Origin of the sequence: Parahaliea aestuarii (assembly GCF_008064635.1) — a bacterium.
In the GTDB taxonomy this organism is placed as follows: Bacteria; Pseudomonadota; Gammaproteobacteria; order Pseudomonadales; family Halieaceae; genus Parahaliea; species Parahaliea aestuarii.
In genome coordinates this window covers 169,744-400,429 of record NZ_VRYZ01000002.1, presented here as the reverse complement: position 1 = coordinate 400,429, position 230,686 = coordinate 169,744, and the positions used below count along the sequence as shown (strand labels likewise).

General features: G+C 64.1%; 191 protein-coding genes, 3 tRNA genes and 1 pseudogene (2 of these 195 running past the window's edge). 104 read left to right on the top strand and 91 right to left on the bottom strand.

The genetic code is table 11. The features are described from left to right. From FVW59_RS06045 to FVW59_RS06030, 4 genes are all read right to left on the bottom strand, one after another. Positions 1–1,871: the 5' portion of a pyrroloquinoline quinone-dependent dehydrogenase gene (locus FVW59_RS06045; protein WP_148063328.1), read on the bottom strand. 85 nt of this gene lie to the left of the window's left edge; the window shows 1,871 of its 1,956 coding nt (coding positions 1–1,871); its start codon is at positions 1,869–1,871; the stop codon falls past the left edge of the window. A 137-nt stretch (positions 1,872–2,008) separates the two neighbouring features. Further along, positions 2,009–3,259: a sulfotransferase family protein gene (locus tag FVW59_RS06040; RefSeq protein WP_148063327.1), complete on the bottom strand. Its 1,251-nt coding sequence runs from the start codon at positions 3,257–3,259 to the stop codon at positions 2,009–2,011. Then, positions 3,256–4,020 carry a TetR/AcrR family transcriptional regulator gene (locus FVW59_RS06035; RefSeq protein ID WP_187275787.1) on the bottom strand — a complete coding sequence of 255 codons (765 nt, stop codon included), beginning with the start codon at positions 4,018–4,020 and terminating at the stop codon, positions 3,256–3,258. The genes FVW59_RS06040 and FVW59_RS06035 overlap by 4 nt, the downstream gene beginning before the upstream one ends. Next, positions 4,010–4,774: an SDR family NAD(P)-dependent oxidoreductase gene (locus FVW59_RS06030; protein WP_148063325.1), complete on the bottom strand. Its 765-nt coding sequence runs from the start codon at positions 4,772–4,774 to the stop codon at positions 4,010–4,012. The genes FVW59_RS06035 and FVW59_RS06030 overlap by 11 nt, the downstream gene beginning before the upstream one ends. 300 nt (positions 4,775–5,074) lie before the next feature. Here FVW59_RS06030 and tagH point away from each other — a divergent pair, with 300 nt between their 5' ends. The 7 genes from tagH (at position 5,075) to FVW59_RS05995 (ending at position 23,176) form a co-directional block, all read left to right on the top strand. Continuing rightward, entirely contained in the window at positions 5,075–6,085 is a 1,011-nt protein-coding gene (gene tagH, locus FVW59_RS06025) for a type VI secretion system-associated FHA domain protein TagH (protein ID WP_148063324.1), read from the top strand. Between the two features lie 73 nt (positions 6,086–6,158). Then, the gene (locus FVW59_RS06020; RefSeq protein WP_148063323.1) at positions 6,159–9,035 is read left to right on the top strand and encodes a protein kinase domain-containing protein; all 2,877 of its coding nucleotides are present in this window, start codon (positions 6,159–6,161) and stop codon (positions 9,033–9,035) included. 47 nt (positions 9,036–9,082) lie between these two features. Next, entirely contained in the window at positions 9,083–11,425 is a 2,343-nt protein-coding gene (locus tag FVW59_RS06015; protein WP_148063322.1) for a ShlB/FhaC/HecB family hemolysin secretion/activation protein, read from the top strand. 29 nt (positions 11,426–11,454) lie between these two features. After that, the gene (locus tag FVW59_RS06010) at positions 11,455–20,898 is read left to right on the top strand and encodes a filamentous hemagglutinin N-terminal domain-containing protein (protein ID WP_187275786.1); all 9,444 of its coding nucleotides are present in this window, start codon (positions 11,455–11,457) and stop codon (positions 20,896–20,898) included. A gap of 255 nt (positions 20,899–21,153) precedes the next feature. After that, complete coding sequence (locus FVW59_RS06005; RefSeq protein ID WP_246139648.1) at positions 21,154–21,555, top strand: bactofilin family protein; 402 nt, start codon at positions 21,154–21,156, stop codon at positions 21,553–21,555. A gap of 51 nt (positions 21,556–21,606) precedes the next feature. Continuing rightward, positions 21,607–22,185: a hypothetical protein gene (locus FVW59_RS06000; protein WP_148063319.1), complete on the top strand. Its 579-nt coding sequence runs from the start codon at positions 21,607–21,609 to the stop codon at positions 22,183–22,185. A gap of 13 nt (positions 22,186–22,198) precedes the next feature. Beyond that, positions 22,199–23,176: an LLM class flavin-dependent oxidoreductase gene (locus tag FVW59_RS05995; RefSeq protein WP_148063318.1), complete on the top strand. Its 978-nt coding sequence runs from the start codon at positions 22,199–22,201 to the stop codon at positions 23,174–23,176. Between the two features lie 3 nt (positions 23,177–23,179). On the opposite strand, the gene FVW59_RS05990 is transcribed toward FVW59_RS05995, so the two are convergent. The 5 genes from FVW59_RS05990 to FVW59_RS05970 all read right to left on the bottom strand — a co-directional run bounded on the left by FVW59_RS05990 (position 23,180) and on the right by FVW59_RS05970 (position 31,412). Beyond that, the gene (locus tag FVW59_RS05990) at positions 23,180–23,629 is read right to left on the bottom strand and encodes a cupin domain-containing protein (RefSeq protein ID WP_148063317.1); all 450 of its coding nucleotides are present in this window, start codon (positions 23,627–23,629) and stop codon (positions 23,180–23,182) included. Positions 23,630–23,670: 41 nt separating this feature from the next. Next, on the bottom strand, positions 23,671–25,035 hold the full coding sequence (locus tag FVW59_RS05985; protein WP_148063316.1) for a Na+/H+ antiporter NhaC family protein: 1,365 nt from the start codon (positions 25,033–25,035) through the stop codon (positions 23,671–23,673). Between the two features lies 1 nt (position 25,036). After that, the gene (locus FVW59_RS05980) at positions 25,037–26,920 is read right to left on the bottom strand and encodes an NAD(P)-binding protein (RefSeq protein ID WP_148063315.1); all 1,884 of its coding nucleotides are present in this window, start codon (positions 26,918–26,920) and stop codon (positions 25,037–25,039) included. Between the two features lie 11 nt (positions 26,921–26,931). Further along, positions 26,932–29,397, bottom strand: coding sequence for a TonB-dependent receptor (locus FVW59_RS05975; protein ID WP_246139647.1), 2,466 nt, complete (start codon positions 29,395–29,397; stop codon positions 26,932–26,934). Between the two features lie 419 nt (positions 29,398–29,816). After that, complete coding sequence (locus FVW59_RS05970) at positions 29,817–31,412, bottom strand: tetratricopeptide repeat-containing sulfotransferase family protein (RefSeq protein ID WP_148063314.1); 1,596 nt, start codon at positions 31,410–31,412, stop codon at positions 29,817–29,819. A 129-nt stretch (positions 31,413–31,541) separates the two neighbouring features. Here FVW59_RS05970 and FVW59_RS05965 point away from each other — a divergent pair, with 129 nt between their 5' ends. Together FVW59_RS05965 and FVW59_RS05960 are read left to right on the top strand one after the other, a co-directional pair. Next, positions 31,542–32,873, top strand: a complete 1,332-nt coding sequence (locus FVW59_RS05965; RefSeq protein ID WP_222711439.1) for an MFS transporter — start codon at positions 31,542–31,544, stop codon at positions 32,871–32,873. Between the two features lie 89 nt (positions 32,874–32,962). Continuing rightward, complete coding sequence (locus tag FVW59_RS05960) at positions 32,963–33,718, top strand: transporter substrate-binding domain-containing protein (RefSeq protein WP_187275785.1); 756 nt, start codon at positions 32,963–32,965, stop codon at positions 33,716–33,718. Positions 33,719–33,766: 48 nt separating this feature from the next. Here the strand turns inward: FVW59_RS05960 and FVW59_RS05955 are convergent, their stop codons facing one another. Together FVW59_RS05955 and ggt are read right to left on the bottom strand one after the other, a co-directional pair. Beyond that, complete coding sequence (locus FVW59_RS05955) at positions 33,767–34,672, bottom strand: VOC family protein (RefSeq protein ID WP_148063312.1); 906 nt, start codon at positions 34,670–34,672, stop codon at positions 33,767–33,769. Positions 34,673–34,811: 139 nt separating this feature from the next. Beyond that, on the bottom strand, positions 34,812–36,497 hold the full coding sequence (gene ggt, locus FVW59_RS05950) for a gamma-glutamyltransferase (RefSeq protein ID WP_148063311.1): 1,686 nt from the start codon (positions 36,495–36,497) through the stop codon (positions 34,812–34,814). Positions 36,498–36,700: 203 nt separating this feature from the next. On the opposite strand from ggt, the gene FVW59_RS19690 reads away from it, so the two are divergent. The 9 genes from FVW59_RS19690 to FVW59_RS05910 all read left to right on the top strand — a co-directional run bounded on the left by FVW59_RS19690 (position 36,701) and on the right by FVW59_RS05910 (position 46,531). After that, positions 36,701–37,153, top strand: coding sequence for a Zn-ribbon domain-containing OB-fold protein (locus FVW59_RS19690; protein ID WP_222711438.1), 453 nt, complete (start codon positions 36,701–36,703; stop codon positions 37,151–37,153). Continuing rightward, positions 37,150–37,671, top strand: coding sequence for a Zn-ribbon domain-containing OB-fold protein (locus FVW59_RS19685; RefSeq protein ID WP_222711437.1), 522 nt, complete (start codon positions 37,150–37,152; stop codon positions 37,669–37,671). The genes FVW59_RS19690 and FVW59_RS19685 overlap by 4 nt, the downstream gene beginning before the upstream one ends. Then, a complete protein-coding gene (locus FVW59_RS05940) occupies positions 37,668–38,753 on the top strand; it encodes a lipid-transfer protein (protein ID WP_246139646.1) in 1,086 nt (361 codons plus the stop codon). Before FVW59_RS19685 ends, FVW59_RS05940 begins: the two co-directional genes overlap by 4 nt. Beyond that, positions 38,753–39,916, top strand: a complete 1,164-nt coding sequence (locus FVW59_RS05935) for a thiolase domain-containing protein (protein ID WP_148063310.1) — start codon at positions 38,753–38,755, stop codon at positions 39,914–39,916. The genes FVW59_RS05940 and FVW59_RS05935 overlap by 1 nt, the downstream gene beginning before the upstream one ends. A gap of 95 nt (positions 39,917–40,011) precedes the next feature. Next, the gene (locus FVW59_RS05930; RefSeq protein ID WP_148063309.1) at positions 40,012–41,640 is read left to right on the top strand and encodes an acyl-CoA synthetase; all 1,629 of its coding nucleotides are present in this window, start codon (positions 40,012–40,014) and stop codon (positions 41,638–41,640) included. A 35-nt stretch (positions 41,641–41,675) separates the two neighbouring features. After that, positions 41,676–42,491, top strand: a complete 816-nt coding sequence (locus tag FVW59_RS05925; protein ID WP_148063308.1) for a crotonase/enoyl-CoA hydratase family protein — start codon at positions 41,676–41,678, stop codon at positions 42,489–42,491. 59 nt (positions 42,492–42,550) lie between these two features. Beyond that, on the top strand, positions 42,551–43,234 hold the full coding sequence (locus FVW59_RS05920) for a nitroreductase (protein ID WP_148063307.1): 684 nt from the start codon (positions 42,551–42,553) through the stop codon (positions 43,232–43,234). Next, positions 43,231–43,986 carry an enoyl-CoA hydratase/isomerase family protein gene (locus FVW59_RS05915; protein ID WP_148063306.1) on the top strand — a complete coding sequence of 252 codons (756 nt, stop codon included), beginning with the start codon at positions 43,231–43,233 and terminating at the stop codon, positions 43,984–43,986. The genes FVW59_RS05920 and FVW59_RS05915 overlap by 4 nt, the downstream gene beginning before the upstream one ends. A 91-nt stretch (positions 43,987–44,077) precedes the next feature. Beyond that, positions 44,078–46,531, top strand: coding sequence for a penicillin acylase family protein (locus FVW59_RS05910; RefSeq protein ID WP_148063305.1), 2,454 nt, complete (start codon positions 44,078–44,080; stop codon positions 46,529–46,531). Positions 46,532–47,037: 506 nt separating this feature from the next. On the opposite strand, the gene ribB is transcribed toward FVW59_RS05910, so the two are convergent. The 3 genes from ribB to FVW59_RS05895 form a co-directional block, all read right to left on the bottom strand. Beyond that, entirely contained in the window at positions 47,038–48,150 is a 1,113-nt protein-coding gene (gene ribB / locus FVW59_RS05905) for a 3,4-dihydroxy-2-butanone-4-phosphate synthase (RefSeq protein WP_148063304.1), read from the bottom strand. Between the two features lie 37 nt (positions 48,151–48,187). Next, positions 48,188–49,369, bottom strand: coding sequence for an acetyl-CoA C-acyltransferase (locus FVW59_RS05900; RefSeq protein ID WP_148063303.1), 1,182 nt, complete (start codon positions 49,367–49,369; stop codon positions 48,188–48,190). 95 nt (positions 49,370–49,464) lie between these two features. Next, entirely contained in the window at positions 49,465–50,478 is a 1,014-nt protein-coding gene (locus FVW59_RS05895) for a GlxA family transcriptional regulator (protein WP_148063302.1), read from the bottom strand. A 130-nt stretch (positions 50,479–50,608) separates the two neighbouring features. Between FVW59_RS05895 and FVW59_RS05890 the strand changes: the two genes are divergently transcribed. After that, positions 50,609–52,483, top strand: a complete 1,875-nt coding sequence (locus FVW59_RS05890; RefSeq protein WP_148063301.1) for a beta-ketoacyl synthase — start codon at positions 50,609–50,611, stop codon at positions 52,481–52,483. A 94-nt stretch (positions 52,484–52,577) separates the two neighbouring features. Here FVW59_RS05890 and FVW59_RS05885 read toward each other — a convergent pair whose 3' ends face one another. The 3 genes from FVW59_RS05885 to FVW59_RS05875 all read right to left on the bottom strand — a co-directional run bounded on the left by FVW59_RS05885 (position 52,578) and on the right by FVW59_RS05875 (position 58,987). After that, positions 52,578–54,905 (bottom strand): TonB-dependent receptor, encoded by a 2,328-nt coding sequence (locus tag FVW59_RS05885; RefSeq protein WP_148063300.1) that lies wholly within the window; start codon positions 54,903–54,905, stop codon positions 52,578–52,580. Between the two features lie 458 nt (positions 54,906–55,363). Beyond that, positions 55,364–57,745 (bottom strand): TonB-dependent receptor, encoded by a 2,382-nt coding sequence (locus tag FVW59_RS05880; protein ID WP_148063299.1) that lies wholly within the window; start codon positions 57,743–57,745, stop codon positions 55,364–55,366. A gap of 66 nt (positions 57,746–57,811) precedes the next feature. Continuing rightward, the gene (locus FVW59_RS05875) at positions 57,812–58,987 is read right to left on the bottom strand and encodes a hydroxymethylglutaryl-CoA reductase (RefSeq protein WP_148063298.1); all 1,176 of its coding nucleotides are present in this window, start codon (positions 58,985–58,987) and stop codon (positions 57,812–57,814) included. Positions 58,988–59,100: 113 nt separating this feature from the next. Here FVW59_RS05875 and FVW59_RS05870 point away from each other — a divergent pair, with 113 nt between their 5' ends. The 6 genes from FVW59_RS05870 to FVW59_RS05845 all read left to right on the top strand — a co-directional run bounded on the left by FVW59_RS05870 (position 59,101) and on the right by FVW59_RS05845 (position 64,438). Further along, positions 59,101–60,129, top strand: a complete 1,029-nt coding sequence (locus FVW59_RS05870) for an AraC family transcriptional regulator (RefSeq protein WP_148063297.1) — start codon at positions 59,101–59,103, stop codon at positions 60,127–60,129. Continuing rightward, the gene (locus FVW59_RS05865) at positions 60,119–60,922 is read left to right on the top strand and encodes an FkbM family methyltransferase (RefSeq protein WP_148063564.1); all 804 of its coding nucleotides are present in this window, start codon (positions 60,119–60,121) and stop codon (positions 60,920–60,922) included. Before FVW59_RS05870 ends, FVW59_RS05865 begins: the two co-directional genes overlap by 11 nt. A 113-nt stretch (positions 60,923–61,035) precedes the next feature. Then, positions 61,036–61,593: a nitroreductase family protein gene (locus FVW59_RS05860; protein WP_148063296.1), complete on the top strand. Its 558-nt coding sequence runs from the start codon at positions 61,036–61,038 to the stop codon at positions 61,591–61,593. 61 nt (positions 61,594–61,654) lie between these two features. Next, positions 61,655–62,467, top strand: coding sequence for a crotonase/enoyl-CoA hydratase family protein (locus FVW59_RS05855; protein WP_148063295.1), 813 nt, complete (start codon positions 61,655–61,657; stop codon positions 62,465–62,467). Between the two features lie 37 nt (positions 62,468–62,504). After that, entirely contained in the window at positions 62,505–63,440 is a 936-nt protein-coding gene (locus tag FVW59_RS05850; RefSeq protein ID WP_148063294.1) for a peptidyl-prolyl cis-trans isomerase, read from the top strand. Next, positions 63,437–64,438, top strand: coding sequence for a HupE/UreJ family protein (locus FVW59_RS05845; RefSeq protein ID WP_148063293.1), 1,002 nt, complete (start codon positions 63,437–63,439; stop codon positions 64,436–64,438). The genes FVW59_RS05850 and FVW59_RS05845 overlap by 4 nt, the downstream gene beginning before the upstream one ends. 15 nt (positions 64,439–64,453) lie before the next feature. Here FVW59_RS05845 and FVW59_RS05840 read toward each other — a convergent pair whose 3' ends face one another. Together FVW59_RS05840 and FVW59_RS05835 are read right to left on the bottom strand one after the other, a co-directional pair. Then, positions 64,454–65,644, bottom strand: coding sequence for a lytic murein transglycosylase (locus FVW59_RS05840; RefSeq protein ID WP_148063292.1), 1,191 nt, complete (start codon positions 65,642–65,644; stop codon positions 64,454–64,456). 10 nt (positions 65,645–65,654) lie between these two features. After that, entirely contained in the window at positions 65,655–66,443 is a 789-nt protein-coding gene (locus tag FVW59_RS05835; protein ID WP_148063291.1) for a hypothetical protein, read from the bottom strand. A 47-nt stretch (positions 66,444–66,490) separates the two neighbouring features. Between FVW59_RS05835 and FVW59_RS05830 the strand changes: the two genes are divergently transcribed. After that, the gene (locus FVW59_RS05830) at positions 66,491–67,282 is read left to right on the top strand and encodes an alpha/beta fold hydrolase (RefSeq protein ID WP_222711436.1); all 792 of its coding nucleotides are present in this window, start codon (positions 66,491–66,493) and stop codon (positions 67,280–67,282) included. 5 nt (positions 67,283–67,287) lie between these two features. On the opposite strand, the gene FVW59_RS05825 is transcribed toward FVW59_RS05830, so the two are convergent. Further along, on the bottom strand, positions 67,288–67,935 hold the full coding sequence (locus FVW59_RS05825) for a TetR/AcrR family transcriptional regulator (RefSeq protein WP_187275784.1): 648 nt from the start codon (positions 67,933–67,935) through the stop codon (positions 67,288–67,290). Between the two features lie 135 nt (positions 67,936–68,070). Between FVW59_RS05825 and FVW59_RS05820 the strand changes: the two genes are divergently transcribed. Then, positions 68,071–68,397: a DUF3301 domain-containing protein gene (locus FVW59_RS05820; RefSeq protein WP_148063289.1), complete on the top strand. Its 327-nt coding sequence runs from the start codon at positions 68,071–68,073 to the stop codon at positions 68,395–68,397. A 6-nt stretch (positions 68,398–68,403) separates the two neighbouring features. Here FVW59_RS05820 and FVW59_RS05815 read toward each other — a convergent pair whose 3' ends face one another. Beyond that, positions 68,404–69,042: a LysE family translocator gene (locus FVW59_RS05815; protein WP_148063288.1), complete on the bottom strand. Its 639-nt coding sequence runs from the start codon at positions 69,040–69,042 to the stop codon at positions 68,404–68,406. A gap of 527 nt (positions 69,043–69,569) precedes the next feature. Next, positions 69,570–69,926: a 6-carboxytetrahydropterin synthase QueD gene (gene queD / locus FVW59_RS05810; RefSeq protein WP_148063287.1), complete on the bottom strand. Its 357-nt coding sequence runs from the start codon at positions 69,924–69,926 to the stop codon at positions 69,570–69,572. Positions 69,927–70,123: 197 nt separating this feature from the next. Here queD and FVW59_RS05805 point away from each other — a divergent pair. The 3 genes from FVW59_RS05805 to FVW59_RS05795 all read left to right on the top strand — a co-directional run bounded on the left by FVW59_RS05805 (position 70,124) and on the right by FVW59_RS05795 (position 71,296). After that, positions 70,124–70,199 (top strand) — tRNA-Val (locus tag FVW59_RS05805). 27 nt (positions 70,200–70,226) lie between these two features. Beyond that, positions 70,227–70,303: transfer RNA gene (locus FVW59_RS05800), tRNA-Asp, on the top strand. A 246-nt stretch (positions 70,304–70,549) separates the two neighbouring features. Continuing rightward, positions 70,550–71,296 (top strand): hypothetical protein, encoded by a 747-nt coding sequence (locus tag FVW59_RS05795; protein WP_187275783.1) that lies wholly within the window; start codon positions 70,550–70,552, stop codon positions 71,294–71,296. 101 nt (positions 71,297–71,397) lie between these two features. Here the strand turns inward: FVW59_RS05795 and FVW59_RS05790 are convergent, their stop codons facing one another. The 3 genes from FVW59_RS05790 to FVW59_RS05780 form a co-directional block, all read right to left on the bottom strand. Then, positions 71,398–73,917, bottom strand: a complete 2,520-nt coding sequence (locus FVW59_RS05790) for a TonB-dependent receptor (RefSeq protein ID WP_148063285.1) — start codon at positions 73,915–73,917, stop codon at positions 71,398–71,400. A gap of 270 nt (positions 73,918–74,187) precedes the next feature. Continuing rightward, positions 74,188–76,707, bottom strand: coding sequence for a TonB-dependent receptor (locus FVW59_RS05785; protein ID WP_148063284.1), 2,520 nt, complete (start codon positions 76,705–76,707; stop codon positions 74,188–74,190). A gap of 186 nt (positions 76,708–76,893) precedes the next feature. Further along, complete coding sequence (locus FVW59_RS05780) at positions 76,894–77,529, bottom strand: TetR/AcrR family transcriptional regulator (RefSeq protein WP_148063283.1); 636 nt, start codon at positions 77,527–77,529, stop codon at positions 76,894–76,896. Between the two features lie 245 nt (positions 77,530–77,774). Between FVW59_RS05780 and lipA the strand changes: the two genes are divergently transcribed. Further along, positions 77,775–78,761 (top strand): lipoyl synthase, encoded by a 987-nt coding sequence (lipA, locus tag FVW59_RS05775; protein WP_148063282.1) that lies wholly within the window; start codon positions 77,775–77,777, stop codon positions 78,759–78,761. Between the two features lie 132 nt (positions 78,762–78,893). Beyond that, positions 78,894–79,745 (top strand): 1-aminocyclopropane-1-carboxylate deaminase/D-cysteine desulfhydrase, encoded by an 852-nt coding sequence (locus tag FVW59_RS05770; protein WP_187275782.1) that lies wholly within the window; start codon positions 78,894–78,896, stop codon positions 79,743–79,745. Here the strand turns inward: FVW59_RS05770 and FVW59_RS05765 are convergent. Continuing rightward, entirely contained in the window at positions 79,730–80,662 is a 933-nt protein-coding gene (locus FVW59_RS05765; protein WP_187275781.1) for a DUF1853 family protein, read from the bottom strand. The two genes, FVW59_RS05770 and FVW59_RS05765, sit on opposite strands and share 16 nt — an antisense overlap. A 61-nt stretch (positions 80,663–80,723) precedes the next feature. Between FVW59_RS05765 and FVW59_RS05760 the strand changes: the two genes are divergently transcribed. From FVW59_RS05760 to pepN, 5 genes are read left to right on the top strand one after another with little or no spacing between them, the layout of a single operon-like run. Next, on the top strand, positions 80,724–81,608 hold the full coding sequence (locus FVW59_RS05760) for an NAD(+) kinase (RefSeq protein WP_148063279.1): 885 nt from the start codon (positions 80,724–80,726) through the stop codon (positions 81,606–81,608). Between the two features lie 13 nt (positions 81,609–81,621). Then, on the top strand, positions 81,622–82,473 hold the full coding sequence (locus FVW59_RS05755; RefSeq protein WP_148063278.1) for a rhomboid family intramembrane serine protease: 852 nt from the start codon (positions 81,622–81,624) through the stop codon (positions 82,471–82,473). 47 nt (positions 82,474–82,520) lie between these two features. Next, the gene (locus tag FVW59_RS05750) at positions 82,521–82,793 is read left to right on the top strand and encodes a YeaC family protein (protein WP_148063277.1); all 273 of its coding nucleotides are present in this window, start codon (positions 82,521–82,523) and stop codon (positions 82,791–82,793) included. Between the two features lie 58 nt (positions 82,794–82,851). After that, on the top strand, positions 82,852–83,649 hold the full coding sequence (locus FVW59_RS05745) for a DUF2797 domain-containing protein (protein WP_148063562.1): 798 nt from the start codon (positions 82,852–82,854) through the stop codon (positions 83,647–83,649). A 30-nt stretch (positions 83,650–83,679) separates the two neighbouring features. Next, on the top strand, positions 83,680–86,343 hold the full coding sequence (gene pepN / locus FVW59_RS05740; RefSeq protein WP_148063276.1) for an aminopeptidase N: 2,664 nt from the start codon (positions 83,680–83,682) through the stop codon (positions 86,341–86,343). Between the two features lie 63 nt (positions 86,344–86,406). Here pepN and FVW59_RS05735 read toward each other — a convergent pair whose 3' ends face one another. Genes FVW59_RS05735 through FVW59_RS05710 form a run of 6 tightly spaced genes read right to left on the bottom strand, consistent with a single transcriptional unit; the run spans position 86,407 to position 93,324 of the window. Further along, entirely contained in the window at positions 86,407–88,146 is a 1,740-nt protein-coding gene (locus tag FVW59_RS05735; protein ID WP_187275780.1) for a BatD family protein, read from the bottom strand. Further along, entirely contained in the window at positions 88,088–89,905 is a 1,818-nt protein-coding gene (locus FVW59_RS05730) for a VWA domain-containing protein (RefSeq protein WP_246139645.1), read from the bottom strand. The genes FVW59_RS05735 and FVW59_RS05730 overlap by 59 nt, the downstream gene beginning before the upstream one ends. Next, positions 89,902–90,939 (bottom strand): vWA domain-containing protein, encoded by a 1,038-nt coding sequence (locus FVW59_RS05725; protein ID WP_148063274.1) that lies wholly within the window; start codon positions 90,937–90,939, stop codon positions 89,902–89,904. Before FVW59_RS05725 ends, FVW59_RS05730 begins: the two co-directional genes overlap by 4 nt. Continuing rightward, on the bottom strand, positions 90,936–91,415 hold the full coding sequence (locus FVW59_RS05720; RefSeq protein ID WP_148063273.1) for a DUF4381 domain-containing protein: 480 nt from the start codon (positions 91,413–91,415) through the stop codon (positions 90,936–90,938). The genes FVW59_RS05725 and FVW59_RS05720 overlap by 4 nt, the downstream gene beginning before the upstream one ends. Continuing rightward, on the bottom strand, positions 91,416–92,357 hold the full coding sequence (locus tag FVW59_RS05715) for a DUF58 domain-containing protein (RefSeq protein WP_148063272.1): 942 nt from the start codon (positions 92,355–92,357) through the stop codon (positions 91,416–91,418). A 10-nt stretch (positions 92,358–92,367) separates the two neighbouring features. Beyond that, complete coding sequence (locus FVW59_RS05710) at positions 92,368–93,324, bottom strand: AAA family ATPase (protein ID WP_148063271.1); 957 nt, start codon at positions 93,322–93,324, stop codon at positions 92,368–92,370. A gap of 269 nt (positions 93,325–93,593) precedes the next feature. Here FVW59_RS05710 and FVW59_RS05705 point away from each other — a divergent pair, with 269 nt between their 5' ends. Continuing rightward, positions 93,594–98,444 carry an NAD-glutamate dehydrogenase gene (locus FVW59_RS05705; RefSeq protein WP_148063270.1) on the top strand — a complete coding sequence of 1,617 codons (4,851 nt, stop codon included), beginning with the start codon at positions 93,594–93,596 and terminating at the stop codon, positions 98,442–98,444. Between the two features lie 107 nt (positions 98,445–98,551). Here FVW59_RS05705 and rmf read toward each other — a convergent pair whose 3' ends face one another. The 3 genes from rmf to FVW59_RS05690 all read right to left on the bottom strand — a co-directional run bounded on the left by rmf (position 98,552) and on the right by FVW59_RS05690 (position 102,412). Beyond that, entirely contained in the window at positions 98,552–98,755 is a 204-nt protein-coding gene (rmf, locus tag FVW59_RS05700) for a ribosome modulation factor (RefSeq protein ID WP_148063269.1), read from the bottom strand. 259 nt (positions 98,756–99,014) lie between these two features. After that, on the bottom strand, positions 99,015–99,791 hold the full coding sequence (locus FVW59_RS05695; protein WP_148063268.1) for a helix-turn-helix transcriptional regulator: 777 nt from the start codon (positions 99,789–99,791) through the stop codon (positions 99,015–99,017). Between the two features lie 152 nt (positions 99,792–99,943). Then, complete coding sequence (locus FVW59_RS05690; RefSeq protein WP_148063267.1) at positions 99,944–102,412, bottom strand: TonB-dependent receptor; 2,469 nt, start codon at positions 102,410–102,412, stop codon at positions 99,944–99,946. Between the two features lie 288 nt (positions 102,413–102,700). Here FVW59_RS05690 and FVW59_RS05685 point away from each other — a divergent pair, with 288 nt between their 5' ends. From FVW59_RS05685 to FVW59_RS05675, 3 genes are all read left to right on the top strand, one after another. Then, positions 102,701–104,005, top strand: a complete 1,305-nt coding sequence (locus tag FVW59_RS05685; protein ID WP_148063266.1) for a M20/M25/M40 family metallo-hydrolase — start codon at positions 102,701–102,703, stop codon at positions 104,003–104,005. 53 nt (positions 104,006–104,058) lie between these two features. Then, positions 104,059–105,189 (top strand): glutathione S-transferase family protein, encoded by a 1,131-nt coding sequence (locus tag FVW59_RS05680; RefSeq protein WP_148063265.1) that lies wholly within the window; start codon positions 104,059–104,061, stop codon positions 105,187–105,189. Positions 105,190–105,271: 82 nt separating this feature from the next. Beyond that, positions 105,272–105,727, top strand: a complete 456-nt coding sequence (locus tag FVW59_RS05675) for a nitroreductase family deazaflavin-dependent oxidoreductase (RefSeq protein ID WP_148063264.1) — start codon at positions 105,272–105,274, stop codon at positions 105,725–105,727. Between the two features lie 15 nt (positions 105,728–105,742). On the opposite strand, the gene FVW59_RS05670 is transcribed toward FVW59_RS05675, so the two are convergent. The 4 genes from FVW59_RS05670 to FVW59_RS19600 all read right to left on the bottom strand — a co-directional run bounded on the left by FVW59_RS05670 (position 105,743) and on the right by FVW59_RS19600 (position 108,826). Next, positions 105,743–106,552, bottom strand: coding sequence for a UDP-2,3-diacylglucosamine diphosphatase (locus tag FVW59_RS05670; protein ID WP_148063263.1), 810 nt, complete (start codon positions 106,550–106,552; stop codon positions 105,743–105,745). A gap of 18 nt (positions 106,553–106,570) precedes the next feature. Further along, entirely contained in the window at positions 106,571–108,307 is a 1,737-nt protein-coding gene (gene olsF / locus FVW59_RS05665) for a bifunctional ornithine lipid synthase OlsF (protein ID WP_148063262.1), read from the bottom strand. A 9-nt stretch (positions 108,308–108,316) separates the two neighbouring features. Continuing rightward, positions 108,317–108,508: a hypothetical protein gene (locus tag FVW59_RS05660; RefSeq protein WP_148063261.1), complete on the bottom strand. Its 192-nt coding sequence runs from the start codon at positions 108,506–108,508 to the stop codon at positions 108,317–108,319. Positions 108,509–108,574: 66 nt separating this feature from the next. After that, a complete protein-coding gene (locus FVW59_RS19600) occupies positions 108,575–108,826 on the bottom strand; it encodes a hypothetical protein (protein WP_187275779.1) in 252 nt (83 codons plus the stop codon). Between FVW59_RS19600 and FVW59_RS05655 the strand changes: the two genes are divergently transcribed. The 4 genes from FVW59_RS05655 to FVW59_RS05640 all read left to right on the top strand — a co-directional run bounded on the left by FVW59_RS05655 (position 108,825) and on the right by FVW59_RS05640 (position 116,848). Then, complete coding sequence (locus tag FVW59_RS05655; RefSeq protein WP_187275778.1) at positions 108,825–111,881, top strand: TonB-dependent receptor domain-containing protein; 3,057 nt, start codon at positions 108,825–108,827, stop codon at positions 111,879–111,881. The genes FVW59_RS19600 and FVW59_RS05655 overlap by 2 nt on opposite strands. A gap of 78 nt (positions 111,882–111,959) precedes the next feature. After that, entirely contained in the window at positions 111,960–114,797 is a 2,838-nt protein-coding gene (locus tag FVW59_RS05650) for a hypothetical protein (protein WP_148063259.1), read from the top strand. 280 nt (positions 114,798–115,077) lie between these two features. Continuing rightward, a complete protein-coding gene (locus tag FVW59_RS19595; RefSeq protein ID WP_187275777.1) occupies positions 115,078–115,761 on the top strand; it encodes a DUF3313 family protein in 684 nt (227 codons plus the stop codon). Positions 115,762–115,834: 73 nt separating this feature from the next. Continuing rightward, positions 115,835–116,848, top strand: a complete 1,014-nt coding sequence (locus FVW59_RS05640; RefSeq protein ID WP_148063257.1) for an HAD family hydrolase — start codon at positions 115,835–115,837, stop codon at positions 116,846–116,848. An 11-nt stretch (positions 116,849–116,859) separates the two neighbouring features. Here the strand turns inward: FVW59_RS05640 and FVW59_RS05635 are convergent, their stop codons facing one another. From FVW59_RS05635 to FVW59_RS05625, 3 genes are read right to left on the bottom strand one after another with little or no spacing between them, the layout of a single operon-like run. Next, a complete protein-coding gene (locus tag FVW59_RS05635; RefSeq protein WP_148063256.1) occupies positions 116,860–118,041 on the bottom strand; it encodes a BamA/TamA family outer membrane protein in 1,182 nt (393 codons plus the stop codon). After that, positions 118,038–119,021, bottom strand: a complete 984-nt coding sequence (locus tag FVW59_RS05630; protein ID WP_148063255.1) for a hypothetical protein — start codon at positions 119,019–119,021, stop codon at positions 118,038–118,040. The genes FVW59_RS05635 and FVW59_RS05630 overlap by 4 nt, the downstream gene beginning before the upstream one ends. Further along, positions 119,009–119,698, bottom strand: a complete 690-nt coding sequence (locus tag FVW59_RS05625; protein ID WP_148063254.1) for an OmpP1/FadL family transporter — start codon at positions 119,696–119,698, stop codon at positions 119,009–119,011. Before FVW59_RS05625 ends, FVW59_RS05630 begins: the two co-directional genes overlap by 13 nt. Positions 119,699–119,931: 233 nt before the next feature. Between FVW59_RS05625 and FVW59_RS05620 the strand changes: the two genes are divergently transcribed. Both FVW59_RS05620 and FVW59_RS05615 read left to right on the top strand, forming a co-directional pair. Further along, entirely contained in the window at positions 119,932–120,594 is a 663-nt protein-coding gene (locus FVW59_RS05620) for a glutathione S-transferase family protein (protein WP_187275776.1), read from the top strand. A gap of 134 nt (positions 120,595–120,728) precedes the next feature. Then, positions 120,729–120,805, top strand: a tRNA-Arg gene (locus FVW59_RS05615). Between the two features lie 4 nt (positions 120,806–120,809). Here FVW59_RS05615 and FVW59_RS05610 read toward each other — a convergent pair. Further along, entirely contained in the window at positions 120,810–121,445 is a 636-nt protein-coding gene (locus FVW59_RS05610) for a TetR/AcrR family transcriptional regulator (protein WP_148063252.1), read from the bottom strand. Between the two features lie 275 nt (positions 121,446–121,720). On the opposite strand from FVW59_RS05610, the gene FVW59_RS05605 reads away from it, so the two are divergent. Beyond that, entirely contained in the window at positions 121,721–123,658 is a 1,938-nt protein-coding gene (locus FVW59_RS05605; protein ID WP_148063251.1) for a transglycosylase SLT domain-containing protein, read from the top strand. 12 nt (positions 123,659–123,670) lie between these two features. Here FVW59_RS05605 and FVW59_RS05600 read toward each other — a convergent pair whose 3' ends face one another. Next, complete coding sequence (locus FVW59_RS05600; protein ID WP_148063250.1) at positions 123,671–124,066, bottom strand: hypothetical protein; 396 nt, start codon at positions 124,064–124,066, stop codon at positions 123,671–123,673. A 346-nt stretch (positions 124,067–124,412) separates the two neighbouring features. Next, entirely contained in the window at positions 124,413–124,787 is a 375-nt protein-coding gene (locus FVW59_RS05595; protein ID WP_148063249.1) for a translation initiation factor Sui1, read from the bottom strand. 73 nt (positions 124,788–124,860) lie between these two features. Between FVW59_RS05595 and FVW59_RS05590 the strand changes: the two genes are divergently transcribed. The 4 genes from FVW59_RS05590 to FVW59_RS05575 all read left to right on the top strand — a co-directional run bounded on the left by FVW59_RS05590 (position 124,861) and on the right by FVW59_RS05575 (position 128,965). Beyond that, on the top strand, positions 124,861–125,088 hold the full coding sequence (locus FVW59_RS05590; protein WP_148063248.1) for a SlyX family protein: 228 nt from the start codon (positions 124,861–124,863) through the stop codon (positions 125,086–125,088). 122 nt (positions 125,089–125,210) lie between these two features. Continuing rightward, a complete protein-coding gene (locus tag FVW59_RS05585) occupies positions 125,211–126,446 on the top strand; it encodes an acyl-CoA dehydrogenase family protein (RefSeq protein WP_148063247.1) in 1,236 nt (411 codons plus the stop codon). A 22-nt stretch (positions 126,447–126,468) separates the two neighbouring features. Further along, positions 126,469–127,596 (top strand): acyl-CoA dehydrogenase family protein, encoded by a 1,128-nt coding sequence (locus FVW59_RS05580; RefSeq protein WP_148063246.1) that lies wholly within the window; start codon positions 126,469–126,471, stop codon positions 127,594–127,596. Between the two features lie 112 nt (positions 127,597–127,708). Continuing rightward, positions 127,709–128,965: a hypothetical protein gene (locus FVW59_RS05575; protein ID WP_148063245.1), complete on the top strand. Its 1,257-nt coding sequence runs from the start codon at positions 127,709–127,711 to the stop codon at positions 128,963–128,965. A gap of 20 nt (positions 128,966–128,985) precedes the next feature. On the opposite strand, the gene FVW59_RS05570 is transcribed toward FVW59_RS05575, so the two are convergent. The 3 genes from FVW59_RS05570 to FVW59_RS05560 form a co-directional block, all read right to left on the bottom strand. After that, positions 128,986–129,657 (bottom strand): PaaI family thioesterase, encoded by a 672-nt coding sequence (locus FVW59_RS05570; RefSeq protein ID WP_148063244.1) that lies wholly within the window; start codon positions 129,655–129,657, stop codon positions 128,986–128,988. Between the two features lie 16 nt (positions 129,658–129,673). Then, positions 129,674–130,825 (bottom strand): epoxide hydrolase family protein, encoded by a 1,152-nt coding sequence (locus FVW59_RS05565; RefSeq protein WP_148063243.1) that lies wholly within the window; start codon positions 130,823–130,825, stop codon positions 129,674–129,676. 128 nt (positions 130,826–130,953) lie between these two features. Continuing rightward, complete coding sequence (locus FVW59_RS05560) at positions 130,954–132,351, bottom strand: SDR family NAD(P)-dependent oxidoreductase (protein ID WP_148063242.1); 1,398 nt, start codon at positions 132,349–132,351, stop codon at positions 130,954–130,956. Positions 132,352–132,544: 193 nt separating this feature from the next. Between FVW59_RS05560 and FVW59_RS05555 the strand changes: the two genes are divergently transcribed. Together FVW59_RS05555 and FVW59_RS05550 are read left to right on the top strand one after the other, a co-directional pair. Continuing rightward, positions 132,545–133,270: a class D sortase gene (locus FVW59_RS05555; RefSeq protein ID WP_246139643.1), complete on the top strand. Its 726-nt coding sequence runs from the start codon at positions 132,545–132,547 to the stop codon at positions 133,268–133,270. A 12-nt stretch (positions 133,271–133,282) separates the two neighbouring features. Further along, a complete protein-coding gene (locus FVW59_RS05550; RefSeq protein ID WP_148063241.1) occupies positions 133,283–133,837 on the top strand; it encodes a hypothetical protein in 555 nt (184 codons plus the stop codon). Between the two features lie 104 nt (positions 133,838–133,941). On the opposite strand, the gene FVW59_RS05545 is transcribed toward FVW59_RS05550, so the two are convergent. Further along, entirely contained in the window at positions 133,942–134,274 is a 333-nt protein-coding gene (locus tag FVW59_RS05545; protein ID WP_246139642.1) for a hypothetical protein, read from the bottom strand. 141 nt (positions 134,275–134,415) lie between these two features. Between FVW59_RS05545 and FVW59_RS05540 the strand changes: the two genes are divergently transcribed. The 9 genes from FVW59_RS05540 to FVW59_RS05500 all read left to right on the top strand — a co-directional run bounded on the left by FVW59_RS05540 (position 134,416) and on the right by FVW59_RS05500 (position 145,801). Continuing rightward, complete coding sequence (locus FVW59_RS05540) at positions 134,416–135,501, top strand: alpha/beta hydrolase (RefSeq protein ID WP_148063240.1); 1,086 nt, start codon at positions 134,416–134,418, stop codon at positions 135,499–135,501. After that, positions 135,498–136,250 (top strand): lysophospholipid acyltransferase family protein, encoded by a 753-nt coding sequence (locus tag FVW59_RS05535; RefSeq protein WP_148063239.1) that lies wholly within the window; start codon positions 135,498–135,500, stop codon positions 136,248–136,250. The genes FVW59_RS05540 and FVW59_RS05535 overlap by 4 nt, the downstream gene beginning before the upstream one ends. Before the next feature lie 85 nt (positions 136,251–136,335). Continuing rightward, positions 136,336–138,261 (top strand): aminotransferase class I/II-fold pyridoxal phosphate-dependent enzyme, encoded by a 1,926-nt coding sequence (locus FVW59_RS05530; protein WP_246139641.1) that lies wholly within the window; start codon positions 136,336–136,338, stop codon positions 138,259–138,261. A gap of 76 nt (positions 138,262–138,337) precedes the next feature. Then, the gene (locus tag FVW59_RS05525; RefSeq protein WP_148063238.1) at positions 138,338–139,057 is read left to right on the top strand and encodes a dienelactone hydrolase family protein; all 720 of its coding nucleotides are present in this window, start codon (positions 138,338–138,340) and stop codon (positions 139,055–139,057) included. 24 nt (positions 139,058–139,081) lie between these two features. Further along, complete coding sequence (maiA, locus tag FVW59_RS05520; protein WP_148063237.1) at positions 139,082–139,690, top strand: maleylacetoacetate isomerase; 609 nt, start codon at positions 139,082–139,084, stop codon at positions 139,688–139,690. Positions 139,691–139,756: 66 nt separating this feature from the next. After that, the gene (locus FVW59_RS05515) at positions 139,757–141,268 is read left to right on the top strand and encodes an acetyl-CoA acetyltransferase (protein WP_148063236.1); all 1,512 of its coding nucleotides are present in this window, start codon (positions 139,757–139,759) and stop codon (positions 141,266–141,268) included. Positions 141,269–141,431: 163 nt separating this feature from the next. Beyond that, positions 141,432–142,640 (top strand): acetyl-CoA C-acetyltransferase, encoded by a 1,209-nt coding sequence (locus FVW59_RS05510; protein WP_148063235.1) that lies wholly within the window; start codon positions 141,432–141,434, stop codon positions 142,638–142,640. Between the two features lie 26 nt (positions 142,641–142,666). After that, the gene (locus FVW59_RS05505) at positions 142,667–144,814 is read left to right on the top strand and encodes a 3-hydroxyacyl-CoA dehydrogenase NAD-binding domain-containing protein (RefSeq protein ID WP_148063234.1); all 2,148 of its coding nucleotides are present in this window, start codon (positions 142,667–142,669) and stop codon (positions 144,812–144,814) included. Positions 144,815–144,955: 141 nt separating this feature from the next. After that, a complete protein-coding gene (locus FVW59_RS05500) occupies positions 144,956–145,801 on the top strand; it encodes a TauD/TfdA dioxygenase family protein (protein ID WP_148063233.1) in 846 nt (281 codons plus the stop codon). 53 nt (positions 145,802–145,854) lie between these two features. On the opposite strand, the gene FVW59_RS05495 is transcribed toward FVW59_RS05500, so the two are convergent. Beyond that, positions 145,855–147,027: an acyl-CoA dehydrogenase family protein gene (locus FVW59_RS05495; RefSeq protein ID WP_148063232.1), complete on the bottom strand. Its 1,173-nt coding sequence runs from the start codon at positions 147,025–147,027 to the stop codon at positions 145,855–145,857. A gap of 219 nt (positions 147,028–147,246) precedes the next feature. Between FVW59_RS05495 and FVW59_RS05490 the strand changes: the two genes are divergently transcribed. From FVW59_RS05490 to FVW59_RS05480, 3 genes are read left to right on the top strand one after another with little or no spacing between them, the layout of a single operon-like run. Beyond that, complete coding sequence (locus FVW59_RS05490) at positions 147,247–149,355, top strand: BCCT family transporter (protein WP_148063231.1); 2,109 nt, start codon at positions 147,247–147,249, stop codon at positions 149,353–149,355. 31 nt (positions 149,356–149,386) lie between these two features. Next, positions 149,387–150,670, top strand: coding sequence for a porin (locus tag FVW59_RS05485; RefSeq protein ID WP_148063230.1), 1,284 nt, complete (start codon positions 149,387–149,389; stop codon positions 150,668–150,670). A gap of 52 nt (positions 150,671–150,722) precedes the next feature. Further along, positions 150,723–151,811, top strand: coding sequence for an ABC transporter substrate-binding protein (locus FVW59_RS05480; protein ID WP_187275775.1), 1,089 nt, complete (start codon positions 150,723–150,725; stop codon positions 151,809–151,811). A 12-nt stretch (positions 151,812–151,823) separates the two neighbouring features. Here the strand turns inward: FVW59_RS05480 and FVW59_RS05475 are convergent, their stop codons facing one another. After that, complete coding sequence (locus FVW59_RS05475; RefSeq protein WP_148063228.1) at positions 151,824–153,137, bottom strand: NAD(P)/FAD-dependent oxidoreductase; 1,314 nt, start codon at positions 153,135–153,137, stop codon at positions 151,824–151,826. Positions 153,138–153,431: 294 nt separating this feature from the next. On the opposite strand from FVW59_RS05475, the gene FVW59_RS05470 reads away from it, so the two are divergent. Then, on the top strand, positions 153,432–153,710 hold the full coding sequence (locus tag FVW59_RS05470; protein WP_148063227.1) for a hypothetical protein: 279 nt from the start codon (positions 153,432–153,434) through the stop codon (positions 153,708–153,710). A 21-nt stretch (positions 153,711–153,731) separates the two neighbouring features. Here FVW59_RS05470 and aptA read toward each other — a convergent pair whose 3' ends face one another. From aptA to pspF, 4 genes are all read right to left on the bottom strand, one after another. Continuing rightward, complete coding sequence (aptA, locus tag FVW59_RS05465; RefSeq protein ID WP_148063226.1) at positions 153,732–155,051, bottom strand: omega-aminotransferase AptA; 1,320 nt, start codon at positions 155,049–155,051, stop codon at positions 153,732–153,734. 22 nt (positions 155,052–155,073) lie between these two features. Beyond that, the gene (locus FVW59_RS05460) at positions 155,074–156,537 is read right to left on the bottom strand and encodes an NAD-dependent succinate-semialdehyde dehydrogenase (RefSeq protein ID WP_148063225.1); all 1,464 of its coding nucleotides are present in this window, start codon (positions 156,535–156,537) and stop codon (positions 155,074–155,076) included. 83 nt (positions 156,538–156,620) lie between these two features. After that, a complete protein-coding gene (locus tag FVW59_RS05455; RefSeq protein WP_148063224.1) occupies positions 156,621–157,454 on the bottom strand; it encodes a helix-turn-helix domain-containing protein in 834 nt (277 codons plus the stop codon). Further along, the gene (pspF, locus tag FVW59_RS05450; protein WP_148063223.1) at positions 157,451–158,476 is read right to left on the bottom strand and encodes a phage shock protein operon transcriptional activator; all 1,026 of its coding nucleotides are present in this window, start codon (positions 158,474–158,476) and stop codon (positions 157,451–157,453) included. The genes FVW59_RS05455 and pspF overlap by 4 nt, the downstream gene beginning before the upstream one ends. A gap of 210 nt (positions 158,477–158,686) precedes the next feature. Between pspF and pspA the strand changes: the two genes are divergently transcribed. The 4 genes from pspA to FVW59_RS19790 all read left to right on the top strand — a co-directional run bounded on the left by pspA (position 158,687) and on the right by FVW59_RS19790 (position 160,579). Next, the gene (gene pspA, locus FVW59_RS05445; protein ID WP_148063222.1) at positions 158,687–159,421 is read left to right on the top strand and encodes a phage shock protein PspA; all 735 of its coding nucleotides are present in this window, start codon (positions 158,687–158,689) and stop codon (positions 159,419–159,421) included. A gap of 73 nt (positions 159,422–159,494) precedes the next feature. Beyond that, positions 159,495–159,752, top strand: a complete 258-nt coding sequence (gene pspB, locus FVW59_RS05440; RefSeq protein WP_148063221.1) for an envelope stress response membrane protein PspB — start codon at positions 159,495–159,497, stop codon at positions 159,750–159,752. 3 nt (positions 159,753–159,755) lie between these two features. Continuing rightward, entirely contained in the window at positions 159,756–160,283 is a 528-nt protein-coding gene (locus tag FVW59_RS05435; protein ID WP_148063220.1) for a PspC domain-containing protein, read from the top strand. A 164-nt stretch (positions 160,284–160,447) separates the two neighbouring features. After that, positions 160,448–160,579, top strand: coding sequence for a hypothetical protein (locus tag FVW59_RS19790; protein WP_281290172.1), 132 nt, complete (start codon positions 160,448–160,450; stop codon positions 160,577–160,579). A 19-nt stretch (positions 160,580–160,598) separates the two neighbouring features. On the opposite strand, the gene FVW59_RS05430 is transcribed toward FVW59_RS19790, so the two are convergent. From FVW59_RS05430 to FVW59_RS05410, 5 genes are all read right to left on the bottom strand, one after another. Beyond that, on the bottom strand, positions 160,599–161,096 hold the full coding sequence (locus tag FVW59_RS05430) for a nuclear transport factor 2 family protein (protein ID WP_187275774.1): 498 nt from the start codon (positions 161,094–161,096) through the stop codon (positions 160,599–160,601). A gap of 145 nt (positions 161,097–161,241) precedes the next feature. Further along, positions 161,242–162,474 (bottom strand): MFS transporter, encoded by a 1,233-nt coding sequence (locus FVW59_RS05425; protein ID WP_222711435.1) that lies wholly within the window; start codon positions 162,472–162,474, stop codon positions 161,242–161,244. Between the two features lie 5 nt (positions 162,475–162,479). Next, entirely contained in the window at positions 162,480–163,340 is an 861-nt protein-coding gene (fghA, locus tag FVW59_RS05420) for an S-formylglutathione hydrolase (protein WP_148063218.1), read from the bottom strand. Positions 163,341–163,347: 7 nt separating this feature from the next. Beyond that, on the bottom strand, positions 163,348–164,454 hold the full coding sequence (locus tag FVW59_RS05415; protein ID WP_148063217.1) for an S-(hydroxymethyl)glutathione dehydrogenase/class III alcohol dehydrogenase: 1,107 nt from the start codon (positions 164,452–164,454) through the stop codon (positions 163,348–163,350). 115 nt (positions 164,455–164,569) lie between these two features. After that, the gene (locus tag FVW59_RS05410) at positions 164,570–165,682 is read right to left on the bottom strand and encodes a PA0069 family radical SAM protein (RefSeq protein WP_148063216.1); all 1,113 of its coding nucleotides are present in this window, start codon (positions 165,680–165,682) and stop codon (positions 164,570–164,572) included. 132 nt (positions 165,683–165,814) lie between these two features. On the opposite strand from FVW59_RS05410, the gene FVW59_RS05405 reads away from it, so the two are divergent. The 9 genes from FVW59_RS05405 (at position 165,815) to FVW59_RS05365 (ending at position 174,877) form a co-directional block, all read left to right on the top strand. Next, a complete protein-coding gene (locus tag FVW59_RS05405; RefSeq protein WP_148063215.1) occupies positions 165,815–166,645 on the top strand; it encodes an alpha/beta fold hydrolase in 831 nt (276 codons plus the stop codon). Then, entirely contained in the window at positions 166,645–167,874 is a 1,230-nt protein-coding gene (locus tag FVW59_RS05400) for a nucleoside recognition domain-containing protein (protein WP_148063214.1), read from the top strand. Before FVW59_RS05405 ends, FVW59_RS05400 begins: the two co-directional genes overlap by 1 nt. 85 nt (positions 167,875–167,959) lie before the next feature. Further along, positions 167,960–168,982, top strand: coding sequence for an AraC family transcriptional regulator (locus FVW59_RS05395; RefSeq protein WP_148063213.1), 1,023 nt, complete (start codon positions 167,960–167,962; stop codon positions 168,980–168,982). 98 nt (positions 168,983–169,080) lie between these two features. After that, positions 169,081–169,461, top strand: a complete 381-nt coding sequence (locus tag FVW59_RS05390; protein WP_148063212.1) for a hypothetical protein — start codon at positions 169,081–169,083, stop codon at positions 169,459–169,461. An 85-nt stretch (positions 169,462–169,546) separates the two neighbouring features. Beyond that, a complete protein-coding gene (locus tag FVW59_RS05385; RefSeq protein ID WP_148063211.1) occupies positions 169,547–170,416 on the top strand; it encodes a universal stress protein in 870 nt (289 codons plus the stop codon). A 382-nt stretch (positions 170,417–170,798) separates the two neighbouring features. After that, a complete protein-coding gene (locus tag FVW59_RS05380) occupies positions 170,799–171,203 on the top strand; it encodes a hypothetical protein (RefSeq protein WP_148063210.1) in 405 nt (134 codons plus the stop codon). A gap of 107 nt (positions 171,204–171,310) precedes the next feature. Further along, the gene (locus FVW59_RS05375) at positions 171,311–171,535 is read left to right on the top strand and encodes a hypothetical protein (RefSeq protein ID WP_148063209.1); all 225 of its coding nucleotides are present in this window, start codon (positions 171,311–171,313) and stop codon (positions 171,533–171,535) included. 149 nt (positions 171,536–171,684) lie between these two features. Then, complete coding sequence (gene ppk1, locus FVW59_RS05370; RefSeq protein ID WP_148063208.1) at positions 171,685–173,823, top strand: polyphosphate kinase 1; 2,139 nt, start codon at positions 171,685–171,687, stop codon at positions 173,821–173,823. 103 nt (positions 173,824–173,926) lie between these two features. After that, positions 173,927–174,877, top strand: a complete 951-nt coding sequence (locus FVW59_RS05365) for a DUF808 domain-containing protein (RefSeq protein ID WP_148063207.1) — start codon at positions 173,927–173,929, stop codon at positions 174,875–174,877. A 12-nt stretch (positions 174,878–174,889) separates the two neighbouring features. Here FVW59_RS05365 and FVW59_RS05360 read toward each other — a convergent pair whose 3' ends face one another. Beyond that, positions 174,890–176,347 carry a helicase HerA-like domain-containing protein gene (locus tag FVW59_RS05360; RefSeq protein WP_148063206.1) on the bottom strand — a complete coding sequence of 486 codons (1,458 nt, stop codon included), beginning with the start codon at positions 176,345–176,347 and terminating at the stop codon, positions 174,890–174,892. A gap of 172 nt (positions 176,348–176,519) precedes the next feature. Between FVW59_RS05360 and ypfJ the strand changes: the two genes are divergently transcribed. Next, on the top strand, positions 176,520–177,428 hold the full coding sequence (gene ypfJ / locus FVW59_RS05355) for a KPN_02809 family neutral zinc metallopeptidase (RefSeq protein ID WP_148063205.1): 909 nt from the start codon (positions 176,520–176,522) through the stop codon (positions 177,426–177,428). Positions 177,429–177,434: 6 nt separating this feature from the next. On the opposite strand, the gene FVW59_RS05350 is transcribed toward ypfJ, so the two are convergent. Next, on the bottom strand, positions 177,435–179,003 hold the full coding sequence (locus FVW59_RS05350; protein WP_148063204.1) for a WS/DGAT/MGAT family O-acyltransferase: 1,569 nt from the start codon (positions 179,001–179,003) through the stop codon (positions 177,435–177,437). A 119-nt stretch (positions 179,004–179,122) separates the two neighbouring features. Here FVW59_RS05350 and FVW59_RS05345 point away from each other — a divergent pair, with 119 nt between their 5' ends. Further along, positions 179,123–180,517, top strand: a complete 1,395-nt coding sequence (locus FVW59_RS05345) for a M20/M25/M40 family metallo-hydrolase (protein ID WP_148063203.1) — start codon at positions 179,123–179,125, stop codon at positions 180,515–180,517. Positions 180,518–180,557: 40 nt separating this feature from the next. Here FVW59_RS05345 and FVW59_RS05340 read toward each other — a convergent pair whose 3' ends face one another. Further along, entirely contained in the window at positions 180,558–181,532 is a 975-nt protein-coding gene (locus FVW59_RS05340; protein ID WP_148063202.1) for a magnesium transporter CorA family protein, read from the bottom strand. Between the two features lie 44 nt (positions 181,533–181,576). On the opposite strand from FVW59_RS05340, the gene FVW59_RS05335 reads away from it, so the two are divergent. The 4 genes from FVW59_RS05335 (at position 181,577) to FVW59_RS05320 (ending at position 184,848) form a co-directional block, all read left to right on the top strand. Further along, on the top strand, positions 181,577–182,431 hold the full coding sequence (locus FVW59_RS05335) for a mechanosensitive ion channel family protein (protein WP_148063201.1): 855 nt from the start codon (positions 181,577–181,579) through the stop codon (positions 182,429–182,431). Between the two features lie 80 nt (positions 182,432–182,511). Next, positions 182,512–182,928: a YidB family protein gene (locus tag FVW59_RS05330; RefSeq protein ID WP_148063200.1), complete on the top strand. Its 417-nt coding sequence runs from the start codon at positions 182,512–182,514 to the stop codon at positions 182,926–182,928. 144 nt (positions 182,929–183,072) lie between these two features. Then, positions 183,073–183,759 carry a hypothetical protein gene (locus FVW59_RS05325; RefSeq protein ID WP_148063199.1) on the top strand — a complete coding sequence of 229 codons (687 nt, stop codon included), beginning with the start codon at positions 183,073–183,075 and terminating at the stop codon, positions 183,757–183,759. Positions 183,760–183,864: 105 nt separating this feature from the next. Then, positions 183,865–184,848: an NAD(P)H-quinone oxidoreductase gene (locus tag FVW59_RS05320; RefSeq protein ID WP_148063556.1), complete on the top strand. Its 984-nt coding sequence runs from the start codon at positions 183,865–183,867 to the stop codon at positions 184,846–184,848. On the opposite strand, the gene FVW59_RS05315 is transcribed toward FVW59_RS05320, so the two are convergent. Then, on the bottom strand, positions 184,835–185,227 hold the full coding sequence (locus FVW59_RS05315) for a YkvA family protein (RefSeq protein ID WP_148063198.1): 393 nt from the start codon (positions 185,225–185,227) through the stop codon (positions 184,835–184,837). The genes FVW59_RS05320 and FVW59_RS05315 overlap by 14 nt on opposite strands. 184 nt (positions 185,228–185,411) lie before the next feature. Between FVW59_RS05315 and FVW59_RS05310 the strand changes: the two genes are divergently transcribed. The 4 genes from FVW59_RS05310 to FVW59_RS05295 are packed head-to-tail and all read left to right on the top strand — an operon-like array spanning position 185,412 to position 188,844. After that, the gene (locus FVW59_RS05310) at positions 185,412–186,068 is read left to right on the top strand and encodes a PepSY-associated TM helix domain-containing protein (protein ID WP_246139640.1); all 657 of its coding nucleotides are present in this window, start codon (positions 185,412–185,414) and stop codon (positions 186,066–186,068) included. 10 nt (positions 186,069–186,078) lie between these two features. Then, positions 186,079–186,591: a DUF2271 domain-containing protein gene (locus FVW59_RS05305; RefSeq protein WP_148063197.1), complete on the top strand. Its 513-nt coding sequence runs from the start codon at positions 186,079–186,081 to the stop codon at positions 186,589–186,591. 44 nt (positions 186,592–186,635) lie between these two features. Continuing rightward, on the top strand, positions 186,636–187,463 hold the full coding sequence (locus FVW59_RS05300; protein WP_148063196.1) for a DUF4198 domain-containing protein: 828 nt from the start codon (positions 186,636–186,638) through the stop codon (positions 187,461–187,463). Positions 187,464–187,488: 25 nt separating this feature from the next. Beyond that, positions 187,489–188,844, top strand: a complete 1,356-nt coding sequence (locus FVW59_RS05295) for a sulfite reductase subunit alpha (protein WP_222711434.1) — start codon at positions 187,489–187,491, stop codon at positions 188,842–188,844. A gap of 13 nt (positions 188,845–188,857) precedes the next feature. Here the strand turns inward: FVW59_RS05295 and FVW59_RS05290 are convergent, their stop codons facing one another. Further along, complete coding sequence (locus FVW59_RS05290; RefSeq protein ID WP_148063194.1) at positions 188,858–189,727, bottom strand: helix-turn-helix transcriptional regulator; 870 nt, start codon at positions 189,725–189,727, stop codon at positions 188,858–188,860. 200 nt (positions 189,728–189,927) lie between these two features. Between FVW59_RS05290 and FVW59_RS05285 the strand changes: the two genes are divergently transcribed. From FVW59_RS05285 to FVW59_RS05255, 7 genes and pseudogenes are all read left to right on the top strand, one after another. Continuing rightward, the gene (locus FVW59_RS05285; RefSeq protein ID WP_148063193.1) at positions 189,928–191,319 is read left to right on the top strand and encodes a DUF2868 domain-containing protein; all 1,392 of its coding nucleotides are present in this window, start codon (positions 189,928–189,930) and stop codon (positions 191,317–191,319) included. Continuing rightward, the gene (locus FVW59_RS05280) at positions 191,316–192,761 is read left to right on the top strand and encodes a DUF3482 domain-containing protein (protein WP_148063192.1); all 1,446 of its coding nucleotides are present in this window, start codon (positions 191,316–191,318) and stop codon (positions 192,759–192,761) included. Before FVW59_RS05285 ends, FVW59_RS05280 begins: the two co-directional genes overlap by 4 nt. Continuing rightward, the gene (locus FVW59_RS05275; protein ID WP_148063191.1) at positions 192,758–193,261 is read left to right on the top strand and encodes a (2Fe-2S)-binding protein; all 504 of its coding nucleotides are present in this window, start codon (positions 192,758–192,760) and stop codon (positions 193,259–193,261) included. The genes FVW59_RS05280 and FVW59_RS05275 overlap by 4 nt, the downstream gene beginning before the upstream one ends. A gap of 2 nt (positions 193,262–193,263) precedes the next feature. Then, a complete protein-coding gene (locus FVW59_RS05270) occupies positions 193,264–195,504 on the top strand; it encodes a xanthine dehydrogenase family protein molybdopterin-binding subunit (RefSeq protein ID WP_148063190.1) in 2,241 nt (746 codons plus the stop codon). A gap of 153 nt (positions 195,505–195,657) precedes the next feature. Beyond that, positions 195,658–196,347, top strand: a pseudogene (gene bla, locus FVW59_RS05265) (subclass B1 metallo-beta-lactamase); the annotation flags it as partial. A 37-nt stretch (positions 196,348–196,384) separates the two neighbouring features. After that, positions 196,385–196,816 (top strand): DoxX-like family protein, encoded by a 432-nt coding sequence (locus tag FVW59_RS05260; protein ID WP_222711433.1) that lies wholly within the window; start codon positions 196,385–196,387, stop codon positions 196,814–196,816. Positions 196,817–196,903: 87 nt separating this feature from the next. Continuing rightward, positions 196,904–199,060, top strand: coding sequence for a TonB-dependent siderophore receptor (locus tag FVW59_RS05255; RefSeq protein WP_148063188.1), 2,157 nt, complete (start codon positions 196,904–196,906; stop codon positions 199,058–199,060). A gap of 349 nt (positions 199,061–199,409) precedes the next feature. Here FVW59_RS05255 and FVW59_RS05250 read toward each other — a convergent pair whose 3' ends face one another. Then, positions 199,410–202,661 carry an amidohydrolase family protein gene (locus FVW59_RS05250; protein ID WP_148063187.1) on the bottom strand — a complete coding sequence of 1,084 codons (3,252 nt, stop codon included), beginning with the start codon at positions 202,659–202,661 and terminating at the stop codon, positions 199,410–199,412. Positions 202,662–202,764: 103 nt separating this feature from the next. Here FVW59_RS05250 and FVW59_RS05245 point away from each other — a divergent pair, with 103 nt between their 5' ends. Then, a complete protein-coding gene (locus tag FVW59_RS05245; protein WP_148063186.1) occupies positions 202,765–203,292 on the top strand; it encodes a peroxiredoxin in 528 nt (175 codons plus the stop codon). On the opposite strand, the gene FVW59_RS05240 is transcribed toward FVW59_RS05245, so the two are convergent. Continuing rightward, positions 203,289–203,648, bottom strand: coding sequence for a hypothetical protein (locus FVW59_RS05240; protein WP_148063185.1), 360 nt, complete (start codon positions 203,646–203,648; stop codon positions 203,289–203,291). The genes FVW59_RS05245 and FVW59_RS05240 overlap by 4 nt on opposite strands. Next, the gene (locus tag FVW59_RS05235) at positions 203,648–203,893 is read right to left on the bottom strand and encodes a hypothetical protein (RefSeq protein ID WP_148063184.1); all 246 of its coding nucleotides are present in this window, start codon (positions 203,891–203,893) and stop codon (positions 203,648–203,650) included. Before FVW59_RS05235 ends, FVW59_RS05240 begins: the two co-directional genes overlap by 1 nt. Before the next feature lie 176 nt (positions 203,894–204,069). Here FVW59_RS05235 and FVW59_RS05230 point away from each other — a divergent pair, with 176 nt between their 5' ends. Both FVW59_RS05230 and FVW59_RS05225 read left to right on the top strand, forming a co-directional pair. Next, complete coding sequence (locus tag FVW59_RS05230; RefSeq protein WP_148063183.1) at positions 204,070–205,872, top strand: DUF885 domain-containing protein; 1,803 nt, start codon at positions 204,070–204,072, stop codon at positions 205,870–205,872. A 3-nt stretch (positions 205,873–205,875) separates the two neighbouring features. Beyond that, positions 205,876–207,237 carry an MATE family efflux transporter gene (locus FVW59_RS05225; RefSeq protein ID WP_246139639.1) on the top strand — a complete coding sequence of 454 codons (1,362 nt, stop codon included), beginning with the start codon at positions 205,876–205,878 and terminating at the stop codon, positions 207,235–207,237. 90 nt (positions 207,238–207,327) lie between these two features. On the opposite strand, the gene FVW59_RS05220 is transcribed toward FVW59_RS05225, so the two are convergent. From FVW59_RS05220 to FVW59_RS05180, 9 genes are all read right to left on the bottom strand, one after another. After that, the gene (locus FVW59_RS05220) at positions 207,328–207,855 is read right to left on the bottom strand and encodes a DUF7931 domain-containing protein (protein WP_148063182.1); all 528 of its coding nucleotides are present in this window, start codon (positions 207,853–207,855) and stop codon (positions 207,328–207,330) included. Further along, positions 207,852–208,298: a GNAT family N-acetyltransferase gene (locus tag FVW59_RS05215; protein WP_148063181.1), complete on the bottom strand. Its 447-nt coding sequence runs from the start codon at positions 208,296–208,298 to the stop codon at positions 207,852–207,854. Before FVW59_RS05215 ends, FVW59_RS05220 begins: the two co-directional genes overlap by 4 nt. Next, positions 208,288–209,418, bottom strand: a complete 1,131-nt coding sequence (locus FVW59_RS05210; RefSeq protein WP_187275772.1) for a cupin domain-containing protein — start codon at positions 209,416–209,418, stop codon at positions 208,288–208,290. The genes FVW59_RS05215 and FVW59_RS05210 overlap by 11 nt, the downstream gene beginning before the upstream one ends. A gap of 1 nt (position 209,419) precedes the next feature. Next, positions 209,420–210,790 (bottom strand): adenylosuccinate lyase, encoded by a 1,371-nt coding sequence (gene purB / locus FVW59_RS05205; protein ID WP_148063179.1) that lies wholly within the window; start codon positions 210,788–210,790, stop codon positions 209,420–209,422. A gap of 174 nt (positions 210,791–210,964) precedes the next feature. After that, entirely contained in the window at positions 210,965–211,597 is a 633-nt protein-coding gene (gene hflD / locus FVW59_RS05200) for a high frequency lysogenization protein HflD (protein WP_148063178.1), read from the bottom strand. Continuing rightward, positions 211,597–212,685, bottom strand: coding sequence for a tRNA 2-thiouridine(34) synthase MnmA (gene mnmA / locus FVW59_RS05195; RefSeq protein ID WP_148063177.1), 1,089 nt, complete (start codon positions 212,683–212,685; stop codon positions 211,597–211,599). Before mnmA ends, hflD begins: the two co-directional genes overlap by 1 nt. Then, the gene (locus tag FVW59_RS05190) at positions 212,682–213,137 is read right to left on the bottom strand and encodes an NUDIX hydrolase (protein WP_148063176.1); all 456 of its coding nucleotides are present in this window, start codon (positions 213,135–213,137) and stop codon (positions 212,682–212,684) included. Before FVW59_RS05190 ends, mnmA begins: the two co-directional genes overlap by 4 nt. Further along, a complete protein-coding gene (locus FVW59_RS05185; protein ID WP_148063175.1) occupies positions 213,134–213,949 on the bottom strand; it encodes a DODA-type extradiol aromatic ring-opening family dioxygenase in 816 nt (271 codons plus the stop codon). The genes FVW59_RS05190 and FVW59_RS05185 overlap by 4 nt, the downstream gene beginning before the upstream one ends. Positions 213,950–214,017: 68 nt before the next feature. Then, positions 214,018–214,467: a DoxX family protein gene (locus FVW59_RS05180; RefSeq protein ID WP_148063174.1), complete on the bottom strand. Its 450-nt coding sequence runs from the start codon at positions 214,465–214,467 to the stop codon at positions 214,018–214,020. Between the two features lie 129 nt (positions 214,468–214,596). Between FVW59_RS05180 and FVW59_RS05175 the strand changes: the two genes are divergently transcribed. Then, entirely contained in the window at positions 214,597–215,502 is a 906-nt protein-coding gene (locus FVW59_RS05175) for a LysR family transcriptional regulator (RefSeq protein ID WP_148063173.1), read from the top strand. A 42-nt stretch (positions 215,503–215,544) separates the two neighbouring features. On the opposite strand, the gene FVW59_RS05170 is transcribed toward FVW59_RS05175, so the two are convergent. The 3 genes from FVW59_RS05170 to FVW59_RS05160 all read right to left on the bottom strand — a co-directional run bounded on the left by FVW59_RS05170 (position 215,545) and on the right by FVW59_RS05160 (position 217,856). Then, positions 215,545–216,330 carry a cytochrome-c peroxidase gene (locus tag FVW59_RS05170; RefSeq protein ID WP_148063172.1) on the bottom strand — a complete coding sequence of 262 codons (786 nt, stop codon included), beginning with the start codon at positions 216,328–216,330 and terminating at the stop codon, positions 215,545–215,547. Positions 216,331–216,332: 2 nt separating this feature from the next. Beyond that, entirely contained in the window at positions 216,333–217,232 is a 900-nt protein-coding gene (locus FVW59_RS05165; RefSeq protein ID WP_187275771.1) for an AEC family transporter, read from the bottom strand. Positions 217,233–217,322: 90 nt separating this feature from the next. Then, complete coding sequence (locus tag FVW59_RS05160) at positions 217,323–217,856, bottom strand: phosphoglycerate mutase family protein (protein WP_148063171.1); 534 nt, start codon at positions 217,854–217,856, stop codon at positions 217,323–217,325. 204 nt (positions 217,857–218,060) lie between these two features. On the opposite strand from FVW59_RS05160, the gene FVW59_RS05155 reads away from it, so the two are divergent. Together FVW59_RS05155 and FVW59_RS05150 are read left to right on the top strand one after the other, a co-directional pair. Further along, on the top strand, positions 218,061–219,077 hold the full coding sequence (locus FVW59_RS05155; protein WP_148063170.1) for an aldo/keto reductase: 1,017 nt from the start codon (positions 218,061–218,063) through the stop codon (positions 219,075–219,077). 179 nt (positions 219,078–219,256) lie between these two features. Beyond that, positions 219,257–221,068, top strand: a complete 1,812-nt coding sequence (locus tag FVW59_RS05150) for a DEAD/DEAH box helicase (RefSeq protein ID WP_148063169.1) — start codon at positions 219,257–219,259, stop codon at positions 221,066–221,068. A gap of 56 nt (positions 221,069–221,124) precedes the next feature. Here the strand turns inward: FVW59_RS05150 and FVW59_RS05145 are convergent, their stop codons facing one another. The 9 genes from FVW59_RS05145 to map all read right to left on the bottom strand — a co-directional run bounded on the left by FVW59_RS05145 (position 221,125) and on the right by map (position 228,052). Beyond that, positions 221,125–221,697, bottom strand: coding sequence for a hypothetical protein (locus FVW59_RS05145; protein ID WP_246139638.1), 573 nt, complete (start codon positions 221,695–221,697; stop codon positions 221,125–221,127). A gap of 114 nt (positions 221,698–221,811) precedes the next feature. Next, on the bottom strand, positions 221,812–222,858 hold the full coding sequence (locus FVW59_RS05140) for an NAD(P)H-dependent flavin oxidoreductase (protein WP_148063168.1): 1,047 nt from the start codon (positions 222,856–222,858) through the stop codon (positions 221,812–221,814). Positions 222,859–222,894: 36 nt separating this feature from the next. After that, entirely contained in the window at positions 222,895–223,236 is a 342-nt protein-coding gene (locus FVW59_RS05135) for a zinc ribbon domain-containing protein YjdM (RefSeq protein WP_148063167.1), read from the bottom strand. A gap of 25 nt (positions 223,237–223,261) precedes the next feature. Next, positions 223,262–223,507, bottom strand: a complete 246-nt coding sequence (locus FVW59_RS05130; protein WP_148063166.1) for a DUF2164 domain-containing protein — start codon at positions 223,505–223,507, stop codon at positions 223,262–223,264. A gap of 80 nt (positions 223,508–223,587) precedes the next feature. Beyond that, positions 223,588–224,895, bottom strand: coding sequence for a type II toxin-antitoxin system HipA family toxin (locus tag FVW59_RS05125; protein WP_148063165.1), 1,308 nt, complete (start codon positions 224,893–224,895; stop codon positions 223,588–223,590). Beyond that, the gene (locus tag FVW59_RS05120; RefSeq protein WP_222711432.1) at positions 224,892–225,275 is read right to left on the bottom strand and encodes a helix-turn-helix domain-containing protein; all 384 of its coding nucleotides are present in this window, start codon (positions 225,273–225,275) and stop codon (positions 224,892–224,894) included. The genes FVW59_RS05125 and FVW59_RS05120 overlap by 4 nt, the downstream gene beginning before the upstream one ends. Positions 225,276–225,440: 165 nt before the next feature. Next, positions 225,441–226,628 carry a hypothetical protein gene (locus tag FVW59_RS05115; RefSeq protein WP_187275770.1) on the bottom strand — a complete coding sequence of 396 codons (1,188 nt, stop codon included), beginning with the start codon at positions 226,626–226,628 and terminating at the stop codon, positions 225,441–225,443. Next, a complete protein-coding gene (locus FVW59_RS05110; protein WP_148063164.1) occupies positions 226,625–227,212 on the bottom strand; it encodes a hypothetical protein in 588 nt (195 codons plus the stop codon). Before FVW59_RS05110 ends, FVW59_RS05115 begins: the two co-directional genes overlap by 4 nt. Positions 227,213–227,290: 78 nt before the next feature. Continuing rightward, the gene (gene map / locus FVW59_RS05105) at positions 227,291–228,052 is read right to left on the bottom strand and encodes a type I methionyl aminopeptidase (RefSeq protein WP_148063163.1); all 762 of its coding nucleotides are present in this window, start codon (positions 228,050–228,052) and stop codon (positions 227,291–227,293) included. 146 nt (positions 228,053–228,198) lie between these two features. Between map and FVW59_RS05100 the strand changes: the two genes are divergently transcribed. Beyond that, positions 228,199–229,509, top strand: a complete 1,311-nt coding sequence (locus FVW59_RS05100) for an aminotransferase class V-fold PLP-dependent enzyme (RefSeq protein WP_148063162.1) — start codon at positions 228,199–228,201, stop codon at positions 229,507–229,509. Positions 229,510–229,527: 18 nt separating this feature from the next. Here FVW59_RS05100 and FVW59_RS05095 read toward each other — a convergent pair whose 3' ends face one another. Next, positions 229,528–230,610 carry an endonuclease/exonuclease/phosphatase family protein gene (locus tag FVW59_RS05095; protein WP_148063161.1) on the bottom strand — a complete coding sequence of 361 codons (1,083 nt, stop codon included), beginning with the start codon at positions 230,608–230,610 and terminating at the stop codon, positions 229,528–229,530. 53 nt (positions 230,611–230,663) lie between these two features. Continuing rightward, on the bottom strand, positions 230,664–230,686 hold the 3' portion of the coding sequence (tmpT, locus tag FVW59_RS05090; protein WP_148063160.1) for a thiopurine S-methyltransferase. 619 nt of this gene lie beyond the right edge of the window; the window shows 23 of its 642 coding nt (coding positions 620–642); its start codon lies beyond the right edge, outside the window; it ends in the stop codon at positions 230,664–230,666.

Below are 230,686 nucleotides of genomic sequence, written 5' to 3'. Positions count from 1 at the left end.
ACCACGAACTGCTTGCTGTCCGGGCGCAGGCGGTAGGTCATGGGCATGGCGTGGCCGGAGTAGGGCAGGCCGGTGCTCCACACTTCCTCGCCGCTGCCCAGGTCGAAGGCGCGGAACCGGGTGTCCATGGTGGCGGCGATAAACACCAGGCCGCCGGCAGTCTGCAGGTTGCCGCCCAGGGCCATGCCGCCCCAGGGGAAGAACTGCCCCAGCGGCGCCAGGTTTTCCAGGGTGCCGAAGGGGGTTTGCCAGAGGTGCTCGCCGGTGTTCAGGTCCACCGCCGCCAGGTAGCTCCAGGGCGGCTCGATGCAGGGGGCGCCCAGGGGCGAGCCGAACAGGGTCGGCTGCATGGCATAGGGAGCGCCCTCCATGTTATAGGCGTAGTGCTGGTCCGGCTCGCGTTCCACCATTTTCAGCATGAAGGGAAAGCGGTGGAAGCTCACCACCGCACGGTTATTGACCGGGTCGATGGATACGCCGCCCCAGTTCACACCGCCGACAAAACCCGGAAACTGCAGGCTGCCCTCGATTGAGGGCGGGGTGAATACGCCCTCGTAGCGCAGTTTGGCGAACTGCTCGCGACAGGCCTTTTCATCGTAGAAGCTGAGCATGCCCCACAGGTCGTCCTCGCTGAGGTCCGGCAGCAGGGGCGCCGGTTTGGTGGGGAAAGGCTGGGTGGGTGAGGAGTACTCCCCCGGTACATCGGTCTGGGCCACCGGGCGCTCCTCCACCGGAAACAGGGGTTCGCCGGTCTCGCCGTTCAACAGGAAGATAAAGCCGGTCTTGGTGGCCACCATCACTCCGGGCACCGGTCCGCTGGCGGTCTGCTGGGTGAAGGGCACCGGCTGGGCGGCCAGGTCGTAGTCCCAGAGGTCGTGGTGCACGGTCTGGAAGTGCCATTTCACCGCGCCGCTGGCGGCGTCCAGCGCCACCAGCGAGGAGCCGTAGTAGTCGAGGTCCCTGCGCACCTCGCCGCCGTAGAAGTCGTTGGCCGGGTTACCCATGGGGACGTACACAATGCCGCGCTCGCTGTCGCCGGTGATCAGCGACCAGGCGTTGGGGGTAGACGGGGTAAAGGAGGCGCCATTCTTCACATCCTCGGCGGTGACCGGCGTCATGGATGGTGGCACCGGGTCGAAGGCCCAGCGCAGTTCGCCGCTGCGGGCATCGAAACCGCGCACCACGCCCGGGGCCTCCCTGCTGCTGCGGTTGTCGATCACCAGGGCGCCGGTCACCAGTACATCGCCGATGGCCAGGGGCGGCGAGGTGGGGTACACCCCGCTCTGGCGGAAGTCCTCCATCCCGACCATCAGGTCGATGGCGCCGCCGGAACCAAAGTCTTCACAGGCGCGGCCGGTCCCGGCATCGACGCCGACCATGCGGCTGTCCACCGTGGACATGAAAATGCGCCGGGCGCAGGGGGCACCGGCTGGCGCCTCTGGGTCTTCCCAGTAGGTGACGCCGCGGCAGATGTGGGACTGCACGCCGGTGGAGTCGATCTGGGCATCGTAGACCCAGCGCTCCTCCCCGGTCTCCGGGTCCAGCGCGAAAATGCGGTTGTAGGGCGTGCAGTAATACAGCGTGTCGTCGACCACCAGCGGCGAAGCCTCGAAGGCGGTGACTTTGCCGCTGCCGTCGGCGGCGCGGGCGAAGTCGCCGGAGTGGTGGGTCCACGCCACTTCCAATTGGTCGATGTTGTCCGGTGTGATCTGGTCCAGCGCGGAATACTGCCCGCGGCCGACCGTGCCGCCCACCACCGGCCAGTCCCCGGTGGGACCGCTGTAGTCGACGGGGGTGTGTTCGCTGCAGGCCCCCAGCAGGCTGAGGATGGCAAACAGTGCAGCCAGGCGGGTGAGAGATGTGGCGCGCATGGGGTGGCCCTGTGATTCACGAATGCGGCCGGCATTGTCTGGCGCACCTGCCGTGATGACAAGCGGTGAGCGGACGCCGCCGGTCAATAGCGAGCAGGGGCACAAACTGGTGAACCCCGTGCTGGCCGGGCGCTGAATTAAACTTCCGCCCGTACCGGAGAACGCTCGAAGTAGAACGCGAAGCGCTCGCGCAGCGCGGCGGGATCGACGCCGAAATCTTCCTTCAGGCGATAGATGACCCGGCCCTCCTTGCCGCGGGGGTGATCCGCCAGGAAGGCCTGCATCTGCTCGCGGGCGCGGGCGTCCAGTGGGGTGCCGGCGGTGGCGTAGATGCGCTCCACCATGGCCATGTCATCGGCCATGAACTCGTGGAAGGGGACGTCGATGCTCTGTGCCTCCGGCAGTTGCGGGCGATCCGCCACGCAGGCGCGCAGCAGGTGTTCCACACGGTCGCTCCAGTAGTCCACCAGTGCCGGCAGGTCGATGCGCTTGCGGCCCATGCGCTGGCCGTAGGCGATCATGGTCACCGCCGACTGGATCACCGCCACCGGGTCGCGGTGGGTGATGACGATGGTGGCGTCGGGAAAGGTTTCGTGCAGGACCGGCAACTGCTCCAGGTGCTGGGGGCATTTCAGAACCCAGCGCTCCGGCCCCCGGCGCCACTGCAGTAGTTTCAATACGTCGCGCATGTAGGCGTAGTGGGGGCGCTGGTCGCTGGCGTAGTAGTGGTCGCGCCAGCGCGGGCTGGGGGCCAGCCACTCGAAGTTGTAGGAGGCGAAGGCCGGCCCCATCAGTTCCAGTTCTTCGTGAATGTGCTCCGGATTCATCGGGTGCATGGCGGCCAGCAGCGGGGTGGTCTGCTGCATGCCCTGCCACTGTGCCTCGCAGCGCTGGTAGCGCGGGTCGCTGGCATCGTCGCTGGCGTGTTCGCCCGGCAGTGGCAGCGGTTCGTAGGATTCCCACAGGGGCAGGGAGCGGAAGCGGGTATCCGCCGCCAGCAGGTTCAACAGATGGGTGGTGCCGGAGCGCGGCAGGCCGGCCACGATGATGGGGCGGCAGACCGGCTTTTCCAGCGCTTCTGGATGATGCCGCCAGAAATCCTGGATCAGCAGGCGGTTGCTGGCGTAGCGCACCAGGTAGCCGAACAGGTTGGCGCGCTGCAGGGCGGTCATGTTGTCGTCGTTGCCCCACTCGTCGAGCAGCAGGTTCAGGCGCTCGCGAAAATCGTCCGCGCCGAAGTCGGCCAGCCCGGTGCGCTCGCGCGCTGCCGCCAGTACGCCGCGCTCGGAAAAGTCCACCTGGACGGTGTTGCCGTAGTCGAGGGCGGCCTGTTGTACCGCGCTAAGTTGGGGATGGGCGAGGTCGGTGATGTGAATGTCCTGGCTCATGCGGATGTTCCCGTGGCGTTGGTGGCGGTTTCCTCAACGTCGGCGAGGCGGGTTGAGGTGGGTGCGGATGGCGCGCTGGCCAGCATGGCGCAGATGGCATCGATCAGGCTGTGGGTGAACAGGGCATTGTCGTGGCGGGCACTGTCCCGCCGACCTTCCCGTTGCCCCTCCCGCTGATTGCGCCGCAGATCTTCCTGCACCCGGGAGTGGTCCGCCAGGCCGTGGAACAGCAGGCTGGAGGCGAGCTGCAGGCGCTGTTCGCGAAGGGGGGCGGGAAGATGGGCGAGGGTGGCCTGCAGTGCGCGGGCCAGGCGGTCGGCGCCCTCGGCCCGCAGGGCGATGCGGTCCGGGCGCAGCACGGCCAGGGTGTGGGTCGGGGTGAGTTCGGCGTTGACGCGGATGAAGTCGCGGCCGCCGTCCGGGTCTTCCAGTTTTTCCGCCACCGGCTGCACCCAGGCCCGCACTACCGCTTCCAGCGACAGGGCCCGGGCCTGTTCCAGTTCGTCCAGCAGGCGGTTGCGGCGCGCGGCGATAGCCGGCACGTGCTTGTCGACGATGGCCTGTAACAGGCCATCCTTGTTGCCGAAGTGGTACTGGCAGGCATTGGAATTGCGCTGTTTGGAGGCGCGGTTGATCTCGCTGAGGGAAACGCCCTGGATGCCGCGTTCGGCAAACAGGCTTTCGGCGACCGCGATCAGGCGGGCGCGGGTGGCGGCGCTGCGGCTGCCCTGGCCCCCGGCCACCTTCTGCTCAGCCGGCAATGGAGAAACCCCCGTCCACCGGCAGGGTCTGGCCGGTGATGTAGGCCGCGGCGCTGCTGCTGAGAAAAAGCACCGGTCCGGCGATATCCAGCGGCTGGCCGAAACGGCCCAGGGGAGTGCGCGCCAATGAGGGGGCGGTGGCCTGTTCATGGGCGAGGAAGCCCGCCGTCATGTTGCTGTGGATCAGTCCGGCAGCCACCGCGTTGACGCGGATATTGTCCTTTGCCCAGGCCATCGACAGGGTCTTGGTCAGCTGCACCAGGGCGGCCTTGGCGGCGCCGTAGCCCGGCACCACCTCGACCCCGAAGTAGGAGGTCATGGAAGCGAGGCCGATCACCGCGCCGCCGCCGGGCAGGTTGCTGGCGGCGAGTTTGCCGTGGCAGGCCCGGGCCAGACGGTAGGCGCTGAGCAGGTTGACCTGGATGGACTTCTCGAACACCTCCGGCTGGTATTCGTCCTCCAGCATGAAATTGCCCCCGGCGTTGTTGACCAGGATGTCGAGTGCCGGCAGAGCCGCGGCCAAGGCGTCAATGCTGTGGTTGTCGGTGAGTTGCAGGGGCAGGTAGCGATAGCCGGAGAAGTCCTGCTCGTAGTCGCCGGCGTCCGGGCGGGTGCCGGTGATGGTGACCTCGGCGCCCGCTTCCCGGTAGGCGGCGGCAATGCCGGCGCCGATGCCATTGCTGCCGCCGGTCACCAGGACCCGGGCGCCGCGGTAGTCGAAGCGGCAGTCTGGCCACTGTGTACTGTCGTTCATGGTGGGTATCCCCCGGTGTCGCCGGCAGTCATTGTTAATGTGGGCTTATTAAAAATTAAGCGCCGTTGCTCTGCAAGTCTTCAGTGCACGGAAATCCGGCGCCCTGGTAGTGGTAAATGAACCCGATGCGGGCGTCCATTTTTGATCCATTTCACGATATAGGGACACTTTGGCAAACATTGCCGTGAAAGCCGGGTATTGGCTGTTATCTTCACGGGGGCTGGGGTAGTATCAGTCGCCAAAGGGACTCACTAAAAGGCGCCTTCTGCTGTTGTTACCAAAGGAGGGCCGACAGGGATTATGCAGCTAAGTATAAAAGTCGTACGTGCACCCACGGGGTGCCACCAGATGGTGGGCGAGCGATTCAGCTTTGTGGATCGGGGGCTGACCTTCGGCCGCGCCCAGTCCAACGATCTTGTACTTCCCGACCCCCTCAGCTTTGTTTCCTCCCGCCACGGCCTGGTGGAGTTCAGCCAGGGCCGCTATACGGTTTACGACCAGAGTACCAATGGCCTCTTTCTCGACGGGGACCTGGTGCCCCTCGGCGTGGGTAACTCGGCTGAACTGGGTGCGGTCACCGAACTGCGGGTGGGGGAATACCTGCTGCTGTTCGAAGTGTCCGAGGGCGGCGTGGCTGCGGCGGAGGCACCTGCACCGAAGCCGGCCGCAGCGGATGTAATTTCGTTTGACCAGAGTCACCACACGGCCGTTTCCGATGACGACATGGCGGTGGAACTGGCCCTGCGCCTGGGGCTGCACGGGATGAGCGAGTCCCGCCTGCACAGCCTGCCCGATGAAGTGACCGCGCTGCTGCGCAGCTGCATCGGCAATGTGATGGAGGTACTGTCGGCCCGCCGGCAGGTCAAGCAGCAACTGAAAATGGATAACACCGTTATCCAGCGCTCCGACAACAATGCCCTCAAGGTGTCGGCCACAGCGGACGACGCCATCGAACGCATGTTCGCCAAGTCGGGCGATGCCTACCTGCCGCCGGAGCAGGCGCTGGTGGAGGCATTCCATGATATCGGCGACCACCAGGTGGCGATGATGGCGGCCACCCTGCAGGTGTATCAGCAGGTGGTGGCGCGCTTCGAGCCCAGTGCGCTGGAAGCGAAATTGCCCGCGGCGAAAGGCGCAGGGAAGCTGTTTTCCGGCAAGGGCAAACTCTGGGAAGACTATACCAACCTGTACGAATCCATTGCCGCCAACGGTGCGGACAGCGTGCATGAAGCTTTCCTGAGGGAGTTTTCCGCGGCCTACAGCGAAAACCTCCGCAAACTGAAAAAAGAACGTCAAAAACATGCTTCCTAAGGCCTGAGACCGGGCGAGCCTGCAGCCATGACGGCCGCGGTCCCGCCTTTACTGGTGCGAGAAGACATCTGTTATGTCGACAAAAAAATCTGACGCTGCGCCGCCGGACACTACCAACAGACGCGACGAAGCCGGGGACGACAAGACCCGTGTCATGCCACAGGGGGAGTCCGCCAACACGCCTGCCGGTACCGACCCGACCCGGCGCATGCCGCCTGCGGAGGACGATGTCACCCGGGTGATCCTGCCCGACAGCGACGACCAGACAGTGGCCGCCGTCGACGCTACCCAGGTGATGATTCCCGTGCCGGACGCCGACAGCGCCGGCGATGAAACCATCGTCCAGAGCGGCGAAACGGTAATGGTCAGCGTCAGCGAACTGGACGCGATCAAAAAGAAGAGCAGCGCGGAACCCACTCACCTCAAGGCCTCCAGTGAACTGCTCGATGTGAAGGCCATCCGCGCCAGGGGCGACACGGTGATCAAGGACCGTTTCGTGCTCAAGCAACTGCTGGGCGTCGGCGGCATGGGCTCGGTGTACAAGGCCCAGGACCTGCGCAAGGTCGAGGCCCGGGACCGCGACCCCTGGGTGGCGATCAAGCTGCTCAACGAGGACTTCCGCGAGCACCCCGCGGCCTTCGTATCGCTGCAGCGGGAAGCGCGCAAATCGCAGACCCTGGCCCACCCCAACATCGTCCAGGTATTCGACTTCGACCGCGATGGCGACTCGGTCTTCATGACCATGGAGTTGTTGCAGGGGCACCCCTTTACCGAGTACATCGACAATCACCCGGGCGGCATCCCCCTCGACGATGTCATGCGCTACATCCGCGACATGGGGGCGGCGCTGTCCCACGCCCACGCCAACCGCATCATCCACGCCGACTTCAAGCCCGGCAACGTCTTCCTGACCGGCAACGACAAGGTCAAGGTGCTGGATTTCGGTATTGCGCGGGCGGTGACCCACGCCGAAGCCGACACCTCGGATGACGACAAGACCATTTTCGACCCCGGTTCGCTCGGTGCGCTGACGCCCGCTTACGCGAGTCTCGAAATGCTCGCCGGCATGGAACCCGAGGCCCGCGACGACCTGTACGCGCTGGGCTGCATTGCCTATCAACTGCTGACCGGCAAGCATCCCTACAACAAGATGCCGGCCCACGAGGTCAAGAACAAGGGCCTGACGCCGGTGCGCCCGGCCAAACTGCCACTGCGCAAATGGCGGGCCCTGAAGCGGGCCATCGCGCTGCACCGGGAAGACCGCTTCGACAGCATCGATGATTTTCTCGATCGCTTCGCACCGGTGGCCCATCCCTGGGCCTGGGGTTTCGCTGCCACTGCCGCCATCGCGGTGGTGATCGGGGGTGTCGGCGTCTGGCAGGGCCTCGACTCCAAGCTGGGCGAGGAGGAGCGCAAGGCCGAGATTCAGGCCCAGGAGGCGCTGCTATCGGAGCGTTCCAAAGCACTGGAAGCCGCCAAGGGTGTCCAGGCCCAGCTCGACGGCAACTTCCGCAGCCTGCAGGCCCGGGTGGAAGAAATGAAAAACGCGCTGGACCAGCGGCGCTTTGCCTTCGACGGCACCGAGGCCTGGCAGCAGCAGACCGACCGGCAGCGCGACATTCTGGCGTCGGTCTACAGCGCGCAGCCCTGGGAGCAGCTGCTGGTCGATGCGAAAGTTACCGACCAGAGCGTGCTGGAACCGATGCGCGAGGCGGAGCAGGCCCGGCGCGACAAGGCCGCCGCCAATCTGCAGAACTGGCTGGAGAACTACCAGCACCAGGTGGCGGACAGCTATCTCGAATTTGCCCGCAGGGAGTACGAACAGGAGCGCTTTGTCAGTGCGCGCTCCAGCATTACACAGGCGGAATCACTCTATCCCGGGGCGCCGCGCCTGCGCGAAACCCGCCAGGGTCTGGAAGACGCCGAAGCCGCCTACCGCGCGGCCAACGCCGCCCTGGCGCGGGAGGCTGCCGAGGCCGAGCGCGCCCAGCGTCTGGCGGCTCTGGAGTTGGAACTGACGGCGTCGGACGAGGCGGTAAACGCCGATCTCGGCAAGTGCGCCAATACCCTCGATCGCACCGGTCGGGGCGGCACCTTCAGCTACGATATCCCGGCGCTCGCCGCCCTGCTGGCGAATCAGCGGCAGCGCTTTGTGGTGGACTTTGGCGAGCAGGTATCGAGTCTGCAGCAGGGCTACGTCGACAAGCTGGGCGAGTGTATCCAGATTTACGGTTTCTCCGATCCCGCGGCGGCGAAGAGCGTACTCGCCCAGGCCTCGCAGGCCTTCCCGGCGCACGCTTCGCGACTGGCCGCGCTGCCGATAACCCCCTGGAACAACTGCAAGGATTCCTTCGCCGGGCGCGGTGAGCGCTACACCTGCCAGGACCGGCTGTTCGGCTCCGACCTGAAGGGCCCGGTGCTGGTGATGGTGCCAGGGGCCGGGGCGCAGGGCGCCTACGCCATCGGCAAGTACGAGATTACCGTCGGGGAGTTCAACCAGTACTGCGAGGCCACCGGCGATTGCAGCGCTTCCGCGGCCGATCCCCTGCTGCCGGTCACCGGGCGCTCGCTGAGCGAACTGCAGGGCTACCTGGACTGGCTCAGCGCCTCCACCGGCTTTCACTACCAGTTGCCGGAGCTGGAACAGTGGCGCCGTGCTGCCACCAGTGTTGAAGCCGAGCTGGATACCGGCCGCAACTGCTACCTGGATTCGCGGGGCATTGTGAAGGGGCGGGTGCTGTTGCCGGCAGATACCGGCAGGAGCAACGCCTGGGGGCTGGTGAATTATGTGGGCAACGCGCGCGAACTGGTGCGCGATGCCGACGCCGTGCGCGCGGTCGGCGGTTCGCGTCTCGACCCGATGGACGACTGCACGCTGGCCACGGTGGCGGATGCGGTGCCGAATGGCGATGAGGTCACGGGCTTTCGGGTGATGAGAACCCTGCCATAAATGGACACCAACCCCATTGTGAACCGCATCCGTCGCCGGGGCACGCCATGAGCGGGAGCAGAAAGCAGCCGTGTGGCCCCGGTCGCTGTCGCGTCATACGACCGCTGGCCCTGGCCTTTGCCGGCCTACTCCTGTCGAGTGGGGCGGCGGCATCCGGGCCCTTCCTGGCGACCCAGACCGAGTGGCTGGGGCAGCGGATTCCGCTGGAGGTGTACGCGGACCAGGCGGCCGGAGAGCAGGCCGACGCCGTCAATAAGTTGCTGTACAGCGCGCATGACGACGCCCAGGCACTGCAGGCGATAGAGCACCGTTTCAGCGAGGCCTCCCTGGCGCCACTGGCGGACTACCTGTTTTTGCTGTTTCCCGAGCTGGATATCGGCGCCCCGGTGTCCCTGCGCGGGGTGCAGCTGAACAGCGCCCAGCTCGACCAGCTGTTCAACATCTACTTCAATCTGCAGGGCGAGGCGCTGCCGGCCAGCGGCGCCCGCAGCGAGTACCTGGACAGCATCGGTTTCAGCTTCGGCCACTTCCTCGCCCGGCGCTTCACCGAACTGGCGCGTGAAAACGGCGAATGTCTCTCGGCCTCTGCGCGAGGTGAGCGGCGGGCGCTGCCTGAATCCATTGTCATCGACGTGGTCGAGGACCCCGAATCCTGCTCCCTGGAAGCCAATGCCCAGACCGTGTGGGTGAATCACCTGGCCCTCGATAACAGTGATACCAGCGCCGCGAGTACGCTGGATACCAGCGGCCAGGACGCCCTGCTGGAGGAACGCCGCCGCCAGGCCATGGGTTTTGCCGCGGACAGCGCCAGCGGCATCCCGGCCATCGAGTTGCTCAGTGTGGTGGAGGCGCTGGGTGCGCTGTACACCGACAGCGTGGGGGGCAGCAACCTGCAGCCTGACATGCAGCTTCCGCTGATGCTGCAACTGGACAAAGTGCGCCGCCCCCTCGGTGTGAATTTCGAAGAACTCAAGCAGATTGCCGACAGCCTGCAGGTCTGGTATCGCCAGCAGGGCTACTTTCTGGCCAACGTCTATGTACCGCAGCAGGAGTTCCGGCGCGCCACCGGCGAGCTCGAGCTGAAGGTATCTTTCGGGGTGCTGGGCGATGTGGTGCTGCGCAATGCCGAGGAGCTCTACTATTCGCCGGAGATTATTCTCAACCCCTTCCGCGCCTACATTGGCCAGGAGGTGACACGGGATATCTACTCGGCCTATTTCAGCGTCAATGACCTGCCGGGGGTGACCATTGAATCCGGGCTGTTCGAGCCCGGCGACCGGGCCGGGGAAACCCGGCTGGTGCTGGACGTGCGCGAGCGGCGCTTCCAGCTCAGCCTGGTGGCCGACAACTACGGTTCCGAGTTCACCGGCGAGCAGCGCTACCTGGCGCTGGCCGACTGGCTCGGCCCGCTGGGGCTGGGCGATGAACTGAATCTCGGGATACTGCAATCCACCGAGCCCTCAAACTCCACCTATGGCTTCGTCAGCTACCGGGTGCCGGTGTTTGGCACCCGGCACGAACTGACCGCCGCCTGGAACACCCACAATTACGAATCCATCGATTCCCGCACGGGCACCAGCGTGTTGATCGTGGGTGATGTGACCAGCGCTTTCGCGGGCTACAACTTCAAGTGGCTGCGCAGTCGCGAGGTCAATATGGAGATGGGCCTGCAGGGTTACCAGAAACGCTCCGAACTCGGTGTGTCGCTGCCGCTGGATGGCAATGTGACGGTCAGTGAACAGACCGTGGAAGTACAGGGCGCGGAACTGCTCGCCAGCGGCGACTTCCTGCAGCGGCAGCTGCGCGCGATCACCGGCTGGCAGGCATCGCTGCTTTACGGCGAGCGCAAGGAGCCCTTCGATCCGCGACTGGGCAAGGACTACACCCGGCTGCTGCTCAACAGCGATACTTCCATGCTGATTCCGCTCGGCATCAATGCCAATCGCAGCCACCTGGGCCTGCGTTTTACCGGCAGCTACAGCGAAGACGTATTGCCCTCGTTTGAACAGACACCGCTCGGCGGGCCCTACGGTGTTCGCGCCTACGATACCTCTGATTTCACCGCTGACTCGCTGGCCTATGCCAGCCTTCAGTGGCAGGTGGATATTGCCGCCGCCTGGCTGGGCCTGGAAAGCGCCCGGCACTCGCTCAAGATCGGCCCCTTCCTGGAAGGCGGCTACGGCGAGGCCAACGCTGTAGGCAACGCGAGTTCCAGCAGCGCCACGCTGTGGGGTTACGGGCTGGCGCTGGATTACAGCTGGCGTAACAGGCTGAGCCTGGAAACCAGCCTGGCCTTTGCCGGGGGCGAACAGACCAGCGACGACTTTTCCGGCGAAATATCCAACGACGACTACAGATTCCTGTTTACGGTGCGCTACGCCGTGTTCTGAGCGCCCCGGGGGCAATGATGAAAAAGACCATGACTGACAGCAAGCCGCCAACCCTTCCGCGCCGCTGGCGACTACTGCCTTTGTGCCTGGCAGTGGCCACTGCCAGTTACGGCTTGCGTGTCGCACCGGCTTTCGCCGGGCCCGAAGGCGGGCAGATCACCGGAGGCGCCGGCACTATCAGCGGCAGCGGGCACAATACCCGCATCGAACAGATGAGCGACCTGCTGAGCATCCAGTGGGACAGCTTCAATATCGATCGCCACGAATCTGTCGACTTCCTGCAGCCGCACAGCTCCTCCGTTGTTCTCAACCAGATTCTGCAGAACGGCCCCAGCCAGATTCAGGGGCGACTGAATGCCAATGGGCATGTCTTGCTGATCAACCCGCGCGGGGTGATCTTCGGCGAGAACGCCAATGTCAATGTGGGCGCCCTGACCGCCAGCACCCTGTGGCTCGACAAGGATGATTTTCTCAACGGCGAGTGGAAGTTGCGCGCCGTGGATGACGAGGGTGGGGTCGTGGTAAACAGCGGCATCATCAATGCCGCCAGTGGTGTCACCCTGCTCGGGGAGCAGGTCAGGAATGAAGGGCTGGTAAGCGCCCGATTGGGATATATCAACCTGGTCAGCGGGCGTGAAGCCTTCCTCACCTTCGACCAGGAGGGCTTTCTCGGCGTCAAGGTGAGTCAGGAGGTGCTGGAGAACCTGCTCGATGAGAAGGCGAGCGTGGAGAACAGCGGCCAGCTGTCCGCCCCCGGCGGCCGTGTGCTGCTGGAGGCGAATGTATCACGGGGCCTGTTCGACAGCGCCGTGAACAACAGCGGCATCATCGAGGCGCAGGGCTTCGGTGAGCAGGAGGCTGGCAGTGTGCGGCTGCTGGGTGACACTGTGCACGTCGCAAGCGGCAGCGTTATCGACGCCAGCGGCGATGGCGATGGCGGTGAGATACTGGTCGGTGGCGACTACCTCGGCGGCAACAGCGAGGTACAGAATGCCTTCGATACCCGGGTCGAAGCCGGCGCGCTGCTCAACGCCAGTGCCGGTAGCGCCGGCGATGGCGGCAGGGTGATTGTGTGGGCCGATCACGCCACGACCTTTGCCGGTGATATTCAGGCCCGCGGCGGCCGTATTTCAGGTGACGGCGGCTTTGCCGAAGTGTCCGGCAAGCAGTATCTGCAGATTTCCGGCCACGCCGACCTGAGCGCGACGGCGGGGGAGGCGGGGACGCTACTGCTGGATCCAGGCTCGGTGAATATCGTTGATGGTGACGATACCGACCCCGCTGATCCACCCGACAGGAATGAGATCAACGACGGCTGGATCGAGGCGCAGTTGGGTTCCGGCAACCTCGTAGTGACTACGGCTGATGCAAATACCGGTCCCCCGGATATTACGGTGGACGATGACGTCGCCATTGATATTGGCGGTAACACGCTGACCCTGACGGCGGGTGAGGATATCTACCTCGGCGCAGCCACTTTCGAAAACGGTGACCTGGCACTGAACATCGGCCAGACCGGTGTCGGTGTACTGGACCTGGGCACTGCCACCCTTACCTCGGCGTCGGTCTCCATCAGCGGCGGCTCGGCGGGTGACACCGTGCAGGGCGCCAGCAGTTACATTATCTCCGGCGCCGATGAAGGCACCGCCAATGGCCACGACTTCACCGGAATTGAGAACCTCGCTGGCACCACGGGCGATGACAGCTTTGCTTTCCAGGCTGGCGGCAGCCTGAGCGGCGGGGTGGACGGCGTGAGTGGCGTGGCGGACACGGTGAGCTACGCCGACACGACCACCCTCAGCGCCGGCAACGAAGGGCAGAACATCGATATCGTCGAGGCCAATGGCACCGGCGATACCCTGACTGCTGCTGCGGCCGCCGACTTTGTGCAAAGCGCTCTGGATGAAACCGGGGTCAATGGCACAGGCGTGGTCTACCGCGGCTTCGAGAACCTGCTGGGCTCAGGTGACAATGACACCTTCGACCTGGCGGCGGGTGGCCTGTCGGGCACCATCGACGGCGCCGGCGGCAGCGACACCATCCTCGGCCTGGCGCTCTACGCCATCACCGGTACCGATGCCGGTACCGCAGGCACGGTGGCGTTCAGCAATGTGGAAAACCTGACCGGCTCCGCTGGCAATGACACCTTCACTTTCAACGGCGGGACACTGAGCGGTGCGATAGACGGTGCCGCCGGCGACGATGAGATTGCCGGACTGTCCGCTTACGCCGTCAGCGGTGCGGATTCCGGTACGGCCGGCACGGTTACCTTCAGCAATGTGGAAAACCTCACCGGCACCACCGGTGACGACAACTTCAACTTCGCCGCAGGCGGCAGTTTGAGCGGCGGGGTGGACGGCGTGAGTGGCGCGGCGGATACCGTGACGTACGCAGCGACCACGACACTCAGCGCCGGCAGCGAAGGGCAGAACATCGATATCGTCGAGGCCAATGGTGCCGGCGATACCCTGACTGCCGCGGCGGCGGCCGACTTTGTACAGACCGGCCTGGATGAAAGCGAGGTCGACGGCACCGGCGTGGTCTACCGCGGCTTCGAGAACCTGCTGGGTTCCGGTGGCAATGACACCTTCGACCTGGCGGCGGGTGGCCTGTCCGGCACCATCGACGGCGCCGGCGGCAGCGACACCATCCTCGGCCTGGCGCTCTACGCCATTACCAGCGCCAATGCCGGTACGGCCGGCACCGTAGCATTCAGCAATGTGGAAAACCTCACCGGCACCACCGGTGACGACAACTTCAACTTCGCCGCAGGCGGCAGTTTGAGCGGCGGGGTGGACGGCGTGAGTGGCGCGGCGGATACCGTGACGTACGCAGCGACCACGACACTCAGCGCCGGCAGCGAAGGGCAGAACATCGATATCGTCGAGGCCAACGGTGCCGGCGATACCCTGACTGCCGCGGCGGCGGCCGACTTTGTACAGACCGGCCTGGATGAAACCGAGGTCGACGGCACCGGCGTGATCTACCGCGGCTTCGAGAACCTGCTGGGTTCGAGCGGCAACGACACCTTCGACCTGGCGGCGGGGGGACTGTCCGGCACCATCGACGGCGCCGGCGGCAGCGATACCATCCTTGGCCTGGCGCTCTACGCCATTACCGGCGCCGATGCCGGTACGGCCGGCACGGTTACCTTCAGCAATGTGGAAAACCTCACAGGCACCGCGGGCGATGACAATTTCAACTTCGCCGCCGGCGGCAGCCTCAGCGGGTCGGTATCCGGGCTGGCGGGGAACGATACATTTACCTTCTCTGGCGGAACGCTCGGCGGATCAATCGATGGCGGCGACGACAGCGACACGATTGTGGGCGCCTCGACCTACAGCATCACCGGCACCAATGCCGGTACCGCGGACGGCGGGAACTTCAGCAATATCGAGAACCTGACTGGCAGCGCCAATGCCGATACTTTCACCTTTGCCGGCGGAACACTGTCTGGCACCATCAATGGTGACGCGGGCAGCGATACGATTGCCGGCGCGACGCTTTACACCATCAGCGGCACCGACGCCGGCACTGCCGATGGCAGCAGCTTCAGTAACGTTGAAAGCCTGACCGGTTCCAGCGGCGATGACACCTTCACCTTCACTGGCGGAACACTGACCGGTGCGATCGACGGCGCCTCCGGCGACGATGAAATTGCCGGACTGGCGGCCTTCGACATTAACGGCGCCAACAGCGGGACAGCCGCGGGTATTGCTTTCAGCAATGTAGAAGACCTCAGCGGCACCGGTGGCGACGATATTTTCAGTTTCCTGGCGGGCGGCAGCCTGACCGGCACGGTGGACGGTGTCAGCGGCGCGGCCGACACCGTGCGCTTTACCGAAACGGTGACCTACACCGAGGGTTCCACCGGCTTGAATATCGACATCGTCGAGGCCAATGGCGCAGGCGATACCCTGACGGTACTGGGCGCCTCCGACTTTGTGCAGACTGCACTGGATGAAACGGAGATCAATGGTACGCCCGTCATCTACCGTGGTTTCGAGAATCTGTTGGGTTCGAGCGGCAACGACACCTTTGACCTGGCGGCGGGGGGGCTGTCGGGCACCATCGACGGCGCCGGCGGCAGCGACACCATCCTCGGCCTGGCGCTCTACGCCATCACCGGCGCCGATGCCGGTACGGCCGGCACGGTTACCTTCAGCAATGTGGAAAACCTCAGCGGCACCGCGGGCGATGACAACTTCAATTTCGCCGCTGGCGGCAGCCTCGGCGGGTCGGTATCCGGGCTGGCGGGGAACGATACCTTCACTTTCGCTGGCGGAACGCTCGGCGGATCAATCGATGGCGGCGACGACAGCGACACGATTGTGGGCGCCTCGACCTACAGCATCACCGGCACCAATGCCGGTACCGCGGACGGCGGGAACTTCAGCAATATCGAGAACCTGACTGGCAGCGCCAATGCCGATACTTTCACCTTTGCCGGCGGAACACTGTCTGGCACCATCAATGGTGACGCGGGCAGCGATACGATTGCCGGCGCGACGCTTTACACCATCAGCGGCACCGACGCCGGCACTGCCGATGGCAGCAGCTTCAGTAACGTTGAAAGCCTGACCGGTTCCAGCGGCGATGACACCTTCACCTTCACTGGCGGAACACTGACCGGTGCGATCGACGGCGCCTCCGGCGACGATGAAATTGCCGGACTGGCGGCCTTCGACATTAACGGCGCCAACAGCGGGACAGCCGCGGGTATTGCTTTCAGCAATGTAGAAGACCTCAGCGGCACCGGTGGCGACGATATTTTCAGTTTCCTGGCGGGCGGCAGCCTGACCGGCACGGTGGACGGTGTCAGCGGCGCGGCCGACACCGTGCGCTTTACCGAAACGGTGACCTACACCGAGGGTTCCACCGGCTTGAATATCGACATTGTCGAGGCCAATGGCGCAGGCGATACCCTGACGGTACTGGGTGCCTCCGACTTTGTGCAGACCGCACTGGATGAAACGGAGATCAATGGTACGCCCGTCATCTACCGCGGTTTCGAGAATCTGCTGGGTTCGAGCGGCAACGACACCTTTGACCTGGCGGCGGGGGGCCTGTCGGGCACCATCGACGGCGCCGGCGGCAGCGATACCATCCTCGGCCTGGCGCTCTACGCTATCACCGGCGCCGATGCCGGTACGGCGGGCACGGTTGCCTTCAGCAATGTGGAAAACCTCACGGGCACCGCGGGCGATGACAATTTCAACTTCGCCGCTGGCGGCAGCCTGAGTGGTTCGGTATCCGGGCTGGCGGGGAACGACACCCTGGCTGGAGCGAACACTTTCATTGTTACCGGCAGCAACAGTGGCAGCAGCAGTGTCGCGGACTTCACCGGGGTGGAAAATCTTCGCGGTACCGCGGGCGATGACAGCTTCACCTTGCAGGGTGGCTCGATCAGCGGCACCCTGGCAGGGCTCGCCGGCGACGACACGTTCGCTGGCGCAAGCACCTTCGTTGTTTCGGGCGCCAACGCCGGCACCGGCAATGGCACCGGCTTCAGCGATATAGAGAATCTCTCCGGCAGTGGCGGCAGTGATACTTTCACCTTCCTGGCGGGCGCTACCCTCAGCGGTCTGATCGACGGCCTGCTGGGTACTGACACTATTGCCGGTGCCAGCTTCTACGAAATCGACGGGGCCAATCGCGGCACCGCCAATTCCCTGGGTGTCGGCTTCCAGAACGTAGAGAACCTGGCCGGCACCACCGGCAACGATACCTTTAATTTCCTGGCAGGTGGCAGCCTCAGCGGAACGGTCGACGGTGTCACCGGCTTCGCGGATACGATCAGCTATGCCTCTACCATTACCTACACGGCGGGTATGGACGGCCTGAATATCGATATCGTTCAAGCCAATGCCGCCAACGACACCCTGACGGTGGCCGGCGCTTCCAGTTTTGTGCAGACAGGTATCGACAGCACCCGTATCAATGGTGGCCCGGTGGTCTACAGCGGATTTGAAAACCTGCTCGGCTCCAGTGGCAACGACAGTTTCGACCTGGCGGGCTTTGGCGTGAGCGGGAGTATTGACGGTGGGGCAGGTGCGGATACCTTGCGCGGCGCCACCCTGTACGCCATCTCCGGCAGCAACAGCGGCACCGCCGGATCGACAGTATTCAGCCGTATCGAGAACCTCAGTGGCACGGCGGGCAACGACCTGTTTTCCATCGAGGGCGGTGCACTCGACGGCTCCATCGACGGCCTCGGGGGGAGCGATACCCTGCAGGGAGCCAGCAACTTCAATATCAGTGGCAACAACAGCGGCACCGCGGACAACTTTACCTTCAGCAGTATCGAGAACCTGCGCGGTACCACCGGCAATGACGTGTTCACGCTTGCCGGCGGCAGTGTGGACGGCCTGATCTCCGGACTCGCAGGCACCGATCTGATCACCGGGGGCCGGAACTATCGCATCACCGGCGCCAACGCGGGGACGGTCGACGGCGGTCAGTTCACCAGCATTGAAAGCCTGACCGGATCGGCCGGGGCGGACAGTTTCGAATTCCTCGCGGGCGGCGTGATCAGCGGGTCGATTGACGCCGCTGGCGGCAGTGACAGCCTGACGCTCGCGCAGGCATCGGGCAACAGCGTTGATATCACCGCGCCCGCCACGCTGCGGGTCAACAATGCCACCGTGGTGCGCAATATTGAAACGGTCAGTCGTACCGGTCAACTCAGTGCCAGTGGGATTTCCGCCGCCTATGACCTGGTCGGCAGTGACGGTGTCCGCCTGACCAGCCCTGCGCCGTCGATCCTGTTTACCGGGGTCAGCCTGCTCAGCGGCAACGGCAACGAAAGCCTGAGCCTGAACGGCGCCGGTGTGGTGCTACAGAACGCCGGCTTTACGATTGGCAGTGGCGGTATCGCTGTCAGCAATATCGGCACGATTAACAGTACCGGCCCGGTGTCCGGCAGCGGCGCCAGTGAGGTATTCAGCCTCAGCGGTACTTCGCTGACGGTCGACACCCAGTTGGGCAACACCTTCCTTGGCGTTACCCAGATCCAGGGCAACGGCGGCCAGGATACGCTGGAGAACCAGGGCGCCGGTATCACCCTTGGCTCGGGAGAATTTGTTACCGGCGGTGGTGTGCGTGTATCGGGTGTGGAAATCGTGCAGTCCACCGGGGACCTCGCCGGCAGTACCCAGCAGGAGATCTTCAGCAAGGAGGACGACCTGATTCTGGTCAGCTCGTTCAGCGCGACCAGCTTTGGCGGCGTGGTCGAACTCGACGGGGGCGAGGGCAACGATACGCTGGTGGGCGCCTCGAACTATGTATTGCAGGGGCAGGATTCAGGCACCGCCGACGGCCAGGTATTCCTCAATGTGGAGAACCTCCACGGTAGCGACGGTGACGATACCTTTACCCGTCAGGGCGGTTCGCTGAGCGGGATTATTGACGGACTGGGTGGCGATGGCGATCACCTGATTGGCTTTTCCCGCTTCAGTGTGACCGGTGAGGGAGCGGGCAGTGCCGATGGCATCCAGTTCACCGGTATTGAAAGCCTGACCGGCAGTGGCGGTGCCAACGATGTGCTGGCAGGGGTGAGCAATGTCAGCCTGACCGAACTCGATGGCGGAACCGCAGACAGTTTCCGCTTCCGCCAGATTGCGAACCTGGTGGGTACCGCCGGGGCCGATCGCTTTGTCGCCAACGGCGGCTCGTTGTCGGGCAGCATTGATGGCGCCGGCCAGGGCGCAGCCGGGCCAGCGAATAGCGATGCCAGCGCGGCTGCCGCCGGTGACCGCCTGGAAAACTTCAGCCTGTTCGAACTGGCTGACGGCGGACAATCGGGCAGCGGCAGCGCCGACGGCGTAGCCTTCAGCAATATTGAAGTGCTGGTCGGTACCGCGTCTGCTGAAGATCGCCTGGTGGGTGGCAGTGACTACGTTATCAAGGGTGAGAACAGCGGTACCGTGGCGGCCATGATCCGCTTCATCGACATCGAGAGCCTGGTGGGCACCGCGGGCGACGACCGCTTTATTCGCGAGGAGGGCGGACGCCTCGACGGCAGTATCGACGGCCTCGGGCAGGGTGCCAATGGCGATCTGCTGGCCAACTTCAGCCAGTTCATCCTGGACGAGGCGAGTGCGGGTGGTGTGCGCGGCGGAACCGCCGATGGAGCGCGCTTTGCCAACATCGAGGTACTGGAGGGGACCGGCGCTGCCGGTGACGTACTGAGCGGCGCGTCCAGGTACCGTATCGACGGGGCTGATGCCGGGACCGCCGACGACAGCATCCGCTTCTCGCGTATCGCCAATCTCGTTGGCACCGGGGGAGATGACCGCTTTGCGCGCGGGGAGGGCGGCAGCCTGTCGGGTTCTATCGATGGTCTGGGCCAGGGCAGTGGCGGCGATACGCTGGAAAACTTCAGCGCCTATCAACTCGACCCGGCCAGTGGTGAGGGTGGCCGCAGCGGCACCGCGGACGCCACCGCTTTTCGCGATATCGAAAACCTGGTGGGCACCGCCGGCGGTGACGACAGCCTGAGCGGGGCCAGTGACTACCATCTCGATGGCGTGAACCGCGGCAGTGCGGACGGGCTGACCTTCTCGGGTATCGAGAATCTGACTGGAACCGATGGTGACGACAGTTTCGACCTGAGTAACGGTCGCGTGGACGGGCTGATCCGCGGTTCGGTGTCTGCCGCTGCCGGCGACTCCGATACCCTGCTGGGCCTCAACTACTTTGCCCTTGAGGGCGATGACAGCGGGGTAGCACAGCAGCGCGATGCGGCGGGCCAGGTACTTTCCTCAAGCGCGTTTGAAAGTATCGAGAATCTGGTGGGGACCGACGGCAACGATACCTTCCTGCTGGGTTCCCATCGGCTGTCCGGGAGTGTTGCGGGACTGGCCGGTCTCGACGTGCTATCGATCGACCAGACCGGCGGATCCGGGGCATCCCCGGGACTGCGCTTTACCCTCGATGGTAATACCTCCGCCCAGGTGCAGTATGGGGCAGACCCTGTCGGCTTCCGTTACAGCGATATTGAAGACGTCCTGCTCGCCCTGTCTGGCGACCTGACCCTCGATGGCGCGGGCACGCTGAGTTCCAGCCGCGATATCACGATTGGTGGCGACTTCACCCTTAACGGGCCGGATTCAGACCCGCCCCTGGTGCTCCGCGCCCAGGGCAACCTGACGGTCGACGGCAGCCTGGCGCTGAACCGGCGCTCCGTTGTCGATGTGAGCTCGGACGGAAGCCTGCTGACGATTGGCGGCGGGCTGTCGGTGGATACCGCCGGTGGCTCCCAGATCAATGCGGTGATCGTGATCAGCGTGACCGGGGAGCCGGTGATCCAGCTCGAGGTAGAGGAAACCACCAGCCTGTCGATTTTTGACGACATCGCCGTATTCAACGCCGGCCGCCGCTCGGTGTCCCGGCGCAGCATCGAGGGCGTCAGCGACGAGATCGAGAATGAGGGGCAGCTGATCAAGGCCTTGCAGGCGGCGGCCGGGCCGTAGTCTGGCGCGTTGAGAGAGAAAAATGTGATCTCTCTCACACAATACTGGCCCCCTTCTTGACAGGCTGCTAGCATGACCGCTCCACAATGAGTCAACGTGGTGAACACGATGTTTGAACGCAATAAAGACAAGGGCAAGGCTTCGGAACGTCCCGCACCAGCACCCGCGCCGGCACCTGCCGCTGCGACGCCTGAGGTAGCGCCGCCACCGTCTCCCAGTCAGTACCAGCAATTATCGACCCCGAGGAACGCAGCAGTGATTGGACCGAGTATCAAGATCAAGGGTGAGGTCTCCGGCGACGAAGACCTGGTCATTCGCGGCACCGTGGAAGGCAGTATCGACCTGGCCGCCCACGAGGTCACCGTGGGCGAGTCCGGCAAAGTGAAGGCGGATATCAAGGGCCGCACCGTCATCGTCAATGGCGAGGTCACCGGCGATATTACCGGTGGCGAAAAAGTCATCATCGCCAAGACAGGCCATGTGCGCGGCAACATCATCGCCCCGCGCATGACCCTGGAGGACGGCGCGGTGTTCAAGGGTTCCATCGATATGGACCCGGGCGAGAAGAACGCCGCCAAACCGGCGCCAGCTCCCGCTGCCAAGCCCGCTGCGGCGCCGACCAGCTCGGCTCCCGGTCTCGACCTCAAGAGCGGTTGATCGATTGCAAACGGACAGGCGGGCTGCCCCGGTGGCGGCCCGCCGCATTTTATGACCACCACCCAGCCTTCCCGGCTGCTGCCCGCACTGTTTGAACACGTTGACGACGATTGGCCGCTGACGGTTTTACATATCGGGCCGGCACTGCCGGAAACCGTCAACTTCTTCAGTGACTATCGCTGCAAGTTGCACTTTGCCGACCTGTACGAGGAGTTGCCCCTGCGCCGCGGCGCGGAGGGTGAACCCAGCCTGGAGCAGCGTTTCGAGCGCGCCCTGGCCCTGCCCGGCGGCGCGCTCTTCGACTTGTGTTTCTTCTGGGATGTCCTCAACTTCCTCAATCGCGATGCCATTGGCGCGCTGATGGCCATGCTGCGTCCGCACCTGCATCCGGACAGTCTCGGCCACTGCTTTGCGCCCCACAATGCGCGCACCGCAGCGTCCTCCCAATACTATGGCATTGCCGACAGCGGCAATCTCACGGTGCGCCAGCGCGTCAGTATTCCGCCGGACTACCAGCCCCACCCACAGGGTGAACTGGGTTCGCTGCTGCCCTGCTTCCGGGTGGAGCGCAGCGTGTTACTGCCGGATCGGCGCACTGAACTGCTGTTGAAGGCCCGGCTGGGGGTATGACAGGCTGGAGCCCATGAAACTGTCGGTACTGGATCAATCACTGGCGCGTTCGGCGGATGCGCCGGAGCAGGCCTTGCAGGAATCGCTGGAAATGGCGCGCTACTGCGAGGCGCTGGGCTACGGGCGCTTCTGGGTGTCGGAGCACCACGCCTTTCCCTCGGTGGCGGGCAGCGCGCCGGAAGTGCTGCTGGCGGCCCTCGGCGCCGCCACGTCGAAGATTCGGCTGGGCTCGGGCGGCATCATGCTGCCGCACTACAGCGCCTACAAAATCGCCGAAGTCTTCTCACTGCTGGCCAATCTCTATCCCGGGCGTATCGACCTGGGCGTGGGGCGCGCGCCGGGGGCGGATATGTCCACGGCAGTGGCCCTGGCCACCGACGGCCGGCCGAAATTCGAGCGTTTTCCCCAGCTGGTGGAGGCGCTCAGCGACTACCTGTGGAATCCGGCGGCGAAACCGCTGGTCAGCCCGCGGCCGCCACCAGGACTGCCCCTGTGGATGCTGGGGTCCAGCCCCGACAGCGCAGTGCTCGCCGCGCGCCGCGGACTGCCCTACAACCTCGGCCTGTTCATCAATCCCCAGGCCGCCGCCGAACTGGTGCACCTGTACAAGGCCCACTTCACGCCCTCAGAACTGCAGCACGAGCCCTATGCCATTGTCACCACCAGCGTGTTCTGCGCCGATGACGAGGTCCGTGCGAAGGCCCTGCAACTGACCTTCGATCTCAATTTCTACCGCTTTGTCACCGGGCAGAGTGACGGCCAGTCCCTGACCCCCGAGCAGGCCCTGGCCTGGCCCATCGGCCCCCGGGAAGAGGCCTTTATCGCCAGCCGCAACCGCAATCGCGCGGTGGGCACGCCGGCACAGGTGCGCAGCCAGCTACTGGCACTGGCTGATCGCTACGCCGCCGACGAGATCATGGTGGTGAGCAATATGTACTACCTGGAAGACCGCAAGCGTTGCTTCGAGTTGCTTCGCTCGCAGTTCGACTGAGCCTTACTCCAGGCCGGAACCGTCCTCGGAGTAGATAACCCAGATCTTGGTATAACCTTCGGTCTCCCACACCCCGGTCCACTCCTTGGGAATGGTCACAGCTTCACCGGCCTCGATGGTCTGCACGCTGCCGTCCGAGGAGGTCAGGGTGACGCCGCCCTCGAGGAAGTACATGAACTCGTCGACGCCGTAGGGCTCGTTGATTTCCCAGCGCGAGGCGGGGGCTTTGTACATGCCCGAGGCAAACTTCTTGTCGGAACTCAGCAGCGAAGTGACATCCAGGACAGTGCCGCTGTCGCGCTCGGTCTTTTTGGTGTCGGGGCTGTCGAACAGCTTCCCGGCCAGGTCATCCCTGCTCATCTCGGCGGGCTTGATGACTTCGCCGGCCACGGCCAGTGAACTACTCAACAGGGCGGCGCAAAGCGTGGTTAAAGCGGTGGTAGTCAGGCGCATGTGAAACTCCTTTCAGTTTTTTTTTCGGGTTGACGGGTGACTTACATAAAAGCGATCGCGAGGTAGGCGAGCAGCGTGACGCCCGCCGCAATCAGTGCATAGGGGAACTGGGTAATGGCGTGCTGCAGGGGGGTGCAGCCGGTGGCCTGCGAGGTCAGTACCGTGGCGTCTGAGTAGAAACAGGCGTGACTGCCGAAGGTGCTGGCGCTCAGGGTGGCGCCGATCACCAGGGTCATGTCGGCACCCAGGTTTTGCCCGAGGGTGGTGACGATGGGCAGCACGATGACGAATACCCCCCAGTTGGAGCCGGTCATAAAGGACACCAGGGCCATGCTGACGAAGATCGCCGCCGGCAGCAGCTGCGCGGTCATGATCGGCTCCATGGCGCCGACCACATAGCCGGGCAGGCCGAGGGCGTCATTCACGTCCTTGAGGATAAAGGCCGCGATCAGCACCGCCAGTGGTTCGATCATGGTCTTGAAGCCTTCGATCACCGTGTCGAAGGCGTCGTGCATGTCCAGCAGGCGCATGCCCATGATCACCGCCACGGTAACCCCGAGGGTGATGTAGATGCCCACCAGGAAGTCGTTGTCGAAGTACATGGTGCTGCCGACAAGTAGCACCATGGGCCCCACGAACAGCCACACCCGCGGTTTCACGTCGCTGCTGACCTTCACCGCGCGATTGGCCTGCTCGATGTGCTCCGCGTCCGGCGGCACCATCACGCCGCCCTCGGCGCGGGCGTCGGCCTTTTTCATTGGGCCGATGGCGGGGATCACCCCCCAGATTACCAGCGGCACCAGCAGGGCGGCGGCCCATGCGTAGAACATGTAGGGAATGGCGGAGATGTACACCGCCAGGCCCTGGCCTTCCTCCGCCAGTCCATTGGACACCAGCAGCCCGCCAAAAAAGGCGCCCCAGGTGGAGTAGGGGATGATGACGCTGATCGGCGCGGCGGTGGAGTCCACCACATAGGCCAGTTTTTCCCGTGACACCCGGAATTTGTCCGTCAGGTCGCGCATGGCGGCGCCGACGGCCAGGGAGTTCAGGTAGTCGTCCACGAACATGACGATACCCAGGCCCCAGGTGGTGAGCAGGGCGCTCTTCTGGCTCTGTACCCGCCTGGCCAGCATCGCGGTAAATGCGCGGGCGGAACCGGTGCGGATCAGCAGGGCGATCAGGCTGCCCATAAAGCCGCAGACCAGCACCACCCAGGCCACGTCCTCGTCGGTCAGCACCCGCAGGGACGTCTCCGCAAGGCCGCCGACAAAGCCCCAGCCGTGCAGCATGATCAGGCCCAGCAGGCCGCCGCAGATCAAGGATTCAATGGGACGCCGTGTCCACACGGCGAGAATGAACACCAGTGCGGTAGGCACCAGTGAAAGCGCGGTAGCGCTGGTTTCCATATCAGTCTCTCAGTTGTTCATTGGTCGCTCGCCAGGCGGCGTCGATGGCGCCGTTGACGAAGGCATAGGCCGAAGCATCGGAGTTGGCGATGGAAATGCGGCCAAGCTGGCGGGCGCCAAGCAGGTGGGGGCCGTTATCGGGGCCATACTCCGGCGGGTCGGAGTACTCATTGTATTCGTAGGCGTAGCCATGCGGCCAGCGGTTTACAGTGAGCGCAGCCATGTCCCGTTCGGCATCGAAGCCGGCGCCACCGAGGGCGCCGTCGAGGGTGGACACGACGTGCTCCTCGAACTGCTCGAAGGAGGTTTCGTAGACCTGGCGCCGGCCGCGGATGTGCTGTTCCTTCGCCTGCAGCCCCTGGTCGGGAGCGCAGGGTACGAAGGAGCCGTGCAGGACGGTGGGCTGGTCCGGGTCGTCGGCAAACTGGTAGCCACCCATGCTGACCGGGAAGTCGAGGCCGATGGAATGCATCATGTCCGGGTTGGGAATGCTGAACTGGCTGTAGCCGAGGTCGGCGAAGGCGCGCCAGTTGCGCACTGCGATGCTGATGTAGACCAGAGGCACCTTGGTGGAGTACTCGATGGCTTCGCGCTGGTCAGCGGGCAGCTCCGGGCAGATATAGGGGATGATGTCGTTGTAGCAGGCCATCACCACGTGCTTGCCGCGCGCCCGGTAGACATCGCCGCCGCGCACATAGGTGACGTCGACGTGTTTCTGTTCGGGGCCGTGCCGGACATTGACCGCGGTGCTGTTGAGGCGGATGCGACAGGCGTTTTCCGGCCGGTCCAGCAGGCTGTAATCCACCCGCGCCAGTACCAGGTCTTCCATGGTGCTGCCGGGTACCGCCTGGGGAATCAGCTTGCGTACCAGCGAGCGGGCCACCCCGGCGTTGCCGTCGGGGAAGTGGAAAATGTAGGGCTCGTTGCGTTCCGGTTCGCGCTGCTTGATGTCGCCGGTGTCCAGGTGGGCGGTGCCGGGCATACCCATGCGCACGGCTTCCAGCGCCGATTGCGCATCCCAGCCGACACCCCACCAGCCGCGGATATTGTCGCGCAGCAGAATGTAGACCGGCTCCGGTACGCCGACGACATCCAGCAGGAATTCGCGGTAGGTGATGCTGCGCAGGTAGGCCGGGCGCTGCTCCCGGGGCAAGTGGGCCAGGTAGTTGGTGTCCGCGCCCAGCAATTGCAGCAGGGCGGCGCGCACCTCGGGGGGCAGGGGATAGCTGCCCACGATATCGGCGTTGCGCCTGACCGCGTCGGCGCCGCCCGCAGCGTCAAAGTGCGGTGCCACCACATCGCGGCCGTAGGCCCCCTCGCTGAAATAGTAACCGCGCTGCAGGTCCCTGCGCTGGTTGAAGCCCTGGTCGAAGTAGTCGTAGAAGCGCTCGGTGTCGATGCCGACATCCCTAAGCAATTGCGCCGACTGCGGCGAGTAGGACCCAGGCGTGTCGATGGACTGGCTGCCGCCGTAGCAGATCAGTTGCTTGCCATCGACGCTGAACTCGTTGCGCTTGGCGTGACCGCCGAAGTCGTCGTGGTTGTCCAGGACCAGGATACTGGCCCCGGGGCCCATCTTCTGGCGATAGAAGTGGGCCGCGGCGAGGCCGGAAATACCGCCCCCCACTACCACCAGGTCGTAGGTTTTGTCGGTCTGCTGCTTTGGCACCGGGTATTTGGCGCCGGCCCAGGCCACCGAGTGCGCGACTTCAAAGGAACCCGGATGACTGCCGCGCAGGCCGGTCAGGGCGGGTGGATAGGTCGCACCGCCCTGGCTTTCCAGCGCCCGGGCGAGTCCGGGGATGCCACCGAGGCCGCCCGCGGCGGCACCCAGCGCGACACCGCCGAGGAAGTCCCGGCGGCTGAGATTGCGTAGTCTGGACATAAGGTTACCGCTTAGAGTCCGTAGCTGAAGCGCAGACCCACGGTGCGCGGGCGGCTCGGGCTGATGTCGGATTGCACAAAGGGTGAACTGGCGGATGTCATGCCGTTGCCTGAGTCGTAATACTCCTCATCCAGCAGGTTCTCCACGAATACGGACAGGGCCCAGCCGGCGGCACCGCGGTAACCGGCGGTGGCCTGCATCTCGGTGTACTCGCCCGTGTAGCGCCAGCCCGCGGCGCGGGTGATGGCGTTGTCCGGCTCCCAGTTGGAGGGCGCGCCGTCCTCCCAGCTCGCCACCAGGTTGCCGAACAGTTCGCCGCTGCCGAAGGGGAAGTTGCCATTCAGCGAAGCGAAGGCGGTGTACTCGGGAATACCGGGGCGGGGCGATCCTTCGCAGGCGTTCTCGTCGCCGAGCCACTCCTCGCCGTTCTGGCAGAAGGCCTGTACGCCGGTGGCCTCGCTGTCGAACCAGGAGAAGCCCAGGTTCAGGCGCCAGTAGTCGGCGAAGGCGAGGTTCCAGACGCCCTCCAGACCCTGGCCGTCGATCTGGCCGGTGTTGCAGACCACGGTTACCGGCGAACCGGGTTCGCTGCAGGTGGCCTGCAGGTCCTCGTATTCGTAGTAGAAGGCGTTCAGCTGCAACTGGCTGGCGCCGTCGAGCTGGCTGCCCTTGTAGCCCACTTCGTAGGAGATGACTGTCTCCTCATCGAAGGTGGAGGGGCGGTGCACGCCCGGCAGGGCTTCCACCCCGCTGAAGGGGCCGCCCGGATCGACGGAGAAGCTGTTGAAGCCGCCCTGCTTGTAGCCGGTGGTGACACTCACGTACAGCAGGTCGTCGTCAGTCGGATGCCAGTTGAGCACGCCGCGGTAGGTGGGTTTGGTCCAGGTGACGGTGTCGGACACCGGCCCCTGGGGCGTGGTGAATCCGGTCTGCACCACCTGGCCGAGGATGCTCTGGTTGCGGTCGGTGAGCACTTCCTGGCTCATCTTCTTCTCGTCGTCGTTGTAGCGCACGCCGATGGCGGCGTCCCACTGCTCGGAGAACTGGAACTGCAGGTCGACATAGGCGGCCCAGCCGGAGAAGGTGCCGCGGGTGCGGTTCCAGTCATCGATCAGGCCGTTATTGGGGCTGGGGCTCCAGGTGTAGGTGCCCCAGTAGTCGTAGAGCACATAGGCGTAAGCGCCGTCGTAGGCATTGTTGTAGTAGTCGAACACACCCTCGCAACTATCACCCCAATACACATTGCAGTAGAGGTCTTCGTCCTGCTGGCCGAGAAACTCGGTGTCCAGTTCCTCGCGGTAATAGCTCAGCCCAGCGTACCAGTTGAACATGCCCTCGTTGTCCGAAGTCAGGCGCAATTCCTGCTCGAAATAGTCGCCGGACTGGATCTGCTCGTAGTTGAAAATGGCGATCGCGGTGCCGTCGAAGTCCTCGGTGTAGTGGTAGTTGTGATCCTTGTAGCCGGTCAGGGAGGTCAGCGTACCCCAGCCCAGGTCGTAGTTGATCTCCAGCCCGGCGCTCCACACTTCGCCGTTGTCGATGATGCCGTTCAGCGGCTCGTCGATACGCACGTCGCGGTCATCGCCGGGCACGGGCAGCTCGCCGTAGATGCTTTCCAGGAAGTCGTAGGCCGGCCCCTTGCCGGTGGCCCGGTAGATCGTGCCGGACTGCTCGCGGTCTTCGTAATCGAGGTAGAGGGTTGCGCTCAGGGCGCCGCCGCCGTCGTAGGTGCCGGTGATGCGAAAGGCGCTTTTCTCGTGCTCGATAAAGTCGTCGCCGCTGATCTCGTTCTCTACATAGCCATCCTCGGTGGAGTAGAGACCTGCCACGCGGACTGCAAAACTGTCGCCCAGGTCGAAATTGGTGCCGCCTTCGGCGCGGAAAATATCGCGTTCACCCACCCGCACATCGGCGTAACTGTCGGCGTCGCCGCGCACCGGCTTGCGTGTGATGATGTTCAGCGCGCCGGCAATGGAGTTGCGCCCGAACAGGAAACCCTGGGGGCCGCGCAGCACTTCCGAGCGCTCCAGGTCGTAGAGGCTGGTGACAGCGGCACCGTTGCGGCCCTGGTAAAAGCCGTTCTTGTAGACACCCAGTGACGGGTCGCCACCGTTGCCGAAGTCGTTGGTGACAATGCCGCGCACGGCGATGGAGTCGAGGAAGCTGTCCTTGGAGTTGCCGGTGACCCCGGGGGTGAAGAACACCAGGTCCTTGACGTCGTCGAGGTTGACGTCGCGCACAAAGTCGCCGGACAGGGCGGTGACCGCCAGCGGCACATCCATCACCGACTCGGCGCGTTTGGTGGCGGTAACAATGACTTCTTCCAGTTGCTGGGCCTGGGCGTTGCCCGCCAGCAGGGCGGTGGAAACCGCAAGAGCCAGGCCGCGACGCGGTGTGCGTGGCACTGGGTTGGGCATTGACGGAACGGTGCTGCGGGTGGGCAGCGCCGGGTTGCGGCGACGGTTGGACAGGCTCATGACTCCCCCTGGGGTTATCCAAGTATGCTTACCGCCCGGCGATTGGGCCGGACGAAATAATCAGCTTGCGGGCGTCATAGGGCCACCCGAAACTCTTAGAGAATTTATGGTCATTTCGGTGGCCGACACAGGGCTTTCTATTTGGCGCTCAGACTGTCTATAACAGTCCGGCACCTGATTTTTACTGTGTCGGCAAAGGCAAATTCAGGCTACGAAATCGGCCGGGGCAATTCAATACGCCGCCATTAAAAAGGTCTACCCCCTTGGGGGTAGATGGGGATGCTTATCATGCCGTTGGTACAAAATAGGTCGCGTCGGCGCTCAACGGGTACTGTGAGCGCGGATTCGTTGCGCCAATCGGTGGACGCTGGCATTACCGCAAATCAGCGAAAACCGCAAAAAAGGCCTGCCGGCACGCTTCAGCGCGGCAGTTGCAGCGGAATCCCCTCCGCCTCCAGCGTTTCCCGCAGCGGCGCCAGCTGGCTTTCGTAGCGGCGCCAGCGACCTACCGAGCGGGTGTGTGCCGCTTCGCGGACCTGCACCGCGCTGGCGGTGGTGACGGCGCCGCTCTGGCGGTGGAAGTCCAGGCAGGCGTCCTCCCAGGGCAGCTCCAGAAAATCGATCAGGCGGCGGGCGTGAGTGTCCGGGTCCGCGGCCACCGTTTCGTAGGGCAGGTCGAGGAAGCGATCGCCGAAGCGTTCGCGCCAGCACTGCATCAGGCGGAAGTAACGGGCGTGGTGCCGGCCCATTTCCCGCTGCTCGTAAGAGTGGGGGTAGGCGTCGGCGAACAGTTGCTTGAAGCTGGCGAAACAGGCGTCCATCGGATCCCGCTGCAGGTGAATGACTTTCGCGTTGGGCAGGGCGGCGAGGATCAGCGGCAGGTAGCGGTAGTTGGTGGGCAGCTTGTCGACAAAACGCGGCAGGGTGCCGCGCAGCTGGCGGCTGGTGCTGAGGTAGGCCTCGCCCAGGCGCTGTACGTCGATCTCGCTGGCCTGCTGCACCAGTTGCGCCGAGTGGCGGGCACGACCCCGGTAATTCACCAGTCGCCGGATGGCGCTGTCGAACTGGCGCAACTCGCCGGCGGAGTGCACCTGCGAGTGGCTGGTGATGATGCGCTCCACCAGTGTGGTGCCGGTGCGCGGCTGGCCGATGATGAAAATGGGCGAGGGGTCGGGGCAGCCCGGGGGCCGGCTGTCCAGCCAGTCGCGGTCCAGCTGTTGTTGCAGCGCCTCGAACATGGCGACTTCCGCGGCTTCGTCGTAGGCCAGCACGCTGCGACGGGCGGCGGCGCCGGCGGCAAAGGCGGCGAAGGCCTCCTCCCAGTCGCCGAGGTCCTCCAGCTCCTTGCCCAGGCCGTAGTTGAGATAGGCCTGGTCGCGGGGAGGGCGCTCGACCGCCAGCAGTTGTTGCAGCCGGTCGATGTGGGAGCGGTCGCCGGCGCGGCGCAGGTTGGACAGCAGCCAGTGCGCGTTGGCGTTGTCCGGATTGACCGCCAGCGCCTTGTGCAGGCTGTCCTCGGCGCCGTCGAAGTCGCCGAGGAACATGCGGTTGTTGGCGCGATTGATCAGGAAGCCCAGGTGCTGCGGCTGCTGTGCCAGCGCCCGCTCCAGCCATTCGGAAGCGGCCTGCTGGTCCCCCAGCAGGCTGTACACCGTGGCGATCGCGTCCTGCACTGCGGGGTTGCCGTCCTGGTGGGCGACGGCCTGGGCCAGCGCCTCGTCGGCGCGGTTGATGTGTCCCATGCGCATGAACAGGCGCGCCAGCTGGGCCCAGGCGGCGCTGTGCGCCGGCGCCAGCTTGGTGACCGAGCCAAAAGCCTGCACCGCGGTGGCCAGGTCGCTGCGGTCCTGGGCCACCAGGCCGACCAGGAAATGCCCCTCCGGCAGATCGGGCTTGGCGGTCAGTACCCGGCGGGCACCGTTGATGGCGCCCTGGTGATCACCGCGGGACAGGGCGCTGTAACCCTCGCGCAGACTCTCCTGCATCCAGGCCTGGGGTGGGGGGCTTTGGTTCATGGTGCGGCCTTCGCGCTGCGGCAAAGGCCCGGATTATGCCAGCCGTTGTGGTGCAGCGTCATCCGCGGCTTGCGGCGCGCACAGCAATGCCGGCAGAATTTGCCGTTTCACCGGACAGGGGGCGAACCAGTGGCGGACAGGCAGCAGCTGAGCGAGCGCATCTACAGCGCCATGGCGGAGGACGAGGACGCCCGGGTTTGTCGCGATATTCCCGAGGAGGCCTGCAACGACCAGCCGCTGGCCTTCACCCTGCAGTTGCTGTCGCAGATCCTGACCAAGATCGGCGACGCCCTTACCAGCTCGCGCCTGGTGCTGGCCTGGATGCTGTCGTCCCTCGGTGCGCCCGCGGTGTATATCGCCATGCTGGTGCCCCTGCGGGAATCCCTCTCCCTGTTGCCCCAGCTGTTCGTCGCCCAGGCAATGAGGGTTCACCCCCTGCGAAAATTCTTCTGGGTGGGAGGCAGTATCGGCCAGGGCCTGTGCCTGGCGCTGATGGTGGTGGCCGTTTTGACACTGCAGGGCAACGCCCTGGGGCTCGCAGTCATCGGCCTGCTCGCCCTGTTCAGTCTCAGCCGCGGCGTGTGCTCGGTGGCGGCCAAGGATGTGCTCGGCAAAACCGTGTCCAAAAGTCGCCGCGGCCGACTCGGCGGACTGGCGGCCTCGGCTTCCGGAGCCATCACCCTGGCGGTGGCGGGTGCACTGCTGCTGGTGCCGCTGTTGGCCGGCGGCGAGCCGGCGGGTGGCAATCGCTGGTTCTTCGCGGCCCTGCTGGCGGGTTGCGCCGTACTGTGGATGTTGGCGGCGGCCGTATATGCCGGGGTACCGGAAGTGGCGGGAGCCACCGAGGGCGGCGGCAATGCCTTTACCGAGGCCATCCGCAGCGTGGGCCTGCTGCGCAGCGATGCCGACCTGCGTCACTTCGTGATCGCCCGGGCACTGCTGGTGAGTACGGCCTTTGCCATTCCCTACCTGGTAGTCATGATCCAGCAGAACAGTCGCGAGGGCGGTCTCGGCTTCGCCGCGCTGTTGCTGGCCGAGGGGCTGGCCGGCTTGCTGTCCGGCCACCTGTGGGGGCGCTGGTCCGACAGCGCCTCGGAAAAGGTGATGGCCGCGGCGGCGGGCCTGTCGCTGGTGCTGATGCTGGCCACCCTCATGCTCAATGCCGTGCACGCACCATGGCTGGGTTACCCGCCACTGGCGGGGCTGTTGTTGTTTGTGGCGGCAGTGGCACACCAGGGCGCGCGTATCGGCCGCAAGACCTACCTGGTAGACATGGCGGGCAGCGACAATCGCGCCAGCTACACCGCGGTCAGCAACACGGTGATCGGCCTGCTGCTGTTGAGCGGCGGCCTGCTCGGCTGGGTGGACGCGACCTGGGGTACGGCGATGGTTCTGTTGCTGCTGTCACTGCTGGCGGCTGCCGCTGTGGCCAGCGCCTGGCGCCTGCGGCCAGTGAATTGATGCGTGTCGAAAGGTGCATTGAGCGGCGTCGATTGCGAGCCCCGGGCAAGTCACCTACCATGCTGGGCATTCTGTTATCGGGTCGTGTCATGAAAACACTAACAACATTTGTCGCACTGTGCCTGCTGTGCGCCGCGCCGGTTTACGCCCAGGCACTGCGGGTGGGGATGTCCCCCGACTATCCGCCGCTGGCCTATCGCGAAGAGGGCCGGGTGGTCGGCATCGAGGCCGACAACGCCACTGCCGTCGGCAAAATCCTGGGCCGTGAAGTGAAACTGGTGCCGATGGCCTTCGAGCAGTTGATCCCCGCCCTGCAGGCCGGCGAAGTCGATGTGCTGATGTCCGGCCTCAGCGTCACCGCCGGGCGCAGCGGCAAAGTGGAGTTCACCGAGCCCTATATGCAGGTGGGGCAGATGGCCATCATGCACCGCGACAAGATCGCCCGTTTCGCCCAGCCCTGGGCGGTGTTTCGCGAGGGCGTGCGTGTAGGAGTGGAGCCAGAGACCACCGGTGCGGCCTTCGCCGCGCGGGAGCTGCCGGATGCCGAAGTCAGTTTTTTCGCCGACCCGGAGCAGGCCTTCAGCGCGCTGCGGGCCGACCGCATTGACCTCTACATCCACGATGCGCCCACCAGCTGGCAGCTGGCAAACAGCGCCGAGAATGAAGACCTGATCAGCACTTATTCTCCCCTCACGGAGGAAATGCTGGCCTGGGCGGTCAACAAGGGCAATGTGGCGCTGCGGGATGAGCTGAACAAGGCCCTGCAGCTGATGCGCAGCAGCGGCACCCTGTCCTATATCCAGAGTCGCTGGATTCCGGTCCAGGTGGAAGTTAAAACGCCCTGAACGAAGAGCGGGCGGAGTCCGGCCGGACTCCGCCGCTGGCGGCAGACGTCAGCCGGGGAAGCTGTACTCGTGCCCCCACAGGTCGCCCTCGGTGCTGACGGTGGGAGTGTAGGTCTCCCAGTCCACCAGCAAACCGTCGTAGCCGTACTCCACCGCGATACCGCCGGGTGCCAGCACATAGAAGGAGCACATGTTGTCGTTCACATGGCGGCCGAGGCTCGCGATCACCGGGTGCCCGCCCTTGTTGGCGCGGTCCAGCCCCCGGCCCACCTCATCCAGGGTGCTCACTTCCACCATCATGTGTACCACGCCGAGCGGGCTGGGCTGGTTGTACAGGGCCAGCGAGTGCTGGCGCGGATTGTCCGCGTGCATGAACACCACGCGGGCTTCGGGCGCGCCCTCGGGCATCGGCGGGTAGAGGTCGTCGCTGATGGCGAGGCCGATCAGGCCGGTGTAGAAGTCGATACTGGCTTCGATGTCCGGGGCCGGAATCACCGCGTGGCCAAAGCCCATGTCACCGGTGTATTCATCGCCGGTGACAAAGGCGGACACGCCGGTGGGCGAGACCAGCGGCTGGTAGTCCAGCTTGCGGCCCCAGTAGAGTTCCAGCAGGTTGCCGGCGGGATCGGTGACGCTGGCGAATTCGCTGACACAGAGGCGTGCCGCCTGGGCGCCGTCGCCGGCGGTAACACTGAAACCGGCGCTCTCCAGGTCGGCGCAGACGCTGTCGAAATCGTCCTTGCAGCGGTATTCCAGGCCGCAGGCCAGCAGGCGGTCGCTGTCGCCGGGTTCAATCATGAAGCGGAAGGGATGCCGGTCCATGCGCAGGAAGCGGGCGCCGGCGGCGTCCTCGCGCCCGGCGTCCATCAGGCCCAGGACCCCGGTGCCAAAGTCCATCCAGGCGCCGGCGTCGCTCGCCTGGATTCTCAGATAGCCGATACTCGCCAGTCCCATGTGTTTACTCCTGTTATCTGCTTGGATTGTCGCGGGCTGAGCCCCGACGCTGGGGGCATTATCAGAGCTTTTTCCTTCCGCATCAGCCACCGCCGGGGATTCAGCGGGCCCCGGTATAGCTATGGGAACCTGCCGCCGGTCAGTCGATCTCCAGCACCTGCGCGGCGCCGCGCCCGCGGCTGTCGGCGGCCGCCTCGATACCGTCAGCACCGATGCGAATAGCCTGCACGTCCCCGAGATCACCCCAGCTGTTGGGCTCCACGGTATAGCCCAGGGCCTTCAGTCCCTTCAGGGTGGCCCTGGGAATCTCGCGCTGGTCGTGGCGCAGCAGGGTGGCCTCCGGCAACTGGTGGTGGAAGCGGGTGGCATCCACCGCGGCCTGCAGGGGCATGCCGAAGTCCTCGAGATTGAGGATCACCTGGAATACCGAGGTGAAAATGGTGCTGCCGCCGGGACTGCCCAGCACCAGTGCTGGCTGGCCGCCGCGCAGCAGGATGGTGGGGGTCATGGAGGACAGCATGCGTTTGCCGGGAGCGATGGCGTTGCGCTCGTTGCCGATGACGCCAAAAGCATTGGGCACGCCGGGGGCGGCGGAGAAATCGTCCATCTCGTTATTCAGCAGGAAGCCGCCACCGGCCACCACCACGCCGGAGCCGAAGTCCCAGTTCAGCGTGTAGGTGAGGGAAACGGCGTTGCCGCTGCCGTCGAGCACTGAAAAATGCGTGGTTTCGGTGGGCTCCAGCCCGGGCTTTACCGCGCTGGGGGAGGACATGCTGTTGGGCCGCACACCGGCGGCGCGGCTGGCGAGATAGTCTTCATCCAGCAGCTCTGTAACGGGTACCTCGACAAAGTCGGGGTCGCCCAGGTACTCGGCGCGGTCGGCAAAGGCGCGTTTTTCCAGCTCCGCCAGCAGGTGGATGTACGCCGGGCTGTTGTGGGCCAGCCCGGCGAAGTGCTGCCCGGACAGGTCGCGCAGTTGCAGCAGTTGCAGCAGGGCGATACCGCCGGAGCTGGGCGGCGGTGCGGTGAGCACGGTGACATCGCGCCACTGCTGCTGCAGGGGCTGGCGCCACACGGGCCGGTAGTCCGCCAGGTCCCGGGCGCTGATCAGTCCGCCGCTGGTCTGCATGGTGCGCAGGATCTGTTTGGCGATGACGCCGCGATAGAAATCGTCCGGGTCCTCGGCGATGCGCATCAGCGTCGTGGCGAGATCGGCCTGGGGAAAGCGTTCGCCGGCTTTCAGCTGGCCGAAGTAGCTGGCGAAATTGGTGATCCCCGCAAACTCGGCCCCGGCTTCCTCGGCCAGGCTGGCGAGATCGTCCGGCACGATGAAACCGCGGTAGGCGAGGTCGATGGCGGGGCGCAGCAGGCGCTTCCAGGGCAGGCTGCCGTAGCGTTCGTGGGCCGCGGCCAGGCCGGCCACGGTGCCGGGCACGCCAGAGGCCAGGCCGCCGATCAGCGCATCCTGCTGGCGAAACCGGCCGTCGTCGTTGAGGTACATATCGCGGCTTGCCGCGGCCGGGGCGCGCTCACGGAAGTCCAGGAAGTTTGCCTCGCCATCCATCAGGCTGAGCATGAAACCGCCGCCGCCGATATTGCCGGCCTCGGGATAGGTGACGGCCAGCACAAAGGCGGCGGCGATGGCGGCGTCTACCGCGTTGCCGCCCTCCTGCAGAACCGCAGCGGCGGCTTCCGCGGCGTGGGGTTCGGGCATGGCGATGGCGGCGGTGCCGGCGCGGCTTGCGCCGCTGGCCAGCAGCAGGCAGAGCGCGATGAGCGCGATACCCAGCGGATGACTGTGCGTGGCGGTTTTGCAGTTGGGCATATCGGCTCCGGTATATCGCCCGTGTACAGGCGTTGATGCGCCGACGCTAGCAGATGCCGGGGCTGCGGGGAATAGCGCCGCGCCGGTGGTGACCCTGATCAGAAATGTCAGCCCGACCTGGAACTTCCCGCCATTGAGGCATTGGGGGCAGTGCCTGATACTGATCTCAATAACGCTAACAGCAAAGACGACGGAGGGTCGCCATGTCCCCAACAGAAGTGCTCAGCGAAGCCTTCGAGCTGGGCTTTACTTACACCCGGTCCACCGGTCCGGTGGTGGGTCGCTTCCTCACCGGCCTGCGGGACCGGCGCATCGAAGGCGTGCGTGCCAGCGATGGCCGGGTGATCGTACCGCCGATGGAGTACGACTCCGACACCGCCGCCGCCCTGGATGACTTCGTGGAAGTCGGGCAGCAGGGCGAAATCGTGAGCTGGTGCTGGGTCAGTGAACCGCGCCGGGCCCATCCCCTGCAGCAGCCCTTTGCCTGGGCCATGATCAAACTCGACGGTGCCGACGTGGCAATGATTCACTGCGTCAGTGCCGCGAGCGAGAGCCAACTCGCCACCGGCGCGCGGGTGAAGGTGCGCTGGGCCGAGGAGACCCGCGGGCACATCAAGGATATTGCCTGTTTCGAACTGGCGGAGGTGACGCAATGAGTGAGGCACGCGAACCGGTGACCGGCATCGAGGCGCCGGTCTACCTGCAGTACCAGTTCACCGCCGGGCGCGCGCCCAGCCGGTTCCTGTCGGCGCTGAAGCAGGGGCGACTGACCGGCCAGCGCTGCCCGGGCTGCAGCCAGGTCTATATTCCGCCGCGGGGCGCCTGCCCGGCCTGCGGCATTGCCACCGAGGAAGAGGTCACCCTGTCCAACAAGGCCACGGTGCAGTCCTTCACCATCGTGTATATCCCGATCCCCGGCAATCCGATCAAACCGCCGTATATTGTCGCCAACCTGGTGCCCGACGGCGCCAACATTTCCTTTATCCACCTGCTCAGCGAATGCGTGAACGAAGAGGTGCATATCGGCCAGCGGGTACAGGCGGTATGGAAGCCCGAGGCCGAGTGGGACTACAAGATGGACAACATTATTTACTACAAACCGCTGGATGAACCCGATGTGCCGGTGGAACTCATCGGCAAACTGGGGGTTGACGGCCGGGAGGTGCAGCCATGAGCGGGTTGAAAGCCATGAGCGCGCAGCGAGACATTGCCATTGTCGCCTTCCACCAGTCGGACTGCCAGGCCAGCGCCGGCGCCACCAACGAGGTGGAGCTGATCATGCCGGAGATTCGCGCGGTGATGGATCAGGTGGGGCTGCACAATGCCCAGGATGTGGACTTTGTCTGCTCCGGCAGCTGTGACTACCTGCAGGGCGCCGCCTTTGCCTTTGTCGCCGGGGTGGATGCACTGGGGGCCGTGCCGCCGATCCGCGAATCCCACGTAGAGATGGACGCCGCCTGGGCGCTGTATGAATCGGTGCTGAAAATCCGCATGGGCCACGCCGATTCGGCGCTGATCTACGGCTTTGCCAAGTCTTCGCCGGGTGAGCTGCCGATCGTCCTGTCCCAGCAGCTGGACCCCTACTATCTGGCGCCCCTGTGGGTCGACACTGTCTCGCTGGCGGCCATGCAGGCGCGGCTGATGCTGGATGCCGGGAAGATTACCGAGGCCGATATGGCCGCTGTGGTGTCCCGTTCCAGACGGAATGCAATGAACAACCCGCACGCCCAGCTGGCCGGTGACCTGAGTGTGGAAGCACTGTTGCAGGAAGCGCCTTTTGTCTCGCCCCTGCGTCGCCACGATTGCAGCCCGGTGTCCGACGGCGCCAGCGCCATGATCATCGCCACGGTTGAGCAGGCCGAGGCCTGGGGCAAGCCCTACGCCATTCTCCGCGGCATCGATCACCGCATCGAGAGCCACAACCTCTGCACCCGCGACCTCACCGATTCGCCATCCACCCGGCGCGCAGCCGAGGCGGCGGGGGTGGCCGACGGCGCGATCGACGTGGCTGAGCTCTATGCGCCCTTCAGTCACCAGGAAATCATCCTCAGCCGCGCGCTGGGCCTGGGGGAGGGTACCCGCGTCAACCCCTCCGGCGGCGTACTGGCCGGCAACCTGATGATGGCGTCGGGACTGTCGCGCGTTGGCGAGGTGTTCCAGCGCATTGTCAGTGGCGAGGCCCGCCGCGGGGTGGCGCACGCCACCAGCGGGCCCTGCCTGCAACACAATCTGGTCGCAGTCGTGGAGGCAGCGTAATGGCACAACTGGCAGCAGTGATCGGCACCGGCCAGACCCGGTACAAGACCAAACGTGGCGATGTCTCCATCGCCGGCCTCCTGCGCGAGGCGGCAGTCAATGCACTGGAGGACGCCGGCCTCGGTTTCGAGGACATCGACGCGGTGGTGATCGGCAAGGCGCCGGACATGTTCGAGGGCGTGGTCATGCCCGAGTGCTACCTGGCGGACGCCCTCGGCGCCAACGGCAAGCCCATGCTGAGGGTGCACACCGCCGGTTCGGTCGGAGGCTCCACCGCCCTGGTGGCGGCCTCCCATGTCCAGAGCGGCACCTTCAAGCGGGTGTTGACCGTGACCTACGAGAAACAGTCCGAGTCCAACGCCATGTGGGCGCTGTCCACGCCCCAGCCCTTTGCGGTGCACCTGAACGCCGGGGCCGGTGGCTATTTTGCGCCCATCATCCGCGAATACATGCGTCGTTCAAAGGCGCCCTGGGATGTGGGCATCAAGGTGGCGGTGAAGGATCGCCTGCACGGCGCCCGCAATCCGCTGGCCCACCTGCACAAGCCCGACATCACCATGAAGGAAGTAGAGGAGTCCATGATGCTGTGGGATCCCCTGCGCCTGCTGGAGGCCTGCCCCTCGTCTGACGGCGCCTGTGCCATGGTGATTGCCGCGGAGGATGCTGTGGATTCCAGCGCCAAGCCTCCGGCCTGGATTCGCGGTGGCGCCATGCGCTCCGAGCCCACCATGTATGCCGGGCGCGAGGAAGTGAACCCGCGCGCCGGCCGCGACTGTGCCGCCGACGTCTATGCCCAGGCTGGCATTCGCGATCCACGCAGGGACCTGGATGTGGCGGAAATCTATGTTCCCTTCAGCTGGTACGAACCCATGTGGCTGGAAAACCTGGGCTTTGCCGAGGAAGGGCAGGGCTGGCGCCTGACCATGGAGGGGGCAACGTCCCTGGACGAGGGGGGTGACATTCCCTGGAACCCGTCCGGCGGCGTGCTGTCCTCCAATCCCATCGGTGCCTCCGGCATGATCCGCTTTGCCGAGGCGGCCCGGCAGGTGCGCGGCGATGCCGGCGCCCACCAGGTCGAGGGCGCAAAACTGGCCATGGGCCACGCCTACGGCGGCGGCGCCCAGTTCTTCTCCATGTGGATTGTCGGGGCCGACAAGCCCTGACGGCCACTCGGCGCTGTCCCGCCCCGGCGCGTTGTGCGCGGCTGGACGGGGCGGCGCTTACGTCTAGTATGTAGTTATCACGCAAGGATTACGCCATGACCAGGCATTTCAATATCGCCGACCTGTTTGAAATGGTTGCCGACAAGGTTCCCACGCGCGATGCGCTGGTGTGCGGCGGGCAGCGCGCCAGCTTTGCCCAGCTCGAGCAGCGCGCCAACCAGCTGGCCCACTACCTGGCGAGTTGCGGTGTGGGCGCCGGCGATCACGTTGGCCTCTACCTGTTCAACTGCAACGAGTACCTGGAGGGCATGCTGGCCTGCTTCAAGTTGCGGGCGGTGCCGATCAACGTCAACTACCGCTACGTGCGCGACGAACTGCTGTACATTTTCGACAACGCCAACATGGTGGCCTGCATACACCACCGGGAGTTCTCCCCGCATATCGCCGAGGTGCTGGATTCGGCGCCGGACCTGAAAACCCTGGTGTACGTGGATGACGACAGCGGCGCCGACCCGGCCGCGGTGGGCAGCGCCGGGTACGAGGAGGTACTGGCCGGGCAGCCAGCCGGCCGCGACTTTGAAGAGCGTGCCGACGACGATCTGTTTGTCCTCTACACGGGCGGTACCACTGGCATGCCCAAGGGCGTGATGTGGCCGCATAAAGCAGTGTTCTACGCGGCCATGGGCGGCGGTGGCTGGTATCACCCGGACGGCGCCATCACCGAGCCCGAGCAGATTGCATCCCGGGTGGGTGATTTCCCCATTATCGGCATGGCGCTGGCGCCGCTGATGCACGGCGCCTGCTGGTGGTATGCCTGTATCCAGTTGCTGGCGGGCAATACCGTCGTGCTCAACCCGCATCATTCGCTGGTGGGCGAGGAAGTCTGGGGTATCGTCGAAAAAGAAAAGGTCAATTCCGTCACCATTGTCGGCGACGCCATGGCCATTCCCTTGCTGGAAGCGCTGGAAGCCAATCCCGGGCGCTGGGAGCTGAGCAGCATTTTCAATATTGGCTCCGGCGGCGCGGTGTTCTCCGAGAGCAAGCAGGCCGCCTTCAAGGCCCACTTCCCCAACGCCTTTATCACCAACTCCTTCGGCTCCTCCGAGGGCGGCGCCATGGGTATCGACGGCGGCAACAAGCGCGGTGAGGGGCTGGGCAATGTGCCGCGCAACGACACCATGTCGGTGCTGGTGGAAGCGGGCGAGGGACGGTGGCGCCAGGCCCGCCACGGCGAGACCGGTATCTTCTCCCGCGGTGGCCATATTCCGGTGGGGTACTACAACGACCCGGTCAAAACCGCCAAAACGTTCATTCAGGTGGAGGGTGCACGCTGGCTGCTGACCGGTGACGAGGCGCGCCTGGAGGAGGACGACACTATTACCGTGTTCGGCCGCGGCAGCAATTGCATCAACACCGGCGGCGAGAAGGTCTATCCTGAAGAGGTGGAACAGGCGCTGAAAACCCATCCCGCGGTGTTCGACTGCCTGGTAGTGGCCACGCCCGACGAGCGCCTGGGCAGCAAGGTCACCGCTGTGGTGGCGACCCGTGCGGGGCAGGAGTTGACGCTGGAATCCCTGCAGAGCATTGCACGCGAGCACATAGCGGGTTACAAGATTCCCAGGGAGCTGCACCTGGTGTCGGAAGTACCGCGCGCACCGAGCGGCAAGCCGGCCTATCCGAAAGCGCTGGAACTGGCGCTGTCCGGGCGCCACATCGCCAATTGAAGCGCGCGGTACAGCGTGTGGGGGGAGGTAACAAGTTGAACGAGCTGGATATCAGCACCGAGAACTGCATTGTCGAGCAGGACGGCCACGTCCTCATCGTCACCCTGAACCGGCCGGAGGCAAAGAACGCCTTCACGCCGGCCATGCTGCTGGGCATGTACCGGGCCTGGCGCCGGCTGGATGAGGACGACGAGCTCTACTGCGCCATTCTCACCGCCAACGGCGACACCTTCTGCGCCGGCATGGACCTCAAGGCCGGCCCCGACGGCCAGCAGGCCAGCGACGAGTTCATGCAGGTCATGAGTGAGGTACCCAATGTCCACTGGCAGGCCCTGCTGCGCGACAACCGCCCCTGCAAGCCCATCCTGCTGGCGGTGGAGGGCTATGCTCTGGCGGGCGGCACCGAGATTCTGCAGGGTACCGACATCCGCATCGCCGCCGAGGACGCCGTGTTCGGCGTGACCGAGGTGGCCCGGGGCCTGTACCCGATGGGCGGTTCCACGGTGCGCCTGCGCCGGCAGATTCCCTACTGTATCGCCGCCGAGCTGTTGCTGTGCGGTGAACACATGAGCGCCCAGCGGGCGCTGGAATGCGGTCTGATTAACCGCATTGTGCAGCCCGGCGAAGCGCTCACCACCACCCTGGGCATGGCCCGACGTATCTGCCAGAACGGCCCCCTGGCGGTGAAGGCGGTGACCCGCTCCCTGCGCGAGCACCAGGAGGATATGGAGGAGTCCGCTGCAATGGTGGCTTCCGATGCCCTTGCCGGCCCGGTGTTCGGCTCTGCCGACGCCAGGGAGGGCATGCGCGCCTTCAAGGAAAAGCGCCCGCCCGTGTTCAAGGGCGAGTAATCGCGCCCGGCCGGCAGCCGGGCGTGCCTGTTGAACCACCCTGAATGAGAGATTTACCTATGACCGAACAGGCCAGCGTTTTCAGCGCAGTGGTCGCCGCGCGCCGCTCACTGCGGGCCTTTACCCCCGAACCTGTACCGCGGGCGACGCTGGAGGCGATCTTCCGCGACGCCGCCCGGGCGCCGAGCAACTGCAATACCCAACCCTGGCAGGTGCACGTGGCCTCCGGCGCGGTGCTGGAGCAACTGCGCGAGAGCCTGCCGCAGAAGTTCATGGCCGGCGAGATCAGCATGGATTTTCCCTACGACGGCAGCTACGAGGGCGTGTACAAGGATCGTCAGCACGGCGCCGCCTGGGCCCTTTACAACGCCCAGGGCATCGCCCGGGAAGACAAGGCCGCCCGCCATGAAACCTTCATGCGCAACTTCACCTTCTTCGACGCCCCCCACGTGGCCTTCCTGTTCCTGCCGGAACCCTTTGGCCTGCGCGAGGCGGCCGACCTCGGCATGTTCGCCCAGACCCTGATGCTGGCCATCACCGCCCGCGGGCTCGGCAGTTGTCCCCAGACCGCCCTCAGCTTCTTTGCCGACCAGGTGCGCGAAGCCCTCGGCGTGGATGCCGGCAACAAACTGCTGTTCGGCCTGTCCTTTGGTTACCCGGAGCCGGACCACCCGGCCAATCGCTGCCAGACCGAGCGCGCCGCATTGCAGGACTTTGTACACTTTCACGGTGACAGCCCGTGAGCGACAAGCTGCTGCAGCAGCGCCACGGGCCGGTATTGCAGCTGAGCCTCAACCGCCCGCAGAAGAAAAACGCCATCGACAACGAACTGTGGATTGCGCTGCGGGAGGCCTTCAAGGCCGCCGCCGCGGATGACAGCGTGCGTTGCGTGGTGCTGCACGGAGCGGGGGACAATTTCAGCGCCGGGGTCGACCTGTCCAGCTTTGGCGACAGCGGCGAGGGCGAGCATCCCTTTGAGTCCGCCGCGCGGGCGGTCGCCGATTTCGACAAGCCCCTGATCGCCGCTGCCCACGGTGTGGCGGTAGGTGGCGGCGCCACGGTGCTGTTCCACGCCGATATGGTGTATGCCGGCGACAGCCTGCGCCTGCGCCTGCCCTTTGCCGCCCTGGCCCTGCCACCGGAGTGGGCCAGCAGCTATATGTTGCAGGCCAATATCGGCGCCCAGCGCGCGGCGGAGCTGTTCTACAGCGCGGACTGGATCGATGCCGCCCGGGCAGTGGAGCTGGGCATGGCGCTGGAAGTGGTGCCGGATACCGAGCTGCTGCAACGGGCCCTGGCACGGGCCGCGGCCGTGGCGCGCTGGCCCCTGAGCGGCCTGCGGGAAATCAAGCGCTGCCTGCGCCTGCCGCACCGGGCCGCCATCGACGCCGCCTTCCATGCGGAACAGGCGGCGATGATGCGCCAGGCCGGATCGGCGGAGAATATCGAGGCGGTGATGGCGATCATGGAGAAGCGCGAGCCGCGCTTCGACTGAAGCTCTGGACGCTGCCCCCCCGGCGTGACATGCTTCCGGGTTCGCGCCGCAGTGACGGCGCCAGCTTGATATAACGATAAAAGGTAAGCCTATGAAGCCGAATCTTCCCGGCGCACCGCTGCGCCTTGCCAGCCTGCTACTGAGTTCCGCGCTGCTATTCGCCTGCTCCGATTCCTCTGACCACGGTGGCGGTGGTACACCGCCGGAACCGCCAGAGCCACCCGAACCCACACCCCTGTACCAGGCGGACATCGTCTGGACCGAATACGGTATTCCCCACATCACCGCCCAGGATTGGGGCAGCCTCGGCTACGGCTATGCTTACGCCTATGCTCAGGAGAACTACTGCGTGGCGATGAAGGAATTCGTGCGCGCCGCCGGTGAGTCCGCCCGCTACCTGGGCGACGAGGGCGATCTCAACGAGGACTTTGTCTACAAGCTGTTCAACAGCGATGAGCGTATCGACCGCATCTTCTTCGAGGCGGCGCCCGAGTACGTGGTGGACCTGGCCTCCGGCTACGCCGCGGGGATGAACCGCTACCTGCGGGAAACCGGCGTCGACAACCTGGCCGAGGGCGAGGAGGGCTGCCGCGGCGCCGAGTGGGTGCGCGAGGTGAGTGCCGCCGACATCGGCCGCCTGCTGCACAAGGCGGTACTGCGTGCCAGCAGCGGCCCGCTGGCGGATTTCTCTACCGCGGTCACTCCGCCGGAAGGCCTGGTGTTGAATCTGGAGACACCCGCTGACTCCGAGCAACTGATCGCCGCCCTGGATCGCGAGACGGTGGTGGCCGGGTTGAACTTCCCGACGCACGAAACCATGGGCAGCAACGCCTACGCCGTGGGAGCGGATGCCGCCCAGGGCAACAGCGGCCTGCTGTTCGGCAATCCCCACTTTCCCTGGCAGGGCAACCTGCGCTGGTTCATGTCGCACCTGACCATGGGGGATGAATACGATGTGATGGGTGCCACCCTGGCTGGCCTGCCGATCAACACCATCGGCTTCAACCAGAACCTGGCCTGGAGCCACACCGTCAGTACCGGCACCCGCTTTACCTTCTACGAGCTGGAACTGAACCCGGACAACCCGCTGGAGTACCTCTACGACGGCGAACTGCGGGAAATCACCGCCGAAACCGTTTCCGCCGAGCGCATCGGGGCAGACGGCAGTGTGGAAACCGTGGACTTCACTTTCTACCTCAGCCATTTCGGCCCGATCGTCGACCTCGGCACCGTGTCGCCCCTGCTCGGCGGCTGGCCCAACGGCGTCGGCACCCTGCTGACCTACCGCGACGCCAACCTCGATAACCTGCGTGGCATGGAGCAGTGGATCGCCATGGGCCGTGCCGACAACCTCGGCGAATTCAAGGAGGCCCTCGGCGCCCTCGGCATCCCCTGGGTCAACACCATTGCTGCCGACCGCTTCGGCGATGCCTTCTACGGCGATATATCGGTAGTGCCCCATGTCACCGTCAACCAGTACAGCAACTGTATTCGCGGCACCCTGCAGACCCTGCTGACCGACTTCGGCTACGTCACCATGGACGGTTCCGACTCCGCCTGCGAATGGGGCAGCGACGAGGGCACGGCCGAAGGCATCTTCGGCTACGACAGCCTGCCCAAGCTGGAAACCCGGAACTACGGCGCCAACGCCAACGACAGTTACTGGCTGTCCAACCCGGACCAGCTGCTGACTGGCTTCTCCCCGCTCATCGGCCGCGAGGAAGTGGAGCAGAGCCTGCGCACCCGCCAGACCTTTGACCAGGCCGAACGCCGGCTGGCCGGTACCGATGGCCTTGGCGACCCCGGCTTCAACATCGACAACCTGCGCACCCTGCTGTACCAGGCCACCAACTACACCGCGCAACAGGTGGCTGACGATGTCGTGGCGGTCTGTCAGGGGGTGGAGAGCTGGGCTGACTACACTTCGGGCGACGGTATTTCCCTGAACGAGCTCGCCTGCGATGTGCTCGCCAACTGGGACAGGGCCTACCGCGTGGACAGCGTGGGCGCCCATATTTTCTATGAGTTCTGGAACGCTTTTAACGGCACGGAAAATCAGTGGGCGGTGCCCTTCAACCCCGCCGACCCGGTGAATACCCCCCGGCAGTTGAACGTTGCGGACGCGGCGGTCCGCGATGCGGTCATCGGCGCCTTTTCAACGGCGGTAAGCCGGCTGGCGGACGCGGCTATCCCGATGGACCGACCCTGGGGCGAAATCCAGTACGACGAGAAGAATGGCGAGCGCTACGGTATCCACGGGGGTTCCGGCGGTTTTATGTTCAGCGCGATTTATTCGCCGCTGGTGGAGGGTGAGGGCTATTCGGAAATTTTCACCGGCAACAGTTACATTCAGGCGGTGACCTGGGATGAGAGCGACTGCCCGGATGCCTACGCGGTGCTGACTTACTCCCAGTCCACTGACCCGACTTCGGATCACTATGCGGACAGCACTGAGCTGTATTCACAGTCCGGGTGGATTGATATGCCGTACTGCGAGAGTGACCGGGATGCGCAGGAGTTGCGGCGGGAGAGTGTGGAGGAGTAAAGCAGACGTATATCCGGTTCTCTGTGGGGTGCGTTGCTTTCGCGCGCACGGAACCCGGGGCCCTTCCGGGACACGCCGTGAATACATCCATGTAGTCTCTTCAACGGCATCCATGCCGTTGACGGTCCCGGAAGAGCCCCGGGTACCATACGCGCTCCACCGGTAGTCTTTTCAATTCTGCTACTTCGGAATAGGAATGCTCGATTGGCTCCCTGCGTCAGCACGAGATTCAGGCTAATAAGATCGAAGTCGCAAGCCTGAAATTCTCGCGGTGGAGCGCGTGGGGTGGCCGGGAGCTTTCCGGGACCGTCAGCGCCCTGGGCGGGCCGCTCCGGCGTACCGGCTGAAGAGCCCCCCATGGATGGGTTCACGGCGTGTCCCGGAAAGCTCCCGGCCGGTCCGCGCGCGGGTTTATGAACCACCTCGACCCAAATGGCTTATAAAGAATTGCCAACAAAAAAGGACGCCGCAGCGCCCTTCGGAATACTACTGTGCATGTCGCCCACTCAGGGCTCCACAAACTCCGTCACTTCCAGGTTGAAACCGGACAGCGCATTGAAGTGTACCGGCGCTGACATCAGGCGCATCTTGCCGACCCCGATGCGCTTCAGAATCTGCGAGCCGGTACCGATCACCCGGTAATTCTGCGTGCCATCCGAACTCGCCGGGCCAGTCACTGCCGGGGGTTCCGGGAACTGCTTCACCTCGTCCAGCAGGGCCGACGTATTCGGTGGCTGGCCGATCAGGATCACCGCGCCGCAGTTCTCCTCCGCCACCTTTTGCATCGCGCGGCGGTAGGACCAGCCCTCCGAGCCTTCGATGCGCGTGCCCAGTACATCGCGCAGCGTATTCACCGTTTGCACCCGCACCAGGCAGGCGCTGTCCTCGCGGATCTCGCCGCGGGTCAGGGCAAAGTGCAGGGTGTCGTCCACCAGGTCGCGGAAAGTGTGCAGCTCGAAGGGGCCGAATTCGGTATTCACCGGCTTGCTGTCGGTGAGTTCCACCGACTGCTCGTGCAGGGAGCGGTACTCGATCAGGTCGGCGATGGTGCCCATGCGCAGGCCGTGCTTCTCGGCGAACACTTCCAACTGCGGGCGGCGGGCCATGGTGCCGTCCTCGTTCATGATCTCCACGATCAGCGCCGCCGGTTCGAAGCCGGCCATGCGGGCCAGGTCAACACCGGCCTCGGTATGTCCGGCGCGGCGCAGGACGCCGCCGGGCTTGGCCACCAGCGGGAAGATATGCCCCGGCTGGATGATATCGCTGGGCTTGGCATCGGCGGCCACCGCCTTGAGGGCGGTGTGGGCGCGCTGTACCGAGCTGATGCCCGGGCCCTTGCGCTCCGCGGCGTCGATGGACACGGTGAAGTTGGTTTCGTGCTGGGAGCGGTTGTCGCGCACCATCAGCGGCAGCTGCAGGCGCCGCGCGCGCTCCTCGGTGATCGGCATGCAGATCAGGCCACAGGCCTCGCTGGCAAAGAAGGTGATGATCTCGGGTGTGACAGCCTGGGCCGCCACGATCAGGTCACCCTCGTTCTCCCGGTCCTCGTCGTCCATCAGGATGACCATCTTGCCGGCACGAATGTCGTCGAGAATATCGGGAATGCTGGAAAGTGCCATATCGGTAGTGCGCCTTTGCGGTGGAGGTGGGTGCAATCTACAGCAGTTCGATAGCAACCGCTGTGGCTTCGCCACCGCCGATGCACAGTGCCGCCACGCCGCGCTTCTTGCCGTACTTCTGCAGGGCGTACATCAGGCTGACGATGATGCGCGAGCCAGTGGAACCGATGGGATGGCCCTGGGCACAGGCGCCGCCGTGGATGTTGACTTTGGCGTGATCAAGGCCGAGGTCCTGCATCGCCAGCATGGTCACCATGGCAAAGGCTTCGTTGATCTCGAACAGGTCAACGCTGTCGGCGCTCCAGCCGGTCTTGTCGAACAGCTTCTGCACCGCGCCAATGGGGGCGATGGTGAACTCCGCCGGCTCCTGGCTGTGGCGGGCATGGGCGACAATGCGGGCGAAGGGCTTGAGACCGCGGCGCTCGGCTTCGCTCTCTGCCATCAGCACCAGGGCGCTGGCGCCGTCGGAGATGGAGCTGGCATTGGCGGCGGTGATGGTGCCTTCCTTGTCGAAGGCCGGGCGCAGGTTGGGGATCTTGTCGATGGCGGCCTTGTGGGGCTGCTCGTCGTCGACGATTACCACGTCACCCTTGCGGGTTTTCACGGTGACGGGCACGGTTTCGGCTTTCAGGGAGCCGTCCTCGATGGCGCGCTTGGCGCGGGTCAGTGACTCCACGGCAAAGGCATCCATCTGCTCGCGGGTCAGGCCGCGCTCGTTGGCGGTCTGCTGCGCGAAGCTGCCCATGGCGCGACCGGTGTAGGCATCTTCCAGGCCGTCCAGGAACATGTGGTCACAGATGCTCTTGTGGCCGGCGCGCAGGCCGCTGCGGGCGCCGGGCAGGACGTAGGGCGCGTTGGTCATGCTTTCCATGCCGCCGGTCACAACCACCTTGTTGGTGCCGGCGGCGATGCTGTCATAGCCGAAGATGGTGGCCTGCATGCCGCTGCCGCAGAGCTTGTTCAGGGTGACCGCCCCGGTGCTCTTGGGGATGCCGGCGCCGATGGCCGCCTGGCGGGCGGGGCCCTGCTTGAGACCGGCGGGCAGGACGCAGCCCATGAACACTTCGTCGACATCGGCGGCGTCGATGCCGCTGCGGGCAACGGCTTCAGCGATGGCGGTGGCGCCCAGTTCCGGCGCGGTGACCTCGGACAGTGATCCCTGCAGGCCTCCCATGGGAGTGCGGGCACCGGCGACAATGACAACAGCTTCTTGGCTCATGGTGGAAATCCGGTCTGTGGTAGGTGGGACGGGACAGGGCGCGGTTCAACCGGCCCGAAAACGGGCGCTCATTTAGCCACAGACCCGCCCGGCGCTCAAGGGCGGCGGCCCCGGCCGGCCCCGGCTACCGGGTCGAACAGCTTGCCCCGGGCGGCCTCGCGATAGCGCATGGGGCTGACCCCGTGGTGCTGTCGAAACAGGCGCGCAAAGTAGCTCACATCCTGCAGGCCGAGCTGCCAGCAGATTTCCGCGATGCTGAGGTTGCTACGCCGCAACAGGTCGCGAGCGGTGGCCAGGCGCAGGCTGTTGAGGTATTGCTGGGTGCTGTAGCCGGTGGCGATGCGAAAGCGCCGGCTCAGGGTGCGCGGGCTGATGTCCAGCTGCCGGGCCAGGTCCTCGAGGCGGCCGCCGCTGGCCAGGTTGTCCTGCAAGTACTGCTGGGCCTGTATCACGGTCTCGTCGTGGTGGCTGCTGCGGGTGCTGTCCTGGTAGGCCGCGGCGCGGAAGGAACGGCGAATTTCCGGCGAAAATTGCTGTTCGACCGCCCGCGCCACGCGGGTGCCGAACCAGCCTTCGACGATGTGCACCATCAGGTCGGCGATGCTATTCACGCTGCCGACGCAGTAGATGTTGTCGCTCTGGGTGATCAGGTGGCGGGTTTTCAGTTGCACCCGGGGATAGCGGCGGGCGAAGCGATCGAAGTAGTTCCAGTGGGTGGTGGCGGGGCGGCCGTCGAGCAGCCCGGCCTCTGCCAGCAGGCAGCTGGCGGTGCCGACGCTGCAGATACGGGTGCCCTGCCCGGCGATGGCCGCCAGCTGCGCCAGCCACCGTGAGGCCCCCTTCAGGGTGGGCAGGGGGTTGCGCCAGATGGCCGGCAGGATCAGCAGATCGAGAGGCGGCAGCTGGTCGAAGGCGATGTCCGGGGAAAGCTGGATGCCACTGGCCAGGCGCAGCGGGGTGGTGTCGGGCGCGGTCAGCAGGAAGCGCGCCTGTGCCCGGCCGCGTTCGCCGACGCTGGCCATCTGGCTCGCCGCCTGCAGGATTTCCATCGGCAGGGTGACGCTGCTGGCGAGGGCATCCGGGTAGAGGGCGGCGGCAGCCGTGTACATGCGCGATTCCTGGTGTGACGATGGAGTTGTCCAAATTAGCACAAAAAGTGACAGAAATAGCCTGATCAATAGGGAGGCTCCCGCCGTACACTGGGGCCAGTCAACAGACAACCAGAGGTAGGAAGTGGTAATGGGTGCGCAGCGTTTGCCGGTGATTGTGGGATTTGGTGGTATCAACGGCGCCGGGCGGGCTTCGAATCACCATGCGTATCGACGGCTGGTGCAGTCGGCGCTGCCGGCCGCGGAGCGCCAGCGTACCTTCGCCGCGCTGGCCCGGCTGATGGGGCTGGAGAGTGGCGGGAGTGTAGAGAGCGCTGACGAGCACTACATCCTCGACCACACCCTGGTGCGGCGGGTGGAGCTGAACCATTTCGATGTCGATCGCGTGCAGTGGAACCGCCGCTTTCCCACCCAGAGCAATGGCCAGCCGGTCACCTTCGATATCAAGCGCCAGTACCTGCCGGAAGTGATCCCCCCCGAGTGGGAGGTCACCCCCACCACCGTCACCCACGCCAATGTCAAAATCCGCGGCCAGCAGGAGTTCCTGCTGCCGACCATCCGCGAGTTCGAGGTCAAGGCGGCCGGCCAGCTGCCCACCGGCTTCGAGCCGGGTAAACTCTACCCCTCGCGCAATCACCCGCGGGGCCTGCAGATGATGGTCTATGCCGCCTCGGATGCCCTGGGCAGCCTGGGGCTGGACTGGGAAGACGTCGCCCGGCGGGTCAGCGTGGAACAGGTCAGCGTCTACGCCGGCAGCGCCATGGGTCAGATGGACGGCGCCGGCGCCGGCGGCATGCTCAAGGCCCGCTACAACGGCCAGCGGGTCACCTCCAAATTCTGCCCCCTTAGCCTGGCCGAAATGCCGGCGGACTTCGTCAATGCCTATGTGCTCGGCAGCCTCGGCTCCACCGGCGCCAGCCTCGGGGCCTGCGCTTCTTTCCTGTACAACCTGCGCCTGGGTATCGACGACATTCGCAGCGGCCGCGCCCGGGTGGCCTTTATCGGCTCCGCCGAGGCACCCATCAACCCCGAGGTGATGGAGGGTTACGCCGCCATGGGCGCCCTGGCCACCGACAAGGGGCTGCGCGCGCTGGACGGTCTGGATGACAGCCAGAGCCCGGATCACCGCCGTGCCTGCCGCCCCTTCGCCGACAACTGCGGTTTCACCATTGCCGAGTCAGCGCAGATGGTGGTGTTGTTCGACGACGCGCTGGCGCTGGAGACGGGCGCCACGATGTTTGGTGCGGCGCCGGATGTGTTCGTCAACGCCGACGGTTTCAAGAAGTCCATCTCTGGCCCCGGGGTGGGCAACTACCTCACCATGGCCCGGGCGATGGCGGGCGTGCGCGCCATCATCGGCGACAAGGCCCTGCGCAGCGGCGGCCTGGTGCAGGCCCACGGCACCGGCACCCCCCAGAACCGGGTCACCGAATCGCGCATTCTGGAGGAAACGGCCAAAGCCTTCGGCATTGACCACTGGCCGGTCGCGGCCATTAAGTGCTACCTCGGCCATTCACTGGGTTCGGCCTCCGGCGACCAGGTGACGACCACGCTCGGCACCTGGGCCCACGGCCTGGTGCCGGGTATCAGCACGGTGGAGGAGTTTGCCGAGGACGTGCACCGCGACCATCTCGACCTGAGCAACAGGCACCGGGAGATCGATCCGAACGCCTTGTACTACACCCTGGTGAATTCCAAGGGCTTCGGCGGCAACAACGCCACCGCCTCGCTGCTGAGCCCGCGCGTTACCCGCAAACTGCTGCAGGCGCGCTACAGCGACAGCGAATGGAAGGCCTGGGAGGCCGCCAACGAGGGCGTGCGCGAGCGCCAGGCGGCCTACGATGAGGCCATGATTGCCGGCGACATCAGTCCCACCTACCACTTCGATTACGGGGTACTGGGGGACGATGACGTGGTGATGGGCCAGAGCGAGCTGCAGGTGGGGCCGCACCGGGTGTCGCTGGAGCTGGAATCACCCTTTGGCAGCGTCGGCCTCGACGATTGATCGGGTAGCTTGCTCGCTATCGGATAATTGATGGCGAAAACGAAAAAGGGCGGCCCGGAGGCCGCCCTTTTTTGTTGCCTGGTGGCGGGGTGGCTTACAGGTTGTAAGTTACCTCGATGCCGTAGCGGGTACCCTTGGACAGTGGTGAGAAGCTGCCGCCCCAGGGCAGCAGGCCGCCCAGAGAGTCCGGCAGTTGGGTGTCGCCACCCTGTTTCACGGTATCCAGCAGGTTGCGGCCGTACAGGGAGAATACCCAGTGACCGTTCGCGGTGTAGAAATCGAAGCCGATATCCAGGATGTCCTGCTCGTCGATGGTGCCGAGGTTGTTGTCGGTGTAAGCGGATTCATCGCGGTAGGCGTAATTGATCCGCGAACTCAGGTAACCCAGGTCGCCGATGTCCATATCGTGATTCAGGCCCAGGGAGTAGGTCAGTTCGGCCGCGCGGGGCAGGTCGAGAGACTCGTCCGCGCCGTCGACAACACCATCTCCATTCAGGTCAAAGGACACATCGTCGTACTCGGCATCCAGCCAGCCGATAGAAGCCTGGGCAACCAGGTTGTCGGTGAGAGCGAAGGTACCATCGACTTCGACACCGAAGAGAGTGGCCTCAGCGGTATTGCGAATCAGCTGTACCACGCCCACGCCCTGGCTGGGGAGGTTGATCTCCCGCTGCATGTCGTCCACCTGGTTGTAGAACACGGCGGCATTCAGCTTGCCGCGGCTGAATTCCGACTTGTAACCCACCTCGAAACTGTCCACCTGCTCCTGATCGAAGGGGCCGGGAATGTCGTTGGGATCGGCGGAGGTGTTGCGCAGGTTGTAGCCGCCAGAGCGGAAGCCGCGGGACCAGGAGCCGTAGATGCGTGAGCTGTCCGACGTGTGCCAGGTAAAGCCGAGCTTGGGTGAGAACGCATCCCAGCTGTCCTCGTCCTCAAAGTCGAAGGGACAGTCGTTATTGACCACCACGTTACAGGGTGAGTTGACGTTGTCGATCAGGGAAACGATGCGCGCTTCCTTGTCCTCTTCCGAGTAGTTGATACCCGCGGTAAGCGTCAGGCTGCTGTTCAGGTCGTAGTCCACCTGCCCGAATACGGTCCAGGATTCGACATCCAGGGTGCCACCACCGTCAGCCTGCAGGAAAGGCCCTGCACCCCCGGTGGCGATGCCGCCAAACTCGCGCCGCTCGTGGTAGGTGATGTCGTTGTTGAAGTAGTAAACGCCGGCCGTGACATTGAAGTCATTGTTGAACAGACCGTTGTAGCGCAGCTCGTTACTGTACTGCTCGGTTTGCAGCCAGGCGGGGGCATGGAACAGCCATACCGGCTGGGCATCGATATCGCCCAGAGAGCTTGAATCGTAGTCCCTCCAGCCGAAGATGTTGGTGATGGTGCCATCGCCAAAGTCAACGTCCCAGTCCAGTTGGGCAGTGAAGGAGTTGGTCTCGCCTTCCTGGAAGCCGGGCTCGTCGATGGATACCTTGAAGTCTTCGCGATCATAGCCCTGGAAAGCACAGGGAACGCCAGAGCCATTGGTGTGACACTGGGATACGGGGCCGTCGCCTTCGACTTCCGAGTATTCATAGCGCAGTGTCAGCTCCACTCGATCGCTCGGGGTAATCACCACAACCGGCCGGAACATGGTCTGTTCGATGGCGCCCAGGTCTTTGCCAACGAGGTTCTCAGGCAGGAAGCCACCCACGTCCCGCCTGTTCTCCAGCCAGCCCTGATCGTCGTTGTAGTAGGCGGTGAATTTGGCCGCCATCCAGTCAGTCACCGGGCCGCCGACACTGCCCATAAGGTAGCTGTTCAGGCCGCCTTCATCGCCCTGGTCGGCGGCGGCACGCAGGGTTAGCTCGAATTCGTCACCGGGTTTCTTGGTGTTCATCAGAATGGCGCCGCCGGTAACGTTGCGGCCGAACAGGGTGCCCTGCGGGCCCCTCAGCACTTCGATGCTCTCAAGGTCGAAGGTGTCGAAGACGGTGCCCACTGTCATGCCCTGGTAGACCCCGTCGACGATCAGCCCGACTGTTGGGTCGATCCCGGGAATGGAGCTGTTGATACCGAGGCCGCGGATAGAGAAGTTGGCCGCGCCGCGGCTGGTGCCGACGTCATCCAGCGCCACATTGGGCATGCCCACGGAGAGGTTGGTAAGGTCCCTGACTTTCAGCGCTTCAATCTGGTCTGCGCCATAGGCGGAAATTGCCACCGGTACGTCCTGGGATTCCTCGGCCCGCTTGCGAGCGGTAACGACAACTTCCTCCAGCAGTGCGGCTGAACCACCCCGGCGCTCTTCCTGGGCCTGCACGGCGATGCTGCCGAACGTGACCGCGCCACCCAGCAGGGCGACACCGGCCGACCTGCCGAGCCCGGTCAGTGCGGCTGACAGCGGGTGCTTGCGGATTGCGAGTGTGTTGTTGTGCATAGTGTTATTCCCTCTTTCTGTTGTTGCTTTATAGCTATTATCAAACGGAAAACTGCGAGAGACAGAAGGTCATGCGACGGCTGCCAACTGGGCAGGCAGTGCTGATTCGTCCTTCGAGCTGGCCGCGCTCAATGGCACGGCGTCGTTATTCTGGGCGCAGTGTGCGCTGTTTTACCTGAACCGGGCAAGCTATTGGTTCTGCGCTTGCCAGGTGGGCAGCGGTTAGTTCGACGCGGCACCGTGTAATGGTCCCGCAGCGGGCCGCAATTCCCACCCCAAGTGATTCTGCCACGAAGGTGAGTGCTTGTCCCTTGGCAATACTCACAATTCCAAAAATGTTGACACTGTGTATTTTCTGGTACTGAAACGCAACAGGCCTGGCGGATAGCCGGGCCTGTTGCGGAGCACTAATCAGACCTGGCGGCCGGGACGGCCGACAGGTCCCGAACTGCGCGCCATTACAGGTTGTAGGTGACTTCCAGGCCGTAGACCTGCCCCTTGGCCAGCGGCGCCAGCGTACCGCCCAGCGGAATCGGGCCGAGGGCCGCGGGCAACTGGGTATCGCCGCCGTGCTTGACGCTGTCCAGCAGGTTGCGGCCGTAGACCGAGAACACCCAGTGGCCACTGTTGGAGTAGATGTCCAGGCCGAGGTCAAGGACGTCCTGCTCCAGGATGTAACCCCGGTTGTTGTCGGTGTAGGCCGACTCGTCGCGGTAGGCGTAGCTGACGCGGGCGGTGGCGTAGCCCCAGTCACCCAGGCTCAGGTCGTAGTTCAGGCCTACGTTATAGGTCAACTCCGGTGCCCGCGGCAGTTCCAGGTCCTCGTCGTTGCCGTCCACCACGCCGTCGCCATTCAGGTCGAAGATGACCTTGTCGTAGCCGGCGTCGAGGTAGCCGAGGCCGGCGCTCAGTACCAGGTCGTCGGTGAGCGGGAAGGCGGCGTCGAGTTCGATGCCGTAGATGCTGGCGTCGGCGGTGTTGTCGATGATCTGCACCACGCCGGAAGTGGCGTCCGGCAGGTTTACCTCGCGCTGCATGTCGCCGATGTCGGTGTAGAACACCGCGGCGTTCAGGCGGCCCCAGTCGTGGGTCGACTTGTAACCCAGTTCGTAGCTGTCCACCTGCTCTTCGTCGAAGGGGCCGGGGGCGAAGGCCGGGTCGGTGTTGCGCAGGTTGTAGCCGCCAGAGCGGAAGGCGCGGCTCCAGAAGGCGTAGACCTGGTTGTTGTCGTTCAGCGCGTAGGTGAAGCCGAGCTTGGGCGCCCAGGTGTCCCAGCTCTCGCTGTCGTCGAAGTCGATGGGGCAGACGGGTCCTTCCACGAAGTTGCAGCGGGTATCCTGGCCGTTGATCGGGTTGGCGTAGGTCGGCGTGCCACTGACGATGGTGGCCACCGGGTCGAGGACGTTGGTGTTCAGGTTCAGCGAGGCGATCTGCGCGGATTTTTCCTCCGAAGACCAGCGGATGCCGGCGGTCAGGGTCAGGCTGTCGGTGAGGTCGTAGTCGACAGCGGCAAAGGCGCCCAGGGTTTCCACGTCGTAGAAACCGCCGCCGTCCTGGATCTGGAAGGCCAGTGAATCGGGCAGTGCGCCGCCGGTCGCCGCGTTGGTGAGGAAACCCAGCAGCTTGCGGCTCTCGGAGTAGGCCAGGTCGTGGTCGAACCAGTACAGGCCGGTGGTCACGTTGGCGTTGCCGAACTGGCCGTTGTAGCGCAATTCGAAGCTGTTCTGCTCGGTGGTCATGTTGGACGTGGAGTGGAACATGCTGGTGGGCTGGGAGTCGATGTCGCCCAGGGTGCTGCTCTCGGCGTCGCGCCAGCCGTAGATGGCGGTGACGGTGCCGTCGCCCAGGCCCACGTCCATATTCATCTCGGCGCTGAGGAAATCGGTTTCCACCCGGCCGTAGCCTACTTCGTTGTAGTTGACATCGAAGCTGTCGCGGTCGGCATTGAAGGGCGTGCCGGGCACACCGGAGCCGTTGGTGTGGGACTGGGCCACCGGGCCGTCGCCATCGATGTCGGTGTTTTCGTAGCGCAGGATGAAGTCGATGCTGTCGGTGGGCGTCCACAGCAGGCTGCCGCGCACCATTTGCTGCTCCACCGCACCGACGTCGCCGCCGTCGAACTGGTTTTCGAAGTAGCCGTCGTCCTCGTTCCAGTAGCCGGTCACGCGTGCCGACAGGGTGTCGGTAATCGGGCCGCCGATGGCGCCCATCAGGTACTTGTTGATGCCGCCGTCGCCGCCGCCGTCGACCGCTGCGCGGATGGTGCCGTCCAGTTCCTCGGTGGGGCGCTTCCAGTTCATCAGGATGGCGCCGCCGGTCACGTTGCGCCCGAACAGGATGCCCTGCGGGCCGCGCAGCACTTCGATGCTCTCGAGGTCGAATACATCGAAAATGATGCCGCTGTTCACACCCATGTAGACGCCGTTGACGAACACGCCCACGGTCGGGTCGATGGAGGGAATGGTGCTGTTGATGCCGAGGCCGCGGATGGAGAAGTTGGCGACGCCGCGGGTGGTGCCGGCATCGTCCAGGGTTACGTTGGGCAGCCCGACGGACAGGTTGGTCAGGTCGCGCACCTTGAGGGCCTCGATCTGGTCGGAGCCGAAGGCGGAGATCGCCATGGGTACATCCTGTGACAGTTCTGCCCGCTTGCGTGCGGTGACCACCACTTCTTCAAGCATGGCGGCGGTGCCCCCGCGGCGCTCTTCCTGGGCCTGTGCGGCTGCGCTGTTGGCCAGCGTGACCGCACCACCGAGAAGTACGGCGCCGGCTGACTTTCCGAGCCCGGACAGCGCCGCCGACAGCGGGTGCTTGCAGGTTGCGAGTGTTTTTTTATGCATGGTACTGCTTCCTCTGATGGTTGTTAGTTATTACTGTTATTGCACTGAAGCCTTGCGGCGCGCCGGTCAGGGCCGGTTGCGCCCCAGTTCGTCGTGGCTGCTCACCCACTCCTCGGACACCACCGCCGCCCCCAGCGACACTTCGCCACAGAGCACGGTGGCGGCGACGATTTCCGCCAGCTTGTGGGCCTTGCCGGCGCCGTAGCAGCCCATGGATTCCAGGCATTCGCGCTGGGTGGCCAAACCGGTGCCGCCGCCGTAGGAGGCCACGATCAGCGAGGGCAGTGTCACTGAATAGTAATAATCGCCCTCCGGGGTGATCTCGGCGTGTACCAGGCTGGCGTGGGATTCCGCCACGTTGGCTTCATCCTGCCCGGTGGCGATGAACACACTGGCGATACCGTTGGCCGGGTGCACACCGTTGTGCACGGCGCCGGCCATGAGCCCACCCAGTTGGGACGCCATGCGCGCTGCGTACATGGCTTCGGGCGTGGTGCGCATCAGGTCGCGCAGCAACTCGCGGGGCAGGGTGATTTCGGCGATAACGCGCTTGCCGCGGGTGTGCAGGGTATTGAGCTGGGAGTGTTTCTTGTCGGTATCCATGTTGCCCGACAGGAAGTAGCGGCCGATGGTGCCCGGGTAGTTGTCGAGTATCCAGCGGCAGGCGGCAAAGGTGGCCTTGCCGCACATGTTCTGCCCGGCGGCGTCGCCGGTGGTGTAGTTGAAACGCAGGTAGAGCATGCGACTGGCGGCGTACTGCTCGATATTGCGCAGCTTGCCGCTGCGGGTCGTGGTTTCGGCGGCGGCCTTGATGCTGGCGAAGTGCTCGCTGATCCAGTTGCCGAAGTCGCGGGCGCCGCGCGCGTCGCTGAAGGCGAATACCGGGGAGCGCTGCATGGCGTCGTCCACCACCGTGGTGGTCACCCCGCCGGCCTCCCGGGTCAGGCGCATACCGCGGCTGTAGCTGGCCACCAGGGTGCCCTCGGTGGTGGCCATGGGTACATAGAATTCACCGTGGGCGTGTTCGCCGATGACCCGCAGGGGGCCGGCGTAGCCGAGCGGCATCTGCACCACGCCGGTAAAGTTCTCGATGTTGCCGGGCAGCGTCGCCGGGTCAAAGGAATAGCTGCCGACATGCTCGAGGCGGCACTGGCCCTGGTCCTCGATAAAGGCGCGACGCATCGCGGCGGCTTCGTGGCTGTAGTCGTTTTCCTTGTTGCGGGGGATGCGGGCACTACTCATAAGCTGGTGAAATCTCCGTTATTATCGGCGTCAGGTGGACATCGCAGCGGAGACTACGGTATACAAGCCCGGCACACGCCGCATGACCCGTTACGCCAACTTAATGACCGAAGATGCCACAGTCGCAATGCATCCCTGACAGCGAGCGCCACCCCACCGTAATCAGCAGCTGGATGAAAGTCCTGCTGCTGGCCCTGCGCGATCACGGCTGCAATGCGGACCTGCTGTTGCAGCAGTCGGGCTTGACCCCGGAACAGCTGGCCGACCCGGATGCCCGCCTGCCGCTGGCCGACACCACGCGTCTGTGGGAACTGAGCGTGCAGGCGCTGGAGGACGAGACCCTGGGCCTGTGGGTGCCCTGTTATTCCAACCAGAACACCTTCCACGCCCTCGGCTACGCCTTCATGGCCAGCAGCACCCTGCTGGAAGCCCTGCAGCGCGTGGCGCGCTTCAATCCCATGGTGTCGGACGCCGCCCGGGTAGGCCTGGTGGTGGAACGGGATACGGTGGTGCTGAGCTGGGACCCGGTGGCGCCGGAGCATGGCCCCTCGCTGGAGGCGATGGAAGCCATCCTGTCGCTGATCCTGCGCTCGTCGCGCAAGATCAAGGGCGCCGCATTCGCGCCGGTGTCGATAGCGCTGATGCGCCGGCGCTGCGCCGATGAAACCCCCTTCCGCGAGTTCTTCCGCGCCCCTATTCGTTTCGGCGCGGCGCGCTACGAGATGGTGTTTGATCGCGCGGACCTGGAGCAGCCACTGGAGTGGGGCAACGAGAACCTGGCCCGCTCCAGCGATCGGGTGATCGAGGATTACCTGAAGCAGCTGGAGATGGGGCGCATCGCCAACCAGCTGCGCAACCTGCTGGTGCGCGATATGCCCGGCGGCACCCGGGGGCATGAGCACTATGCGAAGGAGCTGGGCATGAGCGTCCGCAGCCTGCAGCGCAAGCTCAGCGCCGAGGGTACCTCCTTCAACCAGCTGCTCAACGATACCCGCTGCGAGCTGGCCTGTTCCTACCTCAGTCAGCAGCCGCGACCTTCTCTCACCGAAATCGCCTTCCTGCTGGGCTTTTCCGATACCAGCAGTTTCTCCCGCGCCTTCCACCGCTGGACCGGCGTGGCCCCGGGTGCCTATGCCCCCTGAGGTGCTGGCGCAACTGCGCGTACCCGGGCTGGGGCAGGGCGCCGTCCTGCGGGTTCACGGCGAGAGCGACCGCTGCATTTCGCGCCAGCTGCTGGAGCAGGGCATCTGGGAGCCCTTTGAGACCAGCCTGGTACAGCGATTCCTCGGCAGTGGAGACGTGTTTGTCGACGTCGGCGCCAACCTCGGCTATTTCACCGTACTGGCGGCGCACCGGGTGGGCCCGGGCGGTCGCGTATTTGCCTTCGAGCCCGATCCGGCCAACTTTGCGCTGCTGCAGGACAATATCGAGCGCAACGCCTGCGCGGCCTGGGCACAGGCGGTGCGCGCGGGGCTGGCGGCCTGTGACGGCGCGGCGCATTTGCACCTCAGTGACGACAACCTCGGCGACCACCAGCTGTTTGATACGGGGGAGGGGCGCAACAGCGTGGCGGTGTCCCTGCTCGATGGCGGCGCCTGGCTGGCGCAGCGCAGCGACCGCATCGCCATGATCAAAATCGATACCCAGGGTTATGAACACGAGGTCATGCGAGGTCTGCTGCCCCTGTTGCAGCGCTTGCCTCAGGTGCCGCGCATCCTGATCGAACTGACGCCGCTGTCACTGCGCCAGGCCGGCAGCAGCGGCCGCGCCCTGGTGACCCTGTTAGCCGAGCTCGGGCAGCCCCTGTGGATTGTCGATCACGTCGAACACCGGCTGGTATTGTCCTCCGCCGGGGAGCTGGCCCGGTGGTGCGACAACGTCGACGCCTGCCCCGGGGATGCCGGATTTATGAACCTGCTGGTCGGTGCGGACTGACGGCGCCCGGGCCGGTTATAGCTGCTATGATGCCTGTCTTTAGCCGCTCCGCTGTTTTGTGAACACCCAATGAAAGCCCAATACTGTGACCGCTTACTGCCAAGCCTGATCCTATGTCCGAAATCCTGAACTTCCTGCAGCAGCGCAACTCCGCGCCGCGCCTGTCCGAACCGGCCCCGGGGCCGGCTGAGCTCAAGGAAATGGTGCGCGCGGCCATGCGTGCACCGGACCACTGCTGGCTGAATCCCTGGCGCTTTATCCGTATTGACGGCGAGCGTCGCGCCGCCTTTGGCGAGGCTCTGGAACGCTGCCTGCTGCAGCGCAATCCCGGCGCCGATGCCGCGGCCCGGGACAAGGCGCGCAATGCTCCTTTGCGCGCGCCCCTGTTGCTGGTGGTGGTTGCCCGTATCAGGGAACATCCGAAAGTCCCGGCGCTGGAGCAGCGCCTGTCGGCGGGCTGCGCCGCCCACGGTATCCTGCTGGCGGCGGAGGCGATGGGCTACGCCGGCGTCTGGCGTACCGGCGACCCGGCCTTCGACCCGGCGGTGATGCAGGTGCTGGGGCTGGCACCCGGTGAGGAAATTACCGGCTTCCTCTACCTGGGTACCCGCGCCACGCCCGCCAAGAACCTGCCGGCCCTGGAGCCCGACGATTTTCTGAGCAGCTGGTAGTCCGTACTCTGTACCGCCAGCAATCGCATTCCCGAATTGAACACACCAGAGAGATAACAACATGACTCCCCAGTACGAAACCCTCAGCCTCAGCATTGAAGACAAAGTGGCCACTGTGGCGCTGAACCGCCCGGAGCGGGCCAACGCCATGAATACGCCCATGTGGCGGGAGCTGCAGGAGTGCTTCGAGTGGCTGGATGCCGAACCCGGCGTGCGGGTGGTGATCCTGGCCGGCAATGGCAAGCACTTCTGTGCCGGCATTGACCTGGGGATGTTCGGCGAGGTGATCTCCGACCACGCCGATCCGGCGCGTCGCTCCGAGCAGTTCCGGCGAACGGTGCTGCGCATGCAGGACAATCTCAGCGCCATTGAAAAATGTCGCAAACCGGTGCTGGCCGCCATCCACAACACCTGCATTGGCGGCGGTGTCGATCTCACCTGCTGCTGCGACATGCGCTACGCCAGTGCGGATGCCCACTTCTCCATCCGCGAAATCGATATCGGCATGACCGCCGATGTCGGCACCCTGCAACGTCTCCCGCACCTGATTCCACAGGGCGTGGTGCGCGAACTGGCCTACACCGGGCGCAGCATGGAGGCGCAAGAGGCCTGTCGGCTGGGCTTCGTGAACAGGGTGTTCGACGACCGTGACGCGCTCTACGCCGGCGTCCGCGAGATCGCCCTGACCATTGCCGCCAAGACGCCGCTGGCGGTGCGCGGCAGCAAGGAGATGCTGGTCTATGCCCGCGATCACTCGGTCGCCGACGGCCTCAACTACATCGCCACCTGGAACGCCGGGATGCTGAGCCAGGTCGACCTGACCGCGGGCATCACCGCCCAGGCACAAAAATCCACAGCCGAGTACGACGACTAGTCACTTCGGCTTCCCAACGGCAGGGCGGGTTTTCTCTATGTCATTACCCACATGGCTGCGGCAGCCGTGGCTGCACTTTGTTGTCATTGGCCTGGTACTGTTCTTTCTGCAGAGCTGGGCCTTTCCCGAGCCCAAACCCGTAGTTGGCCCGCTGAGCGAGGCCCGGATCGACAACCTGCACCAGCAGTGGCTGGCGGTGGCCGGCCAGCCACCGAGCGAGGAGCAGTTGCAGAGCATGATCACCCAGGAGCTGGATCGCGACATGCTGTTCCAGCGCGCCCTGTCGCTGGAGCTGCACCTCTACGACCAGGTGGTCTACCAGCGCCTGCTGCGCAATCTCGATTTTCTCGGCATGGGGCAGGACCTCAGCGACCAGGAGCGCTACCAGCAGGCCCTGGACATGCGCCTGCATCTGGGCGACGAGGTCATCAAACGGCGCATGATCCAGGTAATGGAGCAGCTGCTGCTTGCCGCCAGGCCGCCTGCGGAGGTGATCGAAGCGGACATTGCCGCCGAATTTGCCGCGCGGCAGGACGAGCTGCGGCGACCGCCGCGCTATTCTATCGAGCAGCTCTACTTCAGCCGCGAGCGGGAAGACGAGGTGGTTGATGTCGTCGAGCGTATTCAGCGCGAAAACCTGAGCGCCGCAGAGGCGCGTCAGCTCAGCTCGCCCTTCCTGCCGGGCTATGTGTTTCGCGCCCAGACGCCGGATCAACTGGCGCGCAATTTCGGGGCGGCCTTCGTGATGAATTTCCAGGAGGCGGCGCCACAGCCCGGCCAGTGGGTGGGGCCGCTGCGCTCCACTTACGGTTTGCATTACGTATGGGTTGAATCCATCGAGCCGGCGCGCGATGCCACACTGGATGAAGTGCGGCCGCAACTGGAGCGCGATCTCTACTCCCGTAGACGGGCCGAGGCGCTGGCGGCGGCCATTGACGATCTGCGCGAGCAATTCGAGGTGCGCCGCTCATGAACCGGTTGATCAGACTGTGCCTGCTGCTGACCCTGGTGGCTGGATTCGCGCTGCCAGCCCAGGCCCACCGTTTCGCGCCCTCTCTGCTGCAGGTAACCGGGGCCGGGGAGGGGCGCTTCAACCTGGTGTGGAAGACCCCCGTGCAGGCCACCAGCCCGGTGCCCATGCGCCCGCTGTGGCCCAAGGGCTGCGAGGTCATCCAGGCGCCACCATCGCAACTGGAGGGCACCGGCAAGGTGACAAGCCTGCTGCTGGACTGCTCGTCACTGGGGGAGGCCGGACTGGTCGGGCAGCGCCTTGGCATCGAAGGGCTGGGGTCGAACCAGGCGTCGGCCATGTTCATGCTGACTCTTCGGGACGGGCGCTATTACCAGCAAGTGCTCACCGCGGAAAATCCAGACTACCGGGTGCCGGCGGAGCCAGGCGCCGGCAAGGTCATGGGCGACTACACCGTGCTCGGAATCGAACACATCTGGGGCGGCGTCGACCACCTGCTGTTCGTATTCGGCCTGATTCTGCTGGTCGGCGGCGGCACGCGCCTGCTGTGGACCATCACCGCCTTTACGGTCGGGCACAGTATCACCCTGTCGCTGGCGGCCCTCGGCTATATCCACTATCCCGTGGAGCTGGTGGAGTTCGCCATTGCCGTGAGTATTTTTGTGCTGGCGGTGGAGTTGACCCGGGGGGACGGCCTGGTGAAACGTTATCCCTGGTGGCTGGCTGGCGGCTTTGGCCTGCTGCACGGGATGGGCTTTGCCGGCGCCCTGGCGGCGACGGGCCTGCCCCAGGCCAACGTGCCGCTGGCGCTGCTGTTTTTCAACGTCGGTATTGAAGTCGGGCAGATTGCCTTCATCCTGCTGGTGCTGCTGATCTGGCTGTTTGTGCGCCGCCCGCTGGGCGACAGCGCGGGCCGGTTTGCCGCGTTCCCTGTCTATTTGCTGGGTTGCCTGTCGGCCATGTGGTGTATCCAGCGCGGCCTGGAGGCGCTGGCGGCCTGAAGGCCGCCAGCCGCATTACTGCAGCAGTTTGTTCAGGGTTGCCCGGTCCGGATAGCCGTCTGCCGGTAGTCGCGCCGCCAGCTGGAAATCGCGCAGGGCAGCGCGGGTGCGGCTGCCGAGAATGCCGTCCGGGGTGCCGGGGTCATAGCCGGCGGCCAGCAGGGCTTCCTGGGCCCGGCGCAGTTCGGCAATGCTGACCGGGTCCGTCTCACTGCTGGCGTAGTCGCCGGCGGGCGCGCCGGCGAGTCGGTCGGCCAGCAGCCCTACGGACAGGGCGTAGCTCTGGGAGTTGTTCCAGCGCATCACCACATCGAAATTATCGTAGACCAGGAAGGCGGGGCCGCCGTGACCGGAGGGCAGTAGCAGCGAGGCCGGCAGTTCTGCCGCCGGCAGCGGCGAACCGTCCAGGTTGCTGACCCCGCGGTCGCGCCATTCGGCCAGCGTAGCGGGGCGCTCCTTGCCGGCGGCGCTGTAGTCAAATTCGTCGGCCAGGGTGACCTGGCGACCCCAGCGCAGCCCGGGCGTCCAGCCCAGGCCATTGAGGAAATTGGCCGCGGAGGCCAGGGCGTCGCGCTCGCTGCGCCACAGGTTGACCCGGCCGTCGCCGTCGCCGTCGATGGCGTACTGCAGGTAGGTCGACGGCATGAACTGGGTGTGCCCCATGGCCCCGGCCCAGGATCCCACCATGTCAGCGGGCTCCAGGGATTCCCGCTGCAACAGCCGCAGTGCATTGACGAACTCGGTGGAAAAGAAATCGGCGCGACGCGGGTCGCAGGCCAGGGTGGCGAGGGAGTCCAGTGTCGGCATGTTGCCGAGGTAGCCGCCGTAGTTGGTTTCCAGCCCCCAGAAAGCGACCAGGTAGCGGGACGGGACGCCGAAGCGATCCTGCAGCGCATCCAGAAAATCGCCGTGTCGGGCCAGCAGGTCCCGCCCGCGCCGCACCCGCTGTTCACTCACCCGCTGGTCCACATAGCTGGCGAAGGTCTGCATGAACTCCGGCTGCTTGCGGTCCAGTTCCACCACCCGCTTCTGTTCCTGCAGGTCTGGCACCGTGGCATTCACCAGGTCGGCCGGAATGCCCTCGGCAATGGCGAATTCCGCCAGCTGGCTGCGGCAGTGATTGAAATCGGTGCTGGCCGCGCTGGCCAGTGGCACTGCCGTGGCCAGCAGCAGGGCGATGGTGTTGGGCAGGTGTTTACCAGGCATCTCGTGCGCCTCAGTCAGGGTTTCCCGGCCAGTCTTCCCACCGGATAAAGGGATGAAATGCCAGTTTGATCCCCTCCGTCAAATATTCCTCGTTCTCCAGCACGCTGCGGCGCCGCACGTAGCGACCGCTGGCGGAGCGGGTATCGATGGCGTCGGTGGCGTCCAGGCCGCCGCGGCTGGCGAACAGGCGCTTGAGGTCGATGTCGTAAATGCTTACCTGCAGGGAGGCAACGGCGGCGTTCTTGTTCCAGTCGAAATCGGCGGACACGCCGTCGCCGGGGCCCTGCAGTGAGGGGCGGCGGGTGACGCCATCCCAGCGCGCCAGGTGCTTGAGGCCGCCATTGAAGGGCACTTCGAACTCGACAATGTCGGTGAACACGAAAGCGTCGAGGTCAGTCGTTTTGCGCAGTTCGTCACGCACGCTGTTCATGATCTGCACGAAGCTTTTCATGTTGACCTTGCCGGTGGTCGGGTCCACCGGGTCGCCGTAGGCGCGCACGGCGGTATTCCAGTGCTGGCGGAAATCGCGCTGGGGCAGCACTTTGTAGCCGTTCTTCTTCAGGTAGGTGGTGACCATGCCGTCGATGCGGGGAGCGACGTCCTCGAGGTAGTTGCGCGAGGGCGGACCCAGGTTGACGTGGGGGATGATCACGGTTTTCACCGCCTTGAATGACTCCGGGGCGTCCATCTCCGGCTGGAAGGTTGTGGGGTTATAGCTCGGGGTGCCGCTGCAGGCCCACAGGCCGGCGGCGAGCAGAAGGGCGCCACCAAGGCGGGCGGCGGTGGTGTACAAACGCATGCTGACTCCTGATCCGTTATAGTGTCGCGCATGTTAGCAAAATCTCGATGGGGTCACAGCGCGCAGTGAATCTGCACCTGCATTCTTCTTCCCGGGGCGAGGGCCCCGACGTCATCCTGCTGCACGGGCTGTTTGGCATGGGCAGCAACCTGGGTGCCCTGGCCCGGGCGCTGGCGGAGGACTTCCGCGTACACAGCCTCGACCTGCCCAATCACGGTCGCTCCGACTGGCTGCCGTCCATGACGCTGGAGGCGCTGGCCGCGGGGGTTCGCCAGTGGCAGCGGGCGCAGGGGCTGGAGCGTTCCCACCTTGTGGGCCACTCCCTCGGCGGCAAGGTGGCCATGCGTATCGCCCTGGATGCACCGAGCACGATAGGCAAACTGGTGGTGGCGGACATCGCGCCGGTGGATTATCCGCCTCATCACGACGCGATTTTCGCCGCCCTGCAGGCGGTTGCCAGCGCGGCGCCCACCTCGCGCAGTGCGGCGGAGGCCATCATGGCGGACTTTATCAGTGAAGCGGGGGTGCGCCAGTTCCTGCTGCTCAGCCTGGCGGCGGGCGAGGACGGCAGTTACCGCTGGCGTTTCAACCTGGAGGGGCTGCTGCGGGACTACGCCGCCGCCCGCCAGGCGCTGGCTGCGCCAGAGCCCTTTGCCGGACCGGTACTCTTTATCAAGGGTGAACTGTCGGATTACATCCTGCCGGAACACCGACCGCTAATCGAAGCCCTCTTCCCCAATGCCAGCCTGCGGGTACTGCAGGGCTGTGGCCACTGGCTGCACGCCGAACAGCCGCGCCTGTTCAATGCCACCGTGCGGCGCTTTCTGCTGGCGGACTGAGTGGCTCAGGGCGCCAGCATGGCCAGCAGCAGGTCGACCTGGCTGGCGATGGACTCCGCAGTGGCGAGGTCGGTGCCGGTAATGGCCCTGGTCTGGGGCGCCACCAGCAGGTTGTAGGTGAGGGCGCCGGAGATCAGGTGCAGCAACTGCAGCGGGTCCGCCTGGCGGATAAGCCCCAGCTGCTGGCACTCGCGCACGAAGCGTTCGCCAAGGGCGTAGTCCTGCTGCAGGTAATGCTCGCGCAGCCAGCGCGCCCTAGGGCTGTCACCCTGGGCCTCGTGGAACATCATCCACATCCATTCGGGGCGCTCGCGGGTAAATTCCACCAGGGTGGTGAAGGCCGGCCGCAGTCGCTGGGCCATCGGCTGACGGCCGTGGTTGTCGATGAACGCGGCCAGGCGGACGTTGCGTTCCTCCCACAGTTTGCGCGCGGCCTCCTGCCACAGGGCATCCTTGGTGGTGAAGTGGTATTGCACCAGCGCCTTCTTGACGCCCGCGGCCTGGGCGATACTGGACATGGAGGCGGCGGCGAAACCGGCCCGGCTGAAGCAGCGGATGGCCGCCTGCAGGATGCGCCGGCGGGTTTTTTCACGCTGCTGCTCACGGCTGGTGCTGTCTGGTGCGGCGGTCGCGGCTTTGCTTGAGGGGGGCATGGCGGGCTCTTGGATGGCGAGGGCTGACAATACACTTGCATAGCGAACGTGTAAAACCGTGGCGCCGGGGCGGGGCGGTGGGTATGCTTGCCGCCCTGTATTCATTCACCCCCGGTTGCGGGAGTCTGCGCAGCGATGTACCTCAGTCTCGGCGAAATTCTGGTTCTCTTTCTGTTTGGCATTATCGGCCTCTACTTCCTCGATTCCATCCGGGTGCGGGAGCTGGCGGTGCAGGCGGTGGAGCGGGCCAGTGCGCGGGACGATTTCCAGCTGCTGGACCAGTCCGTCCATATCAACCGCCTCTCCCTCAGCCGCGACGGCGGCGGGCGCTGGAAAATCTGGCGCCAGTATCGCTTCGATTACAGTTTTGATGGCGTGATGCGCGAGCAGGGCTTTGTCATCATGCTGGGCAAGCAGCTGCAGGCGGTGGTGGTCAGTGAGCCCAACCGCACTCTGCACTGAAGGCCGTCATCCAGCCAGGGCGGCCAGCGCCCGCAGCAGCACCAGCGAGCCCAGCACAATCAGCACCACCGCCAGCAGCCGCTCGATCAGTACGCCGCGATAGCGCAGCCAGGCCAGCGCGCCCGGGCGTGAGGCGAGTACCGCGACCAGCGAGTACCAGGCGGCGTCGGTGAGGCCCACCGTCAACACCATCACCGTCTTGGCGCCCCAGTGGTTGTCCGGCCCTAGGAACTGGCTGAACAGGGCCAGCATGAAGATGGCCAGCTTGGGATTGAGAAAGGCGACCAGGAAGCCCGCCGTGGCGCTGCTGCCACGGCGGGGCGCCGGGGCCCCGGTTTCATCGCCCGCGGCCGGCGGGGCCGCTCCAGCCAGCAGGCCGCGCAGGCCGAGATAGACCAGGTAGCAGGCGCCGAGTATCTGCAGGCCGCCGAACAGGCGCGGGGAACTGGTCATCACCACGGCGAGGCCGCTGACCGTGATCAGGCCATACAGGCCGACCCCCGCACCGTGGGCCAGTGCCGCCGCAAGACCCGCGCCGCGCCCCTGGCGCAGCGTGTTCCCCAGCACCACTGCCAGGCTCGGACCGGGCGAGATGGCGCCCAGCAGGCAGACCGTAAACAGCGAGAGCCAGTGGGTGAGTGTCATGTCGTCGTCTCCTTGTGGGCGAATACCGGGCGTTCAGCGAGGTGCTTTCGGTGGTGCATTCTGCACCATAATTGTGCCGGCTCGTCGGCGTGCCTGCGCACTGGATTCGGGCGCCTCATCTGCCCGGCGAGCCCCCTCACTCTTGTCCACAGTTTCTGTGGATAACTCGGTGAGTATTTTGTTTAACCGTGCGTGAGGCGCCCAATCTACCGGGTTTGTTACAAATTGCTTAAAATTCGAGCAATTAATAAATAGTCAATAAATACAATGAGTTGCGATATTTTTGTGAAGTTGTTGATTTAAAGAAATAGCTAAGCTAGTGAAAGCTTCGTGACCACTCTGACGTGTGCATAACATTCTTTTCCATGCTACGGAAGGTAACCATGCCGGTGGATTTGGAAACAGATGTGTGCGGGTGGGTGATCATTTTCACTCGAATGAATTTGATGAAGGCTGTCCCTGTAGCGCCAGCGAACCTGTCAAGATGTTTCACTCATGTTACCGCTTTGTAACAGCGCGGTGCGCGGCTAGTCGCCGCGGTAGATACAGCCGGAGGTGCAGGTCTCGCGAATCTCCACTGCGCTCAGCTGCGGCAGCGCCGGTTGCAGACGCCGCCAGATCCAGCGCGCGAGGTTCTCGCTGGTCGGGTTGTCCAGCCCGGGAATGTCATTCAGGTAGTAGTGATCCAGTTCATCCAGCACCGGCTTGAAGGCGGCCTTGAGGTCGCCGAAGTCCATCACCCAGCCGCTGGGTTCCGCGGCATCGCCACAGACACTGATGCGCACGTGAAAGGAGTGGCCGTGGAGGCGGGCGCACTTGTGGCCCTCGGGTACGTTGGGCAACCGGTGGGCCGCTTCGAAATGAAATTCCTTGTAGATTTCCATGGGGTATTCCGGACTGGGGAAGGGCGCGCGGGCGCCTTCCGGGGGCTTCTGGTACGGCGCTGCTGGCAGCGCCCAAGGGCACAAATTTTACTACTAAAATCAAGCGCTTTTAACGCACTGAAAAAAATCTGAAAAAATTGGGAGGAACGTTTGACACCCCCTTAATTCTCTCTATAATGCGCCTCCATCGGCTCAGGGGGTGGTTAGCTCAGCTGGGAGAGCATCTGCCTTACAAGCAGAGGGTCGGCGGTTCGATCCCGTCACCACCCACCAATCGATGCCGATAAGTATGCTGCCGTTGGACCGGTAGTTCAGTTGGTTAGAATGCCGGCCTGTCACGCCGGAGGTCGCGGGTTCGAGTCCCGTCCGGTCCGCCACATACACAGGAAACCGCCCTTGAGGCGGTTTTTTTGTATGTGGGATTCCGCCCCGCTTTTTTTGGCCCTATATTGCAGTTGACTTTCGATTGTTGCGGCATTCTGAACTATCCTCATCCACTGGAAATACATTCCATTTGGACGGTGTCGACTGGCTCACACCGGTCCGGTTCACGCGATGAGGTAGCTATGAATCATTCTTGCAGGCAGTGCCTTACCGCTGCGGTGTTTTCGACAGGCGCGGCAATGGCGGGCGCCCAGGAGGCCGGTCACGACGCCTCCGCCGCGGCCCAGGCCAACAACCCGCTGGCCAATATGACCGCGCTCAGTTTCCAGGACTACTATATCGGGGATATCACCGGCACCGACGATGAATGGGGCAACCAGGTATGGGCGCGCTATGCCAAGCCCTTCACTGTCGGCTCGTCGAACTGGCTGTTGCGGGCTTCATTGCCGCTCAATACCTTCCCGGTGGGCGGCGACCATGAAACCGGGATCGGCGATTTCACCGCTCTGGCGGCCTACCTGTTCGATACCGGCAACCCGGCGGTGAGCTTTGGTATTGGCCCGCAGCTGACTGCACCGACGGCCACCAGGGACGAGCTGGGCAGCGAGAAGTGGTCGGCGGGCTTTGCCAATGTGCTGTTCAACGCTTCCTCGAAGAAGTTCCAGTACGGTTACCTGCTGACCTGGCAGCACAGTTTCGCCGGCGAGGACGACCGCGCCGATGTGAACCTGGGCGCCTTCCAGACCTTCCTTTTCTACCAGTTGGGCGGCGGTACTTATCTGCGCTCCACGCCGATCTGGGCGTATAACTTCGAGAACGACGCCTACAGCGTGCCCGTCGGCCTCGGGGTGGGGCAGGTGTGGAAGAAGGGCAACACGGTCTTCAACGCCTATGTGGAGCCTCAGGTCAGCATTGCGGACGACGGGCCGGGTCAGCCCGAATGGCAGATTTTCTTCGGTTTCAACATGCAGTTCATGGGCGGCTGAGGGCGGCGCCGCCAGCCAGCCTGCAGGACTTTTTGCCGGACATGGAAAAGGCGGCCCCGTGAAATACGGGGCCGCCTTTCTTTTTACCTGCTCCCGGGGCGTCAGTAGTCGTAGGCGACTTCCAGACCATAGGTGCGCGGAGGGCCGTACTGTTCGGTGATCAGCCCCAGGCTGCCAAAGTTGATGGCGAAGGTTGGATAGTCATCGTCCAGCAGGTTCTTGCCCCAGGCGGTGATGCGCAGGACGCCGTCGCCGAGGGCAATGTTTTCCAGGCTCAGGCGAGCGTCCACCAGAGTGCGTGCGTCCATGCCCTGGCGGTCGTAGATTACGGGTTCGCCGCTGATGACCGCCGACCACAGGGAGTTCTCCGGCCAGTCTTCCTGGTAGTTGGCCTGGAGATAGCCGCGGACCTCGCCGATGCTGGTACGGGCGAAAATGTAGTCCAGGGACGCGGTCAACTGGGTGCCCGGTGACGCGCGGGAGGCCTCGCTGCTGCCGTCGACACAGGTGACAGGCACATTGGTGCCGCAGACATCCGGGTATTCCTCGAAGTCGCCGTGCACATAGGAGTAACCCAGGCTGACGATGAGGTCTTCCAGCGGTGCCGCGGCCAGTTCCAGTTCACCACCCCAGCGCTCGGCGGAGCCGGCGTTGGTGATCTGGGTGGTGGCGGCGCCGCCGTCGGTTTTCACCTGGCTGACCTGCAGGTCGTCGTAGGTATAGGTGTAGAGCGCGGCGTTCACGCGCAGGCGGTTGTCCCACCAGTCGCTCTTCACGCCCAGCTCGAATTGCTCGATGCTCTCTTCTTCGTAGGGATTGTCGAAAATCTCGCCATTGAAGCCGCCGCTGCGGTAGCCGGTGGAGTAGCGGAAGTAGGTGTTGAGGTCCTCCGTGGCTTGCAGCGCCACCGTGAAGTTGCCGCTGACATTGCTGAAGTCGTTGGCGCGACTGACCGCGCGCGCCGGCGTCACGCCAAAGGGTGAGACTACCTCTGCATAGTCGTAATCGATGGTCTTGTCTTCTTCGGTGTAGCGCAGGCCGGCGGTGAAGGACAGGCGTTCGTCCATCCAGCCGGGCGTCCAGGTGGCCTGGGAGAAGGCCGCCCAGGCGTCGGTGGCATTGTCGTAGTTCTGCGCTGCGGCATCACCGTTCAAGGGGGCGGCGAAGGTGGCGTTGCGGCGGTACTCGCCCTCGTCCTCGAAGTAGTAGAGGCCCAGGACGTAATCCAGTCGCTCGGTGCTGCCTACCATCTGCAGCTCTTGCGACCACTGCTCGTAGCGGGTGACGGTGTTCTGCTTGGTGTGGAAGGCGCCGATGTCACTGATCGAGTCCCACATGCCGTCCAGCAGGGGGTAGGCGAAGCCGGAGGAGGGACCGTAAAGCTGGGCCAGGGTCAGGTGCACCAGGTCGGAATAGGCGCCGATGCCGTTGCCGTCCTGACGCGAGTCGATGTCTTCGAGATCGCCGAACACCGAGGTTTCCAGATCCCGCAGGGCGCTAATGGAGCGGAAAGTCACGTCGCCGAGGAAGCCGAGTTCCCCGGCTTCCCAGGTCAGGGTCAGGGCGTGGCCGTCCACATCGTTGACGGATTTCGGGGTGAAGTCCGCCATACCCGAACTGGCCCGGCCCTGGCCCTGGTTTTCCGCCTTCTGGTAGGCGGCGATGGTTTCCTGCAGGGAGGGAATCCAGCGCTCGCTGATACGCGGGTCGGTGCCGGGAATGGCCGCCCAGCCCTGGGCTGCGGCCAGTGTGCCCTGCAGGGCCTGGATGCGGCCGATATTGCCGGCGGGATCCACCGAGGTAAAGCCGACAGTCTGTTGCAGGGCGCCGACCTCGTCCAGTTTGCTGTTGTCGTAGGCGTAGTCCACGTAGAGGGAATCCGTCAGCGACCAGCGCGCGGCAAAGCGCCAGGCCTGGCGGTCCATCTCGTCGAAGTCATCGCCGCCGGGGCTGTCGTTGTCGTACAGGCCGTCGCGCAGGCGCGTCTGGTAGCCGAAGTTGACTGCCAGTTCCCCGAGGCCCTCGCCCGCTGTACCGATGGCCGGCAGGTCGAGATTGCCCTTGAACTGGCGATAGTTGTAATTGCCGACCCCCGCCTTGGCGCGCAAGCCGAATTCACCGGTGGGCTTCTTGGTTATGAAGTTCACCGCGCCGCCGGTGGAGTTGCGGCCGTACAGGGTTCCCTGGGGGCCGCGCAGAACTTCGATGCGCTCGATTTCCGCCACGTCCATGGCCGAGCCGACCTGCTTGCCGACGTAGACACCGTCCAGGTACAGCGCCACTGCCGGGTCCAGCGACAGGTTGGCCGGAGCGCCGCCGGATACGCCGCGCATGTTGATGGCGGTGGCGGCGCGTGAGCCGGGCGAATCGTAGCCGGATACGCCGGGAATCTGACCGATCAGGTCTTCGCTGTTGTTGATGCCGCGGTTTTCGATATTGGATTCACTGAGGGCAGTGATGGAGATGGGGGTGTCCTGGCTGGACTCCTCGCGTTTCTGGGCGGTGACCACCACTTCTTCGAGGGCGCCGCCCTGGGCCAGTACGGGTAGTGCGGTGGGGGTCAGCGCCAGGCTCAGGGCCAGGGCGAGCGGACGCGGTGAGAAGGTCTTCGGTGACTGCATGTAAACCTCGCTGTACATCTTATAAAAGGCAGTGTGCTGCCTTGGTGTTATCGAGCAGGTAAAACTAAACCCGGAGTAAAGAAATTACTCGCGGCGCCACGATACGCCCGTCAGTTCTGACAGGCTATGGACATATTCTTCCAGCGGGGATGTTTCGGTATCGATTTCTATACTGCCGGGGGATGGCAGCAGGGTGGGCGTCGTCACGGCGATAAAAAAGGGGCGGCACCGTTACCGGAGCCACCCCGAAAAGAACCCGGCAGGGTCGGATCAGTAGTCGTAGCTCACTTCCAGGCCGTAGGTGCGCGGCGCGCCGTACTGCTCGGCGATCAGCCCCAGGGAACCGAAGTTCACAGCGAAGTTGGGGTAGTCGTCGTCGGTCAGGTTGCGGCCCCACAGGCTGACCCGCAGGTAGCCGTCGCCGACCTGGATATCCTCGAGGTTGAGGCGGGCGTTGACGATGGTGCGCTCGTCCATGCCCTGGTGGTCGTAGATGACCGGCTCGCCGCCGACCACCGCGCTCCACAGGGCGGTTTCCACCCAGTCGCTCTGCCAGTTGGCCTGCACATAGCCGGTGAGGTTGCCGAAGGCGGTGCGGGCAAACAGGTAGTCGGCGGAGACACTGACCTGGTGATCCGGGGAGGCGCCGCGCTTGGCGATATCCGAGGTATCGATGCAGGTAGTGGGGACGTTGGTCCCGCAGACCTCGGGGAATTTCTCGAAGTCGCCGTCCACATAGGAGTAGCTGAGGCCGAGGATGAGGTCGTCCAGCGGCGATACCATCATTTCCAGTTCGCCGCCCCAGCGGTCGGCCTCACCGGCGTTGGTGATCACGCTGGTGGCGGCGCCGGAGTCGGTCCTGATCTGGCTGACCTGCAGATCCTCATAAGTGTAGGTGTAGAGGGAGCCATTGATCCGCAGGCGCTGGTTCCAAAGGTCGCTCTTGAAGCCGATCTCGTACTGCTCGATGGTTTCCTCGTCGTAGGCGTTGTTGAACACCTCGCCGTTGAAACCGCCGCTGCGGTAGCCCGTGGCATAGCGGAAGAAGCCGTTCACCTGGTCGCTGAACTGGTAGGCCAGGGTGAAATTGCCGCTGACATTGCTGAAGCTCTCGGAAAGGCTGGTGACCTGTGCCGGCACCGGTCCGAAGGGCGTTTCATAGGCGCCGTAGTTGTAGTCGATATCCTTCTCTTCTTCGGTGTAGCGCAGGCCGAAGGTGAGGGCGATACGGTCGTCCATCCAGCCGGGCGTCCAGGTGGCCTGGGAAAAGGCGGCCCAGGCTTCAGTGGCGTTGTCGTAGTACTGGCTGCCGGCGCCGTTGAGAGGGGCGGCGAAGATGGCGTTGCGGCGATATTTCCCCTCGTCTTCGAAGTAGTACAGGCCCAGAGCGTAGTCCACCCGGTCGGTACTGCCCACCATCTGCAACTCCTCGGAGAACTGCTCGTAGCCGGTGTCGGTATCCTGCTTGGTGTGGAAGGCGCCGATGTTGTCGATGCCGTTCCACAGGCTGTCCACCTGGGCGAAGGCGTAGCCGGAAGACGCGCCGTAGAGCTGGCCCAGGGTCAGGTGCACCAGGTCGGAGTAGGCGCCGATACCGTCGGCGTTCTGGCGCGAGTCGATGTCTTCCAGGTCGCCGAAGACAGAGGTCTCCACTTCGCGGTAGGCGGTGATGGACTTGAAGGTCACATCGCCGAATACGCCCATGTCACCCGCTTCCCAGGTGGCGGTCAGGGAGTGGCCATCGACATCGTTCTGTGAGGCCGGCGCGAAGTCGGCCAGGCCGTCATCGGCGCGGCCCTCGCCGCGGTCCAGGGCGTTCTGGTAGGCGGCGATGCTCTGCTGCAGGGAGGGAATCCAGCGCTCTGCAATACGGCTGTCGGCGCCGGGGTTGGCGGCCCAGCCCTGGGCAGCCTGTAGCATGCCCTGCATGGCGCCGATGCGGCTGACATTGCCGCCGGCGTCCACCGGGTTGTAGCCCACGACCTGTTGCAGTGCGCCGATTTCATCCAGTTCGCTGTGATCGTAGTTGTAGTCGACGTAGACGCTGTCGGTGATGTTCCAGGTGACTGCCAAGCGCCAGGCCTGGCGATCCAGTTCGTCAAAGTCGTCACCGCCGGGGCTGTCGTTCTCGTAGAAGCCGTCGCGCAGGCGGGTCTGGTAGCCCAGGTTCAGGGCGAACTCGCCGAGCCCTTCACCGGCGGTGCCGAAGGCCGGCAGGTCGATGTTGGTCTTGAATTCACGGTAGTTGTAGTTGCCCGCCTTGGCGCTGGCGCGCACGCCGAACTCACCAGTGGGCTTTTTGGTGATGAAGTTCACCGCGCCGGCGGTGGAGTTGCGCCCGTACAGGGTGCCCTGGGGGCCGCGCAGTACTTCGATGCGCTCGATTTCGGCCACATCCATGGCGGAGCCGACCAGCTTGCCCACATACACGCCGTCCATGTACATGGCGACGGAGGGGTCCAGTGACAGGTTGGCCGGGTTGCCGGCGGAGACGCCGCGCATGGCCAGGCTGGATGCGCCGCGGGAGCCCGGAGCGGTGTAGCCGGACAGGCCCGGCAGTTCGCCGATCAGGTCTTCGCTGTTGGAGATGCCGCGATTCTCCACCGCGGTTGCGCTGAGGGCGGTGATGGAGATGGGGGTGTCCTGGCTGGACTCCTCGCGTTTCTGGGCGGTAACGACCACCTCTTCCAGCGCCCCGCCCTGGGCCAGTGCGGGCAGGGCGACAGGGACGCTCAGCAGGGAGATCGCCAGCGCCAGGGGCGCGTGGCGGAAGTGATTCGCGTGTTGCATGTAAGCCTCGCTTTTTTCTATGAGCAGACGCTTGTGCGTAGCCGTATGGTTGCGGGTAAAAAATTATATTGGGGGACAAAAAATGACCGCGGGCAAAGATACGCCTGCGGCGGGCGGGGGGCTACTTACAAAATCTGGCAGGGCAGCAAATGGAGTGTGAAATATTGAACCCGGGTGATGTCGGCTTCAGCCGCTGGCGGTGGGGCTCAGGGCCGTGCCGAGAAAGGCGGCGGCGGCCGCCATTTCTTCCTTGATCGCATAGTCGGGGTTGATCAGCCAGGTCATCAGCTGGTGCACATAGATACCGGTGAGGTGTTCGGCCAACTGGTCCGGACTGTGATCCGTGCGGATTTCGCCGCGCAGGATGCCGGCGTCGATCAGCGCCAGCAGAGCGCTCCGGGTGGCCGGGAAGCGGCGCGGATCCGCCGCCCCGGTCACTGCGTCTGTGCCCTGGTAGACCTGCAGCGATTGCAGCAGCAGGGAGCGGGTGAGCTGGGGGGTGACCTCCGTCATCGAGGCCACATAGCTGAAGAAGTTGTGCAGGCGTTCGCCGGTGGATACCGCATCGCGAGCGGTGGCTTCGATGGCTTCGGCGAAGCGCTCGTCCACCGCGGGCAGCAGGGCCTGCAACAGGCCGAGCTTGCTGGGAAAGTAATTGAACAGGGTCGGCTTGGAGATGTCGGCGCGTTCGGCGATGGTCTCCACGGTGGTGGATTCAAAGCCCCGGCGAGTGAATTCCTCCTGTGCCACGCGGAGGATGCGAGCGCGGGTTTCGCGCTTTTTGCGTTCGCGGCGGCCTTCAGTGGCGAGGGTATCCGTCATGTTTTACCTGAATTAAAGTTTTTACTTTTGGCCATTAAGCCCCATATCGTGAGCCCTGCCAACTCAGTAGTGGGGATATTCGGCGCCATTGCCGGCGCGGGGCTTTCGCTTGCAGCCACATTAGTGGTTCGGGTCGGTGAATAATCCCGCAGGGTCTCAACCCGGGCGCCCGCTTCCGCTATAATCGGCACCCTTAAGCTCCGGTCGCCCCGGATCCACAGCGCAGCAGTTTTGCAGGACAGTTCATGGCAGACAGCGACCTTATCCCCACCGTGCAGGTCTACAGCGGACAGAAATTCGTCAACGAGCGCGGCATTAGCGCCATCAAGGACGGTATCAAGTCCAGCAGCCGTGCCGGCGAGCGCCTGGCCAAACCTCACTGGCTGCGCATCCGCGCCCGCGGCGGCCCCACCTTCGAGAAAGTGAAGGGGATTGTGCACGAACACCGGCTCGCCACGGTGTGCGAGGAGGCGAAGTGCCCCAACATGAGCGAGTGCTGGAGTGCCGGCACTGCCACCATCATGCTGATGGGTGATGTCTGCACCCGCGCCTGCCGTTTCTGCGCGGTCAATACCGGCAACCCGAAAGGCTGGCTGGACCCTGAAGAGCCTGACAACACCGCCCGCTCGGTAGCGCTGATGGGCCTCAAGTACGTGGTGCTGACCTCGGTGAACCGCGACGACCTGCCCGATGGCGGCGCCGGCCACTACGCCGCCTGTGTGCGGCGAGTGAAAGAAGACAACCCGGACACCGCGGTGGAAGCCCTGACCCCGGACTTTCTCGGAGTATTGAAAGACGTCGAGACCGTGGTGGACTCCGGTATCGAGGTGTTCGCCCAGAACGTTGAGACCGTGAGGCGACTGACCCACCCGGTGCGCGACCCGCGCGCCTCCTACCAGCAGACCCTGGACGTGCTGGCTCACGCCAAGGCGCACCGCCCGGATGTGTTGACCAAAACCAGCCTGATGCTCGGCCTCGGCGAGACGGAAGAGGAAATCCGCGAGGCCATGGATGACCTGCGCGCCGCCAATGTCGACATTCTCACCTTCGGCCAGTACCTGCAGCCCACTGCCAACCACCTGCCCATCCAGCGCTATGTCACGCCGGATGAGTTCGAGCAGTACCGTCACTGGGGCCTGGAAAAGGGCTTCCTGGAAGTGGTTTCCGGCGTGTTCGTGCGCTCCAGCTACCGCGCGGAGCAGGTGCTGCAGAAGAATAATGTCGGCCTGTAGTTGTAGACAAGGATAAAGAGTTTCGGCAGCCCTGTGCCGCCTCATCATCCGCATTCAGAAACGCTAACCCACGTCCACTGGCAGCAGGTCACGCTGCCCCTGCCGGATGGGAGACAGCAGCCGCTTCAGGTATTGCGACTGGATCGCTGTGATGCCCTCGCGCCGGGCAACAAAATCTTCAAACTATCCGGCCTGCTGCGCACAGCTCGCCAGCGGGAGTGTCGGCGCCTGTTAAGTTTTGGCGGCCCCTGGTCCAACCATCTGCACGCGCTGGCGGCTCTGGGGCGCGAGATGGACCTGCAAACTGTGGGTCTGGTGCGCGGCGAAGACCTGGCCACCCCGACTCTGGTGGAAGCGGCTGGCTGGGGCATGGCGTTATATCCGCTCAGCCGCTCGCTATATCGCCAGCGCCACGATCCCGCATTCCAGTTGGCATGCATGCAGGACTATCGGGCAGACATGCTGATCCCCGAAGGCGGCGACTGCCCCGAGGGCGCGCGGGGGTGCCAGGTTATTGGCGCTGCCATTCGGCAGCGTTTTGAGAGTGGTGCGCAGGTGGTGGTCGCCACCGGTACCGGGACTACCCTGGCGGGTATTGTCGCCGGCCTGGACAAGCGCTTTCAGGTGCTGGGAATCTCGGCCCTGAAGGGCGCGCTGGATACGCAGCAGAGGATTCTGGCCAATCTCCAGGCACTGGCAGGCGACAACGATGAAACACTTGCTGACTGGCGGCTTTATCACGAGTTTCACTGTGGCGGTTTCGCCCGGACCAATAGCGAACTGCGTGCAGTGATCGCCTGGGGCGATCACCACGGCTTGCCGCTGGAGCCGGTCTACACCGGCAAGGCCCTGCTGGCCCTGCGCAGCCTGTTGTCCAGCGGTGATATCGATGCGGGCAGGCCGCTGGTGCTGGTGCACACCGGCGGACTCCAGGGCCGGCGCGGCTTTGACTGGCTGGCACTGGGGGCTCAGCCCGGCCACTGATCGCTACAGACAAAAAAACGCCGGGTTTCTATGCCTTTGTGGTCATAGGCAGCGACCAGTTGGGCGCTGCCGGGCCCGGCAAAGTGAGTGCTGAGCCGGCGCAGCAGGGCACCAGCCTCCAGCGCAGATGCCGATGAGTCTGGCCCAAACAGCGGTGCCAGCCATTGCAGGCGAGGCAGGATACGGTGGTGTTCGCCGCTGCCCGCGAGCAATGCCTCCACTTCGCGGTGGTGACACCACTGCTGCAGCCTGCGCCCCGGGTTGAAGCCGGGCGGGCCGGCACCTTCCTCCCGAAAATGTTGAAACAGGTAGCCCTTCATCTCCACCTCCGGCAGAGGATCGTCGATACCGATACTCGCCAGCTGTGCGCGGCCGGCGGGTAAACGGGAAAGCTGGCTCTGGTGCTCCAGCAGGCGCTGCAGTTTCAGATCCAGCCGGTCGCGACTGTTTGGGCCGAGCCAGTCCTGCCAGGTGCTGCTGCCGCCGCGGCGCTGCAGATAGAACTTCACCGCCAGTTCCAGGTGGACCGGTTGCTGGCGGCGGTGGCAGTAGTAGATGCAGTCGAATTCGCCGAGGGTGCGGCCACCCTCGCGCACCGGCAGGTTGTGGGCCAGCAGGTCCACTTCGCTGTCCTGCGCGAGAAAAAAATGCCACAGTGCCTCGAAATACAGGCCCAGACGTGTCGCGGCGTTCTGTTCCAGGTGCTCGAGCAATGGCGCCGGGTTGGTATCGAGGGTTTGCAGCCAGCGCTGCCGCTGTGTGGAAAGTGTAAAGGCAGTATTCGTAACGGGCGCTGAGACACCGGGCAGCTGCTCATTCAGCATTAGCGGCGCTGAAAAACAGGCCCAGAACAGGTCGCGCACCCGGGGGTGTCGCAGCTCCTTCAGCAGCAGGGCAGGGGGGTCGGATTGTGGCATGCATGCGCCCCGGTGAGTCTCGTGTTTATAATACCAGTCCATTCGGGGCGGAACGTAATCCATGCAGCCATCCTTCAAGAAAATCGGTATTGTCGGCCGCAGTCAGCAAGAGGGCGTGCAGTCTGTGCTCGAAGAGCTGCTGGCGCTGCTGCTGGAGCGCGAGCTGGAGGTGGTACTGGAGGAGCGCCTCGGGGATCTTTTACCCGCTGGCCGCTACCAGCAGGGCAGCGTCGAGGAGATTGGCGAGGATTCAGACCTGGTCATCGTGGTGGGCGGGGACGGCAGCCTGCTCAGCGCAGCCCGCACTCTGGCGCGTTATGAAACGCCGGTGCTCGGCGTCAATCGCGGTCGCCTCGGCTTTCTCACCGATATCAGCCCCGATGAGCTCAAGCAGCAGGTGCCCGCGGTGCTGGACGGCAAGTTCGAGCGCGAGCGCCGCTTTTTGCTGGACGCCCGTGTGACCCGCGACGGCAAGACCGTGGGCAGGGCCGATGCCCTGAACGATGTGGTGGTGAACTCCGGCACCTCGGCGCAGATGATAGAGTTCGAGCTGTCCATCAACGACACCTTTGTCTACCGCCAGCGGGCAGACGGGCTGATTGTCTCCACACCGACCGGGTCCACCGCCTATTCGCTGTCTGGAGGCGGCCCCATCATGCACCCCACCCTGGACGCGGTGGTGCTGGTGCCCATGTTCCCCCACGCCCTGTCCAGCCGCCCCATCGTGGTCGACGGCAACAGCGAGATCAGTATTCATATTCTCGGCCGCAACCGCATCCACCCACCCGTTACCTGTGATGGCCAGGTCAATATGACCGCGCGCCCCGGGGATTATGTGGTGATCAGCAAAAAGCCCCATCGCCTGACCCTGCTGCACCCGATTGGTCACAGCTTTTACGCCAGCTGCAGGGACAAACTGCGCTGGAGCTACGCCCTGGTTAATTGAAGAAGTGCACGCCATGAAAGACGGGTACCCGGCCCTGCGGGTGGGGCTCGAGGAGGACTTGCTGCCCCTCAGCGTGGCCCTGCACCAGCGCGGTGTCGGCCACCGCATCTACGAGGAGCAGGGCAAGCAGGTACTGAAAGTCCTGGATGACGCCCACGTGGCGCCGGTGGCAGAGCTGTACCGGGCCTGGCGCGCCGGGGAGGTTGATATCACCCTGGAGCGCAGCCGGACCCCGGCGGTACGCGATGGCGGCCTGCGGTGGCGCGGGGCACCGGTGACCCTGTTGCTGCTGGCGCTGAGTCTCGGCGGTTTCCTGCTGGTGTTTTTCAATGCGCCGCTGGCCTGGTTGTCCCAGTTGACCTTTACGCCCTTCGAGGTGCATCAGGGGCAGATCCGCTTCGAGTCCATGGGCGCGCAGTACTGGCGGCTGATCACGCCTGCCTTCCTGCATTTTGGCTGGCTGCATATCGTCTTCAACAGCCTGTGGCTGTGGGAACTGGGCGCCCGTATCGAGCGAGTCATGGGCAGCCTGAACATGTTCGGCCTGTTCCTGGTGATTGCGCTGGTGTCCAATTCGGCCCAGTACCTGTTCGGCGGCCCCGGAATTTTCGGCGGCATGTCCGGGGTGGTCTACGGACTGTTGGGCTTCGCCTGGGTGGCCGGCGCCCTGCAGCCGCGCTGGGGCATACAGCCGCGGCCGGCCATTATGCTGTTAATGGTGGGCTGGCTGGTGGTCTGCATACTCGGCGTGGTGGAGGTGCTGGGCTTTGGCGCGATCGCTAACGCCGCCCATGTCGGTGGTCTGCTCAGCGGCGCTGTTCTCGGCGCCCTGTTCGGTGGCCTGTCGCGCATTTCCAAAGCCTGAGGCGGGGGCGCTATAATCGCGCCCCTCGCAAGCAAAGCCCCGCCGCCATGGAATACCAGCAACTGATTGAAAGCCTGACCCCCGAGGTCTACGAAAAACTCCGCATCGCCGTGGAGATCGGCAAGTGGCCCGACGGCCGCCGCCTGAGCCCCGAGCAGCGTCGGGAATGCCTGCAGGCCCTGATCGCCTGGGGCGAGCTGAACCTGCCCGAAGAGCAGCGGGTGGGCTATATCGACCGCGGCCACAAGGCCGGCGATGTCTGCGACGATCCTGTCGGTAACGCCCCGGGGGACGAAATGCCCCTCAACTGGCGCGACTGAGCGCCCCGTAACAGGAGGCCCCTTGGCCCAGGAAATTTCCGCAGGTCCCCTGCGCAAGATGCACACGGCGCTGGAAGCGCCCGTGCAGTACCAGATGGTGCTCGGCGAGCACCGCGAACCCCTCAATGCCCTGCTGGGCCAGGCCCTGCGCCTGGACTACCGGGGCACCATCCGCTGCATCCATTGCGATCGCAAGACCAGCAAGAGCTTCAGCCAGGGCTACTGCTATCCCTGCTTCAAGCGCCTGGCCCAGTGCGACAGCTGTATTGTCAGCCCGGAGAAGTGCCACTACCACCTTGGCACCTGTCGCGAGCCGGAGTGGGGCGAGCAGCACTGCATGATCGATCACATTGTCTACCTGGCCAACACCTCCGGGGTAAAGGTGGGCATTACCCGTCACAGCCAGGTGCCCACCCGCTGGATGGACCAGGGCGCGACGCAGGCACAGCCGATTTTCCGGGTCGGCAGTCGCTTCCAGTCCGGCCTGGTGGAAACCCTGTTCAAGGCTCACGTGGCGGACAAGACCAGCTGGCAGACCATGCTCAAGGGTGCCGGTGAGCCGGTAGACCTGGAGGCCCGTCGCGCCGAGCTGACGGCCGCCTGCGCCGAAGACATCGCCCGCCTGCAGGATGAACACGGTTTGCAGGCCATCAGCGTGCTGGAGAGACAACCGGCAGTCGCCATCGACTACCCGGTGCTGGAGTACCCGGTGAAGGTGAAGTCCTTCAATCTGGACAAGACTCCTGCGGTGGAGGGCACCCTGCTCGGTATCAAGGGCCAGTACCTGATCTTCGACACCGGTGTGATCAATCTGCGCAAGTACGGCGGCTACCAGGTTGCCCTGTCACGACTGTAAGATTTTCTGAAACGACGCGAGAGGTAAACCATGCGCGACGCCCGGCCCAGTGCCATCTATCTGAAAGACTACCGTCCGCCGGCTTTTCTCATCGAGCGCACCGAGCTGGCCTTCGACCTGCACGAGGATCGCGCCATCGTGGAGGCTACGCTGCATCTGCGCCGCAATAGCGGCGTCGGGGCCGGCGAAGCACTGGTGCTGCACGGTCAGGAGCTGGAGCTGCTGTGGCTGGCCCTGGACGGGCGCGAGCTGGGGGAGGGCGAGTACTCTCTCGCCGAGGACAGCCTGAGCATTGCGGATGTACCGGATCAGTTCACGCTGTCCAGCCGTTGCCGTATTCGTCCCCAGGACAATACCTCCCTGGAAGGGCTGTACAAATCGCGCACTATGTTTTGTACCCAGTGCGAGGCGGAAGGCTTTCGCAAGATTACCTGGTACCTGGACCGCCCCGACGTGATGGCCGAGTTCGAGGTCAGTATCGAGGCCGAGAAAGCCCGCTACCCCGTGCTGCTCAGCAACGGCAACCCGGTGGCTGCGGAAGACCTGGGCAACGGCCGCCACCGCGCCCGCTGGCACGACCCCTTCCCCAAGCCCGCCTATCTGTTCGCCCTGGTGGCGGGGGACCTGCGCAGTGTCGACGACAGCTTCACGACCCGTGGCGGCCGCCAGGTCAGCCTGCGCATTTTTGTCGAGGAGAAAGACCTCGACAAGTGCGACCACGCGATGATCTCCCTGAAGAAGTCGATGCGCTGGGATGAAGAGGTCTACGGTCGTGAATACGACCTCGACATCTTCAACATTGTCGCGGTGGATGACTTCAACATGGGGGCGATGGAGAACAAGAGCCTCAATATCTTCAACAGCTCCTGCGTGCTGTGCAGCCCGGAAACCACCACCGACAAGGGGTTCCAGACGGTAGAGGCCATCGTTGCCCACGAGTACTTTCACAACTGGTCCGGCAACCGGGTTACCTGCCGGGACTGGTTCCAGCTCAGCCTGAAGGAAGGCTTTACCGTATTTCGCGACGCTGAGTTCTCCGCCGACATGGGCTCGCGCACGGTGAAGCGGGTAGAAGATGCCACCGTAATGCGCACCGCCCAGTTCGCCGAGGACGCCGGCCCCATGGCCCACCCCGTGCGGCCGGATTCCTTTATCGAGATTTCCAACTTCTACACCCTGACGGTCTACGAAAAGGGTGCCGAAGTGGTGCGCATGATCCACACCCTGCTGGGGCCGGAGGCCTTCCGCAAAGGCTCCGATCTCTACTTCGAGCGCCACGACGGCCAGGCAGTGACCTGTGAGGATTTCGTGCTGGCGATGGAGGAGGCATCCGGTACTGATCTCGGCCAGTTCCGCCGCTGGTACGCCCAGGCCGGCACCCCGCTGCTCTCGGTGGGCGGTGACTATGACGAGGATGCCCAGACCTACACCCTCAGTGTGCGCCAGAGCACAGCGCCGACCCCGGGCCAACCGGAGAAACAGCCTCTGTTGATTCCGCTGGCGGTGGGCTTGCTGGGGGACGCCGGCAATCTGCCCCTGCAACTGGAGGGCGAGGCACCCAATGTCGAGAGCGAAGACAACACCCACCTCGTGTTGAAAGTGACCGAGGCAGAGCAGCAGTTTGTCTTTAGCGGTGTTCGCGAGCGTCCGGTGCCTTCGCTACTGCGCGGCTTTTCCGCGCCGGTGCGTCTGGAATACAACTACAGTCGCGAGGAACTCTGCGCCCTGATGAGCCGCGACGACGACGGCTTTGTGCGCTGGGATGCGGCGCAGCAGTTGGCGATTTCGGTGCTGCAGGAAGTGGAGGGCCAGATCCGGGAGGACCAGGCAGCGCGTGTCGACCCCCTGTATCTGAAGGCCTGTGAGACCCTGTTGCAGGACACCTCACTCGATCCCGCCATGGTAGCGGAGATGCTGCGCCTGCCGGGAGAGGGCTACCTTGCGGAGCTGGCCGCCCGTCGGGGCGGCGCCCGGGTAGAGAGCATCCACCTGGCACGGGAAACAGTCCTCAAGGCCCTGGCGCTGCACGCCGAGGCCACCTGGCTGGAGGCCTATCGCCGCAATGTAGTGAATGCGCCCTATGCGCCAGTAGCCGGCCAGATTGCCGCCCGCAGCCTGCGCAACCTGAGTCTGGAGTACCTGGCACTGGCGCGGGAGGAGCACATTGCCCTGGCCCGCGCCCAGTATGCGAGTGCCGGCAATATGACCGACAGCCTGGCGGCGCTGCGCGTGATCAGCCAGCGCGGGACTGACGCCCAGCGCGATGAAGCGCTGGATGATTTTTACCGCCGCTGGCAGGCGGAAGCCCTGGTGGTCAACCAGTGGTTGCAGGTGCAGGCGACGGTGCCGGGGGAGGGCGCACTGGCGCGGGTGCAGGGGCTGTTGCAGCACGAAGCCTTCGATCTGCGCAACCCGAACAAGGTGCGCTCGCTGGTGGGGGGCTTTGCCAACGGCAATCCCCTGCAATTCCACCGCGCCGACGGCGCGGGTTATCGCTTCCACGGAGAAGTGATCGAAGCCCTCAATACCAGCAATCCGCAGATCGCTGCGCGCCTGCTGGCGCCGCTCACCCGCTGGCGCAACTACGCCGCGCCGCAGGGGGCTGCGATGCGCACTGAACTGGAGCGCTTGGCGGCGTTGCCAAAACTGTCGCCGGATGTGTTTGAGGTGCTCAGCAAGTCCCTGGTGGATTGATACGGTTCGGCCAGACTAGGCCCCCCGGCCAGGCCAGGCCAGGTTAGACCAGGCCTGGCCACCTCAGGTGGGGTACAGCGACAGGGCGTTGTTTTCGGCAGCGCCACTGCGGCTGCGCAGTTGCGGCCGCAGGGATTTTACACACTGGGCCAGGGCACTGCCGTCCCATTCTTCGTCGCCGCGGGCGAACAGGTTTTGCTCCAGGCGCTCGATGACCGTTGAGAGCTCGGCGCTATCCACCCGCCGCCTGAATTCGCTCAGCGACAGGCCGCGCTCGCCGGGGTAGAGGCTGCGCCCCCAGTCCAGCAGTGCCTGTCGCGCGGCGCCTGCCTGGCTGCCGGCGCAGGCCGCCATCAATTGCTTGTAGGCGTGGTTCTCATTTTCCGGGGGAAGGCTGGCTACCGGCTGCGCCGCGTCGCGCCTCGCCCGAAGCTGGCGAAACCACAGCCATCCGGTCAACAACCAGCCCAGTAAACCGGCCGCGGCGATACCGCGCCACAACCACAGTTCCCTGCTGTTACTGCTCGCGCCCGGGGCAATGGCGGCCGGCGTCGAAGGCTCCACTGCCGCTGACGCTTGGACCGGCGCAGTGGGCGTTGCGCTCGCGGCACTGACTTCGATTTCTCGTGCTGGCAGCACCGCCTCGCGCAGTTCGCCGCGCTCGGTGTCCCACCAGGGAATGCGGATTTCCGGGATGCGGTAACGACCCGCGACGGCGGGTACCAGGGCGGCGCTGTCCACGCGCTGGCCAACCAGGCCCCTGCCGCTTTCGGACTCGGTGATCTGCGGCTGATCCGGGTAGTAGCGCAGGCCGGCCTGGGCGGGGAATAGGGTAGGGGGCAGCTGTGCGCCCTGCAGGCCTTCACCGCGGATGCGCACCGTACGGGTGGCGCTCTCGCCGGCCTGCAATTGCTCCGGCGGTACCGACCACTCTTCCTCGATGGTCAGATTGCGCGCCGGTAGCCAGGTGGTGTTGGTGGGCCAGCTATCCGGGCGCGGGAGCACTTCGATGGTCAGGGGCTCGGTGCTGCGTCGCAGCAATGGGCCGTTGGCGCGATCAAACAGGCTGCGCCGGGCCAGGCTTTCGCGGGCGGAGAAGGTCTGGGCGGGAATCTCCAGGGTGCCGCTCTGTTCCGGGAAGATGGCATAGCGGATTTCGTGCACCAGCCAGGGGCGACCGTTCACGGTGCGCTGGTAGGACTTCTGTTCCAGTGGTTTGACGAAGGCATTGTCGATCTGCAGTTCAGTGACGCTGCGGTTGTCGAGATTCACTGCCTGCTGCAGGCGCAGGGTCAGCAGTACCTGGCCCTGCACGTAAACCCGGGAGCGATCGACTTCTGCCTCAAACAGCACCTGGGCATCCGCGGCGGGGTTTTGCGGCGGCGGGCCGACATTCACCTGCAGCGGGAGGCTGCGAGTAGCGCCACTGACCAGCGGGCCGATGAGGAGATCGCCCTGCCGCCTGGGCGTGATCTCCAGCACCAGCTGGCGGCTTTCGCTGCGCTGGCCATTGACGATATTGACGCTGCTGGTGGACGAGCGCTGCAGGATGTCGAAATCGCGCTGCACCGGCGTCAGATCCAGGTCACCGAGGTCTTCTCCGGCGGTGGCGCTGATCTCCAGGCGCAGGGTGTCTCCCAGGGCTACCTGATTGCGATCCACCCGTGCCTCGAGGGCGGCCAGTGCCGATTGCGCCAGTAACGGCAGCAATAGCCACAGTAGCCAGGCACCCCTGCGGGCGCCCTTACCAGTTCTGGTCATCTCGCGGTGCTTCTCCCTGCTGTTGTCGCTGTCGGCTTTCATAGCGGAATTTTTCCCGCAGCAGTCCGGATGGATCATCCGGCACCCGGCGCAGCCACTGCTCCAGGGCCTGATCGCGTTCGGTCTGCTCGGTCGATGGCTCGGCGGCCGCCGCCTGTTGTTCTGTGCTATCTGCTGCTTCTTCTTGCGGCTGACTACCCTGGGGTTGTTGGGGCTGTTCCTCAGCTTGTTCGGGCTCCCCGGGCTGCTTATTGCGCTGCTGTTGCGACTCTTCCTCGCCGGGCTGGCTCTGCTCCTGTTCCTGATCGGCTCCGGGTTGTTGCTGTTGCTGGTCGCCCTGATTCTGTTGCTCGCCGTTCTGGCTTTGTTCCTGCTGCTGTTGTTCCTGCTGTTCGCCGTCCTGGCTTTGTTCCTGCTGGTCCTGTTGTTGTTCCTGCTGCTGTTTCAGCTGCTCCAGTAGTTCGAGGTTGGCCTGGGCGTCGGCCTGGTCTGGCGCCCGTGCCAGGGATTCGCGGTAGGCCTCGATGGCCTGGTCCAGTTGTCCGGCGCGGGCCAGGGCATTACCGCGGTTGTACCAGTCATCGGCGCTGTCACCCTCGGCAAAGTGCCGGGCAGCGCCTTCGAAGTTGCCGGCTTCATAGGCCGCGGTGCCGGCCCAGGGTGCGCTGTCGAACAGTTCGCTGGCCTTTTCCGCATCGCCCGCCCGCAGGGCGCGCTGCCCCTGCTGGTCCGGTGTCAGCCACAGGTCGTCCCAGGCCTGGGCCTGGGCTGGCGCCGGTTCTCCCAGCCACAGCAGGGCGAGCAGGCCCAGTAGCACACCGCGCCGAAACAGCAACAGGGCGGCCGGCAGAAGCAGCAGGACCAGCACATAGCCCTGATCTTCCCAGTGGTCCGCGCGCCGCTCGGAGGTACTCAGGCGCTCCTGCCCCGGCAGGTCGAGCGCAGTGGCGATGTCCTGCAGATCGCTGTTGTCCAGCTGCATGGTGAGGTAGCGACCGCGACTTTTACGAGCCAGCTGGGATAATTCGGCGCTATCCAGCCCGGGAACGACGATAGTGCCAGAGGCGTCCTTGAGAAAACCGCCCTCCGGCAGGGGCAGGGGCGCGCCACTGGCGGTGCCGATACCCATCACGTCGAGCTCCACCCCGGCGTCCGCTACGGCATCGGCAATGGTGTCGTGCTGGTCGCGGGCGACGGCATCGGTAAGCAGCAGAATACGCCCGTCGCGGGCGCCACCGCTGTGCAGCAGTTGCAGCGCCAGGGAGACGGCGCCGGCGGCGTCGCTCCCGGGCACCGGCATCATGTCAGGGTTCAGGGCCGGTAGCAGGTTGGCGATGGTAGCCTTGTCGTCGGTGAGGGGGGTGACGACATGGGCGTCCCCGGCAAAGGCGACCAGCGCCGTCTGCCCCTCCTCGCGCACATCCAGCAGGTCGAGAATTTTCTGTCGCGCCCGGTCGAGCCGCGAGGGCGCCAGGTCGGCGGCTTTCATCGAGTAGCTGAGGTCCAGGATCACCACCAGCGCGTCCTCGCGCTGGGCCACCGGCTGCGGGATCTTGTGCAGGCTGGGGCCGGCCAGCGCAACGCAGGCCAGCAGCCAGGCCAGCAACAGCCAGGGCAGGGCATTGCGGCGTTTGTTGCCACTGCTACTGGATACCAGGTAGGGCAGCAATTCCGGGTCGATCACGGAACTCCAGCTGCCCGAGCGGCGCCGTGCGGCCAGCAGCCCCAGTGCAAGCAACAGGGCTGGCAGCAGGGCCCACAGCCATTGCGGGCGCAACAGGTGCAGGGCATCGATAGTCACGCGGCGGCCTCGCTGTTTGCCGTGGTACGCTGGAACAGGCCCTGGCGCCGGCAGTGCCAAAGTGCCAGCAGGAAGCTCAGCAGGACAGCGCCGGCCAGTGGCCAGTGGCCGAGGGCCTGGCGCGGGCGGTAGGTAGTGGCGTCCTGCTCCACCGGTTCCAGTTGGTCGAGGATCTGGTAGATCCCCACCAGTTCCTGGGGGTCGCGGGCACGAAAGTAGCGGCCACCGCTGAGTTCGGCCATTTGTTTCAGACTGTCCTCGTCCAGCTCTGCCGAGGGGTTTACCTGGCGGCTGCCAAAGCTGGAGCCAAACAGACCCGGCAGGGTCAAGCGGTCGGCGCCAATGCCGATGGTGTAGATCCTGATGCCCAGATCCCGTGCCAGGCGGGCGGCATCCAGGGGTTGCACTGAACTGGCGGTGTCCTGGCCGTCGGTGAGCAGGATCAGCACGCGGCTTTCGGCGGGGCGCTCTTTCAGGCGCTTGACGGCGAGGCCGATGGCGTCGCCGATGGCGGTTTCCTGGCCGGCGAAACCGATCTGCGCCTCTGCCAGGAAGCCGCTGACCGTCGCGGTGTCAAAACTGAGGGGAGACTGCACATAGGCGCGGCTGCCAAACAGGATCAGCCCCAGGCGATCCCCCTCGCGGCGGACGATAAAGTCGGCCCCAACCGCTTTTACCGCGTCGATACGGCGCAACTGGCGCTGGCCGACAATCATGTCTTCCATGCGCATACTGCCGGAAATGTCCACGGCCAGCATCAGGTCGCGGCCGCTGTTGGGTAATTCGATAGCCTCGCCAATCCACTGCGGACGGGCGGCCGCCAGTAACAGCAGCAGCCACAGCAGGTAGAGGCAGGCCAGCAATGGCCAGTTGCGCCCGCTGGGTGCCGTACCCTTTGCGCCCAGATCCTGCCATTGGTCGAAAAAGGGCGTACTTAAGGCGATTTGCTGACTATCGAGTCTTGGCAGCAAGCGCCGGGCCAGCCAGGGCAGGGGCAGAAGGAGTAGCATCCAGGGCCATTGCCATTCAATCACAGGCTGGCCTCGTGCTTGCGTATCCACAGCTGGCAACTTTGATAGATTGCATCCCGCGCCACTGGTTCGACAGCGGGGCGATAGTGGCTTGCGCTGAAGCTTGCCGGGAACAACTCACCTTGCACCCCCTTGATGCTGCCATTGAGAAACTCGCGCCAGCGCTCTCCGCTAAGGGCCGCCACTTCCGTGCGCGGAAAACTGCGCAGGGCCACGGCCTTCAACAGGCGGTTGCACTGGGCGCTGAAGCCGCTGTCGTCGTCGGCGGGCCAGGTGGACTGTAAACGTGACAATTCCGCCAGCGCCTGGCGGCGATAGCGGCGGCGCCGGTGACGACGCCAGATTTGCCAGGCAGCCAGCGCCAGCAGCAATAGACACAATCCCGCCAGTAGCCACCAGCCGGGCGCCGGGGGCCACCAGCCGGGCTCGGCCGGTGTGCGCAGGGGCTGCAGATTGGCCAGTGGATCAGTCGCCTGCATTCAGTGTTTACCCGCGACGTAGTAGTTCTGCAGTACTGGAAAGGGGGCCCTGGTGGTAGAGAATGCCAATAGCGGGATGCCCAGACGTTGTAGTTCCAGACTCCACTGTTCGGCTTCTGTAAGCGCCCGCTTGGTGTACTCGCGGCGCAAGTGCCTGTCACCTGTGCTGAGCTGGACCGTCTGTTCGCCATCGGTCACGGCGTAAACGCCAGCGCGGGGCAGGTTCAGTTCCAGCGGATCGTGGCAGGCCAGCGCGGTAATCTCGCAGTGACGGGCCAACTGGTAGAGATGCTCGCTGGCGCCATCGCGGGTGGCGTTGTGAAAGTCGCTGATCAGGTAGATGCTGCTGCCGGGGCGCGCCACCCGTCGCAGGTGCCCCAGCATATCGCTGAAGCTGCCGCCACTGGCGCTGGCCTGGAGCGGCAGACGGTGGTTGTAGTCGGCCAGGGCGGACAGGATGGCCAGTACATTGCGGCGGCTGCGGCGGGGGCGGATTTCCCGGTGCTCCACGCCGTTGAACAGCAGGGCGCCGACGCGGTCGCCCTTGTCCAGGGCGCTCCAGGCCAGCAGGCTGGCAAGGTGGGCCGCCAGTACCGACTTGAAACAGTGCCGCGACCCGAAGAACAGGCTGTTGCGCTGGTCCACCGCGATCAGCACCGGGCGCTCGCGCTCCTCCCGGAACAGTTTGGTGTGGGCGCTGCCGGTGCGCGCGGTAACCCGCCAGTCGATACTGCGAATGTCATCCCCCGCCTGGTAGCCTCGCACTTCCTCAAAATCGATACCGCGGCCGCGGAAGCTAGACTTGTTGGGCCCGGTGAGCTGGTTCAGGGCGCGCTTGCGCCTGCCGAGGTCGAGCTGGCTGCCCAGCAGGCGCAGGCCGATCAGCTCCGCCAGTTCACAGTAGGCGCCGCGGGGGGGTAATTGCAGTGCGCGTTGCGACATGCTTTCCGGCTCAGGCCACCGGCACCCGGTTCAGCAACTCGCGAATGACTGTGTCGGTGGTGACACCGCCGGCCTCCGCTTCGAAGCTCAACAGCAGTCGGTGGCGCAGCACATCGGCGGCGACCGCCTGGACGTCCTCCGGGGACACAAAGTCGCGCCCCTCCAGCCAGGCGTGGGCGCGCGCGCAGCGATCGATGGCGATGGTGGCCCGCGGGCTGCCGCCAAATTCGATCCAGCCCGCCAGCTCACTGGAGTAGTGCCCCGGCTCGCGGGTGGCGATGACCAGTTGCACGATGTACTCCTCGACGGCCTCCGCCATGTGCAGGTTGAGGACTTCCCGGCGCGCCTCGAACACTGCTTGCTGGGACAGGGGCGGCGGCGGTTCGCTGCTGCTGTGGGCGGCCTCGGCGCGGGTCAGGCGCAGGATGTCGCGCTCGGCCCGGGCGTCGGGGTAGCCGACCTTGACGTGCAGCAGGAAGCGGTCGAGCTGGGCTTCGGGAAGGGGGTAGGTGCCTTCCTGTTCAATCGGGTTCTGGGTCGCCATGACCAGGAACAGGTCCGGCAGGGGATAGGTCTTGCTGCCGACACTGACCTGGCGCTCAGCCATCGCCTCGAGCAGGGCGGACTGCACCTTGGCCGGTGCCCGGTTCACCTCGTCGGCCAGTACCAGGTTGTGGAACACCGGGCCCGGCTGGAAGTGGAAGCTGCCCTCCTGGGGCCGGTAGATTTCGGTACCGGTGACGTCGCCGGGCAACAGGTCGGGAGTGAACTGCACCCGGTGAAAGCTGCCCTCGATGCCGTCGGCAAGGGACTTGATGGCGCGGGTCTTGGCCAGCCCCGGCGCGCCTTCTACCAGCAGGTGGCCGTCGGCCAGCAGGGCAATAATGAGGCGTTGTACCAGGTGGGCCTGGCCGATGATCTGCTGGCTGAGCCAGTTTTCCAGTGCTCTTAGCTCTGCGCTTGCCACGCGGTCTCCTGTCGATTGAATGCTGTTGCGATGCGTTTGTGTACAGTGGTCGCGCCCGAATGCACTTCGGACAAGCGCCGGATTCTAGCGAATGCCCCGGCGCAGGCCAAACAGTGCGCCCGGGACTGTGCCTCTGACTGGCGCCCTGTGTAAAAGTTCCAGTCGTAACTAACGTCAGGGCCAGGTAATTGAACTAGACTAAGCGGCAAATATCGAGGCCGCCAAAGGCCCTGTTTTTTCGCCATAAAAGTGGAGTCCGCAAGAATCCGATGGCCTGGGATGCATTGAAAAACAGCCTGCTTGAAGAGCTGGCACAACGAATCGACAAACGCGGTGACGCGGAGGATCTCCAGTCCCTGCACAATCTGGCGGCCGCCTTCCTCTCGCGTTTTCCTGCCGAAGACATGCGCGGTCGCTCGGTGGAGAATCTCTACGGTTGCCTCTACGGTCTGTTGCGTTTCATGGAAAACTGGCAGGCTCCCGCAGCCAAGGTGCGCATATTCAATCCGCAGTTGCAGGGCCATGGCTGGGAAAGCAAGTACACGGTGGTGGCGGTGCTGTGCCGGGACATGCCTTTCTGTACCGCATCGGTCAGGGGCGAGCTGAACCAGCGCAATATCCGCATCCACGCCCTCGCCAGTTGTAACCTGGTCACCCGTCGCGACAGCGACGGCACGCTGCAGGCTGTACTGGACGACGACAGCGAGGACAGCGCCGATGAGGGACTGTCTCGCGAGAGTCTGCTCTATTTCGAGATCGGCCGCCACTCGGATATCGCCGAACTGGAGGAACTGCGCACCACCCTGGAGAGTGTCATGGCCGATGTGGCACTGGTGGTGGAGGACTTCCCCGTCATGCGCGAGCGCCTGACCGAGGCAGCGGCGGTTATCGACGACAGCACCTGTGTGGATGCCGACTATCGCGCCGAGGCCGCTGCATTCTGCCAGTGGCTGCGCGAGGATCACATGACCTTCCTCGGCTACGAATACCTGACGGTGGAGCGCAGCGGCTCCCAGTTTGCGGTGACGGTGGACAGCCGCCGCAGCCTCGGTCTTCTCAGTGCGCGCAGCAGCAGTGGCGCGCGGGACCTCGCCGCCGACCTCAACGCCATGCCGGCAGATGAGTTGCAGCGGCGCCAGCTCAGCTTTGCCAAGTCGCGGGTGCGCTCGCGCATTCACCGGCTGGCCTACCCGGACTACGTGGAAATCAAGGTCTTTGACGCCGCCGGAGAGGTGGTGGGGCAGCACCGTTTTATCGGTCTGTTTACCTCGACGGTCTACACCATGAATCCGGCACTGATTCCCATCCTGCGTCGCAAAGTGGAGCAGGTGGTGGCGCTGTCGGGCCTCGACGACGGCGAACACGACGGCCGCGAACTGGCCCGGGTACTGGAGCTGTTTCCCCGCGACGAGCTGTTCCAGTCCAGCATTCTCGAGCTCTACAACACCGTGATGGCGGTGAATCGCATCCAGGAGCGGCGCCTGACCCGCCTGTTCGTGCGCGAGGACGCTCACGGCAAGTTCGTGAACTGTCTGGTCTACATGCCGCGGGATCGCTATACCACCGAACAGCGGGTGACCATGCAGGGCATTCTCACCCGCGCCTTCGGGGCCGAGGAATCCGAGTTCACCACCCACTTTTCGGAATCCATACTGGTGCGCTGCCATTTCGTGCTGCGGGTTGATCCCAGTGCCGAGCGCCACTACGACGTCAATGAAATCGAGGAGCAGATTGTGCAAGCCACACTGGCCTGGGAAGACCGCCTGCGGATGCGCCTGATCGAGGAGTTCGGTGAGGAGCAGGGCGAGCACTACGCGCGCAACCTCGGTATCGGCTTTCCGCCCGGCTATCGCGACGACTTCGATGCCCGCGTGGCGGTGATGGACATACACAACCTGCTGAGCCTGGGCACACAGCGCGAACTGGCCATGCGCCTGTACCGGCTGCTGGAGGAAGACGACGACCAGTTGCGGCTGCGACTGTATCACCGGGGCGATTCCCTGCCGCTGTCCGACATCCTGCCGATCCTGGAAAACCTGGGGCTGCGGGTCGTTTCGGAGCGCCCCTACGGGGTGCGCGCCGCCGACGGCGAGCGCTACTGGATTCAGGAGTTCAGCCTGATTTATTCCCTGTCCAACAACATCGACCTGGAGCAGGTGCGGGACGAATTCGAAGATGCCTTCTCCCGTATCTGGTTCGGCGAGGCGGAAAACGACTCCTTCAACCGCCTGTTGCTGGGCACCCGCCTGAGCTGGCGCGAGATCGCCCTGCTCAGGGCCTACGCCCGCTACCTGCGCCAGCTGCAGTTCCCCTACAGCGTGGACTATATCGCTGAAACCATGGCCAACCACCTGCACATTACGGCGGGCCTGGTGGAGCTGTTCCTGACCCGCTTCTCTCCGGTATTCGACGGCGACGAGGACTGGCGTGCCCAGCGCGAACAGGCGGTAGAACAGCGCATCCTCGATTCCCTGGAGCAGGTGGAAAACCTCGGTGAAGACCGCATCATGCGTCAGTTCATTACCGTGATCAAAGCGACCCTGCGCACCAACTTCTTCCAGCAGGGCGACAACGGCGAACTGAAACCGTACTTCTCTTTCAAGTTCGACCCCCGCCAGATTCCGGAAGTACCGCAACCGGTGCCGATGTACGAGATCTTCGTCTACTCGCCACGGGTGGAAGGGGTACACCTGCGCGGAGGCAAGGTGGCCCGGGGCGGACTGCGCTGGTCCGACCGCCTCGAGGACTTCCGCACCGAGGTGCTGGGGCTGGTGAAGGCTCAGCAGGTGAAGAACGCCGTGATTGTTCCGGTGGGGGCCAAGGGCGGTTTTGTGGCCAAGAACCTGACAGCCGACATGAATCGCGACGAAGTCCAGGCGGAAGGGATTGAATGCTACAAGCTCTTCATACGCGGCCTGCTGGATATCACTGACAACCGGGTGGAAAGCGACATCCGGCGCCCGCTCCAGGTGGTGTGCAAGGACGAGGAAGACCCCTATCTGGTGGTCGCTGCGGACAAGGGCACCGCCACCTTTTCCGATATCGCCAACGGCCTCTCCGATGAGTACGGCTTCTGGCTCGGTGATGCCTTTGCCTCCGGTGGCAGCGCCGGCTACGACCACAAGAAGATGGGCATCACCGCCCGCGGTGCCTGGGTGTCGGTGCAGCGCCACTTCCGCGAAATAGGGGTAGACGTACAGCGCAGCGACTTTACCGTCGTCGGCATCGGCGACATGGGCGGGGATGTGTTTGGCAACGGCATGCTGTTGTCCGAGCATATCCGTCTGGTAGCGGCCTTCAACCACCAGCATATCTTCATCGATCCGGAACCGGAGGCCGCCAGCAGCTTCGCCGAACGCAAGCGCCTGTTCGAGCTGCCCCGTTCCAGTTGGGCTGACTACGACACTGGCCTGATCTCAGCCGGCGGCGGTATATTCAATCGCAGTGCCAAGTCCATCACCATCTCGCCGGAGATGCAGCAGCGCTTCGGTATCAGTGACAGCCGGCTGACTCCCAACGAACTGATTTCCCGCATTCTCAGGGCCGAAGTGGACCTGCTGTGGAACGGTGGCATCGGCACGTATGTGAAGTCTTCGCTGGAATCCCATACCGACGTCGGCGACAAATCCAACGACGCGTTGCGGGTCAACGCCAATGAACTGCGCTGCAAGGTGATCGGCGAAGGCGGCAACCTCGGCATGAGCCAGCTGGCGCGGGTGGAATACTGCCTGCACGGCGGTCGCTCCAATACCGATTTCATCGACAACGCCGGCGGGGTGGACTGCTCCGACCACGAAGTGAATATCAAGATCCTCCTCAACGCCATCGTGGCGCGCGGGGACCTGACCGGCAAGCACCGCAACCAGCTGCTCGAGGGGATGACCGAAGCGGTGGCGGAACTGGTGCTGGAAAACAACTACCGCCAGGTACAGGCTATCAGCCTGGCGGAGTATCAGGCACCGGAGCGCAACGGCGAGTACCAGCGCTTTATTGTCGATCTCGAATCCCGCGGCCGCCTCAACCGCGAACTGGAATTTCTGCCCTCCGACGAGGAGTTGGCGGAGCGGCGCGTGCAGGGCAAGGGCCTGACCCGTCCCGAGCTGGCAATTCTTGTGTCCTACAGCAAGGCCATGCTCAAGGAAGAGTTGATCGAGTCCGACCTTGGCAAGGACCCGCGCCTGGCGCTGCAGGCCATCACCGCCTTCCCGGCGCAACTGGTGGCGAGCTACGGCGATGAACTCAAGGTGCACCGCCTGCACCGGGAAATCATGTGTACCCAGATCGCCAATGACATTGTCAACCGCATGGGGCTGACCTTTGTGCAGCGCCAGCGCAAGGCCACCGGCGCGCCGGTGGCGGATGTCGCCCGAGCCTATACCACCGTAATGGACGTGTACGGCATCGGCGAGCTGTGGGAGGAGATTGAGGCCCTCGACCACAAGGTTGAAGCCCGGGTGCAGATGGAGATGATGCTGAACCTGATTCGCCTGGTGCGCCGGGCGGTGCGCTGGCTGCTGCGCAACCGCCGCCACGAACTGGCCCCCACCCAGTGCATCGCCGAGTTCGGCGAGGGCGTGCTGCAATTGCGGGAACTGGTGCCGGAACTGCTGCGCGGCCGCCTGCGCGAGCACTACAGCACGCTGGAGAAGCACTACACCGGCGCCGGCGTCGGCGAGGTCCTGGCCAGACGGGTGGCCAGTGCAGTGCTGGCCTACACCACGCTGGGGATCATTCAGGCCAGCCGTGAAACGGGATCCTCACTGGAGCAGGTGGCCCAGCTCTACTACTACCTGGGCGACAAGCTGGAACTGGACTGGTTCAGCGGCCAGATTCTCGCCAGCAAGGTGGACAACGAGTGGCAGGCCCTGGCCCGGGACACTTACCTGGAAGACCTGGAGTGGCAGCAGCGCACACTCGCGGTGGGCGCTCTGCGCCACTGGGGTGCGGAAGGCGACCTGGAGAGTTGCTATAAGCAGTGGGCGCGGCAGGAGGCGACCCTGCTCAAGCGCTGGCGGGAGATGCTGGCGGAACTGCACGGCACCAATTCCCCGGACTTCGCCATGTTCGCGGTGGCCAACCGGGAGTTGCTGGACCTGGCGCAGAGTTCGCTGCGGAATTGAAGCTCGCTACCGAGAGAGCGTGTAGTGCGCGCGGCAGCAGTGCGCCCAAGAGAAAAAAGAGGCCGGCAAATGCCGGCCCAGTTGTAGTGTTGTGAGTGTCTCTGTGGTTACAGAGCGCGAAGTTTGTGTACGCCGGAAACGCCGGTCAGCCCGTCCCAGTGATCGGAGCGACCTTCGCGCCATCCCGAGACCCAGTTCTGTCGATGCTCCTCGTTGGCGTGGGGGCAGTAGTCGATGCTGCGGCCGGAGAGTCCGACCTGGTAGCCGCGATCAAATGCCCGGGTGTTCATGTCGCGCTTCTGTCTTCTCATAGAGGATGCCTCCGTTGGAACCTTTCTTGCGCCGAGGGGATGGCTACGCACCTGTGGGGGTACGGACGGCGAAAGATAAGTGCTCCAGTTGTCTGTAGCGAGTTGTCTATGTGGGTATCGACGCAGAAACGCACGGCAATACCCGGAAGTGGTGCCCGCAGGCACAGTCTCATGAAAACAGAGCGGCGGCAGGGTGTCGACTAACGTTTTGGAACATAAGAGCGGCCTTTTTATAACGACAGCTTGTTAAAGTGGGCAATCAGCTGCGCGCAGGCCCCGCCGCGGCGCCGATGTAGCCCAGCATGGCGGCCCGGTACAGGGCCTGGGAGCGGCCCGATACCGCCAGTTTGCGTGCCGCATTGGTGATGTGGAAGCGCACCGTCGGCAGAGAGATGTCCATGATCAGGGCCACCTCGGCATCGGTCTTGCCCAGCGCCGCCCACTTCAGACACTGGATCTCTCGCGGCGTCAGTCGCGGCGGCGCTTCCATCCGGGCCCGGGTGCTGCAGTCGCGGTAGCTCGACAGAAAAGTGAGGGTCAGGGTCAGCAGTTCGCTGGCGTGTTGCTGGAAAATCTCCGCCACGGGCAGTTTCGCGTCCGCACTGGCCCATGCGATCAAGCCGATGACCCCACCGGGGAGATGGCAGGGCACCAGGATGGCGGCCTCCACCCCGAAGCCATCGAAGGTCTCCTGTTCGTTAACCGCTTCAAGTGCACCGTTGTGGCGCCAGCTGGCAAGCTGGCCCCGCTGCAGGTAGAAGGGCTCCGCACAGACGCGGCAGGCCTGGATGATGGCGAGGCGCAGGGCAAAGCCGGGGTCTTCCCAGTAGCGCAGCTCCGGATCCAGCCAGCGAAAGAGCGACTCCGCCAGGGGGCGGCCCTCGCGGTCGAGCAGCGGGTGGGGGCTGGAGATGTCGGCGCTGGCGGCGATATAGGGCAGACCGATGCGCTTGCCCACAGCGGCCACTGCTTCGGCCAGGCCCTGTACTTCGTCCTGCTCGAGCGCGTGTTGCGCCGATGTCGACACCACTGCCATAAGGGGGTTCTCTCTGCACTTTTCGCGCCCAAGAGTGCCCTGTGCCCGGGTTGAGTGCAAGGTCGAAACGGTCGTCTGAGCGCGATGCAGGCTCGCCGCCTGTCCACGGGGCAGGCGGCGGGCCGCAGAGTGGGAAGCCGGTGACCGCGTCATCAGAAGCGGTAGGTGAAGCTGGCGCCGTAGGTAAGGCTCTGGCCGGGGAAGCGCACCACGGTATTGGCGTTGGAGGCGACCGCCTTCCAGTAATACTCGTCGGTGAGGTTGGCGCCCCAGAGACTGACATTCCACGTGTCATTCAGTGAGTAGAGAGACGCTGTGGCGTTGAACAGGCCGTAGCTGTCAATCCGGTGGTCAGCGTCATTGGCCAGGTTGCCGAAGCTCTCGTCCTGGTAGCGCCCGTTCAGGGTCAGCGACATGCCCAGGCCGTCGCTGATCGGGCGGTCGTAGATCAGGGTCAGGCTGCCGGCGGATTCCGGGCTGTACAGGAAGTGCTTGCCATCGAAGTCCGCGGGCTGGCCGGCGGCGTCAATCCCCTGGTAACCCTGCACTTCGGTGCGCAGCAGGGTGCCGCCGAGGATGGCGGTCAGGTTGTTGGTGACGGCGAAGGTGATCTCGGCGTCCAGGCCGTAGGCCTCGGAGTCCGGTACGTTGTTGATCCGCGACAGGGCAGTGTAGATCGGGTCGGCGAAGTACACGCTCAGCTGCTTGTCGCTGTAGTCGTAGTAGAAAACAGAGGCGTTGAACTGCATGCGCTGGCTAAACAGTGCGGCCTTCATGCCCAGTTCGTAGGCCAGGATTTCCTCCTGCCTGGCCGGGGCATTCTGGGTGGAGATATTGGCGGCGTTGACCGGCGTGACGCCGGCCTTGGTGCCCTGTGACACAGAGGCGTAGTACAGGCTGTCGACAGTCGGCGTCCAGTTGGCCACCACGCGCCAGGCCACGTTGTCCTCGTCCAGTTCCGACTCGACGCTGCCAAAGCTGAGTATTTCCGGATTGAAAGTGTTGCAGTCGTTGGCGCCGATGGGGGCCACGAAGGCGCCGTAGCTCTGCAGGAACAGCGCGCGGTTGGTGACGTTGACGTTGGGCAGCATGCTGCCGTCCACGTCGCTGGAACAACCGTTGTAGTCCTGCTCGTCCTCACTGTAGCGAATGCCGGTGGTCAGGGTCAGGCTGTCGGCCAGGTCCCAGTCCACGCTGGCGAATACGCTCTTGGTGGTACTGTCGATGGTGGCGCTGTCGCGGTAGGTGCGGAAGGACTCCAGGGCGTCCTGCACGGTGTAGCCGAAGGAGTTGAAGGGGGTGCCGAGCAGGGTGGAGGTGATCACAGAGATCATGTTGGAGTTGGCGTTGTCACCCAGCAGGGTGCGGTTGGCATCCAGCACTTCGTCCTTGGCGTAGTAGGCGCCGACCATCCAGCGGGTATTCTCGGTGCTGCCCTCCAGGCGCAGCTCCTGGGAGAGGCTTTCGATGTCACCGTAGGCATCCTGCACCAGAATCTCGAAGGGTGCGCCGCTCCAGTCCGACAGCGATTGCCGCTCGAAGTCCTGGTAGCCGGTGAGGGCCACCAGGCGCAGGTCGTCATTGATTTCCCAGTCGATGTTCAGTTTGTAGGCGTCGAGTGAGCTGTCGTGCTCCAGGTTGCCGCCGAGGCCCGCGCCGATGCCGAGGTCGGTGCCGCGTTTGGTGGCGCTCACCCAGTTGGCGTCTTGCGAATTCCTGGGCCGGTTATTGGCGATGTAGTCCGCCAGGCCGGGTTCGTTGAACAGGCTGGGCTGGCCGCCGCCACCCGGGGTGGTGGCCGGGGTAAAGCCGATGGCCTGGGCGGCCAGGGTGTCGGAATTGTCGCGCCAGCCGTTGTAGGAAACGTCGATACCCAGGGTGTCGGTGGGCTGGAAGGCCAGGGCAGCGCGCACACCGGTACGGTGTATTTCACCGAGGGTCTCGCGGCTGTCCATGGCTTCCTGCCAGCCCTCGTTGCTGTCTTCGTTGCGAATGGACAGGCGCGCCTGCAGGCGGTCAAACAGCGGGCCGGATATCATCGCCTCCTGGTTGAATGTGTCGTAGTTGCCCACTTCTGCGCCTACCATCGCCTCGAATTCTTCCGTCGGCTTGTTAGTGACCAGGTTGATCAGGCCGGCGGTGGTGTTGCGGCCGAACAGGGTGCCCTGGGGGCCTTTCAGGACTTCCACTCGCGCCATGTCGAACATGGGCCCGGCGTTGAGGATGGGGTAGGGGTAGGCTACCTCGTCGACGTAGGTGCCCACCGTGGAGGTGGAGGACATGTTAATGGTGTTGAAGCCCACACCACGCAGGGTGTAGGTCGGCACTCCCTGGTAGCTTTGGGCCACGGTAAAGCTGGGCACGACCGCGGTGAGGTCATCGACATCGTCGATGCGCAGCTGTTCAAGGCGCTGGCCCTGGTAGGCCTGGATATCCATGCCGACGTCGTTCACCGATTGCTCGTAGCGCTGGGCCGTCACGATAATGGTTTCCAGTGGCAGAACCTCGTCGCCCTGTGCCTGTACGGCGGCGCTGCCCAGGGGCATGGCGAGCAGGGCGATGGCGCGGGCGAGGGTATGTTGCCTGGCGGGGACGGATTTTCCGGGGTGGGTTGCGTTCACGGTGAGTGCCTCTCTGGTTATGTTTTTATTGCCGCCTACGGTCTGCCAGGTAGGGGTACCGAACAAGCTGTCGATAGTGATAGGGCTTTTTGTGTTACTAAGTTATTGAAAATAAAGGAGTATATTTCCTATCGCGAGAGTCTGTCGGAATCCGGGTCTGGCAGCGAAAAGCCGCCGCCAAAGTGCGGATGAGGCAGTGCTTTGCGACCCCTTGCTCCGCAGCACCGGCCAGCGTGCTAAGGTCGCCTATTCGACTACTTGTGCTTGCAAACTCCGGGAGACTTCTTCGTGTTACCTGCGCCCCTGTTACTGTTCTGTCTGTTGTCGCCACTCCTCGCCACGCCTGCGCTGGCCCTGACCGCCGAAGAAACGGCTGTGACTGCGGCGGTAGATCGCAGCGTTGCGCGGTATACCCAGGTGCTGGAGCGCGCCGTGAACATCAACTCCGGCAGCATGAATTTCGACGGCGTACGGCAGGTGGGTGAGTTGTTTGCCGGCGAATTCAGGGACCTCGGGTTTCAGGCCAGCTGGGTTGACGGAGAGCCCTTCGGGCGGGCGGGGCACCTAGTGGCCAGCTACGGTGAACGCGGCCCGAAGGTGCTGTTGATCGGTCACCTGGATACGGTATTTGCCAGCGACAGTGCGTTTCAGCGCTTCGAACGGGTGGATGAGCATCATGTGCGCGGCCCGGGTATCACCGATATGAAAGGCGGCAACGTGGTGATGCTGTTGGCGCTGTCGGCCCTGCGCGAGGCCGGCGTACTGGATGAGCTGCAGCTGAAGGTGGTGCTGACCGGTGATGAAGAGCTGCGCGGCAAACCCCTGGCCCTGGCCAATGCGGCCCTGGTGGATGCTGCGGTGTGGGCCGATATCGCCATCGGCTTCGAGGACGGCGACGGCGACCCGGCCACCGCGGTGATCACCCGCCGCGGTGCCAGCAGCTGGCGGCTGGAGGTGAGCGGCAAGCCTGCTCATTCCTCCCAGGTGTTTCGCGAGGACATCGGCGACGGCGCCGCCTTCGAGCTGGCCCGTATTCTCAGCGCCTGGCGCGAGGCGCTGCGGGAGGAGGAAAACCTGACCTTCAATCCCGGGGCCCTGGTGGCCGGCACCGACGTGACGCTGGATCCTGCCAGTGGCCGTGGCACGGTATTTGGAAAGAGCAACGTGATTGCCCGCAGTGCGCTGGTGAATGGCGGCATCCGCGCAGCGTCGCCGCAGCAACTGGAGCGGGCGTTGCGGGTCATGCGCGCGATAGCCGCTGACAACAGCCCCCACACCAGTGCCGATTTCCAGTTCAGTGAAGGTTACCCGCCGATGCCAGCTACCGACGGCAACCGGAAACTGCTATCCCTGTACACCGCCATCAGCGAGGAGCTGGGCTACGGGCCGGTGGCGGCGGTGGACCCGCGCCGGGCTGGCGCCGCTGACATCTCCTTTGCCGCTGCCCACGTCGACATGGCTATCGACGGCCTGGGTTTAATGGGAGAGGGCGGACACACGGTGGATGAGGCGGCCGACATGCGCACGTTGCCGATGCAGGCCATTCGGGCTGCTATCCTGCTGCTGCGCCTCTCCCGGCAGCAGGCTGAGTAACTGCACCCTGCCAAAACCTGCCATCGGCAATGGATCAATAAAAGGAGACTTCCATGAGTAGCGTCTCATCGACACACCCTACATCGACCCCGTACACACTCTACGGCGGCGAACTGTCGCTTTACACGGGCAAGGCCCGCAGCTACCTGCGCTACAAAGGTCTGGACTTCGAAGAGAAACCTGCCACGCGGCAGGTGTACAAGGAGTTCATTGTGCCCCGGGTCGGCGCCGCCATTGTGCCGGTGCTACAGACACCGCAGGACGAGGTAGTGCAGGACACCACCGACATTATCGATTTTCTCGAGGCGCGGCATCCCGAACCCCCGGTGTACCCCGGCGGCCCCCTGCAGCGGCTGGTGGCCCTGATGCTGGAGTTCTACGGCGACGAGTGGCTGGTGATTCCCGCCATGCATTATCGCTGGAGCGTGGTGGACCAACAGTACGACTTCATCATGCGCGAGTTCGGCGCCATGAGTGACCCGGACGCCAGCGAGGAAGAACAGATCCGTCTCGGAGAAAAACTCTGTGCTCCCTTTCGCGGCTCGATTTCCGCCCTCGGGGTCACGGCGGAAACCATTCCCGGCATCGAGCGCGCCTACGCCGACACCCTGGCGGATCTGGATGCTCACTTTGCCCAGTACGATTTCCTGCTCGGCAGTCGCCCCTCCATCGGTGACTTCGGCCTGATCGGTCCCTTGTACGCCCACCTCGGGCGCGATCCGGTACCCCGCGCGTTGATGGAGCGCACGGCGCCCAACGTTTACGCCTGGGTGCAGCGTATGAACGCCCCCAAACCGCGCAGCGGTGAATTCCTGGCTGACGACAGGGTGCCGGATACGCTGCTGCCAATCCTCGCCACCATGTGCCGGGAACACCTGCCCGATGCGGTGGACGTAGTCACCCACAACGCCCAGTGGCTGGCCGCCAATCCCGGCGGCAGTCTGCCGCGGGTGCTTGGCTTCCACCCCTTTACCACTGGCGGCGCCACCGGCACCCGCTTCATTAACAGCTACAGCCAGTGGATGTTCCAGCGCTGCCTGGATCACTACGCCGGCCTCGAGGGGGAAGACCGCCAGCGAGCCGACACCCTGCTGACCAGTGTCGGTGGCCTGCAGGCACTGCGCACGCCCATCGGTCACCGTCTGCGGCGTCAGCCGGGACAGCTGGAGTTGGTAGAGTCCTGAGCGCTGGCGGCTGAACCAATCGTGTGCAGCGGAGTCCGACACTTCGACTATGCTGTTGCTACAGCCAACGAGGAGATTCACCATGACCGAAGTTCGTATTGCCGACAATCTGCCCGACTGGGTCAAGGACCATGTGCAGCGCTATCTTGCCAGCGACGGTGCCGATGGCCACTACTGGGATGCCAGCCTCGGCGGGGGCGAGGGCATGATTGCCACCCTGCTACTCACCACCACCGGGCGCAAGAGCGGTAAACCGCTGATACTGCCACTGATCTACGGCCGCGCCGGTGACGGCTACTGCGTCATTGCCTCCAAGGGCGGGGCGCCGGCTCACCCCGCCTGGTTCCTCAACCTCGAGGCCGATCCCGAGGTCGAGGTACAGGTGGGGGCCGACAAATTCCGCGCCCGGGCCCGGGTGGCGGAAGGGGATGAGCGCGAAGCCCTGTGGCAGCAGATGGTGGACATCTACGCGCCCTACACCAAGTACCAGCAGGCCACCGACCGGCGTATCCCGGTGGTGGTGCTGGATCCGATCTGAGCCTCCCGTTAGCGCTCAGGGGGTGCTGGTGGCGGTCTCGGCAAACAGCACTGGCACCGCCGAGTCGGGGCTGCCGATACCGCGGATCAGGTGCAGGCTGCCGCAGAAGTCCTCTACCAGCGCGGTGCAGTTCTCCACCCAGTCGCCATCGTTGCAGTACAGCACATCCTCGTACTGGCGAATGACGGGGTGGTGCAGGTGGCCACAGATAATGCCGTCCAGGCCGCGCTGCCGGGTCATCAGCACGGCGGCGTCCTGATAGGCGGTGATGGCCTGTTCCGCCTGGGCGATGTGGCCCTTCACCCACTTGGCCAGTGACCAGTAGGGCTTGCCCATCAGTTCCCGACCGCGGTTGACCCAGCGGTTGACCCACATCAGGAAATCGTAGGCGATGTCGCCAATGGCGCGGTTGAGCCGGCTGTAGCGTACCGCGTAGTCCAGTTCGTCGCCGTGGATCACCAGGAAACGGCGCCCGTCGGCAGTGTCGTGTACCGCCTCCTGGCGCAGGTGCACGTTGCCGAATTCACTGCCGCAGAACTCGCGGAAATTCTGGTCGTGGTTGCCGGGGATGTAGATGATCTCCACCTGTTTGCGCGACAGCTTCAGCAGTTTGCGCAGCACCTGGTTGTGAGCTTCGGGCCAGAACACCCGGCGGTGCATGGCCCACACGTCCACGATATCCCCCACCAGGTAGAGTCGTTCGCACTTGACCCGGTCCAGCAGGGCCAGCAGGTAGTCCGCCTTGCAGTGGATACTGCCCAGGTGAACGTCCGATATCCACAATGTGCGGCAGTGGATTTTGCCGTCGGTGTTCAGTGCCTCCATGGTGTGCCCTCCCCGTGGCTATGTGGCGCTGTCGTCCCCCGCGCCGGCGCCGAGATAGCGCCTGCGCTTGCGTTCGGTGAGCCGGGTCAGGTCTGCCAGGACAAAAGCGTCGACACAGTCACCAAAATCGTGATCCACATTGAATGCGGTAAACACCACGCCGTCCGGCTCCAGCGCCTGGGCGTAGTGTTTGTAGAGAACCGGCAGCGGCAGGCCCTGTTCCGCCAGGGTGTCGCGCAGTGCCTTCAGGTCCTGCTCCCGGTCGAGTCCGGCACACTCGCTGGCCAGTCGCTCCTGCAGCCCGGCGGGGAGGGTGAAGGGACTGCGCGGCGCGACTTCCAGGCCGCGGGCCGGGTAGTGGGTGCCGTAGTGCCAGGCGATGCGGGCTATCGCCTCGCTGCCGTACAGGCGGCTGATCGAAGCGGGGCCATAGAGATAGCGGTAGCCGGGGTTGCGGCGCAGGAAGGCGCCGATACCCTGCCACAGGTAGTCGAGGCTGTGGCGGGTCTGGTATTTGGGTTGCACGAAGCTGCGACCCAGTTCCAGGCCCTGCTCGAGGTATGGCCGCATGCCCGGGCCGAACTCGAACAGGGTGTGGGTGTAGAGGGCGTCCATGCCGCCCCGGGCCAGCAGGGCCGGGGCGTCGCCGAGGCGATAGGCGCCGGCGATTTCCATATTGGCAGCGTCCCACAGCACCAGGTGCCGGTAGTCGCGGTCGAAACGGTCGATGTCGCGGGGCCTGCCGGTTCCCTCGCCGACACTGCGGAAGGTCAGTTCCCGCAGGCGGCCGATCTCGCGCATCACACAGGGGGCATCGTCCATGCGGCACAGCACGATCTGCTTGCCGTCCACCGTGGCGCCCAGATTCTCTGCCTCGGCCAACTCGCGCTTGAGCAGCAGGGGATTTTCCGGCGCGGCGACGGTTTCCACCGAGCGGAATACCGGGCTCCGGTCGCGGGCGATGCGGTAGACATGCTTGCGAAACATCTGCGCCAGTTTGCGCGCCGACAGGTCTAGCCCCGCGTAGTTGTCATAGGGGATGGACTTGCCGACCCGGGCTTCCACCGCGTTGTGGCTCTGCTTGAACATCTCCCGCACCAGCCACAGGGTCGACAGGGGGCGGGCCAGGAAGGACAGGCTGTAGAAGAAGAGGGAGTTGCGACCGGCCACAAACACCGGCAGTACCGGTGAACGGGTAGCGCTGGCGATCTTGATGAATCCGCTCTGCCACTCGCCGTCCTTGACGCCCTTGGCGCCAAAGCGGGACACCTCTCCGGCGGGGAAGATGATCAGTGCGCCGTCCTGTTCCAGATGCTGGCGAATGGCCTTGAGATTCTGCCGCGCTGTGCCGCCGCCCATGTTGTTGACCGGCAGCAGCACCGGGTGCAGGGGTTCGATGGCGGTGAGCAGGTCGTTGGCCACCACCTTCACGTCCGGGCGCACCTGCCGCACCAGGCTCAGCAGGGCCAGGCCGTCGAGGGAACCGATGGGGTGGTTGGCGGCAATCACTACCCGGCCACTGGTGGGAATACGAACTCGCTCGTTATCCCGCAGCTTCAGGGTGAAGTCGAAGTAGTTGAGGGTGGCGTCCACAAAGTCGAAGCCGCGCAGGTGGGGGTAGTCGCGGCCGAACTGTTCAAAACGGGACTGGTAGAAAAGAAAGCCCAGGAAACGCGACAGGGTGTGGGCACTGCGCGCGTGGCGCTGGAAGAAGGAGGGGTAGCGGGACTCGAGAACGCTGCGAACGTCGAGCATGGCCTGTCCTCAATCCACGATCTGCTGGAAGTCGTCCTGGCCGTGCCACACCGGACCGCGGCGTACTGCCTGCAGTCGGGGCTTGCCATCCATCACGTCAATCCTGCCGCCGCGGTGCAGGAATTCCTCTACCTGCTCGCGAATCTGATCGCGTATCCGCTGCTTTTCTCCGGGGTTGAACTCCTGATTACTGCGCGCCATGGCCAGAACCTCGCCTGCGGTGAATGTGAGGCAAGGATGGCGAGCCCCTGTTGCAGGAAAAAGACGTTAATTTGAAACATTTGTGACGATGCGGCCGCGGAGATTCCGGCATTTCTTCACGCTTTTGGCGTGTACCGTGTGGCGGCCGTCAACATTTCGAAGATTGCTGAAAACTTTAACAAAACTGTCATGTTCGGCGATTAGGATGCCCTCATCTGCACCGGGCTCCGCGCTGGAGTTTGGCTGTTGTTTGGCAAGTGCCTCAGCAGCTACCGGGCATCGGGTTTTTCTTGATCGGGAGTTGAAGCGCATCAACATGAAGAAATCCTATCTCGGTATCGGGCTGGTGGCCTCCCTGGTTTCACAGCATTCGCTGGCGGGCGGCCTCTATCTGCAACTGTTTCTGGATGAGGCGCCGTTGCGCGGTGTTCAGGCGACACTGGACGGTGTGCCACTTGGCAGCACAGACAACCGCGGCTCTACAGAAGCTGAACTGGAGGGCGGTAAACACACCCTGAGCCTCAGCGATGACGACATCACCTTCCCGGTGGAATTTGAGGCGACTGCCGATGAAGACGTGGAGATCAGCGTGGTCTTCACCTCTGCCGAGGGCGACGAGCCCCGCGTGGAAGTTCGCAAGTTCCGTCAGGGCGATGCCAGTGCCGACGGTTATGTCACCGGGGTCATCTCCAACACGGCGGACGCGCCCATCGCCGGAGCGACCGTGCTGGTTGCCGGCGCAGGCGTTTCCGCCGTTACCAACGAGCAGGGGATCTACCAGATCGATGTACCCCGCGGCGAGTACGACCTGAAAGTATCCCACCCCGACTACAAGGCAGCCACGGTCAGTGGCGTTCGGGTACTGGCCGACCTCGGTGTGACCGCCCAGATCAAGCTCTACGCTGATTCCGCCAACGATACCGTCCAACTTCCCTCTACTGCCCTGGAAGAAGTGGTGGTGATGGGCGTATTCAACCCGGTTGACGACGCCGCCACCATGGAGCGTTACGCGACCTCCATTACCAATGCCATCGATATCACCCAGCTGGAACGTTTTGGCGATTCCGACGTGGCCTCTGCCCTGAACCGGGTGGTGGGTGTGGCGGTGACCGACTCCAAGTACGCCACTGTGCGCGGTCTCGACGGACGCTATATTTCCAGCACCCTGAACGGCCTGCTGATGCCCAGTACCGATCCCCAGCGTCGCGACGTCCAGCTGGACCTGTTTCCCACCAATATTCTCGGTGGTATCGAAATCCAGAAGTCCTACAGCCCGGACCAGCTCGCCACCACCACAGGCGGCTCGATCAAGATCAACACCCGCGGCCTGCCCGATGAGCGTGTGTTCAAGGTGGGCGTGTCCGGCGGTTACAACTTCGATGTGACCGGCGATAAAATTGTCAGCTACCGCGGCTCCAACGACGACTGGCTGGGCTTTGACAGCGGCCTGCGCGACCTGCCGAACAACGTAGTGCGCGCCACTGACGGCGGCAGCTCCCTGACGATCTGCGACCCGGCCATCGACCCGGTGCGTTGTACCTCTCCGCTGGATGCCGCCCAGTACGGCGTGGAATTCCAGGACGACTACAACATCAGGGAAAAGTCTGCGGTGCCAGACGGTGGACTGTCCATCTCCTACGGTGACCGCTACGCCCTGGAGGGCGGGGAAATTGGTTTCTACGCCGCTGGTGACTATGGCTACAAGACCAGTGATCGCGGCACGGCGAAACTGAACAACCCGCTGGATGTTACCGGTACTTACCAGCGGGCAGAGGAAACCATCACCCTCAACGGCTACTTCGTTGCCGGCTATGAGTACGGCGCCGCCGACGAAATCCTCAGCAAGACCATCCTGCTGCGCAACAGCGAGGACACCACCCGCTATGAGAGTGGCGTGGACCTTTTCGAGGACACCCAGGTCGACCAGGCCATCCTGCAGTGGGTCGAGCGCCAGTTCTTCTCCCAGGAGTTCACCGGCCACAACGAGTTTGCCTTTGGCGACAACCCCCACAAGCTGGACTGGCGCCTGGCCTATTCCCGCACCGATCGCAACGAACCGGACCGTCGCCAGTACACCTACTTCAACGGCAACCTGTCCACCTCCGCCTTCGAGCGTCGCTGGTCGGACCTGGAAGAGGAGAGCAACGATATTTCCGTTGACTACACCATTCCGCTGGACTGGAACAACAGCGTGAGCACCGAGTTCAAAGTGGGGCTGCTGTGGTCGGACAAGGACCGTGTGGTAGAGCAGTACCGCTTCGGTATCCGCCTGGGTGATGACGGCGATGACCTGGATCTGGGTATCGACCAGGATCTGGAGAAGGACATCCTGCCCTACTACAACTTCGCCCTGGACAAGGTGCGTCTGCAGGCCAACACCGCCGACACCGACTCCTACGATTCCCAGGAAGAAATCCAGGCCTACTACCTGACCACCAATACCGACTTTGGTGACCAGTGGAGCCTGCTGCTGGGCGCGCGGGTGGAGGACTTCACCCAGAACCTGGTATACCCCAATGAAGACGGCGGCACTGGCAACGAGCTGAACTACGACGACGTCTACCCGGCCATGAACCTGACCTGGCGTCCGACGGATGACATCCAGCTGCGCGCCGGCTTCAGCGAGACGGTGTCCTATCCCGGCCTGATCGAGCGCTCCGAGTCCCTGTCCTTTGACCCGACCACCGACGACCCGATCTTCGGCAACCCGGATCTGCAAGTATCGACCATCGAGAACTACGATCTGCGGGCCGAGTACTACTTCTCCGAAGACGAGAGCGTGTCGCTGGCCTTCTTCCGCAAGGACATTGACCAGCCCATCGAGCGTGCCCTGCCGGATGCTTCGGGTTCTGCCGCCAACGGTATCACCTTCCGCAACCAGGAAGCGGCCACCCTCAACGGCATCGAGCTGGACGCCAATATGAACCTGATGGACGAGGCCAACTACCTGCTGTTTGTGGCCGGCAACGTGTCCTATATCGATTCCGAGGTGGACCTGAGCCAGGACTCCATCCGCCTGGAGGGCGCCGGCGCCGATGGCCGCCAGCTGCAGGGCCAGTCCGAGTGGCTCGGCAACCTTCAGCTCGGCTTTGATCACTACCCGACAGAACAGAAGGTCACCCTGCTGGTGAACTACTTCGACGACCGCATCTTCCGCATTGCACGGGGCGCCAACACCGGCCCGCAGATCGAGGACGGACGCGTGTTGATCGATATCGCCTACGAAAAGATGTTCTCCGAGTCGCTCACCCTCGAACTGCAGGTGAAAAACCTGCTTAACGAGAAGGTGGATTACTCCCAGAACCAGCAGGTCATCGAGAGCTACCAGACCGGCACGATCTTCGGTGCCTCGATCACCTACCAGTTCCTGTAAGACCATGCCCGGCGCTCCGGCGCCGGATTCAACCGACACCAGCAACACGATCATTCAGCAACCAGAAAGGAATGAACCATGAAACGTAAAGGGCTTGTTGTGGCGACCCTGATAGCGCTGACGACCCTCGCGGGCTGTAGCGGCGGCGATGATGGCGACGATGTCACGATCAATATTGACAATGGCGGTGGTGACAACGGCGGTGGTACTCCCGATCCGAACGAGCCGACAACGCCGGACGGTGATTGCGACAATGTCGTGGAGGCAGGCTTTGTCAGCTTCAACGACGACTGCAGCGTCGGTACCCTGAGCGGCCTGGTGAACAGCGATTACGTGCTGACCAGCGATGTGCAATGGCGCCTGTCCGGCACCGTGCGTGTGGGCGAGGGCAACGAGAATGTGGCCAGCGCTGCCGACGTACAGGCGATTCGCGACGCCGGTGTAACCCTTGAAATCGAACCGGGCACCGACATCCGCGCCTTCGACGATGGTACTCTGCTGGTGACCCGCGGCTCCAGACTGGTGGCCGACGGTACCGCCAGCATGCCGATCACCTTCTCTTCCCTGGACAACAACTACGACGGCCTCGGCGAGTGGGGCGGTGTAGTAATCCAGGGCTTTGCGCCCCAGTACGGCCAGGGCGGCACCGGCGCCTGCTTCGGCAGTGGCGAAGTGTGTAACGTCGAAGGCGAGGGCGGCACCGAAGTCGCGGTCTATGGCGGCAACGATCCGGCCGACAACAGCGGCATCATCCGCTACGTGCGTATCGCCGAGGGCGGTCTGGTGGCCGGCCCCAACAACGAACTCAATGGTCTTACCCTGCAGGGCGTGGGCCACGGCACAACCGTCGAATACGTACAGGTGCACAACAACCTGGACGATGCGGTGGAATGGTTTGGCGGTACCGTCAATGCTCGCTACCTGGTGCTGACCGGCACCGATGACGACGACATCGACTACGATGAAGGCTACATGGGCAACATCCAGTACGCCATCATCCAGAAGGATCAGCAGAAGGCGACGCCCACCGGCTCCAACGACCCGCGCGCCATCGAGGCCAACTCATCAGATGCTGACTTCGTGCCGGAGACCAGCGCAGTGCTGGCCAACGTCACCATCATTGGCGGCCCCATGGTTAACAGCGAAGAAGCGGAGGCCGGTCGGCAGCCGGGTATGCGCCTGCGCGGCGCCCTGACCACCAGCATCTACAACACCTCGGTGCAGGGCTTCGATACCGGTTGTATTCGTATTGACGATGCCGACGTCAACGGCGACGGCTCCATCATCGAGCCTTCCAATGTCGTACTGGAAAACATTCTCAACGACTGTGCTGAAGGTATCTACACCCACGAGTTGCCCGAAAGTGCGGTGAATGTGACGACACAGACGCTGACCTACTCCAGCACCATGGCGATCAACGAGTCGGCGGCGCGCCTGGCCTCTGCGCCGGTGATCAACGCCGTTAATAACGGCTCTGGCTTTATGTTCGACCAGACCGACTACGTGGGCGCGGTTGATCCCGACGCAGCCACCGGCTGGTGGGAAGGCTGGACGCTGCCCGATACCCTGGGCAGTTCGGAAGACGTGCAGCCTGCTGATTTCGTCAGCTGCAACGCCGACAGCACGGTGTGCACCATTTCCGGCACCGTCGATACTGACTACACCCTGGTGGCCGGCGTGGAATGGCGCCTGTCCGGTGAAGTCCTGGTGGGCAACGGCAACCAGAGCGTCAGCTCCGATGCCGATGTGCAGGCCATTCGCGATGCCGGCGTGACCCTGACCGTGCGCCCCGGGGTCAATGTCAAGTCCTTCGACGATGGCTCCCTGCTGGTGACTCGCGGCTCCAAACTGGTCGCCAACGGCTCCGCAGCCAGCCCGATTACTTTCTCCAGCCTGGACGATGGCTTTGACGGCATCGGCGAGTGGGGTGGTGTGGTTATTCAGGGCTTTGCTCCGCAGTACGGGGCCGGCGGTACCGGCGCCTGCTTCGGCAGCGGTACGGTCTGTAACGTGGTGGGCGAGGGCGGTACTGTCGTGGGCAACTACGGCGGCAACGATCCGGCCGACAACTCCGGTTCGCTGCGCTATGTGCGCATCGCCGAGGGTGGCCTGGTGGCCGGCCCCAACAACGAGATCAACGGCCTGACGCTGCAGGGCGTCGGTCACGCCACCACCCTGGAGTACATCCAGGTACACGGCAACCTCGATGACGGTGTCGAATGGTTCGGCGGGACGGTGAATGCACGCTACCTGGTGCTGACCAATAACGACGATGACGACATCGACTACGACGAAGGCTACAAGGGCAATATCCAGTACGCCATCGTGCGCAAGGATCCGAACAAGGCTGCACCTACGGGCTCCAACGATCCGCGCGCCATCGAGGCAAACTCGTCAGACGCTGACTTTGTTCCGGAGACCGATGCGGTACTGGCCAACATCCTGATTCTCGGCAGCCCGATGAACAACAACGACGATTCAGACGCGGGTGCACAGCCCGGTATGCGTCTGCGCGGGGCCCTGACCACTGCCATCTACAACACGGCGGTACGGGACTTCAACGAAGGTTGTGTACGCATCGACGATGCCGACGTGAATGGCGATGGCTCCAACATCGTGACCTCCGATGTCACCCTGGTGAACCTGCTGGGTGAATGTGCTGACGGTTTCTACACCCACCGTGCAGCCGACATTGAGGACAATGCCGGTGAGCCCAACAACGGCACCGTCACCATTGATGACGCCTACGCCATCACCGAAGGCGCGGCGCTGGTTGCACCTCCGGGAATCGCACCGGTCGATAATGGCTCCGGCTTCACCTTCGACGACACCGGCTATGTCGGCGCCGTCGAGCCGGGCACTGCCGCCAATGACGCCTGGTGGGCTGGCTGGACTATTCCGGGCTCGCTCGACTAAGCATCAAACAATCCAGGTTCCATACCCTGGCCCGGGCAATTGCCCGGGCTTTTTTTTGCATTTTTCCCGGAAGGCATTCGATAGCGACATGGATCCGGTTATGATCCGGTTTTCTGCCGAATGGGCTTTAATGACGTTCGAAGCCAGCAGCCAACCCGCACGGGGAGGTGCACTTGCGTCAGATTGGGCTACACTCGGTATCACAGGTTTGAACCTCCCTCAGCGGAGCGGGAGATCCCGCCGCTGCGTTCAGCCTTTCATTACTCAGGAGATCAAAAAAATGAACCGATTTGCTGCGCTGACCACGTCCCTTGCCGCAGGGGTATTGCTATCGGCCTGTGCGGGTATGGAGTCCGCTCCACCCGCTGAGTCCTATGACGGCCTGCAACTGGTGCCTGATACGCAGTTTGGCGAGGTCTACAAAAAGCCGGGGGCTGATATCAGCGGTTACAAAGAGTACGGGGTGACCCCCTGTAGCGTAGCCTTCCGCAAGAACTGGCTGCGGGACCAGAACGATGACCGCATCGATCTTTCCAACCGGGTGACCCAGAAAGACGTCGACCGCATCAAGACCGCCATGGGCGAGGCCTGTGAAGAAAAATTCCGCGAGGCCCTGGCCGAGTCGCCGGCCTACAACGTGGTGGAAGAATTCACCCCGGGTGAGCAGGTGCTGGTGTTGCGTCCGGCGATTATCAATCTCGACATCAACGCACCGGACGTGCGCACCGCTGGCATCAGCCGCACTTACACCACCACCTCCGGGGAAATGACCCTGCTTCTGGAACTGGTGGATGCGACCACCGATGAAGTGCTGGTCAGGATTGTCGATCGCCAGCGCGACTTCGAGGACAACTACCTGACCTGGACCAACAGCGTGACCAACAAGGCCGATGCCGACCGCATTCTGCGCCGCTGGGCCAAGGAGCTGCGCGATGGTCTGGACAAGGTTACCGCGGGTAGCTAGTCCAGTAACCGGGGCGTCGAAGGGCGCCCTTTTTCTTTTCGGTCAGTTCATGAATCCACAGGAGAGATCGATCATGGGCCTTAAACTGCGGGTAAACCCGGGTATCGCTGCGCTGCTGACGGCAGTGTTGCTGGCCAGTACTGTGGCGCGGGCGGAGGATGTGTTGCCGTCGTGGCGTGAAGGGCCGGCTCGCGATGCCATCATTGCCTTTGTTGGCGCGGTCACAAAGGAGGGTGCCGACAGCTATGTCCCGCCGGTGGAGCGGGTCGCTACCTTCGACAACGACGGCACCCTGTGGAGCGAGCAACCGGTCTACTTCCAGTTGCTGTTTGCCCTTGACCGGATTCGCGCACTGGCGCCACAGCACCCGGAATGGAAGGATACCGAGCCCTTTAAAAGTGCCATTTCCGGCGATATGGAAGGCCTGAAGGCGGGTGGCATGGACGGCCTGATGAAGATTGTGGCCGCCTCCCACACCGGGGTTACCGCGGATGAGTTTGCCGCCGCTGCGCGGACCTGGCTGGGTGCAAGCCGCCACCCCCAGACCGGCAAGCCCTACACGGAGATGGTCTACCAGCCCATGCTGGAACTGCTGGACTACCTGCGCGCCAATGAGTTCAGTGTTTTCATCGTGTCCGGAGGCGGTATCGACTTCCTGCGCGTGTTTGCGGAAGAGGTCTATGGCGTAGCTCCGGAGCAGGTCGTGGGCAGTACACTGGAAGCCCACTTCGAATTGCGCGACGGTATTCCGGTCATCGTCCGCGATGCGAAAGTGTCGCTGATTGACGACAAGGCAGGCAAGCCCGTTGGCATCTACCGGCATATTGGCCGGCGCCCCATTTTTGCCGCCGGCAATTCCGATGGCGACCTGCAGATGCTGCAGTACACCACCATCCCTCGCAGCTCTGCCGACACCCGTCCCCGCTTCGGCCTGATCGTGCGTCACACCGACGCCGAGCGGGAGTATGCCTACGATCGCCAATCTGCCATCGGCAAGCTGGACCAGGCCCTGGACGAAGCGCCCCGGCGCGGCTGGTTGGTGGTGGACATGAAGAAAGACTGGCGCACCGTATACCCCGGCGCCTGAGCCGGGGGCTGCTACCAGGTAGAGCCGGCCTGGATATAAACGGCGGACTCCTCCGGCCCGCGGGCCACATCCAGACCCATGGCAAAGCCGTAGCGGCGGGCGATCAGGTAGCGAAAGCCCGCCCCGATAGTATCCACGTTATCGGCGCTGCCAAGGTCGTTAAAATGCTCCGCGGCGCGCCCCATCCCGCTGAATACGCCCACTTTCCATCGCATATTGATTTTGTAGTCCAGCTGCACTTCAGCGGTACCCACCGCTTCACCCTGATAGCGTGATTTGGGGATACCGCGCAGGTCGACGAAGGGCGGCACGTAGGAGGGAAGGGCCTCGTTGCCGGAGGCGCGTACAGCGTCGTATTGCAGACGGACACCGAGATTCCAGCGCTCATTGAGCTCCCAGTAGTTGAGGCCTGCAAACTGGTAGCTGTCATAGTCGACATCGCTGCCGATCGCGCCGTCAAACACTGTGTAATTGGCCGTGTAGTAATAGCCCTGCTGTGGATTGAAGGGATTGTCGCGGCTGTCGTACTCCACCACCGCGCCCAGCCCCGAGGTGGCGATCTTCTGGTCAAACTGGTCGGCCAGGGCATCGCCAAAACCGGGCGGTAGATTGGGCAGCCGCGGCGCATTGGCCAGGCTGGTTTCCACCTGGCGGTAGAACTGCCGGCCACCGATGAAGATGCCCGTCCCAGGAAGGCGGTATTTGAGGTCCTGGAACAGGGCCGGCCCCTCCAGGTTCAGTTCCAGCGGCCGCGGCAAATCGCCAAGGCGGGGCAGGGAGTAAAAATCCAGGTTGATGGAGGCGTAGCCGACAAAGCCCCGATAGCGCAGGGAGTCCTGCAGCCAGAAGCCCAGGTGGCCGCCGCCGGCGCCCCAGGTGCCGTTGTCGGTGCCCATGCCGCCGAGCACACTGATGTTTTCCGGCAGCATCGCCCGCTGGCTGGTGCGCTGCTTGCGCTGCTCCGCTGTTTCGTGAAAGAACAGTGCACCCATGGCCAGGCCGGTGCCCACCGCCGGTTCGGTGATGATGGAGGGAATCGGCAGGAAGCCCAGCGGCACCGAGGAGAGGTACTGGCTGGCGTCCAGCATGCCGTCCTCCGGGTCGATCATGTTGTCGCGGAAAAAATCATCGGCCTGGCTGGCGGCGGCACAGAGTAGTAGCGGCAGGGCACAGGCGCGGCGGCAAAATGTCATGGTTTGAACGCTCCGGGGCGAATCTTGAATTGCAGGCGGATGTAGGGGCTGGAGCCGGCATCGACGTCGATATCTTCAATGCCTGAATCCTGCAGGCGCAAGCCACGGAAACCGCCCACGCCGGCTTCCAGCGCGGCAAACACGTCGCCGCCGAGGCGCCGCTCGATGCCCAGCCCGAAATCCCAGGCATCCAGGTTCATGGCCACGCTGTCCGCGCCGCCCGCTGGCGTGGCCGACCACGAGGCGCCCGAGGGTGTAACCCCGAAGCGGAACAGCCAGTTGTCATCGGGGGCGTAGAGCAGGGCGGGCCAGGGCATCACCGCACTCAGTGTCCAGTGGTCGGTGACGGCCCAGGAGGCACCGAGGTAGGGGATGTAGAAATCCTCGCCGGGTGCGATATCGGCGTAGAGGCCGAAGGCCCACCACAGCCTGTCAGTCTGTACGTAACGGGCGAACACGCCCCCCATGGTTTGCCAGCTCCATTCGGCGTCGTCCAGGCTGGCCCTGTGGCCCATGGGCATGATGAAGGCGGCCGCCTGCCAGTCCGGGTTGACCTGGCGTATCCAGCCCACCGGCAAGCCGACGGTGGCCACGCTGAAATCCTCGCCCGGTGTGTCCTTCAGGCGAAACTCCGACCACGACAGGTATTCACCCACTACCACCGCGTCGCGCTCGCCCAACAGCCAGGGAATACCCGCCGCCTGGGATACCGTGCTCAACTGATATTCAATGGGAGCGCCGCGAGCCGAGCCGCTGACTTGGGTACTGCCGTAATGGCTGGCGCCAAGATAGGCCACCGGGGGAAAGGGCACCAGGGAGGCGGAGCGCTGGAACACGAACTCGCTGTCGCTGAAGTCGCGGACGATGCTGTCGACAAACTCGAAGCCGTGCGCCGGCCAGGTACACAGCAACAGAGCCACGGCGACCGCACTGCGTCCAGCGCCGTGGATATTGCTGCCGCCTGCCCTCAGAAATGCCACCTGGCATTAATACCGAGCTGGTAGATCACGGCTTTCTCGTACTCGCCCTGGAATTCGGCGGCGGAGATACGGGCGCTACCGAGATCGGCGTAATTGAAATACCCCCCCAGCGTGACAGAGTCGCTGAGGTTGTATTCGCCACCGAGGCCGACATGAATCTGGCGGTCGAGGGGCATGTCGGCGATGTGAAAGCGGGCGTCCATGGGATTGCTATCGTAGGACACACCAGCGGTAACTAGCCAGCGCGGATTGAGCTGGTACTCCATGCCGATGTCTGCGTGGGTGGTGTCGCGGGAGAGGCTGGCGCCGCTGCTGGCGACCGCGACGAAGGCTTCATCCAGTTCACTCCAGTCATCCCAGCCCAGGGACAGGTCCAGCGCGAGCCGCTTGCTCAATTGGTGGTGGATGCCCAGGCGCACCTTCTGCGTCATGGTCAGTTCAGTGTTGGTATCAACCTCGAGCGCCAGTCGTTTTAATTCCAGTTGGCCGCCAGGATCCGGGTTGAGTTCGCTCTGGTAGCTGAGGCCGATGCGGGTATCCCCGGAGAGTTTGTAAAGCGCGCCGGTATAGGCCGGTCCGCCAGTGCTATCGCCGAACCAGAGCCCTTCCGCCTGTGTCGCCGGAGCGGCGAGCACGGCGGCGGCCAGGGCCAGGCCAGCGATACGGGTTCTTTCCATGATGGTCTCTCTCCCATGCAACGCGCGCCAGGGCCCGCGTCTCCCCCGGGGCTATTCGCCCTATCTTTCGAAGTCTAGTCCAGATGGTGTTGTTTGCCTGAACTTTGTATACGCCCGCGCCGCGCTGATGGATGCCAATGTGCAACGTGACATTGCATATTCGGGTAGCGCAGGGGGCAGGGTGGACGCCTATACTGGGAGCATATTCAATCGACAGCAGAGAGAACCGCGCAATGATTACCCTCTACGGATTTCCCTTCAGCAATTACCACAACATGGTCAAGCACGCCCTGCTGTTCAAGGGGCTGGCTTTTGAGGAAGCCATCGTCTACCCCGGTTCGCCGGAGCTGGCGGCGGTCAACCCGCTGGGCAAGGTCCCGGCCATGCGCACCGCCCAGGGCACTCAACTATCCGAGAGCTCTGTTCTCCTGGAATACCTCGAGGATGCCCATCCCCAGCCAGCATTGCTGCCGCGCAATCCAGAGGACCGCGCGCGGGTGCGCCGTCTGACCAAGCTGGCGGAGCTCTATTTCGAGCTGTCCGCCAGGCGCCTGTTGCCCGTCGTATTTGGCGGTGCGGATATCCCCGCTGTGGTGCGTGATGACGTCAAGGAAGCCATGCAGCGCGGCGTGAGGGCGATGCGCGAACTGGCGGTGTTTGCCCCCTATGTGGCCGGTTCGCAACTGACACTTGCAGACATCGTGCTGCGCTACGCCCTGGCCATTCCCAAACTGGTAGGCCCGAGCCAGTTGAACCTTGATGTCGTAGCCGCCGTCCCGGGCCTGGCAGAGTGGGATGCGCGGATGGCCGACTCCGATATCTCCCGCCGGATCGACGCCGACCAGGAGGCGAACACGGCGGACTTCATGGCCTACCTGAAGACACGCGCGGGCTGAATGCTGGCGAGCTTTGCCAGCCACTGAATCGCCGCGCACTGCCCGGGGACGGCGCAGCAGCGCAAGCCGCTGCGGCCACGGGCTTGCCATGCAAAACTTCCCTCCCCATAATGCGCGGCTTCCTCAAGTGTCACGCCCCGGTAGCTCAGCTGGATAGAGCAAGCCCCTCCTAAGGGCTAGGTCGGACGTTCGAATCGTCTCCGGGGCACCATTCCTCAACTGACCATCATCGCCCTCATCATCCGGTGCAGCAGTTGCTTCTGCCGCGCCAGGTTCTGCCGGTCCCAGGGATCTCCCGCTTCGAGCAGGGCAAAGGCCGGCCCGGATACAAAGTAGCCGGTAGCGGCATTGAAGATGGCGAGCAGGTTGATGGCCATGCGCTCGCGTTCCAGATACTGCTCTTCCGAAACGGCGGACGCCGCGGCCATGCCCTCGTTGAACAGCCTGGCGAGCCAGCGGTGCAATACGGTATTGCCGGGAAGGCCCGCCTCTTCGCGCAGTGCCCGCTGCAGCAGCGGGGCGAGGTTGGGCTGGGCGACCAGCAGATCCATCAACAGGCCCGGCAGTTCGATCATCTCGGGCAGGGAGTGGGCTTCCGCCAGGTGGCGGGAGAGGGCGCTTCCGACCGGGTCGAGGATGCGGTGCAGGACGGCGGCGTAGATGGCTTCCTTGCTGGCGAAATGGTTGTAGATACCGGGTTCCTGCAGGCCGGCACTGTTGGCGATATTGCGCAGGGAGGTACCGTGGTAGCCCTGGCGGGCGAAGTGCGTTTCGGCGGCGTCGAGTATGGCCGCTGCGGTGCGCTCTCCCTTGCCCTTCCTGCTGTTTTCCGGATCACCGGGTTCCGACATGTCACAAAACCAGTTATCAGTTGATTGCTAAATTTTAGTCGATGACTGGTTGAGCTGATGGATTTTGCAGCAGGATTTCGCAAAAACAGGCCTGAAAATTAACTTCTGATAACTAGAAAACTGCGTAGCAGGCCTCCGGGCATCGGGTCGCAAGCCCCGGCGATGGATTTGCATCGGGAGGCTTGCATTCACATTGGCGCCGTATCAATCTGGAGCACTAATGGCGCGGCTGTTCCCGCGCCTGCGTTGGCTCTCAAGTGACGGAGTGTGTGGCCTTGCGGCGTGGAATCTGGCTGGTTGTGGTAGTGGCCCTCGGTTATGCGGGCTGGGCAGGGGCATCTTCGCCGCAGTTGCAGCAACCTGAGTCGGCGCGACAGGCCTACCACAAGGCCCAGCAGGCCCTGGAGCAGCGCCGCCTGGACGAATACCGGCGCCTGCGCAGTGGCCTCGATGACTACCCGCTGGCCATCTACCTCGATTATTACGCCCTGCGCCGGCAACCTGCACGGGTGACACGCCGGCAAGCCCTCGATTTTGTCAGCGCCAGCCTCAACTCGCCCCTGACCAATCGCTTCCTGGGCGGCTATCTGGAGCGAGCCGGGCGCGACCGGCGCTGGGATGATTTTCTCGCCCTGATGCCCGGCGAACCCAACTCGATCGAACTGAAGTGCTACTACTTCCGCGCCCGGCTGGCGAGCGGCGCAACACAGGCCGCCTGGGAGGGCGCTCGCCGGCTCTGGCTCCATGGCGAGTCGCGGCCGAAAGCCTGCGATCCCCTGTTTGCCGCCTGGACCAAGGCCGGCGAACTGGACGACGAAGCTGTGTGGGGGCGCATGTTACTGGCCTTCGACGCCCGCCAGCGCTCGCTGATGCGCTATGTGTCGCGGCGGGCGAGCCCCGCCCTCAAGCCCTGGGCCGCACACCTGCAGGCGGTGTATGCCAGCCCGGATGGCATGCGCAAAATCAGGATGCCGCTGGATAGCCCCTATGCGGCTGATATTGTCAGCCGCGGGCTTGCCTATCTGGCCCGCTACAGCCCGGAGCGGGCGCTGGATTACTGGCAGCGCTATCAGTCCGAAATGCGCTTCAGCGCGGAGCAAAGCAGGCAGGTGGAGTCGGCCATAGCCCTGCGCAGCCTGTTTGCCAAATCCGATACCAATCGCGAGTGGCTCGACGGTGCCCTGGCCCGCCTGAAGGACGACACGCTGGTCGAGATTCGCCTGCGCTGGGCGCTCGAAGAGCAGGACTGGAATGGTATGGACCGGGCGCTGCAGTGGCTGTCCGCCGCGGGGCGGCAGTCGAGCGTTTGGCACTACTGGCAGGCCCGCATCTGGGAGCAGCGCGGCGAAAGCGAACTGGCCCGGGGCGGCTTCGCCGCTCTCGCTGGCGAGCGCGACTACTACGGCTTCCTGGCGGCAGACCGCCTCGGTTTGCCCTACCAGTTCAATGCACAGGCAGTGGAACTGAGTGACGGGGAGCGCGCTGCACTGACCGCTTTGCCGGCGGTACAGCGCACCGCGGAGCTGCTCTATCACGAAGAGCCGAACAACGCGCACTCCGAGTGGTACGGCCTGCTCAACCGTTTCCAGGATCAGCCGCAGCAGTTGCTGGCACTCGGTCGGCTGGCGATGGAGGAGGGCTGGTTCCGCATGGCGATCGACGCCGCCAACCGCGCCGAAGCATGGGATGCCCTGGCGCTGCGATTTCCAACGCCTTACGCGGATACTTTCGAGCGCTACGGCGGCCTGCGCCAGGTGCCGGGCTCCGAGTTGATGGCGATTGCGCGGCGCGAGAGCGCGTTTTATCCCCTGGCGCGGTCACCGGTGGGAGCGCGCGGCCTGATGCAGATCATGCCCGCTACCGGCAAGCAGGTCGCGAGCGGGCTCGGTGTGTCCGACAGCACCGCGGCGCTGTTCCAGGTGGACTACAACGTGATGCTCGGCAGTGCGTACTACCGGGAGTTGCTGGATCGCTTCGGCGGCAATCGGGTGTTTGCGCTGAGCGCCTACAATGCAGGGCCCCACCGGGTCGATCGCTGGCGGCGCAAGGCGGGTGACAAGGTGCCGGTGGAAGTGTGGGCGGAGACCATTCCCTATCGCGAGACGCGCAATTACCTGCAGGCTGTGCTGGCTTACAACGTGGTCTTCCAGCATTTGAGCGGGAAGACGCCAGAACCGGTACTGAGTGCCGCGGAGCGGGCCGCGGCCTACTGACCGGGGTAAGTGTCAGGCCCGGAAGCGGGCGGCGACGGGGGCGGCTTCCTGATGTTTGCCGCCGCCGGCGCGCTGGTACAGCAGCCAGGCAATGGCGGTGCAATAGCTGAGGTTGGTGGTCAGTTCGCTGTCCGGGTCGCTCAGGAAGGCGCGCTGGCTCGCCAGGCCCCGTATGCGGCTCGCCATGTCCGGCTTGAAGGCGAGATAGCGATCCCAGATATCCCGGTGCTGGGCCGCGGTGATATGGAATAGTCCCAGGCCGTCATTGCGCGCCGAGAACAGACCCAGATCAGGTGCCGAGACAGCGGCGTCGAGCAGGAAGGTTTCGGTGCCGGGATTCCAGACACCAAGGTATTTCAGGGTAGGCCGGATGACCTGCTCCCTCAGATGCTCTGCGGTAACGTACATAACCCACTTCCTCGCAGGGATGACAAATCCGTCAGATACTGCCGTTTCACTCTTCTTATCGCGTTTACAGCAGGGCGAGGTGGTCTTGTCCGTTTTTCGCTCCGCTCGACACCGGTGTTAGTCCCGGAATTCGTGAACGTTGCGCGCCCATGACTGCATTTTTAGCACAGCAAAATAATAAATCCAATAAAAATAACGGCTTGAGAGGGTTTTCTTTAGAAGATTTTATGAATGTAGAGCTAAGTTACAATTCCGATAAGTTTTATAGAGCTATATTTTGTCGCTAAAGAACAGAAAGGGACCACATATTAAGGCGAATTTCGGCGAAATACCGAATAAAGGTTGTTTATCCTCCAGAGAGTTTTACCTTATGGCCCAGCGCTTCCAGTTTGGCCTTGACGGCCTCCCGGTGGTCGCCTTGAATTTCGATGTCTCCCTCCTTTACGGACCCTCCTACCCCGCAGTGCTGCTTCAGGGTTTTCGCCAGGGCCTTGAGTTCTGTTTCGCCCAGGGAGAGGCCCCGCACCACGGTGACCGATTTGCCGCCGCGGCCCTTGGTTTCACGCTGGATGCGCACGATGCCGTCACCGACGTAGGCGGGGCGGTCCCTGCCGCAGACGCAGTCGGCGACCGGCCTCGCACACTGCGGGCAGCGCCGGCCGACATCGGTTGAGTACACCAGTCTGCCGCCTTTGCCCTGGGGGTTTCCTGACTTTGCCACTGTCGATCTCCGTGTGTTGTTGTCGGGCCGGCAGTATATTAGCCTGCCGCCTTCTTTCACATGGACACCCTCTATGAGTGATGATGCAACGCTGGTACTGCTGCAGGAACTGCAGAGCCAGCTGGCCTTCCAGGACGACACGATCGCCGCCCTTAACGACGCCGTTTCCGCCCAGCAGCAGGAAATTCTGCTCCTGCGGCGCCAGCTGGAACTGCTCAAGCAGCGCCAGGACGAGCAGGCGGCAGCGCTCGAGGAAATGCCGGGTGCGGATGTGGCCAGCGAGCGGCCGCCGCATTACTGACCCGGTACTCTGAACGGCCCGGCATCGACTATTGATACTGCCAGTTGCCATGGCGCCTGCCTTTGCCCACACTGCGGCATCCCGACCATACCCACTGATCGAATAATTCATAAGGAGGCCTGATGTCGGATTCAGCCCATAGAGACTCCCCGGAGCAGGCGGAGTTTCGCCAGTACTGCCAGGACTGGCTGGCGAACAATACCCCCGGTGAACCGCCGGTACGCCTGCCCCAGAGCGCCCTGGAAATCATGACCGAGGCGCAGCTTGCCTACCTGCAGGACTGGCAGAAGGCGGCCTATGACGCCGGCCTGGTCGGCTGTGACTACCCGGTGGAGGTCGGTGGCGGCGGCCGCAAGGACTGCCAGCGGATTGCCAACCAGGAAATGATCCGCGCCCGCACACCCTTTTTCCCCAACGTGATCGGGCTCGGCATGGCGGCGCCCACCGTGTTCTATCACGGCCAGGATGCGCTGAAGCAGCAATTGCTGCCGCGCCTGTTCTCCGGTGAGGACATCTGGTGCCAGGGCTTCAGCGAGCCGGGCGCCGGGTCCGACCTGGCGAGTGTGCAGACCTTTGCGGAACGCAAGGGCGACAAGTGGGTGATCAATGGTCACAAGGTGTGGACCTCACTGGCCCATTTCGCCGAGTGGATGATCCTGCTGCTGCGCACCGACAAATCCCACAAGTATGACGGCCTGTCGTATTTTGTCGTGCCGATTCGCTCGGCCCTGGGCAAGGGCGTCACGGTGCGCCCGCTCATCAAGATCACCGGCGAAACCGGCTTCAACGAGGTGATCTTTGACAATCTCGAAGTGGACGACAGCTTCCGCCTGGACGAGCTCGGCAAGGGCTGGCAGGTCGCCATGACCACGCTGCTGCACGAACGCGGCGCCGGCGAATTGCAGACCCCGCGCTCCGGCGGCATGACAAGTCGCTCCACCCACGAAACCAAGGCCGCTGCGGTCATGGATCTGGCCCGCAACACACCGCGCGGGGAGGGCTGTGCCGCCGCCGACCCTCTGTTGCGCGACCGCTTGATGCAGGCAGTGATTCGCGAAAAGGCGTTTGAGCAGAGCCAGCGCCGCTCCCGGGTACAGCCCTTGCTGGATCACCCCATGCGCCTCCCGTTGCAGAACAAGCTGCTGGCCAGTGAAATTGCCCAGGAAGTGTCTGAACTGGCGCTGGATGTCGCCGGCCCTGCCGGGTCCCTGTACCTGGCGGATGCCAATGCGCCCGCTGGAGGCCAGTGGCCACTGGCCTATATGAACACCTTTGGTATGACCATCGCCGCCGGTACCAGCGAGGTTCAGCGCAATATTCTTGGCGAGCGCGTGCTCGGCATGCCCAAGTCCAAGTAACCGGCCGAACAAGGAGAACAACATGTCACAACCCAATGACTTTGGCTTCGGTGAAGAGGCGGCCCTGCTGAAGGACTCGGCGCGCAAATTTTTTGCCGACAACCTGCCGGTGGACGCCCTGCACCGGCTGGTCGCGGACAACCCCGATCCAGATCGCGCGCCGGCGGTGATCTGGCGCGAAGATCTGTGGCAACAGATGGTGGAACTCGGCTGGAGCATGCTGGCAGTGCCGGAAGCGGCCGGCGGGCTCGGTATGCCGCTGGTGGCCGTGGCCGGCCTGGTGGAGGAACTGGGTCGTGCGGCCTTTCCCTGCCCGCTGCTGGGTACCCTGAATGCCACCTATGTTCTCGCGGCCTGCGGTGATAGCGGCCTGGCGGCGCTGGAAGAAATCTGTGGCGGTCGGTCCGCGGCGCTGGCGCTGACCGGCGCCAGCGGTAGCTGGCAGGCCGCTGATACGCCGCTTACCGTGTCCGGCGGGCGCCTGTCCGGGACTGCCAGCTATGTGCAGGATGCCGGCAAGGCCGACCGCCTGCTGGCGCTGGCCCACTGCGACAGCGGTTTCGCCCTGTACTGGGTGGATGCAAAGGCCGATGGCGTCGCTATTGACAGCGATGCCATCGTCGACCTGACGCGCGATCAGGCCCGGGTGACCTTTAGCGACGTCGAGGCCCTGCGCGTCAGCGACAACGGTCTGGTGGCGGTGAATCAGGCGATGCCGGCCATCTGGACACTGCTGGCGGCCGATATGGCCGGCGCGGCGGAGTGGCAACTGCAGACAACGGTGGAGTATGTCAGCACCCGCAAGCAGTTTGAGCGTCCGCTGGGTTTCTTCCAGGCGGTGAAGCACCCGCTGGTGGATGTGATGATCCGGATCGACGAGACCCGCTCGCTGCTCTATAACGCGGCCTGCGCCTGGGACCACGAGCCGGAGAAGGCGGCCCAGTATGCCCATATGGCCAAGGCCAGCGCCAGTGACCTGGCGGGCTATGCGTCGAGCCGCTCCGTGCAGTACCACGGTGGTATCGGGTTTACCTGGGAGTGCTTCGTCCACCTGTACTTTAAACGCCAGAAGCACAGTCAGGTGCTGTTCGGTGACGGCGCCTGGCACCGGGCGCAACTGGCGGATATCCTGCTGCCGGCGGCCGCCTGAGCCGGCGCGGCGTGGACAGCGCCGCGGGCTTCCGTTATAAATACGCAAACGGCCGGAGCGCTGCTGCCTCCCGCTGTTTGCGTCGTATAACGAACACAACAGCCGGGGCCTGATGCAGCGCAATACTGCCGAGAACACCATTACTTTCAGCACCGACGATCTGGTGCTGTTTCGCCAGTCTCCCTTTGCCAGCTGGATGGAGCGCCTGACGCTGGAAAACCCGCGCCACGGCATCCCGCCGGACGCCGGCAGTGTTGCTCCCCTCAGTGTCACCCGTCCCCAGAACGCTTTTGCCGCAACCCTGCGCGCCAGTGGTCGACGCTTTGTCCAGATCGACTGGGAGCCGGGTGCACACCAGCGCAGCGCAGCGACCCTGGAGGCCATGCGCAGGGGCATCGACTTCATCGTCGACGGGCAGCTGACGGTGGGGCCACTGAGCGACAGTGTGAACCTCCTGATGCGCACCAGCGGTTTTTCCGAACTGGGGGACTACCTCTACCTGCCCTGTGATACCACCGGCAAGCACGGCGCGGATGCGGGTTTCCGGCTCTGTTTTGCGGCAGATCTCCTGCATTCCCTGCAGGGGCAGTTACCGCCGCAGCTGATCGAGATCCGCCGCGGCGAAGAGCTCAATGCGCTGGAAGCCGAGCGGCACATCTATTACTACCGGGCAGTGAAGCAGCGCTTCATGCTGGCCCAACGCAATTTTCGCAAGCATCGCATGCCGGACCCCTCGGAGTCGGCCAGTTGCGGACGCTGGTATACCTGCGCCAACGAGGTATTGCGCCAGCGTTTGCACCAGCGCCGGGAGCCCGGCGAGAGCCGTGCGGACCAGCAGTTCGCCGAGGCGGTGGCCGATACGCAGGTTGCGATTGCCGCCGCTGCCCCCGAGCGCCGTGTTGCAGCGGGGCAGGGCGGTACGACGGTGGAGACAACAGGCGGGACACTGGCGGAGCAGGCCCGAACGCTGGCCGGGCAAACCGTGGCCAGCCGCGATACGGGCACCAGTGCACCCGCGCCGCGCCTGGAGCCCCTCGCGTTTATTGCCGAAAGTCCCCGCCCACCGGAGCTTATGCGGGACAGGTCGGGCGGAGACACCGTGGAGAGGGAAGTGACACGTCGTGCGCGACCGGCGCCGGGCCCCGGGCTGGAGACGGGAGATCACGAGGCAGAGGTGGCGCAACAGCCACTCGCTTCCCTGGTGGATGCCGATACCCCCTTGCCCCACCCCCTGGACACGCCCGGATTCAACGTGACGGCCTACCGGCGCCCGGCGCGCACCGCGCCGCCTCACCAGGCCTTTAGCGCGATTCTGCGAACGGGAGACGACGAAGAGGCGGGAGCGGACAGCGAGTCAGAGTTGCGCTGAACTTTTCTGTCTGAGTGGTTCTACCGGGCCAGGGTCTGGAGCGGGCGCTGCGGTTCGATGAACAAACCCTCCGCGGTGGCGGTGACCTTGCCTCCGGCCAGCATTTCACCGCGCATGACGGTCTTGCGGCCGACGGTTTCTGCCATTTCGGCGCGCAATGTCAGGTCGGTGTCCAGCGGGGTGGGGCGCAGGTAGCGCACGCTCAAGGACCCGGTCATGCCCGGCCGCCCGCCGGCGATCTGGGCCATGCCCAGGAACTGGTCAAAGATGGCGGCCACATAACCCCCGTGGACAAACCCCGGCGGACCTTCGTAGGCGTGGTGGCAGCGTGCAACGCCGTGAGCCACGGCACCTTCCAGCCAGATGTTAAGTCCCGGTGCCAGCGGGTTGCTGTGGCCGCCCACGGCGTTCAGTTCGTGGTTGATCTGGCCGTAGTTGCCGTGATCGCCGGTTTTTACGAAGGCCAGTGTGCCCAGGCAGCGGGGCGCTGTGGCCAGACTGTCGGCCACTACCTGCAGGTCGGCGGTGCGCGCCTCGATCTCTTCCACGCTGGCGTTGCAGGTGACGGCCAGTTCGTTGAGCTGGTGCAGCACCCGGGCCAGTTTGCGTTTGGCGGCCCACTCGCGGGTATGGGGAGGTGTAATTTCCTCCGAGGCATAGGGATTGAACACAGGGTCTGTCAGATCGAACATTCGTAAACTCCGGGGCCTAGCGCAGGCTGCGGAAGGCGCTGCGCACTTCCTGCACAAACAGTTCCGGCTGTTCGAAGGCGGCGAAATGCCCACCCCGGTCCAGTTCGTTCCAGTGGATCAACTGGGTAAAGCGCTTCTCGGCCCAGCGCCGGCTGCTGCGAAAAATTTCTTTGGGGAAAATAGAGCAGCCCACCGGGATGTGTATCGGGTCGAGATTGGGTGTGGCAAAGCTTTCCCAGTACAGTCGGGCTGAACTGGCGGCGCAATTGTTGAGCCAGTAGAACATCACGTTGTCGAGCATCTCGTCGCGACTGAGTACATTTTCGGGGTGTTTGACACCGTCGCGCTCGCAGTCCGTCCAGGCGTAGAACTTCTCCAGAATCCAGGCCAGTTGACCGGTGGGTGAGTCCGCCAGCGCGTAGCCGAGGGTCTGGGGGCGGGTGGATTGCTGCTTTGAGTAACCCGAATCCCACTGCTGGTAAAAATTCATCGATTCCAGCGCCGCCTGCTCGGTGGCCGTCAGTTGATCCATGGTCTCGGGGTCCGGCATGACGATGGGCATGTTGATGTGGATGCCCGCGCAATGCGCTGTCTCGGTCTGGCCGATACTCTGGGTGACCATGCTGCCCCAGTCGCCGCCCTGGGCGACGTAGCGTTCGTAGCCGAGGCTGGCCATCAGATTGCCCCACATGCGGCCGATGCGCTCGACACCGGTGCCGGCCGTTGCGGGCTTGGCGCTGAAGCCGTATCCGGGCAGCGAAGGTGCCACCACGTGAAATGCATCGCCCGCCACGCCGCCGTGGGCCACCGGGTCGGTCAGTGGGGCGATGACTTTACTGAATTCCACCACGGACCCCGGCCAGCCGTGGCTGATGATCAGTGGCAGGGCGTCTGGTTCCGGGCTGCGGGCGTGGACGAAATGAATGTCGAGGCCGTCGATTTCGTCGATGAACTGGGGCCACCGGTTCAGCGCCGTTTCGCGTTCGCGCCAGTTGTACTGCTCGCGCCAGTAGCGCGCGACTTCACGCACATAGTCCAGGGGGATGCCCTGGCTCCAGTCGGGAACCGTTTCAGCCTCCGGCCAGCGTGTGGCGTCAAGCCGGGCGTGCAGGTCACTGATGGTGGCGTCGTCGATGTCGATGCTGAAGGGGCGGGCAGATGCAGGCACGGGGCCTCCTGACGATTGATTTTTTTGCCGCCAATCACGTTAGCCGCGGCGGAGGTGCTTTGCAATACGGGGGAGGGCAGCCGCCGGATTCGCCGGCTGGTGGTTCAATTGCTGAGGCCGGACAGGGCTCAGCCCGGGCGGTACTCCGACAGCAGTTCGAGCAGCGCTGTGCGCTCCTCTGCACTTTCTTCCGTGCGCTTTAGCAGGTGGGTCGTACGCGGCTCCCTGTCGAGAAAAAGCCTGCCGCTGACCAGCCCGGCCTCCCGGGCGCGGGCCAGCCAGACCATGGTGTCGGCGCCCTGTTCCGGGCTGCGCAGGAGGGGGGCGGTGAGGCGACGAAAAGCAGGCAGTGCACTGGCCACCCCCGGGGTGTCGGCCCAGCCCGGGTGCATGGCATTGACGACAATGCCGTGATCGCGCCACTCGTCGGCCAGGTATTCGGTGGCGATCATCAGCGCGCGTTTGGCCTGCGCGTAGGCGACACTGCCATTGTAGTGTTCCGACTGGCCTGTCAAACATCGCAAGTCAAGTCGCTGGGTATACATGCCGCCGGACACCACGTTGACCACCCGCGCGTCGCCGCTTTGAACCAGCAGCGGCTGCAGGGCCGTGGTCAGGCGCCAGGGTGAAAGCAGCAGCAGCGCATAGCTCTGCTCCATGCCTTCAGCGGTAATCGTCTTGTCGTTGAACAGTGCGCCGGCGTTATTGATCAGTGCATCGATCGGCCTGCCGCGTTGCAACAGGCGTGCGCAGAGATCGTCAACCGCCTGCAACAGGCTGAGGTCGGCCAGTTCGAGGTGAATGTCGCTGTTGCCACTCGCCGCCTGCAGTGACTCGACCAGGTCTTTGCCGCGACTCTGGTCCCGGACGACCAGAGTTAGCGCGGCACCGGCCTCTGCCAGGGAGCGGGCGGCGGCTTCGCCGAGACCCGAGGTGGCCCCGGTAATGATCATGTGGCGCCCGCTTATGTCTGTGCTGCAGGGCTTCCAGCGCTTTTTCCCGCGCTGGTAGCCGTAGCGGGTGAAGTGGGCTATGCCGGGAAGTAGCCAGCGATCGGCGCACTCGGTATCCGCCCGGGGTACCGGCGCGGCGTTGTCGTCGCTGAGGGCCTCCTCGAGACCTTCCATGGTCCGCTGACCCATTGCCACGAATTTTTCCGGGTGCTGTTGCAGGTAGCGCTCGATCGCAGCGGGAAAGCGGAAGCTGGCCCGGTAGTCGATCAGGCAGCCGTCATTCTCAGGGTGCAGGATAATTTCGTCGTCGACATCAAACAGCCTGGAACTGCCGCTCAGTCGCAGGCAGCGCCCCGCCTCCAGGTGGGTAAGGCGGTAGGTAACCCGGATGCTGCCAAGCGGCAGCGCGCAGTTCAGTTCAAAGCGGCTTCCCACCCGCGGCGGGCCGCTGTCGAGTCGGCGGGCGGACAGGGTGGTGGGGTCCCATTCGGCAGCAGAACTGAAATCCGCCAGGTAGTTGAACACGGCGGTCGGGCTGCGGGGAACGGTACATTGTTCGTGCAATTCCAGCATGGGGCGTCCTGCTATAGTCTCAGCCAAGTATACGCGGAGGGCGCGCGGGCGGTTCACTGGCTGGAAATCTGCGTATTTCGGTCAATTGGCCCGTGATGGAGGTGGCAATTTCCCGATTGCGGGTTAGACTCAGGCTTAAAGGCATGTTACTGCGCATTTTTCGCGCAGGCCGAACGGGGGATTCAAAGCGTTCATGTTGACTGACTGGCGCAAGCTGCTGATGCGAAGTGGAGAGTGGGCCTGCTACGGAGCGGGCCTGGTCTGTTCCGGCTTCTTTGTCAGTCAGCTGGCGGTTGGCGAGGTTGACCGGCGCAGCGATATTGCCGCCTTTGAAAACCTGCAGGCGGCAGTGGCGGAGACGCCCGCCCCGGGCAGCGACCTGCCGGCAGCGTCCGACGCTCTCCCGGAACGCCTTGCCTCGCTCCCCATCGATGCAATTCCCGCACCGGACACCGCCCTGTGGTCGCCGGGGCGTATCGCCGACTACCAGGCCAGCCTGCAACAGGCGCTGCCGCCGGTGCTCGGCATCCTGAACCTGCCTTCCCTGGCCCTGGAGCTTCCGGTGTACTCCACCGACTCGGAACTGACCATGGACCGCGGCGCCGGTGTGATTGACGGTATGGCCTATCCCCACGAGGGTGGGAATATCGGCATCGCCGGCCACCGCGACGGCTATTTCCGGGCGCTGAAGGATATCCAGCCCGGCGACCCCATCGTGTTGCAGACCCTCTTCGGGCCCAAGCACTTTACGGTCGATCACACCAGGATTGTCGAAATCGAGGATACTCACGTGCTCGCTGATACCGACGAGCAACGCCTGACCCTCGTGACCTGCTACCCCTTCTATTTCGTCGGGCACGCGCCACAGCGCTTTGTTGTGACCGCTTCGCTGGACAATACCTATGTCAATCGAAATTAAGGAGGAATTGACATGCTCAAGAAGTTGATCGTAGCAACCGGTGTGACCGCCGCCCTGAGCCTTAGCGGGCAAGTGGCTGCCCAGTCCGCCCCGACCTGTGCCGATATCGAGTGGTCCGCTTCTGTGACCGCGGAGTATCCCGATATCGCGGAGTCCTGTCAGGGCGTCTATGAAAAGAACGGCGAGCTGTATGCCAAGGCCACTGTTGAGGTGCTGCGGGTGCGGGGTAATCGGGTTACCTTCCGTCCCCTTCATACGGATGGCACCAAAGGCGAAAGTCACAGCATTCAGGTGCCCAGCAGCTGGCGCGCTGACATCGCGGGTCGCAAATACCGCGCCAGCGAACTCAGCCGGGGCCAGGAGTTGAATGTTTACCTGCCCCACGACCGCTGGGCCCTGGCCGTTGTCGATGAAAGCAGCCCGGACGAGGTGGAAGTCATCGTGATCGAAGAAGAGGTGGTGGAGATGCCGACCACTGCCAGCCCGCTGTTCCTGTTCGGCCTCGCCGGCGGCGCGCTGCTGTCACTGGGTGGCCTGTTCACCGCATTGCGTCGTCGTATCGGCTAAGGCGTTCCGGTGTAGCAACTCATGGGGCCCGCGGGCCCCTTTTTCTTTCACTGGGACTGGCGTTTGCGGGTGGCCGTCCTGCGCCGGCATTCCGGGTGCGGAGCTCAGTCCTGCTCCCACACTTTACGCAAGGGTTCGCCAAAGTCGTCGTAAATGATCTTGCGGCGGGGTTTCGGCAGGCGCGATCGCTTGGGTTGGGGGCTGCGCTTGAGCAGGCTCTTGCGGCGCTCCTCAATGGCTGCGACCACCTCGGGCACCAGGGTGCGAGTGGTCCGCGGTTCCACAAACAGGCGCCGGCCCTGGGGGCCGCTGGTGAGAGACTCGTTGCCGCTCACGCCCCGGGGTACGGCCGTGACCTTTCCGCCGCCGTGCAGGAAGCGTTCGGTCGCGCGTTCCAGGTCGGCGCGCATGTCGGCTTTGGAGAGGAGTTTTTTCACTTGGCCTCAGGGCTGAAGTCGGCGCTACAAACCACCTAGTATAGCGCTGGCCCTCAGTAAATGCAGGGTCGTCGTTGTGGCATTTTGTCTGGCGCAGGCATTCTGGTTTAATGCACCCCATTGTTCCGAGGAGAGTCCCCCATGTTCTGGTTCCTGGTCGCCGTGGCCGCGGTGTGCGTGTTCACCGTGTTCAAGTTGCGCGGCGCCAATCTCGCCTATCTCGATGACGTTTATCCAAACACCGAGGCAGAACCCTCCCCCGGACACCAGGGCGTCGTGGATTATCTCGGTGAGCTGGCCCGCTCCAGCCAGGGTGTGCGCGGCAGGGCGCGGCTGGAGCTGACGCGGAAGAACATGGATGCCATCAGCGACGGGCGCGATTTCAGCAGCCGTTTTGTGCCGGTTGATGAAAACGGGGTGCGCGGGGAGTGGGTGCTTGCGCCCGGTTGTCACCCTGACCAGCGCCTGCTGTACATCCACGGTGGCGCCTGGGTAGCCGGAAGCCCGGTCAGTCATCGCAGCATCACCGACAGGCTCTCCGTCCTGAGTGGCTGCGCGGTGCTTTCCCTGGATTACCGTTTGATGCCGGAATACCGGCGCAGGGACGGTATCGAGGATTGCCGCGCGGCCTACCAGTGGCTGCTGGCAAATGGTCCGGAGGGTGCAGGCTCCGCCACCTTCATGGCTGTGGCCGGTGATTCTGCCGGCGGCAACCTGGCCCTGTCCCTGATTGCCTGGATTCGCGACGAGGGAATGCCCCAGGTCCATGCGGCAGTGGCCTTTTCGCCGGCCACCGACAGCACCCTGACATCCCCCAGCCTCAGCGCCAACCTGGCCACTGACCCCATGCTCGGCCCTTTGTTCGGGGGGCTGACCAGGATTCCGCGGCCGCTGCTGTGGTGGGGTAGCTGGCTCAGCACTCGCTTTTTGCCCTCCGACCCGGTGGTTTCGCCGGTACGCGGTGACCTGCGCGGCCTGCCGCCGGTCCTGGTACAGGCCAGTGAGGCCGAGATGTTACTGGACGATGCCCGCCGCTATGTGCGCCGGGCGCAGAAGGCCGGGTCGCCGGTGCAGCTGGAAACCTGGCCGCACATGGTGCATGTCTGGCAGATATTCAATCCGGAATTGCCCGAGGCCGGGGCCGCCCTGGCCAGTGTTGCCCGCTTCCTGATTGGCGCTGGCGCGCGGGGCCCCGCAGCTTTGACCGGTGAGGGGGTGGATCGATGAATGCTATCCGCTCCCTGCTGGTATTTTTGTGGATGGTAGTCAGCGTGATTCCCATTGGCGTGCTATTGCTGCTGGGCTCATTGGTGGTGCGGGATGAAAAGCTCTGGTGGTGGTTTGCGGTGCCCTGGCTGCGCGGGGTGATTATCATCGCCAAGGTGATCGGCGGGGTGCGCTACCGGGTGCACGGGGCAGAGAACCTGCCAGCCAGCGACGACATGCGCCGCATAGTGCTGTGCCCCAAGCACCAGTCTACCTGGGAGACTTTCTTTTTTCCGAGTATGACGCCCCACCCGCTGGCCTATGTGTTCAAGAAGGAATTGCTGGCCATCCCCATTTTTGGCTGGTGCATGGCGCGCCTGGGCATGATTCATATCGACCGCAGCAAGCGCACCGAGGCCTGGAACCGGGTGGCGGAGCAGGGCGCCGAGCTGATGGACCGGGGCAAATGGGTGATTATGTTCCCCGAGGGTACCCGCACCGAGCGCGGCAAGCGCGGGTCCTACAAAACCGGGGCTACCCGGCTGGCGGTCGCGACCGGCGCCAGCGTGATTCCGGTGGCAGTGACCTCGGGGCGCTGCTGGCCGCGGCGCTCCTTTTCGTTTATTCCGGGGGTGGTGGATGTATCCATCGGCGCTCCGGTACCCTCTATCGGTCGCCAGCCCGCCGAGTTGATGGATGAGGTGGAGCGCTGGATCGAAGCCGAAATGCGACGCCTGGATCCCGAGGCCTACCCCCGCGAGGCCGCCTGATCGTCGCCGTCCGCAGGAGTTGCCGGTTCAATCTGCGTCACCCGCGCCCTACACTGGGCCCGTTCAATAACCGCGAGGAGGCTCTGTGAGTCCCAAGCCAGTCCTGGTCGCTGTCGTCAGCGGCGATAAGCCCTTTCTCGAGCAGTTACTCTCTGCGCTGGCCCGCAGTGCCGCCAGCGACACGCGTCGCCGCGGCGACTTCGAGTTGCAGTTTGTGTCCTGTGCCGATACCGCGAGCTTGCTGCACCTCGCCGCCGAGCGGGGTGCGCTGCAGGCCGTGGTGATGGATGTGCCGGGCCTGGCAGAGGGCGGCCAGGTGCCTGAGCTGCGCCGCCTGCGGCCGGAACTGGATCTGTTCCTGATGGTCGATGACGAGGGGGCCGGGATCGAGGGCAGGGCGGAGCTGCTGGATCGGGCCGACGTCAGTCCGGGGCAGCTCTACCGCCAGTTGCGCAGTGCTGTTGCACGCCGCGCACGGACCCCTTTCGCCGATACCCTGCGGGATTATGTTTACAGCGCCAAGGACGCCTGGCACACCCCGGGTCACTCCGGCGGTGATAGCCTGCGCGACAGTCCCTGGGTGGCGGACTTTTACCAGCTGATGGGGGAACACATTTTCAATACCGACCTGTCGGTGTCGGTGCAGGCGCTGGACTCCCTGCTGGAACCTCACAGTGTGATCCAGGAGGCGCAGGAACTGGCGGCGGAGGCGTTCGGCGCCCGCCACACCTTCTTCGTCACCAATGGCACCTCCACCGCCAACAAGGTCATCGTGCAGCACCTGCTGGGTTCCGGCGGCAAGGTGATTCTCGATCAGGCCTGCCACAAGTCGGTGCACCACGCGGTCATCCTGTTCGGTGCCGAGCCGGTTTACCTGCCGGCCTCGGTGAACCGGCGTTACGGCATGTACGGGCCGGTGCCGAGGGTGGCGATCGATGCCGCCCTGGAAGCCCACCCGGATGCCAGGCTGCTGGTGCTGACCTCCTGTACCTACGACGGTTTCCGCTACGACCTGGCGCCGATTATCGCCGCGGCTCACCAGCGCGGTATCAAGGTGCTGATCGACGAGGCCTGGTATGCCCACGGTCGCGCCCATCCCGCTTTTCGCCCCAATGCGCTGGACAGCGGCGCCGACTACGTCACCCAGAGCACCCACAAAATGCTCTCGGCCTTTTCCCAGGCCAGTATGATCCACGTGGCGGATCCGGACTTCGACGAGCACCGCTTCCGCGAAAACCTCAACATGCACACCTCCACCAGCCCCCAGTACGCCATGATTGCCAGCCTCGACGTGGCGCGCAAACAGGTCAGCCTGGAGGGCTACAGCCAGTTGCAGCGCTGCCTGGGCATTGCGGCGCGCTTGCGGGAGGGGATTGAGCGCAGCGGGGTTTTCCGGGTGCTGGCGCTGGAAGACATGCTGCCCGAGAGCCTTGCAGAGGACGGTATCCGCCTCGACCCGCTCAAACTGAGCGTGGATGTCAGCGCCTCGGGGATGAGCGCCCGCGAGGTGCAGCTGGCACTGTTCGAGGACTACGGCATCCAGATTGAAAAGGTCACCCACAACACTTTTACCGTGCTGGTCACGCTCGGCGCCACCCAGAGCAAGGTGCTGAGGCTGCTGAATGCCCTGCAGAAACTGGCCGCCCGCGGCCCGGTAGCCGGTGCCTCAGAGGCGTCCGACGTGCCGGTCAGTGCACTGCCGCCCCTGTCGGACTTCGCCGTGCTGCCGCGAACTGCCTTCTTCGGGGCCTCGCGGGAGCAGGCACTGGACTGTGAAGCCGGGGGCATCAACGAGGAATTGGTCGGCGCGGTCAGTGCGGACCAGGTGGTGCCCTATCCGCCGGGGATTCCCGCACTGAACCCCGGCCAGGTGATCACCCGCGAAGTGGCGAGCTATCTGCTGGCGCAGTATCGCAGCGGCAATGGTATTGAACTGCATGGCCTGGTGGAGCGGGGCGGACGGCCCTATTTGCGCATCTCCCTGGTTGAGCAGGGCCTCACACCTTCCTGAGGCCCCGGCAGCCTGGCTGGCGGCGCTGGCCTGTAATAGGCTATGGCCCCCATCGCAAACAATACCGGACGCAACCATGCCTATTCAGACCCGCGAAGTGGAATACCAGTACCAGTCGCAGACCTTTGCCGCTCTGCTGGCATGGGACGACAGCCGTGAGGGGCCCCGCCCGGCGGTCGCGATAGCCCACACCTGGGCGGGCCGTGGCGATTTCGAGGAGGGCCGGGCGCTGGCGCTGGCGGACATGGGTTATGTCGCCATGGCGCTGGACGTTTACGGCAAGGGCGTGCACGGCAGCAGCCCGCAGGAAAACCAGCAACTGATGGCGCCGCTGAAGGCCGATCGCGCCCTGCTGCAGGGGCGTTTGCTGGCCGGTGTAGAGGCCATGGCGGGGCAGGCTGAAACCGATGCCACGCGGATGGCCGCTATCGGCTACTGCTTTGGCGGGCTGTGCGCGCTGGACCTGGCCCGGATCGGTGCGCCCCTGCGTGCCGTGGTGAGCCTGCACGGACTGTTTGACGCACCGGACAACACCGCCGGTAACCGCATTGCAGCCAGCGTGCTCTGTCTGCACGGCTACGACGACCCGATGGCCCCGCCGGAATCGGTGCTGGCGCTGGCCAGCGAGATGTCCGCCGCCGGTGCCGACTGGCAACTGCACGCCTACGGCAATACGGTACACGCCTTCAGCAATCCCGCCGCCAACAATCCGCAGATGGGCACACTCTACAGCCCCGCCGCGGATCGCCGTTCCTGGCAGGCGTTGGGCAACTTCCTTGAAGAAACACTCGGCTGAGGGCACTGCCCGGGAGAGACCGCCATGGAACTGTTCGATTACATACGCTCCTCCGCCGCCTTCCGGGTACGGATTGCCCTCAACCTCAAGAAGCTGGACTGGGAGACGGTACCTGTTGACCTGCTGCAGGCGGAGCAGCGCGGAGAGGCCTATCGCGCGCTGAACCCCCAGGGGCTGGTGCCGGCGCTGCGGCTCGACAGCGGGGAGATCATCACCCAGTCACTCGCCATCCTGGAGTGGCTGGAGGAGTGCCACCCCGAGCCGGCCCTGTTGCCAGCGGATGCACTGGCGCGTGCCCGGGTGCGATCACTGATGTACGCCGTGGCCTGCGACATCCACCCTCTCAACAACCTGCGGGTGCTCAAATACCTCATCGGCGAACTGGGCCACAGCGAAGAGGAAAAACTGGCCTGGTATCACCACTGGCTGGGGCTGGGTTTTGCCGCACTGGAGCAGCAGGTACAGGGCCCCCGCTACTGTCACGGCGATGCGCTCAGCCTCGCCGATGTCTGCCTGGTGCCGCAGATGTTCAACGCCCGCCGTTTTGAACTGGACCTGGCGCCCTATCCGCGGCTGGTAGCCATCAGCCAGCACCTCGAGAGTCTGGACGCCTTCGTCCGGGCTGCGCCCTGAGTGGGGCCGCACCGGCTTTAGCACGGTGAGTATTTTGCCAACCAAAACTGAAAATAAGGGGAGAACATGAGTGACAATCGGCCCGTACTGATCGGCGTTGCCCAGCAGACCTGGCGCGACAAAGATCCGAGTCGCAGCCTGGTGGACGCACTGGCAGAGGTCAGTGGCGCCGCCCTCCTTGATACCGGCGTCAGCGGCGTCAGCGCAGCGGTGGACACTGTGGTCACAGTGCCTTTTCTGGCCGCCCTGGTGCCGGGCCTGGCGGAACTGCTGCCGGCCAACACCGGCGATGCCCTGTGTCAGCGCCTGGGCCTGACAGCGCAGACGTTCAGCGCCCATGTAGGGGGCAATACGCCCCAGCAAATGGTGAACCATTTCGCCAATCGTCTCGCCCGCGGCGAGAGCCGCGCCGTACTGATCAGTGGCGGCGAACTGATTGCAACGCTCTCGGAGGCGCTGAAAAGCGGCGCCGATGTCAGTCACTGGAAGGCGGGCGGTGCGGTTGAGCCCACCTGGCTGGGGGATAATCGCCGCCCCGCCAGCAAGGTGGAGCAGGCACACGGCCTGTTCGAGCCGGTAAATACCTATCCCCTGTTCGAGAGCGCCCTGCGCCATGCCCGCGGCTGGTCGCAGCCGGAGCATCTGGCGGTTCTCGGGCAGTTGATCAGTCGCATGAGTGAGGTGGCTGCCGCCAACCCCCACGCCTGGCGAAGACAGGCCTGGACAGCGCAGGAGGCGATCTCCACCGCGAACCGCAACCGCATGATCAGCTACCCCTACACCAAGGTGATGAATGCGATCCTGGCGGTGGATATGGCCACCGCCGTGGTGATGACTACGGCCGGGGTGGCGCGCGAACTCGGGGTGGCACCTGAGCAGATGATCTACCTGCGCGGCGGTGCTGACGGCAACGATATCTGGAATGTCACCGAGCGCCCGGTACTGCACGAGTCGCCGGCCATTCGCGCCTGTGCCGGCTCAGCCCTGGCCCAGGCCGGCCTGTCCATCGAGGATATGGCCCTGTTCGATATCTACAGTTGCTTCCCCTCTGCAGTCCAGGTGGCTTGCGATGCGCTCGGTATCGCCGTCGACGACCCCCGCGGAGTCACGCTGACCGGCGGGCTTACGCTGTTCGGTGGTCCGGGCAACAATTACTCCAGTCACGGTATCGTGGAGATGGTGCAGCAGCTTCGCAGCGGGCGCGGCGAACACGGTATGGTGACCGCCAATGGCAACTACCTGACCAAGCATTCCGTGGGCATTTACAGTCGCCAGCCCGGCGACGAAGTGTGGTCGGAGGCGGGTTGTCGCAACCTGCAGCCCGAACTGGACAGGCTGGACAAGGTGGTGGTGGACGAAGCCCCCAGCGGTCGCGGCACCATCGAAGCCTTTACCGCCAGTTACCAGAACGATGCCCCGGCGCGGGGCATCGTCGTCGGGCGCATGGAGGACGGCCGCCGCTTCGTCGCCAATACCGCCGCCGAGCCGGCGGTACTGGAACGCCTGGTATGTGAAGACCTGGTGGGTGTTGGCGGCCAGGTCAGGCATACGGCGGAGGGCAATCTGTTCAGTTTCTAGCGGTTGCGGCGATGGACATGCCCCGGGGCAGCCCGGGGTGTTACTTGGAGTCAATTTTTTTAAATCCAGGCATCATTGCCCCCGCTGGCTGGCAATCGCAACATAGTGGCCCTCGAGCGGCCCGCGGCCGCTGTTTCTGTACTTCAATGCCAGAGGCCATAACATGTCCAACACCGCGTATATCTACGACGCCGTGCGCACCCCCCGTAGCAAGGGCAAGCGCGACGGCACCCTGCACGAAGTCAAACCGGTCGATCTCGGCGCCGGCCTGCTGCGCGCGCTGCAGGCGCGCCACGACCTGGATACGTCCTACGTAGACGACGTGGTGATGGGCTGCGTGACCCCGGTGGGTGAGCAGGGCTCCGACATCGCCAAGATGATCGTACAGAACGCCGAATGGCACGAATCGGTGGCCGGTGTGCAACTTGACCGCTTCTGCGCCTCCGGCCTGGAAGCGGTGAACATCGCCGCCCAGAAAGTGGCTTCCGGCTGGGAAGACCTGGTAGTCGCCGGCGGTGTCGAGTGCATGTCCCGGGTGCCGATGGGCTCCAACGGCGGCGCCATGGGCGGCGATCCGGCCTTCAGCCTGAAAACCGGCTTTGTGCCCCAGGGTATCGGCGCCGACACCATCGCCACCCTGGAGGGCTGGTCCCGCGAGGACGTGGACGCCTACGCCCTGGCCTCCCAGCAACGCGCCGCCCACGCCCGTGACAATGGCTACTTCGACCGCTCGGTGATCCCGGTGCTGGACAAGAATGGCCTGGTGATCCTGGAGAAAGACGACTTCATCAAGCCGGACACCACCCTGCAAGGTCTGGCCGGCCTCAGGGCCTCCTTTGAAATGCCCGGCAGCATGGGCTTTGACGATGTCATCCTGTCCAAGTACACCACCCTTGACCGGGTCAACCACGTACACACCCCGGGCAACTCCTCGGGCATCGTCGACGGTTCCTCCGCGGTACTGATTGGCAGCGAGAAGGCCGGCAAGGACCTGGGCCTCACGCCCCGCGGCCGCATTGTCGCCACCGCGGTGCTGTCCACCGACCCCATCATCATGCTCACCGGCCCCGGCCCGGCTGCCGAGAAATGCCTGAAGAAGGCCGGCCTGAGCAAGTCCGACATCGATCTGTGGGAAATCAACGAGGCCTTCGCATCGGTCGCCATGCGCTACATGAAGGACCTGGGCATCGACCACGACGTCACCAACGTCAACGGCGGCGCCATTGCCATGGGCCATCCGCTGGGCGCCACCGGCGCGATGCTGGTCAGCACCATGCTCGACGAGCTGGAGCGCCGCGGGCTCAAGCGCGCCATGCTGTCCCTCTGTGTGGGCGGCGGCATGGGTATCTCCACCATCATTGAGCGCGTGTAAGCGGCCGTTAAAAGAGGTTATAGACAATGAGTGTATTCAAGTACGAAAAAGACGCCGACGGCATCGTGACAGTGACCATGGACATGACCGGCCCGGTTAACGCCATGAACCAGGAGTACCGCGAGGCGATGGCCGCGACCATCGAACGCCTGGAAAAGGAAGACGGCCTGAGCGGTGTGGTGCTGGCCTCTGCCAAGAAAGTGTTTTTCGCCGGCGGCGACCTGAACGACCTGCTTGCCGCGCAAAAGGGCGATGAAGCCCTGTTCATGGAAGAGCTGCACAACACCAAGGACCAGTTGCGCCGCCTGGAAAAACTGCCGGTGCCGGTAGTGGCGGCCATCAACGGTGCCGCTCTGGGTGGCGGCTACGAGATCTGCCTGTCCTGTAACCACCGCGTGGCCTGGGACGACAAGGGCGTGATCGTCGGCCTGCCGGAAGTGAGCCTGGGCCTCTTGCCCGGCGGTGGCGGCGTAGTGCGCCTGACCAACCTGCTGGGTTTGCAGAGTGCGCTGCCCTATCTGCTCGAAGGCACCCGGGTCAAAGCCGCCGACGCCAAAGAGCAGGGCCTGGTGGATGAGCTGGTCGCTACCCGCGAGGAACTGGTACCGGCGGCGAAGGCCTGGATTCTGTCCCAGAAGGACAATCCCGATGCCGCGGTGCAGCCCTGGGATCGCAAGGGCTTCAAGATTCCCGGCGGCAACGCCAGCCACCCGGCCATCGCCCAGCTGATCACGGTGATGCCCGCCATGCTGCGGCAGAAGACCCGCGGCCTGCTGCCGGCGCCCGAGGAAATTCTCGACTGCGCCGTCACCGCAGCCCGCCTGGACTTTGATACCGCGTTGCGTGTCGAGTCCCGCAGTCTCGCCTATCTGGTCACCACACCGGTGGCGAAGAATATGATCTCCACCTTCTTCTTCGGCATGAACCGCCTGAACGGCGGCGCCAGCCGTCCCGATGGCATCGAGCCGCGCAAGGTGAAAAAAGTGGGCGTACTGGGCGCTGGCATGATGGGGCAGGGCATTGCCTATGTCTCCGCGATGGCCGGTATCGAGGTGGTGCTGAAGGATATCTCTGCGGAAGCCGCGGAAAAGGGCAAGGCCTACTCCGAGGGCCTGCTGGCCAAGCGCGTCAAGCGCGGCAAAATGAGCGAGGAACAGAAGGCCGATATTCTGGGCATGATCAAACCCAGCGCCGACAACGCCGACCTGCAGGGCTGCGACCTGATCATCGAGGCGGTATTCGAGAACATCGCGTTGAAGCACAAGATTACGCGTGAAATCGAGCCCTGCCTGGCGGAAAACGGGGTGTGGGGTTCCAACACTTCAACCCTGCCGATCACCCAGCTTGCCGAAGCCAGTGAAAAGCCCGAAAACTTTATCGGTATCCACTTCTTCTCCCCGGTGGACAAAATGCCGCTGGTGGAAATTATCTGTGGCGAGAAAACGTCCGACGAAACACTGGCGCGAGCCTTCGACTACGCCAAACAGATTCGCAAAACCCCCATCGTGGTCAATGACTCCCTCGGTTTCTTCACCTCCCGCACCTTTGGTACCTACCTGGACGAGGGCGTGCGCATGCTGAAGGAGGGCGCCAACCCCGTGCAGATCGACAACCTCGGCAAGGCCCTTGGCATGCCGGTCGGGCCGCTGGCGGTCTACGATGAAGTGAGCCTGGAACTGACCCGCAAGGCCCAGCAGACCTGGAAGGACATGGGCGTTGAGGACCAGCACACCGACGCCAGCGTGACCCGCGAAGTGGTCGCCACCATGGTCGAGGAACACGGCCGCGGTGGTCGCCACCACGGCGGCGGTTTCTACGAGTACGCCGAGGACGGCAGCAAGAAGATCTGGCCGGGTCTCTACGACCTCTACTTCGATGCCGATACCCGTATTCCCGAAGCGGATATGAAGGATCGCATGTTGTTCCGCCAGGTCATCGAGTCGCTGAAATGCCTGCAGGAAGGTGTGCTGCGCACGGTGGACGACGGCAACATCGGCTCCATCATGGGGATTGGCGCCCCGGCCTGGACCGGCGGTTTCATCCAGTTCGTGAACACCTTCGGTGTGCAGAACTTTGTCGACCGCTGCCGCGAACTGGCCGCCGCCTACGGCGAGCGTTTCGAGCCGCCGGCCATCGCCGTCGACAAGGCCGCTTCCGGCGAACAGTTCGCCTGATCCTCCCCGTCGCCGGCCCGCCTGCGGGTGGGCCGGCGACAGCCCGAACCCTGCTAATTCGGGGTGCGCTATGGCTGTCACTGTGCTTCACTGCACAGCAGAAACCCTGTTCGACAGACGATAACAAGTAGAGGTGTCGCCATGCGAGTCACCCCCAGTGGCCAGGCCTGCGGCGCGGAAATTACCGGCGTCGACCTGGCGAATGAACTGGACGATCAGACCACTGCCGCCATCCGCGCGGCGTGGCTCGAACATCTGGTGCTGTCCTTCCCCGGCCAGACCCTGAGCGATGACGATCTCGAGCGTTTTACGCGCAGCTTCGGCCCCTTCGGCGAGGACCCCTTCGTGCGCCCGATCCCCGGCCGCGAACACATCATCGCCATTTGTCGCCGCGCCGATGAGACCTCCAGCATCTTTGCCGAAGCCTGGCATACCGACTGGAGCTTTCAGCCACTGCCGCCGGACGGCACCTGCCTGTACGGCATCACCATTCCGCCGGAGGGCGGAGACACTCTGTTCGCCAACCAGCAACTGGCTTTGCGGGACATGCCAGCTGGCCTGAAAAGCCGTATCGAAGGGCGTATTGCGGTGCACTCAGCGGCCGCCGGGTACGCTCCAAAAGGCCTGTATGGCGAGGCCGATCAGGGCGCGAACCGCAGTATGGCGATCGAATCTTCCGAGACTGCCCTGGAAACACAGTTACACCCTTTGATACGCCGTCATCCGGAATCGGGAGTGGATGCGGTGTACGGCTGTATTGGCTATGTCGCCGGAATCGAGGGTATGCCGCAGGACGAGGCCGCCGACCTGTTGCTGGAATTGCACGCCTGGCAGACGCGGCCGGAGTGCATCTACCGTCATCGCTGGCAGGCCAATACCCTGGTGATGTGGGACAACCGCGCGGTTTTGCATCGCGCCACCGGCGGCTACCAGGGCTACGACCGCTTGCTGCACCGTACCACCATCGGTTGTAGCCACGGCTTTTGAACCCGGCGCCGCCGTCGTAGCGGCGGGCGGGGCTTTACTGGTTGCGCGGTCTGCTAGATACCGTACTGGCGGGCGGCGAGGTCGCGCATGATCTCCTCCGAACCGCCGCCAATGGCATTGACCCGCACTTCGCGGTAGATGCGCTCCACCCGGTTGCCCCGCATGTAGCCGATTCCGCCGAGTATCTGCATGGCCTCCCGGGCGCAGAATTCCAGGGTTTCGCTGGCCTGTACCTTGAGCATGGCGATGTCACCCGGGTTGGGTTGCCCGCTGGCGATGCTTTCGTAGCAAATGCGCAGATAGGCCTGGGTGGCATTGATCTTCTGTTTCATCTGGGCAATTTTGTGGCGAATCACCTGGTGGTCGGCAAGGCGCTGGCCAAAGGTTTTTCGTTCACTGGCCCAGGCCACCGCCTCTTCCAGGCAGACTCGCGCCTGGGCTTCCATACTGGCGGCCATGCCCATGCGCTCGCCGTTGAAATTGGTCATGATGACCCGGAACCCGCGGTTCTCCTCGCCGATCAGGTTTTTGACGGGCACGCGCACGTTGTCGAAGTACAGGGTGGCGGTGTCCGAGGCCCACCAGCCCTGCTTGCGGGTGAGTGGCGTGCGGGAGAAACCCCCGGCGTCGGTGGGAATCAGCAGCATGGACACGCCGCCGGCACCTTCCCCGCCGGTGCGGACCGCGGTGGAAACCCAGTTGGCACGCATACCGCCGGTGATGAAGGTCTTGCTGCCATTGACCACATAGTGATCACCGTCGCGGACGGCAGTGGTGCTGATTCCAGCCACGTCTGATCCGGCGCCAGGCTCGGTAATGCCGAGGGAAATGTGCTTTTCGCCCGCCAGTACCGCAGGTGCAACGGCCTGCTTCATCGCCTCGCTGCCCCAGTTGATCACGGGGGGGAGGCCGATACCGTGGACCATGAGGCTGGCATTGATGCCGCCCACGCCGATACGCGCCATCTCTTCCGCGGCGATCCAGCCGAACCAGATGTCGGTGCCCTCGGTGATGCCGCCGTAGGCCTCGGGATAGCCCAAACCCAGCAGGCCGACCGCTGCCGCCTTGGGCCACAGTTCAATCGGAATATGACCGGCCTCATCCCAGTCATCGGCGTAGGGCATGATCTCGGTGTCAATAAAGCGCCGCAACTGCTCGCGCCAGGCGTTGTGGTCATTGGTGAGGTGGGGGTTGGGCAGGCGGGCGGAATCGAAATTCAGCGACATGGCGGTTTCCTGTTCAGGTTTTCAGTGCACGAGGGCCAGCGCATTTTTTGCGTGGGCCGATGTCCCTGAAAATCGTGTGATGTACTGCAGAGGAGCGAAATGATAGAGCGATACATCTACGTTTGAAAGTGGCACTCGGGCTTGTCGGTCACACGCCGGGCAACGTTTCCCTTTAGATGCTAGGCTGTTAGGTTACATTGTTCGGTCCCGGGGAGATTCATGTCAGCCAGCGAAAGCAAAACAACATCCACCGTTCTTATTCCTGTCTTTATTCCCGCTGTTGTGGTGATCGTACTGCTGGTGGTTGGCACCATCAGCAATCCCGATCTGGCCGGCAATGTCTTTGACCAGACCCTCATGTTCATTACCCGCAACTTCGGCTGGTACTACATGCTGTCGGTCGCCTTCTTCCTGATTTTTATCGTCGGCATTGCCATGACGCGCTGGGGCCATATCAAACTGGGGCCGGATCACGCCGATCCCCAGTACAGCTTCCCGGCCTGGTTCGCCATGCTGTTTTCTGCCGGCTACGGCATCGCGCTGTTGTTTTTCGGTGTGGCAGAGCCGGTGTTGCACTACGCGGCGCCGCCGGAAGGGGCAGCGGAGACAGTGGGTTCAGCCAAGCAGGCCATGCAGATCGCCTTCTTCCACTGGGGTTTTCATATCTGGGCGATCTACGGACTGGTCGGCCTGGTGTTGGCCTATTTCGCTTACCGCCACGGCCTGCCGCTGTCGATACGCTCCGCCCTCTACCCACTGATCGGCGATCGCATTTACGGTGGCTGGGGGCATGCGGTGGATGTGTTCGCCATCCTCGGCACCATGTTTGGTATCGCCACCACCCTGGGTCTGTCGGTGACCCAGATCAACACCGGCATTCACTACCTGTGGCCACAGATTCCGGTGGACAGCACAGTGCAGATTATCTGCATTGCCAGCATTACCTGTCTCGCCATATTTTCAGTGGTGGCGGGGATGGACAAGGGGGTCAAGCGCCTGTCCATCCTCAACATGGTGCTGGCCATTGCACTGATGAGTTTTGTGTTTTTCGCCGGTCCGACCATTCACATCCTGGAGACCTTCCTGCAGAACACGGGGAGCTATTTCAATCACATCGTCGAGCGCACCTTTAACCTGCAAGCTTATTCGCGCAGCGACTGGATCGGCAACTGGACGCTGTTTATCTTCGGCTGGACCATTGCCTGGGCACCCTTCGTCGGGCTGTTCATTGCCAAGATCAGCCGTGGGCGCACCATCCGCGAGTTCGTACTCGGGGTGATGCTGGTGCCCTCCCTGTTTACCTTCCTGTGGTTCTCGATCTTCGGCGGCACGGCACTGCACGAGGTGATGAACGAGGGCTACAGCGTGCTGATTGCCGAGGTGCAGAACAACCAGGCCATCGCCCTGTTCAAGCTCTACGAGATCCTGCCGCTGACGTCGATCCTCTCTTTCATCACGGTGTTGCTGATTATCACATTCTTCGTGACGTCCTCCGACTCCGGTTCCCTGGTGATCGATTCCCTGGCCTCGGGTGGAGCGCTGCATACGCCGGTATGGCAGCGGGTGTTCTGGGCGTCTGCCGAGGGCGTAGTGGCATCTACTCTCCTGTTGGCGGGGGGCCTGAGCGCACTGCAGACCATGACCATCGTCAGCGCGCTACCCTTCAGCTTTATCATGATTATCTCGGCCCTGGGAATGTGGCGGGCGCTCACTATCGAAGGGCATCACAACCGCAGCCTGAAAACCGATGTGCAGCAGCGCCTGACCGGCACCAGCGGCCGCAGCCTGTGGCGCGAGCGGCTGCACGCCCTGGTTACTTTCCCGGAGCGGGAAGAAGTACTGGAATTCATGGACACCACCGTGCGCAAGGCGATGACGCGGGTGGAGCGGGAACTGGCCAAAGAGGGCTGGGATGCGCGCGTGCAGACGGATGAGGAACACAATCGTATCTATCTGGAAGTGATCAAGGACGAGCAGGTCGATTTTATCTACGAAATCCGCCTGCTGGAGCACCGCCTGCCCGATTTTGCCTATCCTGAGATGGCGCGCGATGGCGATGATGAACGCCTCTATTACCGCTCTGAAGTGTTCCTGCGGCGCGGTGGACAGTCCTACGATGTGTTTGGCTATGATCAGCAGGACATCATTACCGACATTCTGGATCAGTTCGAAAAACACCTGCATTTCCTGCATATCTCGCCGGCGATCCTGCCATGGCGGATGGAGGCTCACGACGACATGCTGGCAACGCCGCCGGAGCCGCCGGAACAGAAGCGGGAAGATGAACGGGAAAAGGGGGAGACAGAAATCCGGCAACGTGCGGGCTAACTGTCGCGCCGGCCGGATCGGGAGGGCGGGAATGAAACGCGCATGCGCTGTGTGTGGCAGCCTGCTGCTGGTGATGGCCAGTGGCAGTTTCGCTGCTGGCGAATCCACGGTTGAGGAGTTACAGCGGGAAATCAGCGATCTCAAAGCGCGGCTGGCGGACCTGGAGGCGCTGGTCGCGAACATCAGTGCTCCCCGGGAGCTGCGTGAGACGGCGGTATTACCGGCCGAGAAGGTGGCCGAGGTCGAATTGGCCCAGGCGCAGCCCGAAGCCGATACCGCTGCGATCGAGTTAGGCGGTGCGCTTCGCTTCAATGTGATTCACCGGGAGGATGTGGACAGTTCGGAGGGCAAGCGGGGCGAGAGCGGATTGGATGTGTTCCGGCTCAATGTCGATGGCGCCATCAACAACCTGCTGCTGTCCGCCGAATACCGCTTCTATCCCTACATGGACACGATTCGTTACGGCTGGGTGGGGTACCAGTTCGAAGACGACAGCGTGATCCAGGCGGGCATCAACCAGGTGCCCTTTGGCCTGCTTCCCTACGCGGCCCACAACGCCTGGTTTGGTGTGCCTTACTACGTCGGCATGGCAGACGACTACGATATGGGCGTGAAATACCAGCGCGAAGACGGACCCTGGAGCGGCCAGGTGGCATTTTACAAGAACGAGGAACTCAACGACGCCGGCAACCTCGACCGCTATTCCTACGACCTGGTACTACAGGGCGATCAGCAGAACGAGGAGATCAACCAGCTCAATGCACGCCTGGCCTACACTTTCGGCAAGAACACGACGTGTGAAACCGAGTTGGGTGGTTCGCTTGAGGCGGGGCAGGTGTACAACAACCTGAGCGACGAGCGCGGCGATCACCGCGCCTACGCACTGCATCTGGATTCTCGCTGCGGGCGCTGGAATTTTCAGTTGCAGGGCGCCCGCTACGACTACGAGGTGCCGGACCCGCCCGGCGTGGATGACAGGGTAGTGCGCTTCGGCGCCTTTGCCGGCGCCTACGACGTGGCCGCGGCGGGGAAGGTCTATGTCGCCAACGTGGCCTATAACTTTGCCTCGCCCTGGCGCTATATCGACTCCCTCACCTGCTACAACGACTATTCGCTACTGGACAAGTCCCTTGACGGCGCCAGCGATTCGCAGATCAATACCCTCGGTTGCGCCATTGGCAGTGGGCCGCTGTTTACCTATGTCGACTACATCCTGGCGCGCAATATGCCGTTTTTCGGCGATGGCTCGCTGGCCGGTGGTGGTGAGGACGACTGGCTTGGGCGCCTGAACATCAATATCGGTTATTACTGGTAGCGCCATGGCTGGTTTCTCCCGCAGAGTTCTCTCCGTTTCGCTCGTGGCCGCCATGACAACCCCGCGCTGGCGCTACGCAGTACTGGTCTGCCTCTGTCTGGCGCTGTCCCCGCTGCGTGCCGACACCCTCAATGTGGTGTCCTGGGACGGCGCTTATGTGAAGAGCCAGGTGCTGGGCTTTATACGTCCCTTTGAAGAGGCTACAGGCCACCGGGTGAACATCATCCAGCACAGCGGCGGCGTGGCGGAGATCCGGCAGCAGGTACGGGCCTGGAACGTGAGCTGGGATGTGGTGGACATGGAGCTGTTCGACGCCCTGCGGGCGTGCCGGGAGGGGCTGCTGGAGCCGCTGCAGGTGAGTCTGCTGACGCCGGCGCCGGATGGCACTCCGGCGAGTGAGGATTTCATCGAGCTGGATGAAAGCGCCTGCGGCGTCGGCAATGTGGTGGGCTCGACCGTGCTCGGCTTTCGCACCGATACCTTCGAGCAGCCACCGCAGCAGTTGGAGGATCTGTTCGATCTGCAGCGCTTTCCGGGTCGACGCGCCCTGCGCAAGTCTCCCAAGGGCAACCTGGAGTGGGCGCTGATAGCCGACGGTGTAGCGCCGGCCCGGGTCTACGAGGTGCTCGCCACCGAAGCCGGACTGGAGCGCGCCTTTGAACGCCTGGACAGCCTGAAGCCCCACACCGAGTGGTGGGAGACCGGCCAGCAGGCGATTCACTTACTGGAATCCGGCCAGGTGGCGATGGCCTCCGTGTACAGTGGCCGTGTTGCCGCGGCCCGGGAGCGCGGCCAGCCGCTGGCGATGCTGTGGGATCACCAGATCTGGTTTTACGATGTGTGGGCGATTCCGCGCAACGGCCGCAACAGCGAGCTGGCCCGGGAGTTCGTCCGCTTCGCCAGTTCCACTGACAGCCTGGCGGCCCAGGCGCGCTACATACCCTACGGCCCCATGCGTCGCTCGTCGCTGGCGGCGCTGCCGCCGGAATTGCGCGCCCGTCTGCCCACCGCGCCGGACAACCTGTCCAGCGCCCTGGAGCTGGATGCGCACTGGTGGTCTGAGCACCTGGACACCATCGGGCCGCGCTTTCGACGCTGGCTGGAGCGCCCGGTCATGGTGCCCCGGGCGTTACCGCGCTAGCTACCCGCCAGTTCAGTGGAGCTTGAAGCGCGGGCGGATGAAGTGATTGATCTTGTCGGTAAAGGCCATCATCAGCGCCCGCGGCCAGCCGTGGATGGCACCCTGGTGCATGCGGTAGAGGGAGACGTAGGCCAGTCGCGCAACCTTGCCCTCCAGGCTGATACCGCCGCGAGCCAGGCCGCCCATCAAACGGCCGAAGGCGGAGTACTCGCTCAGTGACACCAGCGACCCCATGTCCTTGTAGACAAAGGCCTGCTCGGGCTTGCCCGCCAGTCGCCGCCGCAGGTTCCTGGCTACGCAATCCGCCATCTGGTGGGCCGATTGCGCCCGCGGCGGTACCCAGCGCTGCTGGTCATCCGGGCCCTCCATGGCGAAGCCGGCGCAGTCACCCAGGGCGTAGATGTCGGTGTCGCCCTGTACCTGCAGCGTCGGCTCTACCAGCAACTGGCCCATGCGATTGCACGCCAGGCCATCGATGGCGGAGAGAAACCCGGGCGCCTTGACCCCCGCGGCCCAGACCATCAGGTCAGCGCGGATCAGTTCGCCCTCCCGCGTGGTCAGGCCTTCGCGGCTGGCGGACACGACGGCCGTTGCAGTGCGCACCTTGACACCCAGTTTCAGCAGTTCCCGGTGGGCGCCGCTGGAAATGCGTTCGTTGAGGGCCGGCAGCAGGCGCGGGCCGGCCTCCACCAGTGATACCTCCAGGTGCTCGGGGGTAATGGTTTTCAGGCCGTAGGTGGAAAACCACTCGCGAGCCTTGAACAGTTCCGCCGACAGCTCCACCCCGGTGGCGCCGCCGCCGACAATGGCGATGCGCAGTTTGCGATCCGCCTGGCCCGCCTCCAGCGCCTGATCCAGGCGGATGAAGCGGTCGACCAGGCGCTGGTGGAACACCTGTGCCTGGTCTGGGCTGTCGAGGAAGATGCAGTGCTCGCTGACGCCACTGACATTGAAGTCATTGGATACGCTGCCGATGGCCAGCACCAGGTAGTCGTAGTGCTTTTCCCTGCGCGGCAGAATCTCCTCGCCGGTGTCGTCGACCAGCGCGTCCAGCTCAATGCATTTGCGCGCACGGTCGACACCGCAGAGTGTGCCCAACTCAAAAGCAAAACCGTTGCGATGGGCGTGCACACGGTAATTCACCGCGTCGAGTTCGGCGTCGAGGGAACCGGAGGCGACCTCGTGCAGCAGGGGCTTCCAGATATGGGTGTGGTTGCGGTCGATGAGAGTGATCCGGGCCTTGCCTTTGCGGCCCAGTTTGCGGCCGAGTGCCGTGGCGAGTTCAAGGCCGCCGGCGCCGCCGCCTACGATTGCGATCTGTATCATGAGATTGATTACTGAAAAACGGGGAAGGTTTTTTTGCCGTGGGCAGTATACAGAGTGGCTGGCCGCAGGCCCAGAGTCCGCAGGCTTTGCCCGCCGGCTTCAAGCGGCGCTGGTTTTGGACTACTATCGATGTGGTGCTTCTGTTTGCCAGAGAAAGGATGCTGCGTGGCCATAATCACCCTGATAGTAGTAGCGGCTTTGGGCCTGCTTTGGTTTTTTCTGCGGCGGCGCGGTAGTGCACCGGGCGCGGGCAGGCGTACAAGGGCAACTGCGGCCCGCAGCCCCTACCGGGCTGTGAGCATTGTCTGCACGCAGGACGCCTGCAACGCTGCACAGCAAATGGCGGGGCGCGCCTTTCTCGAGGCAGAAGGCAGCACGCCCGTGCTGCCCCTGCAGGGCTGTGACGTCGCCCGTTGTCAATGCCGCTATGCGCACAGCGATGACCGCAGGACGGCCAGTGACGACAATGACCGCCGCTTGCCGGCCTCGCTGCAGAGTGAACTCTATCCCGCGTCGGAAAATATCGATCGACGCCAGCGCCGGCGCGGACGCCGGCGCTCTGATCTCACCTGACAGCGCCGCTTACTCTGCCAATCAGCCGAGTGCTTCCAGCACACTCTTGCGAAAACGCTCTGCGAACAGGTCGATTTCGCTCTCGCTGATCGACAGTGGCGGTGACATGACCATGTGATCGCCCACTGCCCGGCACAGCAGCCCGTTCTCGTAGCAGCGCTGGTGGATCCTGGGGCCCAGGGACTTTGCCGGGGCATCGAGCGGATCGAAACTCACGGCGCCGAGCAAGCCGTAGTTGCGAATGTCGATGACCTGGGGCAGATCGCCCATCGCGTGCAGGGTGTTGGCCCAGTGCTCACCCTTGGCGCCGCTGGCGCAAGTGAACAATCCCTCGGACTCATAGATATCCAGCGCCGCCAGGCCCGCTGCCGCGGCCACGGGGGTGCCGGCGTAGGTATTGCCGTGGAAGAATTCCGGCACCGTGTCCGGGGTATTGTCGAAGATGGTCTGCTGGATGCTGTCCTTCACGAACACGCCGCCCATGGGAACAGTGCCGCCATTGATGGCCTTGGCGCTGGTCATGATGTCAGGGGTGACGCCGAATTCGGTGGCGGCAAACGCTGAGCCGGTGCGGCCGAATCCGGTGATGACCTCATCGAAAATCAGCAGGATATCGTGCTCGTCACACAGTTCGCGGACCTTCTGCAGGTAGCCTTGCGGCGGCGGTACCATGCCGCCGGCGCCGGAGATCGGCTCGATGATGACCGCGCAGATGCTGTCTGCGCCGCGCAGGGCAATGATCTGTTCAAAGGCGTCTGTCATGCGGTCGGTGCCGTGCTCGGGACAGCCCCGGCTGAAGGCATTGCGGCTGATGTCGAGCATGCCGGGCAGGAAGTCCACCTCCTGCAGCAGCGGGAAACCGTGGCGGTTGGTCGGCAGGCCCTGCATGGAGGTGCCGCCGATATTCACCCCGTGGTAACCCTGCTGGCGCGAGATAAAGCGGGTCTTGCTGCCCTTGCCGCGGGCGAACTGGTAGAGGTGGGCTATCTTCAGCGCCGTATCGACCGCCTCGGAACCCGAGTTGGTGAAGAAGATGCGGTTGATCCCCTCCGGGGTGTGTGCCATGAGTCGCGTGGCGAACTGGAAGGCCGGCGGGGTGCCGAACTGGAAGGGCGGTGCGTAGTCCAGCTGCATGAGCTGGTCCCGAACTGCATCGGCCACCTCGCGGCGGGCGTGGCCGATATTGCAGCACCACAGGCCGGCGGTGATATCCAGTACATCGCCGCCATCTTCGCGGAACAGGAAGCTGCCTTCCGCCCGGGTGAAAACCCGGGGATTCTTCTGGAAGGCACGCACATTGGTGAAGGGTTGCCACCAGTGCTCGAGGTTCAGGTCTGTCATGTTGTCTCCGGATGTGTGCTGGCTAGCGGTCGAGTCCGCCCATCAGCATGTACTTGATTTCTACATAGTCATCGATGCCGTACTTGGAGCCCTCGCGGCCGCTGCCGGATTCCTTGACGCCGCCGAAGGGGGCCATCTCGTTGGAAATGATGCCCTCATTGATGCCGACGATGCCGTAGTCCAGGGCTTCCGCCACTCGCCAAACCCGTCCGATGTCGCGGGTGTAGAAGTACGAGGCGAGTCCGAATTCGGTGTCGTTGGCCATGGCGATCACTTCTTCCTCGGTGGAGAAGCGCACCACCGGCGCCACCGGGCCGAAGATCTCGTTGCGGAATACCGCCATCTCCGAGGTCACTTCCGTCAGTACGGTTGGCTGGTAAAAACAGCCACCCAGCTCGTGGGGCGCGCCGCCGAGGGCCACTTTGGCGCCGGCGGAGACCGAGGCCTGTACCAGGCCGTCCACGTCAGCCACCGCTTTGGCGTTCACCAGCGGGCCGATGGTGATACCGTCCTTGAGGCCGTCTCCCACCACCAGTTCCGCCGTGGCCTTTACCAGCTTCTCTACAAAGGCGTCGTACACGCTGTCCTGTACGAACATGCGGTTGGAGCACACGCAGGTCTGGCCGGCGTTGCGATACTTGGAGATCAGGGCGCCCTGTACCGCGGCGTCGAGATCGGCATCATCGAACACGATGAAGGGGGCATTGCCGCCGAGTTCCATGGAGGTTTTCTTCATGGTCTCGGCGCACTGCGCTTCCAGCATCTTGCCGACCGGGGTGGAGCCGGTGAAGGTCAGCTTGCGCACCACCGGATTTGCGGTCATCTCGCCGCCGATGGCGGAGGATGAGCCGGCCAGTACGTTGATGACTCCGGCGGGCACCCCGGCCCGCTCCGCCAGTTCCGCCATGGCGAAGGCCGACAGGGGGGTTTCCGTGGCGGGCTTGATCACGATACTGCAGCCCGCCGCCAGCGCCGGTGCCGCCTTGCGCGCGATCATCGCGTTGGGGAAGTTCCAGGGGGTAATGGCCGCGACCACACCCACCGGCTGTTTGATGCAGACGATGCGGCGGTCGGGGCCGGGGCCGGGAATCACGTCGCCGTCGATGCGCTTGGCTTCCTCGCCGAACCACTCGACGAAGGCGGCGCCGTAGGCGACCTCACCGCGCGACTCGGCCAGTACCTTGCCCTGTTCAGCGGTCATGATGATGGCGAGGTCTTCCTGGTTGGCCATCATCAGGTCGAACCACTTGCGCAAAATCTGCGCGCGTGACTTTGCCGGCAGTGCCTTCCACTCGCCCATGGCGCGTTCGGCGGCTGCAATCGCGCGCGCGGTTTCTGCCTGGCCGACTTTCGCTACCTGGGCGATTTCCTCGCCGGTGGCGGGGTTGCTGACGGCAAAGGTCGCGCCGTCGTCGGCGTCGACCCACTGGCCGTCGATATAGGCCTGGGTTTTGAGGAGGCTGGCGTCGCTGAGTGACAGGTTCATGGTCAAATCCTTTTCGTTAAACGTGTCGTTGTCACCTGACAAACTAGCATAGAGAGCGCCGTGTGGGGCGACCATACCTGATGTCAGGTAGTTGGATAGCGCCCGGCGAGTGGATCTTCACCTGGGCAAAAGGGTTGGGCCAGGGCGTCGAAGAACAGCGAGAACAGCTCGTTGTGCGATGACAGTCCCAGCTTCTGGTAGATATTCTTGCGGTGCACCTGCTCGGTCTGGGTGCTGATGCCGAGCTCCCGCGCCACCGCTTTGGAGGGATAGCCCCTCAGTACCCGCTGTACCACGTCCCGTTCCCGGGGCGTCAGGCGACTGCTGCCGAAGGCCTCCAGCACCGCTTCAACCTGGGTGTGCAGGCCGCCATCGCCACTGGTGCCGCGGGTCAGGCCCTCTGACCAGTTGCGCCGCACCAGCGCGGCCACGGTGTCGGCGATGCCCCTCAGTTCCCGGCGTTCGGCGGGACGAAAGCGGTGCAGGGCAGGGGTGCGCTCCAGGGAGATGGCCAGCGGCGTGCCGTCGCCGGTTTCCACCAGGAAGCCGCAGTGGTCGATGACCCCGTTGGAGCTGTAGTAGAGCGCGTAGTAGTGGCTGTCGCTGAAGTTGTCGGGGGCAATATCGGGAATATGAAAGAAACCGCGTACCCCGGCCTTGGCACTGAGGTAAAGGGGCGAGAGCAGCCACAGGCCGTCGCGGTAGGGTCCGCCGAAGCCACTCTGGTCGCCGGCGTGCAGGGCGTTGTGCACCACACGCAGCTCGCCGCTTTCGGGATAGCCCATGATCACCCCGCTGTCGAAGGGAGTGACGCTGTTGATGAAGTCGAGGAGGGCGGCACAGAAGTCGTCGCCGCCGAGCGAGTCGATCACCCGGGGCAGGGTCTGCAGTGCCCGCCCTGTGGCGGAATCAGTCATGGCTTGTTGCTGCGTCGGCGGCCTCCCAGTCCGTGTTTGCGCACCATGCCGCGCAGCTGGTCGTAGGACAGTCCCAGGGCATCGGCGGTGCGGCGCTGATTATGCCCGTTTTCCGCCAGTGCTTCCTCCAGCAGTTGCTTTTCAATGCGAGCCAGGCGGCCTGCGAAATCAAGATCGGGCTGCGACGCTGCGGTCTCGGCGGCGGTCGCAGGGACGGCCCCAGCGGCGCCCGGTGCTGCCGGCTCGGCAAAGGGCGAGCGGAAAGGGTCGATGGCGATGGAGCCAACCGCTTCGGCGGGGTCGTCCCAGCGGTGCAGGGAGCGCTCCACGGCGTTCTTCAGTTCGCGGATATTGCCGGGCCAGTGATGGCCATTCAGGGTGGCCAGTGCCTCGTCGGTGAAACCGGGGAACAGGTCCCAGCCCAGTTCCGCCGACATCTGCACGGCGAAATGCCGGGCCAGCAGCGGTATGTCCTCGGGGCGCTGGCGCAGGGCGGGCAGGTGCACCACGTCAAAGCTGAGGCGATCCAGCAGGTCGTGGCGAAAGCTGCCGTCTTCCGCCATGGCGCGCAGGTCGGCGTTGGTTGCCGCCACCACCCGCACATCCACCTGCAGGGTCTGGTGCCCCCCCAGGCGCTCGAACTCCCCGTACTCTACGAGTCGCAGCAGCTTTTCCTGCAGGCGCGGCGACATGGTGCCGACTTCGTCCAGGAACAGGGTGCCGCCATCGGCGCGCTCAAAGCGGCCGCGGTGGGCGCGGGTGGCGCCGGTGAAGGCGCCGGTCTCGTGGCCGAACAGTTCGGATTCCAGCAGGGATTCCGCCATCGCAGCGCAGTTCACCTTCACCAGCGGGGCGTCCCAGCGGCCGGACAGGAAGTGCAGGCGCTCTGCGGCCAGCTCCTTGCCGGTGCCGCGCTCTCCCAGTACCAGCACCGGGCGGTTGATCAGCGCCAGGCGCGAGATGTGTTCCAGGGCCTGGGCGAGGGCGGCGGAGTCGCCGATGATGCTTTCTGTGCTTCTCATAAAGGTAAAATAAACCTAATTTCTAGGCCCTGTCAGCCTATATATAGGTGAAAATAGCCTTTTATGAGAGATAATTTTATAGATTCTGGATGAGAAGGTATCTGTAACTGTCTGATAGATAATACTAATATTTGAAATTGGCACGGTTCCTGTAATAGCTCCGTCGACAGCACCGGAGTGCCTGAGTCGACCAATACAAGGAGTATCACCATGGGCATTTTTTCCCGTATGACCGACATCATCAATTCCAACCTCAATTCCCTGCTGGATTCCGCCGAGGATCCGCAGAAGATGATTCGCCTGATTATCCAGGAGATGGAGGACACCCTCGTCGAGGTGCGCAGTTCCTCCGCCCGCGTACTGGCGGATCGCAAGGCCGCCGCCCGCCGCCTGGAGCAGGTGCAGGCCGAGGCCGAAACCTGGGAAGCCAAGGCGAAGCTGGCGATCTCCAAGGGCCGCGAGGACCTGGCCCGGGCCGCCCTGCAGGAAAAGCACGCCATTCTCGACGAGGTGGCCGTGGTGGAGGCGGAACTGAAGGCCCTGGACGAGCATATCGCCCAGCTTGGTGACGAGGTGTCGCAGTTGCAGCAGAAACTGAGCGATGCCAAGGCCCGCCAGAAAGCCATGATCATGCGCAGCCAGACAGTGGAGTCACGCATCAAGGTGAAGCGCCAGATGCAGCGCGAGGCGCTGGACGATGCATTCAGCCGCTTCGACCACTTCGAGCGCCGCATGGACAACCTGGAAAGCCAGCTCGAGTCCATGGACCTGGGCCGTGAAGTGCCCCCGGACCTGGCGGCGGAGATCGACGCCCTGGCCGAGGACGAGCGCATCAACGACGAGCTGGCGCGCCTGAAAGGCGAGCTCGGTGGCCACAGCGCTTCGCAGGGGGCTGCCGGGGAATCCGGCAAAGCGGCCGCGGCGCCCTCCGGCAAAAGCGAATAAGCGTCGCTGCTTGGCGATTGACATGGACAATGGCAGCATGGCCTGACGGCCTGCCTGCCCAGGGAAGAAAACAATGCAATTCTGGAATTTTATGTTTGTGCCCACGATCCTGTTCCTGGTGATCGTGGCGCCGCTCTGGCTGGTCATGCACTACCGCAGCGTGAACCGGTCCTCCCGCGGCCTGAGTGAGGATGACCGGGAGTCGGTGGAGCAGCTGCTGGAGACGGTGGACAAACTGACTGACCGAATTACAACGCTGGAGTCCATTCTGGATGCAGAGCATTCGGACTGGCGCACGCAGACCAGCCGCGAGTCGCGGCACAAGGAGTAGGCCATGACACGACATCACTATCGCTCTCGTCACAACCGCTTTCGCGACGAGACCCGGCGCTGCCAGCGCAACATTCGTTCGCGCAAGCGCAGTGGCTGGGGTATGAACCTCTACCGCAATACGCGCCAGGGCAAAATCGCCGGCGTCGCCGCGGGGCTGGCCGATCACTGGGATGTGGCCCACTGGGTCGTGCGCCTGCTGTGGGTGGGCGCCTTCCTGTTCACCGGCACCCTGGCCCTGTGGGTCTACCTCGGCGCCTGGCTGTTGCTGTCGCCACGCCCCAGCGGCCGCTGGGGGGAGGACCCGGCCTTTGCCGATGATCCGTCCGACGACCCGGACCTGGAGATGGAGTACGACGAGCGCTACCAGCACTACCGGCCGCGCAAGGTATTCCAGTACTCCGAGCCCAGCAATGTGCGCCTGCAGCGCGCCCGCGAGCGGCTCGATGCCGCCCTGAAACGGGTGGAGGATATGGAGTCCTACGTGACCTCACGCCAGTACGAACTCAACCGGGAGTTTTCCCGTCTCTAGCTGAACCCTGAGCGGCGCCTGCGGGCGCCGCTTTCGCAACACCACCAGTAATAAATCAACTTCCGCTCCGCCACCGGGGCAGGGCGGGAGTTTGCCTGGCACCGGTGGCTCGTCGCCCGCTGGCCATAACAATACGAGAGGGAGCTCCCCCGGGAGAGAGGGGAATGCAGGTAGGGATAATAATTGCTGTGCGGGTCGATGTGCCGATGTGGGCACTGCATTACCTGCCGGCCCACGAACACTGGCAGCTGGCCTGGCAGTGGCTGGACGTGAGCCTGCGCCTGATGTGCTACTGACCTTCGCCGTGCGGGCGGTTTAGCCCGGCATGCAGTTGCCGGCGTAGGTCACCACATCGGCGTCGCCGGAAAAATCGCGGATTTCCACCCAGTGCGGTTTGAAGTGGCTGCGTACGATACGCCACTCGCCGTCAATGCGCCGATAGGCATCGCGGTACTGGCCGGCCAGCTGGAAAGCCGTCTTGTCGCGGGTGTTGAGGCTGTGGAAGTGCAGGCCGATCCTGGCCTCGGCACTGTCCGGGCCGGTCAGGGTAATGACCGGGTTCTGGGCGTGGTGGAGGTCGACGATGTGGTCGTGGCAGCCCAGTTCCTCGAACACCGCGACAAAATCCTCCCGCCGCCGGAACTGGCCGATGTGACCGTAGTCGATGTCGACGTCGCCGCTGGCGAAGCAGTCCAGCACCTCCCCAGGGCGTTTGGCATCGCAGGCGTCGAGGTAGCGGTGTTTCAGTTCCAGGATCGCCTGGCGATCCTTCAGTTCGCGAATTTCGGCTTGCAGGGCCTGCAGTTCGGACATGGGCGGGGCTCCCTTTTTCTGTGAGTTGTGGGCGTATGGCGGTGGTGAGGCGATACTGTAGGCCATTGCCGCGCACGGCTCGACCGCGGCGGTTCAAGGGGCTGCCCTGAGAGCGGCCTTATCTGGCCCCGTGCGGGGGCCTGCGTTAGCGGCAGGCGGTTTGCTGGCGGGTGACGATCTCGCCACTGCTCTCGTCTACCTGCAACTGCAGGCGCCTCCCTGCCAGGACGGCGAACAGCGCGGCAATCAGCAGGATGCCCAGCAGCAGGGCGCTAATGCCACCGAGCCCGATCTGCCAGTCCAGCAGCAGGCCTACGGCAAAGGGGCCGAGGGCGGCGATGCAGTAGCCCAGGCCCTGGGCCATGCCCGACAGCTGTCCCGCGATGCCCGGGGTGGCGCTGCGCAGCACCAGCAGGGTGAGGGCGAGACTGAAGGTGCCGCCCTGGCCGAATCCGAGCAATACCATGGCGCCCCAGGTCCACTGCTGCGGCCCCAGCAGGGCCAGCACCAGACCGGCGGCAGTCAGCAGCAGCAATATCAGCAGGGCGGGACGCTGGTCGCGGCCGAGTCGGCCCAGCCAGGGTGCCGCCAGCGCTGATCCCAGTTGCATCATCACCGAAAAGCCCAGCATCAGGCCGGCATCGGCCTCGCTCACACCGCGCTGCTGCAGCAGTACCGGCAACCAGCCGAACACGATATAGGCCATCGAGGACTGGCTGCCCATCAGCAGGGTGACCTGCCAGGCCAGCGCATTGCGTCCGAGTCCCGGGTGCTTTTCCCGCCGGCTGCCGGGAATCCGCTGTGGCCAGGGGTGGGGCATCAGCAGGCGCCAGGCAAGCAGGCCGACAAAGGCCGGCAATGCCCAGAAGGCGATGGCCGGCACCCAGCCCCCCAGCCAGCCGGCCAGGGGCACACTGAGACCGGCGCCGAGGGCGCCGCCCAGGCACAGGGCCATGGTGTACACCCCGGTGAGCAGGTCGGCGCGCTCGGGCATTTCCCGCTTAACCAGGCCCGGTAGCAGGGTGCCACCTATGCCTATCGCGGCGCCGGCCAGGATGGTGCCGGCAAACAGGGCTGGCAGCAGATGCTGGGCCCGCAGCAACAGGGCGCCGCCGAGCAGCAGCAGGGCGAATGACAGGGCGCGCTCAATCCCCAGGCGGTGGGCCAGGCGCGGCGCCAGTGGCGCGAACAGACCCAGGCACAGCACCGGTACTGTGGTCAGGGCGCCGACCGCCGCGGGCGACAGTTGCAGGTCCAGTTGCAGGCGGGTCAGCAGCGGCGAGAGGGAGGACAGGGCCGGGCGCAGGTTCAGCGCCACCAGCACCATCAGCAGCAGAAAGGCCGCCGGGCGCAGGCCGGAGGTGGAGGAGCTGTTCACCCGGATCAGTCTTCAGCCAGGGACTGTTCCAGGGCCCGGGCGTGGAAGGCAATGTGGCTGCCGATGAAACTGCTGATAAAGAAGTAGCTGTGATCGTAGCCGGGCTGGCGGCGAATGGTGGCCTCGTAGCCGGTGCGACTGCACACCTGCTCCAACAGCGCGGTTTTCAGTTGCTCTTCGAGGAAATTGTCCGCCTCGCCCTGATCCACCAGCATGGGCAATTGCAGGGCGCCAGCCTCGATCAGGGCGCAGGTGTCGTAGTTTTTCCAGTTTTCCCGGTCCGGCCCGAGATAGTTGCCCAGGGCCTTTTCGCCCCAGGGGCACTGGCTCGGGGCCACGATGGGTGCAAAAGCAGAAACTGACTGGAAGCGGGCGGGGTTGCGCAGGGCGATCACCAGCGCGCCGTGGCCGCCCATGGAGTGGCCGAAGATGGCGGCGCGCGAGGTATCCACCGGGAACTGTTCCGCCAGTAAAGCCGGCAGTTCCTCGGTGAGGTAGTCGTACATGCGGTAGTGGCGGTCCCAGGGGGCTTCAGTGGCGTTGACGTAGAAGCCGGCGCCGAGGCCGAAATCCCAGGCACCTTCGGGGTCGTCTGGCACACCCTCGCCGCGGGGGCTGGTGTCCGGTGCGACGATGGCCACCCCGTGCTCCGCGGCGTAGCGCTGGGCGCCGGCCTTCTGCACGAAGTTTTCATCGCTGCAGGTCAGCCCCGACAGCCAGTACAGCAGGGGCACATCGCCGCCGCGTGCGGCGGGAGGCAGGTAGAGGGAGAAGTGCATGTCGCAGTCGAGGCTGTCGGCGCGGTGTTTGAGGCGCAGTTGTTCGCCTTCGAAACAGCGGTGGCTGGCGATGGTTTCCACAGTCATTCCTTGTTCAGTACAGCACGACGGAACGGATGCTCTCGCCCTTGTGCATCAGGTCGAAACCCTGGTTGATCTCGTCCAGCGGCAGGGTGTGGGTGATCAGGTCGTCGATGTTGATCTTGCCGTCCATGTACCAGTCGACGATGGTGGGCACGTCGGTGCGCCCGCGGGCGCCGCCAAAGGCTACGCCCTTCCAGGAGCGGCCGGTCACCAGCTGGAAGGGGCGGGTGCTGATTTCCTGGCCGGCGCCGGCCACGCCGATGATGTAGGACTCGCCCCAGCCCTTGTGGCAGCATTCCAGCGCCTGGCGCATGACGTTGACGTTGCCGATGCACTCAAAGCTGTAGTCGGCGCCGCCGCCAGTGAGGTCCTGGATGGCTTCCACCACATTGCCCACTTCGCTGGGGTTGACGAAGTCGGTCATGCCGAACTTCTCGGCCAGGACCCGCTTGCCGGGATTGAGGTCCACCCCGATGATCTTGCCGGCGCCGACCATGCGTGCACCCTGTATCACGTTCAGGCCGATACCGCCGAGGCCGAATACCACGACAGAGCTGCCCGGTTCCACCTTGGCGCTGTAGACCACCGCGCCGATGCCGGTGGTGACACCGCAGCCGATGTAGCAGATCTTCTCGAAGGGCGCGTCCTCGCGCACTTTGGCCAGCGCAATCTCGGGCAGCACCGTGAAGTTGGAGAAGGTGGAGCAGCCCATGTAGTGGAGAATCGGTTTGCCATCCAGCGAGAATCGGCTGCTGCCGTCGGGCATCACGCCCTGGCCCTGGGTTTCGCGGATGGACTGGCACAGGTTGGTCTTGGGGTGCAGGCAGAAATTGCACTCCCGGCACTCAGGGGTGTACAGCGGGATGACGTGATCGCCGGGCTTCAGCGATTTCACCCCGGGCCCCACTTCGCGCACGATGCCGGCGCCCTCGTGGCCGAGGATGGCGGGGAAGGCGCCCTCCGGATCGTCACCGGAGAGGGTGAACGCGTCGGTGTGGCAGATACCGGTGGCCATGATTTCCACCAGTACTTCGCCGGCGCGGGGGCCTTCCAGGTCGACCTCGACAACTTCCAGGGGGGTGCCAGCCTTAAAGGCGACAGCGGCGCGTGTTTTCATGCGGGGGCTCCATCTGGGGAAGGTTTGGTGCTGGCGCGGCCCTGTTGTCCGGGTCAGCCTGCGCCAAAGGGGTTCATTGTAATCGCTGCCCGCGGAAGGCGCGGATGTTACGACTTTAGCTGAATAATTCGCCCTGCGCGTCACTGCCGCCGCGAATTTTGCGGGTGGAGGGCACAGACGGCGGAGGCGTAAACAGGTCACAGCGCTCGGCGTGCGACTCCCCCATGTTAAGGCCCAGCTTTTTGCAGGACAAGCGGAAGCGCTGGGAAAGCAGTTCGGCGAACACCCCGCTGCCGCGCATGCGGTGGCCAAAGCGGCTGTCGTAGTCGGTGCCGCCGCGGCACTGGCGCAGCAGGCTGATCACGTGCCCGGCCCGCTGCGGGTAGTGCTGGTGCAGCCATTCAAAGAACAGGTCGCGCACTTCCAGCGGCAGGCGCAACAGGATGTAGGCGGCGCGGTCGGCGCCGGCTTCCCGTGCGGCCTGCAGCAGGGTTTCCATTTCACTGTCGTTGATGGCCGGGATCACCGGTGCAAACAGGACGCTCACCGGAACGCCCGCGGCGCGCAGCTCGGCCATGGCCCGCAGTCGCGCCCGTGCCGAAGGCGCGCGCGGCTCGAGCTGCCGTTTGAGGCTGTCGTCGAGGGTGGTAAGGCTGATGGCCACCGAGGCCAGGCCGTCGGCGGCCATCTCACGGAGAATATCGATATCGCGGGTGACCAGGGCGCCCTTGGTAATAATGGCCACCGGGTGGCGGCAATCCCGCAACACTTCCAGTAGCTGGCGGGTGATGCGGTGCTCCCTCTCCACCGGCTGGTAGGGGTCGGTATTGGCGCCCAGGGTGATGGCGCTGCAGCGGTAGCCGGGGCGGGCCAATTCCCGCCGCAGCTGTTCAGCGGCATTGGCCTTGTAGGTCAGGCGGGTCTCGAAATCCAGGCCCGGCGACAGGTCGAGGTAGGCGTGGGTAGGGCGGGCGTAACAGTAGATGCAACCGTGCTCGCAGCCCTGGTAGGGGTTGATCGACTGGTAGAAGGGAATGTCCGGTGACTGGTTGCGCGAGATAACACTGCGCGCCTGCACCGCGCGGCACTCGGTGACCGGGCTGGGACCTGCGATGCCGTCCTCGTTTTCGTCCCACTCACTGTGGGTGGCGAGGTAGCGCGGGCTGTGGTTGCTGAGGGCGCCACGCCCCTTGTGGGGCTGCGGTCGCGCCGGGTTGTGGTCTGCCATGGGTGAGTGCGCTGGAATGGCCTTTGCTGGATAAATGTACAGTACTCTCTGGCCGGTCGCGCGGCAAGCTTTTGCGCGACCCGACATTGCTTTAGGCTTGGCCCTTTCCCAGCATCAGGAGTGAACCCGCGGATGAAAGACCGCCTGGAATCCTTTGGCGGCCGGGGTTCCACCCTGGTATTCGCCCATGCCAATGGCTATCCGCCCGGCGCCTACCGCCAGCTGCTGGAGCCGCTGACCGCGCGCTGTGAGGTCATCGGCTACCGCCACAGCCCGCTGTGGCAGGGGGCGGCAGCGACACCGGCGCCTGCCCGCGCCAACTGGCGACAGTTTGCTCGCGACCTGGCGCAGACGCTGGAGCAACGCGGCGGTGAGCCAGTGTGGATGATGGGGCATTCCCTGGGCGCCGTCGTATCGATGCTGGCGGCGGTCGGCAAACCGCAGCTGTTTCGCGGCCTGATCCTGCTGGACCCGGTCTTTCTGCCCTCGCGCCAGGCCCTGGCCATGGCGATGACGCCGGAGAAGGTTATGCGGCGCATTCCGCTGGTGCGCAAAACCCTGCTGCGACCCAGCCGTTTCAGTGACCGGCAGGCGGCGTTTGCATTCCATCGCGGCAAGCGACCCTTCGCCCGCATGAGCGACGAGGCGCTGTGGGATTATGTGCACGCCGGCACCCGACCGGGCGCGGATGGCATCGAGTTGGCCTGGTCGCCGGCCTGGGAGGCGGCGGTGTACTCCTCGGTACCGCTGGTATGGCCGCGCCTGTTGCGTCTGAAGTTACCCACCCTGGGCTTGCGCGGGGAGGAATCCGACATTCTGAGCGCTGCCGCCCTGCAGCGCTGGGGCCGCCTGCAACCGGGGGCGCAGCTGGAGACCTGCCCCGGGGGCCATCTGTTTCCGCTGGAGCACCCCGCGGACACCGCTGCGCGGGTAGCCCGTTTTATCGCCGGGCAGGGCGGCTGATGCTGCACCGCATCTGGCTGGGCTTCTTCCTGCTGGCCTTTGCCAGCGCGCTCTACCAGTGGCTGGGGCAGGGTGATTCCGACGTTTTCCAGCGCATGGTGTCGAGCCTGTTCGATATGGCGACCCTGTCGGTGGAGCTGGCCATCGGCCTGATCGGCCTGATGGCCCTGTGGCTGGGGGTGGTGTCACTCGGGGAGGCCAGTGGCCTGGTGGACAAACTGGCGCGCCTGCTCTCGCCCCTGTTCCGGCGCCTGATGCCCGAGGTGCCGCCGGGGCACCCGGCCATTTCCTCCATGACGCTCAATCTCTCCGCCAATGTACTGGGGCTGGACAATGCCGCCACGCCCCTCGGCATCAAGGCGATGAAAGACCTGCAGAGCCTCAATCCGACACCGACCGTGGCCACCAACGCACAGGCGCTGTTTCTGGTACTGAATACCTCCTCGGTGACCCTGTTCCCCGTGACGGTGCTTCTGTACCGCGCGCAGATGGGGGCTGAGGATCCTGCAGCGGTGTTCCTGCCCATCCTGATAGCGACGTCCTGTTCAACCCTGGCCGGCCTGCTGGTGACCGCCTGGGTGCAGAAGCTGGACCTGCGCGACTCGGTGGTGCTGGGCAGTCTCGGGCTCGCCTTTGCCTGCCTGCTGGCCCTGATCGCCTGGCTCGCTACCCTGGGCGCCGATGAGTTGCAGCGACAGTCCAGCCTGCTCAGCAATTTCCTGATATTCAGCCTGATCATGCTGTTCCTGCTGGCGGCCCACCGCAAGTCGGTGAACGTCTACGAGACCTTTATCGAGGGCGCCAAACAGGGTTTTGAGACCGCCATCGGGATTATTCCCTACCTGCTGGCGATGCTGGTCGCCATCGGCTGCTTTCGCGCCAGCGGTGCCCTCGACCTGCTGATGGACGCCCTGCGCCAGGGCGTGGCACTGATGGGTTGGGACACCCGCTGGGTGGATGCCATGCCCACCGCGCTGATGAAGCCCCTGTCCGGTTCGGGGGCCCGCGCCATGATGATCGACACCATGAATACCTTTGGTGTCGACTCCTTTCAGGCGCGGCTGGCGGCGACCATGCAGGCCTCTACCGAGACCACCTTCTATGTGCTCGCGGTGTACTTTGGCTCCGTGGGTATTCGCCACGCCCGCCACGCCCTGGCCTGCGGCCTGGCGGCGGACGCGGCCGGCATCGGCGCGGCGATCGCCGTGGCCTACTGGTTTTATACCTGACCCGGCGCTGCCGGAGGGCCGTCGGGTGCTATAGTCTGGCAGGGCATTGGTATCTGGTGGACAGACAGAAAGCGCGGATCGCGACATGACAGGGGACTCCCAGCAAGACGCCTCGGTAATGGGCGCATTCATTCTGCCGGTGGCCACGGCCTTGCGCCTGCGCGGGGAAGACCCGCTGGAGGTGATGGCCAGTATCGGGCTCGATCCGGCGCAGGTCGCCAACCCGGAATGGCGGGTACCGGAGGTGCAGTGGCAGCAATTGCTGCAGCGCGGGGTGGCGGTCACCGGGGACGAGAGTTTCGGCCTGTTCGCTGCCCTGCAACTGCGGCCGCAGGTGCTGCGCAGCCTCGGGCTGGCCTGGCTCGCCAGCGATACCATCTACGACGGCCTGCGCCGCATGATCCGCTTCAGCCAGCTTCTCACCACTGGTTCGGAACTGCGCCTGGAGGAGGATGACGAGTTGGTTCGGGTCTACAGTCATCACGCCGAGGGGCTGGGGGATATGGTGCCCTGCGCCGTGGATTTCGGCCTGGCGGTAATCGTGCGTATGTGCCGGCTGACCGTGGGCGAGTACCTGGCACCGGTGTCGGTGGAGATGACCCGGCCGTCCCCCGCGGACAGTTACCGCTGGGAATACCAGTTCGCAGCGCCGGTGCGTTTTTCCGGGCCGGAGAATTGCCTGTGCTGGTCCCGCTCCGACATCGAGGAACCCCTGGTCACCGGGGACCCGAATCTGGCCCGGGTCAACGACGAGCACAGCCAGGCCTACCTGGACGGTTTCCTGTCCCACAGTACCAGCCGCGATGTGGTGGGCCGGATCATCGAGCGGCTGCCCGATGGCCCCCCCAGCCAGCGCCAGATCGCCGATGCCATGCATCTGAGCAATCGCACGCTGCAGCGCAAACTGAAAGAGGAGGGCACCAGTTTCATGGACCTGTTGCAAGACACGCGCCTGCAACTGGCGCGCAAGTACCTGCGCAGCCCCGGGCGTTCGGTGGTGGAGACTGCCTACCTGCTGGGGTTTTCCGAGCCCAGCACCTTTTCCCGCGCTTTCAAGCGCTGGACCGGCCAGGCGCCGGCCGACTACCGCGAGCAGAGCAACCGCTGAAACCGGCGCCGGCGGCAATGCAGCTGGCGCTGCCGGCCATGCCCAAAGGCCTTCGGGGACACTAGAGTGCGCCAGTCCCCCGCAATCAGTCCTGCGCCATGCCCGAGCTTCGCTGCCCCTACTGCGCCTCCCGCGCCACTGCTTCGCGTCGCACCCTGTTTCTCGCCCTGATGCGGGAACGGGACCTGCCTCCGCTGTTCGAGTGGTACGGTCTCAAGGCGCGTCGCAGTTGTCCGCCGCGCTCCCTGTTTTTCCTGCTCGGCCTGTGTCTGGCGGGGATGGCGGTCCCGGCGCTGTTGCTGTGGGTTGGCGATGCCATCCCGGCCCTGCGTATACTGGGCGCCTTTGCGGCGCTACTGGGACTGGCATTGCTGCTGGACCTGCTGGTGACCATGGCGGATTACCGCAGCTGGCACCATGAGCGGGTGTGCGCCCAGTGCCGGCAGATCTATCGCACACCGGCGGCACCTGGCCGCTGACAGCGAATCCCGGCCTGGCCCTGTTCAGGCAGCCCTTCGGGTCACTATAATCCGGCGGGACTAAAACAGGGCTAGAGAGAACACCATGACAAAAATTCTGATCGTCGCCGACAACCGCAAACGCTGTGCTGCCACAACGCGGGGGCTGGAGCTGGCCCGGCGCCTCGGCTGCAAGGTAGAGGTTGTGGCCTTTGTCTGGACCTCCCTGAAAGCACTCGAACTGAGTGCAGCCGAGCGCGCCGAGTGCAAGCAGCGCCTGCTGAACGAGCGCGAGCGGGAAATGGAAGAGCGGCTCGCCAAGCTGCGATCTGACGGGATAAAGGTCAGCCTGAAAATCATCTGGGAAAAGGATCTCGTGTCCTGGGTGAAGCGGCGTGTGGCCGGCGGCAAGTACCGCATGGTGGTCAAGTCCGGCAGGCGCACCGAGAGCCTTACCCACACACCCAGTGACTGGCAGCTGCTGCGCGAGTGCCCGGCGCCGGTACTGATTGTCGCCGAGGAAAAATGGGGGCAGACCGAACCAGTGCTGGCCGCAATCGATCTCGGCACCCGCAGCAAAGACAAACTGCGGCTCAACCGCCAGGTCATAGAGCAGGCGAGCGCCGTGGCCGGCGCCCTGGACGCCGGGCTCAAGCTGATTTGCGCGGTCGAAGTACCGCGGCTGCTGGCAGAACTGGATATGCTGGAGCCCGCTACCTATGCGAAGGAATTAAAGCAGTCCATGGCGCCTGAAATCAATTCGCTGGCGGCCGAATTTGGTCTCTCGCGCAGCGACTTTGTGATCAAGCGGGGCCCGGTTGCCAAGGTGATCACCAGTGAAGCGGCCCGGGTGCGGGCGCAGCTGGTGGTGATGGGGACGGTGGGCCGACGCGGGGTGAAGGCGCGCCTGCTGGGCAATACCGCGGAGTCTGTGCTGGAACTGTTGCGCACTGACGTGCTGGCCATCAAACCCTGAGTCCCGCCCCGAATCGCGGCAGCGCCCGGTTTTTTCGCACCACAACTTGCCATTTGCCAGAAGGGGGCTATTTTGAAATAAGCATGTGACACCCCGTTGCATGCTACACGTCCCCTGGCCGATGTTTCCGCCCCGAAACATACGGCTGTCTTAGCCCGCCATCTCTTCCCGATTTGCGGGCTTTTTTCTTTCTGGCCAACTGCTTGCGAGAGTCTTCTCGACACCTTTCTACGCTTTCCAATCATCAATGTTGACACTGTCGCAAATGGTCATGCTGTTGTCGCCAGCTGCCATGTGGTGTCTTCCGCCGGCGGCGTACTCTGTGCACCGTGGTCAATGAACGAGGTTTGAACCTCGCAGACAGAACGGTAGGAGAAGGCACATGCACGATCTGGTACTTCGCATCAGCGAGCCCGACAAATGCTACGTTTTTGCCCGCAACGCTGAGCGTCAGGGGCACCCGGAACTGGCCAGGCAGGCCTACCGGCGAGCGGTGGATTTGCGCGCCGAGGGACACGACACGGCAAGTGACATCGAGTTTGCGGCGGTGCGCGCCATCTACGCCTACGAAGAGGCGCTGAGTTACAGCAAGGGCAAGCGTACCCGTGCCACCGGTACCTGGCAGATGGCCAATCGCTACGGCCCGGTGGAAGCAGTGCAGAAACGCCTCGGCTCCAGAACCAGTGACGACCTGCAAGCGGTATTGCAAGAACTGGGAATGGAAGATTACAGCTTTACTGCGGTGCGCCAGGCCTACCCCGAAGTGTTCGAACAGGCCGCGGCTTGAGCGACCTCAAACAGAATCCCATGAGGGAGAGTTCCCTACCTTGGCCCGGCCATGTCTCTGACCAACCGGGCCCTTTTTTCCCCTCACACTGAACTGGATGTAGCGCGATGAAGACGATTGCACTGGAACATTGCCTGCAGCGCCACTCACCGCTGGTGACCCTGCAGTTCGACGAGTTTGAACTGATTACCCTGGTGGCGCTGGTGGAAGAGGGCCGCAAGGCGCTTCGGGCCGGCTCCGATGGCAGCGACTTGCACCGGCGCATGGACGGCATCGCCGCTGAGTTCACCACGCTGCTCGGCCATCTCGAGCTGGCAGCCGCCAACCAATGAATCCCCTGTAGGTATCGAACCCTACCTTTGCCCGGCTATTTGCCGGGCTTTTTTTGTCCGTAACAAAACTGTCATACTCTTGCCACACAATGTTTCGCCAGGCGGAGCAGTCCGTTCCGCATACGTCTGTCACAGTGGTAAGGAGCGGTATGCCCAGCCCGATCAAGTTGCGTCTCGCGGAATCCCACCAGGAGCTGTTTATCCCGCGTGAGATGAGCTGGCTGCAGTTCAACGGTCGCGTACTCCAGGAAGCGGCGGACACCACGGTGCCGGTGATCCAGCGGCTGCGCTACCTGGGCATCTTCTCCAACAACATGGATGAGTTTTTCCGCGTGCGGGTGGCGGAAGTGCGGCGCCTGATTTCGGTGACCACCGGCAAGCCCCACCAGCAGGCCAAGGATTTGCTGGCCGCCATTCAGACCCGGGTCGTCGAGCAGCAGAAGGAGTTCGAGCGGGTCTACACCGGCGTGCTCAAGGATCTGCGCAAGCGGCGCATCTACATGGTCAACGAACGCCAGCTGGATCCCGGCCAGGCGGCCTTTGTACAGGACTACTTCACCCAGACCGTACTGCCGGAACTGGAGCCTATCCTGCTGCGGCCGGAACAGCCCATTCCCACCCTCAACGACGAGTCCATTTACCTGGCCATGGATATCCGCTCCGGGGAATCGTACAACTACGCGGTAGTGGAGGTGCCGACGGATCGCCTGGACCGTTTTGTGGAGATCCCCCGGCACAAGGGCAAGCAGGGCAAGGTGTTCATCGCCCTGGACAATGTCATCCGCGCCTGCCTCCCGCAGATGTTCCGCGGAGTATTCCCGGTCGATGAAGCCTCGGCCTACTGCTTTAAATTTTCTCGCGATGCGGAGCTGGAAATCGATCCGGACATCACCGAGAGCCTGATCGAGAAGATGGCCAGCAGTCTGAAGCAGCGGCGCAAGGCGGACGCGGTGCGCTTTGTCTACGACGCCAAAATGCCGCCGCGCCTGCTGGAGTACCTCAGTTCGCGTTTCGGCTTTGGCAAGTACGACAGCCTGATTCCCGGCGGCCGCTATCACAACTCCAAGGACTTCATGGCCTTCCCCAACGTCGGCCCCAGGTACCTGGAATTCAAGCCCCAGCCACCGGTTCGCATCCCCCGCCTGGATGAGCCGGGCAGCCTGTTCGACAGCATTCGCGAGAAGGACGTATTCCTCAATTACCCCTATCATCCCTTCGACTACATCGTCGACTTGCTGAAAACAGCGGCACTGGACCCCGAGGTCACCAGCATCAAGATCTGCCTGTACCGGGTGGCGCGTATCTCGCGCGTGATCGATGCACTGGTCAATGCCGTGCAGAACGGCAAGCGCGTGCTCGCCGTGGTGGAACTGGCGGCGCGCTTTGACGAGGCGGCGAACATCAGCTGGGCGGAACGGCTGACGGAGAACGGCATCGACGTGATGTTCGGCGTACCCGGGCTCAAGGTGCACAGCAAACTCTTGCTGATCGAGCGCAAGGAGAGCGCGGGCGCCCGCTTTTACTCGCATATCGGCACCGGCAACTTCAACGAGAAGACCGCGCGTCTGTACACCGACTTTACATTGCTGACCTACGATCAGGAGATCGGCCGCGACATCTACAACGTGTTTGATTTTCTGCAGTACAACTACAAGCGGCCTGAGTACCGGCACCTGCTGGTATCGCCGCACACCACCCGCAGCGGTATCGATGCCCTGATCGACCAGGAGATCGCCAATGCCCGCAATGGTTACCGGGCGCTGATGATCCTCAAGTGCAATAACCTGGTGGACAACGCGCTGGTGGAAAAGCTCTACGAGGCCTCCGAAGCCGGTGTGGAAATTCGCCTGCTGGTGCGCGGCATGTGTTCCCTGCGCCCCGGTATCCCGGGCATTTCCGACAACATCAGCGCCATCAGTATCGTCGACCGCTACCTGGAGCACCCGCGGGCCTATGTGTTTTTCAACCGCGGCAAGCCGCGCTACCTGATCGGCTCGGCAGACCTGATGACGCGCAACATCGACTACCGGGTGGAAGTGCTGTGCCCGGTGTATGACAGCGATGCCCAGGAGATCATCCAGGACGTGCTGGACCAGCAGTGGCACGACAATGTGAAGGCGCGCATCATCGACGCGGACCAGAGCAACACCATGGTGAAGGGGCGCAAGAAGTCCGCCCAGGTCCGCTCCCAGGAGAGCATTCACCGCTACCTGGCCACCGGCAAACTGCCGCGCTATCCCCGCACCGATATCCGCACCCCCGCCAAGCGCCGACGCCATCAGGATTGAAGCGGGTCGGCCTTGTACCGTTTCGCGACTGGGGTACACTCGCGTTCACATTCATCGCCTGGAGGCGAACCTGATATGTGTGAGCGGAAATACGAGGTGAGCTGTGGCCGGTAGCAGTCTGCTGGTATTGATCGATGACATCGCGACGATCCTCGACGATGTCTCGGTGCTGTCCAAGGTGGCGGCGAAGAAAACAGCCGGGGTCCTCGGGGACGATCTGGCGGTCAACGCCGAGCAGGTTTCGGGGGTCAAGGCCGATCGCGAGCTGCCGGTGGTGTGGGCGGTGGCGAAAGGCTCCTTCCGCAACAAGTGCATTCTGGTTCCCGCCGCGCTGTTGATTTCCGTAGTCGCGCCCTGGTTGATTACGCCACTGCTGATGCTGGGCGGCCTGTTCCTGTGTTACGAGGGCTTTGAAAAACTCGCCCACCCGCTGCTGCATTCCAGGGCCGAAGACGAGTCCCGTCACAAGGCGTTGCTGGAAAAGGCGGCTGACCCGGCCCGCGACCTGGTGGTGGAAGAGAAGGCCAAGATCAACGGTGCCATCCGCACCGACTTCATCCTGTCCGCGGAGATTATCGTGATCACCCTCGGTACGGTGGCGGACGCGGTGTTCAGCACCCAGGTACTGGTGGTTTGCACCATCGCCCTGGTGATGACGGTGGGGGTTTACGGCCTGGTGGCAGGCATTATCAAGATGGACGATGCCGGTCTCTACCTCAGCCAGCGCGAGGGGCAGGGTCCGGCCAGGGCCTTTCTCCGCTGGCTGGGCCGTTTCCTGCTGTCCTTTGCCCCCTGGCTGATGAAGGCCCTCGGCATTGTTGGCACCCTGGCCATGTTCATGGTTGGCGGCGGCATTCTGGTGCATGGCCTGCACCCGGTTGCGGAAGTTATCGAACATCTGGTGGCGGCCGGTAGCGACATTGCCGCGCTGGGGCCTGTCATCCATTTTGCCGGTTCCACGCTGCTGTCTGCGCTGTTCGGCGTGGTGGCCGGGGCGCTCACGCTGGCAATGGTGGGCGCCGTGCAAAAAGTGCGTGGTGACGGCGCGCACTGAGCCACGGCCTTTTTATTTTTTCAGCAACGATCCCAGCAGGCCTCGAAATAGCTGGCGGCCGAGGCTGCTGCCCGCGGCCCGGGCGAGGCTCTTGAAGAAGGCCTCGCCGGTACTCTGGCGCCGGGACGATGGGCTGGAACCCGCTTTTTTCGCCCGTTTTTTCAACTCTGCTTCCTCGGTCTGTTGCAGCGCCGCGGCGGTTCGCTCGGTGAGAATCTCGTGGGCAGAGCGCGGGTCGACAGCATCGCGGTAGCGCTGCTGGTTGGGGTCGTGATCCAGCACGGCCTGGCGCTCCGCCATGCTGGCCTTGCCCATGCGCGAGCAGGGCGGCCGCACCAGTACCCGTTCCACCTGGCTGGGGATGCCCCTGTCCCTGAGGGTGGAGACCAGGGCTTCCCCCACACCGAGTTCGCTGATGGCGGTCACCGTATCCAGGGCCGGGTTTTCGCGAAAGGACTGGGCGGCTACCCGCACCGCCTTGCGTTCGGCGGGGGTGTAGGCGCGCAGGGCGTGCTGCACCCGGTTGCCGAGCTGGGCCAGCACGGTGTCGGGAATGTCGGCCGGGCTCTGGGTGACGAAATACACGCCGACGCCCTTGGAACGGATCAGCCGCACCACCTGCTCGACTTTTTCCAGCAGGGCTTTGGGGGCATCGCGAAACAGCAGGTGGGCCTCGTCGAAGAAGAAAACCAGCACGGGTTTCTCAGGGTCACCCAGCTCCGGCAGGTTTTCAAACAGTTCTGAAAGCAGCCACAACAGGAAGGTGGAGTAGACCCGCGGGCTGTTGATCAGGGTATCCGCCGCCAGCAGGTTGATCACCCCGCGACCGTCGCGGGTGGTCTGCATGAAGTCCGATAGTTGCAGTGCCGGCTCATTAAAAAAATTCCCGGCGCCCTCGCGTTCCAATACCAGCAGCCTGCGCAAAATGGCGTTGACCGAAGCGACCGGGACCGCGTAATTGCTACCCAGTGCCTGGCGATTGTCGGCCAGGTACTGGAGCGTGGAGCGCAGGTCTGCGAGGTTCAGCAGCAGCATGCCCTCACGGTCGGCAAACTCGAACACCAGGGTCATCACCCCTTCCTGGGTTTCGTTTAGGTCCAGCAGGCGCGACAGTAATTGCGGCCCCATTTCCGACACGGTGGCGCGCACTGGCGTGCCTTTTTTGCCAAACAGATCCCAGAAGGCCACCGGGAAGGCGCGCTGCTGATAGTTGTCGATACCGATGCTCTGCACCCGTTCGTCCACCTTGGGGTGGGGCTTGCCGGGCTGGCACATACCGGAAATGTCGCCTTTTACGTCGGCCAGGAATACCGGTACGCCGATGTCGGAGAAACCCTCCGCCAGGCATTGCAGGGTGACCGTCTTGCCGGTACCGGTGGCCCCGGCTACCAGGCCGTGACGATTGGCGTAGCGCGGATCGAGATAAACCTTGCCGCTAGCGTTGCCGCCGATGAGAATACCGTTTTCCATGTCGCTCTGTCCTGCCTGCCCCGGGAAGTCGATCCACAACGATCATCGGGCCATGATAGGCAGCTTGCGGTGGCCTTGCCAGCGGCAAAGCTCCTGCTAAGGTGAATTAAGAGCAAAAGCCTCAATCAATAGCCACAACCAACAGCAGTAGCCACGGTGCGGAGATAGCAGCATGCGATGGAAAGACGGCCGGCGCAGCAGCAATGTGGAAGACCGGCGGGGCGAAACACCCTCCTACAGCAGCGCCGCCTCAGCGGCGCCGGTTCTGCTGCGTTTTCTACCGGCCCTGATTCGCAGCAAGGTCGGGCGCACCATACTCATTGTGGGGATCGTGGTGGTGGTGGGCGGGCGAATGCTGGGGATCGATGTGCTGTCGCTGTTCCTGGGTGGCGGTGTCGCTACCAGTAGCCAGTCCCCCGCGTCCTTCAGCCAGCAGGAACAGGAGCTGGCGGACTTCACCTCGGTAGTGCTGGCGGATACCGAGCAGACCTGGCACGACTACTTCCGGCAGATGTCGCGGGACTACCGCGAGCCGACCCTGGTGCTGTTCTCCGGCCGGGTCAGTTCCGCCTGCGGCATGGCCACCGCTGCGGTGGGGCCGTTTTACTGCCCCGGCGACCAGCAGCTCTACATCGACCTGTCGTTCTTTCACGACCTGAAGGCCCGCCACGGCGCGCCCGGGGATTTTGCCCAGGCCTATGTTGTTGCCCATGAAGTGGGTCACCACGTACAGACCTTGCTCGGCATCAGCCAGCAAGTACAGGCCGCCGGTCGCGGTCGCAGCAAGGCGGAAGTGAACGCCCTGTCGGTGCGCCAGGAACTACAGGCTGACTGTTTTGCCGGCATGTGGGGTCACGCCGCCAGTACCGAGCGCAACCTGCTGGAGGTGGGCGATCTGGAAGAGGCTCTGCGCGCGGCAACCGCCATCGGCGACGATCGCCTGCAGCGCGAAGCCGGCCAGCGGGTGGTACCGGACAGCTTTACCCACGGCACCTCGGAGCAGCGGGTGCGCTGGTTCCGCACCGGCTTTGAGCGCGGCGATATCGGGGCCTGTGATACCTTCTCTGCCGAACGCCTGTAGGGCGTCTCAGCTCTCGGCAACCGGACGTTTGGCGCGAGGCCTGGTCGCTTTCTTGCTTCCGGCAACCTTTGCTTTACTGCGTTTTTTCGCAGTGTCGGCCGCCGCTGCTGATTTGCGCGCCGTGCGCCGGCGCGGCCTGGGGGCCGCCTTTTTCGTTCCAGGCGGATTGATTCCCACCATGACTTCCAGCTCCTGCAGGGCCTCTTCGAGATAGTCGATCAGGCGCTGCACCTGGGGCAGGGAGCGGCGGCAGGCGACAATACCGAAGTGGAGCTGCCTGTTGTAGCTCACCAGTGTGATGTTCATGGCGAATCCGTCGAACACAATGGAGGCCGGGTACATGCCGTCGACCCGGGCGCCGTTCCAGTACAGTTGTTCCTGTGGCCCCGGTACATTGGAAATAACGGTGCTGAAGGCGGGGAAGCGGGTGGCCAGCCCCACCACCGAGGCCAGCAGGGCGGGTACCTGGGTTATCTGCATGAACAGCATGGCCTCACGTCGCGACAGGCTGTGTAGCAGGGCCTTGCCGGCGCGCATGGAGTCCTGGGTGCGTCGCAGGCGCTGTTCCGGGTCGTCGATGTGGGTGGCGAGGTCGGCCACCATGAAGCCGATGGCATTGGAGGAGTCGAGGTCGTTCTCTTCCCGCAGGGACACCGGCGTCATCGCCTTCAGGGAGTGGCGGGGCAGTTCATCCTGGGCCAGCAGGTAGCGGCGCAGGGCGCCGCCGCACATGGCCAGCACGATGTCGTTCACGGTGCCTTCCGCAGCCTTGCACACGGCGCGTATGCGATCAAAATCCCAGCTCTGTGCAACAAAGCGGCGCGAGCCCGTCACCGTGGTGTTCAGGGAGGTGTGGGGAATCTGGTACCAGGGTACCGCCAGGCCGTCACCGCGGCCGATGAAAGCGCTGCCAAAGCGGCGAAAGGCGCCCATCAGGTTGGCAGTGGTGTCAAACTGATCGCGCAGGATCTCGGTGACATTGCGCAGTTCCGCTTCCTTTGGCAGCACCTTCGACTGCCTGGCAATACGGCGTTGCGCCTTGTACTCCTCGTAGGCAGCCAGTGACAGGGGCGAGCGCCGGGTGCGCGCCGACTGGCGCTTGGAATACATGGCGTTAATCATGTGCATGGCGCCGGCGCCGTCGGTGGCGGCATGGTGCATCTTCATGTAAAGCGCGAACTGGCGGTTCTGCAAACCTTCGATCAGGTACATCTCCCACAGCGGCCGGTTGCGATCCAGCAGCATACTGTGCAGGCGGGAAACCAGCACAAACAGCTCGCGAAAGCGGCCGGGGCGGGGCAGGGCAGAGTGGCGCACGTGATAGTCGATGTCGAAATTGCGGTCCTTCTCCCAGTACAGCGGGCCGATGGCGCCGGCCCTGCCCTGGCGTACGTACTCGCCGAAGGGTTTGCGGTAGGGCTCATGGGTACGCAGTACTTCCATCAGCTCGCTGAGGAATTCGGGGCCGTCGGCGCCGTCGGGCAGGGTAAACAGGTGCAGGCCGCCGACATGCATCGGGGTCTGGCGTTTTTCCATGTAGAGAAAGCCGGCGTCCGCGAGCTCGATTTTGCGCATATTTTTATCCTTATCAGTGGCAGACCTTCACCTTACAATAGACCCGCCTGCCCCGCGGGAAAAGCCGCCTGGCGATATTTCGTCCAGCCGCCCTTCCAAATCCAGCTCCGGAGTTGTCCATGAAGCGTATTACCTGCCTGCTCGGCGCCCTGTTATTGCCCCTCTCGGGGCACAGTGCCGAGCCCCTGCTCTCAGAGCACGCCAGCCGCACCCTCGATATCTACCGCACCCTGGTGGAAACGGATACCTCCAAGGAGAAGGGCAATACCCTGCCGGTCGCCAACTACCTCGCCGCGCAACTGCGCGAGGCAGGGTTTCCGGCGGAGGATGTGGAAGTGCTGCCCAAGGGCGACTTCGCGGCGCTGGTCGCACGCTACCGCGCTGCGCCGGACAGCGATCAGGCGCCGATTCTGTTTCTGGGGCACATGGACGTGGTGGAGGCCCTGGCCAGCGATTGGGAGCGCCCACCTTTTGAACTCACCGACGACGAGGACTACTTCTACGGCCGCGGCACCATCGACAACAAGTTTGGTATCGCCCAGCTCACATCCACGTTTATCCGCCTGCGCAAAGAGGGTTTCGTACCCAGCCGCGATCTGTATCTCGTATTCTCCGGCGATGAAGAGAGCGGCATGACGACTACCCGCATGCTGGCCTACGAGCGCCCCGACCTGGCGAAGGCGGCCTACGCCCTGAACTCCGATGCCGGTGGCGGCCAGTTGGACGAGCGCGGCGAGGCGCTGGTGTATCGGGTCCAGGCGGCGGAAAAAACCTACGTGACCTGGGAGCTCACGGTTCGCAATCCCGGCGGCCACAGCTCGCGGCCCAGAGAGGATAACGCCATCTACGATCTGGCCGCTGCCATCCAGGGCATACAGGGGCACCATTTTCCGGTGCGCTGGAGCGAAATGACACTGGCCTATTTCCAGCAGACGGGCGAGTTGATGGGTGGCGAACTGGGTGAAGCGATGACCCGCTTCGCCTACGATCCGAAAGACGAGGCCGCGGCAGAGCGCCTGGCCCGTGAACCCTCCTATGTCGGCACCATCCGCACGACCTGCGTGCCGACCATGCTGCGGGCCGGCCACGCCGAGAACGCCCTGCCGCAAACGGCGACGGTGACGGTGAATTGCCGCATTTTTCCCGGCGAGCCGGTGGCGGAGGTAGAGAACACGCTGAAGCAGGTGGTGGGCAATGAGAACATTGAGTTCAAGCTGCTGGGCGAGCCCACAGAGAGCCCGATTTCCGAATTGCGCGACGATGTGATGGCGGCGGTGGGCAAGGCGGTACACAGCCGATACCCGGAGGTCAGCCTGCTGGCCTACATGGAGTCAGGTGGTACCGACGGCATGCACTTTCGCAAGGCGGGCATTCCCACCTGGGCGGTCAGCGGTGTGTTCATGAACCCGGACGAAATGTTCGCCCACGGCCTCAACGAGCGCGTACCCAAGGCGACCTTCTACGGCGCCCTGGATCACTGGAGCATCATTATTCGCGAACTGGCCGGGCCCTGAGGGGGCCGGCGCGGCGCCTCGCGGGGCGCCGCGCCCGTTTCTATAGCCAGCGAATGCGCCGGAACAGCCACAACATGCCACCGGCAATACTGATCATCAGGAACAGTATGAAGAAGTAGCCGTAGCGGAAATGCAGTTCCGGCATGTGTTCGAAGTTCATGCCGTAGAGTCCGGCCAGGAAGCCCAGCGGCACGAAAATGGCGGTGATGATGGTCAGCACTTTCATGGTGTTGTTGAGCTGGTGGGAGGTGAGGGAGATATAGCCCTCCACCAGGTCGCCGCAGATCTCGTAGTACATGTTGCACAGGCTGAAGAGGCGCTCGCAGCGATCGTAGAGGTCGCGCCGCAGGTGGTGATTGGCCTCGTCGTGATCGCCGCAACCGAGGTGGGGAGTGCCATCGTGCAGTAACTGGGTTGTCATCTGGTGGTGATAGTTGAAGATGCGCCGCAGTTTGCGCAGGCGCGAGCGGTAACCCACCAGTTCCCGCATCACACTGTCGGAATGCCCGGTCAGCAGGGCGTCTTCCAGCTCTCCCAGGGTGTCTTCAAACTCGAGGATTTTGTCCAGATAGCGGCCGCTGGCGAAGTGCAGCAGGCGCAGGGCCAGTTCGGCGGGATTGGCCAGAGAGGCATTTTCTGCCGGCTCCTGCCAGAAATGGTTGATACTGACGGAAAGGCCGCGGTGCACTGAAATCAGGTAGTTGTCGCCGACCCACAGGCCGACCTGCTGCGGCGTCAGGTTGAGGTCGTCGTCGATGCGCGCGATGCCGCGAAACAGCACGAAGGTGTTGTCGCTGAAGGCCTCGATTTTGGGGGGATGGCGCAGTCGCACACTGTCGGTAATAGCCAGCTCGGAGCAGCCCAGTGAAACCAGCAGGGCGCGAATGTCGCTGGTCACCTCGCCTTCGATATCCAGCCACATGAAGGCGCCATCGCTGGCGCGCCATTCTTCCACCAGTTCCAGGGCGCCGCTGCGTTGCTCACCCTGCGCCGATAGTAACTTGGCCCGTATCATGTTAAACACCACAGTCCGTGTTGAAAGCTGCTGTGGATCATAGCATGGAAGAACTGGTCAATATTCTTCACACCCCGCTGATCGTCATTGGCGAGGTGACGATCGATCTCGCCAAGGTGCTCACCGTGGTGATGTTTGTCCTGCTGGGTATCAGCGCCATCCTCTGGAGTGGCCGCTTTATCCGCACCCATCTCGGCAGGCGCGGCACCGACCCGAACGCGGTACAGCTGGTGTCCCGGGCCTTCATGATCGTGGGCCTGGTGGTGCTGGGCCTGATAACCCTCGACATGGTGGGCGTGCCCCTGACCGCCTTCGCCTTTGTTTCCGGGGCGGTGGCCATCGGCGTCGGCTTCGGCGCCCAGAACATCATCAACAACTTCATCAGCGGCTGGATCCTGATGTGGGAGCGGCCGATCAAGATCGGTGACTTCCTGGAAATTGGCGACGCGCGCGGTACGGTGGAGGCCATCAATACTCGCTCCACCCGCTTTCGCCGGGTGGACGGCGTGCATATGCTGATACCCAACAGCCATCTGCTGGAAAACACCGTCACCAACTGGACCCTGGTGGATTCCCTGGTGCGTACTGCGGTGCGCGTTGGCGTGGCCTACGGCTCTGATGTGCGCCTCACTGAACGCCTGATTCAGCAGGCGGCCGAGGAGCACGCCGATGTGTTGAACGAACCGGCGCCGATGGTCATTTTCGACGACTTCGGCGACAGCGCACTGACCTTTGAACTGAATGTATGGATCCATGCCACCGCCGAGCGCGGCCTGCGCATGATTCGCAGCGATTTGCGCTTTCGCATTGACGCCCTGTTCCGCGAGCACGATGTGGTGATTTCCTTTCCCCAGCGCGACGTTCACCTGGACGGCGAACTGCGGCTGGTGCGCAAGTGAGCAGCCGCTGGCGGCGCGAGCGGGCTGCACTATACTGCATGAGACTTTAGCACCCGCCGCCTTTGCAGGAGAACACAGCCATGGACCTTATCGAACTCGGTGCCCAGTTACTGTCGGACAACCTCGGCCTCACGGTTGACAGCGATACTATTCGCAGTGCTCTCAGTGGCTTGCTGGGGGATGGGCAGGGCGGTATTGACCTGGCTGGCCTCGCCAGTCAGATGATGGCCAGCGGCGGCTTGCAGTCGGCGTTGGAATCCTGGCTCGGCGATGGCGCCAACGCCCCGATTTCCGCCAGCTCGATTATGGACATACTGGGCGAGGGCAATGTCGCGGACTTTGCCGGCAAGGTGGGCACCGACACCGGCACCGCCGCCCAGGGCCTGTCCGATGTGCTGCCCCAGCTGATGGACAAGGCCAGCAGCGGCGGCAGCCTGCTGCAATCGTCCGGGGGACTCGGCGGTTTGATGAACGCGGCCAGCGCGTTTTTGAAGTAGTGCGAGGGCCGTTCTGTGAACGGCTGCTCAGAGCGGACAGCGCCGCCTTGTAATCGACCGGGAGCGCGATAGTCTGGTATGCAGGTGTCGGGTATGGAATGCCCGGCCGGCCGACAGGCCAATATGCTCAAGGAGGAGCCTGCCATGCCCAACATTTCTGTCCCGAAAGGACATACCGGCCTGCCCGGATACCGTCACTCTCATTCCCCGGCCCTCGCCGCGGAGCGCAGCGCCCGGGCGCCGACTGACGACAGCCAGTCACAGCTACAGGAACTCTTTCAATTACAGTGTGACAGCGCCCGGCGTCACGCCGACTGGGAGGCGCTGGAGTATCGCATGCAATGCCTGCTGGAACAGCTGGCCGGGGTGCCGCCCTACTGCGGTGCTGTCTCGCGCGGCCTGGCCCCGCCACGGGTCGCCAGCGACGAGCGCTGGTGGCTGGAACTGGGCCCGGTGGACAGCGCGCGGGAACTGATCACCCTGGAGCGCGACGGCTCCATGCTGGCGGCCCTGTCGCCCACTGACGGCGGGCGCCTGCGGCTGACCGCCTATCGCCCGCTGGACGGCCACAGCCTGGAAAGACTGCTGTACCTGGCGGCCCACCCCCATCCGCGTTTCGGTGTTCACATGCGCGTGAATAACTGGCAGCTGGCGGTCGACGAGGCCGCCGACGCCGACAATTTTTTCGCCTCTGAGCAGGGAGATTCCTATTTCGCCCACTGGCCCGGGGGCCTGGGTGGTGAGGGGGAGTTTGGTGGCCAGACCGCCCTGGCCGGGCAGCTGGTGGAAATGCAGTTGCGGGTTTACCAGCACTTTAGCCAGCCTGGCTAAATCATTCATCCAGCCGAATCCCACCAAACAATAGCGCAGCAGCTGTGACAGAATGAGCCCTTTTCTGCCGGAGACTCAATCGTGCCCAGTGAACTGCCCAGCGAAATGGATTGTGTGGAAATCAGCGAGCCCGGCGGGCCCGAGGTATTGCTCAGTGCGCGACGTCCGCTGCCACAACCGGGAGCCGGTGAGGTACTGATTGCGGTGCACGCGGCCGGGGTCAATCGCCCCGATGTCATGCAGCGGCTGGGCCTCTATCCACCGCCTCCGGGAGCTTCCGACCTGCCTGGCCTGGAGGTTGCGGGCACAGTGGTTGCCCTGGGCGATGGCGTGAGTCAGTGGCAGCTCGGGGACCGGGTCTGTGCCCTCACCAATGGCGGCGGCTATGCCGCCTATGCGGTGGCGCCGGCGGGACAGTGCCTGCCGGTACCGGCAGGGCTATCCGATGTCGAGGCCGCCAGCCTGCCGGAAACCTGCTTTACCGTGTGGAGCAATGTGTTTGACCGCGCCGGCTTACGGGCCGGAGAAAGCCTTCTGGTTCACGGCGGCAGTTCCGGGATCGGTATCACCGCCATCCAGATCGCCCGGGCTCGGGGCGCCAGGGTGTTTGCTACCGCCGGCAGCAATGACAAGTGCCGCGCCTGTGAAACACTGGGCGCCGAACTGGCGGTGAACTACCGCGAGCAGGATTTTCTGGAAGTGCTGAAAGAGGTAACTGGCGGAAAAGGCGTGGATGTCATCCTCGACATGGTCGGTGGCGACTACGTCAATCGCAATCTGCAACTGGCGGCGCTGGACGGGCGCATCGTCAATATTGCCTTCCAGCAGGGTTTTAGCGCAGAGGTGAATTTCGTTCCGCTGCTGATGAAACGCCTGACTCTGACGGCGTCAACCCTGCGGCCACGTTCCGCCGCCGACAAGGCGGCCATTGCCACGGCGCTGACGCGCGAGGTGTGGCCCGCGTATGCCAGCGGTGCCATCAAGCCGGTGCTGGCTGCGACCTTCCCCCTGGCCGAGGCGTCAGAGGCTCACCGGCTGATGGAAAGCAGCGCGCACATCGGCAAGATCGTACTCACTATCGCACACTAGGCTCACCGTCCGGTGGCAGCACGGCAGCGCCGAACAGGCGATCCACCCGGCGCCGTGCGCGGCTGCGCACGCCGTCGTCGATGTAGCGCGCCACGGTGATAAAGGCCAGCGCCAGCACGCCGAGGTCGTCGGTGTAACCGATGCCGGGGGTAATATCGATAATCGCATCCAGCGGCGCGATGAAGTAGCCGAGGGCGCCGTAGATGGTGGCCCGGGCCCAGGTCGGGGTTTCCGGGCGTCGCGCTGCGTAGTAGAGCATCAGGGCTTTTTCCGACAGTTCACGGCCGGCGGTAAAGGCAAAACGGCGTAGTTTGTACCAGAAGCTCTCTTCGCTGTAGGCGCGGTGGTAGTCTGCGTTGGCGGTGCTGCGTCTGGCCATGGTGTGATCCTCAACGCGTGCGGTAGTGGTTGCAAGTGCGCCCCGAAGAAGGGGCATGCCCGCCAGTGTAACGCTTCTTTACATTTCCGCGAGTCGCTTTTTCTGGTAATGATAATTATTCCTGTTTAGAATCCTCCGCCAATGCGAAGGCCGTGGAACGAAGCTGCTCAGGGGAGCGGTGACGGTGCAACGGCGAGTAAACAAGTGTGGCAACGGTGTGATGGAGAAGGCGCGGGTAACAATCTGGCTGGGGTCAGTGCGGCAATGGCACTGGATCAGTTCCGCCCTGTGCCTGGTGGGCATGCTGCTGTTTGCGGTCACCGGCATCACCCTCAACCACGCCGGCCAGATCGAGGCCAGCCCCCAGGTGCGAACCCTGGAATTGAACCTGCCGGACGCCCTGCTCGAAGAATTGCGCAGCGGTGTGGCGAGCGCCGGTGACGAGGCCCGGCTGCCGGCCAGTTTGCGCCACTGGTTGGGTGAGCAGTCGGTCCATACTGGAGGCCGGCTGGCGGAGTGGAGCGACGATGAAATCTATCTGCCGCTGCCGCGCCCGGGCGGCGACGCCTGGCTGGCCATCGACCTGGCCAGCGGCGAACTGCTCTACGAGGACACCGACCGCGGCCTCATTTCCTACCTGAATGACCTGCACAAGGGCCGCAATAGCGGCGAGGCCTGGCGCTGGTTTATCGATATTTTTTCAGTCGCCTGCCTGGTGTTTTGCATCACCGGCCTGTGGCTGCTGCTGCGGCACAGCGCGTCGCGCCCGGCCACCTGGCCGGTGGTGGGGCTGGGGCTGCTGATTCCCCTGCTGCTGGCCATTCTGTTTGTTCATCGATAACGAGGTTCCCATGCTGAAACGTGTCACCCGCCTGTTGCCCCTGTCCGCCCTGGCCCTGGCCGGCGCTGTCCAGGGCCAGACCCTGGAGGTGGACCTGGGGATTCCCCGCCTGCAGGTGGCGGAATACCACAAACCCTATGTGGCCCTGTGGGTAGCCCGTGAGGACAACAGCGTGGCCGCCAATCTGGCCGTGCTCTACGACGTTGAGCTGAAGGACGAGGAGGGCGAGAAGTGGCTCAAGGATATGCGCCAGTGGTGGCGTCGCAGCGGCCGTTCGCTGGATATGCCCATCGACGGCCTGAGCGGGGCGACCAAAGGCCCCGGTGAACATCGCCTGGTGTTCAGCGACAGGGTCGCTGACCTGGCCCCCGGCGAATACCGCCTGATGGTGGAGGCAGCCCGCGAGGTCGGTGGTCGGGAAATGCTGGAAGTGCCTTTCCAGTGGCCACCACAAAAGACCCTCGAAGCCGCCGCAAGCGGTGATGAAGAACTTGCAACAGTAAAACTCATCCTGGCGCCCTGAACGCCGCACATACCCATATAGCGCAACAACGAGAGGAAGCGAGTATGAAGAAAACCCTGGCAATTGTGGCCGCGGCATTGACCGCGGCAAGTGTCACCCTTCCGGTTTCCGCCCACCGGGCATGGATCCTGCCAGTGGCCACCGTGCTGTCCAGCGATGACCCCTGGGTCAGCTTCGACGCGGCCATCTCCAACGATATCTTCCACCCGGACTATCACGCCATGCGCCTGGACGGCGTGCAGGCCATCGGCCCCGACGGCCAGCCTGTTGAATTGCAGAACTCCCACAGCGGCAAGCACCGCAGCAATTTCGATCTCAACCTGGCACAGCCAGGCACTTACAAGGTGTACAGCGCCAGTGCCGGTCTCAGCGCCCGCTGGGAAACCGCCGACGGCGAGCGCAAATTCTGGCCCGGTCGCGGCGAGCGCCCGGACCCGGAAGGTTTCAAGAAGAATGTGCCGATGGATGGCAAAAACCTGCAAATCACCCAGGGTTCCCGCCGGCTGGAGACCTTCGTGACCGCTGGCGCGCCCAGCACGACTGCCCTCAAAGCCAGCAATGTCGGCCTGGAACTGGTACCGGTGACCCATCCCAACGACCTGTACGCGGGTGAAGCCGCCACGTTCACCTTCCTCATTGATGGCGAGCCTGCTGTAGGAGCAGAAGTGGCGGTGATCCCCGGTGGCAGCCGCTACCGCGACGCCCAGGCGGAAATCAAACTGAGCAGCGATGACAAGGGGCAGGTCAGCATCGACTGGCCGCAAGCCGGTATGTACTTCCTGGAAGCGGAATATAGTGACGACCGCGCCGAGGCGCCCGCCACCAGCCGTCGCGGCACTTACACCGCGACCTTTGAGGTACTGCCGCTGTAGACAGGCTGGCAAGCAAGCCGTTCCCGTGTTTATCAGTGCGGCACAGTGGCTGCAGGCTGGCGCCTTTGCGCTGGCCTACCTTTTACTGTGCGGCCTGTGCCTGCGTGTGCGCGATGCACAGCGCCCGGCCGCGGCGGCAGGTGCGACCCTGATCGCCTACGCCAGCCAGGGCGGCAGCGCCCGGAAACTGGCGCAGCGCCACGCAGAGACGCTGGCCCGGCGCGGGCCGGTAACCCTGTTGGCCCTGAACCAGGTGCAGGCCGCCGATCTGGAAAACGCGCATCTGGCCCTGTTTATCGCCAGTACCTACGGGGAGGGAGAGCCGCCGGACAACGCCCTGCGCTTCGCCCGCCTGTGGCTGCGCGGCGGCGGGCAGGACGGCGCTGCCCTGTCCCGGCTGCACTATGCGGTGCTGGCGCTGGGGGATAGCGAATACCGTCAATTCTGCGGCTTCGGCCTGGCGCTTGATCGCGGCCTGCGGGAGCGGGGTGCCAGGCCGATGTTTGCTCCGCAGACGGTGGATCGTCTCGACGACAGAGCCCTGGTCGAGTGGCAGAATCGCCTGCTGGAAAACGCGGTACTGGAATCCGGTGAGACAGTGGTCGACGGAGCGGGGCAGGGCGCACGCTTGCCGGCCACCGTGCTGGATCGCCGGTGTCTCAATGCCGGTTCACCGGGCGCCGGCGTATACCACCTGCGCCTGGGCCTGCCCCCGGGAGTTGACTGGAGGGCCGGGGATATCGCGGTGCTCGATATCCCCCGGGAGGGTCCCGAAGGCCCGGTGCAGCGGGAGTACTCCATCGCCTCACTGCCCTCCGACGGCGCGCTGGAACTGCTGGTGCGGCAGGTGTGCAAGGACGATGGCAGTTTCGGCGTCGGCTCCGGCTGGCTCACCCGGCAACTGCCGATGGGAGGCGAACTCGCCCTGCAGGTGCGGGACAACCCGGCCTTCCATCCGCCGCCGCCGGAACGCCCCCTGATCCTGGTGGGTAACGGTACCGGTATTGCCGGTTTGCGGGCCCACCTGCGGGCGCGGGTGCAGGTGGGGGCCCATGCCAACTGGCTGCTCTTCGGCGAGCGAACCCGCGCCCATGACCGTCTGTTCGACGATGAACTGGCCGCCTGGCTGGGCAGTGGCCACCTGCAAAGGCTGGATCGGGTCTACTCCCGCGACAACGAGCCACTGCGTTACGTGCAGGATGCCCTGGCTGCACAGCAGCAGGAACTGCAGGCGTGGCTGGCGCGAGGGGCGGCGGTGTTTGTCTGCGGCAGCCTCGAGGGCATGGCCCCCGCCGTGCACCGCCTGCTGCTGGAGATACTCGGCGAGCGCGGCCTTGAGGATCTCAGCCTGGAAGGGCGCTACCGGCGCGACGTGTACTGACCGCGGGCCGGAATCAGAAGTCCAGCCAGGGCTTCAGTTCCTCCAGGTTCTCCACCACGATCTGCTGCGCTTCCGGACCCTTGCGCGACGCGCGCGGATCGATGTGCAGCAGTCGCAGCGCGTAGGGCACCAGTTTGCCGCGGGTCTCTATCTGCAGCACGCCGTCCTCCATCCCGTAGTCCGCGCGCACCACGGCCTGTTGCTCGGGGCGCAGGCGCGGGTCTGCGATCAGGCGGATGGCGACGTGGGTGTTCCACTCGCTATCTCCGTCGATGCCGTGGGGTGATGCGTCGAGGATTTCCGGCGTATCGCGGAATCGGCTCAGGACAAAATCCCGGTAGCCCTGGTTTTTTTCACACCAGGCGCGCACATGCCAGCGCAACCCTGTGAACACCACGGTGTGGGGGACGATGATGCGTCCTTCGCGGTCCGGGTTGTTCACCGACACGTAGTCCACTTCCAGCCGGCACTGCTGGCGCGCCGCCTGCATGATGGGGCGCAGGGTCTGCGGCGCCACGTCCCGCACCGGCACCGACAGCACCTCGACATTGGCGACGTTCAGCGCCAGCGACTCGAACACGTTGGACAGCTCGTTATTGCGCGCCATCAGGTGCAGGTACTCGTCGGCCAGGCCCCGGGTCACCCGGGGCTGGAAGCTTGTGGAAGGTTTGTAACCCTTGAGGTACTTGTCGTATTCCAGGTTGCCCGGGCCGATTTCGCGCAGGTAGGTGTTGATGTCCTTGCTGGCCTGCTGGCGGCCGATGCCGAAGGTTTCGCAGAGGTGGCGGGTGGTCAGGCGTCCCTCCCACAGCACCAGGGTCTCGATAAAACGGTAGCGAACCAGCAGGTCCCAGCGTATGGGCCACTTTTGCCGTTGGGTCATGGATGTCGGACTCCCCGTGTGCCGCTGTTGCAGTATCGGTGCTGCGTAATGGTTGCAAGCGCCTAGCCTACAGGGCCGCCGCTACAGAGCAAGCTTCGCGGGTTACCGGGTCAATGCAGAGTCGATGAGATGCAGCCGCAGCCCACCGACCTTGTGTAGAATAGCGGCCATGTGCCTGACCCATAACTACAAGGATCGCTGTGCCAGCGCACCCTGAACTCGGCGATCTCTATCGCCTTTCCGACCAGCTGGAACGGGACCGTGACCTCGCCGTGGACGTCCTGAAGCAGCGCGACCACGCGATTGGCCGGGATTGCCAGTCGGCCGATGCCGGTGAGCGCCTGCTGTTCTGGCTGGATCGCGTGGCGCCGGTCAGTGAGGAAGATCGCAAGCGCAGCTTTCACGGCCAGCTCGGTCTGAACCTGGCCCGGCTTTTTGTCTTCGTTGCCGGCTTTGCCGCCATGGCCGGATTCCTGCTCGGCAGCAGGCAGGGACTGGTGAATGTGTTCTTTCTGCTGCTGGTCTTTGTATTCCTGCAACTGGCCATGAGCGCCGTATCCACGATCACTCTGATTCGTACCCTCAGTGGTTTTGTGCCGGCTGGACTGCCTGCCAGCCCGGTGCGCTGGGTGGCGGAGCGCGGCCTGCCGGACCGCCGCTACCTGCGCGAGGCGGGCGGTGTGCTGCGGCTGATGTTCCTGCGCTACGGCCAGGAGTGGGGGGCGCTGTTTACGCTCGCCGCTCTGCTGGCCTTTGTGCTGGTGCCGGCCTTCACCGACTTTGTCTTTGTCTGGGGTTCCACCTTCAACCCGGGTGACCGGGCGGTGCAGGGGCTGGTGGATGCCCTGGCCGCCCCCTGGGGCAGTTGGCTGCCCTGGGCGACGGTACCGCCGGAAGTGGTCGCCGGCAGCCGCCACCACGCGGCCCTGGTGCTGGATCGCGCCGGGCTGGAAGACATGCGCGGCTGGTGGGCCTTCCTGTTTCTCTGCCTGCTGGTCTACGCTCTGCTGCCGCGGCTGTTGTTGTGGCTGGCGGCGCGAGCCACGGCGCCCGGTATGTTGCGGCGCAGTCTGGTTGGCCTGCCGGGGGCAGATCTGGTGCTTTCGCGTATGTCGGCGCAACTGGTGTCCACCCGTTCTGTCCAGGCCAGCGAGGATGAGCTGGCCACTGTCCGTCCCGCGGATGTGAACGCTGCGCCGGCCGCGCCGGAGGGCCTGTTGCTGGTTGACTGGGCCTGCGCCCTTGGCGATACCCCGCCGGCCCGTTTTGAAGAACTGCCGGCAGTGGATGAAAGCGACATCCTGGCGCTGGGGCAGGGCACCCTGGCCGAGGACCGTCGGGAACTGGCCGCGCTGGATGTCGCAGTTATCGAGCACCTGCTGGTCGCCGTCAAATCCTGGGAGCCGCCCGTGGCGGAGCTGGCGGACCTGCTGGCCAGCCTGCCGGCTTCACTGCGCTGCACGGTCTGCCTGGTGCCCCTGCCGGGCAAGGCCATTCCCCACCGCAAGGTGGAGGACTGGCGCGGCTTTGCCCGCGGCCTGCCATTTGCGGCGGTGGATCTGCGCTTGCTGAACTGGGTGACGGCACCGTGAGCCCGCCGGTGTTTGCCGTAGTGGGCCGCCCCAACAAGGGCAAGTCCAGCATTGTCGCCACCCTGGCGCGGGACGATTCGGTATATATCGACGCCCGCGCCGGCTCCACCCGCCAGTCCCGCGCCTTTCCGATGCAGGTGGATGGCGAGACACTCTATACCCTGGTGGATACCCCCGGGTTCCAGCGCGCCCGGGAAGTGCTTGACACTTTACAGGCCAGCTGTAATGACGCCTCCGGGCGGCCCCGGGCCGTGCGCGATTTTGTCGCCCGGCACAGCGGCCAGGAGCGCTTTCGCGACGAGTGCGAATTGCTGCGTCCGATCGTCGAGGGCGCCGGCATCATCTATGTGGTGGACGGCTCCTGCCCCTTCGGGGCTGACTACGAGGCGGAGATGGAGATCCTGCGCTGGTGCGGGCGCCCCAGCCTGGCGCTGATCAACCCGATCGACAACGACGAATTTACCGAGCAGTGGCAGGCGGGGCTCGGTCAGTACTTCCGCACCGTGCGCCTGTTCAATGCCCAGCGCGCGGAGTTCGCCAAACAGCTGGAATTGCTCGAGTTGTTCGGCCACCTGGATACCGACTGGCGGCGTTCATTGCAGCGGGCGGTGGATGTGCTGCGCCGCGAGCGCGAGCACCAGCACCGCGACAGCAGCGCCATGATTGCCGAGCTGATTGCCGCGGCGCTCACCTTTCAGGTCAGCCAGAAAATTCCCGATGGCACCCCGGGGGAGCCGGTCAAGGCGGCGCTGGCGCTGCGCTATCGCGAAGCGCTGGTGCGCCGTGAGCGCCAGTGCCGGCGCCAGGTGGAGGAAGTGTTCCACTACCACAACCTGCAGCGCAGCGAGGATGTGCTGGCGCTGGAGGACGCCGACCTGTTCCAGGTGGAGGATTGGTACCTGTGGGGACTGAACCGGACCTCGCTGACGGCGGTGGCCGGATCGGCGGGCGCATTCATTGGCGGTGGCACCGGCATGGTGCTGGACGGCGCCAGCGGCGGCCTGCTGGGCGGCCTCGGCACACTGGTGAGCGGTGCGGCCGGCGCCATTACCGGTGGTGTGGGCGCCTGGCGCTACGCCGACGAAATCGCCCAGTTCCGGATCAAGGGCATTCCCACCGGCGGCAAGCAGCTCAATTACGGCCCCAGCCGCAACCCCAACTTTCCCTTTGTACTGCTGGGCAGGGCCCTGTTACACCACAAACTGCTGTGTCAGCGCACCCACGCCGATCGCAGCCACCTCGCCCTCAATACCCAGTTGCTGGAACAGGTGGACGAGGGGCAGCGCCGCAAACTGGCGCGCCTGTTCGCCCGCATTCGCGCCGGCAAGCGCGAGGAGGAGCGGCGCGCCGAACTGGCGTCACTGGTGTTGGGCTGGTGCCTGGCCCACGATCAGCAGCAAGCGAACATGGATACAGATAAGACTTTCGGAGAATTGCCATGACATCCTTTACCCTCAACGGCGCTGCAGTCGAGGTAGAAGTCCCGGAGGGCATGCCCCTGCTCTGGGTACTGCGCGACGAGCTGGGCCTGGTCGGCACCAAGTACGGCTGCGGCATCGCCCAGTGCGGCGCCTGTACGGTGCTGTTCAACGGTCAGGCCATGCGCTCCTGCCAGTTGCCGATCAGTGCGGTGGCGGGCGCTGAGGTACTCACCATCGAGGGACTGGGCACGCCCGATGATCCCCACCCGGTACAACAGGCCTGGATCGACGAGCAGGTGGCGCAATGCGGCTACTGCCAGTCGGGCCAGGTGATGCAGGCTGCCTGGTTTTTGTCGAATAACACGGACCCCAGCGATGCCGAGATCGACGCCGCCATGGCCGGTAACCTGTGCCGCTGTGGCACCTATCCGCGCATTCGCCAGGCCGTGCGCCGGGCTGCGGAAATGCTCGCGGCCCCGGTGCAAACCTTCGACCCGCTGACCGACAGCGGGGAGGGCTGAGCATGGGACGCATTGCCGATGTAACACGTCGCACCTTTCTGTTTGGCAGCGTCGCGCTGGCCGGCGGTGTGGCCTTTGGTGTGTACAAAGTACAGGAAACACCGGACAACCCGCTGGCGCAGGGCCTGGCGCCGGATGCCGCCAGCTTCAATCCCTGGGTACTCATCCGCCCCGACGGCATCACCCTGATTGCGCCGCACACCGATGTCGGGCAGGGCGCCCGCTCGGTGCAGGCGCTGATGATCGCCGAGGAAATGGATCTGGAGCCGGGGCAGTTCACGGTCGAACCCGGGCAACCCTCGCCGGCCTACTGGAACACTGCCATGGCTGCCGATGCCGTGCCCTTTCTGCACACTGACCAGGGCTTGGCGGCCCGTTCGGCGCGCACCGCGATCGGGGCGGTGATCAAACTGTCGGGGCAGCAGGTGACCGGGGGCTCCTCCACCGTGGCGGACTCCTGGGAAAAACTGCGCCGCGCCGGAGCGGTTGCCAGGGAGACCCTGAAGCAGGCCGCCGCAATCGACACCGGGGAGGCGCTGGATACGCTCAGTACCGAGGCCGGCGCGGTGGTGCTGCGCGACGGGCGGCGCATCCCCTATACCCAACTGGCGGCCACCGCGGCGCGAATCGACCCGGTCAACACAGTGACTCTGCGGCCGCCCTCAGCCTGGCGCCTGCTGGGCAAGCCCGTCCAGCGCCTGGACACGGTGGCCAAGTCCACCGGCACGCAGACCTTCGGGATCGACCTGATGCCTGAGGGGGTGATCAATGCCACCGTGCGCTTCAATCCCCGCCAGGGCGGGGCGCTGCTGTCCTATGACGCCGCAGACGCCCTGTCCATGCCAGGTGTACGGCAAATCCTGCCGGTGACGGCCGGTGTGGCGGTGCTGGCCGACAACACCTGGAATGCCTTCCAGGCCGCCAGTGCGATTCGCTGCGAGTGGGGCCAGGCGCCTTATCCGCCCGAGATGGCGCAGCACTGGGCGGCAGTGGAGTCGTCTTTCACTGAAGAACGACTGGACAAAGTCTGGCGCGAGGACGGCGACGTTGAAGCGACCCTGGCCAGTGGCGCCGGTATCGAGCGGGAATACCGCGCTCCCTACCTTGCTCACGCGCCGCTGGAGCCGCTATCCGCCCTGTGCCGGGTGAGCGACGGGCGGGCCGACCTCTGGGCCGCCCACCAGTTTCCGCGGCTGGCGCAGCAGCTGGTGGCCGATATTACCGGCCTGCCCACCGGTAAGGTTTACCTGCACAACCAGTACTGCGGTGGCAGTTTCGGCCACCGTCTGGAATTCGAGAACATCCGCTACGCCACGGAAATTGCCGTGCAGCTTCCCGGTGAGACCATCAAGCTGACCTTCAGCCGGGAGGAGGACTTCGCCCACGATTTCCCGCGCCAGATAGGCATGGCCCGGGTGCGGGGCGTCAGCGATAGCGGAGGTATCAGGGCGCTGGAGATCGATGTTGCCACGCCGTCGGCGATCGCCTCCCAGTCTTCGCGCGCCAACCTGCCGCTGGCGGGGCCCGACAGCCAGATTGCCGCCGGGGTGTGGAACGCGCCCTATGCGATCGAGCACATGCGGGTGAGGGCCTACCGCGTTCCGGAACTGGCGCCGATCAGCTCCTGGCGTTCGGTGGGCGCTTCCACCGGCGGTTTCTTCATTGAATCCGCTATTGACGAACTGTTGATCGAGGCCGGCCAGGACCCACTCGCCGGCCGCCTGGCGCTGTGCAATGACCCCGCCAGCCGGCGCGTACTGGAAGCCGTGCGCGAAATGAGCGCCTGGGATGAACCACTGGCGCCGGGCCGCGGGCGCGGTGTGGCGCTGGTGGTGTCCTTTGGCACGCCGGTTGCCGAGGTGGTCGAAGTGAGTGTGCGGGAGGGGAAAATCACTATCGACAAGGTCTTCGTGGCGGCGGAAGTGGGGCGCGTCATCGACCCGGTCAACTTCGAGAACCAGACGGCAGGCGGTGTGATCTGGGGCCTGGGCCACGCCATGAACTGCGAAATCACCTACGCCGATGGCATGGCCGAGCAGCGCAACTTTCACCAGCACACCGGCATGCGCATCAACCAGTGTCCGGCGATACAGGTGCGGGGGCTGGAGTCGGGCGAGGGCGTCAGCGGTATCGGCGAACCGCCGGTGCCACCCGCGGCGCCGGCGCTGGCCAATGCCATTTACGCCGCGACCGGGCAGCGCTTGCGGGAGATGCCGTTCAGCAAGTTTGTGGCGTTTGCCTAGAGTGAATACGGTTCCTGAACATTGCAGCGCGGCAGGTGTCGTGCGTCCTGGGAGTAGCTGATGCCTTTACTGCGCTTTTTACGCTTCGTTGCAAGCACTAGCTTCTTATCTGCCCTCAGCTCGATTGGCTTTGCCGCGGAGTTATACGATGACTACCCGAAAGCCGATGAGATACCGGTCGGGGAGGTTCGCCTCCACCAGATTAGTGATGGTGTCTGGTCTCACATCGCTACGCAGCAACTGGGTGATTTGCTCTATCCGTCAAACGGGCTGATTGTTCGCGATGGCAACACCTTGCTATTGGTCGATACGGCGTGGGGGGCGGAAAATACCGCGGCCCTTCTCGACGCGATAGACCGTCAGATTGGGCTTCCGGTGACACGCGCTGTGTCCACCCACTTCCATGACGATCGGGTCGGCGGAGTGCGCGTCCTCCAGGAAACCGGGGTGGCGACCTATGCCTCCCCTGTAACCCGCCAATTGGCGCTGGGCGAGGGCAACGAGGTGCCCTCGCATTCATTGCAGGGGCTTTCCAGTCCTGGCGACGTACTGCCATTTGGCCCGCTTGAGATTTTCTATCCCGGGGCTGGTCATGCCCCTGACAATATCGTCGTCTATGTTCCGTCCGCGCGAGTATTGTTCGGCGGCTGCGCAGTGCATGAAGCATCGCGCGAGTCCGCCGGCAATGTTGCTGATGCGGATTTGCAGGAGTGGCCCGCCTCAGTGGCTCGTATTCAGCAGCGCTATCCTGATGCCGAGGTGGTAGTGCCCGGCCATGGTCTGCCGGGGAATCTGGAACTGCTCGGGCATACGGTCGCGGTGGTCAGCCGGCACGGTCGGTAAATAAGGTGGCTCGGAAGCCGGGTTAAGAACCAGTCCAATGCAAGGTCGATGGCTTACCGGCGAAAAATGGGGCTTTCCCTCGTATGCTATGTGTCGCCTTTGCGTCGCTTTTGTATGGCTTTATCACGGTCTTGTTCCAAAGCTGCTCGGTCCGCATCGGGACGAACTGGTCATGAATATGGCGCTCGGCCTCAGCGAAGAGCAGGCGATTCGGTTGGCAACCGCGGCCGGGATTCTGGAGGTCCTTGTCGGGGTGTCGGTGCTTGCGTGCTGGCGCCAGCGCTGGCCACTGCTTCTGACTGCCGTTGCGATGCCGGGTTTGCTCGTGTTCGTTGCGGTGTGGGTTCCCGATCTGCTCTGGGGGGCATTCAACCCGGTGACAACTAACCTGTGCGCCACGGCGCTGGCGATTGTTGCACTGGGGCAGCATAACGGCCGCGGACGAAGTGGCGAGGTCTCGCAGGGGTAAACAAAGAGATATTGATAATCATTATCATTCATGAAATGATCCCGTCTCGATAAGGCGTTCAGCATCAGGCATTGATCGGGGGGATCCATGACAACAAAACCATCACACCAGTCCTTTGTAGCAACGAGCGTGGGGCGCAAACGCCAGCGCCTCAGTTCGATGGCAACCGCAATCATACTCGGCACGTCGCTCGTTGCACCGGGCCTGCAGGCACAGCAGACGGCTGAACGGTCAGAAGCTGTTGGAGAAACGGTTGAAGAGGTCATCGTTACCGGGACCTATACCTCCAATGTCGTCAACCTCGGGAAAGGCTCGGAGACACTGCGTGAAATCCCCCAGTCGGTAACGGTCATCACCAGCCAGACCATCAAGGACAGAAATATGGTGTCCTTGAGCGATGCGCTTGAAGCCACCACCGGTGTCACAGTAAAAACCTATGGAGCGGGCACCTACAATTACCTGATGCGGGGATTTGAACTGAATTCCGTCAGCATTGATGGCGTCAGGACCGATGGAACCTCCAACGGTACCCACGGCCACGGAACGCCGGATTTGATCAGCTATGAAAGCGTTGAAGTGATGCGGGGGCCGGCCGGCCTGCTCGAAGGTTCCGGAGAGCCCGGCGGCTACATCAGCATGATTCGCAAGAAGGCCCACTCGGAGTCATCCCTGAGTTTCAAGGGCTACGCAAACTCCTGGCCGGGCTACCGTCTGGAACTGGACGCCACCGGTGCCCTGACCAGCGACGAAAAACTGCGGGCCCGCGCTGCGGTCGGCTATGAAGATTCTGATTCCTACATCGAAGATGTAACGAGCAAAAAAGAACTGCTCTATACCACCGCCGAGTACGATGCAACAGACAGGCTCGCGCTAGCGGCTGGCCTGACCATTGAAGATTTTGACGTGGTGCCCGACATCGGTGTGCCGACCTATGCCGATGGTACCTTTGCCGATATCGATCGCGACCTGTATACAGGCACTCGCTACAACTACAAGGAAAGTCGGCTATCCCGGCAATTTCTGGAGGCCAAATACGGTTTCGATTCCGGCGCTTTCCTGAAAGCGACGCTGACCAATAGCGATCGGGATGTCGAGTATTTACTTAACTACACGGCCAGCACAGTGGATCCGGTTACGGGGGACACCTTGCGCTGGGCCCTCGCCACGGACCAGGAACTGTCGGAGCTGAGTTACGATTTACACCTTAGCCTGCCCTTCAGCTTGTTCAATCAGGAGCACAAGCTACTGCTGGGTGCGAATAGTCGGGACCAGGAAAATGACAGTGCAGGTTACCAGTACGATTTCAACTATCCGTCAATCAATGTCTTCGACCCGGATTCCGCATATAACCCGGACCCTCGATTGAACCTGGCTCCCGGCAGTGCGCCGCGTGTCACGGATACTAAAGAGAGCGGCCTGTACTTCAAGGCGACGCTGGGCCTGACCGAAGCGACAAATCTGATCCTGGGAGGGCGACTGACCACCAACTGGGAGACGGATGACGGGACCTCTTCAGCGAAAATCGACAACGAATTCACGCCCAGCGCGGGTCTTGTTCATGACCTGAATGACACGATAAGCGTCTATGCCAGTATCTCAGAGTCCTTTAACCCGCAAGATGCGCGGGACGTGAATGAAAACGTGCTATCTCCCAAAGTGGGGAGGCAATATGAAGCGGGCCTGAAGGGCATCTTGAACAACGGCCTGGGCAACTACCATATCGCGGTGTTTCATATTACCGAGGACAAGCGCGCAATAGCGGACCCGGTCAACATCGAATATTCCATCGAGGGCGGCGAGGTTCAATCCGAGGGGGTTGAGCTGGAGATATCTGGCAACGCCATGGAAAAACTGGATCTGCTGGCTGGCTATGCCTACACAGATACGGAGCAGGTGAAGGCGGAAGACCCGGAAAACGAGGGCAAGCCCTTTTCATCCATTACCCCGGAGCACAGCCTGAAATTCTGGGGCAAGTACAGCTTCAACAGCAAGCTGGCCTTTGGGTTAGGCGCGGAATACAACAGCGGTACTTTCTGGGAGAGCAATGGCATCCGCTGGGAAGAGGACGGATATACCACCGTTTCAATGATGCTGTCGTACAACTTTAGCGACAAGACGCGCATCGTGCTCAATGGAACCAATCTCACCGACGAGGAGTACTATGCACGGGTACAGGGTGGATCGCGGCAAAATTACTTTGGCGACCCCAGGCAATTCACATTGAGCGTCGAAACATCTCTCTGAAGACCTGCTCCTGACATGGCTTGATAGCTGTCCCCGGCATGGCCGGATAGAGAGCGGGGCACTATGCTATGACAGCGGCTCTATAGATGTCGGCATACTTACCACCTGGATATCGAGCCTGTCGATGCCGGCCCGCTGCGGTATGCAGGCGAGATCGAAGCCTGGGCGCGATGGTGGTTTGTCCCCTCTAGCCAGAAGCGTAAACTTGGCTTCGAGATGAAGACGCTGCCCAGCAACCATTGGCACTGTGTTTGGGAAGATGGCTGGTGCGAGCCGGCCTCGAGTAACGACGGACAGACGGCCCCGGGGGCGTTGTTGCCCCGGGGCCTTTTTTCAGGCGCAAGCGCCGCTAGCGAATCTCCGACTCCGGCTTGCCCTGCCAGTAGAAGGGCTTGAGCGCCGCGTCCCCGGTTACTTCCTCACCGAGGTCCGTGGCCCGGTACAGGCGGCCGTTCACCATGACGTGGCTGATGTGGTCGGAGTTGCGGATGTCCTCCAGCGGGTTGTCTTCCAGGATCACCAGATCCGCCAGCTTGCCGGTTTCCAGTGAGCCCAGGTCATCGGACATGCCCATGTAGGTGGCGGGGTTGATGGTCGCGGCGGACAGGGCTTCCATCGGGCTGAAACCGCCGCGCACGAAACTCCACATCTCCCAGTGGGTACCCAGGCCCTCGCGCTGGCCGTGGGCGCCGGTATTCACCATTACCCCCTCATCCAGCAGCACCTTGGCGGCCGCGGCGGCGTCGTCGTCGCGGTAGTCCTCCTCCGGTGCCATGGGGCGGCGCACCGAGCGCGGCTGCAATACGGCGGGCGGTACGAAGTTGGCGAGGATGGGGTGCTTCCACACCTCGGTATCCTGGTAGTAGTAGTCCTCGGAAGTCAGACCGCCGAAGGTGACCACCAGGGTCGGGGTGTAGCCGGCCTGGGACTGGCGCCAGTACTGGGTGACGTCGTCGTACATGGGCATCACGGGCACGTTGTGCTCGATGCCGGTGATGCCGTCGCCGATCAGGTTCATGTCCAGGTGGTAGAGGGAGCCGCCCTCGGCCACGGACATCAGGCCTTCCTGGCGGGCCGCCTCGATCACCTGCTGGCGCTGCTCGCGGCGCGGCTGGTTGTAGTTCTTCACCGAGATGGCGCCCTGGGCTTTCAGCCGCCGCACGTGGGACAGGGCGTCGTCCAGGCTGTTCACCGGCGACCAGTAGGTGCTCTTGGCGCCGTAGACGATCTCCGCGGTGGAGAAAATGCGCGGGCCGAGGATCTTGCCGGCCTGTTGGTATTCGGCCGCGGCAAACACCAGGCTGGCGACGCTGGAGGGGTTGTGCACGGTGGTCACGCCCAGTGCCAGGTGGCCCAGCAGGTTCCAGTTCTGCTGGGGCACGATCTCGCCGGCGCCGTAGGGGCCGTGGGCGTGGATGTCGACAAAGCCGGGGATCACGGTTTTGCCGGCCAGGTCCACCTGCTCGTAGCCCGCCGGTACACTCACCTCGCCGGCGTCGCCGACCGCCTTGATGCGGTTGCCTTCCAGCAACACGGTACCGCGCTCGTGTACGGTGCGCTCGCCGTCCATGGTGATGACCCGGGCATTGACCAGGGCCACGCGGCTGTCTGGGCTGGCGGCTTGCACTTCCATGGACAGGTCGCGACCGCTGGCGGGGGGCTCAAAGCCCTCGCCCAGGGCCTCCTTGACGGCGACGGTTTTCAGCACCGGGCCCACCGACCAGGACAGGGCGCTGCCGTCGGCATTCCAGTACAGGTAGGTGCCGCCGGTGCGGCTCAGCTTGACGCTGGGGAAGGCGGGCTTGCCGGCATCCAATACGACCGGGTTGGGGCTGGGCATGAAGTCCGCCACGTACATATGGTGGCTGTCTTCGAAGGCCAGCTGGCGGCCGCTGGGAGACAGGCGGATGGCGGTGGCGAACTCGGCCTGGGCCAGTTCGCGCACGTCGAAGCCCTCGCGGTTCATCGACAGCAGTTTGGTCACGGCGGTGCTGCTGCCGCGGCCGCTCGCGCTGTCCGCCCGCTCCTGCACGTAGAGGCGGTCGTCCTCCGGCCCGAAGTGGGGGTCGGTGCCGCGCTGGCTGACAAAGCGGGCTGCGCCGCCGTCGGCATCCATCAGGTAGATGCCGGGCTGGACGCCCCAGTCCGGGTTCAGCAATTCAGAGCCCGGGCGTTTGCGAAAGGCCACGGTTTCGCCCTTGCGGTCGATGGCCAGTTCGGTGAACTGCCCCTTCTCTTCACTCAGCAGGCGGGACTTGCCACCGCGGGCGCTGACCCGGCGGATGCTGCTCAGTTCGCTGTCGTTCCAGCGCAGGAAGTAGATGTCGTCACCGTCTGGCGCCCATACCGGCGAGTAGTCAAAGCCGTCGCCACTGTCGGAGGTCAGGGCCCTGGGCGCGCTGTCGCCGCGCTTTACATAGAGCTGGCCGAGGGACTCGAACACCACAGATTTGCCGTCGGGGGAGGGCTGGGCAAAGCGCACCATGCGGGTGCGGAAGCGCTCCGGCGCCACGTCGACCTTGAAGCGGGGGGCGGGGAAGATGTCGCGGCTGTCCTTCACGCGGAAGGCGATGTCGCTGACTTCACCACCATCCAGCTGGACTTTTTTCAGCTTGCCGCCGGCCCAGAACACCACGGCTTTGCTGTCGGGTGTCCAGTCCATGTTGGGGTAGAGACCGTGCACCGCCCAGGTTTCCTGCATGTCCTGGTCGAGGTCGGCGTAGATCATGCGCTCCTCGCCGGAGGCCAGGTCTTTCACAAACAGCCGCGATTCGGCGCGTACCCGTTTCACGAAGGCGAGCTGCTTGCCGTCGGGGGAGGGCGTGGGGCGCACGGCGCCGCCGGGGCCGCCGGCGATGGTGGTAACCTCCCCGCTGCCGAGGTCGACCCGGCGAATCTGGAACAGCTCGGTGTTGCTGTCCTGGTGGTAGATGAAGGTATTGCCTGGCGTGGTATTGAGCGTGTAGTAGATGCCCTTGCCGTCGGCGGTAAACATCGGTTCGCCCTGTTCCTTCTGGAAGGTTTCCGCCGGGCGGGCCACCACCAGCTGGCCGCTCTGGCCCTCGCCGCCTTCGGCGCGGTACAGCCACACTTCGCCGGTGCCGAGGGAGCGTGAGGTGGTGAAGTGCTTGCGGGCGGCGATGTAGCGGCCGTCGGGGCTCCAGCTGGGGTTGTTCATCAGGCGGAAGTCCTCGAAGGTCACCTGGTGAAATTCGCCACTGGCCAGTTCCAGGGTCCAGATGTTGTCACCGCCGGCGCGATCCGAAGTGAAGGCGATAAACCTGCCGTCCGGGCTGAAGCGCGGCTGCATGTCCCAGGCGTGGCCGGAAGTCAGGGATCTTGCCTCGCCGCCGCCCATGGCCAGCAGGTAGAGATCGCCCATCAGGTCGAACACAATCTGTTTGCCGTCGGGTGATACATCAAGGCTCATCCAGGTGCCTTCATCGACATCGAGGGTGGCGCGGGCGGGCTGGACGGAGTAGGCAGGCTGGTTGACATCCCAGGTGCTGTCGCCGTTGTCGGCGCGGGTGGCAGCCTGGGCCGCGGGTATGGCCAGCAGGGCCGAGAGTGCCAGTCGCGCGGTGGATCGGGGTAGATTCATGCGATGGGTCCGCTTGTTTGTTGAACGGAGCGCAGTGATACATACTGCGGAAACCTGCGTACCTTACACGCTCACCCCAATCAGTTGTAGTTTGGAGACCGCCATGCCCCGCACACTCTGTTCCGCCCTGGCTCTCAGCCTGTTCGCCCTGTTTTCCAGCGCCGCGGCCCAGGCTCTGGAGGTCGGCGACCCGGCCCCCGACTTCACCCTCCCGGCCAGCGATGGCAAAACCTACAGCCTCGCGGATTTCCGCGGCAAACAGGCGGTGGTAGTCGCCTGGTTTCCCAAGGCCTATACCAAGGGCTGCACTATCGAGTGCAAATCCCTGGCCGAGAACGGCCACCTGATACGCGAGTATGATGTCACCTATTTCATGGCCAGTGTGGACCCACTGGAAGACAACAAGGGCTTTGCCGAAGAGACCAAGGCGGATTTCCCCCTGTTGAGTGACCCCGACAAAACCGTCGCCGAGGCCTACGACGTACTGCACATGCTGGGTTTCGCCAAGCGCCACACGTTCTACATCGGCAAGGATGGCACCGTCCTCAAGATCGACGACGATGTGAACCCGCCCACCTCGGCAGAGGACATGGCTCGTACCTTAGGTGAACTGGGTGTGGCGAAGCGCTAGAAGCCGTAATCAAGGGTGATGGTGAGGCCATCCACATCCGGCCCCAGCACCGCCTGCAGTCCCAGGGCGACCTGGCGATAGCCCAGTGCCACGCCCAGTTCGTAGAAGTGGTCAAAGCCGAGCTGGTCCCGCCCGGGACCGGTAAAGCTGGTGGCGGCGGCGTGGCCGATCAGGTACAGCGGATAATCGCCCACCGTCACGGAGAGGGGCTGTGCCACATCGATCTTGGCTGACAGACTCCCGGTGCTGGCATTGAAGCTTGGGAAGCCACTGGACTCGTTAAAGCTCTCGACATAGCTGTAGACGTAGTGGGTGCTGGCGCGCACTTTCAGCGCGTGCCAGTGGTCGCGGTACATCAGGCCCAGGTGATGCGGCCAATCGCATCATCGGGATTGTCGCTTTCAATCATGAAGCCGGAGACGGAAATCTCCGGTTCGGCGGCAAAGCTGATGAGGCTGGCGTAGCCCTGTCCGAGCTCGCGAAAATCTATGCCGGAGTTGTCCTGGGCCTGGCCAGCGGTGCCGCTTAGCAGCAGGCAGAGCGAGAAGGGTGCGCGCAGCCAGAAGTGTAAAGGCGGCCGTTCCCCCGTGTTTTTTTTCATTGTCTGTCGTCGATTCCGGTCTTTAAGGTAAATGGCTTTGCGGCGCTGAAATCTCGCCTTCCTGCCCCTATAATAGCCGGCCTGTTCGGGAGCTGCTTATTGTACCGCCCGGCCCAAAGACCTGGAGGCGCCGCCCGCTGTTGCGCTTCGCCTCAATCTACCCAAGGAGTCACAACATGCGCAACCTGATTGCGGCACTGTTCCTGCTCGCACCACTGGCGGCCATGGCAGCGCCAGCGGCCAGTGAAAGCGAGCGCCTTAAGCAATGGCTGGACGAGCGCTACGAAGAGGAACTCGCTTTTCATCCGGAAAAGCAGACCCAGCTCGGCCGCAAGACGGATTACGACAAACTCGATGACTACAGCGAAGCCGCCGATGACGCAGAGTTGCAGTGGCACCTGGACAGCGTGGCCGCCATGGAAGCGGCCTTCGACCGCGACCAGCTCGATGCCGATGCCCGGGTGAGTTACGACTACTGGGCCTACCGCGCCGAACGCGCGGTGGAGGACCGGCGCTGGCGACGCAATCACTATCTGCTGAACCAGATGAGCTCGGTTCACACTGGCCTGCCCCAGTTCCTGATCAACTACCACACAGTGGACTCCCAGCAGGACATGCTCGATTACATCAGCCGCCTGAAGGGCGTTGCCACAGCGCTCGGCCAGGTCCAGGAGCAAGTAGAACTGGCGGCGAAGGAGGGCATTCGCGCCCCGCGTTTCGCCTACGACATTGTGATTGACCAGAGCCAGAGCGTGGTCACTGGCGCCCCCTTTGACGACAGCGAGGAGGCGGCGGCACTGTGGGCGGATGTTCAGGGCAAGCTCGCTGCCCTCCAGGACAGCGGTGATATCGATGCGAGCAGGGCTGATGAGTTGCGCGCACTGGCCAGGAAGGCGTTACTCGACGCGGTTGCCCCGGCCTACCGGTCGCTGATTGCCTGGCTGCAGCAGGACCGGGCCAATACCGACGCCGAACCGCAGGGCGCGTCCAGCCTGCCCGGTGGGCAGGACTACTACGCCTATCGCCTGCGCTCCTACACGACGACGGACATGAGCGCGGAACAGGTGCATCAACTCGGCCTGGCGGAAGTCAAACGCATCCGCAGCGAGATGGAAGCGATTCGCAAAGAGGTCGGTTTTGACGGCGATCTCGCGGCCTTCTTCGAGTTTGTGCGCAGCGACGCCCGGTTCTACTACCCCAACACCGATGCCGGCCGCCAGGCTTACATCGATGAAACCGAGCACTACCTCGACCTGATCGCCGACAAACTGCCCGAGTACTTCGGCATCCTGCCCAAAGCCTCGCTGGAAGTGCGCCGGGTGGAAGCTTTCCGCGAGCGCGATGGCGCGGCCGCCTCCTATTCGACGGGCACCGCTGACGGCAGCCGCCCCGGGGTGTACTACATGCACCTGTCGGACATGAGCGCCAACAACCGCACCGACCTGCAGACCACTGCTTACCACGAGGGCAATCCGGGCCATCACATGCAGTCCTCCATCGCGCTGGAGCGCAGCGACCTGCCGCTGTTCCGTAGCGACGTCTGGTATTCCGCTTACGGCGAGGGCTGGGCCCTGTACTCGGAGCTGCTGGCCTGGGAGATGGGGGTTTACGACAACCCCTATTACAACTTCGGTCGCCTGGGTGCGGAAATTTTCCGCGCGATCCGCCTGGTGGTGGATACCGGCATGCACGCCAAGGGCTGGAGCGAAGAACAGGCGGTGCAGTACATGCTCGAGAACTCCGCCATCCCGGAGACCTCCGTACGTTCGGAAATCCAGCGTTACCTGGTGTGGCCGGGCCAGGCCACTTCCTACAAGGTAGGCATGCTGAAGATCCTCGAACTGCGCGAGCGGGCGCGGGCCGCGCTGGGCGACAAGTTCGACATCCGCGCCTACCACGACCTGGTACTGGGCGGTGGCTCGCTGCCGCTGGGCATCCTCGAGCGCCGCGTCGATGAGTGGATCGCCAGCCAGGTCTGATCGATGTTTTCAGCTGCGACACTGCGGGAGCTGTTCCGGCTCGCCCTGCCGATGGTGGTATCCCAGAGCGCCTTTGCGCTCATGGTGTTTACCGACCGACTGTTCATGTCGCAGATCGGCGCCCTGCATATCGCCTCCGCCCTCGGCGGGGGCGTCACCTTCTTCGTCACCATAGCGCTGTTCCAGGGTGTGATTTCCTACGCCACCGCACTGGTGGCCCAGTACCTCGGCTCCGGCCAGCTCGACAAATGCCCCAGGGTCGTGACCCAGGGAGTGATCATGGCCCTGGCGGTACAGCCGCTGCTGTGGCTTATCGGTTGGCAGGCGGCCAAGCTGTTTGCCCTGATGGGGCACGCGCCGGACCAGGTGGCGCTGGAGCGGCAGTATTTCTTCGTGCTGCTGGCCGGCTCCTTCCTCGCCCTCAGCAAAACCTGCATCGCGTCCTATTTTTCCGGCATCGCCCGTACCCGGGTGGTGATGATTTCCGATGTGCTGGGCGTGCTGGTGAATGTTCCGCTGAGCTATGTGCTGATCTTCGGCAAGCTCGGCCTGCCGGAACTGGGGATTCAGGGGGCGGCGCTGGGCACGGTGATCGCCACGGGCTTCTCGGTGGCCATCTACGCCCTGTTCTACTTCAACCGGATACACCGCAAGCGCTTCTCGGTGCTTCGCTCCTTTCATTTTGACCGCGGTATTTCGCTGCGCTACGTGCGGTTGGGTTTACCCTCGGGCATCGAAGTTTTCGTTGGCGCCGGGACCTTCAACCTGTTCCTGCTGCTGTTCCAGTCCTATGGCGTTAACGAGGGCGCCGCCATGGCGATCGTCTTCAACTGGGACATGCTCAACTATGTACCGCTGATCGGCATGAATATCGCTGTCACCAGTATGATCGGGCGCTATGTGGGGGCCGGTGACATGACCCGCACCAACCAGGTGATCAGTGCCGCCTTCCTGCTGGCAGTGGGCTATTCGGTCTTGCTCGGGCTGTTCTTTATCCTCGCCCGGGAGCAGTTGATGAACGTATTCGCAACCCCCGGCGAAGACTTCAGCGTCATTGTTGCCCTGGGCAGCCAGATGATGATCGGCCTGGCCACCTATGTGCTGGCCGACGCCGCCATCCTGATCGCCAGCGGTGTACTGCGTGGCGCCGGTGATACCCGCTGGCTGATGAACACCTCCATGCTGTTGCACGTGCTGATGCTGCTGGTCCAGGTGTACATCATCAAGGTGGCGGTACTAGGGCCGATGGCCAGCTGGTGGGCCTTTGTCGCGATGCTGTTGATGCTGGCAGCCATTTACCTGCGGCGCCTGTTCGGCAGCCGCTGGCGCTCGCCGGAGCGGCTGGCGAAGGTGATGGCGGAGTAGGGCTGCGCTGGTTCGACTGCGAGCAGGGCAGTGCACTGAGTCGCCCCTGCGAAGGCAGGAGCCCATTGTGGAGTCGCAGGCGCGCCAGCGCTACAAGTGCAGGCGCCGCAACTCGGGGCTGGCAGCGCTGCTGCGCCACAGGGATTCAAACAGCTCCAGGTGCTTTTGCGTGGAAGCCCGCGAATCCGGCTCAAAGAACCCGCCGCTCTCGCTGTCCGGTGGCAGGTACAGCACCCCGTCGCGATCCCGTATCACCAGCGTGTGCCCCGGCCACTCAGGGTGTTCCGGCAATACCTGCAGGCGTACCTTCGAGGGCATGCGGCGGGCCAGTTGCAACAGGCGGTGACCCTGTTTCACCAGTGGCCTTGCGTCCTGCACCAGAATGCGGATATCGGTCTGGCGGCTGCGCCGGGCCAGCGCGGTGAGTGCGCTCACCAGGTCGGGCGTGTCGAACACGCGGGCGTCCAGGCGGGGGCTGAGCAGGCACAGATAGCGGCGGGCGCTGCCCGCCAGTCGCAGGGCGAAGTCATCGAAGGGGGAGGGGTAGTCGATACCGGCGACAAAGCCGGTTTCAGCGCCGTTGCCGGCGCCTGTAGACCCCGTCCCCGCGCCGCTCATGCCGGGGTGGTCAGGGCCAGGTGCATGGTGGTGTGGGGAATGCCGGCTTCTTCGAAGGTGGCGCCGCGTGGGACGAATCCGGCCCGGCTGTAAAAGGGGGCGGCGTGCTGCTGGGCGTGTACATAGACCCGCTCAAAGCCGCATTCCCGGGCCAGCTCGACCAGCCGCTGTAGTACCGCTGCGCCAACTCCCCGGCCGCGCTCGCTGGCCAGCACCGCCATGCGGCCGATTTTGCCATCCGGCATGAGGCGGCCACAGCCCACCGGCTGGTCGCCGCGCAGGGCCAGCACATGGCGGCATTCGGCGTCGCGGCCATCCCATTCGACATCGCGCGGCACACCCTGTTCTTCGATAAAGACGGTACGGCGCAGGCTGCCGAGGGCATTCGAGGCCTCGTTCCAGCTCACCACCTGCAGGGTGATGGCATCCGGTTCATTCGACATAGGTCGCTCCACTCTCGATAAGAAATGTCAGTAATTCAGACGCAGCCGGGTGGTCGGCGTCAAGGCCTTTGCAATCTGCTTCATCGCGCGCGCAGAGGCCCTCAAGCCAGGGCAGCAAATCCAGTTCTGTGGTGAAGCTGGCGCCGTTGGCAAAGACATGGAGCTGACCGCGCTGTTCGGCCCAGGCCAGTCGGCCGCTGTCATCGCGGCAGAGCAGGGCCGCGCCGTCGAACAGTGCGGCGAGGTCATCGCTATCTACGCTGGTGGCCTCGATGCTGTAACGCGGTTCGGTGACCAGCTCGCCAAACCAGCGGGGCGCGCACTCGGCCTGCAACAGGGCCAGCGCCTGCCGGCGGGCACCGTCGATATCCGCAGCGCTGATTTCCCCGGCGCGCGCCGCCGGCGCCCGCCCGGGGTCGGCCAGCAGGATATCGCCGTCGCTATTGTCGAGCACTTCGTCGGCAAGGCGGGCCAGCAGGTCGCGCCGGGCCGGCGCACGAAAGCCGATGGAGAAGGTGGTGCACTCGCCCCGGGCGATGCCCCAGTGCGCCAGGCCGGGCGGTACGTACAGCAGGTCGCCCGGGCCGAGCAGGTATTCCTGTTCGCAGTGAAAGTCGCGCAGGATGCGCAGGTCGCTGTCGGCCAGCAGGGGGCTGTTGCCATCGCAGTGCTGCCCCAGGCGCCACAGACGCTCGCCGTGCCCCTGCAGCAGGAAGACATCGTAGTAGTCGAAGTGCGGGCCCACGCTGCCGCCGTCGCTGGCGTAGCTCACCATTACGTCGTCGGCCCGCCACTGCGGGATAAACGCGGCGAGTTGCCGCAGCGCTGCCACGTCGGGAATGAACTGGTCCACGGCCTGCACCAGCAGGCTCCAGGGGCCGGATCGCTGGAAGTCCTGCTCCACAAAAGGCCCGTGGCTCAGGCGCCAGCGGCCGTCGGCCTCCTCGACAATGCGCGACTCTATCTCCGCCTCCATCGCCAGTCCGGCCAGTTCATCGGCGTCTATCGGCGGCTGGAAACCCGCAATGGCGTTGCGCACCAGCAGCGGCCTGCGCTGCCAGTACTCAGCGAGGAAGTGCCCGGGATCAACGGGCAGGGTCAGGCTGTCGGCCGGGGGCAATTTACTTGATGGCCCGCGCCTGGGCCACGGCGTTGCCGATATAGCTGGCCGGGGTCAGGGCCAGCAGCTCGTCCCTGGCTTCGCGGGGCAGTTCCAGGGTCTCGACGAAGGCCTGGATGGTTTCGCGGTTCATGTCCTGGCCGCGGGTCAGGGCCTTGAGTTTCTCGTAGGGTTGCTCGATGCCGTAGCGGCGCATCACCGTCTGGATCGGCTCGGCCAGCACTTCCCAGCTGCCGTTGAGGTCTTCCGCCAGGCGCGCTTCGTTCAGTTGCAGCTTGCCAATGCCTTTCAGGCTGGCCTGGTAGGCGATCAGGCTGTAGCCCATGCCGACGCCCATATTGCGCAGCACGGTGCTGTCGGTGAGGTCGCGCTGCCAGCGGCTGACCGGCAGTTTTGCGGCCAGGTGGCTGAACACCGCGTTGGCCAGGCCCAGGTTGCCCTCGGAATTTTCGAAGTCGATGGGGTTGACCTTGTGCGGCATGGTGGATGAGCCCACTTCGCCGGCCACGGTGCGCTGCTTGAAGTAGCCCAGGGAGATATAGCCCCATACGTCGCGGTCAAAGTCCACCAGGACGGTGTTGAAGCGGGCCACCGCATCGAACAGTTCCGCCATGTAGTCGTGGGGTTCGATCTGGGTGGTGTAGGGGTTGAAGGTCAGCCCCAGGCCGGTAACGAACTGCTCGGCATTGTCCTGCCAGTCGACCTCGGGGTAGGCGGAGAAGTGGGCGTTGTAATTGCCCACGGCGCCGTTGATTTTACCGAGGAACTCCACCTGTTCGATCTGCGCCAGCTGGCGGCGCAGGCGTGCCACCACGTTGGCCATTTCCTTGCCCATGGTGGAGGGGCTGGCGGTCTGGCCGTGGGTGCGCGACAGCATCGGCGCCTCGGCGGAGGCGATAGCCAGGTCGGTGAGAGCCGCCACCACCCGGCGCATTTCCGGCAGGATGACGTTCTGCATGCCGTCGCGCAGCATCAGGGCGTGGGACAGGTTGTTGATGTCCTCGGAGGTGCAGGCGAAGTGGACGAATTCGGAGATGGCGTTCAGTTCGGCATTGTCGGCAAAGCGCTCCTTGATGAAGTACTCCACCGCTTTCACGTCGTGGTTGGTGGTGCTTTCGATGGCCTTGATGCGCGCCGCGTTGTCCACGCTGAAATCCGCCGCGATGCTCTCCAGCAGGGCGTTGGCCCCGGCGGACAGGGGGGGTACTTCCGGGATGCCGGCGTGGTCGGCCAGCTGTTGCAGCCAGCGAACTTCCACCAGTACCCGGCGCTTGATCAGGCCATATTCACTGAATACTTCCCTCAGGGCTTCGGTTTTACTGCCGTAGCGGCCATCGATGGGGGAAACGGCGGTGAGTGCTGACAGGTCCATAGTGACTCCGGAAACAGGGCTGGCGTAATAGGGTGAATCGGTTCGCATTACCCTCGCGGAGGCGGGGGCCATTGCAGCAAGTGCAACATGGATTCCCGCCTGCGCGGGAATGACGGGGGCAACTTGTCCGCTTGTGCCCCAAGGGCGGCGATTTTACACCAGGGTGGTGCGCTTTTACACGCCGGAGGTACGGGACAGCTGCTGGGCGCAGTGCAGCAGGGCCTTGCGCTGGAACAGCAGTTTCCAGCGGCGCCCGCCCATCTGGCGCCACAGGAAGCCGGAGCGAATACCGGCCAGCAGCAGGGCGCGGATGATGTCCGCGTTGCGACTGTCCTGCAGGTGCTGGGCGCTGCCGCTGACCTTGATGCGGAATTTCAGCTTGCTGAGCGTATCCTGGTAGACCCCCGAGATACTGTGGCAGACGTCGTGTACGTGGCCGGCAAAGTGCTCGGCGCGGAAACTGGCGTGCTCCAGGCGCGAGCGCACCACCTGCATCATGGCCGGGTCGGAACTGAACTTGCCTTCCAGGTAGAGCAGGGCGAAGACGTAGCGCACCAGTTCGCGGTTTTCCGCTTCCTTCTGGTTGGCCAGTAGAGCGGCCAGGTTCTGCAGACCCAGGCGCACCCCCTCCACGCCACCAAACACATCCTCCACGCCCTCGGCATCGAACTTGAACAGGCTGTGAATCGAGGACTCGAGAAACTCTGGCGGGTAGCTGCCGGTGCGCGACACCTGGTCGACGATGCGCGCCGCCTGCACGACGCCGGCCAGGGCAATGGTCTGCTGTTCCAGCGGGCTGCGGGCCATCAGGCGGCCCGCTCGATGACGCCGCCACCCAGGCAGCGCTCGCCGTCGTAGAACACCACGGACTGGCCGGGGGTGATGGCGCGCTGTGGCTCGTCGAACAGCACGCGGTAGCCTTCGCCATCGCGATGCAGGGTGCACTCCTGGTCCGCCTGGCGGTAGCGTACCTTGGCGCTGAGCCCGGCCGGCAGGGCCGGCGGCTCGCCGGCAACCCAGTAAATGTCGCCCGTATACAGGGTGGATTTGAACAGGGCCGGGTGGTCGTTGCCCTGGGCCACCAGCAGCACATTGTTGGCGAGGTCTTTGTCGACCACGTACCAGGGGGCATCTGCGGCGTCGGCGCGGCCGCCGATGCCGAGGCCCTGGCGCTGGCCGATGGTGTGGTACATCAGGCCCTGGTGGCGGCCCAGCGTTTCGCCATCGAGACTGTGGATCTCCCCGGGCTGGGCGGGCAGGTACTGCTTCAGGAAGTCGCTGAAGCGGCGCTCGCCGATAAAGCAGATACCGGTTGAGTCTTTTTTCTTCGCTGTCGCCAGGTTGTATTTTTCCGCCAGCGCGCGCACCTCGGGTTTTTCGATTTCACCCACCGGGAACAGGGTCTTGTTCAACTCCTGGTGGCCCACCGCGTGCAGGAAGTAGCTCTGGTCCTTGTTCGGGTCCAGCCCCTTCAGCAGCGTGGCCTTGCCGGCGTACTCACCGCGGCGGGTGTAGTGGCCGGTGGCGATCAGGTCCGCCCCCAGCATCAGGGCGTAGTCGAGGAAGGCCTTGAACTTGATTTCGCGGTTGCAGAGGATGTCCGGGTTGGGAGTCCGCCCGGCACGGTATTCGGCGAGGAAGTGCTCGAACACATTGTCCCAGTACTCGGCGGCGAAATTGGCGCCGTGCAGGGGGATGCCGAGTTTGTCCGCCACCGCCTGGGCGTCGGCAAAATCTTCTTTCGCGGTGCAGTACTCGGTGCCGTCGTCCTCGTCCCAGTTCTTCATGAACAGGCCTTCCACGGTATAGCCCTGTTCCTTCAGCAACAGTGCGGATACAGAGGAGTCGACACCACCGGACATGCCGACGATGACTTTGGTAGAGGCCTTGCTCATAGGTGTTGTAGTGCGTCCAGCGGGTACAGGGTGCCGCTGCGGGCCTGTTCCACCGCCGCGAGCACCAAAGGGCTGCGCATTCTAGCAGACTTGGCGAGGATTTCCCCGTAGTCGAACCAGTGGGTGGCGAGGATGTCCGCATCCAGTACCGCACCTTCCCGCTCGCGAAGCGGCCGGGCGAGAAAGGTGCTGCGATAGTAGGTGACGCCATTGGAGGGCGCGGTGTACAGGGCCCAGCCCAACAGGCCCAGCAGCTCCACTTCCCAGCCGCTTTCCTCCAGGGTTTCGCGCCGTGCGGCGTCGAACAGGCTTTCGCCCGCTTCCAGATGGCCGGCGGGCTGGTTGAATACCAGCGCGCCGGTCACCTTGTCGCGTTCTTCCACCAACAGGTAGCGGCCCTGGTTCTCGACCACTGTGGCCACGGTGATATGGGGAGGCCAGTTGTCACTCACGCGCTATTTCCCTCCGACCAGCGGTAGAGGTCCGCGCGAGTGTGCATCACCTCGCTGGCCAGGTGCCAGTCGGCCGCGCGGCCGGCGAGTCCGGCGCAGACGTGCAGGGGCAGCAGGTGTTCTTCCCGCGGATGGCAGAAACGGGCGTGTGGCGCTTGCAGCCAGTTCGCCAGTTTTTCCTCCCGCTGTGTTTCACCCAGCGAGGTGTCGCAGCAGGTCTGCTGTAGCCAGTCGGAGAACGCCTGGATGCGCGACTCCCGGGACGGGTCGCTGCCGTCGGCAAAGGAGCGCATGTTGTGGAAGGTGAAACCGGAGCCGAGCACCAGCAGGCGCCCCTCGAAGGGCAGCTGGCGCAGGGCGCGACCGAACCGGATGTGAGCCGCGGCATCGAGACTGGCCAGCAGAGACAGCTGCAGTACGGGAATATCCGCCGCCGGGTACATGAGCTTGAGCGGCACGAACACACCGTGGTCCAGCCCGCGCCGGTGTTCCAGGGCGCTGGCCAGGCCGGCGTCGGCGAGGGTATCGGCAACGGCCTGCGCCAGGCGCGGCTGGCCGGGGCAGGGGTAGGCAATGTCGTAGCTCTCGCTGGGGAAACCGTAGTAGTCGTAGAGCAGCTCCGGCTCTGCGGCGGCGCTGATGGTCGCCTGCGGCGCCTCCCAGTGGGCGCTGATCACCAGGATGGCGTCGGGCCGCGGGAGATCCCGGCCCAGGGCCTGGAGATCGCGCACCAGTCTCTGGTGCCCCGGCTCGCCCAGCAGCGGCAGCGGGCCGCCGCCGTGGGAGATAAACAGGATGTCGGTGTGTTTCATGCTGCGCGGTTCTCTATCAGGTTGGGCAATCAGGGCGACAGGCCAGGCAGTGCTGCGTTGGCGCTGGTCTAGCGCGCCGATTGTGACAGAAGGAGATTGTCCACTGCGAATCGGCCGCCGCCCTGAATCGCCAGCGCTGTCGTCGCCGCCAGCAGGGCCAGTGCGAACTCGTAGCCGTTGTTGCTCATGAACAGCCCGCCTTCGAAATGCACAGCGAAGATGGCGACCACCATGGTAAAGGCCGAAACCAGCGCTGCCGGGCGGGTCAGCAGGCCGATGATCAGCGCCAGCCCGCCAAAGAACTCGGCGCTGCCGGCCAGCAGTGCCATCAGGTAGCCGGGTTCCAGGCCAATGCTGGACATCCATTGGCCGGTGCCTTCCAGGCCGTATCCGCCAAAGGCGCCAAACAGTTTCTGGGCACCGTGGGCGGCCAGGATGATGCCCACGGGCACACGCAGTACCAGGGCGGCGAAGCCGGCGTTTGAGGCCAGCAGGCGGTGAAGGAGTGATGATTGCATGATCGTGTCCTCGGGTGATGGTGGGCACTGTGATAGCCCGTTGACAAGCAATGTACTATCAACGTTTTTACTTAGTAATAAGGTTGTTGTTGAACTACTATCAACATAATGTTGATAAATGGTGCATTGATGGACCGATTCAATGCCATGCGCGCCTTCGCCGCGGTGGTTAGCGAGGGCAGCTTCACCCGAGCAGCGGAACGTCTGGAAACCTCTCCGCAACTCGTCAGCAAGTACGTGTCCTGGCTGGAAGAGCACCTCGGTGTGCGCCTGCTGAACCGCAGTACCCGGCGCTTGCACCTGACCGAGGAAGGTAGCCGCAGCCTGCCCCGCATGCAGCACCTGCTGGCGGGAGTCGAGGCGCTGGAGCGCGGCTTTGTCGAGCGTGAGGACAGAGTGGAAGGCAAGTTGCGGATCACTGCGCCGGTGTCATTTGCGGCCCGGCACCTGGCGCCGCTGCTCTGTGATTTCCAGCAACGTCACCCCGCGGTGGAGATCGACCTGCAGCTCAACGACCGCAAAACCGACCTGGTGGAGGAGGGCTTCGATGTCGCCCTGCGAATCGGTCAGCTAAAGAATTCCTCGCTGGTGGCGCGGCGCATCGTGCCGGTGCGCATGGTGCTGTGTGCTGCGCCGGCCTACCTGGCGCGGCACGGCGTGCCCCGCAGCGTGGATGAATTGCAGGGGCATCGCTATTTGCGCTACAGCTATATGGAGTCGGTGGCCAGCCCGCAGTTGCGCGCCTGGATGCGCGGTAGCGCCGACGGCGAGGGCGGCTTTACCTGCAACAACGGCGATGTCCTGACCGGGGCCGCGCTGGCCGGTGCCGGAATCGCCCTGCAGCCCACCTTTATCGCCGGGCCAGCCATCGCCGAGGGCCGGCTGCAGGTGTTGCTACCGGACCTGGCGTTGCAGGAACTGGGGCTCTACGCCGTGTATGTGCATCGGCAGTTGCTGCCGGCCAAGGTGCGCCACTTCGTGGATTTCCTGCAGGGCTATTTTGGCGATCCACCTTACTGGGATCAGCTGGTATAGCGTGGGCGCGTAGGATCCGATACGGAGCCTGGCGGCGCCGGTTCAATCGGGTCGGGCAGGGGGCAGGGCGGAGCCGCCATCGCGGCTGAAGCGATATCGCCCGCTATCTTCGCCGGCAGGCAGGCCGGTATCGTGGAAGGCATCGTCGGTGAAGCGCCAGCCACTGTGGCAGGCAGAGCACCCGGCCTTGCCGGTAAACAGGGCAAATCCCTGCTTCGCCTGCGTATTGATGGCCTGCTCCTCTCCGTCTACCCAGCGGTCGAAGGGCGCCATCGGGCTGACGATTTCCCGCTGGAAAGTCGCGACCGCGGCAGACAGGGTGATCAGGCTGATGCCCTTGCCGGGATAGGCCGCTGCGAAGCTCGCTACGTAGTTCTCATCGGCGCCCAACTCTTCCTGCAGTTGGCGCACATCCTGGGCCATCTCGTCGTGTGCGGTCAGGGGAAACCAGACCTGGGATTCCAGCGTGGGCGCGCGGCCGTCCCACAGCAGGGCGCTGGACCAGGCGAGGTTTTCCAGCGTCGGGCTGTGGCGCTCGTGTACCAGGCTATCGCTGCCTACCGCGCGCGGTCGCCCGTCTTCCCAGCCTTTGCTGGCGATATGGCAGGTGGCGCAACTGATGTCGTTGTCGCGGGACAGGCGCGGGTCGAAGAACAGGCGCTGTCCCAGCGCGAACTTGGCTTGCGAATAAGGGTTGTTCTCGGGGTGGGGGACGGTGGCGGGGCGCTGGAACTGTGCTTTCAGGTCATCGAAGGAGGGATCGGCGTGCGTACACAGAGCACTGCCCAGCCACAGGGCGAGACCGGCGCGTAGCAAGGCTGAAAGCATCGCTACAGGGCCAGCATCAGCGCCAGCGGCAGCATGACCAGCGCCGCCAGGTTGCCGATCAACACGATGGCCGCCACCTGCTCCGGGGCGCGCTGGTAGCGCTCGGCGAAAAGGAAGTTCATGACCGCCGGCGGCAGGGCGCCGAACACCAGCAGCATGGCCGTATCGCGTGCGTTCAGGCCCAGCAGCAGGGCCAGCGCGCCGGCCAGCGCCATGCCCAGCAGGGGGCGCAGAAAAGCACCGATCAGGGGCGCCCCGAGATCGTTGAAGCGCACATGTTGCATGCGCACACCGAGGGAGAACAGCAGCAGCGGTACGGCGACATTGCCCAGCAGTTGCAGGGACGTCACCACCGGCTCCCACACCGGAATCTGCAGTGTCGCAATGGTCAGCCCAATGGCGACGGCGATCAGGGTCGGGTTGCGCCACAGGGTCAGCAGGCGTGCGTTCTGGTCCAGCATGTGCACACCGATGGAGAAGTGCATGACGTTGGACACGGTGTACAGAATCACTGCCGCGGGAAGAGCGCTTTCGCCCCAGGTGAGCACCGCCAGTGGAATGCCGATATTGGCCGAGTTGTTGAACATCATCGGTGGCACGAAAGTGCGCCAGTCCATTGCCATCCAGCGCGCCACCGGCCGCGCGACAAGGCCGCAGATGATCAGCAGGATGGCGGCGCCGCTGGCCAGGCCAATGTAGCGCTCCGGCTCGAAGTTCTTGCTGGCCATGGCTCCCAGAATCAGCGCCGGCACAAAGATATCCATGTTGATGCGGTTGGCCACCGCCATCTCGGGATTGTGGCGCAGGCCATAGAAGTAGCCCACCAGCACGATCGCGACGATGGGAGCGAGAATCCCGACGATGCGCGGCAGCAGGTCGAGGTTGATGGCGAGGTCAGTCATAGGGCGCGGATTTTGCCACCCCTGCGCGAAAAGCGCTAAGGGGCCTGGCACTATTGCGGGAACGCCGGCAATCGCCGGCGCTGGCTGCGCTCACGGCAGGAAGGGCTCGCCGTAGCGCAACAGGGTGGTGACTGCCGCGCCTTCATGGTTGACTGTAACGATGTACAGCCGGTCGTATTCGCCGGCCTCGTCGATGGGCTGCCCCGCTGTGCCGCCCAGCAGGTCCACCAGCTCCGGGGTGGTGTCGCTATGGCCGACCACCAGGTGGCGGCCGCCGCTCTGCTGCAACTGCCGGGCCAGCGCCGGCAGATCGTCGACATCGTAAGTCTCAATCGTCTGACCCAGCATGATGGCGGTGGGAGCCGCGGTATTGTGGGTGCGGAGAAAATCCGAGCTGTGCACCTGCTGAATACCGGCGCTGCGCAACATCTGCGCCAGCAGGCGGGCGCGCCCCTGGCCGGCGGCGGACAGGGGCGGGTTGTCGCTGTCGTCGGTTTTCTCGCCGTGGCGCACCAGGAACACAGTCAGCGCCGCATCTGGTGTGGCGGCGTGCTCCGCCGCCTGCGCAATTCCGCCCTGGGCGAGAGCGATCAGTAACAGCAGTCCGGTGAGCATATGCGGCATGACGGCAACCTTCTGAATCCAACTGGGTGAGGAAAGTCTACCGCGCGCGGCGCGTCCGTAAAAATAGGCGAATGACTGAGTGGCTGCCACAACGGCCCGGCGCCTCTGCAGAAATAGGCAAATATCCCGGATGATCGGCCTAACCGGTATCCGCCTGCGCACTTCATACTGGTTCCCGGGTCATTCACACAGGAGCGCGACGTCATGCAAAACAGAACTCTGGGCAATCAGGGCTTGGCCGTCCCGGCGGTTGGGCTGGGCTGTATGGGTATGTCGGATTTTTACGGCGACAGTGAAGAAAGCGCCAACATGGCCGTGCTGGCCAGTGCGCTGGAGCTGGGCGTCACCTTCTGGGACACGGCGGACATGTACGGACCCTGGACCAACGAGGAGCTGCTCGGCCGCTTTTTCAAGCAGCATCCGGGAGCCCGGGAGCAGGTGCAGCTGGCGACGAAGTTCGCCAACATGCGCAATGCACAGGGCGAATTTCTCGGCGTCAACGGCCGGCCGGAATACGTGAAGTCCGCCTGCGACGCCAGCCTGCAACGCCTGGGTGTGGAGACTATCGATCTTTACTACCAGCATCGGGTCGATCCGCAGGTGCCCATCGAGGAAACCGTGGGAGCGATGGCGGAACTGGTCGCAGCCGGCAAGGTGCGCTATCTGGGGCTGTCGGAGGCAAGTGCGCGCACCCTGCGCCGGGCCAGTGCCGTGCACCCCATTACCGCGCTACAGAGCGAGTATTCACTGTGGTCGCGCGATGTGGAGACGGAGATACTGCCCACCTGCCGCGAGCTCGGCATTGGCTTTGTTGCCTACAGCCCCCTGGGTCGCGGCTTTCTAACCGGGGCGATTCGCAGCCGGGAGGATCTGGATGCCAATGACTGGCGACTGAACAACCCCCGCTTCTCGGCGGAGAACTTTCACCTCAACCTGCAACTGGTGGAGGCCGTGGAAGCCCTGTCTGCGGACAAGGTCTGCACACCGGCGCAACTGGCGCTGGCCTGGTTGCTGTCACGCGACCCGGGACTGGTCGCCATTCCGGGCACACGCAGTCAGGGACGGCTGGCGGAAAATGCCGGTGCGGTGTCACTGCAATTGACGGCAGATGACCTGGCTAGCCTGGACGGCTTACTGGCGTCGTTCGAAGTACTGGGCACCCGCTACCCGGCAGCGGCGGTCTCACTGCTGGCGGGTGACACACCGGAAGTATCGCATTGAGGCCAATTTCCCCACCGGGGCAACGGTCAGGGGCAGGACGTACCCAGCCAGTGTGATGGGGGAGGGCGAGCGCCGGTATTGTGGCTGCCAGGGGTAGTATTACGGATTACAGCGCGGCCCGGCCCCTGTATACTTCACAGCCGCCCTCCGGCACCACCAACGACTCCCAGGCTCAACCCATGTCCACCTCTCCCCATGCGACCAGCTTCGCAGACCTCGCCCTACCCGAAACCCTGCAACAGGGGTTGCGGGATGTTGGCTATGAAACCCCTTCCGCCATCCAGGCCCGCACCATTCCCGTACTGCTGAGTGGTGTCGACCTTGTGGGCCAGGCGCAGACCGGCACCGGCAAAACCGCGGCCTTCGCGCTGCCGGCGCTGGCGCAGCTGGATATGAACCAGAGCGAACCCCAGGTGCTGGTGCTGGCGCCGACGCGGGAACTGGCCATCCAGGTTGCCGAAGCTTTCCAGAAATATGCGCACTACCTGCCGGGTTTCCGCATTCTGCCGCTGTACGGCGGCTCCGACTACCGCGGCCAGCTGCGCCAGTTGCAGCGCGGCGTGCATGTGATTGTGGGCACGCCCGGGCGGGTGATGGACCACATGCGTCGCGGCTCGCTGAAGCTAGATAAGCTGAAGCTGCTGGTGCTGGACGAAGCCGACGAAATGCTGCGCATGGGTTTTATCGACGACGTTGAGTGGGTCCTGACCCAGACGCCGCCGGAGCGCCAGATTGCCCTGTTCTCCGCCACCATGCCCGATGCCATCCGCCGCATCGCGCGCTCGCACCTGAAGGAGCCGACCGAGGTCACCATCGAGATGCAGTCGGTGACCAACGACAATATCCGCCAGCGGGTGTGGATGATGGCGGGCGTGCACAAGCTGGACGCCCTGACCCGGATCCTGGAAACCGAGAATACCGACGGCGTGATCATCTTCGTGCGCACCCGTATTGCGACCACGGAGCTGGCCGACAAACTGGCCGCCCGCGGCTATGTGGCCGCCGCCCTCAACGGTGACGTGGCGCAGAAACAGCGGGAGAAAACCGTTGAACAGCTGAAGAGCGGCCAACTGGATATCCTGGTGGCGACCGACGTGGCCGCCCGCGGCCTCGATGTGGAGCGCATCAGCCACGTCATCAACTACGACATTCCCTACGATGTGGAAGCCTACGTGCATCGCATCGGGCGCACCGGTCGCGCCGGCCGCACCGGCGAAGCCATCCTGTTCGCGGCCAACCGCGAACGGCGCCTGCTGAAGGCCATCGAGCGCGCCACCGGCAAGACCATCGACAAGATGGAGCTGCCGAGTGTCGAGCAGGTCGCTGACAAACGCGCCGAGCGTTTCCGCGCCCGCATTACCGAGGTGCTCGCCAGTCGTGACATCGAAGCCATGCGCGAGCAGGTGAGCCTTTATCAGCAGGAACACGGCGTGCCGGTGATCGACATCGCCGCGGCACTGGCGCTGCTGGTACAGGGCGAGAAGGCGGCATCGGCCGGCAAGGCCGATAAAGCTGAAAAGGCTGAGTGGTCAGACAGACCCGCGAGATCCGAGAGATCTGACAGGCCCGCGCGCGCGGAGCGGGATGCAGCGTTCGCAGACCGGCCCCGGCGCACCCGGGAACGGGATGCCGACGACAAGCCGCGCGAGCGGAAAAAGGCGCCGACCGAGCGCGGCAGCCCCGATGTCGGACTGGAGCGTTTCCGGATCGAAGTCGGCCACAACCACGGCGTGAAGCCGGGCAATATCGTTGGCGCCATCGCCAACGAAGCGGAAATCGACAGCCAGTACATCGGCCAAATCGCTATCTACGATGATCACAGCACCGTCGACCTGCCGGAGGGCATGCCAAAGGAACTGTTCCAGCATCTGAAAAAAGTGTGGGTGAGTGGCCAGCGACTGCAGATCAGTCGCCTGGACGGCAGCGGCCCACGTCCCGCTGGCAAGGGCAAGCCCAAAAGCAAACCCCGCGAGCGTCCCGCCAAGAAGTAGTCACTGCTGCCTGTTCGGCGCCGAGGCGCCGGGCAGGCGGATTCTAACGCCAGGATCTAACGCAAAGCCGAAAGCGCCTGCAACGCCGCTTTTTCCTCGTCACTCAGGGGTGTCGGCTCGCAGCGCGGGTCGGTCTTCTGGATCGCCTTGATCATCACCGGCGTCAGCGGAATCGGGTCGCAGCCGTGGTTCTGTTCGCAGATCATGTCCCACTGCGGCTCTGCCTTGACGTGGCAGGCCAGGCAGTTGCCGCCGAAGCGGTTCACCACATCGGCAAAGCCGCGGGCGCGAATGCTTGACCCCTCTGCCGACACGTCCAGCTCGATAAATTCCCAGTCGTTGGTGACGGGGCTGAAACCGGCCTCGCGCTTCACCATGACCTCGGTCGGCACCAGTTGTACCACTGAGCCGGCGGGGTAGGGTTTGCCCTCGGCGGCGTTGGCGGCCGCCAGTGTCGCCTCGAGATCGCCCTTGATATTGTCCACGAAAAAGCCGCGCACCGGCGTCATGTCCCGGATGCAGCTGAAGGTGTCTGCGGTGACGGCGTCCTCCGCGACGCTGCCGCTGGTGAGCAGGGTGGCGGTGAGCAGGACGCTGGCGCGAGAAAGTCTGGGTCGTTGCAAAGTCATGGGAATCCTTGTCGCCGGAGTTGGGGGCTTTGATTTATTGTAGCCGTCTGCTTACGCAGTATCGCGCAAAACGGATCACTTCGGGGAGTGGCTGGATACGGTCCTGGTGGCGGTTTAATCGGCGCCGCCCAGTTCCCGTGTCAATGCTGCCGCCGCGATTGCCCTGCAGGCGCTGGTATTCTGGCCCGCCCACAGGGGCGAAAAGTCGCCGCTGTGTTGCGCCTCGGCCGCCGCGCGCAAGGGCGCCAGGGCACCGCTGGCGCGGGGGAAGTCCGGCGCGGCCGGATTCAGCGGGCCCAGCTCGCGCATCAGGCGATTGACAATGCCGCGGGCGATACCGCCGGAGAACAGGTTGGTCAGGGCCGTGTGACGGGCTGCGTCACTGCGCAGTATCGCGCGATGGACTGCGCTGGTGGTGGCCTCGGGACAGAGCAGGTAGGCGGTGCCCACCTGCACCGCCGAAGCCCCCAGTGCCAGCGCCGCGACGACGCCCTGGCGGTCGACAATACCGCCAGCGGCGATGACCGGTACGCGAACCGCGGCGACAACTTGCGGCAGCAGGGCAAAGGTTCCCATCTGTTGCTGGATATCCGCTGCCAGAAAATGCCCGCGGTGGCCTCCTGCTTCCAGCCCCTGGGCGATAATCCCGTCCGCGCCGTGGGCCTCCAGCCACAGGGCCTCTTCAACGGTGGTTGCCGAGGAAATGACGGTGGCGCCCCAGCTTTTCACCTTCTCCAGTAATGCCGGCTGCGGCAGGCCGAAGTGGAAACTCACCACGGGCGGCCGGAACTCCTCCATTATCGCCGCGGTGTCGGCGCTGAAGGGCGCGCGCCCCGCCCCGCTGACAATAGTACCGGGGTCGATACCGAAGGCCTCGAAATAGGGGGATAGGAGCGCTCGCCACGCGGCCTCACGCGCCTCGTTGGGGGGTGGTGTACTGTGACAGAAGCAGTTCACGTTGAAAGGCCGGTCGGTCTGCGAACGAATCCGGGCAAGCTCCGCCCGCAGGGTCTGCGCGTTCAGCATGGCGCAGGGCAGGGAGCCGAGGCCTCCCGCCTGCGATACCGCGATAGCCAGGGCGCTGTCCTGTACGCCGGCCATCGGCGCCTGAATGACGGGCAGTTCAGTGCCGGTGATGTTCGGTAAGTGCGGTTTTGTCACAGTTCGATAACTCCAGAGGCTGGCGGCATTGCGGCCTCAGGCCTTCTTTACAAACTCCGATTTCAGCTTCATGGCGCCGATGCCGTCTATCTTGCAGTCCAGGTTGTGGTCGCCCTCGACCAGGCGCACATTTTTTACCTTGGTGCCCACCTTGACCACGGCAGAAGAGCCTTTCACTTTCAGGTCCTTGATGACGGTGACGGTATCGCCATCGGCCAGGGGATTGCCGTTGGCATCCAGTACGACCAGTCCGTCATCGGCGGCTTCCGCGCCGCCGTCGCCGGACCATTCGTGGCCGCACTCCGGGCAAACCCAGTGATCCCGGTCCTGGTAGGCGTAGGTGCCCTGGCAGGCGGGGCAGGGAGGTGATTCGCTCATGGTGTTGTCCTTTTGCAGGCTGCCTTCAGGGCAGGGGTTTTTCCAGCTCGTGAATCTGGTAGCCGAGTTCCTCGGTTTTTTCGCGGAACAGTTGCTGGGCGTCGGCGAGACCCTGATTGTAAATGGCTGGCCCCACTTCTGCGGCGATAAAGTCGATCAGGAACTCCGCTTCAAAGGCGCCAATGTCCTGATCCAGTTCGTCGTTGAAGTAGGTTTTGAGGCGGGCGACCAGGCGGGATTTCTGCTCGTCGCTGAGGGTAATGTCGGTCATGGCTGATACGTCTTGTCTGGGTGTGTTGTGGGCGAGGGTGCGCCGCGTCAGTTTACTGCACCGGGCGATCGCTGCAGCGTCTAGCGGAATGGCCGGGTGAGCAGGGTTTGCTCTATCGCACTACTTACGCTGGCCGGTACGCCGGCGGTTGCCGCGTAATCGGGCCAGCGCGCCACCGTCTGCTGCACCTGTTCCAGAATGGCGGTGGCGCGGCCGCGCTTCATCGACGCGGCCTTCGCGCAGGCCCGGAAGTCCTCCAGGGTGAAGTGCTCGCGCTTCCCGTTCATGGACATCTGGTGGGTGGCGGTCCAGGCGCCCGCGGGGTTGAAACTGTAGGTCACGTCGAAGGCGGGGGAAAGGGACCATTCACCCGCCTTGTTCATCAGGAAGGCGATGTTTTTTACATGGTCATCCTGGTTGCGGGCAACGATATTGAAGGCCATGCGCAGGAACTGCTGCTCGATCTGTGCCATTGGCAAGCCCAGCTGGCGCATCACCAGCAGGGCCTGCTCGTAGCTGTAGGCACCGGCCATGTTGAAGTCGTAGTGGGCGATGGCACAGAGCGATTGCATGTGCAGTTTCTCGCCGCCCGCGAGCCGGTCGAAGCGCCGGGTCATGAAATGCTGCCGGCCGTTTTCCTCGAGCAGGCGGCAGGGCGTCATGTCGATACCGCAGTCCCGCGCCATCAGGTAATAGGCGTATTCGATAAGCCCGTAGCCCTTGGGATCTTCCAGTTCCTTGTCGCGATTGCCGCTGACCCCGTCGAATTTCAGCAGCCAGTACTCGAAGCCTTCGCCGGCGGCCACCTGCCCGGAGCGCACCTCGTTGCTCTGCGGGTGCCAGGCGATGACCGCCTTGGCGCGGGCGCCGCCCGCCGAGGTACCCACGCGCAGAATGTCGCGCAGCGCATCGCTTCTGTCGGCATCCGCCAGCGAGCCCCGCAGGGTGTGGCGGTGGGAGAGGACGTCGGAGGCCAGTTCCACCAGCCGGTCGACTTCGACCTGCACCGCCCGGCGCGGTACCGGGCCTGTGGCGGGCGCAAACTCCAGCGCGCCCATGCCGCGATTGCCGGTGTAGCACAGGCGCTCCACGGCGTTGAAGCTGTCGCCGCGCCGGCCCTGGCTTGCCAGCCAGGCATCGATCAGCGCGTTGCCGAACTTGTCCGGCAGGGAGTCCGCCAGCAGGCCCGGCAGGCCGCGGAAGGTCTCCATGGCCAGGTCGGGGAAGCGGAATACGCGGCGCGACAGGGGCATGGTGACGGGGGCGATTTCGATGCCGCTGCCGACAAACGCCGGCGCGTATTCAAAGGACGCAACGGTTTCACCCTCGGCCAGCGACACGGCGCCGATGGTGCGGCCCCAGAGCCGCACCTCCGCCACGCTTGTCACGCGTCATCCCCCCATTGCCAGCCTTCCTTTGGCGTGCTGTCTGCCGCCTTGCTGCTGCGTTTGCCACTGGCGCGCTGGCGGCGCCTGCCTTTGCGTTCGAGCAGCTCCATCGGGCGGGGGCCAGGCGCTGGAACCAGGTTGTCCAGCCCCGCCATGGCGTCCAGCACGCGCAGCACGCGGATCAGGTTGGAAACCTGGGAGGAGTGGCCCGCTTCCATGCGCTCGAGCGTGCGCTTGGCGATGCCGGCCTGTTCGGCAACCTGGGACTGGGTCAGTTGCAGGTCGACGCGGCGGGCCGCCAGGCGTTGGCCCAGCTCGGCGAGTACCGCTTCGTCGGTGAGGAGTGAAGTTATCTGCATCATCGTAAAGTCTGACGACATATCGTCCTGCAGGAAAGTTTGTCGTCAGTATAGACGATTTATCGAATTGGTCGAAATTATTCGCCTAAATTGACGATATATCGGCTAAAAAATACTTAAATCGTAAAAATATACGAATTAAAAATGTGTAGGCCTGCCATCCCGAATTTCAGCGCCTCCGTTGCGTCATATACGCCGCTTCACCCGCAGGGCGAGAGCGCCCACGCCCAGGAATGCGCAACCCATGAGCATCAGGGTGACCGGCCAACCCAGGGAGTCGGCAAAGTGCTCGGCGGAAAAATATCCGATAAAGCCCAGCATCGCGATTACCGTGGTCAACAACAGGGCCCGGCTTTCCAGTGCCACGCAGCCATAAAGTGCCGCCGCTGTCACCGCCAGATAGACGAGCTCCACCGGGGTGCCCTCAACGAGGTCGAATAAGCCGGCATAGGCCATCACCGAGCCCACGAAGTATCCCAGTGCCGTCAGCCGCGGGTAGCGGCCGGACAGCCCGTATGCCGCCAGCATAACGCTTACGCCTACCAGCAAGGCGGCCCAGTGACTGGCGGTGGCTACTGCAATGCGGTCGAAAAGGCCGCTGTTCAGCCAGCAGAGACCGATCAACAGGGCGGGCTCCGCGAGTATGCGGTGGGCTGTTTTCTCCAGGGCTGTAGCGATCAGAAACAGCGAGGCGCCAAGGACAATGGCAATGTAGGCGATATCGATACCGAGCTTGTCGAGCCCAACCTGCATGAACCCGTATAGATAGAGCAGAGTGGTGAAGGCCAGCACCGTGCGGCCGTACTTTGCCAGCAGTACGCACTGCTGTATTGCCATGACCCCGCAGACGAAGAGTGTCGCTCCGCGCCAGTCATCGCTCTGTGGCAGTAACTCATCGAGAAACACGTACCAGCCGCAGGTCGTTATTACGGCACTGGCGAGGGTCAGAGGCAGTATCAGCCCGGGATAGCGGTCGCGGTGCAGCGCTGCAAGCAGCACCATCAGCAGTACGTAGCCGGTGCCGAGGGTCACCAGTACCCGCATGATGCTGCCCATGGCGTCCCAGAAGCTGCCGAGATAGGTGCCGACGCCCGCGACAATGAAAATTGCACCGAGATAGGTAAACAGCGTTCTGGCGATTTCACCCCTGCTGCGCTTGCCGGGCAGGTTACCGGCGCCGAGCGCTGCCCTGTGCGCGGTTTCGACCTCGGCAGGTGATATGTCGTAGGTGCGCATCAGCTGCCCGATATGCCTCAGTGCACCCGCCTTGTCGGTGACGGAGGACAGGCCGAGTGCGGCTGCGAGCAAAGGCCAGGCCCATATGCCGCCGCCGATCAGCAGCAGGATGAGCAGTAGAAGCAGCAGTGCAATCACGGTTCGATCACCCAGCCGATCAGCCGGGTTTGCTGGTTGTAGTAGGCATTGCCCGTATTCGGCAGGCGGATGGCGCGCCCGTCCTTTACCAGCTGCGCGTGATGGCGGTATCGCGAGGAAACCAGCAGTTCGCCAACGATGTTGCCGGAAGACCGGTCGCCACCGCTGCGGAACTCGTAGCCGTCCGGCGCGATACTGGCGGGGTCGACGCTCAGGCCTTCCAGGTCAGCGACCTCGATGGGGATGGCGGCAAGTGTGGCGGCAACTTCGGTGGGCAGGTTCGGGGGCAGGGTGATGGCAATTTCCTGTACTGCACCGCTGGCCGCGAAATAGCGCCACAAGCGTGGTACCTGCAAATTGGACTGCGATGCGCCGCGCAAGGTGACCTGCACCTGCCCGCCCACAACGGCAACCTGTACGCCCTCCTGGTAACTGTGATACCCGGTCGCGTAGATCACATCGTATTTGGGCGGATCGACAAACAGCGCGGGTATCCCGGAGATCACAAGAAAGACGATTGCCAGCAACAGCGGCAGGCCCAGGCCAAAGCCGATGGCGGGGTTTTCGCGAAGAAACGCTTTCATTGTTGCATTCTCCCGGTTGACTTGCCGACTCGGTTTGACGATACCTGGCAACGCAGGCAGTACTGTACCGTCAAACGCCTAACGGGCGGCGGATCGGGACAGCGTGGCGACGATGGGCGCGCCTCTGGTGACAATCAATGTGTGTTCGAACTGTGCAGAGAGGTTGGCGGGGTGGCCGACCAGGGTCCAGCCATCGTCGGCCTCATCCACCAGCGTGCTCCGGGTCGACAGGAAGGGCTCGATGGCGATGACCTGGCCTTCGCGCAGGCGCCGGGTATCGCGGCGGTCAAAGTAGCTGACGATGTCTTCCGGCGCTTCGTGCAGGCTGCGGCCGATACCGTGGCCGGCGAGATTCCTGATGGTCTTGAAGCCGTGCGATTTTGCGGTGCGTTGAATGGCCCTGCCGATGGCGTTGATGGGAGCGCCAGCGCGGGCCTCTGCCAGGGCGCGCTTCAGTGCCACCTGGGTGGCGTGACACAGGCGTACTTTGAGCGCGCTGGCGGGGGGCACCACGACGGTGCCGCCGGTATCGGCAAAGTAGCCCTCGAACTCGGCGGACACATCGACATTGACGATATCGCCGGCCCGCATCACGCGCGGCCCGGGAATACCGTGCGCGGCCTCTTCATTGACGCTGATGCAGGTGGTTCCCGGAAAATTGTAGGTGGCGCGGGGAGCGGATACCGCGCCGGATCGCTCCAGCAGCGCCGCGCCCAACTGGTCCAGCTCGGCCGTGGTCATGCCTGGCTCGATCGCTTCCAGCATGGCGTCGCGCACATCCGCCACGATGCGCCCGGCGTTCAGGATGCCGTCGATGTCCTGCTGGTTTTCTACTGTCATGGAAAGATCTCAATGTCATGGCGCCTGCCCTGCTTGCGAGTATAGCGAGTTTACCGGAGTGCGTCCGGCCGTCGGTGCGCATGGGGCAGCGGCGCCGCCACGGTGGTGGTCTATAGTGTGAGCAGGCTCATCTGGAGACGATAACAATGAAAAGACGTCAATTTCTGGGGGGCGCCGGGCTGATACTGGGCGCCGGCACGCTGGTTGGAACTTCGGCGGGCGTGGCAGAAGGTGCAGCACCGGGCGCTTCGCCGCCCATCGCGGCTGGCGACTGGGTCGCGTTACGGGATCTGTTTCCTCTCACCCGGGACTACGTCCAGCTAGCCACCTTCCTGCTGGCCTCCCATCCGCGCCCGGTGTCGGAGGCCATTGAAGCTCATCGCAGGGCCTTTGACGAAAACCCCGCCGACTACTGGCACGCCCATTTCCAGACCATTGACCGTGAAATCTGCCAGTCTGCCGCCGCGTACATGGGGGGTGCCGCCAAAAATATCGCGCTGACCGACAGCACCACCATGGGGCTGGCAATGGTCTACAGCGGCCTCGACCTGGCGCCGGGCGATGAAGTCCTGCACAGCGTTCACGATCATTATTCGACGGACATGTCGATCGAGTACCGGGCCCAGCGCACCGGCGCCAGGGTTCGCAAAATCGTATTGTATGAAGACCCGGCGGCAATAACGGTGAAAGATTGCGTTGAGCGCATTAGGTCCGCCATCAGCGACAGGACCCGTGTGGTGGCCATGACCTGGGTGCACTCGGTAACCGGCGTCAAGTTGCCGATTCGCGCCATTGCCGACGCGCTGGAGACAATCAACAGCAAGCGCAGCGAGGAGCGCCGCATTCTCTTCTGTGTGGACGGCGTACACGGCTTTGGTATCGAGAATGAGGACATCAGCCAGCTGGGTTGTGACTTTTTCATGGCCGGCACCCACAAGTGGATGTTCGGCCCGCGCGGCACCGGGGTGATCTGGGGCAGTGATCGCGGCTGGCAGCAGTGCAAGCCCGTTATCCCGAGCTTCAGTGCCAGCTATGACACCTGGATGGGCCTGGCTCCGGAAGGGACAGCCCCGACGGGGGAGTACATGACCCCCGGCGGCTTCCACGCCTTCGAGCACCGCTGGTCGCTACCCAAAGCCTTCGAGCTGCACCTGCAACTGGACAAGGCGAAGGTGCAGTCGCGCATCCACCAATTGAACACCCAGACCAAGGAAGGGCTGGCGGCCATGTCGCACGTCAAGCTGTACACGCCGATGAGCCCGGACCTCTCGTCCGGCCTGGTGTGTTTCGATGTGGAGGGTATGCACGCAGACACCGTGGTCAAACGCCTGCACGACAAGGGCATTATCATGAGCAGCACGCCCTATCGGGAGGTCTATTCGCGTTTTGCCCCCAGCCTGCTCAACAGTGAGCAGGATATCGAGCAGGCCCTGGCCGCTATTCGCGAGCTGGCCTGACCCTTATCGCTTGGCAGGTCATTCACCGGGAGTGGGCACATCGGCCCTGCTGACCGCCTGGCCGTCCTTGAGTGCGTCCGCCAGGGCCTGGTCCGTCGCGTCGCTTTCCAGCCCGTTCTGTGCCCGCCCTTTTAGCGGCGAGAAGACGAGGCGGGAATACAGCGGAAAGTGGTCCGAGCCGATGGCGGGCATGCGGCGGATATTGGCCACGGTGAAGTGCTGGCTGTGGAACAGGTGGTCCAGCGGCCAGCGCAGCAGCGGGTAGCGGGCGTGGAAGGTATTGAACATGCCGCGGCCCACCCGCGGGTCCAGCAGACCGCTGATCTTCCGGAACAGCCGCGTCGTGCGCGACCAGGCCACGTCGTTGAGATCGCCGGTGACAATCAGCGGCTGATCGCTGTCGGCGATGCTGCGGGCCACCACGACCAGCTCCGCATCCCGCTCCGCCGACTCCGGGTTTTCTGTCGGGCTCGGCGGGGCAGGGTGGAGGAAGTGGGCGCGCACCCAGTCGCCCGAGCGCAATCTGACCCGCGTGTGCATCGAGGGCACGTCATCCTCAACCAGGAAGTCGATGTAGGTTTCATCCAGCGGCAGGCGCGAATACACGTGCATGCCGTAGAGGTTGTCCAGCGGGCACTTGATGGTGTGCGGCATTGTCAGTTCAAGGCAGGCGAGTTGATCCTCCCACCACTGGTCCGATTCCAGCGTGACCAGAATGTCCGGCTGGTGCTGCTCCACCAGCGCAACAAGCTTGTGTGCCTGGCGGTTGGGGGTGAGCACATTGGCGGTGAGAATGCTGAGGCAGCGATCGGCGTCGGCACTGGAGGCGGCGCGGACTTCCTTCCGCCACAGGCGCGTGTAGGGAAGAATCCAGGACAATTGCCAGCAAAGGCAAACCAGAACGGCCGCGCTTAGCCCCCAGGCCCAGGCGTGGCTGTAGTCCAGCAGAAGCCACTGTGCCAGCAGCACCAGCGCGGCCAGCACCGCCAGCTGGAACCGCGGGAAGTCCAGGCCGCGAATCAGCCAGTGCGGATTGCGCGACAGCGGCAGCGCAGTGGCCAGGGCCACCAGGAGGGAGGCCAGGATGACTGCTGGCAGCATCAGCCGCGTCCCTGCCATTGCCCGCGATGATTCAAATTGCGCTCCTTAGCCTGTTAATCGACGCGCTCAAGCAGCC

What these genes read in the sequence shown, in the direction of transcription:
- FVW59_RS06040 (WP_148063327.1), bottom strand. Translation starts at nt 3,259, where the DNA reads ATGAGCCAGGACATTCACATCACCGACCTCGCCCATCCCCAACTTAGC.
- FVW59_RS06030 (WP_148063325.1), bottom strand. Translation starts at nt 4,774, where the DNA reads ATGAACGACAGTACACAGTGGCCAGACTGCCGCTTCGACTACCGCGGC.
- tagH (WP_148063324.1), top strand. Translation starts at nt 5,075, where the DNA reads ATGCAGCTAAGTATAAAAGTCGTACGTGCACCCACGGGGTGCCACCAG.
- FVW59_RS06020 (WP_148063323.1), top strand. Translation starts at nt 6,159, where the DNA reads ATGTCGACAAAAAAATCTGACGCTGCGCCGCCGGACACTACCAACAGA.
- FVW59_RS06015 (WP_148063322.1), top strand. Translation starts at nt 9,083, where the DNA reads ATGAGCGGGAGCAGAAAGCAGCCGTGTGGCCCCGGTCGCTGTCGCGTC.
- FVW59_RS06010 (WP_187275786.1), top strand. Translation starts at nt 11,455, where the DNA reads ATGACTGACAGCAAGCCGCCAACCCTTCCGCGCCGCTGGCGACTACTG.
- FVW59_RS06000 (WP_148063319.1), top strand. Translation starts at nt 21,607, where the DNA reads ATGACCACCACCCAGCCTTCCCGGCTGCTGCCCGCACTGTTTGAACAC.
- FVW59_RS05995 (WP_148063318.1), top strand. Translation starts at nt 22,199, where the DNA reads ATGAAACTGTCGGTACTGGATCAATCACTGGCGCGTTCGGCGGATGCG.
- FVW59_RS05990 (WP_148063317.1), bottom strand. Translation starts at nt 23,629, where the DNA reads ATGCGCCTGACTACCACCGCTTTAACCACGCTTTGCGCCGCCCTGTTG.
- FVW59_RS05985 (WP_148063316.1), bottom strand. Translation starts at nt 25,035, where the DNA reads ATGGAAACCAGCGCTACCGCGCTTTCACTGGTGCCTACCGCACTGGTG.
- FVW59_RS05980 (WP_148063315.1), bottom strand. Translation starts at nt 26,920, where the DNA reads ATGTCCAGACTACGCAATCTCAGCCGCCGGGACTTCCTCGGCGGTGTC.
- FVW59_RS05975 (WP_246139647.1), bottom strand. Translation starts at nt 29,397, where the DNA reads ATGAGCCTGTCCAACCGTCGCCGCAACCCGGCGCTGCCCACCCGCAGC.
- FVW59_RS05970 (WP_148063314.1), bottom strand. Translation starts at nt 31,412, where the DNA reads ATGAACCAAAGCCCCCCACCCCAGGCCTGGATGCAGGAGAGTCTGCGC.
- FVW59_RS05960 (WP_187275785.1), top strand. Translation starts at nt 32,963, where the DNA reads ATGAAAACACTAACAACATTTGTCGCACTGTGCCTGCTGTGCGCCGCG.
- FVW59_RS05955 (WP_148063312.1), bottom strand. Translation starts at nt 34,672, where the DNA reads ATGGGACTGGCGAGTATCGGCTATCTGAGAATCCAGGCGAGCGACGCC.
- ggt (WP_148063311.1), bottom strand. Translation starts at nt 36,497, where the DNA reads ATGCCCAACTGCAAAACCGCCACGCACAGTCATCCGCTGGGTATCGCG.
- FVW59_RS19690 (WP_222711438.1), top strand. Translation starts at nt 36,701, where the DNA reads ATGTCCCCAACAGAAGTGCTCAGCGAAGCCTTCGAGCTGGGCTTTACT.
- FVW59_RS19685 (WP_222711437.1), top strand. Translation starts at nt 37,150, where the DNA reads ATGAGTGAGGCACGCGAACCGGTGACCGGCATCGAGGCGCCGGTCTAC.
- FVW59_RS05940 (WP_246139646.1), top strand. Translation starts at nt 37,668, where the DNA reads ATGAGCGGGTTGAAAGCCATGAGCGCGCAGCGAGACATTGCCATTGTC.
- FVW59_RS05935 (WP_148063310.1), top strand. Translation starts at nt 38,753, where the DNA reads ATGGCACAACTGGCAGCAGTGATCGGCACCGGCCAGACCCGGTACAAG.
- FVW59_RS05930 (WP_148063309.1), top strand. Translation starts at nt 40,012, where the DNA reads ATGACCAGGCATTTCAATATCGCCGACCTGTTTGAAATGGTTGCCGAC.
- FVW59_RS05920 (WP_148063307.1), top strand. Translation starts at nt 42,551, where the DNA reads ATGACCGAACAGGCCAGCGTTTTCAGCGCAGTGGTCGCCGCGCGCCGC.
- FVW59_RS05910 (WP_148063305.1), top strand. Translation starts at nt 44,078, where the DNA reads ATGAAGCCGAATCTTCCCGGCGCACCGCTGCGCCTTGCCAGCCTGCTA.
- ribB (WP_148063304.1), bottom strand. Translation starts at nt 48,150, where the DNA reads ATGGCACTTTCCAGCATTCCCGATATTCTCGACGACATTCGTGCCGGC.
- FVW59_RS05900 (WP_148063303.1), bottom strand. Translation starts at nt 49,369, where the DNA reads ATGAGCCAAGAAGCTGTTGTCATTGTCGCCGGTGCCCGCACTCCCATG.
- FVW59_RS05895 (WP_148063302.1), bottom strand. Translation starts at nt 50,478, where the DNA reads ATGTACACGGCTGCCGCCGCCCTCTACCCGGATGCCCTCGCCAGCAGC.
- FVW59_RS05890 (WP_148063301.1), top strand. Translation starts at nt 50,609, where the DNA reads ATGGGTGCGCAGCGTTTGCCGGTGATTGTGGGATTTGGTGGTATCAAC.
- FVW59_RS05885 (WP_148063300.1), bottom strand. Translation starts at nt 54,905, where the DNA reads ATGCACAACAACACACTCGCAATCCGCAAGCACCCGCTGTCAGCCGCA.
- FVW59_RS05880 (WP_148063299.1), bottom strand. Translation starts at nt 57,745, where the DNA reads ATGCATAAAAAAACACTCGCAACCTGCAAGCACCCGCTGTCGGCGGCG.
- FVW59_RS05875 (WP_148063298.1), bottom strand. Translation starts at nt 58,987, where the DNA reads ATGAGTAGTGCCCGCATCCCCCGCAACAAGGAAAACGACTACAGCCAC.
- FVW59_RS05870 (WP_148063297.1), top strand. Translation starts at nt 59,101, where the DNA reads ATGCCACAGTCGCAATGCATCCCTGACAGCGAGCGCCACCCCACCGTA.
- FVW59_RS05865 (WP_148063564.1), top strand. Translation starts at nt 60,119, where the DNA reads ATGCCCCCTGAGGTGCTGGCGCAACTGCGCGTACCCGGGCTGGGGCAG.
- FVW59_RS05860 (WP_148063296.1), top strand. Translation starts at nt 61,036, where the DNA reads ATGTCCGAAATCCTGAACTTCCTGCAGCAGCGCAACTCCGCGCCGCGC.
- FVW59_RS05855 (WP_148063295.1), top strand. Translation starts at nt 61,655, where the DNA reads ATGACTCCCCAGTACGAAACCCTCAGCCTCAGCATTGAAGACAAAGTG.
- FVW59_RS05850 (WP_148063294.1), top strand. Translation starts at nt 62,505, where the DNA reads ATGTCATTACCCACATGGCTGCGGCAGCCGTGGCTGCACTTTGTTGTC.
- FVW59_RS05845 (WP_148063293.1), top strand. Translation starts at nt 63,437, where the DNA reads ATGAACCGGTTGATCAGACTGTGCCTGCTGCTGACCCTGGTGGCTGGA.
- FVW59_RS05840 (WP_148063292.1), bottom strand. Translation starts at nt 65,644, where the DNA reads ATGCCTGGTAAACACCTGCCCAACACCATCGCCCTGCTGCTGGCCACG.
- FVW59_RS05835 (WP_148063291.1), bottom strand. Translation starts at nt 66,443, where the DNA reads ATGCGTTTGTACACCACCGCCGCCCGCCTTGGTGGCGCCCTTCTGCTC.
- FVW59_RS05830 (WP_222711436.1), top strand. Translation starts at nt 66,491, where the DNA reads ATGGGGTCACAGCGCGCAGTGAATCTGCACCTGCATTCTTCTTCCCGG.
- FVW59_RS05825 (WP_187275784.1), bottom strand. Translation starts at nt 67,935, where the DNA reads ATGCCCCCCTCAAGCAAAGCCGCGACCGCCGCACCAGACAGCACCAGC.
- FVW59_RS05820 (WP_148063289.1), top strand. Translation starts at nt 68,071, where the DNA reads ATGTACCTCAGTCTCGGCGAAATTCTGGTTCTCTTTCTGTTTGGCATT.
- FVW59_RS05815 (WP_148063288.1), bottom strand. Translation starts at nt 69,042, where the DNA reads ATGACACTCACCCACTGGCTCTCGCTGTTTACGGTCTGCCTGCTGGGC.
- queD (WP_148063287.1), bottom strand. Translation starts at nt 69,926, where the DNA reads ATGGAAATCTACAAGGAATTTCATTTCGAAGCGGCCCACCGGTTGCCC.
- FVW59_RS05795 (WP_187275783.1), top strand. Translation starts at nt 70,550, where the DNA reads ATGGCGGGCGCCCAGGAGGCCGGTCACGACGCCTCCGCCGCGGCCCAG.
- FVW59_RS05790 (WP_148063285.1), bottom strand. Translation starts at nt 73,917, where the DNA reads ATGCAGTCACCGAAGACCTTCTCACCGCGTCCGCTCGCCCTGGCCCTG.
- FVW59_RS05785 (WP_148063284.1), bottom strand. Translation starts at nt 76,707, where the DNA reads ATGCAACACGCGAATCACTTCCGCCACGCGCCCCTGGCGCTGGCGATC.
- FVW59_RS05780 (WP_148063283.1), bottom strand. Translation starts at nt 77,529, where the DNA reads ATGACGGATACCCTCGCCACTGAAGGCCGCCGCGAACGCAAAAAGCGC.
- lipA (WP_148063282.1), top strand. Translation starts at nt 77,775, where the DNA reads ATGGCAGACAGCGACCTTATCCCCACCGTGCAGGTCTACAGCGGACAG.
- FVW59_RS05765 (WP_187275781.1), bottom strand. Translation starts at nt 80,662, where the DNA reads ATGCCACAATCCGACCCCCCTGCCCTGCTGCTGAAGGAGCTGCGACAC.
- FVW59_RS05760 (WP_148063279.1), top strand. Translation starts at nt 80,724, where the DNA reads ATGCAGCCATCCTTCAAGAAAATCGGTATTGTCGGCCGCAGTCAGCAA.
- FVW59_RS05755 (WP_148063278.1), top strand. Translation starts at nt 81,622, where the DNA reads ATGAAAGACGGGTACCCGGCCCTGCGGGTGGGGCTCGAGGAGGACTTG.
- FVW59_RS05750 (WP_148063277.1), top strand. Translation starts at nt 82,521, where the DNA reads ATGGAATACCAGCAACTGATTGAAAGCCTGACCCCCGAGGTCTACGAA.
- FVW59_RS05745 (WP_148063562.1), top strand. Translation starts at nt 82,852, where the DNA reads ATGCACACGGCGCTGGAAGCGCCCGTGCAGTACCAGATGGTGCTCGGC.
- pepN (WP_148063276.1), top strand. Translation starts at nt 83,680, where the DNA reads ATGCGCGACGCCCGGCCCAGTGCCATCTATCTGAAAGACTACCGTCCG.
- FVW59_RS05735 (WP_187275780.1), bottom strand. Translation starts at nt 88,146, where the DNA reads ATGAAAGCCGACAGCGACAACAGCAGGGAGAAGCACCGCGAGATGACC.
- FVW59_RS05720 (WP_148063273.1), bottom strand. Translation starts at nt 91,415, where the DNA reads ATGCAGGCGACTGATCCACTGGCCAATCTGCAGCCCCTGCGCACACCG.
- FVW59_RS05715 (WP_148063272.1), bottom strand. Translation starts at nt 92,357, where the DNA reads ATGTCGCAACGCGCACTGCAATTACCCCCCCGCGGCGCCTACTGTGAA.
- FVW59_RS05705 (WP_148063270.1), top strand. Translation starts at nt 93,594, where the DNA reads ATGGCCTGGGATGCATTGAAAAACAGCCTGCTTGAAGAGCTGGCACAA.
- rmf (WP_148063269.1), bottom strand. Translation starts at nt 98,755, where the DNA reads ATGAGAAGACAGAAGCGCGACATGAACACCCGGGCATTTGATCGCGGC.
- FVW59_RS05695 (WP_148063268.1), bottom strand. Translation starts at nt 99,791, where the DNA reads ATGGCAGTGGTGTCGACATCGGCGCAACACGCGCTCGAGCAGGACGAA.
- FVW59_RS05680 (WP_148063265.1), top strand. Translation starts at nt 104,059, where the DNA reads ATGAGTAGCGTCTCATCGACACACCCTACATCGACCCCGTACACACTC.
- FVW59_RS05675 (WP_148063264.1), top strand. Translation starts at nt 105,272, where the DNA reads ATGACCGAAGTTCGTATTGCCGACAATCTGCCCGACTGGGTCAAGGAC.
- FVW59_RS05670 (WP_148063263.1), bottom strand. Translation starts at nt 106,552, where the DNA reads ATGGAGGCACTGAACACCGACGGCAAAATCCACTGCCGCACATTGTGG.
- olsF (WP_148063262.1), bottom strand. Translation starts at nt 108,307, where the DNA reads ATGCTCGACGTTCGCAGCGTTCTCGAGTCCCGCTACCCCTCCTTCTTC.
- FVW59_RS05660 (WP_148063261.1), bottom strand. Translation starts at nt 108,508, where the DNA reads ATGGCGCGCAGTAATCAGGAGTTCAACCCCGGAGAAAAGCAGCGGATA.
- FVW59_RS05655 (WP_187275778.1), top strand. Translation starts at nt 108,825, where the DNA reads ATGAAGAAATCCTATCTCGGTATCGGGCTGGTGGCCTCCCTGGTTTCA.
- FVW59_RS19600 (WP_187275779.1), bottom strand. Translation starts at nt 108,826, where the DNA reads ATGTTGATGCGCTTCAACTCCCGATCAAGAAAAACCCGATGCCCGGTA.
- FVW59_RS05650 (WP_148063259.1), top strand. Translation starts at nt 111,960, where the DNA reads ATGAAACGTAAAGGGCTTGTTGTGGCGACCCTGATAGCGCTGACGACC.
- FVW59_RS19595 (WP_187275777.1), top strand. Translation starts at nt 115,078, where the DNA reads ATGAACCGATTTGCTGCGCTGACCACGTCCCTTGCCGCAGGGGTATTG.
- FVW59_RS05640 (WP_148063257.1), top strand. Translation starts at nt 115,835, where the DNA reads ATGGGCCTTAAACTGCGGGTAAACCCGGGTATCGCTGCGCTGCTGACG.
- FVW59_RS05635 (WP_148063256.1), bottom strand. Translation starts at nt 118,041, where the DNA reads ATGACATTTTGCCGCCGCGCCTGTGCCCTGCCGCTACTACTCTGTGCC.
- FVW59_RS05625 (WP_148063254.1), bottom strand. Translation starts at nt 119,698, where the DNA reads ATGGAAAGAACCCGTATCGCTGGCCTGGCCCTGGCCGCCGCCGTGCTC.
- FVW59_RS05620 (WP_187275776.1), top strand. Translation starts at nt 119,932, where the DNA reads ATGATTACCCTCTACGGATTTCCCTTCAGCAATTACCACAACATGGTC.
- FVW59_RS05610 (WP_148063252.1), bottom strand. Translation starts at nt 121,445, where the DNA reads ATGTCGGAACCCGGTGATCCGGAAAACAGCAGGAAGGGCAAGGGAGAG.
- FVW59_RS05600 (WP_148063250.1), bottom strand. Translation starts at nt 124,066, where the DNA reads ATGTACGTTACCGCAGAGCATCTGAGGGAGCAGGTCATCCGGCCTACC.
- FVW59_RS05590 (WP_148063248.1), top strand. Translation starts at nt 124,861, where the DNA reads ATGAGTGATGATGCAACGCTGGTACTGCTGCAGGAACTGCAGAGCCAG.
- FVW59_RS05585 (WP_148063247.1), top strand. Translation starts at nt 125,211, where the DNA reads ATGTCGGATTCAGCCCATAGAGACTCCCCGGAGCAGGCGGAGTTTCGC.
- FVW59_RS05580 (WP_148063246.1), top strand. Translation starts at nt 126,469, where the DNA reads ATGTCACAACCCAATGACTTTGGCTTCGGTGAAGAGGCGGCCCTGCTG.
- FVW59_RS05575 (WP_148063245.1), top strand. Translation starts at nt 127,709, where the DNA reads ATGCAGCGCAATACTGCCGAGAACACCATTACTTTCAGCACCGACGAT.
- FVW59_RS05570 (WP_148063244.1), bottom strand. Translation starts at nt 129,657, where the DNA reads ATGTTCGATCTGACAGACCCTGTGTTCAATCCCTATGCCTCGGAGGAA.
- FVW59_RS05560 (WP_148063242.1), bottom strand. Translation starts at nt 132,351, where the DNA reads ATGCTGGAATTGCACGAACAATGTACCGTTCCCCGCAGCCCGACCGCC.
- FVW59_RS05555 (WP_246139643.1), top strand. Translation starts at nt 132,545, where the DNA reads ATGTTGACTGACTGGCGCAAGCTGCTGATGCGAAGTGGAGAGTGGGCC.
- FVW59_RS05550 (WP_148063241.1), top strand. Translation starts at nt 133,283, where the DNA reads ATGCTCAAGAAGTTGATCGTAGCAACCGGTGTGACCGCCGCCCTGAGC.
- FVW59_RS05540 (WP_148063240.1), top strand. Translation starts at nt 134,416, where the DNA reads ATGTTCTGGTTCCTGGTCGCCGTGGCCGCGGTGTGCGTGTTCACCGTG.
- FVW59_RS05535 (WP_148063239.1), top strand. Translation starts at nt 135,498, where the DNA reads ATGAATGCTATCCGCTCCCTGCTGGTATTTTTGTGGATGGTAGTCAGC.
- FVW59_RS05525 (WP_148063238.1), top strand. Translation starts at nt 138,338, where the DNA reads ATGCCTATTCAGACCCGCGAAGTGGAATACCAGTACCAGTCGCAGACC.
- maiA (WP_148063237.1), top strand. Translation starts at nt 139,082, where the DNA reads ATGGAACTGTTCGATTACATACGCTCCTCCGCCGCCTTCCGGGTACGG.
- FVW59_RS05515 (WP_148063236.1), top strand. Translation starts at nt 139,757, where the DNA reads ATGAGTGACAATCGGCCCGTACTGATCGGCGTTGCCCAGCAGACCTGG.
- FVW59_RS05510 (WP_148063235.1), top strand. Translation starts at nt 141,432, where the DNA reads ATGTCCAACACCGCGTATATCTACGACGCCGTGCGCACCCCCCGTAGC.
- FVW59_RS05505 (WP_148063234.1), top strand. Translation starts at nt 142,667, where the DNA reads ATGAGTGTATTCAAGTACGAAAAAGACGCCGACGGCATCGTGACAGTG.
- FVW59_RS05500 (WP_148063233.1), top strand. Translation starts at nt 144,956, where the DNA reads ATGCGAGTCACCCCCAGTGGCCAGGCCTGCGGCGCGGAAATTACCGGC.
- FVW59_RS05495 (WP_148063232.1), bottom strand. Translation starts at nt 147,027, where the DNA reads ATGTCGCTGAATTTCGATTCCGCCCGCCTGCCCAACCCCCACCTCACC.
- FVW59_RS05490 (WP_148063231.1), top strand. Translation starts at nt 147,247, where the DNA reads ATGTCAGCCAGCGAAAGCAAAACAACATCCACCGTTCTTATTCCTGTC.
- FVW59_RS05485 (WP_148063230.1), top strand. Translation starts at nt 149,387, where the DNA reads ATGAAACGCGCATGCGCTGTGTGTGGCAGCCTGCTGCTGGTGATGGCC.
- FVW59_RS05480 (WP_187275775.1), top strand. Translation starts at nt 150,723, where the DNA reads ATGACAACCCCGCGCTGGCGCTACGCAGTACTGGTCTGCCTCTGTCTG.
- FVW59_RS05475 (WP_148063228.1), bottom strand. Translation starts at nt 153,137, where the DNA reads ATGATACAGATCGCAATCGTAGGCGGCGGCGCCGGCGGCCTTGAACTC.
- aptA (WP_148063226.1), bottom strand. Translation starts at nt 155,051, where the DNA reads ATGACAGACCTGAACCTCGAGCACTGGTGGCAACCCTTCACCAATGTG.
- FVW59_RS05460 (WP_148063225.1), bottom strand. Translation starts at nt 156,537, where the DNA reads ATGAACCTGTCACTCAGCGACGCCAGCCTCCTCAAAACCCAGGCCTAT.
- FVW59_RS05455 (WP_148063224.1), bottom strand. Translation starts at nt 157,454, where the DNA reads ATGACTGATTCCGCCACAGGGCGGGCACTGCAGACCCTGCCCCGGGTG.
- pspF (WP_148063223.1), bottom strand. Translation starts at nt 158,476, where the DNA reads ATGAGAAGCACAGAAAGCATCATCGGCGACTCCGCCGCCCTCGCCCAG.
- pspA (WP_148063222.1), top strand. Translation starts at nt 158,687, where the DNA reads ATGGGCATTTTTTCCCGTATGACCGACATCATCAATTCCAACCTCAAT.
- pspB (WP_148063221.1), top strand. Translation starts at nt 159,495, where the DNA reads ATGCAATTCTGGAATTTTATGTTTGTGCCCACGATCCTGTTCCTGGTG.
- FVW59_RS05435 (WP_148063220.1), top strand. Translation starts at nt 159,756, where the DNA reads ATGACACGACATCACTATCGCTCTCGTCACAACCGCTTTCGCGACGAG.
- FVW59_RS19790 (WP_281290172.1), top strand. Translation starts at nt 160,448, where the DNA reads ATGCAGGTAGGGATAATAATTGCTGTGCGGGTCGATGTGCCGATGTGG.
- FVW59_RS05430 (WP_187275774.1), bottom strand. Translation starts at nt 161,096, where the DNA reads ATGTCCGAACTGCAGGCCCTGCAAGCCGAAATTCGCGAACTGAAGGAT.
- fghA (WP_148063218.1), bottom strand. Translation starts at nt 163,340, where the DNA reads ATGACTGTGGAAACCATCGCCAGCCACCGCTGTTTCGAAGGCGAACAA.
- FVW59_RS05415 (WP_148063217.1), bottom strand. Translation starts at nt 164,454, where the DNA reads ATGAAAACACGCGCCGCTGTCGCCTTTAAGGCTGGCACCCCCCTGGAA.
- FVW59_RS05410 (WP_148063216.1), bottom strand. Translation starts at nt 165,682, where the DNA reads ATGGCAGACCACAACCCGGCGCGACCGCAGCCCCACAAGGGGCGTGGC.
- FVW59_RS05405 (WP_148063215.1), top strand. Translation starts at nt 165,815, where the DNA reads ATGAAAGACCGCCTGGAATCCTTTGGCGGCCGGGGTTCCACCCTGGTA.
- FVW59_RS05400 (WP_148063214.1), top strand. Translation starts at nt 166,645, where the DNA reads ATGCTGCACCGCATCTGGCTGGGCTTCTTCCTGCTGGCCTTTGCCAGC.
- FVW59_RS05395 (WP_148063213.1), top strand. Translation starts at nt 167,960, where the DNA reads ATGACAGGGGACTCCCAGCAAGACGCCTCGGTAATGGGCGCATTCATT.
- FVW59_RS05390 (WP_148063212.1), top strand. Translation starts at nt 169,081, where the DNA reads ATGCCCGAGCTTCGCTGCCCCTACTGCGCCTCCCGCGCCACTGCTTCG.
- FVW59_RS05385 (WP_148063211.1), top strand. Translation starts at nt 169,547, where the DNA reads ATGACAAAAATTCTGATCGTCGCCGACAACCGCAAACGCTGTGCTGCC.
- FVW59_RS05380 (WP_148063210.1), top strand. Translation starts at nt 170,799, where the DNA reads ATGCACGATCTGGTACTTCGCATCAGCGAGCCCGACAAATGCTACGTT.
- FVW59_RS05375 (WP_148063209.1), top strand. Translation starts at nt 171,311, where the DNA reads ATGAAGACGATTGCACTGGAACATTGCCTGCAGCGCCACTCACCGCTG.
- ppk1 (WP_148063208.1), top strand. Translation starts at nt 171,685, where the DNA reads ATGCCCAGCCCGATCAAGTTGCGTCTCGCGGAATCCCACCAGGAGCTG.
- FVW59_RS05360 (WP_148063206.1), bottom strand. Translation starts at nt 176,347, where the DNA reads ATGGAAAACGGTATTCTCATCGGCGGCAACGCTAGCGGCAAGGTTTAT.
- ypfJ (WP_148063205.1), top strand. Translation starts at nt 176,520, where the DNA reads ATGCGATGGAAAGACGGCCGGCGCAGCAGCAATGTGGAAGACCGGCGG.
- FVW59_RS05350 (WP_148063204.1), bottom strand. Translation starts at nt 179,003, where the DNA reads ATGCGCAAAATCGAGCTCGCGGACGCCGGCTTTCTCTACATGGAAAAA.
- FVW59_RS05345 (WP_148063203.1), top strand. Translation starts at nt 179,123, where the DNA reads ATGAAGCGTATTACCTGCCTGCTCGGCGCCCTGTTATTGCCCCTCTCG.
- FVW59_RS05340 (WP_148063202.1), bottom strand. Translation starts at nt 181,532, where the DNA reads ATGATACGGGCCAAGTTACTATCGGCGCAGGGTGAGCAACGCAGCGGC.
- FVW59_RS05335 (WP_148063201.1), top strand. Translation starts at nt 181,577, where the DNA reads ATGGAAGAACTGGTCAATATTCTTCACACCCCGCTGATCGTCATTGGC.
- FVW59_RS05330 (WP_148063200.1), top strand. Translation starts at nt 182,512, where the DNA reads ATGGACCTTATCGAACTCGGTGCCCAGTTACTGTCGGACAACCTCGGC.
- FVW59_RS05325 (WP_148063199.1), top strand. Translation starts at nt 183,073, where the DNA reads ATGCCCAACATTTCTGTCCCGAAAGGACATACCGGCCTGCCCGGATAC.
- FVW59_RS05320 (WP_148063556.1), top strand. Translation starts at nt 183,865, where the DNA reads ATGGATTGTGTGGAAATCAGCGAGCCCGGCGGGCCCGAGGTATTGCTC.
- FVW59_RS05315 (WP_148063198.1), bottom strand. Translation starts at nt 185,227, where the DNA reads ATGGCCAGACGCAGCACCGCCAACGCAGACTACCACCGCGCCTACAGC.
- FVW59_RS05305 (WP_148063197.1), top strand. Translation starts at nt 186,079, where the DNA reads ATGCTGAAACGTGTCACCCGCCTGTTGCCCCTGTCCGCCCTGGCCCTG.
- FVW59_RS05300 (WP_148063196.1), top strand. Translation starts at nt 186,636, where the DNA reads ATGAAGAAAACCCTGGCAATTGTGGCCGCGGCATTGACCGCGGCAAGT.
- FVW59_RS05290 (WP_148063194.1), bottom strand. Translation starts at nt 189,727, where the DNA reads ATGACCCAACGGCAAAAGTGGCCCATACGCTGGGACCTGCTGGTTCGC.
- FVW59_RS05275 (WP_148063191.1), top strand. Translation starts at nt 192,758, where the DNA reads ATGACATCCTTTACCCTCAACGGCGCTGCAGTCGAGGTAGAAGTCCCG.
- FVW59_RS05270 (WP_148063190.1), top strand. Translation starts at nt 193,264, where the DNA reads ATGGGACGCATTGCCGATGTAACACGTCGCACCTTTCTGTTTGGCAGC.
- FVW59_RS05260 (WP_222711433.1), top strand. Translation starts at nt 196,385, where the DNA reads ATGCAAGGTCGATGGCTTACCGGCGAAAAATGGGGCTTTCCCTCGTAT.
- FVW59_RS05255 (WP_148063188.1), top strand. Translation starts at nt 196,904, where the DNA reads ATGACAACAAAACCATCACACCAGTCCTTTGTAGCAACGAGCGTGGGG.
- FVW59_RS05250 (WP_148063187.1), bottom strand. Translation starts at nt 202,661, where the DNA reads ATGAATCTACCCCGATCCACCGCGCGACTGGCACTCTCGGCCCTGCTG.
- FVW59_RS05245 (WP_148063186.1), top strand. Translation starts at nt 202,765, where the DNA reads ATGCCCCGCACACTCTGTTCCGCCCTGGCTCTCAGCCTGTTCGCCCTG.
- FVW59_RS05240 (WP_148063185.1), bottom strand. Translation starts at nt 203,648, where the DNA reads ATGTACCGCGACCACTGGCACGCGCTGAAAGTGCGCGCCAGCACCCAC.
- FVW59_RS05235 (WP_148063184.1), bottom strand. Translation starts at nt 203,893, where the DNA reads ATGAAAAAAAACACGGGGGAACGGCCGCCTTTACACTTCTGGCTGCGC.
- FVW59_RS05230 (WP_148063183.1), top strand. Translation starts at nt 204,070, where the DNA reads ATGCGCAACCTGATTGCGGCACTGTTCCTGCTCGCACCACTGGCGGCC.
- FVW59_RS05225 (WP_246139639.1), top strand. Translation starts at nt 205,876, where the DNA reads ATGTTTTCAGCTGCGACACTGCGGGAGCTGTTCCGGCTCGCCCTGCCG.
- FVW59_RS05220 (WP_148063182.1), bottom strand. Translation starts at nt 207,855, where the DNA reads ATGAGCGGCGCGGGGACGGGGTCTACAGGCGCCGGCAACGGCGCTGAA.
- FVW59_RS05215 (WP_148063181.1), bottom strand. Translation starts at nt 208,298, where the DNA reads ATGTCGAATGAACCGGATGCCATCACCCTGCAGGTGGTGAGCTGGAAC.
- purB (WP_148063179.1), bottom strand. Translation starts at nt 210,790, where the DNA reads ATGGACCTGTCAGCACTCACCGCCGTTTCCCCCATCGATGGCCGCTAC.
- hflD (WP_148063178.1), bottom strand. Translation starts at nt 211,597, where the DNA reads ATGGCCCGCAGCCCGCTGGAACAGCAGACCATTGCCCTGGCCGGCGTC.
- mnmA (WP_148063177.1), bottom strand. Translation starts at nt 212,685, where the DNA reads ATGAGCAAGGCCTCTACCAAAGTCATCGTCGGCATGTCCGGTGGTGTC.
- FVW59_RS05185 (WP_148063175.1), bottom strand. Translation starts at nt 213,949, where the DNA reads ATGAAACACACCGACATCCTGTTTATCTCCCACGGCGGCGGCCCGCTG.
- FVW59_RS05180 (WP_148063174.1), bottom strand. Translation starts at nt 214,467, where the DNA reads ATGCAATCATCACTCCTTCACCGCCTGCTGGCCTCAAACGCCGGCTTC.
- FVW59_RS05175 (WP_148063173.1), top strand. Translation starts at nt 214,597, where the DNA reads ATGGACCGATTCAATGCCATGCGCGCCTTCGCCGCGGTGGTTAGCGAG.
- FVW59_RS05170 (WP_148063172.1), bottom strand. Translation starts at nt 216,330, where the DNA reads ATGCTTTCAGCCTTGCTACGCGCCGGTCTCGCCCTGTGGCTGGGCAGT.
- FVW59_RS05165 (WP_187275771.1), bottom strand. Translation starts at nt 217,232, where the DNA reads ATGACTGACCTCGCCATCAACCTCGACCTGCTGCCGCGCATCGTCGGG.
- FVW59_RS05160 (WP_148063171.1), bottom strand. Translation starts at nt 217,856, where the DNA reads ATGCCGCATATGCTCACCGGACTGCTGTTACTGATCGCTCTCGCCCAG.
- FVW59_RS05155 (WP_148063170.1), top strand. Translation starts at nt 218,061, where the DNA reads ATGCAAAACAGAACTCTGGGCAATCAGGGCTTGGCCGTCCCGGCGGTT.
- FVW59_RS05150 (WP_148063169.1), top strand. Translation starts at nt 219,257, where the DNA reads ATGTCCACCTCTCCCCATGCGACCAGCTTCGCAGACCTCGCCCTACCC.
- FVW59_RS05145 (WP_246139638.1), bottom strand. Translation starts at nt 221,697, where the DNA reads ATGACTTTGCAACGACCCAGACTTTCTCGCGCCAGCGTCCTGCTCACC.
- FVW59_RS05135 (WP_148063167.1), bottom strand. Translation starts at nt 223,236, where the DNA reads ATGAGCGAATCACCTCCCTGCCCCGCCTGCCAGGGCACCTACGCCTAC.
- FVW59_RS05130 (WP_148063166.1), bottom strand. Translation starts at nt 223,507, where the DNA reads ATGACCGACATTACCCTCAGCGACGAGCAGAAATCCCGCCTGGTCGCC.
- FVW59_RS05120 (WP_222711432.1), bottom strand. Translation starts at nt 225,275, where the DNA reads ATGTCGTCAGACTTTACGATGATGCAGATAACTTCACTCCTCACCGAC.
- FVW59_RS05110 (WP_148063164.1), bottom strand. Translation starts at nt 227,212, where the DNA reads ATGAAAGCGTTTCTTCGCGAAAACCCCGCCATCGGCTTTGGCCTGGGC.
- map (WP_148063163.1), bottom strand. Translation starts at nt 228,052, where the DNA reads ATGACAGTAGAAAACCAGCAGGACATCGACGGCATCCTGAACGCCGGG.
- FVW59_RS05100 (WP_148063162.1), top strand. Translation starts at nt 228,199, where the DNA reads ATGAAAAGACGTCAATTTCTGGGGGGCGCCGGGCTGATACTGGGCGCC.
- FVW59_RS05095 (WP_148063161.1), bottom strand. Translation starts at nt 230,610, where the DNA reads ATGCTGCCAGCAGTCATCCTGGCCTCCCTCCTGGTGGCCCTGGCCACT.